We start from the raw sequence: 230,686 nt of genomic DNA, 5'->3' as shown, positions 1-230,686 counted from the left end.
GGCGTTTTATGTTCTTACTATTGTTTTCTACCCTACTCGATTATTTCGCAGGTTTAAAAATACAGAATTCTAGCAGCAACACCCATAAAAAAAGATGGTTTTGGTTAAGTATCATTATCAATTTGGGATTTCTAGGAGTATTTAAATACTACAACTTCTTTGCAGAATCTTTCGCAGAAAGTGTTTCATATCTTGGCTGGAAAACAAGTCCACTCTTGTTAAACGTTATTTTACCCGTAGGAATTTCGTTTTATACTTTTCATGGACTTTCTTATGTCATAGACATTTATAAAAACCGCATAAACGCAGAAAAAAACTTTGTAGATTATGCAGTCTTTGTCAGTTTTTTTCCATTGTTAGTTGCAGGTCCTATTGAAAGAGCAACCCATTTATTACCTCAAATAAAAAAACCGAGAGATTTTCAATATTCAAAAGCCGCAGATGGTTTGCGACAAATACTTTGGGGCTTGTTTAAAAAAATTGTTATCGCAGATAATTGTGCCGAGTACGCTAATCAGATTTTCAATAATTCTGCAGACATGAATGGAAGCACCTTAGTTTTGGGTGCACTATTTTTCACTTTTCAGATTTATGGTGATTTTTCAGGGTATTCTGATATTGCATTAGGAACAGCAAGGCTATTTGGGATAGAATTATTGCGGAATTTTGCTTTTCCCTATTTTTCCCGAGACATTGCGGAGTTTTGGCGTCGTTGGCATATTTCCCTTTCTTCTTGGTTCAAAGATTATTTGTATATTCCACTCGGTGGAAGCAAAGGCGGAAATTGGATGCGAATTCGAAATACTTTTATCATTTTTATTGTGAGTGGATTTTGGCATGGAGCGAACTGGACATTTATTGTTTGGGGAAGCTTGAACGCATTATTCATACTACCATCAATCATTTTGAAAACAAATCGCAACCATTTAGAAATTGTAGCCCAAGGGAAAATTTTCCCAACCTTAAAAGAAATGGCACAAATAGCAATGACCTTTTCTTTAACAGTTTTCGCCTGGATCTTTTTTCGGGCAGAAAATATGGAACATGCTTTACATTACCTTTCAGGAATCTTTTCCCCATCGTTGTTTACGTTTCCGAAATTTAATGATATGGAAAATGCGAAAACCTTGTTCGGATCGATTATTATTTTCTTATTGGTAGAATGGCAAGGAAGAGAGAACCAATACGCTTTGGAAGGAATGAAAAACATCATTTTTAAACCCATCCGCTGGTTAAGTTATATCTTGATTCTGCTTTGCATGTATTTTTATGGAAATTTTGGCAAAACGGTGGAATTCATCTACTTCCAATTTTAAGAGATAATTGATATGAGGAAATTTGTTACCAATTTATTTGTTTTTTTGATAATTGTACTTCTTTTTAATGGTATCGTTTTCGTCTTTGCTAATGATAACTATTACAAAGGATATAAGGATTTCCCAAGCAAAAATTACCATTCCTTTCTGATCGCAGACTCGCATGGAATACCATTAGAAAAATCCGCCGAAAAGTTTAAAATCTTCAATTTTTCTGCCAGCAGCGACTCCTATTTAGATAGTAGCAGGAAAATTAATTATTTAATAGAAAATAAGTATAAAATAAAAACGATTTACCTCACTGTAGACAACCATACCTTAAGTCCGTATCGAGATCAATTTAACAATGCAGATAAAAGCGTGATTTATACCTCTACTATTGATACCAATTATTTGAAAGAAAAATATTTAAAATATTATTTTCCAATTTTTCAGATAAAGGTGAACCCACTACTAAGAATATATCTGGAAAGTAAGATTGCAGCGGTTTTCTCCCCTAAAAAAAATGCACAAGAAAACGTAATGTGGAGTAAATTACCAAAAAAAGAACAGCTAAAAAGAGCGGAGGAAAGGATTTCAGGGCAGTTTCCGACACCGAGCAGGAGCAAAAACCTTGAAAGAATATTATTGAATATTATCGCCGTATGTAAAGCCAATAATATAGAACTGATTGGTTTAAAATTTCCACTATCGAGCTCTTATTCCACAATATTGGGCGATAAAAACTATGGCGCCGATCAAATATTTATTTCTAAGGGTTTAAAAGTGATCGATGTTGAAACGATTTATGTAAACCATGAAGAATATTTTGGTGACCAAGATCATTTAAATTTTAAAGGGGGCAAAGAACTCGTAGAAAGCATTTTCAACAAAATCAAAAACCCTTAAAAAAGCCAAAAGCTTTCCTTAACTGGGAAAACTTTTGTACACCAAATCACAAAATATCAATATGAAAAAAAAAAAAAAAATACTTCCGAAGAAGTAATTTAGTGACCCGGCTGGGATTCGAACCCAGGACCCATACATTAAAAGTGTATTGCTCTACCAGCTGAGCTACCGAGTCTTTTAATTAAAAATTTAGAATTGATAATTAAAAGGTTTTTTAATGAAATAATCAGAATTATTAATCCCTTCAATATTCATAGTTAATTTTTGTTGCTGTGCCTGCGACTGGACTCGAACCAGCACATCCTTAGGAAACCACCCCCTCAAGATGGCGTGTCTACCAATTTCACCACGCAGGCAAAAAAAAACCGTAAAAATTACGGAAATTTTTTACTTGTGACCCGGCTGGGATTCGAACCCAGGACCCATACATTAAAAGTGTATTGCTCTACCAGCTGAGCTACCGAGTCGGTCACCATTAAAACTGAATAGTTATATTGTCGTTTTAAAGTGGTGCAAAGATAAGTCTTTTTTTAAAATCTCAAAATTTTTTTGGAACTTTGTGCAAAATAAAAATATGATAATTTCACTCGTCGGATACATGGGAAGCGGCAAATCTCACATTTCCAAAGTTTTGAGTCAAGAATTGAACCTAAAATTAATTGACTTGGATCAGCAAATTTCTTTGAAAAATAAGATGACAATTGTCGAAATCTTCGAAAAAAGAGGCGAAATCTACTTTAGAAAACAGGAAAGAGAAATTCTGGAGGAAATTTTAGCAACACAAGACCACATTATTTTAAGCGTTGGTGGCGGTACACCTGCGTACTACAATAACATGGAAGTGATCAATCAATATACCGAAAGTATTTTCCTTCGAACATCAGTAAAGAATCTTGCAGAAAGACTTTTGAAACAAAAACAAAAAAGACCCTTAATCGCAAAAATCAACGATGAGGATTTGCCAGAATTTATTGCAAAACATCTATTTGAACGAAATGGGTATTATTCCCAAGCGAAATATACGATCGATACCGATGGGAAAGAAGTTCAATATATTGTAAAGGAAATTAAAGCGCTTTTTTAAAATCAACTTATTCCTCAACATCGCTAAAAAACAAATCCCACTCTCCGTTCTCCATAGCTGAAGTAGAGTCGCTTTCGATGTAATCATCCAATTCTCGGCGGTCTTTTTTCGTGGGGCGACCTTCACCTTTGATGCGGTAATAATCTTGCGCTAATTTTCTTTGTTTCAGAATTTCATGCTGCTCCTTGTCAGTTTTGTCTTGAATGTACACAGGAACTAATTTAGCGCCTACTCTGCTTTTTGGAATCTCCAGAATTTTAATGACGTAATCAATTTGATTCTTTCTAATTTTTATAAGATCGCCTTCTTTGACCTCTTTGGAACTTTTTACGGTAGCTGTTCCCACTGAGACACGGTTTTTCTTAATTTCGTCGGTAGCAATGCTTCTGGTTTTATAAAATCGAACACACCATAAAAACTTATCTATTCTCATATTTTATTTATACTTTTGCAGGATTAAAAAATTTTAGCAATTTACAGATATTATTAAATATGAAAAAATCATTTTTCTTCCTTGCTCTTGCTTCTATTGCGTTGTCTTCGTGCAGAACAGACCAACCCGTAGTAGAGCCGGAAGTAAGTATAGAAACCCAAAATAGTTATGATGATCAGGCAGCACTGGACTTTTTGCAAACCCATTATTTAGATGCCAAAGGGAACATCAAAAATTATGTGGCAACAGATACGATTAACAAAAAATTAGCAGATCTTATACCGGCTCCGGTAACTTTACCTTCAGGAGTAATTTATATCGTAAGACAAGGAGCGCAACCTGACCCAGGAAAAACGATTGGCGCAACCGACATCATAAAACTAATGAGTATTACCAACAGTTATGTTGCAACAAATACCGACGGTAAATCTACTTTTGTTGCCGGATATCCATTTAGAAACACCGTTAATGGAAGCGGAGTTCCCGAAGTAGATCCCGCCTATTTCCACGTAAAAGATGAAGTTTTGGCGAATGCTACAACACAAGAGGCGAAACAAAGAAGTTATTACGAAATAGAGGGTTTCGTTGAAGCGCTACAACTTTTTAAATCTTTTGACCTTACTGACGAAAGCAATTACAACCTTCAGGGAGTAATTATTGTTCCTTCCAGAGCGGCATTTGGGAGAGATCCTTATTTTAATTATTCTAATATTTCTTACCGTAACAGAAGTTTTGTCTTTAATTTTCAAGTATATAAAACTACTGCGAGATAATTTGAATTGCAAGCTTACAAAAAATTAAAGTTCCTTTTGAAAGGAACTTTTTTTTGTTTACGTCAGAAACTTTTTCTACTTTTTACTCAAAAATCTGCCTTAGAACTGCTAATGAATTCGGGATGTAGAATCCCGTAAAATGAAGATGATAATAGACCATCAGCGAATCTAAAACATCATTTCTTTGGGTCTTTTTCAAGTGGATTTTCAAGTGTTCATTCTCCAAAAAACTTTTCCAAATATCAGATATCTCATCATTAAAAACAGCATTTGAAATTTCTTCATGGAAGGTGCCTGATTCGGGATCTAAGTATTTTTTTTGATTGTAAAGAGGTGCAATCCCAGAAATTTTTAAAAAGCGAAAAAGCAATTCAATATGAGCATCAAAATTATTTGATTTGATCTCTTCCCGAAAATCATATATCGCACTGAAAGATTGATGGTTTTGATCTTCATTTCTTAAAATTTGATGCAAAAATTCTGCTGTAAAAAATAAAATAGAATTGGTCTTAACATCATTAAAATCATAAAATTCCGCAGCCAATTCTAATTTGGAAATCGTAGAAACCGATTGGCTACTTCCTTTTTTAACAACTGAAATATTTAATAAATTCAGGGGAAAGAGATACGGTTTTTTTTTATTTTTAGAAGAGTAAATACCTTTGACAAAAAAGCTTCGATAACCCTCTTCTGCAGAAAAGCAGTGCAAAAACGCATCATTATCTCCATATTTGTTATAATACAGTAGAAAGCAAGTTTGATTGTGCATCAATTCACTACTGCGATTTTAGCGGTTGCGGTATCAGTTCCGTCTGCATTGGTCATCAAAACAAAATAAATTCCAGATGCAACCCGAACGCCACGATGGTTATTGAGATTCCACTCATAGTATCCTCCTTTGGAAACTGCTTGATGAACAAGATTTCCTGCTGCATCGGTGATGCGGATATTTGTTTTCTCTGCTAAACCGCGAATGCTCACATTGCCTTTAAATTTGGAATATACCACAGGATTTGGGTACACCAAAACATCGCCGAAATTGGAAGTAACATCAAGTACATCACCTTGATAAACCATGATTCCATCAAAGGTTACAAAATAGACCTTACCATTTTTATTATCTACTTTGATATCGGTTACGCTATTGCTTGGCAATGGTGAATTTTCTTTAGTAAAATGTTTAATGGTTTGCTCTCCGTTTGAATTTAAGTAAAAAACACCACCACCATCGATTGAAATCCACTTTTGGTTTCCGGCATCTACTTCGATATGCAAAACACTACTATCGCGGAAGAGTTCTTCACCCAAACCATTTTCTTCAATAATAATGGGTTGAGCTTGCGGATTATCTTCTGTAAGAATAGCAGATGGATTGCTAATTATTCTCAAGCCTACGCGCGTTCCGATCCAGATGTCGTCATTTTTATCAATATTGGCAGAAACTACTCCGTCGGCAGGAAGATTATTTGGTTTCCTTAGTATTTTAAATCGATCATCACCAGTAGAACCTGGAGTATTATTGTAATCATAAACCACCAAACCACCGCCACTAAAATTTAGTGAAGGAATATAGAGAATCCCTGAATTTACAAAGGGTTTTTGAACAGATCCCGCATCTACAACACTTACCAATGAAAAATCATCTGCACCGGGATTGTAATAATAGAAACCTAGTTTGGAATTTGGATTATAACCTACAGACGCGAAAAGCTGATTATTTTTATCAAAAACCAATCCCGTGATTCGGTTAAAATACTGCAAATCTGTAGCATAATTTTTCACAAATTGATTATTCTCCATGCGATAAATTCCTTTGGCTCCTTCTTGAAAAACATAATTTGAAAAGAATATTTCTGAGGGTTTTGAGGGGTTTATTACTGCATCCAGGACGTTGAAGGGTACTGTTGGATTTCTAAATATTTCAGGATACATCCATTGGGATCCATTGAAGTGATAATATCCCAAATTACTTACAACTGGTTCTAAATTTCCGCCTCTACCGCCAGAAGAAACAACGATTTGTTGGCCTACAACATCAATTTTGTAAGAAGTATTATTGTAAGGACCATCTGGCTTTAAAAGTTGACCAGCATCATTCTTAATCCCTGAAATCTTTGTTCCGGCAAAAATTTGTGACCCAGAATAAAAACCCGTGTTAAGCAATTCATCCGCAGCATAAGACTTCACAAAATTACCTGCTTTGGTGAATACCGAAACTGAATTCGTGTCTGTTACCACAATATTTTGATCTGTGACTGTCACATCTTGAATATTTGAGAAACTTTGAGCAATGGTAGAAAACGTGTTACCATCCCCATATTTTACGGTATTGGCATTAGCGTAAACGACCATACTCGTTCCCGCAATTTGATTAAAACTTCCTCCTGCAACACTATTCCAACTGGAATAAATGGGAAAGGTAACATTCATTTGATGAGATTTCAGACCAGTTGCAGTTACCACATAAACAAAATTATCTTTAATCATTGCTTCTTTCGCCGATTCAAAAAGTCCTGCATTAGTGAAAAATGACGTATCACCAAATTCTTTTTTATCCAATCTAAAAATAGAGACTCCATAACCAACAGAAACTACTGCCAAATTTCCATTAATCGAAATATGGTTGATTTTTTTACTTCCAGTGTAGCCGGATGCAATTGGAATATCAACCACATAAGTAATTCCTTCAGGAGTTATAACATCCATGGCGCCACTTTTATAGCCAACTAAACCTATTTTTGTTGTTGCATCATAATCAAAGGCCGAAATTTTCACTTCGTGCAGTCCATTCGCTTTAGAAAGTTTGGTGACTTCACCCGAACTTGGTGTGTAAAAAAACACTCCGTTTTCGGTTGCTGCAATGAGTTTACCATTGTCTTCCCGAACCGCCAAAACGTTGTTATAAGAAAACAAATCAGTCCATTTACTGGAGGAAATCACCTGCGCGAAAATGCCTGCAGAAAACAAAAGAAACAAAAGGGGTATTAGTTTTTTCATCATTTTAAACTAGAATTGTATCATCTATAACTTGATTGTGCCATGAAATATTTTTCACATTTTTGTTTTTATCAAAATAAAAGTCGAGTTTGCCCAAAAGCAATCCAGCCCAACCTACTTGATTGACCAATACATTTTTGCCTTTTCGGTTAGTAAAAGTTTGTGGTTCTGGTAAAAAAGTATGAGTGTGACCTCCCAAAATCAGGTCGATTCCATCAGTTTTTGCCGCCAAAATTTTATCCGAAATTTTATTGGGGTTATCTCGGTAATCATATCCAATATGAGAAAGGCAAATGACCAAATCACATTTCTTCTCATTCCTCAAAAATTCAGAATAATGTTGTGCAACTTCTATCGGATTTTCATAAACCGTTTCGCCGTATTGTTTTTTTCCTACTAAACCTGCCAATTCTATTCCTACTCCAAATATCCCGACTTTAATTCCGTTTTTATTAAAAATTTTATACGGAATCGTTTGTCCATCCAAAATTGTATTTTTAAAATCGTAATTGGAACAGATAAACGGAAATTTTGCATTCGCCTGCACTTTTTTGAAACCTTCTAAACCATTGTCAAAATCATGATTCCCCATTGTAGAAGCATCATAACCCATCATCGACATTAATTTAAATTCAAGTTCACCACCGAAAAAATTAAAGTAAGGCGTTCCCTGAAAAGTATCGCCTGAATCCAATAAAAGAATATTGCTGTTTTCTTTCCGGATTTTTTCGATTAAAGCTGCTCTTCTTGCAAATCCACCTTGATTTGGATTTCTGGTATAGCTTGCTTCAAAAGGCTCAATTCTACTGTGTTGATCATTGGTATGAAGAATTGTCAATTTATATTCTGCCTTTACATCAAAAATGTTAAGATTTTCAGCCAACAGTAAATTGGGAGCTAAAGTCATTGCTAAAGTTCCACCACCAATTGTTTTTAGAAACTGTTTTCTATTCATTGGTTTTATTTTTTTTATTTTTAAAATTTAAACGGATATCGGATGGAGCCACAATCTGCGGATGAGCTTGAAATTTTTCTAAAAACAAATCCCGCAATTTAATTCCCGTCGAAATCATTTTTCCTGTCGCGAAAAAAGCCATATTATCGCCGCCTAAAGCCAAATAATCAGAAGTTGCAATGTAATAATCCCTGTTCGTTTCCACTTCTTTACCGTTGACCAGTTCTTTCACGGTCATTCCGTTTTCGGTTTCGATGTATAAATGGGAAACCGGATTGTTTTTTTGAGTTGTTAAATAATAGTCAAAAAGTCCCTTTAAATCGGAACCTTTCAGCTTCACAATAAGAACTTCATTTTCGAAAGGCATTACTTCGTAGATGCTTTTGGTAAAAATATCCCCTTTACCAATAGTGGTTCGAATTCCGCCAATATTTATCACCGCGCAATCTACGCCACCAGGAATTCCATTTCTTTTTGCCCATTCATCTGCACCCTCGAACGTGTAATCAGCCAGAAGATTTCCTAAATTACTGTTATCGCCAGTTTTGTTTAAATCAACAGATGTATAAGAAATTTTCTTGTTCATTTTCCCTTCTAGTTCTTGCTTATAAGGTTCTATGATGGACTTGAAATCCGGAGCATCCGGTAAATCTTTCGATATAGAAATGTTTTTTTCGGGATGTACTTCAGCAACATTTAGCGGTGTTTTACAAGCCGTAAAAGCTAAAGCCGAGAAACCGAGAAACAGAAATTTAATTTTCATAGAGATAATATCTAGTCTTGCAAATATAAAGATATGAATATAAACTTAGATTATTTTTCATAAATTCTCGCATTAAATTTTGTAATTTTGAAACATTAATTTTATAAAAATGAGCAATTTAAAAGGACTTGGTGTTGCTTTGGTAACGCCTTTTAATGAAGATTTATCAGTAGATTTTGATTCATTGACGAAACTCGTAGATTACAATATCGAAAACGGCACTAATTATTTAGTGGTTTTGGGAACTACTGCAGAAGCTGCAACCCTTTCAAAAGAAGAGAAATCACAAGTGATCAACCATATCATTAAGGTAAATAATGGCCGCGTTCCCTTGGTTTTAGGAATTGGCGGAAATGATACCATGGACGTGAAAAAACAAATTGAAGAAGCGGATCTTTCTGCCTTCGAAGCCATACTTTCAGTATCGCCTTATTACAACAGACCCAATCAAGAAGGGCTTTACCAACATTATAAAGTTTTGGCCGGAACTGCTAAGAAAATCATTATTTACAATGTTCCGTCCCGAACTGGACAAAACTTAGAAGCTTCCACAACTTTAAGATTGGCAAATGAATTTCCGAATTTGATCATGATTAAAGAAGCCGCACCAAATATTTTGCAATATTTTGATATTTTAAGACAAAAACCTGCACACTTTAGTTTGGTTTCTGGGGACGATGAATACACACTTCCCGTAACTTTAGCGGGTGGAGATGGCGTAATTTCGGTGATTGGACAAGGTTATCCGAAAGAATTTTCGACGATGGTTCAATTGGCTTTTGAGGGAAAAGTAAAAGAAGCATACGAAATTCATAACAAATTGGTAGAAATTACTCGATTGATTTTCGCAGAAGGAAATCCGGCCGGAATTAAAACCGTTTTAGCCGAATTGGGAATTGTGAAAAACTTCGTCAGATTGCCTTTAGTTGTAGCCAGCGAAGGATTACAGCATAAAATTAAAGCAGAAATGAATAAAATCTGATTTTAAATTTTAGATTAAAGATAATTGGGACTTTTTTACAAAGTCCTTTTTTTTATAAATGGATTCTAATAAAAAAATTGTATTACAAAATATTGTACTTATATTTGTACAAAATAAAATACAAATTCATGGTAGTTGCAAGTATTTCTGATTTCAGAAAAGACATCAAATCTTATTTGGATCGGGTATCAAAAAATTTTGAAACCTTAATTATTAATCGTGGAAAAGATTCTGGAATTGTAGTAATTTCCTTGCAAGAATACAATTCTTTGATGGCAACAAATCACGAATTAACCTCTAGAAACAATGAACTAAGATTAGATTCGGCGATTCTGAAACTTAAAAATACCGATTCTTTTTCAAAAGATTTAATAGAAGATTAAGATGAAATATATCTTTGTAGATGAATCTTGGGACGATTATTTGTATTGGCAAAAAACTGATAAAAAGAAACTGAAAAGAATTAATGATTTGCTGAAAGATATCGCGAGAAATCCCTTCGATGGAATTGGAAAACCTGAACCTTTAAAACACAAATATTCAGGATTTTGGTCGAGAAGAATTGATGATGAACATCGATTGATTTATAAATATATAGAAGGTGAAATTCAAATTGCAAAATGCAGGTTTCATTACGATTAACATCAAAATAAAGAAAATCTGATTTTAGATTAAAGATAATTGGGACTTTTTTACAAAGTCCTTTTTTTATTGAAAATTTCCGGAAAATAAAGTCTGAAGATACTCAGAACATTTTGCTAGATGCGTTCCGTACCAGGAAAAAGCTTCGCCATCTACTACAATTATTTTTTTGCCTGGAAGTTCATTTTGTAGTTCCTCCGCATGTTTTTGTTGAAAAGGAAAAGGCTCAGTTGACAGAAAAATAAAATCTGCTTCTTGCATTTGATCTAAAGAAATTTCAGGATATCTTTTTTCGTTTTTAAATAAATTTTCAAAGCCTAATTTCTCAATAATTTCATGAATAAAAGTATCGGAACCTACCGTCATATAAGGATTTTTCCAAATTAGATAAGCCACTTTTATTGGATCAGTTGTTTTCTTTAAATTGAATATCGAATTAATTATTTGATTGAAATTTTGAGCAATTTCTTCTTTATTTAAAAGGATTCCGAGTTTGGTGAGAAAATTTTGATTGTCTTCTAAAGTTTCAATATCAGTCACCCAAACTTTAAAATCCTTCATCAATTCTTCCACTTGTGCTTTATCGTTTTCCTCTTTGTTGGCGATGATCAAATCAGGACTGAGCGATTTTATTTTAGAAATATTGAGGTTTTTTGTACCTCCGATAATTTCCACATTTTTCACCAATTCTTTTGGATGAATGCAGAATTTGGTTCTGCCAATAACTTCGTGATCTGTTAAACCAAAACCGAAAAGCGTTTCTGTAATACTGGGAACGAGGGAAATTATATTCATAAAACTTCGATTTTCAAAGAATATTAAGAAAAATGCAATTCAAATTAATTTTAAAGCATCTTTCCACTGAGGAAAAATCCTGCAATCGAGAAATAAATAATCAATCCGGTTACATCGACCAAAGTGGCAACAAATGGTGCGGAAGAAGTTGCAGGATCGAGTTTCAATCTTTTCAGCACAAAGGGAATCATGGAGCCTGAAAGCGTTCCCCAAAGCACGATAAACAGTAAAGAAAAAGAAATACTTAAAGCGACATAAACCCAATATTCTCCATAATTAAACAAGCCTGTTTTTTGCCAGATCATGATTCGGATAAAGCCAATTGCGCCCAAAATTCCACCTAAACATATTCCTGAAACGATTTCTTTTCGCATCACATACCACCAATCTTTCAACGTAATTTCCTGTAAAGCCATCGCACGGATGATTAATGTTGCTGCTTGCGAACCGGAATTCCCACCACTGGAAATGATGAGGGGTACAAATAATGCGAGTACGACTGCTTTTTCGATTTCATGTTCGAAATATCCCATCGCAGAAGCGGTTAACATTTCCGAGAAAAATAAGATAACGAGCCAAGTTGCGCGCTTCTTGATCATTTCTATCCAGGAAGTTTGAATATAGGGCAAATCCAGCGCATCCAAACCACCGAATTTCTGAATATCTTCGGTATTTTGCGCCTCAATCTGATCCAAAATATCATCAATGGTAACGATTCCTACTAAAACACCAGATTCTGTAACAATCGGAATTGCTGTTCGGTCATATTTTTCGAAATACTGCACTGCATCCTCTTTGGAAGTTGTGGTAGTAATTGCGACAAAATGATTGTCGGTGATTTCGGAAATCAGCGTATCCTCTTCCGCTAAAAGCAATGAGCCAAGTGCAATATCATCGATGAGTTTATTTCTTTCATCAACGACATAAAGATGATTCATCGTCTCCATCTTTTTTCCGACTTTCTTAATTTGTTGAAGGCATTTCTTCACCGTCCATTCTTTGCGAATTTGGATGTAGTAAGGCGTCATCAAACGCGCAATCGAATTAGAATTATAGCCCAAAAGCTTCAGCGCAATCCGCCGTTCCTGTGGATTAAGAAGATTGATGGAAGATTTGATGAGTTCATCGGGAAAATCCTCAAACAAAGCAGTTCGATCATCCGGCGTCATTGCATTGAGAATCTCAGCAACATCTTCGCTTGCGATACTTCGGATCGTTTCCTCCTGAAAATCTGGGTCGAGATGCGAAAAAACCTCTGCTTTATACTCTTTGGGAACTTTCAGAAATGCTAAAAGTCGCTCATCTGCGTGGAGTTCACTGAGCGTTTCTGCAATATCTGCGGGATTAAAAACAAGTTCCTTGATGTTCATTGCCTCCATTTAAAGAATTGCAAAATTAGCCCAAAAAGTTTAGAGGAACGAATAAACGCAATGATTTAAAGTAAAAATTATCTGGGTTGAAAATTCTTTACAATGCTTTTTTTATTTTTGGTAAGGTCTTTGGAAATAAAATTCATGACTCCTTCTGTACCTATTTTTATAGAATTTTCTGCGGAACCCAGAATTCTTGCATTTTTTTTATAAGTATCGTAATCTGACTCTGCCAAAAAATTTCCGTCGGCATCATAGAGTTTCATACTTACAATCACTTGGTTTGAAAAAACATATTTTCCAAGACCGACTTTGAAATATTTAACTTTGGGTACAATGGCAAACGGCGCATTATTATTTCGGCAAAATTCTTTAATGGCTTCTACATCTACAGAATCGAAAGAAATATAAGAATCAACGCGCATCATTTTGTAGTGGCGGTAATCATCTATTTTCCCAGAAACGGCAGCGTAAAACGCAGAATAAGTTGGCTCCTTAATTTCTTCGATATCCGGAAAAACTTCGGGATTAAAATATAAAATATTTTGATTTTTTGAATCAATGCTTGCCGTTAAATTAGTACCTTTAACTGATTTACAAGAAGTTAAAGAAATAATAGACAGGACAAAAAAGGGTAAAAAATAAAGTTTCATCATTGTATTGTGTTGTTGCAAAAATACTGCCATTCAATGGATTAACAAAGATAATTTTAAGAAATTTTTAACATTTATTTTTTACCATCTCTTTCAAAAAGCAAATAATGTTTTAATGATTCAGAAAATAGTTGTACTTTTGCACCCATTACATAATAATCATTAAAATAATATTGGAATGTACCTAACAACAGAAACGAAGAAAGAGATCTTCGCAAAACACGGAAAGTCTGACGCAGACACAGGAAGCGCAGAAGGACAAGTAGCCCTTTTTACTTTCAGAATCAACCACCTTTCAGCTCACCTGAAAAAAAACCACAAAGATTACGCAACTGAGAGATCATTGGTACTTTTGGTAGGAAAGAGAAAAGCACTTTTAGATTATCTTAAAAAGAAAGATATTAATCGTTACAGAGCAATTATTGCTGAATTAGGATTAAGAAAATAATATTTCTTCTATAAGCAAAACAAAAAAAGCAACTTCGAAAGAGGTTGCTTTTTTTGTTTTTATCTGATAAAAGTTTCTACACTTTTCCCCGTGTAAACAAGTTAATTATTGCAAGCAAAACTATTGCACCAATTGTTCCTGTTAAGATTTCGCCGACTACTCCATCGCCCAATCTTCCTCCCAACAACCAATACCCAATAAATCCACCGACAATACCAACTACGATATTTCCGATTAATCCAAGACTTCCGCCTTTAAAAATTTGTGATCCTAACCAACCTGCAATTGCACCGATAATTAATGTCCATAAAATTCCCATAATTTTAAATTTTAAATGTTAGTATTATTTTATGTTCAGTTCAATATCTAATTGTATGCCGAAAAATTTAAATCAAAAAAATTCTGTACGAAAAACCGCTTTCACATCATCTTTTTTCAAAGTGCTTTCCAATAAAGGTTTCGGGAATTCTTTTTGTAAAGCACTCTTCTAAAACGACCAAAACAGGTCGTAAACCCAAAAGAATTTTTTAGCAACAAATTACCTTCATTAAGATAAAATCAAATAATGAAAAATTCCGTACATTTGCAGACGAAAATTTAAAGAGATTAAATAATCAATCGCACTCAATACGGAGTGCCAAAACAAACAAAATTTATGAATGCTCCACAAGCAATTATTGAAAAATTTCAATTAAAAGATGGGCGTGAAATCACGCTTGAAACAGGAAAATTAGCGAAACAAGCCGATGGTTCTGTAGTCGTAAGATGTGGCGGAACAATGCTTTTAGCAACCGTTGTAGCCAGTAAAGAAGCCAAAGATGGTGTAGATTTTCTACCTTTAACAGTTGATTACAGAGAAAAATTCTACGCAGGCGGAAAAATCCCAGGAAACTTTTTTAGAAGAGAAGCAAGGCCTTCAGACGAAGAAATCTTGACAATGAGATTGGTTGACCGCGTTTTGCGTCCACTTTTCCCTTCAGATTTCCACGCAGAAGTTCAGGTGATGATTTCCCTTATTTCTTATGATAAAGAAGTAATGCCAGAAACTTTAGCTGGTTTAGCAGCATCTGCAGCCATCGCAATTTCAGATATTCCTTTCAACGGACCAATGTCGGAAGTAAGAGTCGTAAGAATCGACGGACAACTTTCTGTAAATCCAAGCATGGAAAATGCTGCAAAAGCTGATTTGGATATGATGGTTGGAGGAACCAAAGATTCTATCGTAATGGTAGAAGGCGAAATGAAAGAAATTTCTGAGCAGGAAATGATTGAAGCCATCAAATTCGCGCACGAAGAAATTAAAGTTCAGGTAGAAGCACAAGAACGTTTAGCTGCAAGAATCGAAGCCAGCAAAATTAAAAGAGAATATTCCCACGAAAATCACGACGAAGAAATTCGCGCGAAAGTTTGGGAAGAAACTTATGACAAAGTATATAAAGTAGCCACTTCACCTTCTGCAAAAGAAGAAAGAAGCGAAAACTTTAAAGCAGTTTTAGAAGAATTTTTAGCCCAATATTCGGAAGAAGAATTAGCTGTTGTAAAACCATTCGCAAAAGTTTACTACCACGATGTAGAAAAAGAAGCAATGCGTCAAATGGTCCTAAACGAAGGCGTTCGATTAGACGGAAGAACTCCTTCTACAATTCGTCCGATTTGGTCAGAAATTGATTATCTTCCAGGAGCGCACGGTTCTGCAGTCTTTACAAGAGGGGAAACTCAATCTTTGACTGCAGTAACTTTAGGTTCTGTAAAAGATGCAAACATGGTCGATACGGTTGCAATCAACTACGATCAAAAATTCTTCTTGCATTATAACTTCCCACCTTTCTCAACTGGTGAAGCACGACCTTTGAGAGGAACTTCAAGAAGAGAAGTTGGTCACGGAAATCTCGCGCAACGTGCGCTAGCAAACATGATCCCAACAGAAAATCCTTACACCATTCGTATTGTTTCTGATATTTTAGAATCTAATGGTTCATCTTCTATGGCAACGGTTTGCGCCGGAACTTTAGCATTGATGGATGCAGGTGTACAAATTACAAGACCAGTTTCTGGAATTGCAATGGGATTAATTACCGATGCAAAATCTGGGAAATTCACCGTTCTTTCTGATATCTTAGGAGACGAAGATCACTTAGGTGATATGGATTTCAAAGTTACAGGAACTGAAAGAGGAATAACCGCTTGTCAAATGGACATCAAAGTAGAAGGTTTAACTATGGATATCATGGAATCTGCATTACTTCAATCGAAAGAAGGAAGATTGCATATTCTAGGTGAAATGTTGAAAACAATCGATGCACCAAGAAATGACGTGAAACCTCACGCACCGAAAATGGAAGTTTTGGAAATCTCCAAAGACTTCATCGGAGCGATCATCGGACCTGGAGGAAAAATTATTCAGGCGATGCAGAAAGATTTCGAAACGGTTATCGCGATTGAAGAAATTGGCGAAATCGGAAGAATTGAAATCTCAGGTGTTTCTAGAGAAAACATCAACGCAACGATTGCAGCGATCAACGAAATTTGTTTCGTTCCTGTAGTTGGAAGCGTTTACAACGGTAAAGTAGTGAAAGTAATGGATTTCGGAGCATTCGTAGCGATTGCAAAAGGAACAGAAGGTTTACTTCACATCTCAGAAATCGAATGGAAACGTTTGGACAAAGTTCCTTACAACGAAGGCGATATGGTAGAAGTGAAATTCATGGGTTACGATGACCGTAAGAAAATGAAACTTTCCCGTAAAGTTTTGTTGGACCGACCAGCTCGTGAAGAAAGACCACAAGGTGACCGACCTAGAGAAGATCGTCCACAAGGTGATCGTCCACAACGAAGAGATGACCGACCGGAAAATAACGACCATCAAAATTCTTAAAATAACTAAGGATTAAAAATAAAAACCACCTCGAAATGAGGTGGTTTTGTTATTTTATTTAAAAATTTCTTCCTGAATTTAGAATGAATAATTCAAATTCAAAAGGAATGTAGTTCCATTAAATCCGAATTGGTTTACTTCCCAAGGATATTTGAAACGACCTCCAAGATTGGTAGAAACATCACCTTTGGTATCAATTTCATCAGGATAAATATTGAACAGGTTATTTACCACCCCAGAAACTTTTAATTTTTTAGTTACATCGTATGCCAAAATCAAATCAGTAACCACTTTACCTTTGAAGGTTTGGTCGTTTGCTGCATCTGATGCATGTTTCCAAGTCACTTCTCCGAAGTAGGTATTGTTAAAATTAACATTGAATTTTGACCAATCATAACCAAGTCCGATGATCGCTTTTTGCTTCGGTCTTGCAGAAGTAATTCTAGATTGTTCCTTTCTATCAAAGAAGTTATCAGCATAACCATTGTTTCGCAAAATCGTAGGAACTTCAATTTGACCATCGATTTTGGTATCATTATAATTGTATGCCGTCATCAATGTCAGTTTCCCAGTACTGATTGGATGGTTGTAGTTCAAAACCACGTCGATTCCTTGAGTGATGGTATTTACAGCATTGGTAAAGAACTTTAAGCTGGTAATTCCATTGCTGCTAAGAATTTGTTCTACAGGATTGGTAGGACTTGGTGAACCAGGAGTTCCGGTTTTGTAACCAATATCTCCTGAAAACAATACTCTATTGTCTATTTTGATGCTGTAGAAATCTGCGGTAATAGAAAGGTTATTCGTTGGTTTTACGGCAACTCCTACGGTAACGTTAAAAGATTTTTCAGCATCTAATTTAGCAACACCCAGATCATTTCTTATGATCGAAGAAGCATTGTTGAAGGTTCCTTGGTTCGCAACTGTTCCGCCTGTAATTTTTGTTTGAACATTAGAATAAAAAATTTGATGTAATGAAGGTGCTCGGAAACCAGTAGAAACGGAGCCTCTTACTACGAATTTATCATCTAAAAATTTATACCTTCCATCTGTTTTCCAGGAGAAATTATTACCAAAATCGCTAAAGTTTTCATAACGTACAGCGCCTTCTAATAAAAAATCCTTCGTAATATCCCAACCTACTGTGGAGTAAACACCAACATTTTGACGGTTTTCATTTACGGCATTTTGAGGTTGTAGTCCAGGGAAAGAACTCGCGCCGCTTTCAAAATAGGAAGCTTCATCTCCTTCTTTTGCAATAAAATTTTCGTTTCTTGCTTCCGCACCAAAACCTACGAAAACGTTTCCAAAGTCTCTGCTAAGATCAATGTTACCAATGATATTGCTAAACTGATGTCCACCTGCTTTAAACTTGGTAGGAGAATTAGCACCTAAGGAAGTATTGATGGTATTGCCAACTTCATAATTAACGGTACTTGCACCATAAGTAGCACTTCCATCGAGTTTCCATTGCCCCAACTTGCCTTTCCAACCTGAAGTAAAATTATGGTCATACACTTCTGTTAGAAATTCTGGTTGAAAACCGTTATAAGCTTCACCACTTGGGGTAAGTAAGCCATAATCGGTTGGGATCCAATATGGAGTACGATAAAGTGCATAACTGGTCCCTTTTCTAATTGTAGTTCCACCAAAAGTGTAGAATTTTCCTAGTTCGCTGGTTGGTAATTCTAAGTTTAGAAAAATACTTCCGGACGTCATGATGGGTTGTCCTACATTCATTCCCAAGGTTGGGTTGGCTCTGGTCCAGGCATCATCTACCCCAAAAAGCTCGTCTTTTCCTGGAGAACCTGCGCGATTTGTTTTATTTTGATGGCTCAAACCCACGGTGATGTTTAAGCTTCCTTTTTCTGCTATTTTTAAACCAGTATTGAAATCTGCGCCATAGTTAAAACCATCTCCTTTGGAAGTTACGCCTGAAAAAAGATTCAAAGCACCTTTGCTCACGTTATTTTTTAAGATTACATTGATTACTCCGGCAATGGCATCAGATCCATATTGTGCGGAAGCACCATCGCGCAAAACTTCTACATTTTGCATGGCAGCAGAGGGAATACTTTTCATATCAGATCCTACCTCTCCTTTTCCTGGGGTATCGTTTACGTAGATTAATGCACTTTGATTTTTTCTTTTACCATTAATTAATACAAGAGTTCTGGAAGGACCGAGACCTCTTAAATCTGCTGGATCGAAATGTGCAGTTGCATCTGAAACTGTTTGTTGGGTAGAGTTAAAAGAGGGAATGGCAAAAGTAAGCGCTTTGTCAAAACTGGTTTGTCCGGTTGCTTTGAGCTGTGCCGCAGACACGTTGTCTATTGGTACCGGAGAAGAAAGTACGGTTCTCGATTTGCTTCTTCCCGTCGTAATGACCACTTCTTCTACCGTTTTTTCTCTTTCTTTTTCCTGCCCATAGGCGTTTGAACTTAGCGCCAGAATTGCCACGATAGGCAAGCTTTTGCTCATTGTTTTCATTTTCATAAGTTTAATTTTTTTACTGAAATAAATATAAAAAAACTATTTGGATAAATTGCCGAATATCTAAGGCATTTACCAAATAGTTCAATTATTTTCACAGAAACAGCTTATTCTTTAATTTTTTGTATGCCGTAAATACAAGAGCGTTAAAATTTGTATTTTCATTGTATTGAATTTCTAGGAAGCATCTTGCCTCTTGCATCTAGCCTCTCGCCTCCTGCCTAAAGCAAATCCCCTTCTCTTTTCACGACGATGCCCAGTTTTTCCAGAGTTTGATCATCGGGGAAAAGTACCTTCGCAAAGGCGATGAGCTCCGTGTATTTCGGGTAAAGAACATCAATGGCGGCATCTCGGGTATCGGTCGCTTTTTGTGCCTCGCCGGTTTCTTTTTTCTGAGAATTTTTCACGGCAACGATTTCTTGCAGGGAAGTTTGCATGGCAGCAATATCTGCCTCTTTAATATTCACCCCTTCAGCTTTGGTTTTGAAATCCGGATTGGCGAGGATCTGCGCATAAAAATTGCTCACCAGCTGAAACCAGGCGGCGAAAGCCTGTTTTCGTCCAGCGTCAATTCCCAAAGTAGTATTCGCTTGTCGGTCTCCTTTGAAAGCGATTTTCGCCAGATTACGGTGGCGGGCAAAGGTGGTATCGATCGCTGCTTTCTTCTCGTTAAACAGATCGGTCGCGGCAAATTGCTCCCCGTATTCCTGAATCTGTTGCTGGCTCAGCTGTTCCAGGTTGGTAATATCGGCCAGGTGAGCATCCAGCTGGGTTTCAGTAATGCCTACAGTGCCAAGCTCGGCCAATATTTCGGGTTGTTTAGCGTTGGTAAAAGCGACTTTCATTTTCGCAATCAACTGTTCTGCGGAAACATATTGGTTTCTAGGAGAATTACCGCTTTGCGGATTTGTGTTTTCAGGATTTTCCATTATTTTATGTATTTAATTGTAAATATAATAAATAAATAGTGGAATAAACAAATTATCAATTACAGAAATCATTCCGCAATGTTGTTTTACCATTTCCTGCACTTGCGGAACCATTTCTAACACTTGCGGAATGATTTCTAACAGTTGCGGAACCATTTCCTGCAGTTGCGGAATGATTTCTGAAAGTTGCGCAATGATTTCTAACGCTTGCGGAAGGATTTCTGAAGTTTGCGGAATGGTTTGGCAGCGCAAAAAGAAACCTCCGAAGTGTGGGCTGCGGAGGTGATTTTTTATTAGATGGCGCGCGATGGAATCGCGCGGCAGCGGGGGAAGTTTTTTTTTGAGAAGCTTAAACTAAAAAAGATTTAACTTTCGATATCTCTCGTAACCATCCGTTTTCATTAATACAATATAAGCTTTAATATGTATCTATTTCAATGATTTTCGTTGCAGGGTGTGGTTTATCTTCTTTTCCAGATTCTCTATATTTTATCGCAAGTTTATTTCCCTCCTTAATATAACCCCATCTATTCCAGCCTTCATCTAAGAAATTAACGGATAAGTAAAATTGTTTTTTATCATCATTTTCTGCAAACATAAAACTGGACATACCATAACCTCTATCTTCTGGAATATGGTATACCTTAACAACCTCAAAACCTTCATTTTTAAGTTCTTCTATATGTTCTAAATCGTAGCTTATATCCGGCTCTTGCTCATGTTTAAACCATTTAACTCTCCGAATAGGATTATCTGTTATTTCATATACATAAAGATTGTTAATAAATAATTGATTATCATTACTATTAATATTCTCATTTCTCAACTTACTAATTATATTAAAGTAATGATTAGATACGAAGTTTAAGTATTTAAGTTTTATTTCAGAAGAGTAGTTATAGCTATCTTTTAAAAGAAAGTCGGAATCTTTTATTATTTTATTTGATTCAACACATGCCGTATCAAAATACCCATCAGATTTAAATATTGAATCCAAAATTTCTAAAATTTCACTAATCAGTTTTTCGTTAGTGTTAACTGAATAATATTTATATTCAATTTTTCTTTTAAGTGCTGTGGCCCTTGAAACACCTACTACACCTGACCAATTTCCTTTCTCTTTCCAATCACTAGTGATTTCTAGAATTTTATCAAATTCTCCTAAGTAAATTAAGCATAAATAATAAAGTTTTGTTATCGAATGACTAAATCTAGTATTTGATTTTAGAGGATTATCGTAGCCCTCATTTATAAACTGCTCAAAATATTCAATTGCATCTAGGTAATCACTATTATAAAAATATCGTAGAGCAATAGCTAGCTTAATTTTAGGGGAGCCAGAATTAAATTCTTGCGCTTTCTGTAGGTAAAGCAGTTCATTAGATGTATCTTTTAGCTCCCTAAATATTCTGGAATAATTAAAAAGTAAAAACCAATCGTTAGTTTTAAATCGCAAATATTCAGCAAATCTTTCTTTTAACTTTATTAGCTCAGATACATTTGTAATAGAAGCTTTTGACAAAGCTTTATTTAAATCAGTTATCAAACTATACGAATTTGGTTCTAAATCTTCCGGAATGTAATCATCATCAAACTCATTTAAACCAAGTTGTTTAATTCTTGACGCTTGCTCTAAAATTTTAGCTTTCCTCTTTTTTATATCTTCGGTAATATTATTTCTAACTTCGATGTTTTTCGGATTAATTAATAATAAATCACGGATGGAATCACTTAGTTTATACGTATCATTGCCATATTCATCAGTCGACCGTATTACTAAACTAGTTTTTGATAACTCGTTTATTGATTCAATGATCTCCTCTCGATTTATATTTAAAAAGTCAATTAAATCATTTTTAGTAGGATTACCAATTGCATAAATTGATTCAAGTATTGTTATAGAGTTTTCTTTTAAGGCTTCAATAAGATTTTTATAACTAAATGATGCAATATCTTTTTGAGATCTGGTAATTGAACTACTAATATCTCCACCCTTCAGATACAAATCAATTGTTAATTTAATTGCCAGTGGGTTGTTATTTGCGGCATCAGCAATTCTTTCTAAATCTTCTTGCTTAAAGTCTACCACACCTCTTTTCTTCAAGTAATTTCTACTTAGATTAACTGCATGTCTTTTTCCTAGAGGATCTAAAGGAACCGTTGTAGCAGAATCAATTGATATTCTACTAGTAACCAATAATTTCCATTTAATTGGAAGACTTTGATTAAAATCAATGAATTCATTTTGAAAATCAACTAATAGTGTTTCAAGGTTGTCTATGCAAATTAGTATGTTCTCTTCTTCTAAAATTTCGACAGCTTCTTCAAAATTCGTAAATGTATACTTGTCAGAATATAATTTTAAAAGATCATGGAAAATTGTTTCTTTTATTTGTTCAATTTCTACTATAGCATCTATAGCTTCAATTCCATCCGCTGTTAATTTTTCATTTTTCAATGTGCAGAAAACTATGGAACTCAATTTATCAGCCCAGCTTGGATTTAGCGATAAATCTTTTAAATATTGTAGAACTAAAGCTGTTTTGCCAATTCCTCCTGGTGCGACAATAGCTATCAGATTGTTCCTCTTTTTTGAAAGGACAGTTTCTAAATCTTTAAATTCCTTATCACGTCCTAAAAGACCAGTTATTTCGTGATCGAATGATTGCGGTAGCGTATTCGGTATAGCCCAATTAACATTGTGAAGCCATTCATCAGGTGGTGTATTAAGATTTTCCTCTATAGCTGAATTTAAAGCATTTCGTACTGAACTTAGATTTAATTTTTCTATTAAAGGATCACTTGCTATAGTTGCGGCTCTAAACCAATAACAATCAGGGAATGGACGATTTGGGTGACTGACTGCATTTCGGATGTCAAATATCCCAAGAATTGAGCAAAGTTGCTTGAGACCAATCATTGACCGATTTAAACTACTTCCCTCTGTTATGTTTATTGCAAAATTAAAGATCTCATCTAAATAACTAGCCTCAATAATTAAATTTAAATTATCTTTTTCTAATTCAAAACCTCTATTTTTTTCTCTTTCAATTATTGAGTCGAGGCTGGAGTCTGATATAGTATGAATTGCTTCATTTTCTATTACATAATTACCTAATGATTTTTCAAGTTCATAAACAATCATAGCGGTTTTTATTCTAAGCTTTTGAATGTAATCCATATAATAACGTGATAATTTGTTTTAAATACTGTTGGTTTCTCTACTTACCTGCTAGTCAGCAATCAAATATAAGAAAGTTTCGGTAATAAATAATCAACTGCTTTTTTTGTGAATGTATTTTTTCTTTGGTAAATTCGTTAATTCTAAACGCATGAAATTTTAATAAAAATACAATGATCTTAAATCAACTCAAAACCTCCCCTACCACCATCAACTTTAAAGAGGTGATTGCCTATATTGATGAACATTACGATTTCGTGCCGACGAAATTCAGGAACGGAACTGCGGTGAATGAAGCGGGAGAAAACAACGGCTCGTGTAAGGTTTTCAGTTTTGCAAAGCTGAAGGGGCTTAACGAAGAGGAAACGCTGGCGCTGTTCGGGGATTTCTACAGAACTGATGTGCTGGAAAATCCTGAAGGCAGTGACCACCAGAACATCCGCAATTTTATGCAATATGGCTGGGAAGGAATTTCTTTTGAAGGGGAAGCTTTGAGGAAAAGAAGTTAGAAAAAAGAAACTTTCTAGGTGACAAGGTTTGAGGTGATCAACCTTGTCAAGGTTCGGAACCTTGACAAGGTTTTTCAATGTAAGTTTGGGTTAGAATCATTTCAGTCCTTCGGATTTTTATTGATCGGGGCTTAGGTGTTATAATTATTTCAGTCCTTCGGACTTTTATGGAATTTGGTTGGGAAGGAATTTCTTTTGAAGGGGAAGCTTTGAGGAAAAGAAGTTAGAAAAAAGAGACTTTCTAGGTGACAAGGTTTGAGGTGATCAACCTTGTCAAGGTTCGGAACCTTGACAAGGTTTTTCAATGTAAGTTTGGGTGAGAATCATTTCAGTCCTTCGGACTTTTTTTGATCGTGGCTTCGGTGTTATAATCATTTCAGTCCTTCGGACTTTATTGGGTGACCGTTTGTTTTAGTGAAACTTTGCCAAGGCTTTCAAGGTTGACAAAGCTTTCAAGGTTGACAAGTTATTTACTCGCATAAAAATACATTCGACGTAGATAAAAAGCGGCTCGATTAAACCCACCATTTTTTGGCAAAATTATTGCAAAGGAAATTCAAATATTAAATTATGAAAAAGGTACTTTTTAGAAGACTCTTGGTTTGGTTAGCTCCACTTGCAATTGGTTTTATTATGAAAAAAATACAATCCAGAAAGCAAACTTCTTTACCAAACAGAAAAGCTTAAAATCGAAAAAACCTCTCTGTAACTGAGAGGTTTTTGCTTTTATACAAAATCATAAAGACCATTTTTCCAACCCAAAATTTTACCAGAATCGGCATTGAGCCAATTTTTTAAAACCGTAGCATAGACTTTCCGGAAATCTTCAGTGTAAATCAGATCGCCATCATTGAGCTTTTCTAAATCGGGTAAAGCATTGAGAATTCCTTTCTTTTTTAAGCTGCCGGAAACAAAAAACATTTGATTCGCCGTACCGTGATCGGTTCCTTTGCTTGCATTTTGTGCAACACGCCGTCCAAATTCTGAGAAGGTCATCAGTAAAGTGTCTTTGTATCTTCCGGAGGTTTTCAAATCTTCAACAAAAGCTTTTACCGCATCGTTTATTTCAGTAAAAAGTTGCGCCTGTTTTTGGTTTTGATTAACATGCGTGTCGAAACTCCCGACCGAGAGATAATAGACTTTTGTATTGACATCTGAATTAATGAGCGCCGCAATATTTTTAAAATCCTTTCCTAGCGCGGTATCCGGATAAATAGTGGTGCTTGCTTTTGCTTTGCTTTTCTCGAAAATATATCCCGCATTATTGATGGTGGAACCCATTGTTTGGTACAGATAATCTACCGTTTCATCTTCGTGATGATGGTTTTCAAAGAGCGATTTGAAATATTTTTCCTGCGAAGTCTGATTCAGTCTTTTGGGATCTTTGAAGGCAAATGCTTTATTATTTTTACCCTTCAAAGCCAAACTCAACATATCATCAATTTCCAAAGCCTGGGTTGGATGATCGCACTTGTAGCAAGCTTCATCGAGATATCTTCCGACCCAACCGGTTTCTAAAAACTCATCGCTTTTACTGGCAGATTGCCAAATATCCATGCTACGGAAATGGGATTTGTCGGGATTCGGATAACCGACATTATTTAATACTGCCAATTCTCCGCGATCAAAGAGTTCTTTAAAATAACTTAAATTCGGATTGATTCCCGCATCGTCTGTTAATTTTAAAGAATCCTTAATTGCAATCAGCTCTCTTTCGCGAAAATAAATATCGTTTTTTGTAGGAATAATGGTATTTAAACCATCATTTCCGCCGCTCAGTTGCAACACGACCAAAATTCGGTTTTCTTGATCTAATGCTTCAGGCAAAGTCATTGATTTCAGGAAATTGGGCATCATCAATGAAGCCGTTGCCAAGGAAGAAACTTTGAGGAAATCGCGTCTTTTGATTAACATAATTTTGGATTTGAGAGGTGTGTGGAAATTTTAGATTTTAGATTCTAGATTTTAGATTCTAGATTTTAAATTCTAAATTTTAGATTTTAGATTTTAGATTAACTTAAAGTAGATTTACAAGTTCATTTTTAAAACGGTCAACCGACAACCGACAACCGACAACCGACAACCGACAACCGACAACTATCAACTAACAAAGCTGAAATTCCGGAGTCGACATCACATTGATGATTTTCAATTTCAGTGAAGAATCCGAAAATTGCTCGATTATTTTTTCGTTAGAAGATTTAGTTTGAAGCAAATAGTCTGAAATGCTTTTATTTTTAAAAGTACTTTCAACCAGATTCCAATCAATGATGATATTTGGATTTTTGAAACCTTTGTTCCTCATCTGATTATTTTTCAACCCCATTTCTACGTCGTCGTCGCTTTTTGCTTCTAATTCCAATGGTCGTAAACCGGACCAAATTTGAGGGATTTGTAATCTTAACATTAAAGTTGAACTGTCGATCCAGGAATTTCCAGACGGCCATCCTGCAACATTTGGCGGATACAACAGCATTTGTCCCAGTAATTTCTGATAGACGATTAAATTTTCTGGTTTTTCCAATTGCATAGGAAGTGTGCGCATGATTCCCGCCATCAATTCTATCGGAGATTTTATTTTTGCACCAATATTTTCTTCATTATAAAACCATTTCGAGGTGAAAATTTCTGTCATTAATTTTTTAATATCATACTTGGAATCGTAGAACTGATCGCTCAAATGCTCGATGATTCCTGGATTGATTTTTTCATTGACGAAGAATTTATAAATTTTGGTAACGATAAATTTCGCGGTTCCTTTCTGTTCCAAAATAATATTTAAAGCATCGTTTCCATCAAAATTGCCTGTTTTTCCCAAGAAAGTTTTCGGACCGAAATCGTGTTGTCTCGGTCTTTCGAAAAAGCTTCCGTCGGGTAAAAAACTCCAACCGGTGAAAGCTCTTGCTCCTTCCTGAACATCTTTTTCGGTGTAGTTTCCGCGTCCGAGCGTGAACAATTCCATCACTTCTCGGGCGAAATTTTCGTTGGGATGCCCTTTTTTGTTTTGTTGATTATTGAGAAACTGCAACATAGCGGGACTTTGAGAAACCGCTTTTAATAAATCCCCGAAATTACCGAGCGATTTCTCCCGGATTGTATTTAAAAGTTGCAAATTAAATCTGGAATTCACCACGCGCGTTGCAAAATGACCATGCCAGAAAAACGCCATTTTTTCCCGCAGCTGATCTTCCGAATGAACCATTTGATTCAGAAATTTCAGATTAATTTCTAGATTGCTTCTCCGATTTTTTTTCTGAATTTCTTTTTTCATCTCCGCATCCATTTTCGATAATTGCTGATAATCGAAATCTGGTCCAGCTTCCTTGAGTTGAATTGGAATTAAGGGATCATTTGTAGCTAATTTTTTCCAAATTTCAGTGAGAGAAACTTGGTCTAAATTTTTTATTTGAGAGAGATTTGCACCGAAACCTGCGCGCAAAAGCAGATGTTTATTTTTTTGAAGGTTGGAAATAGTCATCGCAGCGATTTAGCCTTTGATGAGAAGAATTGAAAGATGTTAAAGTAGAAACAAAAAGTTAGCAGGTTTTTTTTGGAGATTTAGGAGATTGCGCAGATTTTTAAAGATCTACGACAGAAGAAGCTCGAAATTCTCTCAATAAATTTTCAAATACTTTTTCTACCGGAAGAATTTCATGAATTAAAGCAGAAACTTGCCCGATTTCGAGTTCGCCTTCTTCTAAATCGCCTTCGAACATTCCTTTTTTAGCGCGTGCTCTTCCGAGTGTTTCTTTTAAAGCTTCGGCATTTCTACCTGTTTCGTAGAGGTTTTCTAAGTCGTGGAAGAATTTATTTTTGACCATTCTTACGGGAGCCAATTCTTTTAAAGTTAAATGAGTATCGCCTTCATTCAGGTCCACTATTTTATTTTTCCAATTGTTGTGAGCACTCGCTTCGACGGTTGCTGCGAAACGGGACCCGATTTGAACGCCATCTGCACCGAGGATCATGGCAGCTTTCATTTGCGAACCAAGCGCGATTCCACCTGCTGCGATTAAAGGCTTTGAAATATGGTTTTTCACGTTGGGAATCAAGCAAAAAGTGGTCGTTTCGTCTCTCCCATTGTGACCGCCTGCTTCGAAACCTTCTGCGACGATGGCGTCAACTCCGGCTTCTTCGCATTTAATGGCAAATTTGGTAGAGGAAACAACGTGGGCAACTTTGATTCCTTCTTTTTGTAAAGTTTCGGTGTACGCTTTCGGACTTCCGGCGGAAGTGAAAACAATCTTTACTTTTTCTTCTAAAATAATTTGGATAATCTCCTCCAAATTGGGGTAAAGCAAGGCGATATTTACACCGAAAGGTTTGTCGGTTGCTGCTTTACATTTTCGGATGTTTTCGCGCAGAATATCGGGATACATACTTGCGGAACCGATTAAACCTAAACCGCCATTATTTGAAACTGCAGAAGCCAATCTCCAACCGGAATGCCAAATCATTCCCCCTTGAATGATGGGATATTTGAGGTCGAAAAGTTTGGTGATTTTGTTTTGGTTTTCGCTGTACATTTTTTCTGCGATGCCGAAATGGATAAAGTTGCTCATGTGTAAATTTAAAAAAATCGGTGAAAAGGAAAAAATATTTAAACCGCAAAAGTTACAAAAGTTACATTTTTTTTAAGTTTTTCAAAAGATAAAAAAAGGAAAGGGTTATCAATTGTTATCGGAGAAAATTATTCTTTAATAATTTTGTAATCATCTAATTTTCCATTCCACTTTTCACCGTAAGTTGTAAATTCTATGTAGGAAATTTTACCGTCTGTAATATCGATTACGTATCCTAAACCTTGTTTTAAACTTTTGATTTCTATATATTCTTCGCCACTAAATAATGCATTAATAGCTACAAAATTGAGTTCTTCTACCGAATTTAGGTATTCAAAATTCACTTCCATTCCAGTTGCTGTGATTTTTCTTTCCTTCACTTTCAAATAAGGAATATGCGATTTCAGCGTTGGATATTTTTGGATTAAACCGTTTAAAAGTGTTGATTCGAGATTGGTTAATTGTTGCATGTTTTTAAGGAGTTATTTTGTTTCGGGCGAAACTAAAGAAATGAATCTTCTGTTCCAATTATTTCTATTCTTTGATAATCACAACTTGGTCTAATTTCAAAAACATAGTTGACATTTTTGATTTTTGCACATTGTTCATCTCTATTTTTGTATTTACTTAATGGAATTGAATATTTACCTTTATTTTGGACAAAATTTTCAGTTTGATCATTTTTTTTAACATCATTTTGTGCAATAATTTTAATTGAAATTATCAACGTAAAAATTAAAATCAGTTTTTGAGTATTGTTTTTCATAGCATTGCGCCTACAACTCAAATATACGTCATATGAGCTTCAACCATCAATCCAACTTTAATTTTATCCTTCAATTTTCAATATTTATTTGATTTATAAAAATAAACAAAGTCTATTTTCCTTTCGAACAAAAAAACGCCTGAACTTTTAGCCCCGATTGAAGGGAAAATCCTTTTTCTTTTTTTTCAAGAAAAAAGAAAAAGATTGGAATGAAAGCGGGTACGAATCTTCTGAGAAGCTGAACTCTCGTTGCTCCTAAAAAAAAATCTCTGCACATTCGCAGAGATCTTGATTTATTTGGTTTCGGCGCTTTTTCGCCAGTCGGTTTTAAATTTACAGTCTTTGTAGCGGTCGTTGATGGAAATGAATATATTGGGTAGTTTTTCTTTGACCCATTTTTCTACCATTTCGTTTTTCTTTTTGTTGAGCGCCATTTGCTTGATTCGGTCGTAATCTGTGGTGATATCTAATTTATGAGCTGCAATGACGTCATTAATTTTCACGAAGGTTACGACTTTTCGATCTTGTTGTACTTTGTCTTGAAAAACTTCGGTTATATCACCTTTGTTCAATCCCGCGATTTGGTACGCAATGGTTGGAGAAAGGTTGAGTTTTTCTAATTTATCACTGCCGTCTTCTGCGGTTAAAACGCCGCCATTGAACTTGGTTTTTTTATCGTCGGAGAATCTGAAAGCTGCTTCTTTGAAGGTCATTTTACCGTCATTAATTAAAGTTCTAATGCTGTCGAGTTCTTTTTTTGCGGTTGCAATTTCTGCAGCATTGGGTTCAGCTTTTAGCAGGATATGTCTTGCATCGTAGATTTTCCCACTTTTTTTCACGAGTTGAATGAGGTGATACCCAAAATCTGATTCTACAGGATCCGACATTTCGCCTTCTTGTAAATTAAGAGCGGCTGCTTCGAAAGGTTTTACCATTTTTCCTTTGGAAATTGCTTTGTATAATCCTCCATTTGAAGCGGAACCTGGGTCTTCGGAATAAATTCTTGCTTGGCTTTCAAAAGTTTCGCCACCGAGAATTGCCTGTTTTATTTTATTGAGTCTCCCGATCACTTCATCTTTATGCGAATCTGTAAGTTTTGGAAAAATGGAGATTTGCGATAAGGTCACTTCATCTTTTACTTCGGGAAGTTGATATTGAAAGGTTGTAAAGAAATCGGTAACTTCATTGGGAGTTACGTCGGCTTTTTCGGTGATTCTTCCGTATTTCATCTGTCCGTAATAATTATCGGAATCGATTTTTTCGATGGCATTTTTCATTTCAAACGATGTACGGAACTTGTATGTAGCGAGCATGGTTTTCTCATCAGGAAACTGACCCAGAATTTGGGTATATTTTTGATTGGCGTTGTCTTTGATCACCGCGGAACGGTTTTCGATAAGCGTATCTCTTTTTGCTTCATAGATGAGGAGTTTATTGCTGATAATCCCTTCTACAAACTCGCATTTATTGGCTATAGCTGCACCTTGTTGCTTCGAAAAATTCGCCTGATCTTCAATGTCTGATTCTAAGATAATTTCGTTTCCTACTACTACTGCAATACCATCGACCAAATCACCTGATTTCACCTGCGCATTTATTTTACCTCCAAAAAAGGCTAAAAGAAAAGTAAAAACTAAGGCGAACTTTATATTCTTATTCATATCTATTTTTTAACGATTTGCAAAATTATCATTCTCAGTGATATAACCTGCATTTTTTATTATAATTATTTCTTAAAATTCTTCTCTAAATCATTCTTAAATTCGGGCTGCACCACGATTTTGGTTTTGGCTTTTTGCTGCGCGATGATTTCCTGAAGTTTCTGTTCCGTTACAGCATCTTTTAAAAGGTCTGCAGCTTCAGCGATCGTCATTTGTGTGGGAGGTAAAATCTTGTCGATTGCGATGACCAGTGAGCGCTCTTCCATTTTGGTTTGATGAACGCCGGTTTTGAAAGGAACTTTGTATTTTGTGAAAACATCGGCATCTTCTGACATTTCCCCTTTTTCGAAATGAACAAGAATTTGCTTTTTATCGTTGAGTTTACCGTAATATTTTGCTTTCAAACTTTCCCAGTTTTTAGAATCTTTGATGGCCGTTTCGATTTCGGTGTTCAATTTTTCGTCTGCAATGATCGCTACTCTTCCATCGGCTCTATTTCCCCAAAGAAATTTTGCTTTGTTTTTGTTGTAATAATCGGTGGTCCATTCTGGGTGTTTTACGACTTCTTCGGTAAGGTATTTAGAAAAAATATAGTCTGAGTAAAGCCCTTTTTTGAATTCGTTTAATTCTTTTTTAATCGCAGGTTGAGCGGTAAAATCTTGACTGTAAAACCTCAGTAAATCCTGGGTATTTACCCCAGAAATCGCATCGCTCCAAAGCGCTGGACTTAATTTTTCGGCTTCTTCTTTTTTGTCGCCAATTATTTTTTTGAGATCACCAATTGTGGTTTTATGATTTTTGTATTGATAAAGTACGGAGTTTTCCTTGGCTGAATTGAAGTTTTGAAACGATTTTTTAACTTTTGCAAATTCGGGCAATTCTTTATAGGATGGATCCGCTTTTAAATAAGCAATCATTTTATCCTGAAGGATTTCAGTATAAAGGGAACTGTTCATTTCTCGCAAGAAGAACTCCCGATTTTTATCGGTTAAGCTATAAGGTTCTACATTATAAATATTAAACACAAAATAATTTTCACCAAAGAGCAAAGGTTCTGGCGTGAAATAGCCCTCTTTTTTTCCTTTGAATAAATCATAAACATCATTTGGAAGTGTGGGAGAACCCATTACTACTCCACCATTTTGCTTTTCGTGATCATTTGCGCCGTATAGTTTTGCCACTTCCTGAAAACTCTTTCCAGCTTTCAAATCCGTATAAATCTTGGACTTCATTGTTTCGAAATTTGCGTCTTTTGGATAAGAAATGGTTCCAAAAATAACATATCCTAAAGAAGGGCGGGAATTTAAGACCTTTCCAAAAGCCACAAATCCTGAATTATTGACAAACTTGGTATACGAATTATTGGGTAAAACTTTCAGTTCAGAATACAATCCATTGTCTATACTTCCAGGCTTGATGTAAACCGCTTTTGCGCTTCCTTTGGTATATTTGGTAATGACTTCCTCCATGGTTATTTTACCCGATCTCACCGCGTTGTAAATCTGCTGATAATCATTTTTATCATCAGCGGATTTCTGAACCATAAAAATCAGCACCTCCTTTTCGGTTTGATTATCTTTCAAATAATCATTCAAAACAGGATCGATCACGTTGGTCGGATAGAAATATTTGGTACGTAAACCATCTTCTTTTTCGCTCATTTTTTCGCGAAAAGATGCGGTAGTATCTGCTTTTTTTTCCTGTGCAAATTGCTGAAGTAAAACAAAATCCTGCGTGGTATTAATCGTTTTTTCAATGCCCGTGTTCTGCAATCCATATTGATATTCTTTTTTGAAATCGGCAAGAGAAATGCTGTCTTTCCCGATTATCATATATTGTGCAGACAACTTACCGCCCAAAGCAGCAATGAGCATGAGAGGAAATAATTTTTTCATAATTCAGTCTTCTTGAAATGAAGATTAATTTTAAGGTTGTAGAGAATAAGATTGTGGCAACTTAAAAAGTTAAACCTGCACTTCAAAAGTGGTTAAATCTTTGAAGTTTTGAATGCGTGCAACAATTTCAGCTTCGGTAACTTGTTGTAATTTTTCGGTTCCAAATTTTTCTACGGTGAAAGATGCCATAGCTGAACCCACGATCAATGCTGATTTCATAGTCTCGAAACTAAAATCTTCTTTTTTCGCTAAATAGGCTGCAAAACCACCGGCAAAAGTATCACCCGCTCCTGTTGGATCAAATACTTCTTCTAATGGAAGAGCAGGAATTGCAAAAATTTTCCCTTCGTGGAAAAGCAACGCGCCGTGTTCTCCTTTTTTGATGATGACAAATTGAGGACCAAGTTCATGGATTTTTTTAGCTGCTTTTACCAAAGAATATTCTCCTGAAAGCTGTCTTGCTTCTTCGTCATTAATACTAATAACATCAGTTTTTGCGATCATTTGAAGTAAAATATCCATTGCAGAATCCATCCAGAAATTCATGGTATCAAGAATAACCAATTTCGGACGGTTTTTCATTTTTTCTAAGACAGAAAGCTGTACTCCTGGATGAAGATTACCCAGTAATAAAATCTCTGCATCTTGCATCGATTCCGGGATTTTTGGATCGAAATGCTCCAAAACATTTACTTCAGTTACCAAAGTATCTCTGGAATTCAGATCGTTGTGATATTTACCACTCCAAAAAAATGTTTTTCCTTCTTTTATAACTTCTATTCCTTCAATATTCACTCCTCTTCCAGAAAGCATATCTAAATCAGATTGCAAAAAATCGCCACCTACAACGGATACGATTCCAGATTCTACATTAAGCACGGAAGAAGCCAAAGTAATGTAAGTTGCTGCACCACCAAGTATTTTATCTGTTTTTCCGAAAGGCGTTTCTATTGCATCAAAAGCGACTGAACCAACGACTAATAATTTCATTTATAAAGTTTTTTTGTTTTAAATTGTATTTTTTATCTTATTATATATTTTAACCGAGAATCAAAAAGTGTAGCACAATAGTTAAGTCAAAGTTTGCAAAATAAATGTCTTGCATTTTGCTATTTTTTGAAATTCTTTTTTAATTATCATTTCTTTTGTCTCTTTTATGGGGAAAAAGAAGTTTCACTTTCTGTCTTGTTCTAATATTTTATCTAAAATCGATTTTTCTATTTCCAGTTAAAGGTATCTATTAAATGAAGTAAATCTTTTTTAATATAATCGATAGCCGGAGCCAAAGAATCGGGTTTTGGTCTCGTATTGAAATAGAGATTCGCGGTCACATAATGTCTTGTAGAATCAGTGACAAAAAACTGAAGATTAGAAGCTGTTGGTCCTTTTAATTCATAAAAATTACCATAAACATGGCGTTCAGGATAATTAAAGGATTTGGTGTCAATCGAATTGGCTTTAATCGTATGTTCATAAACCATTTTCTCAGATTCTTTTACATGAAGTTCCAAGTCATTTTTGACTGGAAAATACGTAACAAAGACCTTGGCTTTCATTTTCGGGTAGTCTATATAATACCAACACGGGCTTTTTGCATCTACAATCTTGGCAAAAGAAGAATATTCAAAGTCAAAATTACAGGGAGAAGTAAATTTCTCATACTTGGCGACAGGATATTCTAACCGCAGTTCCCCCGATGGTTTTGGCTGTGTTTCTTTCGCGCAGGAAAATAAAGCAAATCCTAAAAAAGCGAATAGGAGTTTTTTAAACATTGCGCAAAAATACGAATTAGTTTTAGATTTCAAATGATTCATTATAAGGAGTTATTCAATGGATTCAATCACCTATTATTCTCCTTCAAATAGTGAAAAAAGATAATTTTCCAGCGGTTTAGGAAACGATTTCTGATGGGAATCTTCGTAAGTAATAGCTGAAAACTGTTCTTGGGTTGCAAAATCATCAAACATTTTTTTTGAATGCAATGTCACTTTATACAAGTGAATGGTCAAGTTCTTATGCGTGAGTTTGTGCGAAATTTTCTTCTGTCCGGAAATCAATTTTTCGAAAACCACCGGGATTTCTGTGGGAAATTCGTAGAGTTTTTTCCATATAAAATCTACTTGTCGCTGCTTGATCAGGAATTGATCCTTATATTCTACAAAATAATAAGTAAGTTCCAAATCGGTGGGTTTTACCTTTTTCGTTTTAACGGGGAAAAGAGGAATTTTACCCAAATTAAATGCGAGACACGCTTCATTTAAAGGACAATAAATGCAAACGGGATTTTTGGGTTTACAAATTTCTGATCCTAAATCCATCATGGCTTCATTGAAATGGCCTGCTTCCTTTTCGGGCATCATTTTTACAGCCAATTCAGAAAAATAGTCAAAAGCCTTCGCATGGGAAACATCGAAATCATCGGCAAAAACCCGTGATAAAACCCGATAGAAATTGCCATCAACTGCTGCAATTTTTTTACCGAAGCAGATACTGGAAATCGCAGCCGCTGTATATTTCCCTACTCCTTTTAATTGCAAAATATCCTGATGCGCAGAAGGAAAAACTCCATTAAAATCGTTGATAATTTGCAAAGCTGCTTTATGCAGATTCAAGGCGCGGGAATAATACCCTAAACCTTTCCAATAAAGTAAAACTTCATCGGTTTCTGCGTGTGCCAGTGTTTGAACATCAGGAAATCTTTGGATGAAATTTCGGTAATGATTTAATCCTTGTTCGATTCGGGTTTGCTGAAAAATAATCTCGCAAATCCATATTTTATAAGGATCATTTGTCTTTCTAAATGGCAAGTCTCTGCCGTGATTTTTGTACCATGCTAACAGTTTTTCACCAACGTGAAGAAAATCAGCATTTTGATTTTTAGTTTTCAAAAATAGTTATTATATTTGCACACCAAAAATATAAATAAATAAAGGAAATGACAAAGGCAGAATTGGTAAATACAATCTCAAACAAATTGGGAACTGAAAAGAATGAAACTCAAAAAGTTGTGGAAGCATTCATGCAGGAAATCAGAACTTCAATGTATAGCGGTGAGAATGTTTATTTAAGAGGCTTCGGTTCATTTATCATCAAGACTAGAGCAGCAAAAACGGGAAGAAATATTTCTAAAAACACAGCAATTGAGATCCCAGCTCACAATATCCCGGCTTTTAAACCTTCAAAAACATTTGTAGAGAAAGTTAAAACCAAAGTTTCAGTAAAATAATTAACTAAAGAACATATACGTTACAAACAAAAAAATTTAAATTATGCCAAGCGGAAAGAAAAGAAAGAGACACAAGGTTGCAACTCACAAAAGAAAGAAAAGAAGAAGAGCGAACAGACACAAGAAAAAATAATCCATTCGCGATTTACAATATAACAATATAGTTGGTGTTTTTATATGATTAAAATCTCACCGACTATATTTTTGTTTTACCCCAAAGTCAGAAAGCGAAAATTTGGTTCTCCATCTCTTCACTCCTGATTTTTTTTAAGTTAAACACTTTTAAAAAAAGAACTCATCAAAATTTATAAATCAAAGTTGAAGCGTTAATCTCTGGATTGCTTCCGATTTATTTTTTTTTGATTCCCTATTATTACAATGAAGAAAGAACTGATCATTTCACATGAAGCTGCGCAGTCTAAAATTGCTTTGCTCGAAGACGGACGTCTTTTTGAACTCCATGAACAGGAGGACAAAAGCGATTTCGTTGTCGGTGATCTATTTATCGGAAGGGTAAAAAAACTGGCACCCAATCTTAATGCTGCTTTTGTAAGCATCGGTTACGAAAAAGATGCATTTCTGCACTATCAGGATTTGGGACCACAATTTCTCACGTACAAAAAATTTCTGCAAGACACCATTTCAAAAAAACAACAAAATTCTTCTCTGAAAAATTTTGAGGTTCAAAAAGAAATCGAAAAAAACGGAAATATCGAAAAAGTAATCGCCAAAGATGACAGTGTTATTCTGCAAATTACGAAAGAACCAATTTCTACTAAAGGACCACGTATTTCTACGCAAATTTCTTTAACAGGAAGGTTTCTGGTACTCATTCCGTTTGACAAAAGCGTTTCCATCTCTAAAAAAATTGGTAATGCGGAAGAACGAGAGCGTTTGCGAACATTGATTGAAAGCATTAAACCAGAAGGTTTCGGCGTTATCATTCGTACTGTTGCCGAAGGAAAGAAAGTAGCTGAACTTCACAACGATATGAATCAACTGATTCAAAAGTGGGAAAACACCTTCAAAAATCTTCAAAAAAATAAAGTTCCGAGCAAAGTTTTAAGCGAACAAGATAAAGCCTCTTCTATTTTACGCGACAATTTCAATGCAGATTTCGTTTCTATTATTTGCGATGATGAGCAGATGGTAGATGAAATGCGCAATTATATTGAAGTTATAGCGCCTGAAAGAAAGAATATCGTACAGTTTTACGACAAACCTATTCCTTTGATGGAATATTACAACGTCGAAAAACAACTGAAACAAAGTTTCGGAAAACATGTAAATATTCCAAGTTCTAAAGGAGCGTATCTTGTCATCGAACATACAGAAGCACTTCACGTGGTTGATGTAAATTCCGGCAACAACATCTCCTCCGGAAATGCGGCCAAAAACGAACATGCTTTAAGCGTGAACAAAATGGCAGCTACGGAAATTGCACGTCAACTGAGACTTCGAGATATGGGCGGAATTATCGTGATCGATTTTATCGACATGATCAATGCTGAACATCGCAGAGAATTATTTGAACATTTGAAAGAAGAAATGTCTCGTGATAAAGCACGGCATAAAATTTTACCTCCAAGCAAATTCGGTCTAATTCAAATGACGAGACAACGAACGCGCCCCGAAAATCAAATAGAAACCAAAGAAGAAAACCCGAATATTGACGGGGAAATTCTCGCACCAATCGTCGTAGTTGAACGAATGGAAGAAGTGATTCGAAATACCATACAAATCGAAAAAGGAAAAATATTTTTACATGTTCATCCTTTCGTAGAAGCATATTTAACCAAAAGTTTGATGAGCATTCAGGTGAAATGGTTTTTGAAATACAAAAAATGGGTAACCATTATTCCAAGAGATTCGTTCAAATACTTAGAGTATAAACTGATCAATTCTAAAAAAGAAGAATTGCAGAGTTACTCGAACTAAAAACCAAGTTAAAAAGAACCCTAAAAAACAAATGGTTTCTTTAATTACAAGTACAGCTCCCAAATTTTGGGAGTTTTTTTTATGGAAAAAATTCCTTCAAATGGAATAATTTTTAATTTAAAATTACCCTCAATTTTAACCTTTTCTTAAAACAAATTCATCAACACTTTCCTTAAATTTGTCTCATGGAAGTTTTCGGAAGAGATTTACTCAAAAAAATACAAAACGCACAGTTAGAAGGTGAAAATGCTCATCAAATTTATTCACCACCTTATAGACCCTTATTTTCTTATGAAGAAATACTGGCAAAAAATCCCAAATTTGCTGCGGTAAACATCCTGCTTTATCTTAAAAATAACGAATGGTATTTTCCGCTCATGGTAAGAAGCACGAACGATCGTGATCGACACAGCGGACAAATTTCACTTCCAGGCGGCAAAAAAGAAGAATACGATATCAATTTTGAAGAAACTGCAAAAAGAGAAACTTCTGAAGAAATGGGAATCGACATCTATTACAACAGAATCATCCGGGAAATGTCACCCATCTATATTCCACCGAGCAATTTTTATGTAAAAGCATTTGTTTCCTATACCAAAAAAAATCCCCAATTTATCTTACAGGAAACCGAAGCAGTAGAACTCATTGAATTTCCTGTGGCCACTCTTTTAAAACTCTCTGAACACCCCGAAATGATGGTTTTACCAAGTTCTCGTGGTGTAGAAGTTCCGGTGATTAATTTCAATAATTATAGTATTTGGGGCGCAACATCAATGATTTTAAGCGAATTTAGCCACTTGCTGAAAAATTTGTAAATTCGCGCCTAATGTAAATTTGATAATGGCGAAGAAAAATATTTTTACCGACGCTTTCGGTAACCTCTATTTCCTGAAAAGACTGATTATTTTTGTGTTAGGAATGGTTTCATACCGACGATTCAACGGTTTTAACAAATTGAAAATATCGGGAACAGAAAATCTGGTGGATTTACCAGACTCTAACGTTTTATTCGTGTCTAATCATCAAACCTATTTTGCAGATGTTGCTGCGATGTATCACGCATTTTGTGCAGTCAATAATGGTTATTTAAATTCTATTAAAAATCCGATTTATTTACTAAATCCTAAAGTAGATTTTTATTATGTAGCGGCCGAAGAAACGATGAAAGCTGGTTTTATGACCAAACTTTTCGCTTTAGCCGGCGCGGTTACGGTGAAAAGAACTTGGCGTGCAGAAGGAAAAGACGTCAATAGAATGGTAGATTTAACCGAGGTCGACAATATCATGAAAGCTCTAGACAATGGCTGGTTGATTACCTTTCCACAAGGAACTACCTCTGCTTTTGCACAGGGAAGAAAAGGAACGGCTAGATTGGTAAAAAACCAAAGACCCATTGTAATTCCCATAAAAATAAATGGATTTAGAAGAGCTTTTGACAAAAAAGGATTACGCGTGAAAGTAACCGGTGTAAAACCAACAATGGAATTTAAAAAACCACTCAACATCGATTATGACAAAGATGACGCCCAAACTATTTTAAATAAAATTATGGTCGGAATCGAGCAGTCTGAAGAATTTAATATTCTGCATGATTATGATCTGGAACTCAAAGCCCAAAAAACAGAAGCTGAGCTCGAAAATGATTCTAAAAAGAAAAATATGTATTAATGAAAAAGTTAACCTTTATATTTCTCCTGCTAATTCTGGCAAGTTGCAAAACGCAAAATAAATACTCTGATTTTGATTACAGTTATTCCAGAAGTGGTGGTTTCGCGCCCATTTACGAAAATCTATTAATCAAAGGCAACAACGTTCACTACTCTTTCGAAGGACAAAATAAAAAATTTGAAAAAGATTTTGAAATTTCAAATGATGAGCTGCAAAAAATCGAAGCTGTACTTACCCAAAATAATTTCCGAAGCATTCAGGAAGATTATAAAAAAATATACGATCATGTTTCAACTGCCATTGCTGTAAAAAATGGTGCAAATTCTGGCAGAAAATCAGATGCAGCCTTCATTATGACGAAAGATAAAAAACGGTGGGAAGAAGTAACGAATGTTTTCAAACAAATCATTTCTGCGAACATGGCAACCGCAGATTTTAAATAATAATTTTCTTTGATGATTTCTTTTTCTGATTTGCTTTCCTCTTCTAAAGAGAAAACCCGTGTCCTGATTTATGCTGTAAATCCGTCCATTTCTAAATTAATTCTGGAGGTTTTGAATTTTTCAGGAAAGGAATTTGACTTTTTTCTTAACTCAGGTTCTACCAAAAACGACAACAATGATTTTGTTATTTTTGAAACTTCAGACCTCGAAAAAGCCTCTCAATTTAAACCCACTATTTTTTTTGCTTCCACTGAAATTGACGGCGAAAACATCGCTTCAACTTTGAAAAACATCACTCCCGGTGGAATTGTTATTTATCCAGATGATGTAAAAAATTGGATTGAAGAAAGTTTGCATCATTTCCGGAAACTTCATTTTGAACCGGCGGTCTTTCAGAAAAATAATGAACAATATGTCGTTGCTTCAGAATTGGGTGCGATTCCGGTGAATTTCCGCGATAAAAATGTACTCCTCAACTTAGAAGGAATTAAGCTCCTTTGCCAGCAATTTGGCGTCATGGAAGAAGAGTTCTATGAAGCTGTGATGAGCTTTGAATAAGATAGATCGGTGAAATACTCTTTCGTTTTCCGCTAAAAAATCAATTTCTGAAAGTCTGAAAATTTCATTAATTTTACAAAACTCCAAAAAGTAAAAAAATGAGATACCATCATTCTGGGAAAATTCCTCAAAAAAGACATACTGTTTTCAAATCAGAAAACGACAAATTCTATTACGAACAACTTTTCGGCACAGAAGGATTTCATGGAATTTCTTCCCTACTTTATCATATTCATCGGCCAACACAAATAAAATCGATCGGCGAACCGAAAGATGTTGCTCCAAAAATTGCTGTTGATAAAAATGTTACGCCTCGAATGTTCAAAGGAATGAACGTCACTGCAGACGACGATTTCCTCGACAGCCGAAAAATTCTAATGGTCAATAATGACTTGAAAATGGGTTTGGCAAAACCTAGAAAATCGACCGAATATTTTTACAAAAATGCAGAATGTGACGAATTGCTTTTCGTGCATGAAGGAAGTGGAACCATGAAGACATTCGTCGGAAATTTAGATTTTTCGGCAGGTGATTATTTGATTGTTCCGCGCGGAACGATTTATCAAATGCAGTTTACCACAGAAGATAATGTGTTTCTAATTGTCGAAAGTCATTCCCCAATTTACACTCCGAAACGCTATAGAAACGAGTTCGGTCAACTCCTCGAACATTCGCCATTTTGCGAAAGAGACATTATCACGCCCACTTTTGTAGAACCGATTGATGAAAAAGGTGATTTCCTCATCAAGGTTAAAAAGGAAAATCAAATCTGGGATTTCATTTATGCAACTCATCCTTTTGATGTTGTTGGTTGGGACGGCTATTTTTATCCTTTTAAATTCAATATCAAAAATTTCGAACCGATTACTGGTCGTGTTCATTTACCGCCGCCAATTCATCAAACTTTTGAAGCACACAATTTCGTGGTTTGTTCATTCGTTGCAAGAATGTATGATTATCATCCGCAAGCAATTCCGGCGCCTTATAACCATTCTAACATTGATTCTGACGAGGTTTTATTTTATACGGAAGGAGATTTTATGAGTAGAAATCATATCGATTTGATGGATTTTACACTTCATCCAGGTGGAGTTGTTCATGGACCACATCCAGGTGCGATGGAACGATCGATTGGCAAAAAATTCACCGAAGAATATGCTGTAATGGTGGATCCTTTCCGACCTTTGAAATTAACAGAAGAAGCAATGAAAGTAGAAGATAAAACCTACTTAACTTCCTGGCTAGAAAGTGAAGATCATAGTATTAATGACCGTTCGCAAGAATAATTTTTAAAAAAGAAACCAGCTGATTCTCATTGAGTCAGCTTTTATTTTGAAGTGAGTTGACAATATATGATCTTTTACCATTAAAACTAAAAAATTAAAAAGCATTTTCATAAAACTGATTTTACTCATTTAAAATCTGATTTGAAATAAGTAAATTTGAACATCAATCAATAGTAAATATAAACGAAAATAAAAAAGCATGAGTGTATATGTAAGTGCCGAAGAAGCGGTATCATTAATCAAAAGCGGTAATCGAATTTTTTCACACGGAAGTGCATGCACACCCAATTTTTTGATTGATGAATTAGCGAGACAATCTTCCAGACTTCGAGATATCGAATTTGTGTCCATCACGCAACAAGGAAATGTGGAAGTCGCAAAACCTCAATACAAAGACCATTTTTATATTAATTCACTTTTCGTTTCAACACCAGTTCGCGAGGCGGTCAATTCTGAACGTGGCGATTTTGTTCCTATTTTTTTAAGTGAAATTCCTTTGCTTTTCAAAAACGGAATTTTACCCATAGATGTTGCAATGGTAACCATCTCACCTCCCGATAGACATGGTTATTGTACCTTAGGAACTTCGGTTGATGTTGCAAGAAGTGCAGTAGATCACGCGAAGATAATCATCGCACAAGTAAACCCCAAAATGCCCAGAACACATGGTGATGGAATGATTCACGTCTCCAAAATTGATAAGATGGTTTGGCATGAAGAGGAATTGTTGACGGTAGATTACGGCGCAAAAGTTACGGATTGCGAACTTTTAATTGGTAAAAATGTAGCCGAACTCATTGATGACCGATCTACTTTGCAGATGGGAATCGGAACCATTCCTGATGCGGTTTTACAATGCCTGCATAACCACAAAGATTTGGGCGTTCATACCGAAATGATCAGCGATGGAATTGTAGATTTAGTCGCAAAAGACATCGTGAATAATAAATACAAAGGAACTCATTTGAATAGAACCATCACGAGTTTTGCTTTTGGAACCCGAAAATTATACGATTATATTGATGATAATCCTTCCTTTGCTTTTATGGATGTTGAACACGTGAATTATCCGATCAACATTATGAAAAATAAGAAAATGGTAGCGATAAATTCCGCCATTGAAATCGATTTAACCGGACAAGTTTGCGCAGATTCGATTGGAACATATCAGTTTAGTGGAATTGGCGGACAAATGGATTTCATGCGTGGAGCTGCACTTTCGGAAGGCGGAAAACCGATTATCGCTATTTCTTCCAGAACTAAAAAAGACGTTCCAAGGATTGTTCCTTTTCTAAAAGCTGGAGCCGGAGTTGTAACAACGAGAGGTCATATTCATTGGGTTGTCACAGAATTTGGCGCCACTAATTTATACGGAAAAAGTTTAAAACAAAGAGCAAAAGCACTCATCGAAATTGCACATCCCGATGATCGCGAAATGTTGGAAAAAGCGACTTTCGAAAGATTCAAATGTCTATAATCAATTTTAATCCCGAAGTTTTTCGGGATTTTTTTTGGAGCAGAACTATTTTTGCTATCTTTCAAAACCGATCCCGCTGTTCGCTGTATCTTTTTTCGCCAAGGCTTTTCCCCACGCAAAAAAAAGGATGCCGCTTCCATCGGGGCTAAAAACCAAAACCGTTTTCCCTTATCAAAAGTCCTAATTCGAGCAAATTACTATTAAACATGCAGAATATTTCAACAATACCAGAATTTGCGGCTTTTCTACGGGAAAATTTTGATCTTACTCAAGAAGAAGAAAATTTAACCCAAAAATATTTTGAAAAACAGGATATCAAAAAAAACGAAATCCTTCTGAACATTGGCGAAAAATGCAATAAACTGTATTTTGTAGCCAAAGGATTGCTGCGCACTTTTCACCTCAATAAAAATGGCAGTGAATTCACTAGATTAATGGTTCCCGAAGGAAAATTCTGTACTATTTTAATCAGTTTTCAGGAAAAAATTTCCAGTCCTGCAACCATTCAGGCGTTAGAAAACGGACTTCTTTTTTCCATTTCCCTCGACAATTTTCAGGAATTTATTTCGCGATCTACCAATGCGAAAAATGTGTACACCAAAATATTAGAGGATTATCAGAATTTTCAGATCAGTCGTTTAGAATTTCTTACTACGCTTACTCCGCAGGAAAAAGTCGAGCAGTTTTTAGCAGAAAATCTTGAATTAGAGAAAAGAATCTCCGATAGAGTTATTTCAACTTACCTTCAAATCACCCCCGAAACTTATTCTCGCTGCAAGAAAAAAATCACCTCTTGATTTCAATCAATGTTTTTTAATTTTTTTCCGGATAATTTTGGTTAAAATTAAAAATATGAAAAATCTCTTCTTAATCTTGGTATTTATTGTACCACTTACAGCAACTGCACAACAGCACAAAAATTCGGAAATAAATTACTATCTGCAAAAGTCCGTTTCAAAAAAGAAGACAGGAAATGCTTTATTATTATCGGGAACTGGTTTGATTTTGACTGGAATTGTGGTAGGAACAACTGCAGGAAAGCAAAATAATGCTTTGTTCTTTTCACAAAATCAAATAGCCGGAGCTGGTATTTTTTCTTTAGGCGTTTTTTCCGCACTCACATCCATTCCATTTTATATTTCGGCAAATCACAACAAAAAAAAGTCTTTAAAAATTTCCCCTACAACCGAAATTATTCAAACAAATTCAATCTCGGAACCGAAAAATTATGCTTTAGCGGGGCTGAAGATTACTTTTTGAAAATTTAATTATTGCTCAAATTTTCGTAAATTGGCTCAACTAAAAAACAATAAAAATGTCAACACTTACATTTGCCGAAAAAATCGCACAGGCAGAGAATTTTTTACCAATTAATGGGACAGATTATATAGAATTTTATGTTGGAAATGCGAAACAAGCTGCGCATTTTTACAAAACCGCATTTGGTTTTCAGTCTTTGGCGTATGCAGGACCTGAAACTGGAGTTCGCGACCGATCTTCTTATGTTCTGCAACAAGGAAAAATCCGTTTGGTATTAACCTCTGGTTTAAATTCTGATTCGCCAATTTGCGAACATCAGAAAAAACATGGTGATGGGGTGAAAGTTTTAGCACTCTGGGTTGATGACGCCTATTCGGCTTTCGAAGAAACGACAAAAAGAGGGGCAAAACCCTACATGGAACCAACAACTTTAACCGATGAAAAGGGAGAAGTTCGCATGTCGGGAATTTATACCTACGGCGAAACAGTTCACATGTTTATCGAAAGAAAAAACTACAAAGGAGATTTCATGCCGGGTTTCCAAAAATGGGAAAGTGTTTACAATCCTGAAGAAGTTGGTTTGCTTTACGTAGATCATTGTGTGGGAAATGTTGATTGGGACCGAATGATTCCTGTGGTAAAATGGTATGAAGATGTGATGGGATTCGTCAATATTTTAAGTTTTGACGACAAACAAATCAATACCGAATATTCTGCATTAATGTCTAAAGTAATGAGCAATGGAAATGGTTTTGCCAAATTTCCGATCAATGAACCTGCGGAAGGAAAGAAAAAATCTCAGGTAGAAGAATATTTAGATTATTATGAAGGAGAAGGTGTTCAACACATTGCAGTTGCAACAAAAGACATCATCAAAACCGTTACAGAATTGAAAGCGAGAGGAATTGAATTTTTGCCCGCTCCACCAAATGCCTATTACGAAATGGTTCCAGAAAGAGTGGGAACCATTGATGAAGACCTCAAAAAACTTTCCGATTTGGGAATTTTAATTGACTGTGATGAAGAAGGTTACCTTTTACAAATTTTCACCAAACCAGTAGAAGATCGCCCTACTCTTTTCTTTGAAATCATCGAAAGACACGGTGCTCAGAGTTTTGGTGCAGGAAATTTCAAAGCTTTATTTGAAGCCTTAGAAAAAGAACAGGAAAAAAGAGGAAATCTTTAAAAATAAACACCATCAGAAATTGAGCATTTAAGTACATGAAAATCAATTATTTAACTAAAAGCATCATTACAAAATGATAAAAATATTTTCTTGTGTCTTACTAATAATTAGTTCACTGGTAGTGAAGGCTCAATACGGCTCTATCAATGCAATCCTGGATCGCCTAGAAGCAAAGAAAGGCATCAATAAAAACCTAAAAGACGTAAATATTGATAATACCAAATTTGTTTTGATCAAAGAATTCAGTGATCATACCGAAAGAAGTTTTATTATCATCAAAGGTAAACTGGCGACATACGTAGAAATTTTTGATGATAAAAAAAGCGGTGAAACTTCTTCGAATGTATTTTCGGGAGATGTAGTGAGGACCAATCACAACATCGTATCGGTAAGAGCTGATAAACTGGAAGGAGCAAAAATTGCAATACCGGTTTCTAAAACCTTTCTCATGACCAAACAAAAAGAGGTTCTTTATCTCATCGATATTAATTCTAAAGACCGCTGGATTGAAGAAAGCGCAATCAATAAAAAATAAAAAATAGTCCATAATAGAAAAGGTTCAAAGTTTAAATCGCATTTACACTTTGAACCTTTATTTTAAATCTAAAAAACGATGAAATCATTTGTAAACTACGATCAAAATTCAGATTTTTCAATTTATAATATTCCTTTTGGTGTGGCAGTTTTTGCCAATGAATATATTGCGTGTTGCACCAGAATCGGTGATATGGTTATCGATTTAGCAACGCTTTACGATTACGGATTTTTCGATAATATCGAAGGTCTCAACGAAAATATTTTCGAAGCGTATACTTTGAATGAATTCATCGAGTTGGGAAAACCGGTGACCAAAGCGGTACGGTTAAAAATTCAGGAACTTTTAGCCGAAAATTCTAAATTGGCTCTTGATGAAAAAACGATCGAAGAATGTTTCTTCAATATCGATCAGATCCGCATGATGATGCCGGTTCACATTCCCAATTACACCGATTTTTACAGCAGTATCGAACATGCCACGAATGTAGGAAAAATGTTCCGTGATCCTGCAAACGCCTTGCTTCCAAACTGGAAACACCTTCCTGTTGGTTATCATGGCCGTGCTTCTTCGATTGTAGTTTCGGGAACCGATATTATTCGTCCTAAAGGTCAAACCAAACCTGCAGATGTTGATTCCCCGATTTTCGGACCCAGCAAACAACTCGATTTTGAATTAGAAATGGCTTTTATTGTGAATAAAAACACGGAAATGGGCGACAGTATTTCTACCGCAGAAGCAGAAGATGCCATTTTTGGAATGGTCATTTTTAATGATTGGTCCGCAAGAGATATTCAGAGCTGGGAATACGTTCCACTCGGACCATTTTTAGGGAAAAATTTCGGAAGTTCTGTTTCTCCTTGGGTGGTAACATTGGAAGCTTTAGAACCCTTCAGAACAGCTTCACCAAAACAAGAACCGGAAGTTTTAGATTATTTAAAATTTGAAGGAAACCAAAATTACGACATCAATCTTACTGTTTTTTTGAAACCAGAAAATGGGGACGAAAATCTTATTTCAGAAAGCAATTATAAATTCATGTACTGGAATATGACGCAGCAATTGGCGCATCATACGATCAATGGTTGCAATGTAGAAGTGGGAGATTTGTATGCATCCGGAACAATTTCGGGAGAACATCCAAATTCTTTTGGATCGATGCTTGAACTCACTTGGAGAGGCACGAATCCTTTGCAACTAAAAGATGGGCAAGAACGAAAATTCATCAATGACAATGACACGGTGATTATGAGAGGTCACGCAGAAAAAGACGGAATTCGCGTTGGATTTGGCGAAGTTTCTGGGAAAATATTGCCTGCAAATTGATTGCTTTTAACCACAAAGTCACAAAGAATGATCTGTAATTAATATTTTTAAAAAGATCATCATGTTTTATAAAATAATTAATTTCTTTAGTAGTGAAAAATTATGATAACACAATCTTACATCGACGAACTAACTTATAAAATCAATGGCGCTTGTATTGAAGTTCATAAAATAATTGGACCGGGACTACTCGAAAGTGTATATTATAAATGCTTAGAAGAGGAATTGAAATTAAGAAATATTAATTTCAAATCTCAACTTAAGATTCCACTTATTTATAAAGGAAAAGAACTTTTTTGTGATTTTTTTTGCGATTTTTTAATTGAAGATTGTATCGTACTGGAATTAAAGTCGGTCTCAGATTTAAATGATATTCACCGCGCGCAAATTCTTAATTACATCAATTTGATGAAAAAACCAAAAGGGATTTTAGTAAATTTTAATGTTAAAAATATTATGAATCAAGGTCAAGAAACCTTTGTTAATGACTACTATAGAATGTTGTTATAGCGATGTATCTTGATGATCTTAAGTAATATTCTCAAGAGTAAATAATTAAAAACTTTGTGACTTTGTGGTTAAAATAATATAAGTAAAAAATGAAAACAATTTCCCCTCAAGATTTAAATAATCTCCAGCTTCAAACCCTTTTGCAAACAGCGATTGCACCGCGACCGATTGCTTTGGCTTCAACAATTGACAAAGAAGGAAACATTAATTTAAGTCCATTCAGTTTTTTTAATCTGTTCAGTTCCAATCCTCCTGTTGTGATTTTTTCGCCTGCAAGAAGAGTTCGCGATAATACCACGAAACATACGTTGGAAAATGTTTTGGAAATTCCCGAAGTAGTCATCGGAATTGTGAATTATAAAATTGTGCAGCAAATTTCTTTGGCTTCGACAGAGTATTCGAAAGCAGAAAATGAGTTCATCAAATCAGGTTTAACGATGAAAGATGCGGATTTAGTTCAGCCAAAACTCATTGATGAATGTCCCGTAAATCTGGAATGTAAAGTTCTCGAAGTGAAACCTTTAGGAACAGAAGGTGGCGCTGGAAATTTGGTGATTTGCGAAATTATTAAAATTCATGTTCAGGAAGAATATCTGAATGAAGAAGGAAATCTCGATCAAATAAAATTAGATTTAGTCGCGAGATTGGGCGGAAACTGGTACTCCAGAAATAATGCAGAAAACCTATTCGAAGTTCCGAAACCATTGGTAACAAAAGGAATTGGCTTCGATTTGTTGCCCGATGAAATTAAATTAAGCACCATTTTCACCGGAAATGATTTGGGAATGTTGGCAAATACTGAAGAATTACCAACCGGTCAATTCTCTTCCGGAGAAGCTCAACATTTGGAGGCTCAAAAACTGCTTCACCAAAATCAAATCACAGAAGCCTGGAAAATTTTGTTAAAATAAAAGAGTGAAAACATTCACTCTTTTTTATTATTCGTTATCTTCTTTGATGCTTAAATCTTCATTCAGATCCGGGTTTATTTTCAGCTGCTTTTTCTGCTGATTATTTCTGAATTTAATGTTCAAAACCTCCACCAACAAACTGAAAGCAAGACAGGAGTAAATAATATTTTTGCTTACATGCTGGTGAATTCCTTCAGCAACCAACATTACGCCAATCACGACCAAGAAGGACAATGCAAGCATTTGCAAGCTCGGATATTTATTGATAATATTAGAAATTGGTCCCGCAAAAGCCATCATCATTCCGATAGAAATTACGACTGCAATAATCATTAAAACTACATTATCCACCAATCCGATTGCAGTAAGAATAGAATCCAGGGAAAATACCATATCGATCAAAATAATCTGAACAATAACCATGGTCATCAAACTGGAAGCTGCAGATTTTGGTTGATGATTTTCCTCGTGTCCTTGCATTTTTCCATGGATTTCGAAAGTACTTTTCAAAATTAGAAACAAACCACCGACGAAAAGAATGAGATCTTTCCAGCTCAAAGCTAAAGGCAAATTACTTCCCGGTTCATCGATAAAAGGAAGGGTGAGAACGGGTTCTTTCAATCCGATAATCCAGTTGATCATTAACAAAAGCGCGACACGGAAAACCATGGCAAAAGTCAATCCTAAATTTCGAGCGAATTTTTGCTTTTCTTTCGGTAATTTGTCGGAAATAATGGAGATGAAAATAATATTGTCAACACCCAGAATAATTTCCAGAAATGTAAGTGTCAATAAACTGATCCAAATTTGCGGCTGTGCAAAATCTGGAAATTCGAGGACCGATAAAAGCATCATTGATTAAATTTTGGCCGATAAAAATACAATAATTCGTGAGAAATAAATATTAAATTTTATTCATATTAAACTTAGAGGTGCGCTTTCAGAAAATCAGTCGCAAGAGAAGTTGCTTTATTTAATTGATCAGGAAGTCCATTTTCTGTCCACGGTTCTTTCGCACCAAAAGTATGATTTGCATTTTCCATTATAACCAATTCCGACGTTTTGCACCATTCATTCAGCAAAAAAGCTTCCTTATCTTTCACCGCATCATCGTTCGTCCCCTGAATAATCAAAAAAGGTTTTGCTAAGTGTTGCGCTGCATACTGAATCGTAAAACGCTCTTCATTCTCTTCAAAATCTTCAAAAAACTGAAAATAATGCGGCATGTGTTGGTGTGTTCTTTTGTTTTCCGAATACATCACACCAGAATTTTTCCATTCTTCGAAACGATCTTTAGTAGGGAAACGGTACTTGAAATTGCTGACTCCCGCTAAAGAAATGAGCAGTTTCACCCGATCATCTTCAAAAGCTTTGATGGCGGAAATTCCACCACCACGACTGTGACCGATAACGGCGATTTTTTCTGAATCAACTTTGTCATGATTACAAAAATAATTTAAAACCTCATCATAATCAGACATTTCCTTGGAAAAATTATTCTGTCCGAAAGCTTCTAAATCTGCAAAATCGGTCGGTTTTTTGATGGTCGTTCCGTTATGTGAAAAATTAAATTTCACAAAGAAAAAACCGGCTTCTGCAAATTTTTGTGCCATCAAATTCCATGCGCCCCAATCTTTGTACCCTTTGTAACCATGCGCAAAAATAACCAACGGCAATTGATTTTCACTTTCTGGATAAAAAGCATCTGCTAAAAAATCTCTTGTTTTTGGATTTTTAATGATGGTATTTCTTTCGATATTTAGTTTCATAGGTAGATTTTATTATTTTAATGGTCATATGTTATCGCTTTCTCCATTGGTGTTTGTTTGCAAGAAAATCTGCTAAAGGCGATTTCATATTTTTAAGGTTGGGTTCATTCAAAATTAAGAATTTCAAAGTTCTAATTGTATTTTATTTCAACAAAAAACCCTTTCAGCCTTTAAAAGGCTGAAAGGGTTATCAACTAATTTGGTTTTTAATTTACCAAATTTTAATTCTCGCTTCCGGTGCTTTATACAGTTGATCACCAGGTTTGATATCGAATGCTTTATAGAATGAATCCTGATTCACCAAAGGCGCAAACGCTCGGAAATATCCTGGAGAATGCGGATCGGTTTTCACCTGATTGACCATATATTTCTCTGTAGATTTGGTACGCCAAACGGTTGCCCAACTCATGAAAAATCTTTGATCCTGCGTCATTCCGCTGATTTTGCCGGGATTTCCTTTATCCTTCAAATACATTTGCAATGCGGTATACGCAACTGCAACTCCGCCTAAATCTCCGATATTTTCTCCACTCGTAAATTTACCGTTGATGAAACTTCCTTTTACCGGTTCGTATTTATCATATTGAGCCGCAAGTTGTCCTACTTTTGCGTCGAAATTTTTTCGGTCTGCATCACTCCACCAATTATTCAAATTTCCATCGCCATCGAATCTTGAACCAGAATCATCGAAACCGTGCCCAATTTCATGACCGATTACGGCACCAATTCCACCAAAATTTACTGCGGGATCAGCTTTGAAGTTAAAAAACGGCGGCTGTAAAATTGCAGCTGGAAAAACGATTTCATTGTTAGAACCGCTGTAATAAGCATTTACAGTTTGCGGAGCCATTCCCCACTCGGTTTTATCCACGGGTTTTCCAACCTTTGCCAAATTTTTCGCATATTGCCAAGCTGAAATATTCTGCAGATTTTTGTAATAAGACCCACCTTCTCTTGCACTTTCCAATTGTAATCTCGAATAATCCTTCCAAGTATCTGGATAAGCGATTTTTACAGAAAATTTCGCTAATTTTTCCTGAGCTTTTACTTTGGTTTCTGGCGACATCCAATCGTTATCTGCGATATGTTCTTTGAATGATTTTTTGAGGTAACCAATGTACGTTTCCATTTGCTTTTTGGCTCCTGCCGGAAAATATTTCTCTACGTACAGTTTCCCGAATGCTTCTCCCAAAGCACCATTAATAACACTTAAACCTCTTTTGTTCATTGGTCGCTGCTCTTTTTGACCTTGCAAATATTTAGAATAAAAATCAAAATTAATATCGTCTAATTTTTGATTTAAATTTCCGGCGTTCGATGAAACCATTCTCGCTTTCATATATTCTTTGATAAGCGGAAGCGTTCTTTCGTTAATCCACGAATCCATATTTTGGTAATATTTCAGTTCGCTTACGATTACTTTATCGGTTTTCACACCTGCATCGTTCAAATAATTGGGCAAGTTAATGTGAGTTACCAACTTCGAAAGTTCCGCTACCGTTTTCGGGTTGTATCGAAGATTGGCGTCGCGATTTTGTTCATTGGTCAAGAAATCCTGCGCCAATTGTTTTTCAAAAGCCACGACACGCTGTGCTGTTTGATCTGCATTGTTGTATCCGAGAATTGTGAAAAGCTGAGCCAAATAATTTTTATATTCTGCTAAAGTTTTAGTGTTTGCATCGTTTTCTTTTTGATAATAATCACGACCTAAACCCAAGGAAGCACCACCTAAATAAACCGCATTCATGACAGAGTTTTTCATGTCTGCACCCACTCTCCATGCGTAGAAAGGATTGTCGCCAGTTTTGGTCGCTTCGGTTAAATATTTTTGTAGATCTGCAACAGATTTAAGCGCATCGATTTTATTTAAATCATTCATGATGGGATTGATTCCATCTGCATTTCTTTTATTCCAATCCATATAAGTACCGTACAGATTTTGAATTTTCTCGCCTTCGGAATTGGCAGAGAATTTATCGGTAAGGATTTTATTAAGGATTTCTAAAGAAGAATTATCAACATCTTCTCTTAAAGCATTGAAACTTCCCCAACTTGTTTTATCGGCAGGAATTTCAACCGTTTTCATCCAGTTTCCATTCACATAATTAAAGAAGTCATCTTGTGGCCGAACCGAAGTATCCATATAAGAAAGATTGAGACCTTCTTCGGAAATTACTTTTGTCTCTCCTGGAACTTGTAGAGGTTCAGCTGTGGTGGTTTTGGTAGTTGAACACGAATTCAGAGCTATCATCCCTGAAAAAGCAAGTATAGTAATGGTGATTTTTTTCATATGATCGTAAATGATTTTTTGATATATTTCAAAGATAGTAAATATTTTAACTTTTGAAATTCCTTTTGTTAAAGGATTCTTTCTTGCTTATATAGTTGCAACGGCGTTCATTTTTGTATCGGTTGGAAAAGCGGCACAAAAATGAAATAGCGAAAAACTACCCGAGATTGAGAATTGCATTTCCAAGGATTACACCCAAAAAAATCACCCCAAATTAATGGAGTGATCTTATTATTTACTATTTCAAAAAATTTTACCAGATCTTAATTCTTGCTTCTGGTTTTTTATAAAGTTTGTCACCTTCTTTTACATCGAAAGATTTGTAGAAAGAATCCGTATTTACCAGTGGACCAAAAGCACGGTATAATCCTGGAGAATGCTCATTGGTTTTGATTTGATTCAATAGTGAAGCTTCACTTTGAAGGGTTCTCCACACGGTTGCCCAACTCATAAAAAATCGCTGATCTTGGGAATATCCGCTGATCATTCCTGGATTTCCATGGTCTTTAATATACATTTGAAGCGCATCATAAGAAATATTTACACCACCCAAATCTGCGATATTTTCACCATTCGTAAATTCACCATTCACAAAAGTTCCTTTCACTGGTTCGTAAGTACTGTACTGCGCTGCGAGAGCTTTTGTAGCTTTTTCGAAGTTGGCTTTATCCTCTGCAGTCCACCAATCTACCAAATTTCCGTCGGCATCAAACTGTGCTCCTGAATCGTCGAAACCGTGCGTGATTTCGTGACCGATTACTGCTCCAATTCCACCAAAATTAATGGCGGCATCAGCATTTGGATTAAAGAATGGCGGCTGTAAAATTGCAGCTGGAAACACGATTTCGTTGTTCAAAGGATTGTAATACGCATTTACAGTTTGTGGCGACATTCCCCATTCTGTGCGGTCAACTGGTTTACCAATTTTTTCTAAATCTTTTTGGTATTGCCACTCGGAAACATTTTGTAAATTATTATATAATGTTCCCCCATTTTTTTCAGCATTAATGGTCAATTTAGAATAATCTTTCCATTGATCCGGGTACGCAACTTTTACCGCAAATTTGTTGAGTTTGGTTAAGGCTTTTTCCTTTGTAACAGGAGACATCCAAGCTAAATTATTGATGTGGGAAGCGAAACTTTTTTTCAAATAACCAATCAATTCAACCATTTGAGTTTTCGCTGCAGCCGGGAAATATTTCTCTACATACAATTTACCGAAAGCTTCACCCAAAACACCATTGATTACTTCGAATCCTCTTTTGTTTTGCGCTCTTTGCTCTTGTTGTCCTCTCAAATATTTACCATAAAAACCAAATCTCTTCTGATCCAGATCTGCAGAAAGATAACTTGCATTGCCAGAAATCAAATGAAACTTCATGTAATCTTTAATCAAAGGAATATTTTTAGCATTGATGAACTGGTCTAAATTTTTGTAATATTTCAGTTCACCCACAATTACTTTATCGGTACTCACTCCCACAGAAGTTAAATATTTCGGCAGATTTACATTTTTTACCAGCGCCGAAAGTTGAGCCATCGTTTCTGGATTGTACTGCAAAGTTGCATCGCGAATCTGCTCATTGGTCAGATAAGTTTGCGCAATGCTTTTCTCGAAATTCACAATGTTTTTTGCAGTTACCGAAGAATTTTTATATTCTAAAACATCAAGCATTGAAGCGATATATTTGGAATATTCAGCTAAAGCTTCTGTATTTTTCGGATTTACTTTTTGGTAATAATCGCGTCCCATTCCAAGAGCAGCATTCCCTAAATAAACCGCATTCATTTTAGAATCTTTCAGGTCTGCATCAATTCCCCAGGAATAAAAAGGGTTTTCACCGTTTTTGGTCGCTTCAATTAAATATTTTTGAAGATCAGAAAGATTGTTGATGGCGTCAATTTTTGCTAAATCTGATTTGATCGGCGCAATTCCGTCGGCGTTGCGTTTCTCCATATTCATGTAGGTTGCGTACAAATCTTGTATTTTTTTGCCTTCGCTTCCTTCTGCAAATTGATCTTTCAAGAGGGAATTCAGAATCGTCATGGAATTGTTATCCGTATCTTCAGCAAGTTTGTTGAAGCTTCCCCAAGTTGACTTATCAGCAGGAATTTTAGCCGTTTTCATCCAAGTTCCATTTACAAAATTGTAAAAATCATCTTGTGGACGAACTGTTTTGTCAAACGTGGTGAAATCTAATCCTTTTTCAGAAATTTCTGTAACCGATTCTTTGGGTGTTTCCAGTGGTTTAGAAGGAGTTTCTGGTGGATTGGGTGTGGTGATTTTTGTTGCACATGAATTAAGCGCGATCATTCCAACGAATGCCAAAACACTTATGTTTACATTTTTCATTAAAAAGCTATTTATTGCTTAGTCTAAGCATTTTTTTATTTGTTACAGCCTGCCAAATAAAAAAGCCATTCTTTTGAAATGACTTTTAAAAATTTATTTAAAATTAATTTTTCCACCGATTACATTTTTTACTTTCCGATCGTTGGGATCACCGTAAATATCGATAACTCCACCTGCTCTGGTTGTTGCATTTACCGAATCTGTTACATTAACCTCGGCAAATCCACCTGCGTTTGTAGTTACAGATGCACTTTCAGATTCAATATTTTTTCCTAAGAATTTCGCACCCGAATTCACCAAGATTTCCTGATGTCCTGCATTTCCGGTAACGGTAATTTCACCACCAGAATTCAATTTTGTACTGAGTGTTTTTGAATTGACTGCTATATTTATTGATGAACCTTCATTGGAAGTAAGTGAAAGCATTTTACTTTCAACTTCGCCTTCCGCAGAAATTACAGATCCTTGACTTGCTTGAATGTCATTTAAATTTTTGTAGAAAACTTTCACAGAAACCTGATTTCCTTGCAAAATTTTCGCGGGTGCCATTCGAATTTTCAGCTCCCCATTTTTATTCACGGTTTCCAAATCTGCATTTTCGCGGTCTGTTTCTACTTTGTTTTCGGTAGAATGAATGAGAACAACCGAGATTTTATCATATACCTTCAACGAAGAAAAATCACCTACATTTCGAGTAGATTGCGCAAAGAAAAATTGAGAAAAGATGAAGAGAAAACCTCCGAATAATTTGTTCATAATTAAATTGATTTATGGTTAGAAACGTTTTGTACGCGCAATTATTTTACATTTTGTCAAAAATTAGTGTTCCTCCTGAATGATCATTTCGATCAGATCCTGCAAAACCCTTTGAGACACAAAATTAGCAAAATCATTTCTTTCTAAATGTGGAAGAAAAAGACGGTTTGTCTTTTCGAAATTTTTCACCCGAATGGAATAGAAAACCGTTCCGATTTCATTATTAAACTCATCCGAATTTGGTCCAGAAACACCAGTTGTAGCAATTGAAATATCTGTTTTGAATAATTTTTGACCACCCAAACTCATTTCCTGCGCGACTTCCGCGGAAACGACCGTTTTTTCTGAAATTGTTTTTTCCGAAACTCCTAAAATTGAAATCTTTTGATGATAATCATACGGAATAATTCCACCCAAAAAATATTTTGAACTTCCGGAAACAGAGGTAATTAATCTCGCTAATTCACCACCAGTACAACTTTCTGCCGATGAAAGCGTGAGTTTTTTTTGAATTAAAATTTCTTTTAAAATTTCCTGAATTTCGTTGCCATTCCAAGAAATTACTTTTTCTCCTATTAATGGTTTCAGTTTTTCTGCCTCGATTTTCAGTTGACTTTTTAACTCGTCTAAATGATTTCCGGTTGCGGTTAAGCGCAATTTCACACGATTTCCGATGGGTAAATAAGACAGTGAAATATTTTTTGGTAAAGCCAATTCCCAATCTTCAATCTTTAACGCCAATAAACTTTCAGGGAAATTTACGACAGAAATAATCTGAGATTCTATATAATGCAAAGAAAGTTGATGCTTTAAAAAGGGAATTATTTTATCTTTTATCAAAGGTTTTACTTCATACGGAACTCCGGGAAGACAAATCGTGATTTTGCCGTTTTCTTGGATCATTTGACATGGTGCAGAACCATTTTCGTTCTGAAAAATGGTGGCTTTGGATAAAACGACGGCTTGATTTCTATTGATTTCTAATAAATGTTCCCGATTTCGTTTGATGAAAATTTTTCTTAAATGTTCGAAAGTGGGATCATCCAAAACAAGTTTATCGTTAAAAAATTCGGCAAAAGCGGTTTTGGTTTTATCATCTTTCGTCGGTCCCAATCCACCCGTTGTAATGATGATATCGCCCAATTGATGCGCAGTTTCTAAAGTTTTTCTAATGGAATCGAGTGTATCGGCGACGGTAAAAATTTGTACGACAGGAATGCCGATTTCTTTGAGCTGACTGGCAATAAAATTCGAGTTGGTATCGATGGTATTTCCTGATAAGATTTCGTCGCCAATGGTGATAAGAACTGCTTTCATAAAAATTTTTGAGAGTATAAAATTACAAAATTTCGGCTCGGAAATTTCTTGATTTCACGTTTATTTTAAATTGTTGATGATAGATTTTATAAATCTGAGTTTTATTAGGCTGCCTGATTTGAAGATGGTTCAATTCTTGTTTAGAACTGATAGAAAATCTCTCGGAAAAAGAAACGCAAGTTGTTTTAGCCCCGATTGCAACGGCATCCTTTTTCTTTTTTTCAAGAAAAAGAAAAAGATAGAGTGGAAAGCGGGTCTTCCCGTCGGAAAAAAAACCACTCTTAATGCTCCAAAAACATTAAAAACCACTGTTATGATTACAATTATTCCTGATGTACCCGAAAATGTTGCTGCTTTTAAAGCAACCGGACAAGTGTCGGCTGAAGATTTTGAAAATTGGGTTTTCCCGCACGTAGAAGCGAAAGTAAGTGTTTTTGAGGAGCTTAATTATCTGTTTTATTTGGATACCGATTTGGATCAGTTTACAGCTGGAGCGTGGTTTCAAGATTTTCTTTTGGGACTGCAAAATATTACAAAGTGGAATCGTGCCGCCATTCTAACTGATGAAGAATCTGTGCAAAATTTCACGGCAATTTTCAGTGTGATTATGCCGGGAGAATTTAGGTTTTTTCCGACCGAAGATTTAGAAAATGCTCTATTTTGGTGCGCAAATGGTGATGAAGTTAATGATTAAAAAATAAATACAAAACCTATAAATACTAACATTAAATAATAAATAATATGAAACCAAACTTAGGAATTACCGCAAAAAATTTAAATTCGGTCAACGATGTTTTGAACAATGTTTTAGCAGATGGAAATATCTTATATATTAAATTGAGAAAATTTCATTGGAACCTTTCTGGAGATAATTTCATGGAACTTCACTTGCTCTTTGAAGATCAATATACCGCAGTTGCTGAAGCAATAGACGAAGTTGCGGAAAGAATCAGCACATTGGGCGGCGTTGCAGTTGGAACAACCGCAGAATTCTCCAAATTGTCTCAATTGAAAGAAACTCCAGGGAAAATCCCAACCGTTCAGGAAATGTTGCGCGAATTGGTGGGAGATCACGAAACGATTGTAAAATCGCTGCGTAAAAACCTGGATGTGGTGGAAGAAAAGTACGGCGACGCTGGAACCTCTGACTTTTTAAACGGTTTGATGCAGGAACACGAAAAAATGGCGTGGAAACTGAGAAAATATTTCAAGGAAGCCTAGTTTTCTAAAAATAAAAATCCCTTTTGATAAGGGATTTTTTTATGAGTTTTGGTGAAATTTTAGTGAATATGTTTTTCGGCGTGATAAGAACTTCTTACCAGAGGCGAACTTTCAACATGTCGGAAACCTAATTCTTTTGCGAATAAGCGGTATTCCTCAAATTCTTCTAAGTCAACGAAACGTTTTACTGGCAAATGTTTTTTGGTCGGCTGTAAATATTGTCCGATTGTAATCACATCGACATTTGCATTTCGAATATCTTCAATCGTTTGCATCACTTCTGATTTTTCTTCGCCCAAACCGAGCATTAATCCGGTTTTTGTGCGATTTTGTCCGGCTTCTTTCATGTAGCGCAAAACTTCAAGACTTCTTTCGTATTTCGCCTGAATACGAACTTCTCTGGTTAAACGTTTTACGGTTTCCATGTTGTGAGAAATAACTTCGGGCGCAACTGAAATAATTCGATCGATATGTTTTGTAATTCCCTGAAAATCTGGAATCAGAGTTTCCATGGTTGTTCCGGGAGAAATTCTGCGAACTGCGTTTACGGTTTCGGTCCATAAAATAGAACCCATATCTTTCAAATCATCGCGATCAACAGAAGTGAGAACCGCGTGTTTGATTTTCATTAATTTGATAGAACGCGCCACCTTTTCTGGTTCATCCCAATTTACATCTAAAGGTTTACCGGTTTTTACCCCACAAAAGCCGCAACTTCTGGTGCAGATATTTCCGAGGATCATAAAAGTTGCTGTTCCTTCACCCCAACATTCGCCCATATTCGGACAACTTCCGCTTTGGCAAATGGTGTTGAGTTTATATTTATCCACCAAGTTTCGAAGTTCGCGATAGTTTTTTCCTGTTGGAAGTTTTACACGAATCCATTTTGGTTTTTGAAGAGGAGTTTCGAGAAGCGTTTCGTTCATCTTTAATAATAAGCTACAAATTTAGGGAATTTGGAATTGGTTTCATCAATCATCAAACTCATTTGTTTTCAATAATTCCGAAAGTACTTTTTTCGCACGCATGATTCTCACTTTGGTATTGGCGACGGTAATATTCAATTCTTCGGCAATTTCTTTGATGCTTTTTTCCTCAAAAAACCGCAGTCGAATGATATCTTGGTATTTGGAATCTAAACTTTCGATGATTGTTACAATTTTCTTTTGATCTTCAGCGGAAATTAAAAGTTCTTCTGGTGATAAAGCGAAATGGTTTTTGAAATCATCAAAATTGTCGGTGGAATCTTCGTTTTCACGAGATTTTTTTCGCCAATAATCGATGACAGAATTTTGCGCAATGGTGAGAATCCAGGTTTTAAATTGAAAATTAGGATCGTACAGATCGAGTTTTGCCAAAACTTTCGAAAATACAGAAACCGTAATTTCATCTGCAACATTCTCATTCTGCACTTTTTTCATCACAAAACTGAAAACATCTACCCAAAAAAGATTGATGAGTTGCGTTTGCGCTTTTTGATTCTTATTTTTAGCGAGAGAAATAAGCGTGATGAGATCTGTATTTTTCATTGTGAAAACAAAGATAATCAAATTTAAAAATGAACATTAAAAAGAGCACAGTATGATAAAATGGCGCTGTTATTTTTTTTAAAACCAATTAAAATTCCTTACTATTGCATAGTATTAAAAATTTATAAAATGAATCCAAAGAAAAAATATAAAAAGCAGATCCTGAAATCGTTGAAAGAGCTTGCTATTGCTGAAAATACGTTGTTGGAAACGATGACGAATTTAATGTTATTAAAGGAGTTGAAGGAAAACAATATTACTTTTAAAAAAGGCGACACGTTCTCTTTTGAAGATAACATTTTCGATTACAGTGAAGATAAAAATATCCGAAGAATTTCGAAATTTCGCAAGAAAATGTTGAAAACCATGCTGAAACTGGTTGATAACAACAAGTTGAAAGATAAAGAGATTGAATTTTTAGCGTAAAATTCGTGCCACAAATTCACGAACTTTTCTTCTTAAAAAAAAACCGCAGAAAATTTTTCTGCGGTTTCTTTATTAATTGGATTATTCTTTGTTTTTAAGCTTCACAACTCGAACAACTCACAAAATTCACCATCATTTCTTTAGAAACCGACGAACTTCTTTGATAATACAAAGTTTTCACGCCTTTTTTCCATGCTTCGATGTAAAGATAATTCACGTCTTTCACCGGCATCGTCGATGGAATTTGTAAATTCAAACTTTGCGCCTGATCGATATATTGTTGTCTTTGTGCAGCCTGAGAAATAATTTCCATCGGAGAAATCTCCCGGAAGGTTTTGAAAACTGCTTTTTCCTCATCACTCAGTTCTTTAATATTTTGAACAGAACCGTGGTTCAACATAATTGTTCTCCAAGTATCTTCGTTATCCAACCCTTTTTCCTGAAGCAATGTTGCGAGGTATTTATTTTTGCGCATAAAGTTTCCTTTCGCCAAACCTGCTTTGTAATAATTCGACGCAAAAGGTTCAATTCCTGGAGAAGTTTGCCCCAAAATCGCAGAACTAGATGTAGTTGGAGCAATCGCCATTGTAGTCGTGTTGCGCATTCCATATCCTTTCAAAATTTCTGGTTCACCGTAAATATTCGCCAATTCTTGAGAAGCAACAATGGATTGTTCCTTAATCTGTCGGAAAGCTCTTGCATTGAATTGCGTTGCTTCAAAACTTTCAAACGGAATCATATTTTTCTGCAAATAAGAATGATAACCCAAAACGCCCAAACCTAAAGCTCTGTGACGCATTGCAAAAGTTCTAGCGCCGGTCAAATAATAATTTCCTTCAGTTTTTTCGATAAATTCAGATAAAACTGCATCTAAGAAATAGATGGCTAATTTCACGGCATCGGTATCTTTCCACTCATCATAAAGTTCTAAATTCATAGAAGACAAACAGCAAATGAAAGATTCATCTGCACTCGATGGCAACATAATTTCTGAACACAAATTACTTGCATTAATCGGCATTCCAAGATCTTTGTAAACTTGTGGCTTATTTCTGTTCACATTATCGGTGAATAAAATATACGGCAAACCTTTCTGTTGACGACTTTCTAAAACTCTCGCCCAAATTTTCCGCTTGTCCATATCACCATCAATCATATCCTGCATCCAGTAATCTGGAACGCAAATTCCGGTAAACAAGTTCTGGATCGGACTTCCAATATCTTTAATCGATAAAAATTCTTCAATATCACCGTGATCCACATCCAGATACGCCGCAAAAGCTCCACGACGAACGCCGCCTTGCGAAACCACATCCATCGCAGTATCATAGAGTTTCATAAAAGAAACCGCACCCGACGATTTTCCGTTGTCGGTTACAGCAGTTCCGCGATTTCTGAGTTCACCAAAATACCCTGAAGTTCCGCCACCAATTTTCGTTTGCATGATCACTTCACCCAATTTGTGGGTAATTCCTTCGATGTTATCTGGAACATGAACATTGAAACAAGAAATCGGCAAACCTCTTTCCGTTCCCATATTTGCCCAAACTGGAGAAGAAAAACTGATCCAACCTTTGCGAATCATCTCTTCAAAAGCCGGTTGCAATTCAGGTTTATATAATCTTTTCGCCGCAGCCGAGGTAATTCTCAGGATTGCGCCATCTACGGTTTCTCCTTTCAACAAATATCCGCGGTTGAGCATTTGCTCCGATTCTTCGTTCAGCCACCAGATTTTCGATTGTTCTTCCATAATTTGTCAGTGCGAGATTTGCGAAGCAATCCCGTCTTATTATTTTTATATTTTTTTTCGTAGGGACAAATCGCAATTTGCCCACTTTCATCACGATTCTTACTTTTTTTTAGGAGCATAAAGATTTTCGCTTCTTAGAAAATCCCGTCCCGCTTTCCATTACAATTCCTCGCTCCTCCTTTCGTCGTCACTGCGGGATTTCCATTGCAATCGGGGCTAAAAGTTCTTTCCGTTTGTCTTTCGAAGGTTCGTCATTGCGAGGAACGAAACAATCCGTCTAAAATGATTTCGCACCTTCGGCGCTTCTTTCGATCGCATTTTCATAATTGTCATCGGGCTTTACCCGATGCTATTGATTTCGCCACTTCGTGGCTTCGCCGAAAATTCGACTTTTCAAAATCTTGATTCTTGGTTCTTGACTCTTCATTAGAACAAATCGTTCAAAATCTTGATTCTTGTTTCTCGAATCTTGACTCTTCATTAAAACAAATCGTTCTCCGTAATACTCTTATCGTGTTTCGTATAATCTACGGGTCTTTTTGCAAAGAAATCATCCATGGAATTGGCAAAAACTTCTTCTTCAAACCAAACCATTGGTCGATACTGTTCCGGGGAAATATTGTAACGCGTTTTCATGCCGATTTTCTTCAAACTATCATCAACACGGTAATTCATGAAGTTCAATAAATCATCTTTTCCGATATTGTCGATTTCTCCCATTTCGAAAATCCAGTCTAGAATTTCTTTTTCCAGTTCGATAGAATGATCCACCAAAGTGTAAATATCTTCAATGTCAGAATCGGTTAATAATTCGGGTTGCTCTTCGCGGATTTTATTGATCAAATACATTCCTGCATTGGCGTGAATCTGCTCATCTACGGAAGTCCATGCAATAATATTGGACACATTTTTCATGTACCCTTTGAATCGTGTAAACGATAAAATAATCGCAAATTGTGAAAACAAAGACACGTTTTCTATCAAAATACTGAACAATAAAAGCGAAGAAACATATTCTTTCGGAGTAGAAGAATTGGCGTGTTTCAATACATTGGATAAGAAATCAATTCTTTTTTTAATCGCCGGAATTTCTACGACTTGATTAAAGGAATCATTGTAACCCAAAACTTCCAATAATCTGGAATACGCTTCCGAATGACGAAATTCACATTCCGCGAAAGTAGAGCCTAAACCATTCAATTCCGGTTTTGGCATGTGATTGTAGAGATTCCCCCAAAAAGTTTTTACAGAAACTTCGATTTGAGCAATGGCTAAAAGAGCGTTTTTGATGGCATTTTTTTCGTGTGGCTCCAACTGAGATTGAAAATCTTGTACATCTGCAGTAAAATCAACTTCCGAATGCACCCAAAATGATTTGTTGATGGCTTCTACGAATTGTAGAATTTCTGGATATTCAAATGGTTTATAGCTTACTCTTTTGTCAAAAATTCCCATGGGTTATTTAGTTTGTTTACTTATTTCAAGCATTGAGTTAAAAAAAATATTTTTTCACCTAAATGACTGATTTTATGGTGATTGAATAATATAATTATTTAAATATAATTACAAAAAATTCTAGAAGCGTGAGTCACAAAAATAGAAAATTGAAGGATACAATGAAAGGTCTTAATAGTAAAAGACTGACTTTTAAGTCTAAAAGTTTTCCACAAAGACACAGACCTTGCTCTGTTAGTGCTTTTGCAGACTATTCCGCAACAAACAGTCAGGTTAAAGCAGGTCGTTATTAAACAACTGATAAGAAACACCGCATATGTGGAGAAGTACAACTAAACAAAGACATTTTCGAAAAAGAAAAAAGATCTTTGTAACAAACCACTTCCTTTTGATACTTATATTTTAAATCAATCTCAACACTTCATGTTAGTAATTAAAGACTTACATAAATCATACGATACCGGAAAAAGCAAGCTTCACGTTCTGAAGGGAATAAACCTTAACATCGGTGAAGGAGAATTTGTTTCGATTATGGGAAGTTCAGGTTCCGGAAAATCTACACTCCTTAATATCATTGGGATTTTAGATGAAAAAGATTCTGGAATATATGAACTCGATGGAATCGCGATCGAACATCTATCGGAGATTAGAGCCGCCGAATACCGCAGTAAATTTTTAGGATTTATTTTCCAGTCCTTCAATTTGATTGGGTATAAAAATGCCTTAGAAAATGTAGCACTTCCACTCTATTACCAAGACGTTCCCAGAAAAGAACGAAATAAAAGAGCCATGGATTATTTAGAAAAAGTGGGACTTGCAGATTGGGCAACACACATGCCGAATGAACTTTCGGGTGGACAAAAACAAAGAGTTGCGATTGCAAGAGCTCTAATTACTGATCCCAAAGTAATTCTTGCTGATGAACCAACCGGAGCTTTAGATTCTAAAACCACTTACGATATTATGAAATTGTTGCAAGAAATCAACAATAACGGAAAAACAATTATCGTCGTAACACACGAACCAGACGTGGCTGCAGAAACCAAAAGAAACGTCGTTTTAAGAGATGGGATTATCGAAAGTGATACCTTTATTACACAAAGAGTTTTGGCATAAACCATCAATTAATAGAAAATAACAATCAACTAGAAAAATATGTTTGATCTTGATCGTTGGAGAGAAATTTTTGAGTCCATTCGCAGTAATATATTGCGAACGGTACTTTCTGGTTTCACAGTGGCTTTAGGTCTGTATATTTTCATTGTATTATTCGGATTCGGAAATGGTTTAAAAAACGCTTTTACAGAAGGCTTTGCAAGAGACGCTTCGAATTTGATTTCTATTTCCACGGGGAAAACTACCATCGCGTTTGAAGGTTTACAATCGGATCGAAAAGTGACTTTGCAAAATAAAGATTTGGATCATATTATCAATGAGGATCCTGAAAAAATAGAATACACTTCCGCGAGATATACTTCGAATATGCTTGTGAAATATGGCAAAGAGAGTGGAGCTTATCAGGTAAATGGTACCGATCCCGAAGAAACGTACATTGAAAACAGAACCATATTAGAAGGACGATATATCAACAACGCAGACATTGAAAAAAAACAAAATGTTGCCGTAATTGGAAGAATGGTTCAGCGCGATCTCATCAAAAACGGAAATGCGGTGGGAAAAGACATAGACCTTAATGGAACGGTGTTTAAAGTGATCGGTGTTTTTTCTGATGATGGCGGAGATCAAGATGAAAGAATGATCAGCGTGCCAATTTCTACTTTGCAGCAATTAAAAAAAAGTTCGGATACACTCTCGACTATTTTTGTTACTTATAATCAAAATTTGTCACCCGCAGAAGCAATTACATACAGTGATAACTTAGAAAAAAGTCTCAAAAAAAACCTTCAGGTTTCTCCTGATGATGAAAATGCAGTTCGGGTTAATAATAACGCTAAAAACATGGAAAAAACCTTTCAGTTTTTGCTCATTATTACCTTAATCGTTGGTTTCATTGGTCTCGGTACTTTACTTGCGGGAATTATAGGAATCAGCAATATCATGGTCTATATTGTTAAAGAACGTACCAGAGAAATCGGGGTCAGAAAAGCGATTGGTGCAAAACCCAACGCAATTGTGGCCTTAATTATTCAGGAAAGTGTGGTAATCACCGTTATCTCCGGAATTATAGGTGTTGCATTGGGCGTTTTAACTTTAACTTTAATAGGAGATCGGCTAGAAAAATATTTTATCATGGCACCTTCCGTCGGATGGGGTTTAATTGCGGTCGCTTTTGTATGTTTGGTCATTGCAGGATTAATTTCTGGTTTTGTTCCCGCTTACAGAGCAAGTAAAATAAAACCGATTGAAGCCTTGAGAAGCGACTAGTTAAAAGGTGAAACGATGAGATTTAAGACACATGATTTACCATGAAACTTTACTTCTTTTTTCTTCTTTCTTTTCTCTAAAAAAATAAATATGAACATTATTTTTAAAATCGATACTTGGCAAGAAATTTATCATTCCCTACAGAATAATAAACTTCGAACTTTTCTCACCATGATTGGTGTTGGATGGGGTATGTTTCTATTTGTAGCACTTTTGGGTGCAGCAAAAGGAATGGAAAATGGTTTCGATAAAGCATTTGCAGGTTTTGCCACGAATTCAATTTTTCTTTGGGCACAAAACACCACCATTCCTTACGACGGTTTTCCGAAAGGAAGAAAGATGGATTTACATTTACCAGACATTCAGGTTTTGGAGAAAAAAATCCCTGAAATAGACTACATCTCTCCGCAATCTACCCGCGGAAATTTCGGAAGTCCAGGAGAAATGTTTTCAAAAGACGCCAAAAAAGAATCGTATACTTTAAATGGAGATTACCCTGTAGGAAATAAAATTTCAGAAAAAAAATTAATTTTCGGAAGGTATATTAATGATGCAGACATCAGCGGAAACAAAAATGTGATCGTGATTGGTGAAGAAATTTACAAGAATTTCTTCGATGCGAAAAAGAATGAAAATCCTTTGGGAAAAACGGTAACGGTGAAAGGTTTATTTTTCAATGTTATCGGTGTTTTTCGCGTGCAGAAACAAGGTGGAAATATGGGAAGCGATAACTCCGCTTACATTCCGTTCAGTACGTTTACCAAAATGTACAATGATGGCGATAAGGTTGGTTTTTTTGCGATTGTCGGAAAAAATGACACCGATTTAAATGTCCTGGAAAACACAATAAAGACAGAACTTAAAGCCAAATATAATGTATCACCAGATGATACCAATGCTTTCGGAAGTTTCAACTTGGGAAAACTTTTCGGGAAACTCACGGGATTTTTAACCGGAATGCAACTATTAACCATCGTTGTAGGAACATTGACGATTTTAGCGGGCGTTATCGCAATTTCAAATATTCTACTGATCACTGTAAAAGAACGGACGAACGAAATCGGAATTCGGCGTGCTTTAGGCGCAAAACCTGCAGAAGTGCGGAATCAGATTTTATTGGAAAGTGTCGTCATCACGATCACCTCAGGACTTTTGGGATTTATTTTTGGGATTTTTCTGCTGATGATCTTGAATGCCTTAACGGAAGGTCAAGACGATTTTCCATTTTATAACCCGACCGTCGATTACGGCGAAGTATTTGCTGCGATGGGCGTGATGGTTTTCTTGGGACTTTTAATAGGAATGATTCCCGCCCAAAGAGCCGTCAGTATTCGACCAATCGAAGCTTTAAGAACAGAATAAATTCAGAAAAAAAACTATAGAAATCATTATATGGAAAAGAAATTCACTGCAAAAAAAGTTATTTATACCATCTTAGGTCTCATCTTTTTAGTAGGATTGGTGATGGGAATTAGATATCTCATCAATTCAAATTCAGAGAAAAGCCAACTGTTTCTTACGAAAAAAGGCGTCGTTCAAAATATGGATGATAAAGTTTTGGCAACCGGAAAAATTGTTCCGCGCGAAGAAATTGAAATCAAACCCAATATTTCTGGAATTATCGATAAGATTTTAGTGAAAGAAGGCGATCAAGTTGTTGCAGGACAACTGGTAGCAACGATTAGAATTGTACCTACGATCCAAAATATTAACGCGGCACAGCAAGAAATCAACAATGCAAATTTGCAGATCAGCAATTCAAAAATGAATGTAGAGACGCAACAGAAACAATTTGCGATGCAACAAAGGCTTTATTCTCAAGGAGTGATCTCTAAACAGGAATATATTTCTGCGCAACAATCGCTGCTTTCCTTGCAACAAACGCTGAAAAATGCACAGCAACAATTGCAAACTGCCCAAAAAAATCTTCAGATTGCAAGAACAGGAACAACCCCAGAATTGGCAAGTTTAGCAACTACACAAATCAGATCAAAAGCAAACGGAACCGTTTTAGAAGTGCCCGTAAAAGTTGGAAGTCAGGTGATTGAAGCCAACTCTTTCAACGCTGGAACTACAATATGTTCCATTGCAGATCTTAATTCTTTAATTTTCGAAGGCACCATTGATGAAGCTCAAGCTGGAAAATTAAAAGAAGGAATGAATATGAATGTTGTGATTGGAGCACTTCAAAACAAAAGTTTTCACGGTCGAGTAACCATGATTGCGCCGAAAGGAAAAGATGAAAGTGGAACAATCAAATTCCCGATTGAAGGAGACGTTTTCAACGAAACGCATGAATATATTAGAGCCGGATTTTCTGCAAATGGGGAAATTATTTTGAGTTCGCAGAAAAATGCACTGCTTTTAGATGAAGCTTTAATCCAATATGAAAAAGTAAATGGCGTAGATAAACCTTTTGTCGAAGTAAAACAAGCCGATGGAAGTTTCAAAAAAACCAACGTCAAACTAGGTGCTTCCGATGGAATTAATGTTCAGATTCTCTCTGGAATCACAAAAGATTCTGAGATTAAGGTTTGGAATCCTTCTGATAAAGATAAAGAAACTTTAAAGGAAAAGAAAAATAAATAAGAACGCGAAACCTTTCTCAACAATAATGAATCCCGAAGTATTTTCGGGATTTTTATTTAGATCTCCTCAAAAGCAAGGTGGTATTCAAAAAAAGCAACAACAGATCTAAAGTGATCCAAATCGCTGTTTTCATGTTTTCTAATTTCAAATCTCCAATCAATGTTTTCGAAATTCCTGAGAGTTTTTCACTCTGATTGATGTAATTATGAACCTCGATGATTTGGTCTTCATTCTTATTGGGAATGGAATGTTGGGAAAAATAAACCATATTCTTCTTACCCATAAAACCCGCAATCCAAAATTCATCGGAATGTTGCATATCTAAATGCTCAATTCGAAAGAAATTGGTTCGAATCGTTCCAACGTGGCGTGTTTCGTAGGAAACACCGTCTTCTTTGTCGGAATTCAATTTAATGAGATAAAAATCCAAAGGAAGCGGTAACGTATTAATAAGCTGCACTGTTAAAGAATCTGCACGAAATTGCACCAGACTTTTTGTTACAAAATAATAGGTAAAAAGGGTCACTCCAAAAACGACTATTGCAATACGAATGATTCTTACCCAAGTTTTTAGCTTCCCGCTTTTGAATACAGAAATAAATAAACCAAAGCACAGCAAAAAAAACAGCAGAAAAAACAGGTAAAACATGGTGCAAAGATAAAATAATATTAGAAAGAACGGGATTGTTGCGCAAGATTCAGAACAGGGCAAAAAAGTTCTACAAGACGTTCCATTCTTTATCAAATTCCTCTAAAAACCGAAGCATAAAATCGTGTCGTTCCAACGCGATTTCCTTTGCAGTTTCCGTATTCATCAAATCTTTTAGAAGCAAAAGTTTTTCGTAAAAATGATTGATCGTGGTTCCTTGGCTTTTTTTGTATTCCTCTTTCGTCATATTCAATTTAGGCTGAATTTCAGGGTGATACATTAAATTATTTTTGAAACCTCCGAAATTAAAAGTTCTTGCAATTCCAATGGCACCAATTGCATCGAGCCGATCTGCATCTTGCACAATCTGAAGTTCAATGGATAGATTTTCAGGAACTTCTCCCCTATTTTTAAAGGAAATATTTTTAATCACGAATAAAACCTGCTCGATGATTTCCGAAGAAACACTTTGACCTTCCAAAAATTCTTTCGATATTTTCAGCGCTAAAGTCTCATCGCCATCATGAAATTTAGGATCTGCAATATCATGCAACAATGCGCCAAGTTCTACGACTTCTGTATTACAATTTTCAAATGCAGCGATTTTTTTCGAAAGTTTCCAGACTCTTTCGATATGAAACCAATCATGTCCTGCTTCTGCACCTTCTAGTTTTTCTTTTACGAAATCAACCGTATTATGAATTATATTTTCGCTCATAAAAAAATCATTTGCAAATCCTGTACAACAACATCCATCATCAAACACCGAAGCATTTATTTTTTAACTTCTACAAACTGATACACCATTTCATTTTTCGGATTATAGATGATCGTACTTGCATTTGGGAACCGTTTTACTTTATAGTATTCGATATTTTTATCGTTTTTAATGTCATCTAAAAAACTCAAATCGATGGCATTTGCTGGAAGAAATTTCTGAAAAAACGTAATTTTTTCAATGATTGCGGAACCGTCAACTTTCTCAAATTCCTTTTTTGATTGCGCTTCATCAGTCGTTGGTTGGCTCACCAAAGTACTGATCAACAAATCTTTATCGGCAACTTTATATTTGAAAACATAAAAAGGAGTTCCGTTTGGAAAAGCGACTTTTTTCCCCACTGCATTTTCGAGAACTAAATTATTTTCATGCGGAAATACCTCTTTAAATTGAATGTTTTCAGATTGAACTATTTTGCCAATTTGCTCGGTTACCGATTCTTCGATCGTTTCTTGGGCTTTTTGTTGCGCTTTTTCCGTAGTTTCGGTAACAACAGAAGAAATGGTCTCTTCAATTTTCTGACACGAGGTACATGCAAAAGCAATGAAGGAAAGTGCGATGAGTTTTTTCATATTGTGGAGCTGTTTTAAGCGGGATTGATTGATTTTTACTGATGATTTTAAATACTGCAAAACCCTGTTATTTTTTACCCTTTGATTTTCGAGTAACCAATTTTCAGCTGTTAAAGAAGATGAAAATACTTGAAATTATTCTTAAAGGGTTTCGCTTTATTTTATAGAGGGTTCAAAATTGAAAACCTGACAAAGCTCCAATTAAATGGAACCTTCGAAAGGATAAGTCGTCAAATAATGAAGTTCCGAACTGCTGAGATTATTTGCAGCAGTTACCGCGGAATCTTTGCTGTAATATTCGCCGATTTCTTGCTTTTGAAAAAGGAAAGAATTGTTGGCATTTTTATCGACTACTTCTTTAAAAATATGTTCAATTTCAGAATTTGATAACGACGCAAAACTGATGTCTTCAAAACCGTAAAAGAGTTTTAAATTTTCTTCGCCATCGAAATTTCGATCGACATACTCCTGAAACTGCGTTTTGGAATCAAAATTTCCGGCCCAAATATTATAGACCAGCGATTTCTTTTTCGGTTTGTTTAAAATATCCTGATAAACGAAATTTTCGCCCAAATAAGCATCACGAACTTGCGGATCGTTTGCCAAATCATGTGGAAGTCCTTCTTTTAGAATTCTTCCTTCAAACATAATATACGTTTTGTGAGTAATTGCAAGCGTTTGCTGAACATTGTGATCGGTGATTAAAATCCCAATATTTTTATCGACTAAACTTCTTACAATTTTCTGAATGTCTTCTACTGCGATGGGATCAACTCCAGCAAAAGGCTCATCTAATAAAATAAAATTCGGACTTGTAGCGAGACAACGCGCGATTTCGGTTCTTCTGCGTTCGCCACCAGAAAGCAAATCACCCCGGTTTTTTCGAACATGTTCCAGAGAAAATTCTTCAATCAATTCATCGCGCTTCATGTACTGCTCTCTTTTTGAAAGTTTGGTTAATTGTAAAACTCCCAAAATATTATCTTCTACCGAAAGCTTACGAAAAACCGAAGCTTCCTGCGCCAAATAACCGATTCCTTTTTGCGCACGACGATACATAGCATCGTTCGTAATCTCTTTATCATCAAGAAAAATTTTACCTGAAGTTGGTTTTACCAAACCAACAATCATATAGAAAGAAGTGGTTTTTCCGGCACCGTTTGGACCGAGGAGTCCTACGATTTCACCTTGTCGAACTTCGACGGTGACGCCTTTTACTACTTTTTTCGGGCCGTACTCTTTAATTAAATTTTCTCCGCGTAGAATCATGTGGCAAATATATCATTTTTGTTCGAAATTTCGATGGATCGATATGGTCATATCCAAAGGTGTTCCATTCTTTAGAGTGGGTATTTTCGGCAAAAAATGTTATCTTCGCTTTTGCAAAATTCTACGTGTTTTGAGCATTAAAGAAAAAGTTTTTTCGCAACTTATCAAAGATAATCAAGGTCTGATTATCAAGGTTTCCCGACTTTATACCAATTCGCTGGAAGATGAACAGGATTTATTTCAGGAAATCGTGTTACAACTTTGGCGTTCGTACGACACATTTAAAGGAAACTCGAAAATCTCTACGTGGATGTACAGAGTTGCCTTAAATACAGCCATTACTCTTTTCCGAAAAAAAACCAAATCACCGCAAACTGATGAATTGATGGATTTTCATTATCCGGATTTTATCGAAGATGACGATGAAAAGCAACAGCAGATTTCGTTGCTTTATAAAGTTGTAAAAATGCTGCCCAATGTAGAAAGAGCAATTGTAATGATGTATCTGGATGATCTCCCTTATCGTGATATTTCGGAAAACCTGGGTATTACAGAAGTAAATGCACGGGTAAAAATGAATCGGCTCAAGAAAACACTTAAAGAACTAATGGAAAAACATGCCTGAATTTAATATAGATCAATTCAAAAAAACTTGGCAAGAACAAGCGATTCAGCCAAAATACAACAGCGATGAAATTCGATTGATGTTGAATAAATCCTCGCGGAATTATGTAAAATACATTTTGGGAATCAGTATTGCCGAATTTTTGGTCATTTTGGGGATGAATTTTTATTATATCTTTCTGGGCGATGATACGAACAGTTACCTGAATATTTTAGAAAAACTAGGTGTAAAAAACAATGCAGATTTGATTGCTGATTTGTCTCATCTTTATTTTGTGCTGAAAGTTATCAGTTTGATATTGACCGGATTTTTTGTTTTTAAATTTTATAAAAATTATAAACACATCAAAATTGAATCTAACCTAACGAAGCTTATTCTGCAAATTATTAAATTTAAAAATACAGTCAATTATTTTATTCTTGCCAATGTATTTTTGATTATTTTGTACACGATTGCACTTGGAATTTTCGCCTCTTGGGCTTTATCCAACCAAAACATTACGCTTACTCATCCAACTTTGGTTGGTTTTTATATGGGTCTTCTTCTAATGATGATTTTGAGTGTCGTTTTGATCTGGGTATATTATAGAATTGTGTACGGAATTATTCTTAAAAAGTTAGGTAAAAACCTAGAAGAATTACAAAAAATAGAACTCGGACAATCATAAAAAAAGACCACTTTTCAGTGGTCTTTCTCTTAAAGTTCTTTTCGTAATCTTGCAACAGGAATACTGAGCTGTTCTCTATATTTTGCGATGGTTCTTCTCGCAATATTATAGCCTTTTTCTTTCAGCAGCACTACTAATGCATCATCTGTTAAAGGTTTTCTCTTGTTTTCTGAATTGATGATATCCATCAAATGATTTTTAATTTCTTTTGTAGAAACTTCTTCGCCATCATCATTGGTCAGTGAATCGGAAAAGAGATTTTTTAGGTACACAATTCCATTCGGCGTATCTGCGTATTTGCTTTTTACAACGCGGGAAATCGTAGAAATATCAAAACCTGTAATATCAGCAACATCCTTTAAAATCATGGGTTTTAAGGATTTATCATCACCTGTGATAAAATAGTTTTTCTGTAGTTTTACAATCGCAGAAATCGTCTGCAACAAAGTATTTTGCCGTTGATTGATCGCATCGATATACCATTTTGCGGCATCTAACTTTTGCTTAATAAAAAGCGCGGCCTGCTTGTGTTCCGCAGATTTTTTATCGTGGGAATACGTGGTTAAAATATCTTTATACTCATCTGAAACTCTTAGAGAAGGTGCATTTTTGCTATTTAAAGTGGGGTGCACATCTATCCCTTTTTCCCCATTGTCTTTCACATGAATTACAAAATCCGGAATAATTTCTTGGTTGATGGTAATTGTTTGGGTATCGAAATTACCACCAATTTTTGGTGAAAGTTTCGAGATTACTTCCAGCGCATCTTTCAAATCTTCTTCTTCGATATCGTACTTCTGGATAATTTTGTTGTAATGCTTATTGGTCAACGCATCAAACTGGTGTTTAAGAATATTGGCTGCCAAAATAACCGCTTTATCAGCACTGATTTTTTTCTCAATCTGCAACAGAAGACATTCTTGCAAACCTCTGGCTCCAACTCCTGAAGGATCTAATTTCTGCACATAATTTTCTAAAATATCTTCGGCTTTCTCTATCGTGGTATAAACTCCGACAGAAAAGGCCAAATCATCAACAATCTGTTTCAGTTCTCTTCTTAAATATCCGTCGTTATCTAGGTTTCCGATGATGTATTCTGCGATTTTCAAATCATCACCATCAATATTTGCCAAATGAATCTGCTCCAAAAGATAATCATAAAGCGATTGACCTTCTGTTAACAGGGATTGGTTATCGAATTCTTCATCGTCTGCTGAATAATTGTTAGAACTGGTTTTATAAGCCGGTTCATCATCGAAAATGTATTCATTGACGTCGAAATCGGTATTGATGCTGTCTGTGCCTTCATCTTCATACGTTTCATCGAGAGAGGAATATTCTTCTTCTTTCGATTCTTCGGCTTTTTCCAAGGCCGGATTTTCTTCCAATTCGCGTTCTAATTCTTCCTCAAATTCTAGGGTATGAAGCTGTATCAACTTCATTAATTGAATTTGTTGCGGTGCCAATTTCTGGCCGAGGCGCATCTGAAGGTTTTGTTTTAACATATTTTGATGTTCTCTCTATTTTTTATTTGAATGAAATATCATTCGATGGTATAAAAATACTTACTATTAATTAAAATTCAGCTGTATGAGGCGTTCTCGGGAACGGAATTACATCTCGAATATTCGTCATTCCTGTTACGAAAAGCACCAATCTTTCTAAACCAAGACCGAAACCAGCATGAGGAACAGAACCGAATTTTCGGGTATCTAAATACCACCAAAGTTCGTGTTCATCTACATTCATGGCTTTCATTTTGGCAGTCAAAACGTCGAATTTATCTTCTCTTTGAGAGCCGCCGATAATTTCACCAATACCTGGGAATAAAACATCCATTGCAGCAACTGTTTTTCCGTCGTCGTTCAGCTTCATGTAGAAGGCTTTGATTTCTTTTGGATAATCAAAAAGAACAACCGGACATTCAAAATGTTTTTCAACTAAGAATCGCTCATGCTCACTCTGCAAATCTGCACCCCATTCATCAATTGGAAATTGGAATTTTCCTTTTTTATTTTCTTTGGAATTTCTCAAAATATCGATCGCTTCCGAGTAAGAAACTCTTTTGAATCTTTTCGCAATTACATTTTGAAGTTTCTCTATCAAACCTTCGGAAGCTCTGTCTTTTTCTGGTTTTTGCTTTTGCTCTTCCGCAAATCTTTTGTCTAAAAAGTCTAAATCATCTTTGCAGTTTTCTAAAACATAATTGATGACATATTTTAAGAAATCTTCGGCAAGATCGATGTTGTCTTCCAAATTATTAAAGGCAACTTCAGGTTCCACCATCCAGAATTCTGCGAGGTGACGAGTGGTGTTCGAGTTTTCTGCGCGGAAAGTTGGGCCAAAAGTATACACTCGTCCCAATCCCATCATTGCAGTTTCTACGTTGAGCTGCCCGGAAACAGTTAAATTGGTTTTCTTTCCGAAAAAATCTTGTGCAAAATCGATATCACCGTTCTCATCTCGTGGAATTTCGTTCAGATCAAAATTGGTAACTCCAAACATTTCACCTGCTCCTTCTGCATCTGCACCGGTAATAATCGGTGTGTTCATATAGAAGAATTGGTTTTGATTGAAGAACTGATGAATTGCAAAACTTACCGAACTTCGAACTCTGAAAACAGCACTGAATAAATTCGTACGAAATCTCAAATGCGCCTGTTCGCGGAGCAGTTCTAAGGAATGTTTTTTTGGTTGGAGGATTGTTTTGTCTCTTTCCTCTGTAAAGTTATCTCCTAAAATGGTTATTTTCTTCGCAATGATTTCGATGGTTTGTCCGGCTCCCTGACTTTCTACAACTTCCCCAACTATTTTTAAAGAGGCCGCGTTGCTAATGTTTTTTAGGATATTTTCATCAAACTTTTCAAAATCAACCACGATCTGTACATTGTTGATGGTCGAACCATCATTCAGAGCGATAAAACGGTTAGAGCGAAATGCCCGAACCCAGCCTTGAACAGTGATGTCGTGATGAAGTATTTTTTTGTAATCGCCTAATAATTCTTTAATCGTTGTTCTCATTTCCTGGAAATCCTTTTTTTAATATAAAATGTAGCATTATGGTCATTCTTCTTCCATAATCAATCTATGCAAACTTACTAAAAAATTGGCGTAATTTTTGATTAAATACTGAAATTAAAATAAAAAAAACGCCTTTTTAAGCGTTTTCGTTCTCGTTCAATCGATTAATATTTGCCATATTTGTTTCCATCGGATTACTGTGTTTTCGGTGAAATTTTCCGTGATTATCGGTGATTTTTCGTGCATTTATTTCGGTATTGTCGTCTTGTTCATCTTCGAAAATCAATACACCTTTTCCAAAATCTTTCTATGGATTTATTGAAGGATCTAAATAGATTTTAATCCATTTTTTTCGCAGCTATTCATTGGTTCAATTTTATTAATAGATTCTAGAAGAAGAAAAGTGTGATGCTTCGTTTTCAAATTTATTTTGCTTTGAATTGTAAAAAGTGGAATTTGAACAATAAAATTTAGAAATACTTCGTCATTTTTAATAACTCCAAAATTTAATTATGAATGAGCATTTTCTTCATTTTTACTTTTATCGATTGTAACATTCAATCACTGACCGACCTTGTAAAAATAGAATGATTCTTGTCAAAATCCAAAACAGCCATTATTTTGATTTACTTTATTTGTAAAGAATCATTTTTAAAATAGCGCTGAAAAAATACCGAAAACTTTGGGAGCAAACAAGAGTGCTTCGATTGATGCAGAAATAAAACGAAATGGAAAGATTCCAATTTAACAGGAAATGTTAATCAAAAAACTAATGAAAACCTTACTCGTCTTTCTTTGAAGGAATCAAGAAAACATCCATCAAACCTTCTGGCAAGGACATTCTAAGGAATTTTTCCTCTCGGTTAAGTTCGAGAATCCAATCTTTGATAATGGGAATTACAATTTGCTTATCTGCCAAATTGAGAAGGAAATAATGTTGACCGGTTTGATCGTTGATAGACTCGATAATTCCACAAGATTTACCATCTTCTTCGCGGATCTCGAAGCCGACCACTTCGTGGTAATAAAATTTGTTTCCAGTAAGAACAGGCAGGGTTGAAAGCGGAAGATATACGTCTTTTCCGACCACCTGATTTACAAGCGCTTCGGAAGAATTTTTGAAGGAGACTATTAGTGTTTCGCCTTTGCTCCAAGACTGTTTAGCGATAAAAAAAGGAACCAGCAACCCATTGATATCAACAAATATAGCGCCTAATTTACTATACATTTCAGGTTGATCGGTATCGAGTTTCAAAAATACATTTCCGTGTAATCCGTGGGTACGAGTGATTTTACCTAAAAAATAGCAATCTTCTTTTTTCATGTGTCAAATATAAGTAGTTTTAAAATAATAGAGACGCCAAAAATGACGCCTCTATAATTCTTAAAAATAAGAAATTTTATTAAGCTTGTGCTTCTTCAGTTCCTTCTGCATCAGCAGCTGGTGCTTCAGTAGCTTCTGCTACAACTTCTGGTGCTGCTTCTTCTGCAACTGGTGCGTTTGCAGCTTCTTCAGCAGCTTTAGCTTCCGCTTTTTTAGCTTCTTCTTCAGCTTTTGCATCAGCTTCTAATTTTGCAGCAGCATCGACTCTAGCTTGGTTTACTTTTACTTCAGCTTCTAAAGCAGCTTTTTTAGCTTCTTGTTTAGATTTAGCCAAACCGTCTTTTTTACCTAGAACTTGTTGCTCTTTAGTTTCTAACCAAGTTGCGAATTTGCTATCAGCAGTCGCTTGATCGAAAGCTCCTTTAGCAACTCCACCTTGTAAGTGTTTTTTGTAAAGAACTCCTTTGTAAGAAAGGATTGCACGAGCGGTGTCGGTTGGTTGCGCTCCGTTGTCTAACCATTTTACAGCAGCATCTACGTTTAGTTCGATAATTGCTGGGTTAACTACAGGATTGTAAGTACCTAATTTTTCGATGAATTTTCCATCTCTACGTGCTCTTGCATCGGCAACTACGATGTGGAAGAAAGGTTTCCCTTTTTTACCATGTCTTTGTAATCTAATTTTTACTGACATAATTGATTGATTTTGTGGGAACTCGTCCCGATTAATTATAAGAGTGCAAAGATAACTAAATTTTCTGATCTAGCAATGCCAAGAATCCTCACCTCTTTAAATATTAAGTAAAAAAAACAAAAATTTAAGGTTTATAAAAATCAGTTGATTTAAATAAATACAAGGATGATTGCTAAAATCAAACCTGCTGCTGCATAATACATTCCCTCCCGAAACGCTTTTGATTTCACATTAAACATCCAAAAACTAGAGATTACAAAGAAAAATAAAGAGATTCCAAAAAATGCATTCAGTGGCGATAAGGTATCTTTTGATTGTGATTTGTGCAGCTGCGTCATTTTGTTGAGTACAAATGGCAGTTCTTTTTTTGAGTATTTTGCTTCTCCGTTTGCCGAATTATAAGTTCCTCCTTTGAAATACAAAATACCATTTTCTGTCTTTTCAACTTCAAAGCCTTTCATTTTAATTTCTTTGCCGAGTGATTTTTCGTCTAGATTTTTATCGAAGACTTTTTCATATTTTTTTTCTTGTTTCAGAAAGTCGGTATCGCGATAGATCAACAGTACTCCGCTGATTGCGTAAACTGCCATAATTCCTGCCATAAAAAATCCTAAATACCGATGCACGATTCTCATAAAAGTGCGGGTGTCTTTAATTTTTGCCATAATTTTCTTAATTTTTTTAGTTTTTAAAATAAATAGTGGAAACCGAAATTCCCACTATTTATCTTCATGAATTTTACAAAGCTCTTTCTAGAGTTTATAGGTTACGGTTACATAGTAATTTCTTGGTGTAATCGGGTTTACAGAATAGTTTTCATGTATATTGTAATTTTCGGTATCGAATAAATTCCCTACTTTTCCTTGGATTGAGAACTTGTCCCATTCGTATCCAACTGAAGCATTTACAGTGACATAGTCTTTAACTGCAAAGGCTCTGGAAACTCCATTTCTTGAGATATCGGTTGATTTTGAATCATTCCAGCCTCCTAATCTGTTGCCCATATAATAAGCACCCGCACCGATTTTCAAACCTTTAACATGGTTCGTAAATTTATAAAAAACGGAAGCATTTGCTGTGGTTTCAGGAGTTCTCACCAATCTCTGTTTTTCCACATATCCATTTTCTGGCGTATCGAAATAAACGGAATTGTTATAAGAAACCCCACCAATTATTGAAAGATTAGCTGTTGGGTTTCCTGTAATATCCAACTCAACGCCACGACTTCTCACTTTTCCGGCATATTCCTTTAAATTGGAATCTGGAGTTACAATTGCTCCAGCTGCATTTTGGTACCAATAACTTTGATAAGTGTTATTGTTTTCAATCTGATAAACTGATAAATTTACCGCCAATGTATTATTCCAAAGATTTTTCTTTACCCCAATTTCATATTGATCCACTGTAGTTGGTTTAATACCTTCTTTAGAGAGATTCTGTGTGCGTGCTAAAACTTCTGCGGGTGTTCCTGTGGTATTCAATGTGCCTAATTGCGACGAAGTTTCTCCTGCATTAGGAACAAAGGAATTGGTATATGTTGCAAAGACCGATAAATTGTCATTTGCCATATACACGATCCCTAATTTTGGTGACAAAGCTTGGTCCGAAGTCGCTGAATTATTGGTAATACTTTTAACATTGGTGATGAAATTGGTATTGATTGTTGCCATATTTTCAATATAAGACCAACGCAAACCGGCAATTACTTTAATTTCTTTGGTAAGACTAATGAAATCCTGCGCATAAACCCCAATTCTTCTGGTGTTGATTCTATTTCTGTTATTAAGTGTTGAAGTTGGCATTGCAACATTTCCCCAAGTAGAAGGATCATCTAAATAAAGCACATTATTTGTTGATCCAAGCTTATACGCATAAGAATCTGCCTGGTTGTAATCGGCATCAGCACCAAATAACAATTTATGATTTATTCTTCCGGTATTGATTTCGCCATTGATATTAATTTGGCCAGAACCAAAATTTTGCTCGTTGTACGTTTTGTTAAATGGTCTTTTCCACGATAAGCGGGTTGCTGTAGGAGTTGCAAATTCCCATTGTATTCTTTCAGCAGAAAAATAATCTTTTGTGTAATTTTGGTAAGAAGCAACTGCATTAAAAGTCCAGTTGGTATTAAACTGATGATTGAAAGTTATATTGGTCGAAGCCTGTTGTACATCTTGATATTGCCAATCTGTACCGAAAAAAACATTTCTTCCCACACTGTCATTAAGCGAGTAACTTAAATCTTTGTTCGTTATAGAACCAAGCCCAAAATCTGGTGTGAAATCATTTTTCAAATAATCTGCTTCAACAATCAACTGTGATTTTTCACCTAAATTCACTAAAAATGAAGGATTAAAGTAATATTTTGAAGAGGTCACTACATCCCGAAAACTATCTGCATATTCATAAGCACCATTCAAACGGAAAGCTATTTTATCTGAAAGCGGACCGTAAAAATCTACCGTTGGTTTGTAAGAATTCCAGCTTCCACCGTTCAATCCGATGCTTCCACCAAAATCAAAACGGGGTTTTTTCGTGATCATATTGACAATTCCACCTGCAGCGGTATTTCCGTAAAGCATTGCATTGGCTCCTTTCAAAACCTCTACTCTTTCTAGACCCGAAACTTCTGGAAAAACTCCACTGTTTACTCTTGTTCCATTTTTAAAGATATTATCATTGCCAAGAATAAAACCTCTCCCACCAAAACTGTCCTGAGAATTTCCGCGTGAAGATGTAATATAGAGTCCATTCACATTTTGAAGAACATCACTCAATTGTTTGGCTTGTTGTTGCTCGATGATTTCATGAGTAACGATGGAAATCGGTTGCGGATTTTCCATAATCGATAAATTCGATTTGGAAGAAATTGGACGTGCAGTATTGGGATTTCCGGTTTTATGCATATTGATATCTTCTATTTGCTGCACCCGAAGAGTATCGCTAATCGGTTCGAAATTCATCTGCGCATGGACTGCAACTGCAAAAAGGAGCGCTCCGAGAGAAATTATCTGTTTTTTCATTGAACGTTTTTATTTAGACTGAATTAAAATAACACTGCAAAAGTAAAAAACATTCTACAAGCAGACAAGTCTATTTTGAATTATTCTAAATAGAGCTAAGAATTACCCGTTAAATCCCTGAAAATGAATAGAATTTCAATGTACTGATATTTATCAGTTTTTTCTCATCAAAAGGAATCCGCCCAAAATAAAGAGCAAATTCACCCCAAAATAGGCAATCCCATTAGGAGCAGAGGCTGTTCCGAAAAGTACAATGATGTTTCCTAAAACCGCTATCACGGCCATCGCAGATTTAAAAAACCGGTTTCCGGGGAAAACATTTTTTTTAAACAGTTGAAATAAACCTACAAACAAACCACCATTTACCAAATAAATAAAAACAATTGGAATTGCAGAAATATCAAAATTGCGTTCGGTAAAATAAGGATAAGTGTTGGTAAGATAGTATAGAATGATATAAAAGACAATCGCCGCAGTTCCAAAAACAGCACTATTTAGAGGCATTTTGGTTTTTTCATCTACCTTATTTAAGTTCAGAAATTTCTTCGACTTTTCTAAATTAGCGAATTGATAAGGTACCCGAATCGTGGCCAAAAGCAAACCGTTGGAAGTTCCTAAAACTGAAATAATAATGAACAATTGCATCAATAATGCGCCAGAATTCGAAGCGAACTTTCTCGCAAACTCAGTGATATAAGTATCCTTTAAATTAATAATTTCTGAGCCACTCATCCGGAAAACGATTCCTAAATAATAGGCGATATAAATGAACATCACCGAAATAGTTCCTATTATTAAAGCTTTCGGAAGGTTTTTACGTGAATTTTTAATCTCACTTGAAATTTGTGTCGCAATATACCAACCATCAAATGCAAAGGAAATCGGGATAAAACTCGCCGCAACCAGCAAAATAAATGATTTGCTTTGTAAGCCATTCCCAACCTGAGAAAAGCTGTTGATCTGATTAACATCGCCTTTGAACAAACTTAGAATCCCTAGAGAAGCGATCAATATTAAAGGCAAAACTTTCAGCACCGTAGTCATTTGTTGAAAAATACCACTACTTCTGGGGCGAAAAATATTGATTACAAAGAAAATGAGCAAATTAACAAAACCTATTAAAGTAAAATGCAGAAACGTAGGTTCGAAATTCATGAATTCTGCCAAGAGATGCGCAATATAAATCCCAGAAACCGTGAAGAGAACTGCGGTAAGAACAGGATAAAACAAACTCATGTACATCCATCCTACAAAAAAACTTGCAGTTTCACCAAATCTATAATTCACATAACTGAGAATTCCACCATCTTTGGGCAATAATTCGGCATAATTTGCCATCGAAATCCCGGCAAAAACAACGCTGATTCCCACAATTACAAACCCCAAAAATCCGGCAAGAATATTTCCTTCTGTGGCTAACAAAACATCGTCAACTTTAAAGAAAATTCCGGAACCAATTACTTGTCCGATTACCATAGAAATGGCGGTAAACAATCCGTACTTGGCTTCTAATTTTTGATTTCGATCCATTGCTATTTTTATTCCTGAAGTTCTAACCAACGCATTTCCAACTCCTGAAGTTTATCAGCAATGGTTTCTAATTTTTTAGAAAAATCTGCAATCTTACCATAATCAGTTTCATTGTTTAATTTTTCTAGAATTTCCGCGCTTTCTTTTTCTAATTTCGGTATTTCCTTGTCGATATCATTTAATTCCTGCTGTTCCTTGAAAGTCAACTTTTTCGTCGCCGCTGCTGTTGCAACGGGAACATTTTCTACTTTCTTTGGAGTTTCAACAACTGTACTAGCAACTTTTTCGGTTTTTTCCTGCGATTTCTTTTCCCGATACTCCGAGAAATTTCCAATAAAATCTTTGATTATTCCCTCACCTTCAAATGCTAAAACGTGATCCACAATACGATCCATAAAATAGCGATCGTGGGAAACAATGATTAAACTCCCTTGAAACTGAAGAAGGAAATTTTCTAAAACCGTCAAAGTTGGTAAATCCAAATCATTTGTAGGTTCATCGAAAATCAAGAAATTCGGATTCTGGTACAAAACATACATCAAATGCAAACGACGTTTTTCGCCTCCCGATAATTTCGAAATCGGGGAATATTGGGTTTGATCATCAAATAAAAACAACCTCAAAAATTGAGAAGCAGAAATCGTTCTTCCGTTTGCTAAAGGGAAATTTTCGGAAATATCTTTGATAAAATCGATCACTCTTTGATCTTCTTTATAGAGCAAACCTTTCTGCGCAAAATACCCAAATTTAATGGTTTCGCCAGTTTCAATGGAACCTGAATCATAAGGTTCGAAACCTTGAATAATATTGAGAAGCGTAGATTTTCCGGCACCGTTTTTACCGACAATTCCTACTTTTTCTCCCCGCTGAAACTGATAAGAAAAATCTTTAAGCAATTGTTTATCACCAAAACTTTTATCAATATTCTTTAATTCTAAAATTTTATTTCCGAGGCGTTTCATCTCAAAATCCAATTCCAGCTTTTCTTTTCTGGTATCGGTTTTGGCTACTTTTTCGGTTTCATAGAAATCTGATTGACGCGATTTCGATTTTGTCGTTCGTGCTTTCGGTTGTCTTCGCATCCATTCAAGCTCTTTTCTGTAAAGGTTTTGCGCTTTATCAATGGTAGAATTCAAATTATCTTCCCGGATGATTTTATTTTCCAAGTAGGTTCCGTAACTTCCGTTGTGAACATAGAGATTGAAATCTTCAATTTCCCAAATAATATCACAAACTGCATCCAGAAAATACCGGTCGTGTGTTACTAAAAGTAAAGTAACCATCGCTTTCGACAAATAATTTTCCAGCCATTCCACCATATCCACATCCAGGTGATTGGTTGGCTCATCCATAATTAATAGCGTATGCCGATGTTGAGCGCGTGTTTCTACCAATAATTTTGCAAGCGCAACTCTTTTAATTTGACCTCCGGAAAGCGTTTTCATTTTCGAAGTCAGATCTGTAATTTTCAGTTGACTCAAAATCTGGCTCATTTCATTTTCCAAATCCCAAGCTTCGTGAATCTCCATTTCATTTAGCGCTTTATCCATGTCATCCGGATTTTCGGAAATCAAGGCATGGTGATAATTTTTTAGCGCCATAATTGGTGCAGAATCCAAGGTCATCATAAATTCTTCCACATTCAGTTCGCCCTCAAAGTCAATTTCTTGGTCAAACAAAACCACCTGAATATCTTTATTAATAACCGCTGTTCCCGAATCGGCGATTTCTTTGCCCATCAAAATTTTGAGCAATGTCGATTTTCCGGAGCCATTTTTGGCAACGATGGCAATTTTATCACCTTCGTTAATATGGAAAGTAATGTCTTTAAAAAGGGTTTTCACCCCATAAGATTTCGTAAGGTTTTCGGCTGAAATGTAATTCATAATTGATTTTAAAGGAGGAATTTTGAAAGGTGCAAAAGTACGGAAATAAAATGGGGTGAGAAGTTGGATGTTGGATGTTGGATGCTAGAAGTTGGATGTCAGATGAAAGTCTCTCTCTGAATCCTGTATCTTAAATCCTGTATGTGGAATTTAATCTAAAGTCAATCTTTTCAGAGACCATCGATTTCCATTAAAAACATTCAAATCCACTTTGGAATTTATGCCGTAAACAATACCATTTTCGGTGAACTGCCAAATTTTCCAATCCTGATTTGGTGAAGGTTCTGGAACATCATTATAATTGGCGAGCCAAACCGGATATCCATCAAATTCACCCTTCAAAAAATCTTTGTAGTAGTGATAATACGTGTAAATAATAGGTTTTTCGCCGTAAGTTTCTTCCACAATTCGGCACCATATTTTAAGATCTTCAATGAGTTTTTTGGTAGATTTTCTTCTCGGAATTTTTTCTATATCTAAAATTGGCGGCAGATCACCGGATTCTAATTTTACGTTTTCCAGAAAATTATTTGCCTGTAAAACAGGATCTTCGTCGGCTCTATAAAAATGATAAGCACCACGAATGAGCTCATGTTTTTTGGCTAATTTCCAGAATTCATCAAAATGTTTATCTGCAGATCGGTTTCCCATCGTTGCGCGAAAAACCACAAATTCTATAGGAATTGCACGATTTCCGATGCTTAAACTATCCCATTTAATATCTTCTTTTCTTTGATAATGAGAAACATCCATGCCGAAAGTTTTATCTGCATAATCGCCAATAATCCGGTTGATTCTGTTTTCCTCCGATTCTGAGTTTGATAATTTTTTGTGATGAAATTGGTTAAAATACATCGCATAGTAAAAGGAAATTTTCTGTTTTAAATAAAATCCGGTTCCTAATAAAGCGATCGCCAAAAAAATCAACAGAATTTCCCGCCGAAGAAGAAAATGTCTTTTGCGTTTTTTATGAATTTTTCGGGTGGTTTTTCTTTTGAGTTTTCTTGTAGGCATGAGTTTGCAAAAATATCAATTTTAAAGAACAAGCGTTAATTTATAGTTAAAATATTTTAGAACTGTTCATTGGCTTAATTTGTGAAACACCAAATCAAAATAATTTAAAATCTAAAAAAATATGAAAACGAAAGTATTATCATTAGCGGCAGTGGTGTTTTTTGCTGTAGCAATCAATGCACAAGAAACGAAACCAACCGTAAAAGAGGAAATTAAAAAAGATGCAAAAGCAGTTGGAACCGCGGTAGAAGAAGGCGCAGAATGGACCGAAAAAACAGCAGTAAAAGGTTACGAAGCGACAAAAGAAGGAGTAAAAGATGGAGCCGAATGGACTGATAAAACGGTTAAAAAAGGTGCAAAATCCACGAAGAAAGGCGTAAAAAAAGCCGCAAAATGGACCGAAAAAACCGCAAAAAAAGGTGGAGAAGCAGTGAAAGAAGGCTATGAAGACACGAAAGATTACGTGAAAAAAGAAACGAAATAATTCTTTAATCACCCTCAAATATAAAACCATGCAACATTGCATGGTTTTATATTTTCAGAACATCCGAAGTTCCTATAATAACATAAGAGTCATTTGAAATGATAAATCTTCTTGCTTATTGCTTATTGCTTGTAGCTTAAAGCTTTTAGCTCCAATCTTTAATTAATCTAAGCTCCGTAAGGAATCCAAATGTTTTTAATTTCTGTTGCATGACGAAGAAATTCCTGACCTTCACCGTGGGAAACATTCAGCCAATTTCTGTATTTCCCGAAATTCACCCACGATCTTTTCATAGAATCGGTGGATAATAATTCGATGTTTTTGCTTCCTTCCTGCGATCCGAAATACCAGATTCCATCGACATCATAATGTTTCGCAAGTTCATTCGCCAATTCCTCTTTTGGTCCGGTAACAATATTCACCGTTCCAGCTGGAACATCAGAAGTTTCTAAAATCTGATAGAAATCAGTTGCAGAAAAAGGATGTTTCTCAGAAGGAACGACCACTACTCGATTTCCCATCGCAATAGCAGGAATAACGGTAGAAATAAATCCTAACAAAGGATTTTCATCCGGACAAACAATCGCCATTACTCCGATCGCTTCAGGCATTGCCAAAGTCACCATTCTTTGAACGGTAGAATGTGCAGCTCCATCGTATTTATCGGCATAAGCGGCGTAAGTATAAATTCTTTCGATGGATTTCTCCACCTCATCGTTCGCAGATTCTAAAGACTGATTGGTCATTTCTACAATTCTTTCTGCAAATTCTTCCGCACGAATGGCTAAATTTTCTGCGATATAGTACAAAACTTGCGCTCTTGCGTGACCGGTCATTCCGCCCCAAGATTTTTCAGCGTGTGCTGCTTCTACGGCATTTCGTAAATCTTTTCTGTTTCCCTCAGAAACTTCACCGATATATTCGCCGAAAGCATTTTTGATTTCTGTACTGTAACCTCCATCTGGACGAGCTTGTTTTCCACCGATGTACATTTTTGTGGTACGATCGATCCCTTTTGCTTCTAGCTTTTGGCTTTTAGCTTTTGGTGTTTTTTCAGCTTTCGGAAGAATTGGTTTTGATGTAAATTCTGCTTCCACTTTTGGTTTCATGTATTCGTACAAACCTTCTTTTCCGCCTTCTCTTCCAAAACCGGATTCTCTGTAACCACCGAAACCTGCAGCAGCATCAAACTGATTCGTACAGTTGATCCAAACACTTCCAGCTTTAATTTTGGGTGCAACATCCAAAGCTAAATTGATATTTTCTGTCCAAACCGAGGAAGCCAACCCGTATCTTGTATTATTCGCCAAAGCAATCGCTTCCGAATGTGAACGGAACGTCATCGCCACCAAAACCGGTCCGAAGATTTCTTCCTGTGCAATTACCGCACTTGTCGGAACATCGGTGAATAAAGTGGGTGGATAAAACCAACCATTTTTTGGAACTGCATTTTTAGATTGATACATCGTGCATCCTTCTTCAACCCCAATTTTCACCATATCGTCAATGGTTTTCAACTGCACTTTATCAACAATTGAACCCATATCGACTGTTTTGTCCATTGGATCACCGATGCGCAAAGTTTCCATTCTTGCGCGAAGTTTTTTATAGAACTTTTCAGAAACGGATTCCTGAATTAATAATCGGGAACCGGCACAACAAACCTGACCTTGGTTGAACCAAATTGCATCTACAATTCCTTCCACCGCAGAATCTAAATCGGCATCTTCGAATACGATGAATGGTGATTTTCCGCCTAATTCTAATGATATTTTTTTACCACTTCCGGCAATATTTGTTCTAAGGATTTTTCCAACTTTAGTTGAACCAGTGAAAGCTACTTTCTGAATATCCGGATGATTCACCAAAGCAGTTCCAGCAACCGTTCCTTTTCCTGTTACCACATTGACTACTCCTTTTGGAAGTCCCACTTTTTCACAGATTTCTGCAAAAAGCAAAGCGGTTAAAGAAGTATATTCTGCAGGTTTCAAAACGATGGTATTTCCCATGGCTAAAGCTGGAGCGACTTTCCAAGAAAGCATCATTAAAGGGAAATTCCAAGGAATAATTTGTCCGATCACCCCAACTTCCTGATAATCTCTGAACTCCGTATCCATTAATTTTGCCCAACCTGCGTGATGATAAAAATGTCTTGCAACGATTGGAATATCGATATCACGGGTTTCGCGGATTGGTTTTCCGTTGTCTAAAGTTTCTAAAACCGCAAACAACCGGGAATGTTTTTGAATTTGGCGCGCGATGGCGTACAAATATTTGGCGCGCTCGAATCCACCGATTGCAACCCATTCTGGTAAAGCTTTGTTGGCTGCTTTTACGGCTTTGTCAACATCGGTTTCATCGGCTTCTGCGATCTTTGCGAGAAATTCTTTGTTGGACGGATTGTTGGAATCGATGTGTTTTTTTGAGTTGGGTTTTACCCATTCTCCACCGATAAAAAGTTCAAACTGTCGGTTGTGATTTTCTAAAAATTCTACAGCAGCTGCTGCGCTTTCCGGAGCGGGACCGTAAATCATGGTGTCGTATATTTCTTTGATTTCCATTCTATTTAATAATTGATGAATGTTTTCTTTTTAAAAATTAAAATCTCTGGGTTCTCCATTCTTTTCTCTGCCTTTAAGAATAAAGTTTTTCCCAGGCTTTCCTAAATCTGTGAAGGATTTGAACTGTTCTTTTTCTACCTCTGTGCCTAGTTGGAATCCCATATACCGCATTTGCTTATATTTTCGGAACGCTGAATAGAAATGCTCTGCTATTTTTCGGCATTTATAGTTTTCTACGGCTCTGCTTAATGCTTGCCGATAATCATAATGCGATTCTATCGGAACCAATTCGTCTTTTATTTCGGAGAGATAGCGAAAATCTTCCTGTGCACGCTCATATTCATAGGATTGGTGATGTTCTGTTGCTGTTACATATTCCTGCATTAATCTGAAAGTATGCTTATCTTCGATCTGTTTTGCTAATTCTAGATGAAGATTGGTTTCCATGAAATTCATCCAGGGTTTATCTAATTCCGGATCTCGGGGAGGAGGTGGCGGATTTTCTCTGCGCATTGCTTCCCGCGCTAAATTTGCATAAAATTTTTCTCTTTGTCCACGTAGATCAGGTAAAATGAGCAAGATTCCATTGCCAGTTTTGCCGTTATGAAAATCATACCATTCCGGTACATTTCGGTTTCCATTGTCTGTTGCATAGGCTTCTTTTATATTTTCATAGTCTTGCCAATTACTCAACCAGCCCTGTTTCAAATCTACATTGTTTTGCGATAAATACTGGCAGTACCAATCTACTTCTTGTTCTGTAATATCTTCTATAAAAGGGCAGTTCAGCACGTCCTTTTCCCACACCAGAAAATCAAAACAGACCTCTATTTCCTTGATGTCTAATTGGTCTGCACGCCAAAGACATTGCGCATCAAATAATTTTTTTTGCTGAATAATGCAAAGATGCGTATATCCTGCATCAATCCATTCATTTTGTTTTTTTTCATTAAGTCTCTGGTACATTTCTCCCCATTGCAAACCGTAGGACTTTGTTCTTGCATACGCTTCACAAAAATACTTGAATGAAAATGCACTGTATGGGTTACAATATTCTTGTGCTGCAGAATTCTCCATGAGTTCCTTCGCCCACTGCTTATTTAACGCTGCGTAATCTGGTTTTTGATCTTCGCTCATAAGGCTCAGTTTATAATGTTCAGATTTTGATGATTTACTTTGTCAACTGCTTTCACTTGGTTTCTTTCCTTATGATAAAGGAGGTATTTCTTCAGAAGGGTTTGGTGAGGATAATAATCTATCATACTGCTCAATCAAAGAATTTAACTGATTAATCACCGCACTGTAAGGCGATGGCGGCGTTTCTACCAACAAATCCAAAGCATTGATGCGGTCTCTTAAAGCATAATAAACGGTATTGGTTTCTTCTCTTTTTAATTTCATATTTTCAGGGGAGGCATTGCCGTAATCCTGTGTTCTATCGAGGTATTTCGTGCTGAATTCTTCATTCACCGTTTTTAATTCGTCTCTCCATGAACTTAAATTAAGCGTAGTTAGCGCCTGTATAAGCTCTGGCTTATTTTCCCAATCATTAATGATGTTACTAATGGTAGCGGTTTCTGCCTGATAATTGAGCTTTGCAATTCCAGACCCGTACAGTTTAAAATTCGCCAAGAGTGCATCTGCAGCCTGCTTAGTGGGTGCATCGAAATGATAAGAATAGGATAATGCACCGTAGTAAATCCCATTGATGGCGTCATCTCTCCTACCATCCAAAATGATCAACTCCTGAGAAATGGGATTCGCCAATACTTTTTTAAAGAGATTTTCAAGTTCTACGCTTTTAGCGGTAAGCTCATTATACTTAGATTCTATCTGCAATGAAGCAGGATCATTTCGGAAAATAATGGCCAGAAAGTCTTTTTGAAACTGAAGATAAGTGGCGTTTCGCAAATTCCAAAGGTCAATTGAAATAATCATAATAATATTTGTGTTTATAAAATAAAGATAATCAATATTTTTAAAGAAAATCAATCGCCCGGCAGCAAGGATCTTCCCGATGAAGCGGAAAGATTGTCGCTGGGCAGAAACCTACTTTCCGATGAAGCGGAAAGCTTGCCGCTGGGTAGAAACATACTTTCCGGAAGAGCGGAAAACATGCAGCGAGGGTGTATTGTATTTTCCGTAATTTTTTTCATTTCTAAAACATTGCTCAACCTTGTTACGGTTAAAATTGATTCCGCCCTTTCAGGGCTTACTTACTTTGACCTTTTTTTCATTGGGCTTCACCCAATGTTATTGATTGAGCCCTTTCAGGGCTTTTCAACTCTCATATACCTGAACCTCAAACATTCAAAAAGATTGGGCTTCACCCAATGCTTTTGATTAAGCCCTTTCAGGGTTTTTCAACGCTCAAATACTTGAACCTCGATCATTCAAAATACTCAAATACTCAATAGCTCAACCTCTCAAAAACCCAAAACTCAATAACTCAATAACTCAAATTACGCCATCGGATGACGGAAATTGGCGCTGTATCTTCCGGTGACGAAGTGTTCTAACTGTCGCTCGATGTCGCCTAACAAAGAACTCGCACCGAATCGGAACAAATCTGGAGTGAGCCAATCGTTGCCTAATTCTTCTTTCAATAAAATTAAATAATCGAGTGCCTGTTTTGCTTTTTGAATTCCGCCGGCTGGTTTGTAGCCGACTTTCACGCCGGTTAATTCGTAATAATCGCGGATACAACGGATCATGACCAAACTCACGGCTAAAGTTGCGTTGACCGACTCTTTACCGGTGGATGTTTTGATGAAATCTGATCCTGCCATCATTGCAACCCAAGAAGCTTTTGCGACTTTCGTGTAAGTGGGGATTTCTCCGGTGGCGAGAATGGTTTTCATGTGTGCATCTCCGCAAGCTTCTCTGCAAAGCTTTATTTCATCGTAGAGTTCTTTCCATTTTGATTCCAGAACCAGATCGCGGGAAATAACGATGTCGATTTCTTTTGCTCCGGCTGCAACGGATTTTTTTATTTCGGTGATTTTATCTTCTAAGGAAATATTTCCGGCGGGAAATCCGGTAGAAACTGCCGCGATTGGGATTGAAGTTCCCTTTAAAGCTTCTTTCGCGAAGGGAATTAAAGTATGATACACGCAAACTGCGCCTGTTGTAAGGCTTGCATTTTCCATTCCTAATGCCTGCAAAAGATCGGCACGAACAGGATTTTTCGCTTTTTCACATAAACGCATCACGTTTCCGCGCGTATCGTCTCCTGCTAAAGTAGTGAGGTCGATCATGGAAATTGCTTTGAGCAACCACGCTGCCTGGAATTCTTTTTTCACGCTTCTTCTTCCTGATAAAGTAGAAACTCTGCGGTCAATAGCACTTCTGTTGATATTGATGGCATCGAAATATTTGGTATTGAAGGGAAGACCTTCATTGCGGATTTCGGCGTGAATATCGACTGCTTTTACATGATTTTTTTCCATTGTTTTCGTCATTATTCAGAAAATAGTTATAAAATTAGGATGGTAAATTTAACCAATTGAAATCAATTTATTGCAATGGAAAATGAAAATCATTCCTTCACGTCAATAAAAAAAAACATTGATTTTGAACAAAGGATGAAAGCGCCCGTTCGATTGATTGTAAAAACCCGTAAAAATCCTAAAAGTTTGAATCCTTTTTAGGTCTATTAAAAGAGAAAAAAAATGCTTCCAAAGAGAGCATTTTTTTTCTTTTCTACAGCTGTTCTCTATAGATTTTTCGGGATTAAAGAATTCAGAACAATTGTAAACAGGCTCTTTATTCAGAAAAAAGTACAAAGAACTTATACTTTTAATTGTCGGTTAATGCTTTGTTCCAACGAAATAAAAGTTTCTGTACGTGTAACTCCTTTCATTTTCTGAAGTTTGTTCAAAATCTCCATTAAATGGTCGTTGTCTCGGCAAAGTACTTTCAAGAAAATGGTGTAATTTCCTGTGGTATAATGCGCTTCAACCACTTCTTTGACATCGTTCAAAGCTTTAATGGTATCTTGATAATGGCTGGGTTGCTCCAAAAACATTCCTATATAGGAAACTACTTTAAAGCCAATTTTTCTTGGATTAAGAAAGGAAATCGAATTTTCTATTACTCCAGCTTGCTCCAATTTTTTAATTCTTTGATGAACTGCAGTGGTAGAAATACCGATGTTTTTGGAGATATGCGCCAAAGAAGTTTTGGCGTTATCCATCAGCATATAAATGATCTGTTTGTCGACCGTATCTAAATGGTAATCGGTGTTAGTTGCGTTTTTCACTTATTATATAAATTTTAACTTGTTTTACAAAAACTGGGTTAAGACGGGAAAGTGATCACTATATCCGCCCAAATATCTTGTGCCTGCAAAAGTCCGGAAAGGTTTACCTTTAAAATTACCTACCCAGTTTGCTAATTTTGGATGATTAAAAACTTTAGCTTCAGCAAATTTTAACCCAGAGTTTTCCTTAAAAAAATTATTTGACAAGAGAATTTGGTCAAAAAGTAAGCCATCCTTGTAATAAAAGGTAGAAAAATTTTTATTTTTATACAATTCCAGAGAAGGATTAACCAACATTTTGTTTAAATCGCTATCATAAAGGAGATTTGTAATATTTTCATCATCGGGATTTTCATTAAAATCTCCACAAATCAGTACTGCTTCTGTAGTTTTCGAAACAATGTTTATTATTTTTTTGTGAATATCATTTAAGATAAACTCGCGTTTGGGTTTATTGACATCTTTTTCCCTTTTTGAAGGGAGATGCAAGACAAATACATTGATAATCTCTGTTTCATATTTAATTCTACAATGTAAAATATCTCTCGTTGTATCGTAATTCGCAGGATGATCATCTTCAATTTCGAAAAAGTAGGTGATGGGTTCTGAGGATAAAATTTCGATCTTACTTTTGTCATATAACAAAGCAACATCAACTCCTCTTTCATCCATAGAATCGTAATGAATAACACCATATTCAGAATTAAATGGCGGCATTGTAACCAACTCATCCAACGGAGCTTGTCCTTGAATTTCCGCCAAACCAATGAGCATTGGAAGCACTTCTTCCGTTTCCCGGATTAACTCGAAAACGTGTGCAATTTTAAATAACTTGTTTTTATACTTTCTTTCGTCCCAATTTCTCAGTCCTGAAATTGTAGGATCTAATCGGTGAATCGGTGTAGGATCGGGAGAAAATAAATTTTCTACATTATAAAAAGCAAAAAGCTCTTTCCTTTCATTATTTTCCATTAAGCGTTGAACACGTGTTTGTCAAATATAGAAAAAAAATAATTTATTATGATTGAATTATCTTAAAATATCTGGTCTTTTTTCCTCTGTGATTTTCATGGCTTGTTCATGCAGCCAATCTTCAATTTTACGGGAATTTCCGCTCAATAAAATTTCGGGAACTTTCAAACCTTTGTATTCGGAAGGTCTTGTATAAATTGGTGGAGAAAGTAGATTATCTTGAAAACTGTCGGTCAAAGCACTTTGTTCGTCGTTTAGAACACCCGGAACCAGCCGAATAATGGTGTCTGCTAAAACACAAGCGGCCAATTCACCGCCTGTTAATACATAGTCGCCAATCGAGATTTCTTTGGTAATATGGAGATCGCGAAGTCTTTGATCGATTCCTTTATAATGCCCACAGAGAAAGATTAAATTATTTTTCAGAGAAAGCGTATTTGCAATTTTTTGATTTAGCGTTTCTCCATCGGGCGTTAAATAGATGATTTCATCGTAATCGCGTTGAGATTTCAGGTCAGAAATGCACAGATCTAGAGGCTCAATCATCATGACCATTCCAGCTGAACCGCCATAAGGTTCATCGTCGATTTGGCGATGTTTTCCTAAGCCATAATTTCGAAGCTGATGAAAATGAACTTCTACAATCCCTTTTTCTGCAGCTCTTTTTAAAATAGACGCTTTGAAAGGACTTTCCATTAATTCAGGTAAGACACTTATTATATCGATTCTCATTGTTCAGTATTATTTTTTCTGTTTGGAATAATGATCAGACGCAAAGAGGAATCTCTGTTGATATAACTCCACATCCAGTTAAAGAAAATGGCAAGTTTATTTCTTACGGATAGAATAAGCATTAAGTGGAGAAACATCCAAAAATACCAAGCTAGAAAACCTTGAAATTTAAATTGAGGTAAATCAACAACCGCTCTATGCTTTCCGATGGTTGCCATACTTCCTTGATCTTTATATTCGTATTCTTCCCAATTATTTTCAGAATTTTTAAGAAGATTTGATGCTAAATTAGTTCCCTGATTAATGGCCACATTTGCCACCTGTGGATGCGCTTCAGGATATTTTGGAGTTTCCATGTAAGCAATGTCCCCAATTGCAAAAATATTTTTGTATCCTTGAACTCGATTAAAACGATCGGTTTTGTAGCGATTTCTTACGATGATTTCAGGATTTAAGCCCTCAATGACATTACCGGTAACTCCAGCTGCCCAAATCACATTATTAGATTTAATGGTATTACCGCTTTTCATCGTCACCTGATCACCATCATAATCGGTAACAAATTCGCCACTCCTAAAATGGACTCCGAGTTCTTTCAAATACAGCTCCGATTTTTCCTGCGCTTCTTTGCTCATTACGTTAAGCGGCTTTTCGGTAGAACTGATCAGGATAATTTGCAGATCATTAAAATTCATGTTCGGATAATCTCGAGGAAGAATATCCTTTTTCATTTCCGCAAATGCTCCGGCTAATTCCACACCAGTTGGTCCGCTTCCTACGATAACGATATTCCAGTTTCCGTCATCTGATCGACGTTTTTCAATAATTAATTTCTCGAAGGTCAAGAGAATATTGTTCCGAATCGCAATCGCTTCCTGCGTATTTTTCATTCCATAGGTAAGACCTTGCATTTTCGAATTTCCAAAGAAATTGGTTTTGCATCCAGTCGCGATGACGAGTTTATCATAGGTGAATTCTGCATCTTCGGTAATAATTTTATTTTGTTCAGGAAGAATTTTCTGAACTTCCACCATGCGGAATTGTATATTTCTGGAACGCTGAAAGATTTTCCGAAAAGGAAAGGAAATATTACTCGGCTCAATCCTTCCACATGCAACCTGATAAAAAAGCGGTTGAAACATATGATGGTTTACCTTATCGATCACAATTACTTTCTTACGCTTTTTGTTAAGAGCCTTCGCTAACTGAAGTCCTGCGAAGCCTCCACCAATAATCACAATTTTTTCCCTCGTTTCCATGATACAAAATTAGGGATTTTTTTACAGTTCAAAAAGGTGGTAAAGAAGTGGTATAAATAAAAAAAAATCCTTCGTTAAAAGGATTTTATAATTTATTGTTTAATAATTTGGGTAACTTTCTGTGTATTATCACTCAAAGTATATTTCATGAGATATTTTCCAGGTCTTAATTTGTCTAACCTAATTTCTCCGGAATTCATATTTACGATATATTCAGCAACCTGCATTCCTAAAATAGAATAAAAGGTAACCGATTTAACTTTTAAATCACTGTCTTTTGATTTTACGATTATAAAATCTTTCGCAGGATTTGGGAAAGCCACCAAAACTCCATCATCAGATTTCTGTGAAGAAGTAACAGACTCTCTTGCAACAGATTGCGCAGAAATATTTTCTGAAAAAACTGTCATGCTGCCGATAAATATCAAAGAAAATAATAATTTTTTCACCTTATAAGACTTTAAATTTTATAATATCCTTACAAATGTAAGAATTTAGTCGAAATGCACAATAGTTTTTAAAAAAAACTATGATTAAATTTGCAAGTGTTAAATCAAATACTATTCCACTAATGATTATCTATTCAAGAAACCGAAGATTACGTACAAATGCCGCTATTAGAGCTTTAGTACAGGAAACAATTCTTACAACAAATGATTTTGTAATGCCCATATTTGTGATGGAAGGCGAAAATAAGCAAGAAGCCATCGCCTCAATGCCGGGAATTTATCGCAGAAGTTTGGATTTAACGGTGAAGGAATGTAAAGAGTTATTTTCTCTTGGCGTAAAAGCGGTTAATCTTTATATGAAAGTTTCAGAAAATTTAAAAGATAATCGCGGAACAGAGTCTTGGAACAAAAACGGACTCATGCAAAATACCATTAAAGCCATAAAAGATGCAGTTCCAGAAATGATCATCATGCCCGATGTTGCGTTGGATCCCTATTCTATATATGGACACGACGGTATTATTACCAATGGAAAAGTTGATAATGATGCCACGAATGATGCTTTGGTAAAAATGTCGGTTTCTCATGCAGAAGCAGGAGCAGATATTGTCGCACCAAGTGATATGATGGATGGAAGAGTTGCAGCAATCAGAACCGGTTTAGAAGAAAGTGGTTTTACGGATGTAGGAATAGTAAGTTACGCCGCGAAATATGCAAGTTCTTTCTACGGACCGTTCAGAAGTGCTTTAGATTCTGCTCCCGTCGATAATCAGGAAATTCCAAAGGATAAAAAAACCTATCAAATGGATTTTCATAATTCAAGAGAAGCGATTGATGAAGTTTTGAAAGATGTTGCGGAAGGTGCAGATATTATTATGATTAAACCTGGAATGCCTTATTTGGATATCGTGGCAAAAGTTCGCGATGTGATCGACTTGCCGATTGCAGTTTACAATGTAAGTGGCGAATATGCCATGTTAAAAGCTGCAGCACAAAATGGCTGGTTAGATAATGACAAAGCCATCATCGAAAGTTTAACCTGCATAAAAAGAGCGGGTGCAGATATGATTTTCACCTACGCTGCGAAAGAAGCTGCGATTTTATTGAACGGCTGAACCTAAAATCTACATAAAAAAACGAGCTTCTAAAATTAGAAGCTCGTTTTGCTTTTAAAACCATCCTTTTTTATTCTGAATATAAGTCTGGTCGAATTGTTCATCGCTCATGGTGAGATAAATAATCCCTTCTATCAAAGGAATGACAGAAGCTGCTCCACAAGTGCAAACGTTTAAAACAATTTGAATTAATCCCTGATTAATGTATCCCAAATAAAATTTGTTTGCGCCGAAAATTCCGGCAAGAATTCCTAAAAGACCTGCTGCCAATTTCTTTTCAGACCGATAATTTCTGTTACTGAAGTTTTGATTTTGAGAAGGACCGTTGCTGTAACCGTAAGTTTCCATGTTTTACTTTTTAAATTATTAGTTCTTAAAGTAGTCGGTTGCAATGGTAAAAAGTTACAGGTATTGAAGATTTCCCAAGTAGAATAAACCATAACATCTTTGGTTTTCTTCCAAACCGAGAAATTCTCCCAAATGATTCATCATTCCCGGTGTACTCCAATAGCAACCAATATTATTTGCGGTCGAAGTAAGATACATATTCTGAACCGCCATTGCAGTAGCCGCAATCTCTTCCCATTCCGGAACCAAACCGCTGAAATTTACAGAGATTGTAACAATTGTATCGGTCTTCGAAATTTTATCGGAGATATCCTGATATTTTTTTTCCAGAAAATTTTGTGGTGCAACCGTCGATTTATAGATTTCCGCGAGTTTTTTTCCTAGCTGATCTTTCTCTTCTTTCCGAAAAACCTTCAATCTCCAAGGTTTTGTCTTTTTATGATTGGGAGCAAAAATGGCGGAGTTTAAGATTTCCTGTAAAACATCTTCCTCAATTTCTTCATCAGTATAACTTTTCGGGAATATACTTCTTATGCTTTCTACGATCTCTTTGAGAATTTTTGATTTTTCCATTTTTTATTTTATATGACTATCCCGAACTTGTATCAACCAATTTACTGAATGATAATTTTTTAAACCACAAAAGTTACAAAAGTTTTTATTTCAAAAAGTTTAATAAATCTTGTATTAAAGTGAAAATAATGTTAGAACCGCCTTATTTTCACTTTAAAAAATAAAAAAATTTCGCTAAAATTTTGTTGCTTTTGTGGTTTATTTTATTGCATTATTTTTTCCAAAAAAAACCAACTTTACGGAAAACAGATGATGATTTATAATTTTGGTATAAGTTACGAACAGTCATTCTATTTTAAACTTTTTGGATGGTGAATTACATCACACTTTCGATGGTTTGACTGATATTATTGAGAAGAAAAGTATCGCCCGGTTTTTTACCAAACATTATTTTCGCCATTGGACTTTCCTCAGAAATCGCATAAAAACGATCTCCTTCAAAGAAAAATTCGCCCAAAGAAACCGAAATATAAAATCGTGCTTTGTTCGTAAAAACTAGCGATCCGATATTTACCCGTTCGGAAGGAGCATTCAGAACTTTATTTAATTTTTGTTTCAAATCGTGAAGCGCGGCCAATTGTTTTTGCATTTGGTAAATTTCCTCCTGCATTTCTTCGCGCATCGAATCGTATTTCGGCGTCTTTTTAATTTCTCGGCTGGCTTCGAGCGTAAAATCTAAGAAGTTTTTGAGTTTCTCAATCTTTGCAAGTATCGTTTCTTTTACATAATTTCTTACCTCAGATTTCGAAATGGTCTTATTCAGCATTAATTTCAATTTTTTAATAAATGTAAAAAATCTTTTTTAAAACTGGTATTTACTTTTTATATGATGGTGATAAGAAATAAAAATCACAAAACCTCTCTTATTTTCTGACGCATGGCTTCGTAGAGAATTGCACCACACGCAACAGAAACATTTAAAGATTCGGTTTTACCTTCGATTGGCAATTTTATTTTTTCGTCTGAATGATGCAGAACTTCCTTTGAGATTCCCGTTTCTTCATTACCCATCACAATTGCGCAAGGTTGTGTGTAATCAACATCATAATATAATTTCTGAGCTTTTTCTGTAGCAGCAAAAACCTGCACTCCAGATTGCTGAAGAAAATCAACGGCGTGTGCAAGATTTTTTTCTTTACAAATCTTCAAATTATAAATCGCGCCGGCTGAAGTTTTTATGGCATCAGAATTAATTGGTGCGGCTCCTTTTTCAGGAAGAATTACAGCATGAACTCCCACACATTCTGCCGTACGACAAATGGCACCAAAATTCCTAACATCGGTTAAACGGTCCAAAATCAAGAGAAAAGGCGTTTTTCCTTCTTCGAAAAGTTGCGGCAAAACATCCTCAATTTTTTCAAAAGGAACATCGGAAATAAATGCGACTACTCCTTGATGATTTTTTCGGGTGAAACGGTTCAGTTTTTCGATTGGAACGTAATTCGCACGAATTTTGTGTTTCGCCAGAAGATTTTTTAACTCATGGTAAATATCCCCTTGAAGTGCATTTTGCAAAAATATCTTGTCGATGGTTTTCCCTGCTTCCAAGGCTTCCATTACGGGTCTTAAACCAAATATAAAGTCGTCTTTATCTTTCAATGTTTTAATTTTTATTTTTTTTCAGCAACGAAAATTGCTGTTTTAATTTTTTTTTAGAATCCTTCTCCTAAAATTGCTCTTTTCTGAGCCATCACATACCCGAAATGCAAACTTTCGTGCATATTATTAAAAATAATGGCATCTTGAATATTTTTCAGATCAAGACCAAAACTTGTGGTGTAAGAAGTATAATCTGCGAAGAAGTCTGCATCATAATCTTTCATCAAAATCTTTGAAGTTTCGGTGAGCAAGAAAGCCAAATCATCAACTTCCGATTGCTGCACATTAAGATTAGGAAGGGTTCCCTTCTTATAAGTTTCAATCCAATATTTATCGATTCTAAAAGGATTTCCGCTTAGATAATAACACAAAAGCTGCTGTGTTGCAACGGTATGTGCGATATTCCAATAGATATTATTGTTGAAACCATCGGGAATCAACATGAGATCTTTTTGAGAAGTATTTTGCAAAATTTCAAGAAGATTTCGTCGAACTTGGCGGTGCGCCTGAAAATGATAATTCATTTTACAATTTTTAATGCCCCAAAAATAGGTTAATTAACTGAAAAAGACAAAAGTACAGCACTTCATTTTTTTGGAGGAGAAAGAATAATAATCTTTGTTGATCATGCAAAACCATTTTCATAAAAAAAGAGCTTTATAACCCTAATTGCAGAAGTTGTCCCGCAAAAGACCTCATAAAAAACAGGGATGTTCCGTGAATATGCAGTAAATTTGTTTCTGACTTCTTAAACAAATTTTAAAGCTGAATTTCTTCGAAAACACGGTATTTTTTTTAACAAACTTTAACTTTAAATTGGCATCAATTGTGTTGATTGGTGTGGGTATTTGTTAGAAATTTACACTTTAAATTTTAAAAACACTATGTCAGAATTACATCAGGCGGAAGATATCAGACAACTCACAGAAAAAGTTCGGGAACAGAATTATTTTTTCACCCTTCTCAAACAAGAAATCAACAAAGCAATTATCGGACAAGAATACATGGTAGATCGTTTACTCATCGGTCTTCTGGGGAATGGTCACGTTTTGTTGGAAGGCGTTCCTGGTTTGGCGAAAACTTTGGCGATTAAAACTTTAGCAGATGCGGTTGAAGGTGCATTTTCCAGAATTCAGTTTACGCCCGATTTATTACCTGCAGATGTAGTGGGAACAATGATTTACAATATTAAAGAAAATGATTTCTCCATAAAAAGAGGTCCGATTTTCGCGAATTTTGTTTTGGCAGATGAAATCAACCGAGCTCCCTCCAAAGTACAATCAGCACTTTTGGAAGCGATGCAGGAAAAACAAGTGACGATCGGTGATGAAACCATGGCTTTACCGAAACCGTTTTTGGTTTTAGCCACGCAAAATCCAATCGATCAAGAAGGAACTTATCTTTTACCGGAAGCACAAAGTGACCGTTTTATGATGAAATGTACGATCAGTTATCCGGATTTTGAGGACGAAAGAAAGATTATGAAAATGGTCGCAACTTCGCATCTACCGGAGATTAAACCTGTAATTTCATTGCAAAATATTGTCGAAGCGAAAGAACTCGTCAATCAAATATATTTGGATGAAAAAATAGAAAAATATATTCTCGATATGGTTTTTGCGACGCGTTTCCCAGAGAAATACGGATTATCAGAACTGAAAAGCCTGATCAGTTTCGGAGCTTCACCAAGAGCTTCAATCAATTTAGCAATCGCCGGAAGAGTAATGGCATTTTTGAAAAACCGCGCTTTTGTAATTCCCGAAGATATCAAGAATATTGCAAAAGATATTTTACGCCACAGAATCGGTTTGAGTTTTGAAGCAGAAGCAGAGGAAATTACAGCAGACATCATCATCGATAAAATTTTAGGAAAAGTTCAAGCTCCTTAATCATTTTAAATTGAAGATTTTAAATTTTAAACGAACCATTTATTACATTTAAAATCTAAAATTCAAAATCTAAAATAAAGAATCCGCAGTGGAAATAAAAGACATCATCAAAAAAGTAAAGCAAATTGAAATTCGGACCAAGAAAAAGTCCGAAGCTACTTTGATGGGTCAATATCACAGTGCTTTTAAAGGTCAAGGTATGACTTTTTCCGAAGTTCGTCCTTACCAATTTGGCGATGAAATCCGCAGAATCGATTGGAATAAAACCGCACGTTTCCGCGAACCTTTCGTTAAAGTAATGGAAGAAGAACGCGAATTGACCATGATGCTTTTGGTGGACATTTCTGCTTCGATGGATTATGGCACAAAAACGCAGTTGAAAAGAGAATTCGTGGCCGAAATTGCTGCAAGTTTAGGATTTTCAGCCGCGGGAAATAATGATAAAGTTGGTTTGATTCTATTTGCTGATAAAGTTTACAAAGTTATTCCTCCAAAAAAAGGAAGGAAACATATCTTAGCAATCATTAGTACCATTTTATCGGCAGATTATGTTCCGGCGGAATCACATATCGATAAAGCTTTAGAATATATGATGAATATATTCAAAAAACGGTCGATGTTATTTATGTTTTCAGATTTTGAAGATGAATACGATGTGAAAATGTTGAGAGTAGCTTCTAGAAAACACCAATTATTAGGAATGCGAATTTTCGATGATAAAGATGTTCAAATTCCAGACGTCGGTTATGCTCTTTTTCAGGATGCAGAAACAGGGAAACAAATCTGGGCAAATACGTCGAGTGCAAGATGGCGCTATGAATTTGCAGAAAAACAAAAACAAAAAGTAAAAAACTTAGAAGAAGATTTCGAAAACTCCTCTGCAACACTGATGAATATTAACACAGGTGAAGATTATTCGAAATTTCTGTATCAGTATTTTCGGAAGCGGTAAATCGTACAAAACCCTTCCCTATTATTAATGCCATTTGCATTTACAAAAAGAATTAAACTTTGAAAAAAATATTTTTTATCATATTCTCAGTTCTCAGTATTTCTGTTTTAGCGCAGACTTTGGGCTCCAAACTCGACAAATCAACTTTGGCTTTAGGTGAAGTCGGCGTTTTTCGGGTGACGATTTCTAATCTTCAGGGAAAAGATGTGGTTTCTGCTCCAAAAAACGAACTGCTTCCTTTTCACTTCGAGGAAATAAAAGACAGCATCAGTAAACAAGCGGATCATTACGACCGGTTGATCGAATTCGCGGTTTTTGAAGAAGGAAAATATACGATACCAGCTTTAGATTTTAAAATCGACGGGAAAATTTTACAGACCATCCCGTACGAAGTTGAAGTCATCAATACAGCTCAGAAAGGTGATCAGATCAATGACATCATGAAAAACAAAGAGGTCAAACTTGAGGTCAACGATTATTGGCAATTGTACAAATTCTACATTTTGGGAGTTTTTATTGTTTTGGCGCTCATTTTTGCGATCTACCAATTCATCAGATACGGAAAACGCAGAAAAAGTTCACCCATCATGATGACCAATCAAACCCTAAAAGATCTGGAGAATTTAAGAAAGAAAAAATTCATGGAAAATGGCGACTATCGCTCATTCTATATAGAATTAATCGACATCTCCCGAACTTTTATTACCAAACAATACCAAATCCCGGCAGATGTTTTATTAACCGATGATCTTATCGATGTGATGAAGCTCAACAACACTATTTCCCCTCAAAATGAAACCATCGTAGAAAATATTTTCCTGCGCGGTGATCTGGTAAAATTCGCCAAAACATTTCCCGATCAACCAATGATGGAAAAAGATTTTGAGGATATTAAATCCTTTGTGAGAAGCTCTTCCAAGGATTTAGAAATGGACCAATTACGAACCGGAGTTTAACCAATGCGCATGCCATTTAATTTTTCAAATTTTCAATTTTACAGTCCGTGGTTTTTGCTGCTCTTTTTGGCATTCATTCCGCTTTTTATTTTGGATGTTCGCAAGAAACAACGAACCGGAATAAAAGTACCTACCACGAAAAATATGCAGGAAAACAAAGGAATTTTATTGGTCCTATTTCTGCTGAAAATCTCCAAATACCTCCTTCTCACCTGTTTGATTATTGCAATGGCGAGACCACGATCATTCACCATTTCTCAAAATCAAGACGACAGCAAAGGAATCGACATCATGCTCTCCGTCGATGTTTCACTGAGTATGTTGGCAAAAGATCTAGAACCCGACCGATTGACTGCGCTGAAAAATATCGCCAAAAGATTTGTTGACAAAAGACCAGGTGATCGCATCGGTTTGGTCACGTATTCCGGCGAGGCGTTTACCAAAGTTCCCGTAACTTCCGATCACGCCGTGGTAATCGACGAATTAGAACAACTGAATCCGCTAGAATTACAACCCGGAACAGCAATTGGCGAAGGACTTTCGGTCGCTGTAAGTCATTTAAAAAACAGCAAAGCCAAGTCGAAAATCATTATTTTGATGACCGATGGCGTCAATACCATCGAAAATGCGATGCCCACACAAGTCGGCGCACAACTCGCGAAAACCAACGGAATCAAGGTATATTCCATAGGAATTGGGACCAATGGTTATGCGTTGATGCCCACTTCCACAGATATTTTCGGAGATTTGGTCTTCTCGGAAGCCGAAGTGAAAATCGACGAACCCATCTTGCGAGAAATTGCCCAAACTACGGGTGGAAAATATTTTAGAGCCACTTCCAATGAAAGTTTAGAAAAGGTTTACGACGAAATAAATCAACTCGAAAAATCCGAACTCAAGACTACAAAACTCTACAATTACGAAGAATATTTCCGGATTTTCCTTTGGATTGCATTAGGTGTTTTGCTTTTCGATGCGCTCTTTCGCTGGGTTTTTTATAAATTTTTGAGCTAAAAAAATGACAATCATTAGGAGCAACAATATTTTCGTTTTTCCGGAGAGCAGTCCCGCTTTTCATTCCAATCTTTTTCTTTTTTCTCGAAAAAAAGAAAAAGGATTTTCCCTTCAATCGGGGCTAAAAGTCGGGGCATTTTGTCTTCCGACGGATTTCAAAAAACTGAGAATAAAAAATGGAGCAGCTTTGACTGAAATAAAGAATTAAAAAATGAATTTGAGTTTAGGAAATTACTGGTATTTACTTTTGCTGCTGCTTTTGCCGTTGCTTGGGATCATTATGACTGCCTATTTCAAATGGAAAAGCCACAAAAAAGACCAGTTTGCCGAAGCGCGTTTTCAGCCTGAACTTTTTGAGAAAAAAACCAGATTTTCCAAAATTTTGCCACTGCTCTATTTGCTCGCAACCTTATTTCTCATCCTTTCTATTGTTGATGTTCTCAGCGGAACTGAAGAAGTAAAAACCAAACAAAAAATAAATAATGTCATTTTCCTGCTCGATGTTTCCAGTTCTATGAATGCGCAGGATGTGGAACCCAACCGCCTCGATCAAGCAAAAAATATCATCATCAACACGATGAGTAAAATGCAGAACGACAAAGTTGGGATTGTAGTTTTCGCCGGAGAAGCGACTTCTATCATGCCTTTAACCACAGATTTCTCCGCAGTTGAAACTTATATTGGCGGGATAGAAACGAATATTGTAAAAAAACAAGGAACCGATTTTCTGATCGGAATGGAAACGGTTGCAGAAAAATTTAAAGATCTCCCAAAAGGATCCCGAAAAGTAGTGATTCTGAGCGATGGAGAAGACAATGAAGGCAACGAAAAATCAGCCATTAAACTTTCGAAAAAAGAAGGAATTACTGCAATAACAGTCGGAATTGGCTCAGAAGAAGGCGCACCCATTCCCGAATACGTTTTCGGACAGTTAATGGGTTACAAAACAGATCTGAATGGTCAAACTGTTATTTCAAAACGCCAAGATCAAGCACTTCAAAACATTGCATCTGAAACAGGAGGAAGCTACGTGGACGGAAATAATTTAGAAAATGCAACGACACAGATTGTTGATGCCCTTCAGAAAACTTCTACCTCTTCAGAAAGTGTAGTGAAATCTCAGAATGCAGTACATTATTATCAATATTTTTTAGCGGTTTCAATTCTCTTATTTTTATTAATTTTTCTCTTCAATCCCAAAAAAGAATTCAATATTTAGTTCATAATCAACGAATTCTAAAGACTTTAACCGAAATTTAACAATTTGGAGGAAGAATCTTAACAATTAAAGGGATAATTTTGCAGTAATGAACATACGACAACTTTTTTCATTTTTATCGGCAATCTTTTGTATCAGTTTTTTTTCAGCACAGGGAAATTATAATACGCTTGTGTATAAAGGTAATCAGGAATTTAATAAAAAAAACTACGAATCCTCTTCCTCTAAATATATGGAAGCGGTGAAAATAAAGGAAAATGATTTTACAGCTCATTATAATTTAGGAAATTCCCTGTACAAAAGGAAAATGTACGATGAAGCAAAAGCGGAGTACGAAAAAGCAGAATTACATGCAAATTCCTTATCCGATAAAGCTGCAGCACTGTATAACCTCGGAAATAGCCACATTGAAAAAAATGATTCCAAAAAAGCAGCAGAATATTACAAACGCGCTTTGAAGCAGGATCCATACAACGAAGCTATTCGGAAAAATTACGAGATTGCCATGCTGAAAGAAAAGGAAAAAGAAAACCAAAAGAAACAGCAAGGAAAATCTGACGGCGGAGGAAAAGACCAGTCAAAAGATCAGAACAAAGGCGAAGATAAAGGAAACACCCCACAAAACCAAGCCGGAAATGGGATAAAAAACAAAGGGGAAAGTGACGGTGATGATCCTAATAAAACCAAAGGTGACAAAGAGGGCAAAATGCCAAAAGATTTAGAAAACTCCATTCTTAACCAGGTGGAAAATAAAGAACGAGAAACCGCGAAACGAATTCTCAATAAAAACTCCTACTCTACGCCGCAAAGCAACGAGAAGGATTGGTAATGAAACATAAAATTCCATATATCCTATTTTTATTCTCTGCCATTTTCACTTATGGTCAGGTTACTTTGGCTGTTTCAGATGTAAAAAACCCGCGGGTAAATCAACGTTTTAACTTGACGGTCATCTTGGAAATCAGCGGGGAAAATATGGAACAGGAAACGCCACTCAGAATGCCCGATCTTTCGAAATTTGATATTATTGGGTCTGCTTCCGAACAAAACACGGTTGTTTTAGATGCGAAAAAAGGCGACGTTCTCAATCAAATGGTTTACCAATGGGTTCTCACACCAAAAGAGGCTGGAAAAATCAGATTTGGATCTGTATTAGTTACCGTAAATGGTAAAATTTACAAAACCGAACCTTTTGAAATCAACGTAAAAGACAACGAAAAAAAATCAGCAGTCGCTGAACATACCAATCACAGTAACGAGGTTTATTTGAATTTGGAGCTTAAAAAGAACGTGGTCTATAAAAATGAACCTGCAGTTGCCGTTCTTCGAGCGTACAGCAAGGATTACGACAATTTTAGAAAAGTGAGCAACCTGCAGTTTTCTCCGCAAAAAAATGCGAGCATTAAACCGATCAATTATACCAAATCTGAAATTGAAACAAGTTCCGGCATGGCTTCGCAAGTGATCGGAACCTTTATGATTTTCCCCAATGAAAGTGGTCCTATTGCAATAAATGCTTTCTCGGCAGTCGTAGGAAATGCTACTAAACCGACGAAAGTCTCTTCTAACCGGGTTCGATTAAATGTAAAAAAACTTCCCGATGGAATGCCTTCAAATTTTAAAAATGCAGTGGGAAATTTTGAGGTAGCAGTTTCTCAAACAAACACCGACGAAATCCCTGAAGTAGATAAACCTCTTAACATCAGTGTTCGACTTTCCGGTGCGGGAAATTTCGGAAGTCTTGATCTGCCCAAAATTATTGATTCTCCTGATTACGTATTTTATACACCGCAAATTACGACGAAAACCGTTCCGCAAAAGGACGGACTCAGCGGTGATGTGATTGCAGAATATGTGGTGATTCCCAAAAAAGCAGGTTCGATCTCTATTAATTTTGAAAATTTCAGTTTCTTTAATCCTAAAGAGGTACAGTATACCGATCTTGGACCGAAGTCGCTTCTTTTAAATGTGAAAACTCCAGGAGAAATTGCAGATGCAAAAAGCACCATCGAAAAAGTAAATGATTACACCAACATTGTTTTAGAAACGGTAAACACGCCGGTTTTGCAAACACACAATTTAAAAATCAAAAATAAAGACAAGATCAATTGGAAAATTGTGGCTGGAAATCTTGGTTTAATGGTGGCCGTTCTCTCGCTTTTTGTGGTATTGAAAAAGCGACAAGAAAAAAAGAAAGTAAAGCCTCAACAACTGCGAAGTTCAATTTCCATCGCTGAAACCGAAGAAATCATTAGGAAAAAAATCGGTCATCAGTTTGATGAAAATATCGAATATCTAAAAATATTAAAAGAAAATAAAGATTTCGAAACTTTCTTCACCGCATACCAGGAATTAAATAACGAAACAAAGAATTTCTTCTCGGTCACTAATGAATCTGAATTCCGGAACTATCTGGAACAAAACAAAGGAGCACACGTCGCTGAACAATATAGAATTCTTTCAGAGAAAATTCAAATAGAAAAATATGCGCCATTTCATACCGCAGAACACATTGATTTGATTTTAGAAGCCATCATTTCTTTTTATAACGAAATTATAAAATAACCAAATAATTTTTATAATTTTGCGAAATTAATAATTTTATTTTATGTTTGAAGCTTTTTCTTTAAAAGAAACTCTTACTGCAACAATGGTTCTGTTCGCTGTAATCGACATTGTAGGATCCATTCCCATTATTGTGGGTTTAAAGAAAAAATTTGGTAAAATCGAAGCCGAACGTGCCTCCATCGTTGCGGGAGTTTTGATGATTGCCTTTCTTTTTATTGGAAACAAAATTCTAAAATTAATTGGTGTTGATGTAAACTCATTTGCGATTGCAGGTGCTTTTGTAATTTTCATTATCGCGTTGGAAATGATTTTAGGAATTGAAATCCATAAAAACACGGAGGCGAAATCTGCATCGATTGTACCGATCGCTTTTCCCCTAATTGCAGGAGCTGGAACATTGACCACGACGCTTTCTTTGCGTGCGGAATATCATGATATCAATATTATTTGCGGCATTATTCTCAATACAATTTTCGTATATTTGGTGCTTCGATCCTCCAACTGGCTCGAAAATAAATTAGGCGATGGAACGCTTCAGGTTTTACAGAAAGTTTTCGGAATTGTACTTCTCGCGATTTCCATCAAATTATTTACGGCAAATTTTGCGCAACTTTTTTCAACCTACGTTAAATTTTAAAATTTAAATAAATGCAACTGTTTTATAAAATATTCTTAGCTCTTTTTATCATTTTCATCGGTTTTAATCTTTATGTAATCGACTGGAATTTAGGATTTTGGCATGAAGAAAACGCAAAATTTATCTTTTCAGGTTCTGCTGCAGTGTTAGGAATTATTGTTCTTTTGGTTTTGAATACGATGAGTAAACTTTCTGTAAAGAAATAAGTCTCTTACTTCTCTATTTTTTTGAAAATAAATTGATTTCTGTATTTCTTTTGAAATGCTTTAATGATAGGAGAGATTGTCACATAATCATAAATTGAAAATTCCGTTAATTTTTCTTTTACAATTTTACCATTCATTAAGTGTATTTCTAAATGGAAACAATGGCTATTCCAATTTGTTCTAATTTTTTTAATGTTTTTCCAAGGAATATTTATTGGACGAAGTTCGATACCCATTTTATTTAATTTCAAAAGAGGAATTCTAAAGACTTTATAAAATTGATAAAAATTAAAAAATAAAGCAAAAATTCCTATTTTAACTACAAAATCTTTGTGATTAGAAAAAGTAAAAAATACCGTAAGTAAAATAATCGAAATTAAAAAAAGGATTATTGCTTTTCTAATTGATTCAAAATATTTTTTCTCATCTGGAATTTGAACAGTTCCAAAACGACAAAATCTTCGAATTTTTATCTGATTTTTCTTAAAATATTTGTTTTCAACTTTCACTTTAAAACCTCATCACATCTTTTACAACCCCATTATTTTGAGTGTGTTGCACCAATTCTTTGATGATGAATGATTGAATTTGATCTTCTTCTTTATTGCTTGGGAAAAGCAAATGAACATTTGCACCTGCATCAAGAGTGAAGAATAACGGTAAATTTGTTTCTTTCCTGAATTCCCAGATTTTATTGATCACGGCTAAAGTTCCGGTTTTCATTAAAATAAAAGCGGGTTCGCTCATCATCATCATCGCGTGAAGCGTCAAAGCTTCGTGTTCCACAAGTTGAATGAAGCTTTTCATATCGCCGGATTTCAGAATATTTTTTAGCAAAGCAAAATTTTCATGAGCTTCCTGAAATCTTCTTTCAGCATAAGGATTCGTATTCATCAAACCGTGACCAACCGTAGAACTCACCGATTTTTCACCTTCGTGAATCAACAAAACCCAATCATTAAAATTTTTGAAAATTGAATGAATTTCGTTGTTTGGAAAAGGAACCGCAAAAAGATCAGAACTGTTCGCAACTTCTTTCGTTTCGCCCCAAACAACCAAGCCATCGTATAAACTTCTACACGCGCTTCCACTCCCTAATCTGGCGAGAAAACTTGCTTTTTTGCGTTTATACTCCTCGTCTGATTTTCCGGTAAATTGATCATCCAAATCCATCAAACATTTGGCAATTGCACCAAATCCGGAGGCTGAACTTGCAATACCGGAACTGTGAGGAAAAGTGTTTTCCGTTTTTATGATGTATTTTCCTTTTAGAATCCACGGTAAATATTGTTCGATGTTTTTGAAATATTTTTCAATCTTTTCGGCGAATTTTTTCTCTTCTTTTCCGGCTAAAAAAGTTTGAACCGAGAATGTTTTTTCCGCTAAAAACTCAATTTCAGTATTGGTTTTGCATTGACTCAGCGTATAACTAATGCTCGGATTTGCAGGGATTTGGTTCTCGTATTTCCCCCAATATTTAATCAAAGCAATATTCGAAGGGCAGGATTCTGAAACCTTCCCGTTTGCAATGATATAATGATCTGATCCAAAAAACTCTTCCATATTCAATTTTTTGCGAATTATCCGCTGTTAAAAATACATTTATATTTAGTCCAATAACTTCCTTAGAAATTGATTTAATGGGAATACATTTTATCAATTAAATCTGCATATTTATTCAAGACTACATTTCTTTTCACTTTCAAGGTTGGTGTAATTTCCCCGTTGTTGACTTCAAATTCTGCAGGCATCAAAATAAATTTTTTCACTTTTTCAAATCCAGAAAGTCCTTTTTGAATTTCATCGATTTTCTCCCGATAAAATTCTTTTACTCGATCTGAATTTACAATTTCTTCCCAAGTGGTAAAAGGAATACTCATCTTCTGTAACTGATCAGTCAACGCTTCAAAATTTGGAATAATAACCGCAGTAACAAAAGGTTTTCCTTCAGCAACAATCATCGCTTGATTGATAAAATTATTGTTAGAGAGCATATTTTCGATGGGTTGTGGTGTCACATATTTTCCGTTCGAAGTCTTCATAAGATCTTTGATTCTATCGGTGATAAAAAGATTTCCTTGCGCATCAAATTTTCCTGCATCACCCGTTTTGAACCAACCATCGGTTGTAAAAACTTCAGCGGTTTCTTGTGGTTTTTTATAATACCCCTTCATAATTCCGCTTCCTTTCGCCAGAATTTCATCGTTTTCACCGATTTTAATTTGCGTATCTCCTATGGGAATTCCCGCGGAACCATGTATAAAATGGTGAAATGGAAAACAAGTTAAGGTTGCCGTAGTTTCCGTCAATCCATAACCAACCGTAATATGAATTCCCAAAGCTTCAAAAAACTGGGTCACTTCCGCAGAAACAGATGCACCTCCACACGGCATGAACCAAAGTCTGCCCCCCATTTTTTTCTTGATTTTATTAAAAACCAAAAGATTTGCCATGGTATTTTTCAGGGCTAAAGAAATTGGTATCGGATGATCTAAACGCCTTAAATCTGCAACTTGATTTCCGGTTTTCATTGCCCAATTGAAAATCTTTTTTTTGTTTTCTGCGCTGTTTTGCGCCATTTCGTTCACCCCTGCATAAATTTTCTGGTAAAATCTTGGAACGGCGCACATCATGGTTGGTTTCACTTCTACCAAAGCATTTGCGATGAGTTTGGTGTTCTCCAGGAAATACACTTTTGCGCCACCATGTAATGCAAGTAAGGTCCAGCTGCGTTCGAAAATATGGGTTAAAGGTAAAAAAGCGAGCGACGTTTCATTCTCGAAATTTTTAAATTTAAAAAATTCAAAATGTGCTTCCACTGATTTGTGGAAATTTCCGTGTGTTAACATGACCCCTTTTGGAACACCTGTCGTTCCAGAGGTGTAAATAATGGTCGCCAAATCATCGTCATCTTTCGCTACAATATCGAAATTTTCGGCAGCGGTTTTAATAAAATTTTGGTAATGTTGACTGCGATCTTTCTGCAGTTTGATCAACTTTTTAGCAGCGATAATTTCCGTTAAAAAGAGACTTTCCTCTAGAATTCTGTATGAAGCATCGTATTGATCCTGATTTCCTACGAGAATTATTTTGCATTCAGATTCATTTAAAATATAAGCAGCTTGTTCCTGATTATTGGTTGAATAAATAGGCACTGTTACAGCTCCCAAAGATAAAATAGCCAAATCAAAAACGATCCATTCAGCAGAATTGTCAGAATATATGGCGACTTTATCATTTTCAGAAATCCCTGCTTTTCGTAAAGCATTGGCTGTTTTGAAAACCATTCTTCGGAAATCTCCCCAATGAATTTCTTTCCAGCTTTCTCTTTTCTTAAAACCTATTGCGGCTTTCCGTGGAAATTTATCAGCATTTGTATTTAAAAATTCTGCAGTATTCATATTATTTGGAGGACTTTTGGTGGTCTTTTATGTAATTTTTTAAATGAAAGTCGATGCTTTCTGTAATCGGGATAAATTGATAATCGAGCCTTTCTTTAATTTTATTATTCGAAAGAAGATGATGGGAAGTTACAGCCTGAATATTAATTCTGTTCAACAATCTTAAAGGCGGAATAAGCCAACCCAATAACAAGTTTAAAAAGTAACCAACATTCAATATCCATTTTGGGAGTACTTTCGCTTGGCTTTTACCTAATTGCTGACGAATCAGATTTGCCACCTCTACAAGCTTTTTGTTTTCAGAGATGATCAAAAATCTTTCGCCAAATATATTTCTTTCCATCAACGCAATCGCAATATTTGCAACATCCCGAACATCCACACAATTTGAACTTCCGCTCATTGCGTAAGGAAACTTCTCGAAGGTGCCAAAAATCTCTCCACTACTCGATTGCCAATTTCCGCTGCCGATAATTACGCCGGGATTGATAATTACCGTTTTTAAACCTTCTGCTGAAGCGCGCCATACTTCCATTTCCGAAAAATGCTTAGATTTTGCATATTTCGAATGATGAAGTTTGGGATTAAAATTAGAATCTTCAGTAACTTTTCCGTTTTCATCAGTACCATCTAAAACCGCAACTGAGCTGACAAAACAGAATTTTTTAACACTCGAATTTTCACAGGCGAAAAGGAGATTTCGAGTTCCAACGATATTCGAATGATACATTTCTTTGCGATCATCCGGATGAAAACTTACTTTTGCGGCACAATGATACACTTCTTCAACATTAATGAGTGCGGTTTTCAGGGAGTCGATATCATCAAAATCTACGTCGATCCATTCTATTTTATTAAAGAATTCTTCAGGATTTTCGGTGTAAAACTGAAAGGAATGTTTTACATCATTGATATTGCTTGATTTTCTTTTTGTTGCGCGCACCTTTTTTCCTTGTTTCAGCAGTTCTAAAACAATTAATCTTCCGAGAATTCCTGTTGCGCCCGTTACTAAAATCATATTTTTACTAATGGTGATTAATGCATGATGAGCGGTGAATTTTTCACCTTAGGTTACTCAACCTGCGTTAATCAAATGTTTTGTTGAGAAAGAAAATCTTTTACGAGTTCATTGAAGTCTTTCGGATTTTCTGCTTGAACCCAATGTCCCGCATTTTTTATGGTAACAACCGAAGAATTGGGAAATTGCTGCTTGATTTGGAATTCATCTTGAGGCAAAATATAATTTGATTTTTCCCCAGAAATAAATAAAGTTTTACCCGAGAATACGCCGTATTTTATTGCATTTGACACAAATTCGGCATATTTTTCGGAAAGCGTTTTGAGATTAAAGCGCCACGCAAGTTTTTTATCATCCGTCCAATAAAGGTTTTTGGTGAGAAACTGAATGACAGATTTCTCCGGAATGTATTGGTGCAAAATTTCTTCAGCTTCCTGTCTCGTGGAAATTTGATTAAAATCAACACTTTCCAACGCTTTTAAAATTCCTTGATGATGCGGTGGATAAGCTTTAGGAGAAATATCAACCACGATTAGTTGATCCACTTTTAAAGGATATTTAATCGCAAATTGCATCACGGCTTTTCCGCCAAGAGAATGTCCCAACAAATTGCATTGATCAATTTTATGAAATTCCATGTAATGCAAAATATCGTGCGCTAAATCATCATGGCTCATTTCAAAAGAATGAAAACTTTTACCATGGTTTCTTAAATCTATTAAATGCACCGGAAAAAGTTCGCCCATTTCTTTGCCAAAACTGCCCCAATTATCAAGCATTCCAAATAATCCGTGAAAAACCAAAAGTGGCGTTCCAGATTTATCTGAGCCGTAGATTTTTGAGTGTATGATGTTGTTGTTTTCCAAGTTATAATTTTAAAAAATCATTATTAATCAAAGATAAAGATTTACTTTACCATTTCGCTAATCGCTTCAAATACGCTTGAACGGTATTTTCTAAACCCATATACAAAGCCTCGGAAATTAAAGCGTGACCGATTGAAACCTCCAATAAATTCGGAATATGATCAGCAAAATATTTTAAATTTTCTAGACTTAAATCGTGACCAGCATTGATACCAAGACCATATTTCTGAGCTTCCAAAGCAGTTTCGATGTAAGGTTTGATGGCTTCTTCTTTGTTTTTTAAATAGTGGGTTGCGTAGGCTTCGGTGTACAATTCAATTCTATCAGCACCGGTTTCTTTTGCAAACTTTACCATTTCAGGCTTCGGATCCAAGAAAATTGATGTCCGGATTCCAGCGTTTTTAAATTCTGCAATCACATTTTTTAGAAATCCTAAATTTTTCTCGCAATCCCAACCAGCATTTGAAGTGATCGCATCTTCACCATCGGGAACGAAAGTTACCTGCTCTGGTTTTACTTCTAAAACCATATCGATAAACGGACGGTGCGGATTTCCTTCAATATTAAATTCGGTATGAACCAAAGGTTTCAAATCGTAAACATCTTTTCGGGTAATATGCCTTTGATCCGGTCTTGGATGAATGGTAATTCCCTGCGCACCGAATTCCTGCAATTTGACCGCAGCTTCTGTAACGCTTGGCAATTCAGCACCTCTCGCATTTCGAATGGTTGCAATTTTATTTATATTTACGCTGAGTTTTGTCATTTTATTAAATTTTATTGAACTGCATTATTTGTAAATCAAACTCTTTTGAAGCAACCAAAAGATGATCAAAAATATCTGCCAAAATTATTTCATAATGGTCCCATGCGGAATCATTTGTAAAGCAATAAATCTCTAAAGGCATTCCTTGCGGTGTATTTTCCAGTTGTCGTACCATTACTGTTTCGTTTTGATCGATATGCTCACTTTTTTTCAGATAATTAAAGGCATATTCCCGGAAAACACCAATATTTGTTAGTTGTCGACCGTTGATTACCAATTCGGAATTCTCAATCGTCGCTCGTTCTGCAATGATTTCTTCTTTCTTTTCGTTCAAATAATTTTTAATCAAATTAATTTTCGCGAGCCGATTGACTTCTTCAAGGTTTAAAAATTTAAAGGAATTGATATTAAAAATAATGGATCTTTTGATTCGTCTTGTATTACTTTCCGACATCACCTGAAGGTTTTTGATTTCTGTGGTGAGCAAATCATAAGTCGGAATCGTAGAAATGGTTTTATCGAAATTTTGAATTTTCGTGGTGAGAAGATTCAAATCTTCAATCGTTCCTTCTAAATTATATTTTGGAATTCCGATCCAGTCACCCACTTTTAAATTTTTTGACGTGGCGACATGAATTCCCGTTACAAAACCGAGAATAGTGTCGCGAAATACCAAAACCAAAACAGCAGTAATTGCTCCCAAACTTCCTACAATTGCAGAACCACTGATACCGAATATAACGCAAACTGCAATGACCGAAGCGACAAAAATCCCGAAAATTTTCACCGTTTGCGATACCGCATTTAAAGCGATGATTTTATAGTAGTCTTGCTTGATGATAAAATAATTCCTAAAAGCACTTAAACCACGGTAAAGCATTCCTGCAACAACGAAAACAATGACCAAATAAATCAGTCTTTCCAAATAAGTAAAACTTTTGGGATGTCGGTAAAAAATTGATTCTAATGCATAACTGCCAAATGACAGTGCCATTAAATGGGAAAAAGAATTCGTAATTCTCGATTGATAAATAGATTTCAGCACCGGATATTTGTCCTTCGCATAAAAAAGTTTGAAGGTAGTATTGATCAATAACTTAAGTAAAAAATCGATCAAATAAATAATGCCTACAAGAAAAGCAAACTTCAGGAGAATCTGGAACAACAAAACCCCACTATCAGGAATACTATCTCGCACAAAAAAGTGAATATAATCACTTATGTTCTGCAAAAAATCTTTGGTGTCTTTCAGTTCGTTATTCATTAACGCAAAAATAAGGATTCTGTTTGTCTTTCCCAGATTTATACTTACTTTTAACAAAATTTATAACGAATGGATCAAACCTTGATTGCTTTAGTAAGTATCGTTTTACTCGTTTTGGGAATTATCGGAACATTTCTACCAGTTCTTCCGGGACTTTTATTAAGTCTTTGCGGATTATTAATTTACAAATTCGGTACAGACACGCCACTCTCAATGGTTTATATCTGGATCTTTATCGCTTTAACAGGACTTTCTGTTGTTCTCAATTATGTAATTCCCGCAAGAACCACCAGAAAATATGGTGGAACACGTTGGGGAAGTGTAGGTTCTGTGATCGGAACTTTGGTCGGAATGTTTTTTATTCCCATTCCTTTTGGCTTTTTAATAGGAATGTTTTTGGGTGTTTTTTTAGGTGAGCTCCTGCATGATGCAAGTGACAAGAAAAAAGCATGGAATTCAACAAAAGGTGCTCTAATTGGGTTTTTGTACGGCACTGGATTCAACTTCATTGTCGGTTTGGCAATGTTTTTGGTTGTTTTATTAGATATGTTTAAAAATTAAATTATGATACATCGTGTAATGCTCTCAACTTTTGGATTTTTAGCTTTGGTAACGTGTAAAAATCAAGCGATTTCCCAAAATTCAAATCCATCTGAAAAAACTGAGGTCGCAACAAAACCGCCAATTTCTACGCCAAAATCTACTCCTGTGAAATCGACAAACACTAGTGAGCCAGAAATGTCTACCGGAATGCCACCGGATAAAGCGGCAATAAAACAGGCAGAAGCAGAAAGCAATCAACAAGCATCGCAAACTGGTATGGTTTATTTAAAGGAAGGAGAAAAAAAATTCTTGAAAGAATATGAAATGAATATCACTTTCAAAAAAATGGCGGAAGACAGTCGTTGCCCAGAAGGAGTTAACTGTATTTGGGCAGGAGTTGCCACTGCTGAAATCGAAGTAATGGGTTTAGCGACGCGACCAAATATTTTGAAAATCAGTACGATGCAGGATGGAAATAGAGGATACGCTAAATCGCAAGATTTTAACGGATATCAAATTAGTTTAGAGCAAGTCACTCCAAACACTACTTCTGATCGAGGTTTTAAAGCATTGCAAGGAACCTACAAAATCGGAATTAAAATTAAAAAGCAAGAACCCGGAAAAACGTCTCCAAATAATACTACCACGAAATAGATTCTATTTCTTTAGCGTGTAAAAAGCCGTTGATCTGAGAAAATGGTTTACTGCCATAAAACCCACGGTACACCGAAAAAGGTGATGGATGCGCAGATTTAATGATAAAATGTTTAGAGGAATCAATGAGTTCCTCTTTTTTTTGTGCAAATGCGCCCCACAAAACAAACACCACATTCTCTTTTCTATCTGAAATTTCTTTGATGATAAAATCGGTGAATTGCTCCCAACCTAAATTTTTGTGAGAGTTCGGCGAATGTGCTTTTACGGTTAAAGTTGCATTTAAAAGTAAAACTCCTTGTTCTGCCCAATCATCGAGTTCCTTTTTGGTGCGCTCGACTCCAAGATTATTTCGCAATTCGGTAAAAATATTTGTTAGTGAAGGTGGCGTTGCAACATTTTCAGAAACCGAGAAACATAATCCATTCGCTTGATTATCATTATGATAAGGATCTTGACCAATAATCACAACTTTTATGTCTTCAAAACGAGTCAATTCCAAAGCGCGAAAAATCTGCTTTTTCGGTGGAAAACATTTTCCTTCCCGGTATTCTTCCTCAATTTTTTGCGAAAGATTTTTAAAATATTCAGTTTTTTTGATTGGTGAAAGAATTTCGGTCCAGGTCATATTTTGATGGGATGATTTTTTGATGTATTGATGTGTTGATGTGATGATGTTATTATTTTATTGATGTGATGATTGTTGGGAAAAATAAAATCTAACTTCTAGCTAATTCAAAAATAAGATTTTCGGGATATTTTTCATCTTTGCGATTTACATTTAAAGCAAAATTAAATTTCTGCAGCAATTGAATAGAGTTCAAATTATTTTTATTCGTGAATGCTTCTATTTTTGATACATTTAAATCCTCGAAACCAAAATTTAAAATAAAGGTGACCGCTTCCGACATGATTCCTTTCCGGTGATATTCCGGTAATAACTCATAACCCAACTCTGCTGTTTTGCGGTCGCCAGAAAAATTCCATAAACAGATGGTTCCGATCAATTCAGGTTTATTTTGAAGAGCAATTCCCAGAAAAAAAATTTCACCGTTTGCGGATTTACGTTGTATATTTAAAATAAAGTCTAAAGCTTCGAAAGTGTTTTTCGGTGAATCCCGATGAAGGAATTGGTTAATTACAGGATGGCTTCTAATGCCTAAAACTTCATACGAATCGAATTCAGTTAAGGTTCTCAAAATTAATCTATCTGTCAGAAATCTCATTCTTCAAAGATATAATTTTTGAGAATTTAATGATTTTTTTTGCGGAAACACTTTCCAGTTTTTGCCAAGAGGTGAATAAAAATTAAAACGATAGATAAAGTTTGCCAAATATTTGAACTTTCGCAAAGTAAAATAATTAAATTTGCAGCGTGCATATACAAAAAGATGATTTAAACGAACTTGAATTTCCAGAATTACTTGCGGAAATTTCCCCTTTTGCCTACTCCAAGAAGACGGCGGAAAAAATCTCACAAATTCGACCAATCGCAATTGAAGAAGCTGAACTTTCTTTGAAAAAAGCTGCCGAATTTCTTTCCAGTTTTGAAAGCGACAATGCAATACCTTTCAATGAATACGAGGATATTGAGGAAGAGCTGAAACTAATGGTAATTGAAAATTTCCGGTTAGATAACAGTTCGTTTCTAAAAATAAAAAGTTTAACAGAGCAGATTTCCAAACTTCAAAAGTTTTATCCGGTTTATGAAGATTTATTTCTCCATCTGAATAACGATGTGAAAGATCTGGAATACCGAAAAGAAATCGTCGACCGCATCGACAAAGTTCTAAATCGTTTTGGTGAAGTAAAAAGTGAAGCTTCACCGATTCTGAAATCCTTGAGAAGCGATATTTCTCACGCCAGAAAAGCCATTCAGGAAAATTTTAATCGCAGTTTAATCGGACTTACCAACACCGATTATTTAGATGATATTCGAGAAAGTATTATCGATGATCAAAGGGTTTTGGCCGTGAAATCAGCGTACAAGAAACGAGTTCCGGGTCGCGTTTTAGGACTTTCAAAAACAGGATCGATTACCTATATTCAGCCAGAATCGGTGGTGAAACATCAGTTCAAACTTCGTGAAGATATTGAAGAAGAAAAAAAGGAAGTCGATAAAATTTTGCGAAAACTGACCACAGAAATTGCAGAATTTCAACCACAACTTTCAGACTACCAAGCTTATATTTTCGATTTAGATTTAACCAGAGCGAAAGCGAAATTTGCGCATCGAATCCACGGGGTTTTACCAAAAATCAACAGACACAAAACAATGCGTTTGGTACAGGCATTTCACCCTTTGCTGTGGTTAAGAAATCAGGCAGAAAAAAAGAAAATCTTTTCTCAAACCTTAACTTTTACGGAACACAACAGAATTATCTGTATTTCTGGACCGAATGCTGGTGGAAAATCGATTACACTAAAAACTGTAGGACTATTGCAGCTCATGATACAGTCTGGAATTTTGGTTCCTGTTCATCCGAAATCGGAGATGTTCTTCTTCGATCATTTGATGACGGATATTGGTGATAATCAGTCGATCGAAAATCAACTTTCTACCTATTCTTCGCGGTTGAAAAAAATGTCGAAAATCATTAAAGAAGCCGATGCAAATACGCTTTTGTTAATCGACGAATTTGGAACCGGATCTGATCCCGAATTAGGCGGTGCTTTAGCCGAAGCTTTTCTGGAATATTTCTACGACAAGAGGAGTTTTGCGATCATTACAACGCATTACACGAACATCAAACTGGTGATCGAACAGCTACCGAATGCCCAAAATGCAGCGATGCTTTTTGATGAAAATTCACTGGAACCTCTTTATAAATTAGAGATCGGACAAGCTGGAAGTTCTTTTACATTTGAAGTTGCTGAGAAAAATAAAATCCCCTCTTTCATCATTAAAAATGCTAAAAAGAAAGTAGAACACGACATTCTGAACCTCGACAAAACGATAGTAAAACTGCAACAGGAAAAATTTGAAGTCGAAAAAATAAGAACCGATTTAGCGGAAAAAAGAGATTCTACACAAAACAAGAAAGAAAATCTAGAAAAACTGAATGAGCAACTGCAGCAAAAACTCTTTAATTTTCAGAAACTTTATGAAGATGAGCACCGAAAATTACAATTTGGAAATAAAGTAGAAACCTTTATTGATGCCTATGCGAAAGGAAAATCTAGAAAATTGGTCGTAGGAGATTTTGTAAAAATTCTGGAACAGGAAAAATTCAGAAGAATTGGCGCCGATAAAGACGAAAACAAAAAACTTCAAATTGTAAAGCGCAAAATTACGCAACAACTTAGAAAAGTTGATGTTCAGGAAAAAATCGTAGAAACCCACGAAAAATTAGAAGACAAACGCCAAAAAGAGCGCGCGATCTGGATGAAAATTGGTCAACGTGTAAGAATTCCGGGCTCCACAAGCGTAGGAACCATCGAAAAAATCGAGAAGAACGGCAAAATTTCGGTGAATTACGGAACTTTTAAAACAATGATTAGCGGCGATGATTTGGAGCGGATCTAAATCATTTAAAATCACCGCAAAAACGGGTTAGAATAATTGTTAGAAGGCTTTAACTTGGCTTCTTAAAACAAGATAATTCAAAGACCGATTTTATTTTAATAAAAGTTTTAGAAATTACCGAATAATCCAAAACCGTCATTAAATCTGCTTCATCAAAACATTTAATGTCTTTTGATAAAAAAGTATGATCAATGTGGTAATAATTATCTCTGATAATAATTTTAGAATTCAAAGTAAAAATCTGATTTCCCATTTTTGAATAATGATTTCCTATTGTTGGAGTTTCTAAATTAAATGCTTTTATTTTGGTATAATTTTGAGGCTTTCGAGCTGAATCTTCTACAATTCTAACATTTTTCAAAACAGCACATTCTTTCGCCAGATTTTCTATGACATATTGCTCAATATCTTTTTTATCTATTGTAGTCCAATATCTTTTAGGATTGTAAAAAAAATGCAATTGAGTCGTATCGTCCAAACAAAAAAAATGGTCGCTAATGTATAAGGTATTGCTGTTGGTATATTTTTCTATGAATTGCTGTAAATTAATTGGCTGCACTTTTTTCTAATTTTCTCAAAGTTATGATATCTTATTTTCTTCCGCTTACGGATATCCGTAAAAATTAAAAAAACAGGTACGCTCCACTTCTATGTTTTGATCAGTATAAAAAAGATCTACTACTCTTTGCGCTTATCACGCGTTTTGATACTGATCCAACTTTATTCGGTGATTTATATCTAGAGTAAAGCCATAAAAAAACCACCTTAAAAAAGGTGGTTTGTGGTTTCTCCAGGAATCGAACCAGGGACACATGGATTTTCAATCCATTGCTCTACCAACTGAGCTAAGAAACCGTTTGGTAATTGAGTGGTGCAAAAATAGTAACTTTATCCTTATCTCACAAATCATTTGTAAAAGTTTTCCCTATAAATCCCTAAAATTATTGATTATCAATGGTATTATTTTCATCTTTTTGAATTTGCTCGCTCATTTCCTCTAAAACTGGCTTGATTGTACTCTCTGGAAGTTCACTAATTCTTATGTACATTAACCCATCGATTGCATCATTGAAATTCGGATCTACATTAAAGGAGATTACTTTTGCATTTTGTTTGATGTATTTTTTAATCAATACCGGAAGTCGCATTTGAGGTTCCAAATCATCAATAATTTTATCGAGCTTGTTGAGATCAGATTCTACCCCATCAAAAAACAGATGCTTGTCGCGTTCTTTCAACATCACCTTAAACTCTTTTTTGGGATGAATATATTGTGCAACCGCGGAATCATAATAATTGGAACGCATAAATTCAATCATTAAAGATTTTGAAAACTCGGAAAATTTATCTGAAATACTAACTCCGCCCATGAGAAATTTGTGCTCCGGATTTCGCAAGCAAACATGTACAATCCCACGCCAAAGTAGAAATAATGGCAAAGGTTTTTGTTGATATTCGGTCGCAATATAAGCTCTTCCCATCTCAATCACTTTTCGGAAAAACGGTTGAAGCTCTGGATCAAATTCAAAAAGTGAACTCGTGTAAAACCCATCGATACCGTAATTTTTCATGACTTCACTTCCTAACGCCATGCGATATGCGCCTGCTAATTTTTGGGCTTTGTTGTCCCAAAGAAAAAGATGGTGGTAATATTCGTCGTATTGATCGAGATCAAAAGGGAGATTGCTGCCTTCTCCAATTTTCCGGAAGGTGAGTTCCCGTTGTCGCCCAATTTCGCGCATAATAGACGGGATTTCAGAATAGGTTGCAAAAAATACTTCATAATTACCATTTCTGAAAAGCATTTTGTCCTTTTTATAAAGATCCTCAATATCGTTAATCAGATCTTGCTGTGGTGTTTCGTCGATAATATTGTGGACCACGTTTTCCTCTTTCGTCAGTGGAAAATTGAGTTTCAAATTAGGCAGTTTCAGCTGATCAGCAATCGATCTTCTTTTTTCATAATACGATTTGAGCATGTAAATTTTCTTCTGCAAAAAATCGCCCATTTCTTTGATGGTATCGTAATCTTCCAGCACTTTTAAGGACACTGGTTTTCCGATTCTGATGCGAATTGGCTTTTCTCGATCGCGCATCATTTCGGTAGGCAACATCAAAGTTTGCAAATCGGGATGAATCTTGGCAAGCTGGTAAAAAATCCGGCTATTCTTGGCATGAAAATACATGGGAACCACCGGAACTTTCGCCATTTTAATTAATTTTAAAGCGGTCTTTTCCCAAGGTTTATCTAGAATTTCATTGAATGTATTATTTCGGTTTGAAACTTCACCTGCAGGGAAAATACCGACACAGCCACCATTTTCAAGATGCTTCAAGGTTTCCCGCATTCCTGTTGAACTGTTTCTGACCTCTTTTCGATTTTCGAAAGGATTTACAGGAATTACAAAAGGCTTCATGGGTTCGATCTTTTCTAAAAGAAAATTTCCCATAATTTTGAAATCTGGTCGAATTTCGGTTAGAATTTTCGCCATCAAAATACCATCAATTGCTCCCAAAGGATGATTTGAAACCAAAATAAACGGACCTGTTTTTGGGATTTTTGCCAAATCCTCTGTAAACACAATATATTTTAGATTCCTCTCGCGCACGAAGGAATCAAAAAAATCTTTACCTTCTTTATCCTTTAGGGAATCGTAAAGTTTATTGACTTCATTAATTTTGGTTAAACGCATCATCGCCGCCGCCACAGGATTTTTCAAAAAACCTATTTTGTCTAAACCAGACGCTTTTATCAGATCACTTTTAGAAATAAGACTCATTGGTTATTAGTTAGTTACAACTTGTATTGTTTTTTTAGAAATCTGCTCTAATAAAATATTTTTATTTTCATAGAACTTATTTAAGTCTTCTAATTTAGCATTTCTTACGGTAAAGAGCGAAACATTTTTCACCACCTCCGAATTAAAGTTGATTTGCAGCTCTCTATTGAGTTCATCGATATGATTATATTTGTCTTCCACGCACAAAACGAAGGAAATCGCCGAAGTCTGCATGAGGGAAATCGTAATTTTATGTTTTGCCAAAAGACCAAAAATCTGACTCAAATGTTCCTCTGCAATAAAGGCAAAATCACGGGTCGAAATGCGCATCAAATTTTGATTTTCCTTTAAAATATAGGTTTCTTGATTTTCGTTTTTTTCAGAAGCTCCAACTTTGGTTCCTGGTTCATTTGGCTCCAAAAAGGATTTCACATAGAAAGGAATGTTTTTTTGTTTTAATGGTTGCAAAGTTTTCGGGTGAATCACCGAAGCACCGTAGTACGCCATTTCGATTGCTTCTTCATACGAAATATTGGATAATAGATGTACATCTTTAAATTTTCTGGGATCTCCTGTCATCACTCCGGGAACATCTTTCCAGATGGTCATTGCTTCCGCATCTAAACAATACGCAAATATTGCCGCGGAATAATCGGATCCTTCACGTCCTAAAGTTACGGTGAAATTATTCGCTTCTGAACCAATAAATCCTTGTGTAACAAAGCATATATTGCGATCCAATTCTGAAATTTTTCGTTGTGTTTCTTCCCAGTTGATATTTCCTTCCCGGTAATTGCTGTCGGTTTTTACGTAATCTCTCGCATCGAGCCAAACGTTTCTAAACTGAATATCATTCAGGTATTCACTCAAAATTTTAGAAGAAATCATTTCGCCACAGCTGACTACCTGATCGTAAACAAAATTATAGTTTGGTGATTTATTTCGACGCAAAAAAGATTCGATATCATCAAAGAACAAAGAAATCTCTGCAAAAACCGGATGGTTTTCTTGAAACAAACCGCGCGAAATTTCGAGGTGATTCTGCTTTACTTTTTCAATTTCAGATTGATAGTCGGTTTTATCAAAATAGTTCTGAACTGCCTTTTCCAAAGCATTCGTTGTTTTGCCCATCGCGGAAACAACCAGAAGAACTCTTTCAAAACCGGTCGATTCTAAAACAAGTGCTACATTTTTCACTCCTTGCGCATCTTTTACGGAGGCGCCACCAAACTTAAAAATTTTCATTTAAATATTTAATTATCAACGTATTAACCTTTGTAATCTTTTTTTAACAAAAAGTTATAAAATTCAAAATTATCATTTTAACATGAAATAAAAAAATAGCTTTCATTTATAAAAAAAAATGAGATTACAAAAAGAATGAAGAGAAAGGTACAAATTGCGGCTTGTTAACCGAAAATAAACCTCTTTTTCGCCATTTTAATGAAAAGAAAAGCAGAAAAATTCAAAGAAATTTCCGAAATTTGTAATATCCAAAAAGCAAAAAAATGTCAGAACAAAATTTCCAGACCCTCGGTGAATTTATTATTGATAAACAGGAAGACTTCCTGTATTCAACAGGTGAACTTTCGCGATTATTAAGTGCAATTCGACTTGCTTCGAAAATGGTTAACCGCCAAGTGAACAAAGCAGGAATCGCCAATATCATTGGAAATGTGGGAATGGACAACATTCAAGGTGAAGAGCAACAAAAATTAGATGTTCTGGCCAATGAGATTTTTATCGAAGCGTTGTCTCAACGAGAAGTGGTTTGTGGGATTGCTTCTGAGGAAAACGACAACTATATCGAAGTTAAAGCAGGACCCAATGCACATTTGAGCAAATATGTGGTTTTAATTGATCCGTTAGATGGCTCTTCAAATATTGATGTGAATGTTTCTGTAGGAACAATTTTTTCTATTTACAGACGTGTTTCAGAACCTGGAACTCCGGTTGTATTGGAAGATTTTTTACAAAAAGGTATTAATCAGGCTGCAGCAGGTTATGTAGTTTACGGATCTTCTACCATGATTGTTTATACCACTGGAAATGGAGTTAATGGTTTTACTTTGGATCCAAGTTTAGGAACCTATTACCTTTCTCATCCGAGCATGCAATTTTCTAAAACGGGAAAAATTTATTCCATCAATGAAGGAAATTATGCGAAATTTCCACAAGGTGTGAAAGATTATATCAAATATTGCCAGTTAGAAGAAGGCGATCGTCCTTATACATCACGATATATCGGAAGTTTAGTGTCGGATTTTCACCGAAATATGATCAAAGGCGGAATTTATATTTATCCCTCAACTTCGCAGTCACCCAACGGAAAGTTGAGATTATTGTACGAATGTAATCCAATGGCGCTTTTGGCAGAACAAGCCGGTGGAAAATGTACCGATGGATTTAAAAGAATACTGGAAATAGAACCGACTGAACTTCACCAAAGAGTTCCTTTTTTCTGCGGAAGCAGTGATATGGTAGAAAAAGCGGAGGAATTTATGCGAAACGCCGAGTAATTTTTTTCCTTTGGAGATAGTTAAAATTGTAAAAGCCACACCGGATCTTCATTTAATTTTATCTGAAATTACGTTTGATGGTAAAGCTTTTTGGGGATTTTCTGAAGCAATTCTTAATATCTGGAGAGAGGAATTAACCATTACCGAGAAATACATTCTGGAAAATGAAACCTATACTTTATTGATTAATGATCAAATTGTGGGTTATTATTCTTTTCTGAAATTAAGCGAAACGCTTTGGAAACTCGACAATCTTTTTTTGTTTCAAAAATTTATTGGCAAAGGTTACGGGAAATTTTTAATGGAAGATTTCCTGAAAAGAAGCAAAATTTCAGGCATAAAAAGTCTCATTCTAGATGCTGAACCAAACGCAGAAAAATTTTATCTCAAATTCGGATTCAAAGTCTATGAGTTAAAAGAATCCAAAATAATCGGACGGTTTTTACCCAAAATGCGACTCGATTTTTAAAACGATCAGTATCTTTTCCCCATGAAAACGGCAACCTTTAAACAATATCTCCTTCAATTCAAAAATCCCAGCGGAACTTCTCGCGGGGTTCTCCATACGAAAGAAACATTTTTCCTGGAAATCTTGGAGGGCGACAAAAAAGGAATCGGAGAATGTGCACTTTTCCGGGGTTTAAGTTTTGATGATGTTCCTGACTACGAGGAAAAACTAACCTGGCTTTGTGAAAACATTAATCAAGATTCCGCTTATTTAAAAAAGGAACTCTTGCATTTTCCCTCCATCTGGTTTGGGTACGAACAGGCGATTTTGAATGTAAAGAACGGTGAAAATCTGTATTTCCCGAGTGATTTTACGGAGGGGAAATCTTCTATTAAAATTAATGGATTGATCTGGATGGGAAACGTAGATTTCATGCAAACTCAAATCGAAGAAAAGTTAGAACTAGGATTTGATTGTATTAAATTAAAAATCGGTGTTGACTGGAATTCAGAAAAAGAAATCCTAAGAAAACTACGCGAAAAATTCCCGAAAGAACAATTGGAATTGCGCGTTGATGCGAATGGTGGATTTACTTTTGAAGAGGCGAAAATTGTTTTGAAAGAACTTTATGAGTTGGGAATTCATTCGATTGAACAGCCGATCAAAGCTGGATTTATTTCTGAAATGGAAAAACTTTGCTCAGAAACAAAAACTCCCATTGCTTTAGACGAAGAATTAATTGGCGTTGTAGATTTCGAGCAGAAAAGAAAACTTTTAGAAAAAATAAAACCGCAATATATTATTCTAAAGCCGGCTTTAATTGGTGGATTTTCCGGAACTGATGAGTGGATTTCACTCGCTGAAAACCTTGGAATTGGTTGGTGGATTACTTCTGCTTTGGAAAGCAATATTGGTTTGAACGCCATCGCGCAATATACTTTTAGCAAAGGAAATAAAATGCCGCAAGGTTTAGGAACAGGTGGATTATTTACGAATAATTTTGAGTCCAATTTACAACTTGAAGGCGATTTACTTTCTATGAAAATTCAGGAAATTCAAGCCTAAAATTACCGCAGCGAAACTCAAAAAGAGGGCTAGTTTTATAACGTGCAAACGATGAAAATTTAAATTCCCAAGAGATTTTTATTGAAGATCAATATTCGTTTGAACAAGTGCAATTGATGCAGCAAATAGATGAAAAGTACCCTTTTCATTTTTTCATTGTTCCCTAAATTTTTCTTCAAAGATTGTATTTTTAAAAAGAGAACAATCATCAAAAAGAAGGTTATTCTTTACTGGCAAATTTTCTTGACCAACAATTGAATTCATTCTTTTTAAAGTTTAAAAATCATAAAAAAGCGGTGATTTTTCGAAAAAAATACCGCTTCCTGAAAAATCTATGAAAAAACTAAAATTCATAAAATAGGCGAGCTGTTGCAGCGTTATAAATAATATCGCCTTCAATTTCACTTTCTTTTGTATAGATTTTGGATAATCCATAATAGTAATTAAGATCGATACCGATATTTTCAGTAAAATTAAATCCTAAACCACCAGTAAGTCCAAAATCTGTTTTTTGCATCATATCATTTATATCATCATTATCGAAGGTGGAACTTACCAAAACATTTACTTGTGGTCCTATATTAAAATAGAAACTATCTGTAAAATAGGTCTTTAAAGTTAGAGGGAACGAAATATAAGTTTGCTTTTCTTTGTAGGTCAAACTTCCCGAAGTAAAATCTGTTCCATATTGATTATAAAGAGCAGCAAGTTGTAATTTCAATTTATCACTAAATGCATAATTTGCGAATGCACCAGCTGAAACTCCCACTACTCCTTTTACATTTTCACTGTATTCATATCCCGATTGGAAAGAATACACCGCTCCTGCCGTAATTCCAAATTTTAATTCTGGGCCCGTCTTTTTCTTGTATTTGCTTGTTTTTTGTGCAGATGCAAATCCACTGAACAAGGAAAAACCAATAATTGTTGCGATTTTGAGGTAACGTGTTTTCATAATGTTATAATTTTATTTTAGTGTTTTGTATAATTTGTTTGGGTTGTCCTGCTCCGTAAGCTTTTCCAATTTCTTTGATTGCTTGGATTCGATCTTCTTCTAAACCGACTTCTTTTTTGTAATAGACATTCCATTCTCTACCGTCAAGTTCTTTTATTCGCTTGCTCACATTATCTGTAAAAACGGTTACTTCTTTGTAGCAAGATGATTGCGGATCAATCCCCGCCAATAATTCTTCAATCTGCGCAGTGGATTCTACATTTTGATTGGTGCTCCAAATAATTTTAGCTTGAGACAGTTTAGATTTGCAATCGTAGTTGATTCTTTTCTGAAAAACCAATTGTGCTTTTGACATTGAAGTTTGATAGCATTTTGTTGCAACTGGAGGAATTGAAGTGAGCTTATACAAAGCGAAATCAAATTGGTTGGTTTTTTCTAACATGGAAGCTTCGTTCAAAATCCTACCGCAGTTTTTCGTGTAGTAATCGGCTATTTTTATTTTTGCTTGAGCGAGAAAAGTTTTAAAACCTTCTGTATTGTAATTAATTTTACGCAGTGCACTATTGATTGCTTTTATTCTATTATCTCCCATCCCTTTTACAATTTGAGAGTTTTGTGCAAAAACATTTTGATCTGCATTATTTAAAAGCTTTGTAGTCACAGAAAGTTCGTACATCAAAAGATTTCCGGAAGCACCACCTGCATTTTGAGATTGTATGAGATCTAAATTCCCTATCAAAACAAATTGAGAATTAATCCCTTTTACGATTCCGTTTTGAGTAAGAAAATTTTCTAATTTACTATTCAAAACGTTTGCATTTGCATCTGAAATTTCTTGACTTCCACCAACTGCAGTTGTGATCTCTATTCCCTCCAAATCCTGGCTGAAAACTTCTGTGGAAATTGCAAAGAGAAACAAAATAAATATTAATTTTTTCATGTTCTATTTTTTTGAAAATTTGATTCTAGAATATCCTAAACCACTTCTTTGAATGGTTATTTTGAAATTATAGGGTGCTGCTTCAAAATGTTTTTTGATTTTTTTTGCAAAATAATCTGCTGACATTGCGCGACCATTCTCATCCATCACAGGAACTCTTACTTCTGTAAATTTAAGTTCCTGATCTGAGCTGCTTTCTAATCGGAAAGCTCCCCGAACTGCATTTACCGTAAACCAATCTTCAATTATTGTTGTTAGTTCATCCCCATTAAATTCGGTTTCGAAATTTTGATCAGATTTTTCCATCATGGAGAAATCATAAGATACTTTTAACCCATTGGTTTGTACCTCTTCAAAATACTGATCAAGCCGAGCGAAAAAATTATCCATGTTATTGTTTAATTCTTCCTCAATTAATCTTGCATAATCATTATCATAAGTAGAAATACCTCCCATTTTACTAATGCTTGCAACGGGTTCTTGGGAATAATTATCAATAGCATCCAATTTAAATTTCAGACTATTTTTGGGACCTTCTTTTACAAACCAATACGAAAGTTCTAATTTCACATCGGTATCTATTTGATTTTTAATAAAATCGGTATCTTCATTCGATTTTGATAGTTCACCAGAAGAATTGCTGAGTCCTGCTCTCACATTTCTGGATTCTTGTGTTTTTTTTCCGCCAGTATAAGATTTTATCAAAAATTTTCCATTAAATCGATCTTGAAAAAAGCTAGAAATTCTAGAGAGTAATAATTCCATATTGGGATTTTCTTGAAAAGCTCTTTTGTAGTCGCAATTGGATCCACCGCTTTCATCAGTGAGGACCAATTTATTATCATAGCACCAACTTTCTGAGGGTAAAAGCATGAAAGATGGCTTTCTTAAGGCTTGTTGTCCTTGCAAGGAAAAACAAATCAGACCCAAGATGAATAAGAATATTTTAGTTTTCATATAATACAGAGGTTTTAATTAAATGTTTCAGATCTTCATATTTTACAAGTACTTCAAAACCAAAAGGTTGATTTTGGGTGTACTTTAAATCTCTTTTTTGTTCCCAAGTCGCCAATTCTGTAGTTATGGTTGCATATTTTTCTAAAACATCTTTGTTTTCAAAAAAGTTTTGAACAAAATATTTAGTTTTGGGATCATTTTGTCGGTTGAGAAACAAAGGATCTTTTTTACAATCCGAACATCCGTTGGTAATTCCTTTTAACATGACATCGAGAAGCGTTTTCCGAAGTGCATTTTTCTTCACTTCTTCGTAATTTTTTCCGGTTGCCATTGTTTTTACCAGTAGAGTTCCGTTTTGATCATTTCTAACACCAGTTGTGGAATAAGTATAGTTTCCAAAATCGTAATTTGGGGTGTTTGCATTTTTGCAGTTCAGGATGAACAATGCAAATAAAACCAAGGTATATTGTATTTTCATTTTCTAAATTTTAGTAGCGATCTGCTATATTTTTTATAATTCCTGCGGCTTCCAAATCTTTTCGCAGCGCATCTTTTGCAATGGTTACAATCATTCCCAATTTGTATTCTTTGCCTACTTTCACAATATCGTTTGGATCTATATTTCCATCTGTAGAGAGGGTGACATATTTTTCAAATTTTCCTCCATCTTGAAAAAAAACATTAAAAAAATCTCTATTTTCTGTTTCTGCGGTAGGGTTTTTAACTAAAGGTTTTTGAGAGGCACATTTTCCATTACCGATGAATCCTTTAAAAAGAATTCCGTGTACTGCACTTTTTTTTGCTTCTTCTAAAGCTATTTTTCTGGTTTTTGCATAAGTAAAAACTTTCACAAGTGCTCCTCCTTCTTTGGCAATATCAACACATTGTATTTCATATCTCCAATTCATCGTATTTTCTTGAGCATGGCAAACAAAAGCTATTACTGTCGTAAGAAAAATGATTACTAATTTTTTCATCGTTTATCGTTTTAGATTGATTATTTAGTTTGCATTACTAACATTCCGGGAACAATTTCACCCTTCATGCTTTGCACTTTCAGAACAGTACAGTCTACATTTTTGTCTGAATTTTCCTCATCTGCACCGAATTCATTGTTCCATATCGGGTATTCTTTATCTACTTTCATTTTCCCAACCTGTACCAGTTCTAAAGCACCATTTTTTCCCTGCTGCATTTCAAAAACTCCAAATTTGGATTTTTCTGAAATTCCTTCTTTGCTTCCGGCTTTAATAGTGATAATTGGTTCTGCAGAATAGATGGGGATTTTTAGGGAAAACACCTCATATTCTTGTTGAAGATTGGATATGGATTTATCAAAAGATTTTATGGTGGCTCTTTCAATCAATTGCGCTTCTGATTTTTGGGAAAATGTGGATGATTGTATATCTGCTCCGGTGGAAGTTTCGCCAACATATTCTAGTTTAAAAAAATCTGCGGTGTCAAAAGCTGCTTTTTTTTCTGGAGTTATTTTTTCGTCATCATCCCAAAGTTCATTATAGAACCTGTGTTTTGTCTCCTCATCCCAAACCAATTTGAAAAGGTATGATTTGGTTCCTACCCAATATCCTTTTCCAACGGTAGTAATGGTTGATTTTGCCAATTCCATCCCTAATCCACCTTGCAAAAGTCCAGAATTTTGCAAAAAGCTGAGTCCTATATTCAGATTACTCGCAACGTTTGCTTTGTTGGTGTAATTAGAAGCCATCACGACTACAAATGTATTATTGATGAGGTCTTCCCCTTTATCTGAGATTCCACTTAATCCAGAAATGGTATTTTTTGCGATTTGTTTATCTAATTCCTGTGCATTGTACAAACCTCTTTTCATGACAAGATCAACATCAAAGCCTCCTTTCTCACTTCGGTTAAACCATTTTGCAACCAGATTTTTGGCAATTTGATTGGTTTGAAAATAATTCTCTAAATAATTAATCAAGTCATCGTTTTTTACAGCAGAAGGATTTGGGATAATTCTATTTTCTAGTTCATGAGCATTATATTTATCTGGTGCGAATTTGTCTAAGAAAGCTGATTTCACGATGCCATCTTGTTCTAATTTTCCATTATCTACGAAGAAAGTTGCCAAACTGCTCCGCATATAATTAAGGTTTACAGAATCTTTTTTTGCCGAGACATTTGAGCAAAAAACAATAATCATTAAAAAGGTGAGTTTTTTCATAGCAGTTTATTTTTAATTATTTGCCAAAATTAGGTCTCTAAAGAATCGGAGTCAATTACACAAAAGGGTAATATTTGAGCAAAAAAAACCTGAAAACGGAAATTTTCAGGTTTTCATGGGAATTAATTACAAGAATTTAGATTTGCAAATAAAATTTTAGATGCAACCCTTTTTCACTCGGTAAAATTTCAAATTTCCCGCAGGACTCCTCCATTCTATGGATGATGTTTTTAAAACCGTTTCCAGAATTTTGAGTGTTTTGTAAGCCAATTCCGTCATCTTTTATTTCTAGAATAAATTGCTTATCCATTTGTTCAAATTTTAAAGTGACCGAACTTGCTTTGCTGTGTTTGTAAATGTTATTAAGGGATTCCTTTATGCAAAGAAAAATATGCCATCTAATTTGGGAGGGAATAGGAACATCAATTGAAGATAGATTGTTTTCTATGAATAATTTGATCCTGGTTTTGCTAAAAAAATTTTCTGCATACGAAGAAATATATTGGACTAACCGTTGCAAAGTATCGTTGGTTTTGTTGAGATTCCAAAGCATTTCTCTCATGGAAAGATTCATATCTGCTGAAGTTTTTAAGAGATCATCTAAATCTTTTTGCAAATTTTTATCATGTTTTAGTTTTTCTTTTAGAAATTCGGTTTGTAGTTTCAGGGCAGAAATTCCGGCGCCCAAATCATCGTGCATATCGTGGGAAATACGCTCTCTTTCTAATTGTATCGATTGTTGTCGTTCTAATTCTTTTTGGAGAATTTCATTTTGATGTTCTGCTTGTTTTAGCTGTTTTTCTTTCAAAAAGTGGAATTGCTTTCGATTATAAAAATAGACCAACAAAACAATGAATCCCACAAAAACAATCATGATCATGACTGCAATAATGTAAGTGAGTTTTATTTCAAAGGGAAGTTTATTCATCTGCTTTCGAAAATAATAGACCTACTAAAAAAATCACATAAGAGAATATGGTGAAAGATTGATAAATCTGGGTGATTACCAAGAGAAATTCCTTGTCTTTGATATTAAAAAACTGCATCGGAATGATTCTGAAAATAAATGCAACCGCCCAAAGCAATAATGAAAAACTGATCCAAAAACCCATTTTTTGCTGAATTTTCCGGTCTGTTTTATTAAAATGGGTAAAAAACCACTGCAGTGAAAGCAGAATATAAAAAATACTTAAACTGATTCCTGCATTAATGTTATAATTTTCAAAATGATTTGATAAAAAAACAAAATAGAAACTTACTGCAAAACTAATTGCTGAAATAGCGATCAATAATTTTTTATTGACTTTCTTAAAGTAATAAAAAGAAAAATAGAAAATGTAAACCAAGATGGAGTAATTATAGATTTGGTCATTTACAGAATAGAAATTAACCAGAATCTCCACACAAATTATATAGAAGAAATACAACCACAGAAAGTTTTTTAGGAACATTGGTCTGAATGATCCTAAAAAACATAATAGCAGCAATATTAAATAGATGTTGAGCATCGATAAAATATTTATGGATGAGGAGTAAAGGTGTCGTAATTAGAATATTTTTTACCGTCATAAATTCTATTACCATTTGCATCTTCGAAGTGCATTACGAAAGTAACTCTCCCTTCATGTTTATCATTCCCCAATGCTGGAATTAAAACGATACTATTTGGGAAAACGCCTTTAAACTGATCAAAATTGGTAGCAAAGGGAATCGTGACATATTCAGTGTATCCTTTTGTTAAATTTGCCTGAATAATACCTTTCAAATCTGCATTAAAATCGGCGATACAATCCTGTTTAATTTGATCATCAATTTTGTAAAAAGATGTTTCGTCAATCATATAGTTGGCTGTACCATTTTTTATTAGTATGCAAAGATGCCCATTCTTGTTTTGCGCAAAATACACCTTTAATTCACTTTCATTTTGTAAAAAATCTGAAATAATCTTTGATTTAAATTTGAAAATCTTTGAAGTTAGTTTTCCATATGAAGAAAATGTCTCAGAATATTTTGCCTTTCCTACTTTTGCTTCTTCGTCTGTTATTACGCCTGGATCTAAGTTCCATTGATGGTTTAGCGTTTTATTTGTAAAAACAAATTCCATAGACTCTACTTTCAATATTCCAGAGGTGAAAAATATAATCTCATTCAAATCATTCTTATCGATAGTTTTAGCTTCAAAATTTTCTTGAATTAATTTTAGAATTTTCTCTAATTGTTCATTTTGTGTCTCCATAATTTTAGTTTTTCTATTTTTGGTTAAACTTGTTCACTGCTTCCACTTTATTATTGACTTGTAATTTCCTGTAAATATTACTGATGTGTTTTTTCACCGTTTCAATACTGATGCATTTTTTGTCGGCAATTTCTTTATATAATAGTCCTTTTGCCAGAAACTCTAAAATCTCCAACTCCGATTTTGTAAGCTGGTTTAAAACATCATCTTCTTTTTTTACTTTTTGAAAATGCTGTAAGACTCTTTTTGCAATTGAAAAACTCATCGGTGCACCGCCATTTTTTATTTCTCGTATAGCATTTAAGATTCTTTCCATACTTTCACCCTTTATCAAATAACCGGTTGCTCCGGCTTGCAAAGACAAAAATAATTTTTCGTCATCTTCAAAGCTTGTACACATGATAAAATGAGAATTCGGCATTTCTTCTTTTAAATCTTCAATAATGTTGATGCCCAACATATCCTGCAACTGTATATCCATCAAAACAACATCTGGCGACAAATTCTGAAGTTTTTTTCTCGCTTCTTTCCCATTAAAAAATTGGGCAGCACAAAACATATCTTCTTGAAAATTGATGATTTTTCTCAAAGTATTATTATAATTTTCGTCGTCTTCTACAATGGCTACAGAGATTTTCATTTCTAAATATTTATACAAACAAAGTTGCGAGAGGGTCTTCACAAAAACAATTACCATTTTGGGTGATATTGTAATTGATTATGAAATGCACTTGATTTTGCTTACCTCAAGATTAAATGCACTATTTTTTTAAAAAATTTAAATGATTTCTTTTATCATTATTTAATCTAATTTTTATCAAAATTCATAAATATACCCCAATGAAAGAGCAAATGAACCTGCTAATTTGGAAACGGTGATATTGGTTGGAGCAACACTATAATCTGTATTTAAATCATAAGCAGTGCTTTTTTTATCGATATAACCTGCCATATAAAGAGCATTGAGGGTAATCATATTTTTTCTACCATAACTCAAACCACCTCCTACTGCAACTCTTGGTCGTACATTTTTTGTAAGCGCCAAAGCAGGTCCTATCACAATATTTAATGCCAAATCCTTTAGATTTGTGGCGTTGTTTATCCAAGGTTTACAACCGAAATGCAATAAAGAAACAACTCCCGTTTCTCCTTTTGAATTATTTTCATTTACCAATCGATAATTGGTATTAGTGCCGGTTGTTATTGCTGTTGTGCTATATATTTCATCATTAAATCCGGCATAATAAAAAGACATACTCATACCGGTAAAGAATTTTTGCTTTTGGGTAAATTTTAAAACGGTACTATAACTTGGTAAATTACTATCAGTAGCTGCTGGAATTATTTGTATTTTTATTTGCGTTTCATTCCCATTGAGTTGCTGCGGAAGTGACACAAATCTTTCATTTGAATTATTATCTAAAAGAATAATAGATTTTAGTAAAGTTGTAACCTTTTCTGCATTAATAGTCTGATAAACCAAACCCACATCTGTAACGGTTTTCGTGTAAGCATCTGTAATATATTGATCTGCATCTTTTAATTTTGGGTTTTTTGCTATTATTTCTACTTTTCCGCTTTCTGTCCGAAATTGTAAATATTCAAATTTCTCTTTTTCTATTTCTGCTTTAAGATTTTTGATATTGTTTCGAATAGCAGTACTTTCATTTAAAATCTTGTCGATGGTAAATCCACTGTTTAATTGACTAAAGGTAGAATTTGTGCGATCTAGAACAGAATAACTTAACAGATGATTTTGTATTTTTAAGTTTAATTCATCTATTTCATCATTGTACTTGTTTATCTTGGAATAATATTTTTCCAATTCCATTTTTTCTTTTCTAATTCTTTTTTCGACAACTATTTCTAAATTATCATAAGTAATGTTATTTTTTATTTTTATATCTGTCCTAATTTTTGAACTATCTTCTCTTTTAGTCGATAATGAGTTCAAGTTTATTTTAGACAATAAATCGCCAATTCCCCCTAAATTGACGAGTTCAAACGTTGGGAATTTAACAGCAGATTTATAAATGGTATCTTTTTTATTGAGAACAACATTATAAAGATTCAAATTAACATGATCAATTTCTATTTTATATAACTCACCAAGTTTCAAATTTTCAATCTCATTTAATGAATCGATGGTTTTATCTTTAAAATCTACTTTGATAATTTTTTGTGCGAAAGTTGTTGTAAAAGTTGTTAACAGGAAAAAAGCAAATAGTAATTTTTTCATGGTTTTTTTAGTTTAGATAAATATAATAATAAAAACTGACACTTTAACTAACGATTTTAGGTCTTTTATTCGAATGTATTACCAATTAATAACAAAGAATGCTAAATTGTTTTTAATTCTATAAATTTAAAAGGAACAATTAATAACCACCATAACCCATTTTCGTCATATTGAATCACTCATAAATGACTTGCAATCTCACCTAAAGCTATTAATATTTTCTTCTATCAAATACCTTTTTATAAAAAAACCTATTTCCCTTATTGAAGAACCAATTCGTGTTTTAGAATATTTCAATGCCTCAAATCCTTTTTTACTACCAAACAATTTCTAAACGAATCCGATTTATTTTTTGGCCATTTTTTACATAAATTCGAACTTCCTCAATTTTATCGAGCAAATTTTAGAAGAAGATTAGTAAACGTTTTAACCAAAGATCTGTAAGGTTCCGATTGTATCAAACTCAAAATTGGTGTTAATGGGAATTCAGAGAAAAAAAAGCAGAGAAATGCACACTCAAAACTAAGAAGATCATTTAAGATATTCTTCTTCCAAATCAACTAACATTTGGAGGTGAAGTCCTTTTTCAGAAGGCAAAATACTGAATGACCCGTCTAAAGCAACCATTCTGGCTTCCATATTTTTCAGTCCATTTCCTTTAGCTTCCGCATTGATCAAACCTACTCCATCATCGATCACATCAATGAGTAAAATGTTTTCTAGTTGAGAATACTTAACTTCCACATTTTTGCATTTGCTGTGTCTGTACACATTGTTGAGCGCTTCTTTCAGGCATAAAAAAAGGCTTCTTCTGGTGTTTGCAGAAATTCGATCATGTCCGATCTGTGATTTGGAGATGTGAACTTCGATATTGGTTTTCGCAAAAAAACTTTTGGTATACTGAATAGTACGCTGCACTACATTTTCTAATTCATCATCACCTACTTTGAGATTCCACAGAATTTGGCGCATCGAAACATTTAGTTCGTCACAAGTTTGGAGCAATTCCTCAATATTTTGACTGATATTTAAGTCGGTTGTTTTTTGTTTGATAAATTGTGTTTGAAGTTTCAGCGCGGTGATTCCTGATCCCAAGTCATCATGTAAATCATGAGAGACGCGATCGTGCTCATTTTGCATTTTCTTTCGGTAATCTATTTCCTGCTGCAATAATTGAGTACGATGCTCCATTTCTTTCAACCTTTCCTCTTTGGTGAAAATCATTTGACGCCGATAATAAAGTACAATGATAAAAATTAAAAACACCACAATAACTACCATCAAGAGAATAGCAATAATTATGGAAAATTTAATTTCGATGGGTAGAACTTCCATTCAATTTAGAATTTACGGGTAATCGCAATAAGAAAAAAAACATATGTGATAAGTACTGAAACTTTAAAAATTTTATCTAAAATAATTAAAAAAGCATAGTCATTTGCTTCAAGCCAATACATCAGCGTAATTTTGAATAGAAAAATAATACTCCAAAATAGAAGTCCGGAACTCAACCAGAACGCCTGTTTCTTTAAAATAAAAATATCTTGTACGTTTGTAATCTGTTCGAAGAGCCAATAAAGCGCAAGAATAATGTAAAAGAAGGCGACTGCAACACCGAGACCAATAGCAAATGAATAATTTGAATTTACCATAAAAACAGAACCGATGACAGCAATAAATAAGCCCAAAGGACAGATAAAATACTTTTTGTTCTGCATTTCTTTTGCATAATAGTACGTAAAATACGCAATGTAGAAAAAGGAAGCGATACTGTAAATTCGATTCAATTCTAAGGTGACAATTAGCGGTAAGGTTTCGACTACCGCGACGATGAGAAAATATATAAAAATGTGATGCCGATCTGATTTTCTGCGCAAGAAAGAAATGATCAAACAGAGATAAATCATTATCAAATAGATCATTGGGATGTACTTAAAAAGCATAAATTTATAATTTCACAGGTGTATTTTTAAAAAGAGTTTCATTTAGAGCCTCATTCATCGTTATAATGATCTTCAATTGTTTTTATTGCTTTGTCGATAATCGTTTTAGATGATAAATGAGATCTTAATGCTTAAAATTAATACTATTTTTACTATTTGTAACAATATTTCGTAAAAAAACAGGATTAAAAAATTGTAGACCATCGTTTAATAATGCAGAAATCTATTCTTTAAAAATAACATACTACATCCTTGTTACTATAAAAATGATAGAGTTCTACTTTTGGCAAATTTTTTCCATAAATTTGTGGCCTACAAGAACTACTATGGAAGAACTAAAAAAATCCCTCAATTTTATTGAGCATATAATAGAAGAAGATATCGCGGCAGGTTTCCCGAAAGAAAAATTGCGTTTTCGTTTTCCGCCAGAACCTAATGGTTATTTACACATTGGTCACACCAAAGCGATCTGCATTAATTTTGGTTTTGGTGAAAAATATGGAGCACCCGTAAATTTACGTTTTGATGACACCAATCCTGCTAAAGAAGAGCAAGAATTCGTAGATTCCATCAAAGCAGATATCGATTGGTTAGGATTTAAATATGATCAGGAATTATATACTTCCGACTATTTTGATCAATTATACGATTGGGCAGTTCAAATGGTTAAAGATGGAATAGCTTATGTAGACGAACAACCTTCAGAAAAAATCACCGAACAAAGAAAAAATCCTTTTGAAGAAGGGGTAGATTCTCCCTATAGAAACAGACCGACCGAGGAAAGTTTAGCCCTTTTTGAAAAAATGAAAAATGGGGAATTCGAAGAAGGTTCCATGTCGCTTCGGGCAAAAATTGATATGAAATCTCCGAACATGAATATGCGTGATCCGGTGATGTACAGAATTTTGAAAAAACCTCATCACAGAACGGGTGAAAAATGGAAAATTTATCCGATGTACGATTGGGCACATGGAGAATCCGATTATATCGAACAGATTTCTCACTCCTTATGTTCCTTGGAATTTGAGAATCACAGACCACTTTATGATTGGTATTTGGATCAGGTTTATGAGGAAAATACGGTGAGAAACAAACAGCGGGAATTTGCAAGAATGAACGTTTCTTACATGATCACTTCTAAAAGAAAATTACAAAGGTTAGTTGCCGAAAAAGCAGTTTCAGGTTGGGATGATCCCAGAATGCCTACAATTTCCGGGATGCGGAGATTAGGTTTTACGCCGGCTTCCATCATTAATTTTATCGAACGCGTTGGTGTTGCAAAAAGAGAAAATTTAATTGATATACAGTTGCTGGAATTTTTCGTTCGCGAAGATCTAAATAAAGTCGCAACCAGAGTAATGACCGTTATTGATCCTGTGAAACTCGTGATTACCAATTATCCAGAAAATGAAGAAGAATGGCTGGAAACTGAAAATAATCCGGAAGATGAAAATGCAGGAACAAGAACAGTTCCTTTCAGCAAAGAAATTTATATCGAAAGAGAAGATTTCAAAGAAGAAGGAAATAAGAAGTTTTTCCGCTTAAAATTAGGCGGAGAAGTTCGTTTGAAATCCGCTTACATCATTAAAGCTGAAAGCGTAGATAAAGACGAAAACGGAGAAATTACCACCATTTATGCTACTTATGACGAAAAAAGCAAATCCGGAAGTGGATCCGAGGAAAGCTTAAGAAAAGTAAAAGGTACGTTACATTGGGTTTCCGCACAACATGCCATTCCCGTGGAAGTTAGAATTTATGACCGTTTATTTACGACGCCGCAACCGGATGCAGAGAAAGAAACCGACTTCATGGAATTCATCAATCCAGAGAGTTTAAAAACAGTTCAGGGATTTGCAGAACCCGGATTGCAAAATGCAGAAATTGGGCATCCTTATCAATTCCAAAGAATTGGCTATTTCACCAAAGATCGGGATTCATCGGACGACAAAATTGTTTTTAACAGAACAGTAACATTAAAAGATTCCTTTAAATTGGAATAACCTATTTTTAGTCAACAAAAAAGCTCCGGAGTTTTCCCGGAGTTTTTTTTTGCTACAAATGCAACCTGGTCTTGAAATTTAATTCCTCTTCAAATAAACATTGAAAACATTCACAAAAAAAACCGCCTCAAAAATGAGGCGGCAATCAATATTTCTATTAAATATTAGTTTTTAACCGCTTTGAAAGATTTCACTGTTCCATCTTCCATTTGAAGTGTTACAATGTAAAGACCAGTTTTCAAGGCTGATAAATCTAGTTCAGTAGAAGGAGCCATGTTTTTCACTTGTCTTCCTGAAACATCACTTACAACCACTGATTTTACTCCTTTCACATCAGATATTTTCAACACATTCTGGAATGGATTAGGATATATTGATAATCCTTCTTTTGTACCGTTAGATACTGCCAAAACCTTTTCTTTGTAATCAATTGCATAATCTTCAACCTGACCATTAGTCATGTCTGTACACGCTGTAGTAAGCGTACCGTTAATTGTAGTTCCAGAGAAATTGTATTTCACTCTCACTCTTTTCACTCCAAAAGCAGTTCCAGCTGGAATTGCTAAAGTACCAGTCAAAGTAACTTTGTTTGCAGCACTAACAGTAGTCGATCTCTTGATGCTTGCTGTAGTGTTAAAATAAGATTCTCCTGCATCTAAGAAATCACCATCATTATTCCAGTCAACAAAAATTGAAGTTGCCCAACCATTTCCTGTAATTCCAATACCCGTTAAACTAAAAGGAATTGTAGTTAAATCGCTCAATACAGTAATATTTGAACTTAAAAAAGTTTCATTTACTGCAAAAGCTCCTACACTGGTTGCTGCAGCATCCGTATCATTTGTAATTGTATTAAGAGTAAATAATGTAATCGGCGCAAGTTGCGTAGGTGTGGAAGAAATGTGCGGACCACAATACGGCGCATAAGCATTTGCACCGGTAGTAAATGTTGTTTCTGTACAACCTGTCGCATCACCAACAGCATTATAAGCAACAACTTTAGCATAATATTTTGTATTTGCTGCCAAAACTGCACTTGAAAGCGGAAGATCATATTTTAAAGCATTGACAGGTACTGCATTTAAAACATCTGTTCCACCAGAAGTTGTTCCTACACTTAATTTATACCCTAGTTCAGCTCCTGTCGCTGCGTTCCACGCAAAACCTGGTCTTACTGTTGTACCAGTAGCTGCGTCTGCAGGAGCAGAAAGAACAGTACAAGAAGGTACAGTTGTTGGAGCACTATCATTCACTACATCATCAAAATACAAGTAAAACTGATCCGTATCAACCGCATGTAAACCTACATAAACCGTAGTTCCAATATAAGGAGTTAAATCAATTACTTCTTTCTTCCAAGTATTTGGCGCTTTCGTAGTTCCTTTTAAGGTAACTGTAAAATCAGCAGGTACTGTAGGTGCGACAGGTCCTGTAGACAACATTACATTATAGTTTTCTAAAAAAGAAGCGCTATAACTTGCTACCCAAAAGGAAAGTCGGTCATTTACTCCTGCCGTAACCGTTATTGCAGGTGTTACCAAAAAATCGTTATGCGCAGCAGTATCAAATTTAATGCTTGCAACGTTTGCTCCACTGTGAGCTCCTGGTACACCTGCACTTACTGCAGGTGGAACCCCAAAAATAAATCCGTTCCCACCGTCATTTATTACAGACCATCCTGCAGGAGCAGTGGTTCCTGCATCAAAATTTTGTGAAAATTGCGCATTCGCAAAAATCCCCAGTGCTAAAGTGCACGTTAGTATAAGTTTTTTCATGAAAAAATGTTTGTATTAATCGTTGCCAAAACTAATAAATATAATTCAATTAAATGAATTTATCCCTACACTATTTCCAATAATATTACCTGTCTTTTTTTAATAATTTAATTTAAAAATTTCTAATTAATGGCCAGTATAAAAGTTTTTGAAAAAATAGTTTGATTATTTTTTTATAATTAACTTCGCATCAAATTTTTAATAAAAAATGAACAAGTTACTGTCTCTTTTTCTGATAGGGTTTTCTACGCTCTTATTTTCCCAGGATGGAATCAACTTTCAACAAATAACCTTTAAAGAAATTCTTGCCAAAGCAAAAGCTGAAAAAAAACTCATTTTTATCGATGCATTTGCGGTTTGGTGTGGCCCTTGTAAATTGATGGAAAAAAACATTTTCCCTCTACCATCGGTTAAAGAATATTATAACGCCAATTTTATCAATGCAAGATTTGATATGGAAAAAGGCGAAGGCCGCGAATTAGCCCTCAAATACGGGATTCGTTCCTATCCTACTTTTCTTTTCCTAAATGGAGACGGAGAAGTGGTAACGAAAAACTATGGTTATATGAGCGAGAAAGATTTTTTAACCATCGCGAAAGAAGCTAACAATCCTAAATTTGCAACTTTTTCTAATAAAGAGCTTTTTGAAAAAGGAGAAAAAGATCCAGAATTTTTATTGAATATGATGAGACTATACGCTGAAAGTGATTATGATTTGGCTAAAAAAGTTTCCGAACGATTTTTTGAAGTTAAAAAAAATGACCCTCTTACTAAGGATGAATTAGGAATGTTGCTTTATTTTCTAAAATCTCCAAACGATGCTAATTACAAAATTTTTGTAAATAAAAAAGCAGAAATAATCAGTTTAATGTCGGAGGATATTTATAAACAGTTTGATGCCAATATCAAAATTTCGAAGATTCTAGAAAATTCTTTGGACCAAAAAACAGGAATTATAAATGATGAGTATTTCTATAAAAATGCGACACCACTCATTGGCAAAGCCGACGCAGAAACTGCTTTGAACAGAATGAAAGTCATGTTCTATCCTAGTGTTTCTAATTATGAAGGCTACGAAAAAGCAGCTTTAGAATATTACAAAAATTCCGATAATTTCGATACCGAAGAATTAATCAAAGCCGCCTGGATTTTCAGTGAGCATATTTCTAATCCGATGGCTCTTAGAAAAGCCGAAGAATGGGCTGAAAAATCAGTCATGAAAAGCGAAAATGCCGAAAACACTTATATTCTTGCAAAACTATATTTTAAATCTGGGAATAAAGAAAATGCAAAAATGTATGCCGAAATTGCGAAGAATCTTGCTACAACTCAAGGAAAAGATGCAACGATGGCCACCAAACTTTTAGAAACATTAAAATAACAATTCTATTTTGAAAAAATTAATTTTGGCCTTATCGATTTCCCTTGCCTCTTTTGCAAGCGGTCAAATTCAGGATACTATTGCGATCGCTCCGAAAAAATTATATATCAAAGCAAATGCACTCTTTCTTCCTGTTGGAATCCTGAATGCAGGACTAGAATATCAACTCAATAAAAAAATGACTATTCAAGGCGATGTATTTATTTCTCCCTGGAAATCATTTGCCGGAAAGTATGCGCAAGTCTATATGATCGGTCTCGACGGAAGATATTATTTTGATGAAGCTTTCAAACACTTTTATGTGGGCGCAAATATTTCTGCAGCTCGGTACATTATTCAAAAATGGAATTATTGGAGTGATGGCCCTTATAAATATACTCCAGATTCGCCAACCTACATCACTTCAGATCTATACCAGAATGGATATTCTTTTATACTGGGCGCAACAGTGGGTTATCAATTCAAACTTTCTGAAAATTGGAACATGGATCTGTTTGCAAGTGCTGGAACCATGCAAAGTTATTACAAAGGATATCATAAAACTCTCGGCGTGCGCTATGATGATGATGGCCGAAACTGGGATCAAAGCGGCGAGTTTTTGCCTTATAGAGGAGGAATCATGATTTCATATAAATTAAGATAATGAATATAAAAAGTACTAAATATGCAGTAATTGCAGTTCTCACTTTCATCATTTTATTCCTGTTTAATTATATCGGAAACACTGAACCCGACAAAATGGAACGGGCTTTAATGACGGCGGTTGCAGGAGTTGTCGGTTTAACAATCGGAATGTGGTTTGTATATAGAAACTCAAAAGATGATACCCACCACGATTTCGACTGATAAAATGTACTTTTCAACATCAAACAGATTTCATTGGAGTCTGTTTTTTTGTAACTCGTCGAAAACGTTCTCTAAAATTCTCTTTTCTTCATTCCACCCAAAAAAATTACCTTTGCATCATGATAAAAATCGGTAATATCGAACTGCCAGAATTTCCTTTGTTGCTCGCTCCTATGGAAGATGTCTCTGATCCACCATTTCGCAGATTATGCAAAATGCACGGTGCAGACATGATGTATTCTGAATTTATTTCTTCGGAAGGACTAATTCGCGATGCCATGAAAAGCATGAAAAAACTGGATATTTTCGATTATGAAAGACCCGTCGGAATTCAAATTTTTGGTGGCGATGAAGAAGCAATGGCACTTTCCGCAAAAATTGTAGCCGCCGTAAATCCAGACATCGTTGATATCAATTTCGGGTGCCCCGTAAAAAAAGTAGTTTGCAAAGGAGCCGGAGCTGGAGTTTTAAAAGATATTGACCTCATGATTCGCCTCACCAAAGCCGTGGTAAATTCTACCGATTTACCTGTAACCGTGAAAACACGTTTAGGTTGGGACACCGAAACCATTAATATCATGGAAGTTGCCGAAAGACTGCAAGATGTCGGTGTAAAAGCTTTAACCATTCACGCCCGAACTCGCGCTCAAATGTACAAAGGTGAAGCGGACTGGAATTATATTTCAAAAGTGAAAAACAATCCCCGAATCAATATTCCAATTTTTGGAAACGGCGATGTAGATTCTCCCCAAAAAGCGCTGGAATACAAAAACAAATACGACTGTGACGGCATTATGATCGGTCGCGGTGCGATTGGTTATCCTTGGATTTTCAATGAAGTAAAACACTATTTCAAAACCGGAGAAATTCTTCCCGAACCTACGATTGAACAAAGATTAGAAGCAGTTCGCCAACATGCAGAATGGAGCATGGAATGGAAAGGCGAAAGATTAGGACTCATCGAAATGCGTCAACATTACAGCAATTATTTCCGTGGAATACCTCATTTTAAAGATTTCCGGCGTAAATTCTTAGAAGTTTTCACTTTAGAAGAAATGGATCAGGTGATCGCCGAAGCTGCGGATTTCTATAGCACAAATTCTTTTGTAAACTAATGAAAACGCGTCTTGCAATACTGGTTTTCAGCTTGGTAATTTCCTGCACAAATTCACGCAAGAAAGATCGCTACGAAATATACAATACAGTACTGAGAGAAAAAGTTTCAACTTATGGAATTTTACATCAATACATTTCTTTTCGAAATAATCAATCTGAAAAAGAAATGACTTTAGAAGCTGAAAGAATAAGTGATAGTTTGAAAAATTCTAAATCTTTAACTTATTTTTTGGATCAGCGATTGACTATTTTAGATACAACAAATTTATCCGATGAATTTTATGAAGGAAAAGGTGACAATTTGGTCATTCAATTTAAACCCCAATATTCCAAGGAGAATATTGATTTTTCGAAAATTCAAGGAGTAGAATTTGCAAAAAGAATAGATGATTCGAAAGCAATTGATGAAAATGGGAAACAAACCTTTCTGGGAAATTATGAATTATCGGAACCCTTTTTTATTTCAGAAAACAAAGCATTAATCAGATACCAACACCATTGCGGCTCAAAATGCGGACTGGGAATTTTGATTTATATGGAAAAGGTAAACGATAAATGGAATATTACGGATGAAAAAATGATTTGGATTTCTTAAAATTTTCATGCTGTTGTTTCCTTAATTTTAATTTCCTGCATTTAGAACGGAAACCAAATCCTAGCCCTGATCGCAGCGGCTACCCCACAGCAAGCGGTGGACAATGTATTGGCGCGAGGAGTAATAGCGAAGAGCAGGTTCCCGGCTCCTAAAAAATCATTATAAATTCCGTAACTTTCCGAAGTATTTTTATACTAATTCTTTCAAATAATCATCTTCATGCTGAAAGCAGAAAACGTCACCAAAACCTATAATGCCGGTAAAAAACTGGCACTCGATAACTTCTCAATCGATGTTCCCGAAGCCAGCATTTATGGACTTTTAGGTCCAAATGGTGCGGGAAAAACCACCTTCATCCGAATCATCAATCAAATTACTCAAGCCGATTCTGGCAGTGTTTTCATCAATGGTAAAAAATTAAATCCCGAACACATCAAACAAATTGGTTACATGCCCGAAGAACGCGGGTTGTACAAAAACATGTCGGTTGGCGATCAGATTCTTTATTTCGGTGAATTAAAAGGAATGAGCAAAAACGACGCTCTTTCCCAAGCCAAATATTGGTTCGAGCAATTGCAAATCGATCAATGGTGGAAGAAAAAACTCAGCGAACTTTCCAAAGGAATGGCACAGAAAATTCAGTTTGTAGTCACCGTTTTGCACCGACCAAAATTGCTGATTCTCGACGAACCTTTTTCAGGTTTCGATCCCGTGAATGCCAATTTAATCAAAGACCAAATTCTGAAATTAAAAAACAACGGAACCACCATCATTCTCTCTACCCATCGCATGGAAAGCGTAGAAGAAATGTGTGATTATGTAGCATTAATCAATCATGCAAAGAAAGTTTTAGACGGAAAAGTTTTTGATGTGCGCGAAAAATTCAAGAAGAATATTTTTGGTGTTACACTCGCTGAAGTCAATGAAGAGATGTTCGAAAGCTTCAAAAATCGGTTTCAAATTAGTGATTATTCCACCCTAAATCATTTGGTCTCTTTTGATCTAAAAAATGATAACGACCAAAATCTTCTGCTCAATGAACTCATGAAAATCGGAAAAATAAGATCGTTCGATGAGAAAATCCCGAGCATGAACGAAGTATTTATCAATGCTGTTGCAACCAATAATTAATCCCATTCATGAAAAATATATTCCTCATCACCAAAAGAGAATATCTTACCCAGGTTAAGAAAAAATCTTTTGTCATCCTTACGCTTTTGGCTCCCATTCTGATGATTGGTTTTGGTCTATTGATCGCCTTCATGTTCAAAGCCAACGAAAGTTCGAGCACCTTCAACGTGGTTGATAAAAGCGGACTTTTTGTAGGAAATTTACAGAATAGCAAAGCCATTAAATACGTTTTTGTACCCGCAGAAAACGAACGTGCTTTAACTTCTACCTTGAAAGAAATGACCGGAATTGAAGGATTGCTCATCATTCCTCAACTGAAAAATAATAATTTCGATGATCTTGAAAAAAATTCCCAGCTCCTCATCAACAAAAAAATTGGTTTCGATACGCAGTCAAGCGTAGCAAGTGATTTGTCTAAAATCATTAAGAAAGAAAAAATAAAAACCCTGGGTATTTCGCAAGATCAGCTGAATAATTTAGACCAAAATTTCAAACTCAATACCCAAAATGTTGTTGACAATAACAAAGGAGATTCCGACCTCGATTTCGGCGTGAAATCTGGTTTAAGCATGGTTCTCATGTACGCGGTTTTCATGTTCATCATCATTTACGGCGTTCGCGTGATGCGCAGCGTTTTAGAAGAAAAAAACAACCGCGTCGTAGAAATCATCATCTCTTCCGTGAAACCATTTGAATTAATGATGGGCAAAATTTTGGGCGTAACCTTAGTTGCAGTCACCCAATTCAGCATTTGGATCACCATGTCTGTAATTGGCGCACTCTTTCTAAACACCGGTTTTTCGGCAATGCAACAACAAATTCCCGGTGGCGAAAAATCAGCAGAAATGATGCAGAAATTCGACCTTCAACAAACCGCCACAGAAATTTCTCACATCCTTTTAGACCTCAATTTCCCGCTTATTATTTTCGTATTCATCGTTTTCTTTTTGCTTGGCTATATTTTTTACAGTTCCATGTATGCCGCGATCGGTTCGGCGGTAGATAACGAAACAGAAACACAACAGTTCACTTTATTTGCCATTATTCCCTTAATGGTAGGAATGTACGGCAGTTTCACCATCATGAATAATCCCGAAGGTCCGCTTGGATTTTGGCTCTCGATTATTCCGTTCACTTCGCCAGTTGCTATGATTGCGCGGATTCCGTTTGGCGTTCCTGCGTGGCAAATTGCACTTTCGATGTTTTTACTTTTAGGATCAAGCTTACTGATGATTTATGTAGCCGGAAAAATCTATCGTGTTGGAATTTTAATGTACGGCAATAAAGCTACCGCAAAAGAACTTTGGAAATGGATCAGATCGTAGATTGATTTTCAAGTCAGAAAAAACGCATTGAAATTCCCTTTAATTTGAAGGGAATTTTTGTTATCTTAGCGTTCAATAGAAGAGTACTTTAATGATACCAATACTAACTAAATTGGGTGGTTAAGTATCATTTGATGATATGTATAAATAAATTACCTGCTATCTTACAAAAAGATCATAAATTGAAAATTAATTAAATGAAAAAAATATTTGCCATCTTAACTTTAATAAGTAGTATTTTAATTTATAGCCAAAATAGTTATAAAGAAATTAAAACTGATCAATTAAACAGTGGAAAATCTCAAACTGCTGAAAATTTCATTAGAACGTTTTTAGACAAATGTGAAGATAAAGACTATTCAGCGTTTAAAAACTTTAATCTTTCAAATGGCTTCAAAAATTTCATGAATGAAAAACTTGAAGAAATCTGTCTTAGTAACGCTGCAAAATTTGGAAAAATAAGAATTGAAAACCTAAATTCTGCTTACAAAGAGAAAATTTCTCTAATTGGCGGAAATGAACTTTATATTTTCAATTCTAATACTGAAAAAGTTAAAGACACTAAGTATTTAAGTGTTTGGATTTCAAAAAACAATCAAATAGATGGAATGGTAATAACTGCGGAAAAACCATTTAAGAAAAAGTAAAAAGTAGGTAAGATCATATTTCTACGAGCAGGTATGAAGTTTTCATCATAGATTTCAGCAATTAATTAAGTTTTTTTTACAAACAGCAAGTTTTCGTGTTTTAAGCCCACCAACAGAAACACCCAACCTTTACCTGCAATTTTACAAGCGCAGTTTCCAAAAGAAAATTTGTATAATTTCAATAAAAGTAATTACTTTGTAATAACGAAAACATTGCGCTATGGAATTATCTGTCGTAAATATTGGAAACTCTAAAGGAATTAGACTTTCTAAAACAATTCTTGAAAAGTATAACATTCAGGACAAAATTGAAATTATCCTTGAAACTGATTATATCATTTTGAAACCGCAAGCAGAACCAAGAAAAAATTGGGAAAAAGCATTCAAAAAAATGCACGAAAACGGGGACGACCAACTTTTAATTGATGATGTTTTTGAAGACGAAAATTTTGACGAATGGAATTAAAACAATATGAAATAGTATTGGTTAATCTTAACCCAACCATTGGAAGCGAAGTCAAGAAGACAAGACCATTCGTTATTTTCTCGCCAAACGAGATGAATAAACATTTGCAAACGATAGTGATCGCGCCAATTACAAGCAGTTCCAAAAATTATCCAACTCGAGTTGAAATTAACGGAAATAAAACCAAAGGTTGGATGATGATCGACCAAATAAGAACTGTAGACCGGCGAAGAATTTCGAAAATTTTGGGAGAATTATCTAAAAAAGAAATTCAAAATGTAAAAAATGTAATCAAAGAAACATTCGTGGATTAAAAAAACCACAGATAATAACGAAGCTTTCGTTTTATCTCACCTTGACAAGGTTGAATGAAGTGCTTTTTGGTTATTCTTTTTACATAGAATGCGCTCCATTGCACTCAGAATGGTTTACTTTTCAATTAGAATGCGCTCCATTCCCCTTAGAATAAATCTCCTTTTACTTAGAATGCATTTCCTTTCACTTAGAATGCATTTCCTTTCACTTAGAATGAATTTTCAAGCCTTTTTTGCGCATTTTGATTCATTATTACCTCGATTTAACCGTTTTTTTTTGTGTGCTATAACCTCGGTCTATTATGGAAAAAGATTTCCCTAAGGAAACAGGAGGTCTAGAATTTACTGTTTCTCCCTCTGAAGTTCTCCGTTGACACAGTGATTTGGTTCGTTGATCTCTTGTTTGAGTCCGAAGACTCCCTGTTTCATTACGAAGAGGTTTTGATCCACTGCGAAGACTCTTTGTATTACTGCGATGGGGTTTTGTATCATTACGAACGAGCTATGTTTCATTACGAATGGATTTTGTATCATTACGAAGAGGTTTTGTTTCATTACGAATGAGTTTTGTTGGCCAATTTGAGATCTCTCCTATCGTCGCACCGTGTTTGAACCTCCGCTGCACAAAATTTCCTGACTTTGAGCCATTTTTTTCAAAGCTCGTCACGGTTTGGAAGCTTAACAGGGTTGAACAGCCTACAAACATTACCTTGCTCCTTACAAACATCATCGCACCAAAAATATATTCCGAACCCCGAAACTTCTTATTGGTATCATGTAAGCTAAAAGTCGCAATCCGCCACCGAAAACCAATAATAAAAAATCCTCTCAACAATGGTCGAGAGGATTCCTATTTATAATGAAATAAAATATTTTAATCAAAAACATAACTCAGACCCACGCTAAAAACCTGTTCTGATTTCTTTTTTTGAATACTTGCATCAAGTCCTTTTTCGTTCATTAATCCTGGATAGGTATTGCTTAAACCCAAATCATACCGTAAAGTAGCTTCTAGTTTTCTCTTGTAAGAAAAACCTACACCAAGACCTATAGCGAAATTAAAAGTGGCTGCTTTACCATTCACTCCATTTGCATCGCCTTCTACGGTATATCTTACCGGAGCACCACTTACATTTTGATTAATTAGGAAATTAAATCTCGGTCCTGCCATTGCAAAAAATTCCGATTCAGCTTCAGAAAAATAGCCTTTAAAATAAATGGGAACACTAATGTAATTATTAGCATAAACCGCATCATAGAACTCAGATCCTTTAGCATCTTTATCTTTCCCCGATTCCCCGGCTCCAAAATATTCAACTTCGGGCTGAATAAAAAACTGGTTGTTATCGTCAACAGGAATCATCGCTAAGAATCCGCCATAAAAAGAATACAACGGACCCGATGGATTATGAGCATTACTTACCCGAGAGTAAGTTCCACCAGCGGTAATACCATATCGGGTACTGCTGAAATCAATTTGAGCAGATAAAAATGTAACTGCGCAAAGGGCTGTACTGATTAAAATCTTTTTCATATCGTGTGTGTTTTTTTATCCCAATACTTTGGCAACTGTAGCACCGATTTCTGCTGGAGAATCCACTACGTTGATGCCATTTTCTCTCATAATCGCCATTTTAGCTTGAGCAGTATCTTCATCACCACCCACAATTGCTCCGGCGTGACCCATTGTTCTTCCTTTTGGAGCGGTTTGTCCGGCAATAAATCCAACGACTGGTTTTTTAGAACCACTAGCTTTGTACCATCTTGCAGCTTCAGCTTCTAGGTTACCACCAATCTCACCGATCATTACTACTGCATCAGTTTCATCATCATTAATGAATAATTCCAAAGCCTCTTTTGTAGTTGTTCCGATGATTGGATCACCTCCGATTCCGATTGCTGTAGAAACACCAAAACCAGCTTTTACCACTTGATCTGCTGCTTCGTAAGTTAAAGTTCCTGATTTAGAAACAATCCCAACTCTTCCTTTTTTGAAAACAAAACCTGGCATAATACCGATTTTTGCTTCATCAGAAGTAATAATTCCCGGGCAGTTTGGCCCGATTAATCTTGTATCTCTGTCAGCGATATAAGCTTTCACTTTTACCATATCTTCAACAGGAATTCCTTCGGTAATACAAACAATTACTTTAATTCCTGCTTCCGCAGCTTCCATGATTGCGTCTGCAGCAAATGCCGGCGGAACAAAAATAATAGAAACGTTCGCACCTGCTTTTTCTACAGATTCGGCAACGGTGTTGAAAACGGGTTTTCCTAAATGCTCAGAACCTCCTTTTCCTGGAGTTACGCCTCCTACAACGTTGGTTCCGTATTCAATCATTTGCCCTGCGTGGAAAGTTCCTTCTGTTCCGGTAAATCCTTGTACGATTACTTTAGAATCTTTGTTTACTAATACTGACATCTTTTATTTTTTAAATTTATTATAAACTACTATTTCCTGTAAAATTACTTAATAATAATTGTTTTATCGTTGAAAAACACGCTATTTCAAGTTTTTTACCTTAATTTCTTTTCTTAGAAATTGCTTGAACTCTTCGGCGATTAAACCAAAGTAAGTTCCTTTTTTTAAATCTCTGTTAACTCCACATTTGGCTAAAAGAACCGTTCCGCTTTCTACGCGAACGCCAGAAGCCATTCCGACTTGTCCCCAAATGGTAACTTCATCTTCAATAATGCAGCATCCTGCAATACCGGTTTGTGAGGCTATTAAACATTTTTTTCCGATGATGGTATCGTGCCCGATCTGAATTTGATTATCGAGAATCGAACCTTCGCCGATGATGGTAGAATCGGTCACTCCACGGTCAATCGTGCAGTTGTTTCCTATTTCTACATTATTTTCGATGATTACATTTCCCACAGAAATCAAGCGGTCAAAATTGCCATCAACTTTTCTGTAATAAAAAGCGTCGCCACCTAAAACAGTTCCGCTTTGAATGATGACGTTATCGCCAATAATTGTTCGATCACCAATCACCACATTCGGGAAAATATGACAATTTTTACCAATTTTGATGTCGTTTCCTAAAACCGCTGAAGAATGAATTTTTGTACCCTCACCTACTTCTACTTCATGCAGTTCGTCGGTGAAATTATAAATCTTGGTAAAATGCGTATTTATTTTATTGAAATCCCGAAAAGGATCATCGGAAACCAAAAGCGCTTTTCCTGGGGGACAATCAACTTCTTTATCAATTAAAATAATCGTGGCCTCAGAATTCAAGGCTTTATCATAATATTTCGGATGATTTACAAATACAATTTCCCCGCTTTTTACCCGATGAATTTCATTGGTTCCCAAAACAGGAAAATGATCGTCGCCAATCATTTGTGCGCCGATTATTTCTGCAATGGTTTTAAGAGTTTGTGGTTGGTTGAAGGTCATAATTGGTTTTTGCTTGTTGGTTGTAAGTTGTTGGTTGGTCGTAAAACAATCAACCGACAACTAAAAACCGATCACTATTTTACTCTTTCTAAGTAACTTCCGTCTTCGGTATTGACTTTAATTTTGTCTCCAGCTTCGATGAATAATGGAACCATCACTCTCGCTCCAGTTTCTACGATTGAATTTTTTAGCGCGTTGGTTGCGGTATTTCCTTTCACTCCTGGATCAGCTTCGATCACTTCTAAATAAACTGTTGGTGGAATTTCCGCAGAAAGTGGAGATTCATCGCTGTCTTTCAAAATGATGGTTACTTCTTCGCCCGCTTTCATAAATTGCGAATTTTCAATCATTGCTTTGTCAAGATAGATTTGGGAAAAATCATCATTATTCATGAAATGAAATCCGTTGTCATCTTCATACAAGTACTGAAATTTTCTTGTGATTACTTTTACTTCATCAATTTTATGACCTGCAGAAAAAGTATTATCAAGTACTTTTCCATTGGTTACTGATTTCATTTTGGTTCTAACGAAAGCTGGACCTTTTCCTGGTTTCACATGCATGAATTCAATAATTTTGAAAATATCATTGCTGAATTCAATACACATTCCTTTTTTTATATCGTTGCTTGTTGCCATTTATTTTAATAGTTGTTTTTTGATAGATGCTAGATGTTAGATGTTAGATGAAAATTATTATGATTTCATTTTCACCCTGTTTTATTAATTAGTCTTTTCCGGTTCCGTACCCTTTCACAATACCACTTGGAGAGTTTTTGATGAATTCTAAAATTTCATCTCTTTCAGCAGTAGGAAGCATTTCTTTTTCGATAAAACTGGATGCTTGGGAAACATTCATTTTCATCTGGAAAATAGCGCGGTAAATTTTTTGAATTTCGAAAATTTTATCGTTTGTAAATCCTCTTCTCCTTAAACCAACGGAATTGATTCCGGCGTAAGAAATAGGATCTCTTCCTACTTTCACATAAGGAGGAACGTCTTTTCTGATGAGTGATCCGCCAGAAATCATGGCGTGTTTTCCTATTTTTCCGAATTGTTGTATCGCAGAAAGTCCGCCCATTACCACATAATCACCAATTTCTACATGACCGGCAATTCCGCAGCCATTTGCAATAATTACATTATGACCAAGAATACAATCATGAGCAATATGAGAAGTGGCCATAATTAAACAATCTTTGCCAATTTTGGTAAAACCGAGTGCTTTTGTACCGCGATTCACCGTAACGCACTCTCGTAGCGTAGTTCCGTCACCGATAATTACTTGGGTATCTTCGCCATCAAATTTTAAATCCTGCGGCACTGCAGAAATAACGGTTCCGGGAAAAATACGGCAATTTCTACCGATTCTTGCTCCATCCATTATGGTTACATTTGATCCGATCCAAGTACCTTCTCCAATTTCTACATCACCTGCAATGGTTGTAAAAGGTTCTACGATTACATTTTTCTTGATTTTTGCACGTTTATCAACGGCAGCTAACTGATGTACCATTTAATCGGGTTTATTTTTTGCAACCTGTGCCATCAATTCTGCTTCAACAACAACGCTGTCGCCGACGTAGCCATAACCTTGCATGTGAACAATTCCTCTTCTGATAGGCGAAATAAGCTCTATCTTGAAAATCATAGTATCACCTGGAACTACTTTTTTCTTGAATTTGACTTTATCAATTTTGATGAAATAGGTTGAATAATTTTCAGGATCCGGCACGCTTGCCAAAACTAAGATTCCACCTGTTTGTGCTAAAGCTTCTACCTGCAAAACGCCGGGCATCACTGGTTCTTTCGGGAAATGGCCTACAAAAAACGGCTCATTCATCGTCACGTTTTTCAAACCAACAACATGAGAATCTGAAAGTTCTAAAATTTTATCAATTAATAAGAAAGGAGGACGATGCGGCATTAATTTCATAATTCCGTTAATATCGAAAACCGGATCTTTATAGATATCAATATCGGGAACGTTTTTCTTTTTCTGCAATTTCCACTGTCTGTTCAATTTTTTTGCAAACTGGGTGTTCACAAAATGTCCAGGTTTATTGGCGATCACTTTTCCTTTAATTTTCACTCCAACCAGTGCTAAATCACCGATTACGTCGAGCAATTTGTGGCGTGCTGCTTCGTTTGGATAATTCAAAGTAAGATTATCTAAAATTCCGTTTGGTCGAATCGCAATATCATCTTTACCAAAGGCTTTTTTTAATTTATCTGCAGTTTCGGGAGTTAAATCTTTATCTACATATACAATCGCATTTGAAATATCACCACCTTTTATAAGACCTGCATCTAAAAGCATTTCCAATTCATGGAGGAAACTGAAGGTTCTAGCGGAAGATATTTCAGTTTTGAATTCTGAGATATCCTTTAAAGTTGCATTTTGCGTTCCCAACACTTTCGTGCCAAAATCGACCATCGTTGTTACCTCATAATTATCTGAAGGAATGATGGTAAGTTCTGAACCTGTTGCAGTATCTACATAGGAAAGAACTTCTTTTACCACCAAATATTCTCTTGTAGCAGATTGTTCTTTGATGCCCGCTTTTTCAATTGCTTCGACAAAAAACTTTGAGGATCCGTCTAGAATAGGTGGTTCTGCACTATCCATTTCTAAAATTGCATTGTCGATATCGCAACCTACCAATGCAGCGAGAAGGTGTTCACAAGTATGAATTCTTACACCGAGTTTTTCGAGTGTTGTTCCGCGTTCTGTTGTGGTCACATAATTCACGTCGGCTTCGATATGAGGATGACCTTCCAAATCAGTTCTTACAAATATAAAACCAGCGTTTTCTTTTCCGGGTTTAATGGTAAGTTTTACATCCTTTCCTGTATGAAGGCCAATTCCTGAGAGAGAAATCTCTTCGGATAGCGTTTTTTGCTTATCACCCATTAGTTTTATCTTTTGAGTTATTTTCTAGATCAATGATTCTTTTCACGATTTGGCTAAAATTTCTAAAATGAACATAATTCCTTCGGTATTCACTGGCATTGATCGCTGGAGAACCGTACAGAATTTCGTTGTCTTTCGCACTTGAATTCACACCGCTTTGTGCCTGAATTTTCACTTGATTTCCTATGGTGATATGACCTACGATTCCTACTTGACCTCCAATTTGATTCCAATCACCAATAACGGTAGAACCGGCAATTCCAGCTTGTGCAGCGATTACATTATTCCGACCTATTTTTACATTGTGAGCAATTTGGATCAAATTATCAATTTTGGTTCCTTTACCAATCACCGTGGAACCGATTGTTCCTCGATCAATAGTACAGTTTGCGCCAATTTCTACATCATCTTCCAACACCACGTTTCCGAGTTGCGGAATTTTTTGATAACCGTCTTTGGTGGGTTGAAAACCAAAACCATCAGAACCAATTACGGTATTTGAATGAACGATGCAATGATCGCCAATCACACAGTAATCGTAAATTCTTACGCCACTATAAATGACACAGTTTTTTCCAATTTTTACATTTTTTCCAATAAAAACTTGGGGATAAATTTGACTATCATCGCCAATTTTCACTTTTTCGGAAACACAGGTAAAAGCTCCTACATATACATTTTCACCCACTTTTGCGGTTTCGTGAAATACTGCACCCTCTTCAATTCCCGATTTTCTGCCTTTCATTTCATTATACAAATTCATTAGAACTTGAAAAGAAAGATAGGCGTCTTCTACGGCAATAACGGTTGTAGGATAAGAGTCTTTTGTTAATAGTTTTTCTGAAACAATGAGAACTGAGCATGCTGAAGTCTCGATATGATCTGCAAATCTTTCTTGTGCAACGAAAGAAAGGTGGCCTTTTTCGCCACTTTCAATAGGTGAAACCCCACTGATGGTGGCTGTTTCATCGCCTATAATTTTTCCGTTAATAAAACTTGCAATCTGAGCTGCTGTAAATTCCATATCCTGCAAATATAAGAAATTCCCAAATATCTCAATTCCTTTTCGATGAAAATTATTTGGCTAAATTTCCCTTGGAAAGGATAAAATATACTTGGTATTCAGCTGATTGATATAAGAGGAAAGGATTTGGTTTTCGGAGTTCTCGAGGGTGATCTTTTCGCCGTTTTTCTGAAGTAAATAGATGGGTTGGATCTCCCTATTATAAGGTAGCAAACTTCGGGAAATCTCATCGACCAATTTTGCACCATTTGTAATGTTAAACTTTCGGTTCGTATGCTCTATTTTTTCTTTAATGAATTCAGGATCAAATGGTCGGGAAGAGATAATTGTCTTCGGAAATTCGCGCCGTATCACACAAGTACAGAGGTAAGAAAGGATTAAATCCTCATTTTTTGTCCAAAACTTCATTGCCTGAATAAGATCATTATCATCAAGCTCCGTAAACCTTTGGATGTCTTCTTGGGTTGCACTTTCGAAATGATTTTTGTGAAGGAAGTATTGCAAATTCTCGGATGCGGGTAAATCTTTACCCTCGGAAATTAAGAATTTTGCACGATCCAGAATTTTAATGAGTAGATGTTCCGCTAAAACAGAAGTTTTATGATAATAAACCTGCCAATACATAAACATTCTCGCCGTAAGAAAATTTTCGATGGAATAAATTCCTTTTGCATCGATGACGAGTTCGTCTTCAGAAACATTCATCATCGAAATAATTCTTTGGGTATTTACATTTCCTTCGGAAACACCCGTGTAAAAACTATCTCGTTTCAAATAATCCAACCGATCTACATCTAATTGTGAAGAAATTAATTGGTTGAAAAATTTTCGGTGGTATTTTCCTTGAAACATCTCTATCGCCATAGAAAGTTCCCCACTAAATTCGGCGTTCATCTTATTCATTAATAATAAAGATAATTTCTCGTGATGCCAATCATCCATCAACATATTTTCTAAAGCATGCGAAAAAGGACCGTGACCGATATCGTGTAATAAAATAGCAAGTAAAGCCGATTTTTCTTCGTCTTTTGAAATTTCAATTCCTTTTAATTTTAAAGTTTCTAAAGCCGTAAACATCAAATGCATTGCGCCCAAAGCATGATGAAATCTCGTATGCGTCGCACCCGGAAAAATTAAATTCAACAATCCTGTTTGTGAAATTCTGCGCAATCTTTGAAAATATGAATGTTCGATGACATCAAAAATAATTTCGAAAGGTATTTTAATAAATCCGTGAACTGGGTCGTTGATGATTTTGAGTTTGTTGGTATTTGACATTGAAGAAAAGGTAATAATTGATGGGTACAAATTTACAGAATTTTTAAGTTTAACTTTTATTTACCGTTTTCTTGGGAAAATTTTAGCCTTTGAAAAGATATTTTTGATTGTATTAAAAAAAATGATTATGATTAAAAAAGGAATCTACTTTCTGCTGATAGTTTTCATGGGATCTCAAAATTTTTTAGCTCAGGAAAAATTAACACAAAACGAAAAATTAGAAACGCTTTGCAAAGTTTGGGGTTTTTTAAAGTATTATCACCCAAATGTTGCTAAAGGCACTTATAATTGGGACAATCAACTTATTGAAAAAATAAAAGAAGCTGAAAAAACAGAGACCAAAAAACAATTCAATAAGATGATTTTTGAATGGATCGATGGATTGGGAAAAGTGGAAATTTGCAAAACCTGCAACGAGAAAAATGACAAGAAAAATTTCCTTAAAAATTTCGATTTGAATTGGACCGATGACGAGAATATTTTTACTAAAAATGTTATAGAAAAGTTAAATTTTATTGAAGAAAATAGACAAACAGGCACTCAATATTATGTAAATAGCATCCCAAATACCAATCAAATCAACTTGAAAAATGAAATTATTTATAATGAAAATTTCCCTGAAATTAATATTCGTTTGACAGAACTTTTCAGATATTGGAATTTGGTAGAATATTTTTTTCCTTATAAATATCAAACAGATCTAAAATGGAATGATGTTTTAAAGGAAATGATTCCGAGATTTCAAAATATAAAAAACGAAACAGAATACCAATTTGCTTTACTGGAGCTGGTTACGAAAGTTGACGATAGCCATGCTTCATATTATTCGAAAAAAATAGAAGAAAGTTTTGGACTTCAATATTTACCCACGAAAGTGAAATTTGCTGATAATAAATTGGTGATCACTCATTTATACGAAAATAAATTAAATTTAAAATACGATCTTGAAATTGGCGATATTATTACAAAAATCGACAACAAAACCATCTCTGAAATTATAGAATTTTACAAAAAATATGTACCTGCTTCTAATTATAATGTGAAAATTAGAAATATGATTTATCAAAATTATTTTTTTCGTACCAATAATGAATTTTTAAATCTAGAAATTGAACGAAAAGGAAAGGTAATAACTGTAAAAGTTCCCACTCTCAATAACAAAAATCTTGTTTTTCAATCCACAAAAAATGAGGATTCAAAATGGAAAATATTGGATAATAATATTGGATTTGTAAATATGAAAATTTTAGAAAAAGAAGATGTAAACAAGATGTATGAGGAGCTAAAAAATACAAAAACCATCATTTTCGATATTAGAAATTATCCGAAAGGAACCGCAAAAAGTATTATGAATTTACTATCAAACAAACCCAACCAATTTTGTGACATCATAAAACCAGATTTGTCTTATCCAGGAAAATTTCAATATGAAGATTCTAAAAATTTTATCCTCGGAAATAAAGAAAATAATTCCCCATATCAAGGAAAAATAATTATTCTCGTCAATGAAACCACCCAATCTCATGCAGAATTTTCTACTATGATTTTACAAACTTTTCCAAACAGCAAAGTCATCGGAAGCCAAACTTCGGGAGCAGACGGAAATGTGAGCAAATTTAATTTAGCCGGAAAACCAACAGTTTTTACTGGTCTCGGCGTTTTTTATCCAGACGGAAAAGAAACCCAAAGAATCGGAATTGTTCCCGATATTGAGGTAAAACCAACCGTAAAAGGACTGCAAGAAAATCGCGATGAAGTTTTGGAAAGAGCATTAGAATATATAAAGTATGGGAAATAATTAACGCAACTTTAACTCGAATTTAGAATAACATTGGCAACAATTGGTTGTATTTTTGATGAGTTAACGCGACGTTCAAATACCTTGAACTCAAATATTAAAAATTATAATTTTTATATGGCAAAATTGATTTGGATTGATGATGAAGTAGATTTACTAAAACCTCATATTGTGTTTTTAGAAAATAAAGGTTACCAAGTTTCTCCCGTGAATAACGTGAATGAAGCCTTAGAAATGATAGAAAAGGAAAATTTCGTTTTGGCTTTGCTTGATGAGAATATGCCTGGAATTTCTGGTCTGGAAGCAATTCCTTTGATCAAAAATATAGATTCTGCCATAAAAATCGTGATGGTTACCAAGAACGAAGAAGAACTGATTATGGAGCAAGCCATCGGTTCGCAAATCGCAGATTATATTTTAAAACCTGTAAATCCGAATCAGATTTTACTCTCGCTGAAGAAAAATCTTCAAGAAGAAACTTTGGTAGAGCAGAAAACGATTTTGGAATATCAACAGGAATTTCGGAATCTTTCGATTGAACTTTCTTACCTGAGAAGCTTCCAAGATTGGGCAGAATATTATAAAAAAATCCTGAATTGGGAGATCAAATTTGATAAAGTGTTCGACAGCGAATTTTCAGAATTGTTGCAATCTCAAAAAGAAGAAGCCAACATTCAATTCTCTAAATTCATTGAAAACAATTATGAAGATTGGTTGAACAGTTCGGATAAACCGATGATGAGCCACACTTTGTTTAAAGATAAAGTAAAGCCAGAAGTTGAAAAAGAAAAAGTTTTGCTTTTGATGATTGATAATCTTCGGTACGATCAATGGAAAGTGATCGAGCCTCTTTTTACTAAATTTTACAATAAAACCTCTGAAGATTATTATTACAGCATTTTACCTACAGCAACGCAATATGCTAGAAATGCTTTTTTTGCAGGTTTAATGCCTTCGGAAATCGAAAAAAGATTCCCGGATCATTGGTTTAATGATAACGAAGAAGGAAATAAAAACGAGCACGAACGCGATTTTTTAGAAGATCAAATGAAACGACTCGGTTTGTCGGGAAAAAGCATGAAATACCTGAAAGTTCTGAATTCAGATTTTGAGCGTAAAATTTTAGAGGATTTCAACCAACACAAAAACAACGATTTACTGGTGATTGTTTACAATTTCATCGATATTTTGTCTCATGCGAAAACCGACAATGTGATTGTAAACCAATTGATTAGAGACGATAAAACGTTCAGATCATTAACATACAATTGGTTTGAAAATTCTTCTTTATTAAAAATCATTAAACAAGCTGCGGAAAATGGTTTTAAGCTCGTTTTGACGACCGATCATGGAACAATTTACGTGAAAAAACCAAGTAAGGTTGTAGGAGATCGAGAAACCTCAACGAATATTCGCTATAAAACCGGACGAAGTTTAACCTACGAAAAAAGCGATGTTTGGGCCGTTTCAAACCCAGAAAAATTGTTTTTGCCAAAAGGAAATTTAAGTTCAAAATATATTTTCGCGAAGAATAACATTTTCTTGGCTTATCCGAAAAATTACAATCATTTTGTAAATTATTACAAAGAAACCTACCAACATGGCGGGATTTCTTTAGAAGAAGTCATCATACCCATTTGTGTTTTAGAACCCAAATAGTTTTTTCATAGTTTATTTTATTTGGGTTCATTTTGGGCGGTAAAAATTTAAGATTTTTACCGCCTTTTTTATTTTCAAAATATGCTGCTTGATTAAATTGAATCATTCACCAACAATTTCATCTCGAAAAATCTATTCCTTATGAGCTTCAATAAAAAAAATATTTTCATTAGATAAAAAATAAGTTTTTGATATAAATCCATTCTTAGTTTCATTGATTTAGTATTTTTGAGGAAATTTAATTTAATGAGAATTATAAGTTATAATGTCAATGGAATTCGAGCTGCCTTTACGAAAGACTTCTTGGGTTGGCTGAAAGTTGCCGATCCTGATATGATCTGTATTCAGGAAAGCAAAGCCGGGAACGATCAGATCGACATCGAAAGTCTGGAAAAAAGCGGCTATCACAGTTTTTGGCATTCCGCGCAGAAAAAAGGATATTCTGGCGTTGGAATCGCATCTAAAATAAAACCTCATCATATTGAGTACGGTTGCGGAATTGAACATTACGACAGTGAAGGACGAATTATGCGCGCAGATTTCGAGGATTTCTCGGTAATTTCAGTGTATGTTCCGTCTGCTTCCAATATTGATAGGCTCGATTTTAAAATGAAATTCTGCTATGATTTCCTGGACTACATTAAAGAACTCAAAAAAACCATTCCTAATCTGGTTATTTGCGGTGATTTCAATATTTGCCATGAAGCGATAGACATTCACAATCCGAAAGGTTTAGCCAACACTTCTGGCTTTCTACCGATGGAAAGAGAATGGATGACCAAATTTATGGAAGAATGCGAATTGATTGACAGTTTCAGACATTTTAACTCAGAACCAAATCATTACTCGTGGTGGAGTTACCGACAAAATGCAAGAGCCAATAACAAAGGTTGGAGATTGGATTACAACTTCGTTTCTGATTCGTTAAAAGAAAAGCTTTCGAGAGCGGTCATCTTGAAAGAAGCGGTGCATTCAGATCATTGTCCAGTTTTGGTGGAGCTTTTTTAGATGTTTGGTGTTTGATGTTTGGTGTTTGGTGTTTGAAAATAAATCTTCAATTTAAATCTTGCAATTTTTGCAAATAAGTAGCGCACAAAAAAAGCCGACTCTCTTTTAGAATCGGCTTTTTTGTTTTTTAAAACGTAACGTTAATCGTTATCGATAATTTCATATTCAACGGGCATTGTTCCTATTCTGGTATCCCCGATAGACTTGTACGCTGCCTTAGAAAGATCGAGTGCTCTGGACGAGTGAAAAGGACCGCGGTCATTAACTTCTACTATTACACTTTTTCCTGATCTCAAATTGGTTACCTTTAGCATCGTGCCGAAAGGAAGCGTTCTGTTCGCTGCGGTTAATTTCTCGTTACTGAAAATTTCTCCGCTTGCTGTTTTTCTACCATTAAACTTATCGTGGTAGAACGATGCAAAACTAGTTTTAGCATCTTCGGCATTATACTTGTTAAACGAATATAAACCGAGTGTTGAAATCATCATTATGATTAGGAGTATTCCACTTTTCATCATTTTGAATTATTTTAATTGGTTTTGACTCTGCAAATTTATTCCATAATCGTCACTTGCAACATTCACTTCGTTAAACTGTCTTAATGAATTGTTAATATTTTGTTAAGACTCTTTGTACATTCCGTTATCATAGGACTTCACAAAGGTTCTTAAATTGTGTTAAAATTATAGATCAGATGTTAATTAAATTAACAAATCATTGCATAATACCGTCACAATTTAAAGCAAAACATACTGATAATCAATCATTAGAGCAATAAAAAAACCTCCAATACCATTGGAAGTTTTTGTTCTTAAATTCTATTGATCAGCAATCAAATATGAGCCTTTATTTAAATTTTTCAGTCAGCAAGTTCGCCGTATAGATCAAATTCTTCAGCGGAAGTAATTTTAATATCTGCGAATTCGCCAATCGATAAGTAAACGTTCTCGGCTGAAACTAAAACCGTATTGTCAACATCAGGTGAATCAAATTCAGTTCTTCCAACGAAGTAATTTCCTTCTTTTCGATCGAAAATACAACGAAAGACTTTTCCTATTTTTTCCTGATTCTTTTCCCAGGAAATCTGAGATTGCAATTCCATGATTTCTTCAACTCTCGCCTCTTTCACTTCTTGAGGCACATCATCTTCTAAAACATAAGCGGTCGTATTTTCTTCGTGAGAATAGGTAAAGCAACCTAAACGATCGAATCTTTGTTCACGCACCCATTCTTTCATTTCCTGAAATCTTTCTTCGGTTTCGCCCGGAAAACCAACAATTAATGTCGTTCGGATCGCCATATCTGGAACTTTCTCGCGGAATTTCGCTAAAAGAGCATCCGTTTTTTCATGAGTAGTTCCTCGTTTCATAGCTTTCAACAAATCAGAATTGATGTGCTGTAAAGGAATATCGATATAGTTGCAAACTTTGGGTTCGTTTTTGATGATTTCTAAAACATCTTCTGGAAAACCTGTCGGGAAAGCGTAATGCAAGCGAATCCATTCAATTCCTTCAACTTCTACCAAACGCAAAAGCAAATCACCTAAAGCGCGTCTTTTATAAAGATCTAAACCATAATAAGTAAGATCCTGTGCAATTAAAATGAGTTCTTTCACTCCATTTTTCGCTAATTTCTGTGCTTCAATGACAAGATTTTCGATGGGTGTAGAAATATTTCCACCTCTCATTAAAGGAATTGCACAGAAGGAACACGGTCGATCGCACCCTTCTGCAATTTTCAAATATGCGTAATGTTTTGGCGTTGTAAGCAGTCTTTCACCCACCAATTCGTGCTTATAATCTGCACCTAAATGTTTCAATAATAAAGGAAGATCGCGCGTTCCGAAATACTGATCAACATCTGGAATTTCACGCAACAAATCCGGTTTATATCTTTCAGAAAGACAACCAGTTACAAAAACTTTTTCTACTTCACCGCGATTTTTAGCCTCAACAAAATCCAAAATAGTATTGATGCTTTCTTCTTTCGCATTATCGATAAATCCGCAAGTATTGATGACCACAATATCTCCACGGTCTTCGTGTACCACTTCTTTTCCGTTGGCTTTTAGCTGTCCCATTAAGACTTCAGAATCGTACACATTTTTGGAACACCCTAAAGTGACGATATTGATTTTCTTTTTTCCTACGGATTTGGTTCTCATAAATTAGTATTGATAGTTGGTGAATGATAAATTTCAGGTTGCAAATTTACTAATAAAAACTTTGATAAGAATCATTGGAGAAAAACTGCATTAACAAAAGCAAAAACCCTTGTCGCGACCGGATCGCTGCAAGGGTTTTGTAATATATAAAAGGATATTTTTTTTAAATCAATAGTTAAACAAGTCTTTTCAGATAATCGCCGTAACCACTTTTTCCATATTTTTTTGCAGATTCCAGAAGTTCTTCTTTATTAATAAACCCTTTGACATAGGCTATTTCTTCAATACAAGAAATTTTGAAGCCTTGTCTTTTTTCCAAAACTTTTACGAATTCTGATGCATCGTGCAAAGAATCGAAAGTTCCGGTATCGAGCCAAGCTGTTCCGCGCGACATTACACCCACTTCTAATTCGCCTTTTTCCAGATAAATTTTATTGATATCGGTAATTTCTAACTCTCCTCGAGGTGAAGGTTTCAGATTTTTAGCATATTCAACGACCGAATTATCATAAAAATACAAACCTGGAACAGCAAAATTAGATTTTGGCTCGTCTGGTTTTTCTTCAATGGAAACGGCTTTTTGGTTCTCATCAAATTCTACTACTCCATATCTTTCGGGATCGGAAACTTGATAAGCAAAGACGCAACCTCCTTTCACATTGGTTTTGCTGGATAAAAGTTCTGGTAATCCTGCACCATAAAAAATATTATCACCCAAAACCAAAGCCACTGAATCGTCTCCAATAAATTCTTCACCCAAAATAAAAGCCTGCGCTAAACCATCCGGACTTGGTTGAATTTTATATTCGATTTTACACCCGATAGATGAACCATCACCTAATAATTTTTCGAAACCACCAATATCATGAGGAGTGGAAATGATCAAAATCTCTTTAATCCCGGCTAAAAGCAAGGTAGAAAGCGGATAATAAATCATCGGCTTGTCATAAACCGGCATCAATTGCTTGCTCACGGCAATGGTAAGTGGATAAAGTCTGGTTCCGGAACCGCCTGCTAAAATTATTCCCTTCATTTTAATTCTATTTACACGAATTTTTTCGAATTATACGAATTTTCGTTTGGTTATAAATTGATAATGCGTTTATATCTTAAAGATTTTTCACCAAAATTGATGAGTAATCCTAATTTTTTGTTGGTTGCTTTTAAGTAGTTTAATGTTTGTCTCGTAAAACTCTCATGCAAAAAAGAGACGGATTTTATTTCTAATATAATATGGCCGAAACAAACAAAATCTGCTTTATACTTCTTATCTAATTTCTCCCCATTGAAAAATAAATCTAACCTTACTTCTCTTTGATACGGGATATTATTTTTAATGAATTCCTTTTCTAAAACTTCTGCATAAACCGCTTCCAAAAAACCGTGTCCCATAATTGAATGAATGTTCATACAAATTCCGATAATCTTGAAACTTTCGTCCTTGTATATGATTTTCTCTTCCATCAATTAGTGAAATTCGGGTTTAATTCGAGGCATTCGTATATTGCGAAGCATAATATTTCTGATAGTCTCCGCTCGTTACATGATCCAGCCATTCTTTATTCTCCAAAAACCAGTCGATTGTTTTTCCTAGACCTTGTTCGAAAGTTACGGAAGGCTTCCAACCCAGTTCTTTATTTAATTTTGTGGCATCAATAGCATAACGAAGATCGTGTCCTGGTCGGTCTTTCACGTAGGTAATCAATTTTTCTGAGTGACCTTCTGGATTTCCCAATTTTTGATCCATTTGCTTAATGAGTTCTTTCACCAAATCAATGTTTTGCCATTCGTTGAAACCACCAATATTGTAGGTTTCACCGGTTTTTGCTTCGTGAAAAATTTGATGAATAGCTTTTGCATGATCGATTACATACAACCAATCTCTTGTATATTTTCCATCGCCATAAATAGGAAGCGGTTTTCCATTTAAAATATTTGAAATACAAAGCGGAATTAATTTCTCCGGGAAATGATTAGGACCGTAATTATTGGAACAATTGCTAATGATAAAAGGCATTCCGTAGGTATTTCCGTACGCACGAACCAAGTGATCGGAAGCAGCTTTGCTCGCAGAATATGGAGATTTTGGATCGTAAGAAGTTTCCTCGGTAAAAAGTCCGGTTTCTCCTAAACTTCCGTAAACCTCATCCGTAGAAACGTGGTAGAATAAGTTTTTTCTGGTTTCATTCGGGAAGTTTCCGTGTTGATGATCGGGATTTAAGGTCCAGAATTCTTTGGCTAAATTTAAAAGATTTGCGGTTCCATTTACATTCGTATTGATGAAGGCATTTGGATCGGTGATGCTTCTATCGACATGACTTTCTGCGGCTAAATGGATAATAGCATCGGGATGATATTTTTCGAAAACTTTTCGAAGTTCCTCCACTTTTGTAATATCTGCTTTTTCGAAAACGTAATTAGGTTCGTTTTCGATGTCTTTCAAATTTTCGAGATTTCCGGCGTAGGTTAAAGCATCAAGATTGATTATTTTACTATTTGGATTATTTTTCACAAATTCACGTACAACGTGAGAACCAATAAAACCAGCTCCACCGGTAATGATGATGTTTTTCATAATTGCTTTTTAAAAATTGTTCTCTTTGAACAGGGGTAAATGTTGGTCTTTATCTGAAAGCTGAATGACCTCTTTGGGAAGTTTCCAGTCGATATTCAGTTCTTCGTCATTCCAAATAACGCTTCCTTCAGCATCTTTTTCATAGAAATTATCACATTTATAGGCAAAAATCGCAGTATCGCTTAAGACTGAAAATCCGTGACCGAATCCGCGAGGAACATACAATTGCAATTTATTTTCAGGGGTTAATTCTACACCAAACCATTTTCCAAAGGTGGGTGAATCTTTGCGCAAATCTACCGCAACATCCCAAACTTTGCCTTCAAGACAGGAAACTAATTTCGCTTGCGCATGTTCTCCTTTCTGTAAATGAACGCCGCGCAAAACACCATAAGAAGATTTTGAAATATTGTCTTGTACGAAATGACCGTTCAAACCAGTTAGTTCTTCAAATTTTTTCTCATTAAATTTTTCATAAAAATAACCGCGATCGTCTTCAAACACGGTTGGTTCGATGATGTAACAGTCTTTCAGGGGTGTTTCTTTAATTTTCATCAGATTAATTTATTTAGAAATTTGTGTTTTTATTTGTGTTTTTAAGAATATATAGCATAAAATTCCTGGCAGCAAAATCACCACAAAGCATACCCAATCCGGCCAGTCGACGGAGATTAGGATCACATTGATCAATAACTGAATAGCGGCATAGGATGAACTCACCAGAAGATGCGAAACTTTTTTCTCATTTGCGAACAATTGATATAAATGACGGCGATGCGCATCAAAGATATTTTCTTTCAGTTTCAAACGCTCGATGATGGTTAAAATTGTTTCTATACCATAAACGGCAAGAAATAAAAACCATTTGAATTGTTCGGTTTTAATGATGAGGAGGGCGGAAAGTGCAATAATCCAAAAAGCAATTCCCATGCTTCCGATATCACCCAGAAAGCATTTTGCCTTTTTCCGGAAATTAAAAAAGAGGAAGACGAAACATGCAATTACCGGATAGATAATGAAATCATGATCAACAAACTGAATTATAAATTGATTGACATACCACAGTGAACCTAAAACTACCAAACTGTAAATTCCAGACATTCCATTGATACCATCCATAAAATTGTAAGCGTTGAGAATTCCTATGATTAAGATGTAGCAAATTGGAATCGCCCAAAAAGGGAGTAACTGAAAAGCATTGATGAAATACAGAAGCAGCGTTACGGCTACAAAATGAAAAATCAAGCGTATTTTACTTGATAAATCTATAATATCATCGATGAAACTGATGCCACAAATCAACAACAATCCCAAACCAAAAATCAAGTAATTAGGAGCTGATGAAGTTTTGAAAATATCGCCATTAAAGAAAAATTGAAACACTATGAAAAAGAGATACGCAACCGGAAAAATAATTCCACCACCACGAAGAGTTATTTCGGTGTGTGCGCTTCTGTGATTGGGTTTATCAATAATATTGTACTTATCGGCAATTTTGAAATAGACCAACATCAAAATAAAAAAGGCGATGGTAATGATGATATACTCCATTATTTTTGAAAGCTTTTGATGGTTTTTTTCAGACCTTCTTCCGCAGAAACAGGAAGCGAAGAAATCTTTAATGCGTTTTTTACTTTTGTGTTTGATACTACGTAACTTTCCGTCAATTTCTTTAATCTTTCGGAATTGAGTGGCAATTTTGTAAAATCACCAATTTTTGCAATACCAGAAATTAATTGAGCGTTCAATTTCCACAATTTTTCTTTTTTACCCGATACATTTGCAATAATCCTAACCAATTCATTGGTTGACAGCGCTTGGTCATCTGCAAAATTATAAACTCCGGTCGCTATTTCTTTATTCAAAAGCATTTTTAAAATTAAAAAATTCAAATTATCAATACTTAGAAAAGAACGATGATTTTGAAAAGAAGCTAATGGCCACGGAATTCCTTTCTCAACAACTTTGTATAATAAATTGAGATTTCCTTTATTTCCTGGACCGTGAATCATGCAAGGTCGGATTATAAAAAGTCTTTTTCCAGCCGGTAAATTTTGTTGGAACAAATAATTTTCTGCTTCAAATTTTGATTGACCATAAGGAGTTTGAGGATTTCCCGCAAAATTCTCCTCTAAGATTCCATCGATCGTATCTGCAACAGCTTTTACTGAACTGAAATAGAAAAAATCTTTGATATCTGAGTTCAGAAACTGATCAAAAAGACTGATCGTCAAATCTCTATTTACCTTAAAATAAGATTCTGAATCCGAAGTATTACTGGTATCATGAGCTTTTCCTGCTAAATGAATGATCGCTTCTGAACTTTTATCTAAACTCCAATTTTCATTTCGAAGCGATAAACCATTCAGAAAATGACCTTGATCCCTCAAATATTTTGAAAGATTTTGACCTACGAAACCCGAAATTCCTGTGATGGTGATTATCATATGTGTTTGGTTTAATCGTTTTTAAATGAAATCAAAACGATATATTTTTTTTAAAAAAAATTTTCTAAATTTTACTTATGCGATTTTAGATTTAAAATTCTTTCCAGATTATCAATGCAGGTAGAAAGTTGATAATTGGCCTGAAAGAAATTTCTACTATTTTCGCCCATTTGCAACAATTCTTCTTTTGGTAGGCTTGCCATTTTCAGAATTGTTTCTGCTAATTTATTTGAATCTCCAGCAGGAGCGGCAAGTCCACATTTAGCTTCTTCTATAATTTCTGCACCTTCCCCATTAAGCATTGCAACGATGGGTTTCGAAGCACTCATATATGCCTGAACTTTGGCAGGAACCGTCAAATTAAAAATTTTATCATCTTTTAAACTCACCAACATGACATCGGCTTTTGCAAAAAAACTTGCCATTGCTTCTACCGGAAATCGCCCAACGGTAAAGACTGTTTTTTGCAAATTATTTTTCTCAATAAAATCCTGAACGAAAGGCATTTTGCGACCATCACCCACAATAATGAATTTAATTTCTGAATGATCTTTTAGCGCTAAAGCCGAATTCATAATGGATTCCATATCTTGGGCTTTACCTACATTTCCGGCAAACATTACTTTGAAACCTACTGGTAAATCTGGTACGGGGAAATTTTGATCACCTTCTGAAATTGAATCTTCTGCCCAATTTGGAAAATATTCCAATTTATTTTCGAAATCACCTTTTTCTACAATTGAATTTTTAAATCCTTTGGACGTGATCAAGATTTTTTCTGAATTTTTATAGAAAGTGATGACCATTTTCTTAAAGAAATTCAAAATAAATTTATTTTTAACGCCACCCGCAATTTCTAAACTTTCAGGCCACAGATCCATCACCCAAAAATATACGGGAGCATTTTGCAATTTTTTCAGGAGAAGTGCGGGATAAAACTGCGTGATTGGCGAAGGTTCGTGAACAATTACTGCATCATATTTATTGCCAAAATTCAAGAAAAAAGCTTTGATAGATGCAAAAAAAGCGAAACTGAAATAATTGAGAAACAACCGAATTCCGCCGCCTTTTCCACGTAAAAGAAGGAGTGAGCGAATTACTTTAACCCCATTAATTTCTTGCTTTCTATTTTTGAAAACTCCGTAACCATCATACATTTTCCCTTCCGGGTAATTAGGCAGACCGGTAAGAACAGTTACCTCATGACCTCTCTTTTGTAATTCAAAAGAGAGATCATTACTCTTAAAACTTTCGGGAAAATAATATTGAGTGACAATTAAAATTTTCATTATTTACTCCAAACTACTCTGTTTACGTAATCGGTGTAGCTCAAAATAATTCTCACTACTTTTTGGGAAACATTCGGCATGGAATAATCTGCAACGCGCCGAAAATTTCTCTCGGTGCTTATTTCCTGTTGTTGCAATTGCACTAAACCTTGCATAATTCTTTCGGGGTTCATTCCCACCATCATTACACTTGCTTCTTCCATTGCTTCAGGTCTTTCGTGGGCATCTCTAATATTTAAAGCACGGAAATTTAAGATTGATGATTCTTCAGAAATTGTACCTGAATCGGATAAAACCGCATAACTTCTCATTTGAAGCGCATTGTAATCATGAAATCCTAGAGGTTTCAAAAACTGAACTTCGGGGCGAACCACCACTTTCATTTTATCGATCATATTTCGAGTTCGCGGATGCGTAGAAACGATTATTGGATAACCAAATTTTTCTGCGATTAGATTTAAACTTTCGATTAAACCTTTGAAATTTCTCTCAGAATTAATGTTTTCTTCGCGGTGTGAACTTACCACGAAATATTTCCCTTCTTCTAAATTAAGTCTCGATAAAACATCGGATTTTTCGATTTCTGGAAGATAATGAGTTAAAACTTCGAACATGGGAGAACCTGTTTTAATGATTCTGTCCGCAGGAAGTCCTTCTCTCAAAAGATATTCTCTTGCAATATCGCTATAAGTTAAATTGACATCGGAAGTATGATCTACAATTTTTCGGTTGGTTTCTTCGGGAACTCTTTGGTCGAAACAACGGTTTCCGGCTTCCATGTGGAAAATCGGGATTTGTCTTTTTTTCGCAGGAATGGCGCAAAGACAAGAATTGGTATCTCCTAAAACCAAAAATGCTTCGGGTTGCAATTCTTCTAAAAGTGGATCGATCTTTATTAAAATATTGCCAACAGTTTCTGTTGCAGTTTTTCCGGCTGCTTCTAAAAAATAGTCGGGTTTTCTTAATCCGAGATCCTCGAAAAATATTTGATTGAGTTCGTAATCGTAATTTTGCCCGGTATGAACGATGATATGTTCAATGGCTTCAGATTGATCTAATGCATTTAAAACACGGGATAATCTAATAATTTCTGGACGGGTTCCTACTACCGTCATTACTTTCATTTTCTTCATTTGAGTTGCTTATACTAATACCTATTATGATGTTGCTAAAGTACAAAAATTCTGGCACGGAATAAAGCGTAAATGATGTGATTACTAAAACAAAATATTGCAAAAAAAGTGTAAAAAATAAAATATGGTAAGCATTTTTATTTTTAAACAAAAAATATCTAAAGTTTTTGAAAACAGGTATAAATTTTAGAAAGTATAAAATTAATCCTAAAATACCTGTAGCCATCAAAAGTTCTAAAAATATATTGTGAGGGTACATTCCATCTTCGAAATGAGTTCTACCACCAATAATAGGGTTTGCTTTAAAAATTTCTATCCCTTTATTAAAAAGCGGTGTTCTTAAACTATTATCACCTTCAAAAAGCCAAAGATATGTTCTATCAATAAACATCAAATGATAATCATCACTCTTACCAAATATATAAATCACAACAACAGAAAGCAGCAAAAGCACTAAAAACAAAGCGATCAGTTTGTAATTTTTTTTAAGAATTAATAAATATGGAATGACTACCATTATGGCTAGAAAAGGACTTCTAGCGCCACCAATCAAAATGGTAACGATGCCTAAAATAAGCCCAAAATACAAGAAGTAAGATGAAATTTCCTTGGGCTTGAAAAGCAGGAAAAATATTGAAAGTAAAGCCAAAGTAGTTCCTAAATGTCCATAAGAAATATAATACATGCTAAATATATACCTTATCTGTATTCCATAAGGCATCACAGCGGCATAGATTAGATTGAATATGAGCATCACCATTAACACATAGAAAAAAGCTTTTGCAACCAAAGCAAAATTTATTTTTTTATAATTAATGAATAGTAAAGCAAGGGAAGGAACCATTGCAATTATTATGATTCTGCTATAAATTTCTGAAAATTGAAGCTTAAAAATTTCACTATAAACATCATTTGTAAAACTGAGGTAGCTTTTGAAAAAATAAAATAGCCAAAAAGTGATAAGAGATAAAACAGCAATATTTTTAAATTTTGCAGAAGAAAAATTTTTATAAATAATAAAAACAGATAATCCAAAAATTAAAATTCTAAATGGAACAGAAAAAATTCTGCTGTTTTCTATTTGAAAAGGAATTGCAAAAGCACTGAAAACGGTATAGCCTACAACAATTAATAGGATGAACCATTCTTCAATATTCAATTTTTTCAATATTTCCATCATTAAACTTCTTCAAAATAAGTATCCGCATCTTCGGGATCATAAGGTTCATTGATCCAAAAAATCGTATAAAGCTCCTCTTCACCTATATTTTTGATGTTATGCGTATACCAAATTGGCATATCTACAAAAGCGGGTTCTTCGCCATCCAAATAAAAATCTAATACTTCATCGGTATCAATCTTTCTTAGTTGAATTAAGGCTTTTCCTTTAATGACCGCAAATCTTTCGATTTTTCGCGTATGGTAATGATTTCCTCTCGTAATCCCAGGAACAGTGGTCGAAAAAGAACATTGTCCGCCGATTCCTAAACGAATAATTTCTACAAAAGCGCCACGAGGATCAGTATTTTTCGTGAATTTTATAGGATAATGATTTTGTATGTCAAAATAGCATCGGAATGTATTGAACAAATGATAATCGAAATCGGTTTTCAATTCCGGGATTTCGTTGCCATGAAAATACAAATTTTTATAATTTTCGAGTTTTGCTAAAACTTCCGAAACTTTATTGGTTGAAGTGTAAGGAACTTCATAAACTGCTTTGCTTTCACCAAGATTAATTTGCCCAATAATTTCCTGAACCAGTTCTCCTACATAAATTAAATGAACTACGCCGTCGTTATCGATTTTTGGGGTTTCGCCATGGGTTAATTGATGACAAAAAGTAGCGATAAATGAGTTGTAATTAGGTTTTCCAAACGGTCCGAAAACGTTGGGAATAATTAGTCCCGTAAAATTACCACCCGATTTTTCTGCCCATTTGATGAACATTTCCCGTCCTTCTTTCTTCGATTTTCCATAAAGATTATCTCTTTCTTCCTGAGAAGAGGACGAAAATAAAACGTGCGCTTTAGAACCCGTTTCCTCCAAAGCGGAAATAATTTTATCCACCAAAGCAATATTGGTATCATAAATTACTTGCGGATCGTCATGACGGTTCATCGCAGCGAGATGAACAATGACATCGCAATTTTGAACAAAATTTTTCATTTTTTCATCATCGCTGAAAAAAGAAATATCATACGGAACCAATTCAAAAGCTTCCGGCGTGAGTTTCAAAGTATTATATAAATGTTTTCCTACAAACCCTTCCTGGCCAGTAATTCCTATTTTTTTCATGTTTTAATTCGTAAAAAAATTATATGGGAAACGATATTCATCATCAATTTCTCCTAAAGCATAATTGGCCATCACCATCAATTTTGAAACTTCTTCTTTGCTTTGAATGGAAGAAATATAACCTGCCGGAATGTGTAAAATCTTAAAATTTTCATCATTTAAGTCATAAGTAATAACTTCTGAATCTTTATCCGGAGAATTCCAATCATTAATTTCTATTAATTTTATTTCAAAAGATCCTTTCACAACTGAAAACCAACGTTCTTCAACTTTATGACCTTGCCACGCTCTAATATACTGATTATCAATATTTTCTATAAAATATATTCTTTTGATTTCTGTGGTATCAAAATCATTATTGAACGTAAGTTTACCTCTTTCGTCCTGATGAGTTTTGCCCGTAAAAATCGTTGGTTTTTTCAAAATTAATCTGGATATTGAGTAATATCTTCGCCTAAAACTTCTTTTCTAATTAAAGGCAATTTCAGCAAAAGTTCTTTCATCCCTTCCACCCCTTGCTGTTGGGTATTGTGGGAATGATAATCTTCAATTTTAGAAATATCTTCTGCTCCTTCTGAAAAATATTGAGCATAATTCAAATCTCTATTATCGGCAGGAATTCTGTAAAAATCTCCCATATCTTCGGCTTTTTGCATTTCTTCTCTGGTACAGAGCGTTTCATACAATTTCTCGCCGTGTCGAGTGCCTATAATTTTAATTTCTGTATCGGTTTTAAACATTTCTTTTAATGCTTGCGCCAAATCGCCAATAGTTCCTGCAGGTGCTTTATTCACAAATAAATCCCCTGGATTCCCGTGTTCAAAAGCGAATAGCACCAAATCTACCGCTTCTTCCAAAGACATTAAAAACCTCGTCATATTGGGATCTGTGATGGTAATGGGTTCTCCATTTTTAATTTGCTTTACAAATAATGGAATCACAGAACCCCTGGAAGCCATCACATTTCCATAACGGGTGAGACAAACTACGGTTTCATCGAGGTTTCTGGATGCAGCGACGGCAACTTTTTCCATCATTGCTTTGGAAATTCCCATGGCGTTGATTGGATAAGCGGCTTTATCGGTGCTTAAACAAATTACTTTTTTCACGTTGTTTTTTCCTGCGGCATCAATTACATTCTGAGTACCTTCTACATTGGTTTTTACAGCTTGCATCGGGAAAAATTCGCAAGATGGCACTTGTTTCAGAGCGGCTGCGTGAAAAACATAGTCAACACCTTTCATCGCTTTATCAACACTGCTAAAATCTCTTACATCACCGATATAAAATTTCAGTTTATCATTTTTAAACTGGTTTCGCATGTCATCTTGTTTTTTTTCATCGCGAGAAAAAATACGGATTTCTTTGAAATGATCGGTATGGATGAATTTTCTAAGAACAGCAGTTCCGAAAGAGCCGGTTCCACCAGTGATTAGAAGTATTTTGTTATTTATTTGCATATCTTTTTATTAAATTGAGATTAAAATATTATTCTGGTGAGATCTTCATGTCATATAATTTTTCCCAAATGGCTATATTATATAATTTCCATTCAAAATCGCGGTCATTAATATAATTAAATTTATCCTTAAAGAGTTCTTTGATAATTTGAGAGTTATTAATGGTATTGGTGATTTCTTCGGATCGAGGCCACCATTCTTCTATAGGCGGATTAAACCCAATTTTTTTTCTATTCCAAGCTATTTCATCAGGAATATGTTTTTGCAGATTTTTTCTTAAAATATATTTGGACCAGCCTGTAAAAATCTTAAAATTATTATTGATAGAGAGGCAAGTTTCTACGAATTTATAATCTAAATAAGGCAAACGTGTTTCAATACCATAAGCCATTGAATTCATATCTTCCCATCTTAATAATTGAGGAATTTGAGCCCAAAATATTTCATTTTTTTGAAGTTCGAATATGTTTTTATAAGAATTATTCAATGTTCGGATATGGTTATACTCTATTAATTTTTTATATTTTGATTTTAGACCTAATCCACGAAGTTTAAGATACGTTTTTCTTACATTGAAATTGGAATAATAGAGATAGATTAGCAATCCTTTAAATATAGAAATGTCGTAATGACTACGAAGATTCAACAAAAATTTCACATTATCTTTTAGTCCATGGTTTTTAAGGAAAGCAGCTGTATAATTACTGTATCCTAAAAGGACTTCATCGGCACCTTGCCCATCTAACAAAACTTTTATTCCTAATTTTTGAGCCTGTTTCATCAAAAAGGTTTGCATATAAACAGATAATCCTCCAAATGGTTCTTCTAATGAGTATATCACCTGTGGTATTAATTTTTCAAACTCATTTTTATCAGGATAGATGATACTATTTTCTATTCCTAAGCAATCTGAAATAATTCTTGCTCTATCACCTTCATCTTCTTCTTTATGAAGTGAACCAACGGTTACTGCATTAAAATCTTTTTTAACCTTAAATTGTTTTGCAGAAATGGCAACGATATAAGAACTGTCTAATCCTCCGCTTAATGCAGAACCAATTTTCACATCGGATCGTAACCTCAGTTTTATCGATTCTTGAAATTTTTCTTCAAAAAGGTTAATGGAATCTTGTAAATTCAGTTTAGAAACCTCTGCATTAAATTCTAATTCATAATATTTATAAATCTGAAATACATTTGTTTTTAAATCATAAACTAAACTATGTGAGCCGGGAAGTTTAAAAATTCCTTCGAAAAATGTTTCGTTATTGTGTTCCGTAAAATTAGTTTCAATAAACTGAAGGATAATTTGGGTATTTACCGTAGTTACTTTTTTTATTTCCAGAACGGCTTTTATTTCTGAGGCAAAAACAAACTTTTCTTCATCTGCGTAATAATAAAATGGCTTCACTCCAAAGCGATCTTTGGAACAAAAAATTATATTTTTTTCTTCATCAAAAATCGCAAACGACCACATACCATTGAATTTTTGGACGCAATCTTGACCCCAATAATGATACGCGGCTAGTAAAACTTCGGTATCTGAAGTAGTGGTGAATTGATAACCAACCGTTTCTAACTCAATTTTAATTTCTAAATAATTGTAGATGGCGCCATTGAAAGTAAGTACATTAGTTTTATAATGAAAAGGCTGGTTGGAAGCATCACTTACATCTAAAATGGATAATCTTCTATGGCCAAAACCAACATTGTTTTTAATGAAAAAACCTTCTGCATCTGGACCTCTGTGCGATATTTTATCCGTCATTTTTTTCAGAGATTCTAGCTGAACTTCTGTCTGATTTTTTAAAATAATGCCTGCAATCCCACACATATTCTACTTTTGTATAAGACTTTCTTTCTCCAATTTCGTAGGATAATTAATGAGAACTGCTTTGTAAACGCCTTTAAAAACGAACAAACTACCAGCTGCAACACCAATAATTTCATGCTTGTCTATTACTTTTTTTACATCATCTAAAGATCCTGCTCCGCCTAGAACCGTTAAAGGCAATGAAATTTTTTCTCTTATTTTATCTATTAAATTCATGTCGTAACCTTTCATTACACCATCTTGATCTATAGAATTAATAATTATTTCTCCTGCCCCAAGTTTTTGTGCTTTTTCAGCAAAATCAAAAGGATTGATTCCTGTTCCTTTCTTTCCGTTGTGTGTATAAACTTCATACCCACCAAATAATTTTTTCTTTACATCTAATACAACTATAACACTTTGACCTCCTACTCTATTTGCTATTTGGGTAATCAAGTCTGGATTTTGCAATACTGCAGAACTTAAAGCAATTTTTTCTATACCAAGACCAAATATTTTTTGGGCTTGTTCTACAGTTTTCACGCCACCACCATAACAAAGTGGCATTCTAGATTGGTTGGCTATTCTTTCTATTAAACTATAATTTGGCTCCAAGCCAAGTGTTGTAGCATCTATATCGAAAATGCTAAGTTCATCTACTTCTTTTTCATTAAAAATTTTTACTGCATTTATAGGATCTCCAACATATTTTGGATTTTTAAATTGTATAGTTTTTACCAGACCTTTATCTTGTATAAGTAGACTGGGGATTATTCTTGGTCTTAACATAATTAAATTTTAGCAAAATTATGGAGTAAAATTTCACCATAATGATGGCTTTTTTCTGGATGAAATTGGATGCCATATTTATTTTCGTGATGTGCGGCAGAAGCAAATTTTATCCCATAATCTGAAACTGCCATTATGTCTTCAGAATTATTGCATTCAAAATAGTATGTATGAAGAAAATAGAAAATAGCTTCTTGTTCTAAACCTGCAAAAAGAGATAAATCTTTTACTGGTTTCACATCATTCCATCCCATATGTGGAAGTCTTGTGATTTGATTAATTTTCGATTCATCAAATTTTTTCACTGAAGCATCTATCCACTTTAATCCTTCCAATTTGCCTTCATCGCTATGATTTGCCATCATTTGCATACCTACACAAATGCCAATAACTGGAATATTTTTTTCTAAAACAAGTTCGTCTAGTTTTTCTCGCATTCCAGAATCGTTAAGTTGTTTCATTGCATGATCGAAATGACCTACACCTGGTAGAATCAATTTTTGTACATCTTCTAAATCGTATATGGTTTTGGCGATTTTTACTGGTACATCTACTCTTTTATATACATTAATAAAAGCATTGATATTTCCTACGCCATAATCTATAATGGTTATCATCTAAACAATCTTTTTTCTAATCCTAGTTTTTGCATTGCTTGAGCTCCTAGTTTTATTATTCCCATTTTATTTTTGTAATCTTTGTATGTTTTATTTTCACCCTCAAAAATTTGTTGTAATTCGTCTTTTGTTAAATCCAATTTATTAGCTACATATTCAAATTCTTTTTGTAAAAATTCTTCAGAAAGTTCTGGTTTTGATACTCTTTCTAATGCTTCTTCTCGAGTCATTTGTCCTGTAAGTATTAATGAAGAAAAATGTGCTTTTCTTTTTTGATATCCAAATTTTCTGGGCAACCAGTAATCTTCATAAAATCTCGTGAATCTAGATTCGTGATGCTTATGTTGAAATGCTTCCCAACCAAATTTGTCCATCAATAGTTTTTCTGCATCAGCTTTTATGTAAGGTACAAGATTTAATGGTTTGAAAACTTCCATTCCGTAAACATATTTGTACACTAATTTGTAAGATAGGATATCAACCAATGGAAAAGTTTTCAAAGGTTTTTTACCAAATTTTTTGTGAATATCATTAACCAAAGTAACATCTATACCTGGAAAACCGCCCCATTCTTCTGGTTCTCTGCAACATTCTGTAGAATAATTCCCTCCTGTTAAAACATAATTTATTTTGTTTTTTTTAGCAAATTTATAAAGCCCTGAAAAGAAAGCATAGTCTTGTGGTAGATCTTGGTCTGCAATTTGAGATTTTAGAAAAGCTACTTGCAAATCTTTCATTTCTTCCCAATTGATAACTTCAGTATAGAGATCAAGATTTAATCCATTTACTAGTTTTTCTATGTTTCCTACTGCTTTGTCTGTGTTCCAACCAGCATCTACATGAAAAATAAGAGGACGAATACCCATAATCTCCTTGGCAATGTAGGCTGCATAAGAACTATCTAAACCTCCACTTAACCCTATTATACAATCAAAATCTTTATTTTTTGATGTTTTTTTAATTTTTTCAGCAATTTTCATTAACTCATCGTATCCAGTTTCTTTTGTATTCCAATTGGGCAAGATGTTTTCTTTGTAATTAATGTAATAATCGCTTTCTCCTTTTTCATTGAAAACTATTCCTGGATCCGTGGTATCCATGATGGTTTTTGTACAGATTTTGTATTCTGATTGATTCATATTATATTTTTATAATATTTAGTTGTTCTCTTATTTCACTCATATTTTTTATTCCAAATTCTTCAAAATAGTATAATTGCTTTTTATTCTTTTGAAGAATTTTATCTAAAATTAAATTAAAAAAATATGATTTTTCGATTCTCATGCTTCCTACAGAATTAGATGATAATCTTAAATTATGCCAACCAAATGTATTTTTTATTGTTATATTAGAGAAATATTTATCGGTTTCATCGGTTTCGGTACAATAAATAAGTGTAGTATTTCCTAATGATTTTATATTAAAAGCATCTACAAAAACACTAGTTTTATTTTGTTGAAAATTAGAATTTTTTACTGTAAGTAATCCAAACATTTCTGAATTTTTATTTTCTGAGTTTACAAAGATATTACCTTTAAATATAATATTATTAAAAGTTGTATAATTTTTTACAATTTCTGATTGATAAACTAAAAATATTTTCGAAGCGTTTGTATTAATTACTGGTGAAATTATTTCTAATGTATCAGGTAGTTTTATTGTAGGATAGTGATGATTTTTAAAATTAGTATTTGGTGTTGTAAAACTAAATATATATATATCAGAATTTATAGTGGTTGTAAATTTGGGTTCTATGATTTCTACTTTGCCTCCAAGATAAGGTGTATCTTCTCTAACTCCTAAAAAAATTCTTGCTTTTCCTAAAACTTTTGGTTTATTTATTTTTATATTATTTCCTGAAAATTGAAAAGCTGCGGCTCCTTCTGGAGCATTTATTGTAACACCGTCTACTAGAAAATTATCTGTCCAATGATCATCTATTCCATCAGAAAAAAAGCCATTTTTAATTGTAACATCAATTGTATTTCTTCCTGTATAAGAATGTCTACAGTTTGTTATTTCCCCATTATTAATGGTAAATTTTTTTGAAGAATAATTTGCAACTCCATACCCACTTCCTTCTTTTTTGAATCCGTCTATAATAGGGGATTCTAGAATGGTATTATAATTTATCAGGTTTTCAAAAGCTACAGATAAATTAGATGTTGTATTGTTTTTTATTTTTAGATTAGAAAAAATTATATTATCTCTATAGTTTCTGATATATGCTATATTGTTTTCATTTTCTTTTTGATTGCCTATAATAACAACATTGAGATTTTGTATTTTCTTAGGGTTACTTAATTGGTATTCTATAATATTCGTTTTATTAATATCATATTCATAAAGTGAATTTCCAATATTTTCTTCTTTTTCTAGTAAAAATTCATTTTTATAATACGGTGAATTGTTTTTTCTATTTAAAAGTATTTCAGAAGAATTTAGAAAATAAGCATGGTTTTTTTTTAGAAATGGTAGTTTCTTTACTTTACTAATGTTTTTATGATAATTAATTTTTTCACCACTTTTGTTTCTTACAAAATCTATTCCTGCATCTTTGTGATTTGAGTGAATAATTACTTTAGCAATACACAATATATTTACTTTGCAATATATTCTATTTTTAATATATATATCTTTATCAATTATTAAGTCTACATCGTTTTCATTACAATAGTTAAACAATGCTTCGACACTTTCCCAATTTGAAGATTTTACTGTTTTTTTGTTTATCGTTTCTCTATTTTGTGAATATGAGTATTGTGAATAAAAACAAATAAATAAGATAATAATTAATCTATTATACATATTATAGAAATTTAGAATAAGCTTTTCTTAGTTTAGTTTTATGTATATTATAATCATACTTTTTCAAGAAAAATGATCTTAATTCTTCTTTTTTTATTATATTTTTATTATTTATATAGTTATTAATAATGTTTGTTAAAGATTTTGTATCCTTATAATCTATTGCCCAACCGAATTGATTTAATATTATTTCTTGTGCAACATCTTTCTGACCTAAGCTTACAACAATAGGAGTTCCAACCATTAGACAATCGTAATATTTTGTTGGTAATGCATAGACATTATTTTTAAGCTCCGGATCATACAATTGTGGTACCAATAATGATTCTTTCATTATGGTTAATGCATCAAGGTAGGGTATTTTTTTTAAATAAACTACATTTTCGTTTTCTTTAAAAAAACGTAAATGATTTTCATCCCTAATATCACCAGCAAAAACAAACAATAATCTTGGATCTTTTTGTTTTATCAATTCGAATAGAATTTTCTCACCTCTGGTTTCAGAAAAATAACCAATAATAGGTATAATGTGTTTGTCTTTTGGTAAATTATATTTTTTGTAAACATCATTTTTCAATACTTCTTCTAATATATCTTCAGTAGAATTTGGTAGTATTAAAAATTTATCATCTTTTAATCCAAATAAACCATAATAAATAAAATATTGTCTATCTGGAAAAACCACAAAGTCAGAAGCCCAAATAAAAAGATTATCAATGAGTTTTATTATAAAATTCACTATTTTATTTACCCTGTAACTGTCTGCTGCATAATCTCTTGGATCATAAAGAACTTTACATCTCCAATTAATAAAATATTTGTAGACAAGCGCTGGAAATACGGTATAAAAAGTAAATGCTACAACAAAATTAGATTTATTATCTATTATTTTTTTTAATAACCACCATTGAAATTTCACAAAAAGCAAAAAAGCAGATAAACTTCTTGGGCTTGCTGTTTGTGTAAAGCCATCGAACTTGAGACCTTTATACAATTCGTCATTTGGTGGGTTTCTTTCTTGTCCTAAACGAGCCCAATACAAGAAATTAATTTCCTCGAATAAGTCTTTAGATGCTCTCAAAACTCGTATAATCGTCGTAGTGGAATCGAAATAATCCGCAAATAAAAATAATCCTTTTTTCTTCATTTTTTTAATATACTATTTTAAATCTTTTTGAAGAAAGCCTACTATAAAGTCCAATACAAAATCCTATTAATGGATAAGTATATTGTTTAGAAAAAACAGATATTATAAATATTGCTATTGCAAATCCTAAAAAAAGAATTTCAAATTTAGTGCTTTTTTCTTTGAAAATTATTTTAAAAGAATCTATTAGAACATATACTAAAGATAGTATTAAAACTAGGAAACCAAAAAAACCTAAATCTACCCAAGAAGAAAGTATATTGTGAATATATGCACCATCTTTATAACTTCCGTATTTTCCGAATATAATATTTTCTCTTATTGTTTTTAATCCATCATTAAGAAATTCGTTCCTTTTAATCCAAGATTCGTCTTTTTCAATATTAAATAAAACAGAAAATTTTTCAAGTCCAATAATATTTAAAATATCTTTTCCAAATATCATAAATATTAAGAATATAATTGAAAATAAAAAAAGCAAAATCACTCTTATATTTTTTTGTCGAGAAAATATTTCGAATATTATAACGATAAATAAAAATGATATCATTTCTGTTCTTGCACCAATTATATTTAAACATGATAGACATAATATAAAACAAAGGATTTTATATATTTTTTTTTCTAACATAAATATTGGGAGTGATAATATAAAATAACACATACCAATACCTTGATAATTTAAACTTACATTAATATAATCCCAAAAATTTACAATAAAATTTCTATTATAAAGAATAAATATAGATGATAATAAAAAGAAAAAAATTGAAGTTTTAATGAATGTATTATCGGAAAAATTTATTTTTGATGCTAGTATATATAAAGTAACTAGAACAATTATATTTGATAAATGCTCAAATATAATTTTACTATTAGATAATGAATAATTGAATAATAAAACTAGAATAAAAATCAATAAAAAAAAATTAAAAAAAACTATTGGCTTTCCGAATGTGAATCCTTTAATATCATTTTTTATTAATAATAAAAAAGGTAATGATATTGTACACGATAAAAACATCCAACCAAAAGGCAATGCTTCAATTACTCCCATAGATACTAGAATAGTTACAGGGATATAAACAAAAAAAATTCCTAGAAAAAAAAATGTTAATAATTTATTTTTAGAAAAAAAATTCAATGTATTCATTTAGAGATATTTTTTTCTTTTAAAAATTTAATTTAGACATTAATGTATAATTTAGAATGAGATAATAATATTGAATTGTGAAATAAAATCATTGATTCTTTACCTATTTAAGAAATTTAATCATTTAATTATTACAAAATCTTTTGATTTTTAAAAATCAATATTCATTTTTCAAAATTTTAACAATTATGTAAAAATACAACACATATAAAACAATTTCGTGAGCTGTATAGATCCACAATAATGTTTTAATTGAATATAAACTACCTATTGAAAAAATAATAATAGTGGTAATAAAATATAAGGTTTGCCACTTTGCTAATTTATTAATTTTTCCTAATACTACTAAAATAATACTAAGAGGCGAAACTACAAATTTAATTATGGACCCAATTGCAATAATTTCCATATACTCACCTGCTTGGAACCATGTTGCACCAAATACAAACACCATCAATTCTTTACCCAAGAAAAATAATGGTAAAAAAAAAGCAATCGAAATGAAAAATAAAACTTTAGTAGAATTATAAAATTGATTTCTAATACTTGCTAAATCTCCTTTCTGATAAAATTCTGAAATATCTTTAAAAAATATTTGTCCTACAGCTGTACTTATTATTGAACTTGGAGCTGTTAGTACTCTTGATGTCATAGAATAAGATCCTAAAGTGGTAGAATTATAATATCTTTTTATAAAAAATACGGGTCCATAACTACTAAACGTATTTATCAAAGAAGATGGTAACATAATTTTTGGAAATTTATTATGTAAAATCAATTGTTCTTTCATACCAATCCAAGTTATTTCTGATAGATTTTTTATAAATATTATAAAAAAAATAATAAATACTAAGAATCCTCCTGCAACAAAACCATAAATTAATCCTATAGATTCTAAACTACTAAAAATAAAGCTTCCACTCACAATTACAATTGCTTGTAATATCCGTGCAAAATTTAATAATTTATATTTTCTAAATCTATTATACCAATAAGATATTGCATTAAAGCTTACAGTAAATAATATTGAAAAAGGTAATAAATAATAAAATGATTCGAATTTGAAATATTGAACTAACAAAAAACATACAATAGAAGATAAAACAAAAAAAATTGAACTTAAAATACAAATAATACCTAATATGTTTTTTGCATCTATATCTTCTTTAGGTAGTACTATTCCTAATTCGTATAAACCAGAAGATACCATTGCAGCAAGTATTGATATTGCCATAAAAATAGCCAAATCTCCAAATTGTGCTGGTGTATAAAGTCTTGCTAAAAAAGGACTAAAAAGTACCGGTATAAGTTGACTTATTCCAGTACCAAACATCAATAAAAATGAATTTCCAATGCTTTTTGAAGATAAAATATTTAAAATTTTATTTTTCAAAACTATTGCAAATTATTACTTTTCAATTCATAAATCCTTTCAATAATATCCACAACCTTCAAACCTTCCAAAGCGTTTGTGGTAATGGAATCTCGCCCTTTTATTACGTCAACTACATTTTCTATGATATAATGATGGTTGGCTGCACTTCCTTTGTAGGCTCCATAATCGTTGCCTGGATTTGTAGGTGCCAATTCTGGCATTTCGTAATCTTTGATGTGGCAATATTCTACCTCATTCATGTACTGACCGCCAACTTTTACCGATCCATTTTCGCCGATAACAGTGATGCTGCTTTCTAGGTTTTTGTCCCAAATTGAAGTTGAATAATTGATGCTTCCCATTCCGCCATTCACGAAATCAAAACTCACAAATCCTGAATCTTCAAAATCAGTTAAATCTTGGTGGTTAAAGTCTGCAAATTTTGCCTGAATATTTTTAATATCTCCGAAATACCAATACATCAAATCGATAAAGTGACTGAATTGGGTAAATAATGTTCCACCATCTAAATCCCCTTTTCCGTGCCATGATTCTGGTTTATAATAACGGTTATCACGATTCCAATAGCAATTAATTTGAACCATAAATACTTTTCCCAGTTTCCCTTGCTCCAAAAGTTCTTTTAACCAAACACTTGGCGGAGAATAGCGGTTCTGCATTACACAAAATACTTGCTTGTGTTTTTGTAAACCTTTAAAAATTAGTTGTTCTGAATCTGTTTTGGTTAAAGACATTGGTTTCTCTATCACCAAATGTCTACCAGATTCCAGAATACTCATCCCTTGTTTTGCATGAAAACCATTAGGACTTGCAACATTAATTACATCAATATCTAATGGTGAATTTAGTAAGTCATCAAGACTAGAAAAAAGTGGAACTGAAAACTGATCGATTCCTAAGCTTTCTTTTCCTTTTACATCTACTAAGGCAACCAGTTCGCATTCTTCATTTCGTGCAATCATTTCGGCATGTCTTTTACCAATATGTCCGCAACCAACTACGGCAAATTTTATCTTTTTTTCCATCTTCTCAAAATTATTTTTTGGAAACTTGTCCGTTTTCTAATTGATATTCGTCTCCGCTTTCTTCACAAATTGCGAAACCTTCTTCACTAAATTTTAATTTTTGACCAAACTCACTCATCCATCCCATTTGTCTGGCCGGATTCCCTACCACTAATGCGTAAGCTGGAACTTCTTTGGTCACTACTGCACCTGCACCGATAAATGCGAATTGCCCAATATTATGTCCACAAACGATGGTCGCATTTGCACCAATCGAGGCTCCTTTTCCAACGTGGGTTTTCAAATATTCGTTTTTGCGGTTTACAGCACTTCTCGGATTAATGACATTGGTAAAAACCATTGATGGTCCTAAAAACACGTCATCATCACACGTTACTCCTTCATAGATAGAAACATTATTTTGCACTTTTACGTTTTTGCCTAGAACAACTTGCGGTGAAATAACCACATTTTGTCCAATATTGCAATGTTCTCCTAATGTTGCATTCGACATAATATGAGAAAAATGCCAAACTTTGGTTCCGGCTCCGATGTTACAACCTTCATCAATAACTGCGGTTTCGTGTGCAAAATAATCTGCCATAATTTTATTTTAAAGGGTAAAAAACTTTTTGATTGATGCGATCACGTAATCCGAAGATTCCTTATTAAATTCGGTGTGAATAGGTAGTGATAAAACTTCCTGACATAAAACTTCTGTAACAGGCAAACTAAAATCTGCACCCACATATTGCTGAAATGCTTCTTGCTTATAAAGTGGCAACGGATAGTAAATCATACTTGGGATTTTATTTTCAGCCAAGTATTGTTGCAAAGCATCTCTTTTTCCATTTTTAATTTTCAAAGTATACTGATGAAAAACATGGTTAGAAGACGCTGATCTTTTCGGAACTTCAATTTCTGAAATTTCTGCAAGATTTTGATCATAATAATCAGCCATTTTATTTCTTGCAGCTGCATATTCATCCAGATGTTTTAATTTCACTTTTAAAACTTCAGCTTGCAAAGTATCTAAACGGGAATTACACCCTAAAACTTTGTGATAATATTTTTTCTCTTGACCGTGATTGGCAATCATTCGAATTTTAGCAGCCAACTCATCGTCATTGGTCATTATAGCTCCACCATCACCATAACATCCCAAATTTTTAGAGGGAAAGAAAGAAGTACAACCAATTTCACCGATGGTTCCAGTTTTTTTTGAACTTCCATCAGCGAAAGTATAATCGGATCCTATTGCTTGTGCATTATCTTCTACAACATACAAATTATGTTTTTTTGCAAAAGCTAAAATTTGCTCCATATCGGCACTTTGACCATAAAGATGAACGGGTACAATAACCTTCGTTTTTGGTGTAACATACTGATCTAAATGATCCAAAGAAATATTAAAAGTATCAACATCTACATCGACCATAATAGGAACAAGACCAAGTAAGCCAATCACTTCTGCCGTTGCCACGTATGTAAAAGCAGGGCAAATTACTTCATCACCTGGTTTCAAATCCAAAGCCATTAATGCAATTTGCAAAGCATCAGTACCGTTTGCACAAGGAATAACATGTTTTACTCCTAAATACTTTTCGAAGTCTTGCTGAAATTCCTTAACAGCTGGACCATTAATATAAGCGGTGTTATCCAAACAATTTTGAATACCTGTTGCAATTTCTTCTTTTATTTTTTCGTACTGACTTTTAAGGTCAACCATTTGAATATTCATGTGTAGGCTATTTTTAGTGCTGATTGATTAAACGATAATGAGGTCGCTCACTTTCTGCCCAATTGAAAGGCAAGAAGTTGCAGCCGGTGAAGGAGCATTTCTGACGTGAATGACATTTCCTTTTTTAAGGATATCGAAATCGTCGATTAACTGTCCGTTTCGATTTAGAGCTTGCGCGCGAACTCCTGCTCCACCAGGAATTAGATCATTTTCTTGTATTTCTGGCATTAATTTTTGCAGTGCTTTGGTAAACGCTGCTTTTGAAAGGGAGCGGTAAATTTCGCCCATTCCTGTTTTTCCGTATTTTGCGGCAATTTTCCAAAAACCTGGATAGGTAAAGGTTTCTAAAGTTTCTGATAAATTGAAATCTGAAAAAGCATACCCTTCTCTTTTAAAGGCAAGAACCGCATTCGGACCCGCCTCGACATTGCCATCGATCATTCGGGTAAAATGCACCCCCAGAAAGGGAAAGTTTGGATCAGGAACTGGATAAATCAGATTCCTTACCAAGTTTTTCTTTTCTTCTTTCAACTGATAATATTCACCACGGAAAGGCACGATGATGAAATCGTTTTCAGGATTGGTTAATTTCGATATTTTATCGGAATATAATCCTGCACAAGACACCAAATTCTTCGTGGTATAGTCTGAAGTTTTGGTTTGTACGATCAGTTCGCTGGAATGCTCATTGATCTTGATAACTTCTTCTTTGAAAAGAATGGTTCCACCTAACTCTTCAAATAATTTTTTGATCTGTAAAGCGATGCCGGGATAATCGATAATACCTGTTTGTGGTACTTTTATAGCGCGTACTCCTTCGCAGTGAGGTTCAATTTCCTGAAATTCTTCTCTGGAAAGGTATTGCAAATTTTGCAACCCGTTTTCTAAACCTCTGTTGTAAATCGTATCAAGAAGTGGCAATTCCTCTTTGTTGGTAGCAACGATTATTTTTCCGCAAAGATCATATTGTATTCCGTATTTCTCTGCAAATTCAATAATCGACGCATATCCTTCGATACAGTTTTTTGCTTTTAAGCTACCGGGTTTATAATAAATCCCGCTATGAATAACGCCACTGTTATGTCCAGATTGATGTTGGGCGACCGTATGCTCTTTCTCCAACACCAAAACTTTGGCTTGGGGATTTTTCAGTTGGTAATGGTATGCTGTTGAAAGCCCAACCAATCCTGCACCTATAATAATCGCGTCATACTTCATTATAATCTGGAATCTACGATATCTCTGTTAAGAATTGCTTTCGCATCGAATATAACGGTATTTTCGTTCTTAATTTTATTAAAATCTAAAGAAAGAAATTCATTATGAGCTACTGCTAGTAAAATAACATCATACGTTTTATCTTCTGGGATATTTGAAATAATATCGATGCCATATTCATGTTTTACTTCAGCTTGACTTGCCCAAGGATCCCATAAATCGACTTCTAAACCAAATTGTTTTAATTCTGCGTAAATCTCTACTACTTTCGTATTTCTTACATCGGGGCAATTTTCTTTGAAAGTGACTCCTAAGATTAATGCTTTAGCACCTTTTATTGATTGCCCTTTATGAATCATTAATTTCACCACTTTTCCCGCGATGAATTGTGCCATCATGTCATTTACACGTCGTCCGCTTAAAATAACTTGTGGATGATACCCGAGTTGAGTTGCTTTGTGCGCTAAATAGTATGGATCAACAGAAATACAATGACCACCAACTAAACCTGGTTTATACTTTAAGAAATTGAATTTTGTTCCTGCAGCTTCCAACACATCATTGGTGTCGATTCCTACACGGTCAAAAATTAAAGCCAATTCATTAACAAAAGAAATATTCACATCTCTCTGTGCATTTTCTATTGCTTTTGAAGCTTCTGCAACTTTAATACTTGGTGCTTTGTGAGTTCCTGCAGTTACGATTTTCTTATACAGTTGGTCAACCATTTCTGCAATTTCTGGTGTAGAACCGGATGTTACTTTCACGATGGTAGTTAGTGTATTTACTTTATCACCTGGAACAATTCTCTCAGGAGAATAACCTGCAAAAAAATCTTTATTAAACTGCAATCCTGAATTTTTTTCTAAAACAGGAATACATTCTTCTTCTGTACATCCAGGATATACCGTAGATTCATAGATAACAGTATCCCCTTTTTTCAATACTTTTCCTAGCATTTCGCTTGCACTAATTAATGGTCTTAAATCCGGAGAATTAAAACGATCGATCGGTGTGGGAACAGTAACGATAAAAACATTGGCTTCTTTGATGTCCTCTAAAGATGCAGTTGCTTTATAGCCACGACTAAAATCAGTTGTTCGAGCGGCATCTAAAACTTCTTCTAGCAAATCTAAATCTGCCTCTAAAGTGTGATCTTCACCTTCGTTCAACTCATTTACGCGATTGGCATTGATATCAAAACCATACACAGGAAAATGTTTTGAAAATTCAAGAGCTAGAGGTAATCCTACGTAGCCTTGTCCGATTATTGCTATTTTATACATTAAAAACTATCTTTTAATTTTTGAAAAAAAGTTCTGTTATCTACCCCATATCCATACCCATACTTATTGCCATATCCCAAATTATCCTTGCTCACATCATTGAGAATAAATGCAGCATTTCTAATTCTTTTAGAATTAATTTGTTTGTTGGCAAAATCAATTAATGATTTTTCTGTAAATCCAGATCTTGTAACATACAAGGTTGCATCTGCCAAATCAGCATTTAAGAAGGTATCCGTAACCAACATTAAAGGAGCGGTATCTACGATTATATATTCATAAATAAGCTTCAATTGATCGATCAGTATTTCAAATCGTCCATTGGATAATAAATCTGCAGGATTCGGCGGAATACTACCCGAATAAATAACATCGCAATACTTATTAAAAGAAGAAATATGGATAATATCTTCTATTTTTTCGTCATCGTTGTATAAATATTCGGTAAGTCCGTCAAGACCTTTTCTTGAAGGATTATATCGCTGTAACTGTGGATTCCTAATATCTGCACCAATGATTATCACTTTATGCTTAGGAGACGCCAAGGTAAGGGCGAGATTTACTGACACAAATGTTTTTCCTTCACCTTTTACGGTAGAAGTTACATAGGCAACTTTTCCTTTATCTTTTTTGGGTAGCATAAAATTCATGTTGGTAATTACAATCCTAAATGCTTCTGCCATTGGCGTAATATCATTAGCCATTACCAATTCACTTTGACCTCTATCCAAAGAAGGAATTTCCCCCAGCAATGTTTTCCCGTGCGATAGTTTATCTAAATCTTTTTTATCTTTTACTTTATCATCAAATAGACGTAACAAATAAATAACAACAAACGGAATTACAAGACCTGTCAACAATCCAATCAAAAGCACCATCGAGCCTTTAGGAGCTACTGGAATTGGATTCACGTAAGCTTCATCAACAACCCTGGCTTTTGGAGCGGTTACCGCAAGGGAAACTGCCGTTTCTTCTCTTTTTTGTAACAGGAGCAAATAAAGATTTTCTTTTATTTGTTGCTGTCTTTCAATCTCTCTAAATGTTTTTTCTTGAGCTGGAATTTTAGATATGTGACCAGCAATAGTTTGGTTTTCTGCTTGATAGTTCCCTTTCGCAACTTGCAATGCACTTCTGTTCTTGGCCAAACTTTCAACCACAGAATTCCTCATGCTATTGATTTGCTTGGTAAGATCAATAACTAATGGATTTTGCGGCGTGGCATTTTCCAAAAGTCTGTTTTTTTCGAGGACCAATTGGTTATAGGCAGAAATATTAGATGTAGCAGAAGGATTATCTAACCCTACATTGCCAGGAAGAACCGCACTCGTTCCTTGTTTATTTACATAACCGAGTAAAGCATTCGTAATTTCGAGCTGAGAATCTATTTCTAGCAACTTTCCACGTGCTTCAGCTGAGGATTGTAAGCCTAGTTTGGCTTCTGTTTCCAAATCAGTAATTCGGTTTGATTCTTTGAATCTTTCCTTTCTGCTTTCAACTTCGCCCAATTCGTTTCCAATAATCCGAATTCTTTCCTCAATAAATTCAGCTGTTTTTTTAGATTCTGAATTTTTATCCTCAATGGCATCATTATTATAAACACGAGTTAATGTATTTAGAATATCTTGGGCTTTTTGAGTTTGCGGATAATTCAAAGTCATTCTAATTACCGTCACATCCTTATTGATAAGGGCCACTTTCAAATTGGATTGAAAAGCATCTGTGGTTTGGCTGTTACTTGCGACTTTTAATAAGTATTCATTTGCTGGTTCTTTAGGAGCAACATAATCTTTATTCCGTGTAATAATTATATTTGCAAAACGCAAACTAATTGTTTTACCAAAAGTTGTTTTTAGAGGTTTTAATTCTTCACTACTTAATTCAATATTATTTCCTGAAATCTTTAGCGCAATAGGTTCTTTAAAATATTTTACATCAGGTTTCTCATTGATGACTTGCACTAATATTGGCGAAGTCTTTCCATAAAGCTCTGTATTCTGAAATTTGCCTTTTTGATAAACTGTAGTTTCCAGATTAAGGTATTGAACGACTTTTTGCATCATTTTTTTTGATTTCAAAAGTTCCATTTCATTTTCTACCCCATTGCTCCCTATTTTTCCAAAGCCAGAAATATCGCGTAAAGCGGCAAAATCCTGTGATCCAGGAGTACTCTTCGTATCCTTAACGAGAACAGAAGCCGATACTTCATAAACAGTCGTTTTTGTTTTAAGATAAAGATAAGAAAGTGCGAGACACAAAAGACCACTAATTACAAACCAATAGTATTTTCTGAGATAAGGTTTCAGAATCTCTCTAATCTCTATTTCTGAACCGTGCTCGTCGTCTTTTTGGTTATCTTTGAAAGAATTGTTATCCATTATATATAAGGAAGTATTATTTTTTGAAAACTAAGGCTAAAATAGTAACAACAATCCCTGCAACAGAGATATAAATCGGCATATTAGGATCCAATCGTGAAGTTTTTTCTTTGGTGTCGTTTGGTGTTACATAGACCACGTCACCTTGCTGAAGATTGTAATAAGGAGAATTGATAAAATCAGCTTGTAAAATATTTACGTACTCTTTGCTAATTTGCCCATCTATATTTCGTACAATCAAAATATCATCTCTTTTCCCATACATGGTTAAATCTCCGGCCAAACCTAAAGCGTTGAGCAATGTAGTTTGTCCATCAGTAATGATGTATTGTCCTGGTCTTGTAACTTCTCCGAGAATTGTCACCTTATAATTGGCAACCCTTATATTAACAGAAGGATTTTTAATATACATGGAAAGTCTGGACCGAAGTTCATCTTTAAAAGCTACTAAGGTCATTCCCGAAGCTTTCAACTTCCCAATTACCGGAAAATCAATCTCCCCATTGGAGTCGATATAATAACTAGGTCCTGGTAAACTTGTTTGTCCTTGCATAGGACTATTGCTATTTGGAATGGTCGTTTGAGAAACCTCTCCTGAAGAATAATTTTGGTTGAATGGTCGAACAACATCCATATCTTTCGCTGTGACAAGAATAACCAGTTGATCGCCATTTTGCAAAGTAGAATGAGTGGTATTGATCGTTGCTTGTGTCGCAATATTTTCAATATTCTGCATGTAGGTAAGTTTATTTGCTTTGCCTCTTGTTTTACAGGAGGTTACTAAAAAAAGTGCGCCAATAAACAATAGAAATATGTTTTTGTTCATTTTACTTATTAAATAGAAGGTTTGCAAATATACAATTCTATATTACTTATCCAAAATTTCATAAATTGAATTGTTGCTTTTAAATTCTGGAACGATATTTTTCAGAATCTGCACCACTTCTACTTTTTCACCTCTAAGTGCCGCTTTAATGATATGATTGGTATATTTCTCAATCGCTGCGAATTCCATAGTGGGATCTTTAGAAATCATGATTTTTTCATTGTGTGTAGGTAAAGTCTTCGCATCATCACTCAGTAATTCTTCATAAAGCTTTTCGCCGGGACGCAAACCTGTATAAATGATTTTTATATCCACTTCCGGTTCAAAGCCTGAAAGCTTAATCATGCGGTTTGCCAAATCTAATATCTTCACAGGTTCTCCCATATCAAAGACGAAAATCTCTCCGCCTTTCCCCATAATTCCTGCATGCAGTACGAGTTCGCAAGCTTCCGGAATGGTCATGAAATACCTTACAATATCGGGGTGTGTTATGGTAATAGGACCGCCATTTTCAATCTGTCTTTTAAAATGCGGAATTACCGAGCCGTTAGAACCCAATACATTTCCAAAACGTGTGGTGATAAATTTGGTGATATTACCTTCTGAATTTTGAAGTGACTGTACGAAAAGTTCTGCGGCTCTTTTACTTGCCCCCATTACGTTGGTTGGCTTCACCGCTTTATCGGTAGAGATCATTACAAAACGGTTGACTTTGTATTTGCTGGCTAAAGTGGAAATGTTTTTACTTCCTAAAATATTAACCAAAATTGCTTCATGCGGATTTTCCTCAATTAATGGCACATGCTTATACGCTGCTGCATGGTAAACCATCGAAAACTGGTATTTTTGAAATAAAGGTTCAATCCGATGGCGATTTGAAATATCACCCAACACAAATTTAAAATTAATGTGTGGATATTTTTCTCGCATTTCATTTTCGATCTCGTAAAGTGGCGTTTCTGCCTGATCCAAAATAACAATCAGCTCAGGATTGAATTGGGAAACTTGTCTTACAATTTCGCTTCCAATCGATCCAGCTCCACCCGTAATCAGAATCGATTTACCGTGGTGTCTGCTGCTCACTTCTTCGCTTTCGATTTTAATAGGTTTCCGGTTGAGTAGATCCTCAATCTGAAGGGTTTTAATAGAACCTACCAAATCATTATCCCGAAGTTTCTGCACAGACGGAGATTTAAAGATTTGCAAATCTTTTTCCAGAAAGAGATTAACCCAACAGTTCATCTCTTCTTTCGACATCATTTCCTTAATGATTAAAACACCATCTACGGCCAGATCCTCTTTTGTATTTTGCTCTACCCTTTCCTTACTGAAGATAGGCTTACCCAAAAGTTTAGCTCTCCGAGAGTCATTTCTCTGCGTTAGGAAACCCACCACTTCATACGGTAAATTCGGATTATCTAAAACCGCTCGCGCTACTGCAATAGAAGTTTCATCAATACCCAATACATAGATTCTTTTTTTCAGCGTACTCCTTCTAAATTCTCTAATCACATGAAAAAACTCCTTCACAAAGAGTCGGAACATAAATAAGATCATGAAAGAAGAAGCAAAGAAAATCGATAAAAACGGCACGTGCGCACCGATTAATTTAAAACCTGAAACCAGATAATAGCTATAACTAATCGCCGCAACGGTTAAAGTACTACAAAAAGTAGCAAGCATTAATTTAAATAAATCGATAAAAGTAGAATGCCGGATAATTCCAGCGTAGGTTCTGAAAATATACATGAAGGCAACATTGACCGCCATGACCAACGTGTACATGTACACATTATTATAAAAAACTCTGGTATTATTGTTTAATTTTTCAATAATATAACAGGAAAAATAGGTTGCACCAAAAATGAGTACAATATCAATCATTAAAATAATCCATCTGGGTAGATATCTTACATCTGATAGATTTACCATATTATCACCACCGTAAATAATGCTGTTTAAGTTTTTGCGATAACTCATTATAAGGTAAAGATTAACGGTACGATAAATTTATGATCCATATTCTGCATTGTGTTTTTTTCTATCATTATTATGCAAATTTACTAAAAAAACAAAGAGAGTTGTATATTTTTAATGCAAAGAGTCGAAATCCTTATAAACTGAAGTGATTCTGTTCAGATCATTTTCGGTCATGTTCGAACCGGAAGGTAAACATAAGCCATTTTGAAAAAGCTGCCCTGCCAAATCCCCACCAAAATAATGAGAACCTTTAAAGATTGGCTGTAAGTGCATCGGCTTCCAGATCGGTCTGGTTTCAATTTGATGGTCCAGAAATTTTTGTCTGATGGTCTCGCGATTGTAATTCTTTCCGGGTTCGATGTAGATTAAATTAAGCCAGTGGTTCGAAAAATAATCGGCACTTGGTTCTGTGTGCAAAACAAACCGGGAATCATCTTTGAAGAGGTCTTTGTAAAAATTGTGATTTGCTCTACGTTGTTGTACACGTAAATCCAACACTTCCATTTGACCCCTTCCAATTCCGGCACAAATATTACTCATGCGGTAATTGTAACCAATAGAAGTATGTTCATAGTGGGGCGCATCATCTTTTGCTTGGGTAGAAAGAAATACAGCTTTATTTTTGTATTCCTGATTCTTTACCACCAAAGCACCGCCACCGGAAGTTGTAATAATTTTGTTCCCATTAAAACTGATAACAGAAAGATCTCCGAAAGTTCCGCATTTCTGATTTTTATAGGTACTTCCCAATGCTTCGGCACTGTCTTCGATTACAGGAATTTCATAGCGTGCAGAAATCTCGGAAATTTCATCCACTTTATATGGCATTCCGTACAGACTTACGGTAATGATGGCTTTCGGTTTTTTGCCTTGCGATATTCCAAATTTAATAGCGTCTTCCACGGCATTGGGACAAAGATTCCACGTGTCTTTTTCGCTATCTACAAAAATAGGAATGGCACCGATATAAATAATAGGATTTGCAGAGGCAGAAAAAGTAAGACTCTGACAAATCACAAAATCGCCAGGTTTGATGTCTAAAAGGATTAAGGCAAGATGCAAAGCAGCTGTACCCGAACTCAAAACCGCAACATGAACGTCTTTTTCGAGATACGTTTCTAAATCTTTTTCGAGTCCATTGACGTTGGGACCCAAAGGTGCGATCCAGTTTTCGTCAAAAGCATGCTGAATATACTTCATTTCTGTACCACCCATATGTGGCGAAGAAAGCCAGATTTTATCGTTCATTTTCTACTTCATTGATTTTAATAATTCTGCCGGGATTTCCTACAACCACAGCATTTGCTGGCACATCTTTCAATACTACAGATCCTGCACCGATGATTGCATTTTCGCCAATCGTAATCCCCTGAATAAGATTTGCTCCCAAACCGATTTGCGCACCTTTTTTCACCAAAATATTTCCTGCCAAAGCAGCTTTAGGTGAAATATGCACGAAATCTTCAATAATACATTCATGTTCTATAATAGAAGAGGTGTTGATGATGCAATGGCTCCCAATTTTCACTTCTGCATTGATGCAGACTTTTGGCATAATCACGGTACCTGCACCAACTTCGGTAAAACGCGAAACATAAGCACTGTAATGCTGCATGGTTTCAAACTCACACAAATGCTTGATGTCATTATAAATTTTCTCCCTCAAACGATTATCACCGATGGCGATAATAATTCTTTTATCTTGCAATAATTCTGGAGTTGGCCGATAAACATTAAGATGATGGGGAAAATAATCGGGTGGATTATCATCTACCAAATATTCCAAAAGGTGATTGTTTGAGAGAATCAGATCGTAAATCACTTTCGCCTGACCGCGTGCGCCGTATAAGATCATGCTGCGTCTCCTTTAAAAGCTTCCATCGTCATGTAATTGTTTGCATTCACACCATGTCGGTGAACCACTTTCTGAATAGTGATGAGTAATATTTTTGCGTCAAGGCGCGGAGAGCAGGACTGCACATACTCCACATCGAATTTAAACTTCTCTTCCCAAGAGAGGGCATTTCTACCATTCACCTGTGCCCAACCCGTTATACCGGGCTTTACAATATGTCTTTTACGCTGTTCTTCATTATAAAGATCAAGATATTCCGGTAATAAAGGTCTCGGTCCCACCAAACTCATTTCTCCCCGCAAGACATTGATCAATTGCGGAATTTCATCTAATGACGTTTTGCGTACTGCCTTTCCGACTAAAGTTAAGCGTTCATAATCAGAGAGCAAAATGCCGTTTTCGCATTTTTTATCATTCATCGTTTTGAATTTGATGATATGAAAAATCTTCCCATCCTTTCCGGGTCTTTTCTGAATGAAAAACGCACTTCCACGGTTATTGATGATCAGTAGAACCGTAATCACAAGAAACAATGGACTGACCACCAACAGTGACAAACCTGCCAGAGAGTAATCCAGAGAAGGCTTTAAATATTTAGAATACATTCTTTATAGCAGTTTCATTGTAAAAAAGCGAAACATTGGTAGCTCTTTAGTGATTCGGCTCTTTTTTGGCCGAAATATTCTTTCTTTGAGACGTATGATACACCATGATTCCAACTGCGGTTATGATGAGCAGAGGAATATAGTTGTCAATCGGAACAGGATCACTAGGATTTCCACCACCAGAATCAAGAGAGGCAGCATTGTCTTTGACCTGCGTTTCATTATCTTTTGTAGCGGTTGGTTTGTTGAACGCACTTTCGGACTCTTTATCCGCAAAAGGATTGGGTCCGCTTTGTGCAAAGCTGAAGAAGCTGATCAACAAGAATAAGATATATCGTATTTTTTTCATTGCCTTATTTTCACAAATATATTAATTAGGGATGGAATGTTTTCATTTTTTTAACTTTTTTTACATTTTTTTTAACCAAACCCAAACTGGCGCTGGTTATTAAACATTCTAGTTATTTACAAAAATAAAACTCCACCTGTTGCAAATTAACAAAATTTTTATACCACCCACAAAAGCCAAACGTAAATTTGGCTTTCATAGCGTGTGATGGTTTTATCTGATAATTTTTTTAGAAGTAATTTCGCCGTTCTGATTGATCTTCAACACATAAAGACCATTGTTTATTTTTTCTGCCGGAATAATTGCTTTAATGCTTTCCGGCTTCAAAGCCCAGATAAGTCTTCCCGCCGAGTCGAAAACTTCTAGGGAGCTTATTTTTTTGTTTTGTGCTTTTACTACGAAATCATTTCCATCTTTATAGACGATCAGGTTTTCTTTCACCTTCGTGTCGGTTGCCAGAACGGTTTCCGGTTGATAGATGATCTCGAATCTACCTGTACTTTCTCCTGCATTGGCAGTAAAGGTGTAATTTCCTTCCGACAGGTTGGTCACGATTCCTGTTTGTTTGTCTTTAAGGTAGATGTTTTGGCCATTAGCAAATATCCCCTCCTTAGTTCCAAGGCGAATTGAATATAAGCCCGAAGTAAATTGACGGGTTCCTAGTTTAACGAGGTCAGTATTAACAAAAGAACTTCTTCCGTTGATCACCACTTTTTCATCTTCTGCTTGGGTGAATAAACCTTCAGAGACTGCGCTTTCTAATTTTGAGTCATCAACTGCATAGATATTATTTCCATTTTCAAAATAAACAACTGCATTGCTGAACACTAAAGAGCGTGGCGTTACAAATTCTACTACGTAACGATTGTTCACCAATTCTTTACCGCCTTTTCCAAAAAATTGAGCAGAAGTCTGAGTGGTAATTCTGTCTGTATTTCTAAAGGCAACTGCTGCACCTGAAGACTTTGCTCTTACCATAAATCCTTGACCAACTTTCAATATATTGTTTGGGGTTTTAGAGTTGTTGGAAGCAGGTGCACCTTTACCCGGCGCAGGAATACCAGTTCCTGTATCACCAGCAAGTGCGTTAAATTTCGCATAACTATCACCAGTGTAAGAATTTCCTAACTGAGTTTGCTCAGTATTGGACGTGTTGTCCCAAAAAAGAAATGTGGAGGCAATATTTGAAGAATTCAAATAAAGTTGATTTAAATTTAAATTGGAGGGATAGGGATTTCCAACTAGATTATAGCCATGTTGCGCATCCGTGAAATTAAGGTTATAAGACAGATCAGCATTATAAGGAGTTCCCGATAGTGAGGCTGTCTTAATATCTGCAGCTCCACTTGCAATGAATGGATTTCGTACGGCTAAACCTCTTCCTGGGATATAGGCTCCTGTTGAAGTATAAAATTTATTGTTACTTTCATTGTGGTAAAGAGCGGACGTAGGATTGCCCGGAAAAATATTTTTAAAATCTTGCCCGATGACTGGTGAACTCCAATAAGCATACTGGTTAAAAGTAGATACCGGAATTGTTGCTTCCCGCTCCATGCTGATCGATCCGCTGTTTACCGCATCTGAATCCTGCATCAATTGTGCGTTGTTTTGGAAAATTACTGAACCACTATTAGGAGCAAGCGTTTGCACAACAATCCCTTTCTTCGCATTAAAAACCGTTGACGAAGCACTATCATTCGTTGATGGAGGTGTTAATTTTCCTGTTGGTGTTACTGTTGTATTTTGATTAACAGTTAAGTTGAGACCACTCGGTTTCACATTATTTCCGGAAACTATGATTTTTTCGTACAATTTTGACACTGCAATTTCTGTTGCCGATGTACCCTGAAATTCAATGGTTGAAGTTGGATCTAAGGTATAAGGTCCACTTGCATCAGGTTTACTGCCACTTCCCCCGGTTTTGAATAAAGAATTTCCAAGCATTGTTAATTTTGTTCCAACTCTCCCGAATCCTACCGATTTCGCATCTAAAGTAACTCCATTATTAATGGTGATTGTTTCTGAAATTGAATAACCTGTACCCGTTACAGTTTTGATGCCACTTCCTGCAAAGGTGATATTTTTATATCCTGGCGTAAAATTAGTAACATCCTGATCTCCAGTTTTACCAAAAACTATAGTCGAATTAGCACCAAGAGTTGGTGTAATGCCTGGAATCGCCATGTTAGTACCAGTAAAACCCTGCGCATCTTTGGTGATGAAAGTTCCGTTGATTACAATAGAACCACCTCCATTTGTAATCTGGTTTTCACCGTTATTATCAAAAGTAGCATTTAGATCAATAGTCATAACTCCACCAAGTACAAGATTATTAGTTCCGGAAGAGTTTAAAGCAACAACAGAAGTTCCGTTTACATTTACAGCTCCGGAAACAGTTAAGGCAGTCGTTCTGTTAGAAGTAACATTGGCGTTATTAAAAGTTAAACTTGCAGGACTACCAAATGTTCCTGTTGGGAAAGGCGTGGTTGTACTGGAATTGAATGTATAGTTGATGCCTGCAACAAATTGCGCTGCACCATTAGCGGAGGTTGTATTTGTTGAACCAAAAGACATTAAACTTCCTGTTGCAGTAGTTCCCCCAAATCCAGCAGAATTAGAAGTGATCAACGTCGCTCCTGCGGCTGTTATAAATCGTGGTCGGTTATGTCCAATAATAGACCTATCATTAAAATCTATTGTTCCTAAATTATTTACCGAAAATACACTTACTGGAGTGAGTGTATTACTTGAATCCCCAAGTGTTAAATCTGTTAATAATTTTACATATGCACCATTGTCCACCACATAACTGGTAAAGTCTGAGTTGCTATCCGAATACGAAATTGTAGAAGGAGTTGTAGAAGTTCCTCCTTTTAAAACAAATCCTTTTGCTTGCGTGGTTGCAAATGTTTGATAGAAACCAGAACCCGTATGCGTTAAATTACCATTGATATTAACAGCATTATTAAGTACTGTTCCAGATCCAAAATCAACATCAACAGCATTTGGATCAGTATTATTTGAACTGAAATTTCTTCCAACATTTACTATACTTGTACCAGAAGAACTGGAATTAGGTTTTAAATCCAATTGAGCATCTACACCATTGATAATAAAATCTCTTCCAACGTTTAAGGTTTGGCTTGGAACATTTGCATTACTTCCAGCAACAATCTGCAACAAGCCATTATCTGTTATTATTAGATCATTATTTACAGTAACTATTGCACTTCCAGAACCAGTGGAATTCCTAAAAATTCCGCTACCAGATAATGACATATCATTTGCAACAATAAGATTTACAGTCGCAGAAGCACCAACACCATTTACGAAACCTCCTGTGATATTTAACTTATTGATATTGGCTGTAATTGTACCTGCAGAATTGCTAAATGAAACCTGGTTATTTATTGATGGTCCAACAGTAAGTATTCCGGCAACATTAATTGTCGATGTTGTGGAAAATAAGTTGATGAAACTGCTAGAACCTGCATTATTAAATGTAAGATTACCAAATGTCTGGTTTAAACCTAAAACCGCATTTACGGGACTAGAATTCGTATATCCTATAATATTGCAATTGGATGCTGAATTCCATGTTGCAATTGGAATGGTACCATTGTTTACATTATTATTATAAATACTATTAGAATTGAAGGTTAGTGTACCACTATTTGTTAAGACAGATGTTGTTGTTTGATTCCAAGTCCCTTTAACAGTATTTGTTCCGGAAATATTGAATGAAGAATTTACAGTTAGAACACCAGTAGCATCAATGGTAAGATTTTTAGCAGTTGCAGATGCTCCCACTGTTATTGTATGACCATTTTGTATTGTAATCGCCAAAGCTGAAGAAGTTGGTACTACTGTAGAAGTACTCCAAGTTACCTTATCTGTAGAATATTGCCAAGAAGCAGGCGTTGCCCAAGTTCCTGTAGTAACATTGCTTTTGAAATATGCCGCTGCATTAGTATATACTGCACCCGTATTTCCAACAACTATTGGGTTTGCGCCAGAAACGAGCGATACAGCAGTTGCTGTTGTGGTATATTGGCTTAAAATAGTTGGGTACAGTACATAAGCAGTACCTTGATAATTTCCAAGTTCACCTGTCGCTGGGTTAACCATAGAACCTTGATCGCCAACTTCCCAAGTTGGGGAAACTGTTGCAGTTGTTCCCGCACTGGAAGTTACATTCCACTGAAGATTAACCACTTTGGTTGGATCGCTTACTGCTCCCGTAAAAGTATTACTTAAATTAACGGATAAATCTGAAGTTCCTGTTGTATTATTTAGCGTAATCGGGCTGTATTTAGTAGCAGAATAACCTAAAGGGAAAAGTTGATTAGTGTTTGTCACGCCTGTTCGAATCATTCTACCTGTAGAAATCGCTATAATATGGCTTAATGCAGAACTACCAGTTATTGCGACCGTGGAAGGCGAAGTGATGTTATTTGCACCAAGAGTTATAGAACCAGTAGTAAGTGTGAGGCCATTATTAATACTAATTGAATTATTTAAAGTAAGCCCGCCACTATTATTCATTATTAAATAATCAAAAGTAGTTGCACCTGTTAGGGTTTGGGCAGAAGCACCATTAAAAAATACGGCTCTGTTATTGGCATTAAAAGTTTTATTATTAGTCCAGTTACCACCGATATTCAAATCAGAACCAAAGGTACCGTTGAGATTTAATGCACTTCCTGTTCCTATCGTTAAGTTTCCTGCTAATGCTCGAGCTGTACTAGGCATATTCACAGAACTATTTGTTAAAGTTACATTCTGTGGCGTTCCTTGTCCTGCACTCGTTGCATTTCCTGTCCATTCATTTCCTGCTCCATATCCGGTAACACCGTTATAAACTAAAGTTGAAGAAGATCCATAAATAGGTGCATTGTTATTCGCAAATCCACCAGAATTTATTTGGAATGTACCGTTAACCGTAGTTTTACTTGAACCAAAATCAATTCCAGCAGTTGCTAATACAGTAACATTGGCAGCAGTAACTAAAGTTCCGGAACCGGTAACAAATTTATTTCCGGCAATAGCTAAAACACCACCAACGCCCGAAGTAATTGTTCTTCCAGCTGCATTTACGGAAATATTTCCGTTAGTACCGTTTAGCGTCAGAGTTTGACCATATAAATCTAATAGACCTGCATTTAAGAGTTGTAAAACATCTCCGGATGTTCCATTAATGATAACGTTATTGGCAAGAATTAAACTCCCTCCCGATTTATTATTAATTAAATAATTGAAGGTTTCACCACCTGTTTTTGTTATCGTTTGGTTAGCTGCTCCATTAAAAAATACCGCTCTACCGTTCGGATTAAAATTACCACCATCGGTCCAGTTCCCACCGATATACAGATCGCCGGAAACATTATTCAAATTTAATGTTGCTCCTGTATTGATGGAAATATTACCGGGGATACCTCTACTAACATTTGGAAGATTTAGTGTTCCAGCTTGTACTGTTACATTTGCAGGAATTCCAACTCCAGCTGCCCCGTTGCTCGTCCATTCTTTATCTAATCCAAAAGTAGTGTTGTACACCAAAGTTGATGCAGAACCGTAAGTTGGAGTATCATTAAAAAATCCACCTGCATTAATCTGGGCAGTTCCATTTAAAGTTAAAGTTGCAGAAGATAAGGTCACTCCTGCTGCCGTTTGAAAAGTACCTGCAACTGTTCTATTTGCACCCGAATTCAAAGTCATTCCACCCTGTAAAATAGTCACATTAAAAGGACCACTTGCTGTAGGCCAAAACTGATCGGTATTATTAACTCCGAAAGAACTTGTATTATTAAAAATTAAAGTTCCTGCCGCACCATATACAAAATTATTATCCGTATTAGAATATCCACCTGCATTTAATTGGAAAGTTCCATTAACTGTAGTTGTTCCTTTATTGATATATTGAACTTTAGTTGCTAAAGTTCCACAAGAATTAACGATAGTAGTAGTTCCTGCATTTCTAGTATTGAAAGTGGTATTATCCATTTCGATCACCGCCCCAGAAACTATTATTGCATTATCAGAAGATGTTGGTACTACTCCACCTACCCAACTTGAAGGTGACGACCAATTTCCAATAACAGCGTTTGAAGTAATAGCAGCAGGTGCATTTGCATCTAATTTTAAGGTTTGAATTCTAACGCCTCTTCCACTATTGCCATTATTTGAAAATCTAAACTTAGTTGTAGCTGTAAATGTTTGAGTAATTGTAATTGGACCCCCAGTTATATATGTAGATGAAGAAGGAGTTGCAGTCGTATATGTTGTTGCATTCCATGAAGTTCCGCCATTAGTAGAAAATTCAATTTTCAAAGGATAAGCAGTTCCACTTCCAAATGTTGCTACATTTACGTTTATAGTAACAGATGGATAAGCAGATAAATCATAACTTGGCGTTACGATATAATCACTTGGAGCACCAGCGTCAACTAATAAGTATGTTCCTAAATCAATTGCATTAGTTGAAACATTGTTTGTCAAAACAAATCCTGTGGGAATAGTTGCATTAGAGTTACTGTACGTAAAAATATTTGTTTGCCCCGAAACTCCCATCGAGCAAAGCAGTAAAAATACAGTGAAAAGGGATTTCAAGACTGTTTGGTAAATTGATTTCAAATCAAATTCGGGTGCCACCATTTGATTCTGCGGGAATAAATTTTTTGTCATCGTTTATGCGTTATTTAAAAGCGCGCAAAAGTACTATATAATTGTTAATCTTCAAACAAAAATGAACTGTTATTCATCAGATTACCAATAATTTAATGCTTTGTTCACAAGACTTTCAATGGTGCTTTAACCCGAAAACGCGGCTGCCACAAAAAAAAGCACGCGTATAGAAGCGGGCTTCTTACTGAAGGATTGCTTCAAATCGGAGTGTCATTACGAGCGCAACCCTCACCTATTAATGTCATTGCGAGCGCAACCCTCTCCTATTATCGTCATTGCGAGCGCAACGAAGTGGAGCGCGGCAATCCCATTATTAGAAGCGAGCTTCTTACTTTGAGATTGCCACAGCGGTGAGAACTCTCCTTTTAAATCGAACATTTCGGTCCACCGCTTCGCAATGACAATTGACCGTCACTGCGTGCACAACCGTTTCTTACTATCGTCATTGCGACCGCAACCCTCTCCTATTATCGTCATTGCGAGCGCAACGAAGTGGAGTGCGGCAATCCCACTATTAGAAACTCGCTTCTTACTTTGGGATTGCTTCCCTGAAAAAGCATTTTCAGCTCCTCGCAATGACGTTCGTGCTTGTTGGATGGGTTCGCTTTTGTTGATTGGATTGTTTCGTCGTCGTGCCTCTTCCTCGCAAGGACAGTTCAACGCAAAAGTTCCGACTTTTGCCGGAACTTTACATTAAATATGAATTGTTGTTTTCTGCTTATCTGATCACTTTCTTCGTGGTCACTGTGCCTCCCTGATCGATTTTTAAGATGTAAACACCATTGAGCATGCGGTCTGTAGGAATGTTTACTTTTACGGCATTTGGTTTTGCTGAATAGATCAGTCTTCCGACACTGTCGTACATCTCCAAAGCAGTGATTTTTTTGTTCTCGGCTTTCACGATAAAATCAGTTCCGTCTCTATAGACGATCACACTTTCTTTTACAGTTTGATTGGTTGCCAAAACACTTTCCGGTTTATAGATGATTTCAAATCTACCGGTACTTTCTCCTGCATTTGCTTGGAAGGTATAATTTCCGTCTGATAAATTCGTGATGATGCCGGTCTGCAAATCTTTGAGGTAAATACTTTGTCCGTTGGCAAAGATGCCTTCTTTATCATCAAGCCCGATGGTGTAATTACCTGTGGCAAAATGCTTAGTTCCTAAATAAATGCGGTCTGTATTGGCAAAACTGCTTCTTCCCTCGATGGCGATTTTTTCATTTTCCACCATGGTGTATATCGCATCTGATCCACCCATACTGCGGGAATCTTCTGGTCCGAATGCATTATTTCCACTTGCGTAATGAACCACTGCAATGGTAGAAGTAATTCCAGAAGGAGCGGTCAATTGCAACCAATACCGGTCATCCTGTACATTTGAATTTCCTTTCCCGAGGAAATCTGCTGAAGAAACCGCATCAGTTCTTACTCTGTTATTGAATTTAAAACTATAATTAGATTGAAAGGCTCTCGTCATGAAACCTTGTCCCACTTTTACAATGTTGGTTGGAACTTTTGTCCCTAAAGAAGATTTTGTTCCCGTTCCTGTGGATCCCGCAAGAACATTAAAGGTAGCGTATGCCTGACCTTGATATCCGGTACCCTGCTGCGTAAATTGTCCGTTGCCATTATTGTCCCAGAAATAAAAGGTAGCACTAATATTTGGAGAGGGCGCTTGAAAGTCCCCAGTTTGACCTCCATTGTTATCGTATAAACTTAAAAGGTCGATGTTGGAAGGATAAGGATTTCCTACTAAATTATAACCCAAAGTAGTAAGGGCGGTATTACTGTTGGCAATAGGTAAAATTACATTTCCGTTTTGTGGCACACCTCTAAAGGTAGCGGTTACATTGGTTGCTCCGCTTCCTGTAGGTTCTTTCACCGCAAGACCTCTTCCAGGAATATTTACGCCGGAGGAATTGTAAAACATATTATTCGCTTCGTTATGATATAGTACAAAAGTAGCATTGGGATAGATCGTTTTAAAGGTTTCACCACTTGCGAAATTGACTGGCGTTCCCAAGTAATTGTACTGATTTCGTGCTGCTCCTACTTTGATGATGCGTTTGGCGGTAATGTTATCTGAATTAACGATTCCATTTTCTTCCTGTAATAAATTCGCATCGCTTTCCACCACAAAATTATTGCCTATAGGGTCGTGATTGATAATCTTATTTCTTACACTTAGGAATTTACCGGTTGGAATGGTAAGGTTGACACCAGCATTTACTTCACATTCGCAAACTGATAAATTACCGGTATTATTTGTTGCGGTAAAATTATAATTACCTGCAAACAGGGCTTTTTCTCTGGAGCCTGGTTTGTTGGTGTTTTCACCCGTCCAACCGGTTCCATTCCAGGTTTTAACTTTAGCATTTCCCGCATCCACGTGTACATTGTCGATGAGCCACAGATTTCTGTTATAAAACCTATCATAAGGACTAAATCTAGATTTTCTTTCACCAGATTGACCTGTTTTTGCTACAATACGGAATTTAAAATTATTAGTTAAAGCTGAGACAGGGATATTAAGTTTAAATTTTCCATATTTCGTGGTATTTGTATTATTTACTGTATATAGCATTCCATCATAATTACTTTCTGGAATTATAGTTTGACCAAACCCATATTTGTATGATCTTGGATCCATCTCATCTGTATCGGGAGATCCTTTAAGCTGAATTTCATCAGAAAAAGTACCATCTGGCTTCATTATTTGTAATTTTACATAATCGAATCCGTTCACGCCCGATCCAGTATTAGTATTACTAGAAGTAACATTTGATGTAGAAAAAGCAGCTACCTCAAAATTAACACTCACTTCCTGTTGTCCTGTTAGATCTACAGGTCCAAATTCTAAGGTCACTTCTCCTGTGCCTAAAATACTACTTGCATCAGTACCGCTTCCTCTAACAAATATTGATCGGGTTGGCGATTCTGCTGAATAAAGATTAGTTCCTGCCGGATATAATTGTACGCCTGTACCGAGTGTAGGATTAGGAGTATTTGAAGTTGCACCTGTGGAACCGGGAGCTCCTGCACTAATCACAGAAGTATTTAAATTCGAACCGGACGTTTCAAAATTTTGAACCAAAATAGGAACTGAGCCCAGATTGCAACTTTTACCATTACCTTTCACTTCAAAACGAAAAGGATTATTAGGAACAATATTTCCACCAATCACCACTTCCGCTGTTTTTATTCCCTGATCTGTGGGCGCAAATCTAACGGTAAAGGTTGCATTCTGCCCCGCATTTATCGTTGCTGGAACCGTTCCAATTATACTAAAGCCCACATTATTTGGAACAAGTTGCATCGAATTGATTTCCAAAACTCTTGACCCGGTGTTCTCAATTAAATAGGTTATATCTAACCATTCTTCATTAGTGAGCCGACTTTTAAAATCTGTATCCAGTCTCAACGAAGCTCCTGCATTATGAGTAATGAATGGAGGTTGTGGGGTTTTCGTGCTTCTTACAGAAATGGTTGTTGTATTTCTTACCAGTTTTAAATTATTAACTCCAAAAAACTGAAGAGTAGCACCACTTGCACTGCTGGTTCCAACGATTCTAATTTTCACTTGTGAACTAACATTGATGCCTGTTAGAGGAACGGAAAAATCATCCGAATCCCCGCCTGCAATAAAGATACCAGCAGTTAGGTTTTTTTCATCAATTTTTGTTTCCGGTTGACTATCAACTTGCATAAAAATTTGTATGTTGGCACTAATTGAACCAAAACCCGCTCCTGCTATCGTGGTATGTAACTGCAATATTAATCCATCATTATAAGGTGTTGGTGCAGTAAAAGAGAAGCGTACCTCATCCAGATTATTCTGAAATAACAAATGATTAAATAGAAAATTTGGTGCTGCAACAGTAGGAGGATCATAATAATTTATACTAGGGTTTGTAATACCTATGGGTCCTACATTAGAATTCAGATTATTATTCAAAGGATATGCTATCAATGTCTGTCCCATAATTCCTACTGAAATAAAAAGCAAAATTATAAAGGTAAGTTGCTTTTTTAGCTGGAGTAAAATTGTTTTCATCTTGTTTTGTGTTTATAATTTTTTTAAATCTGTATAGAATAAATTTCTTCATTTACAGAATAGCAGATTTACTAAGAGATCGGATGTATGTCGGCAGAATTCTCTAGCGAAAAGACCGTTTTACAATCGTGGTGATATTGCACGGAATTATTTCCTTAACTAAAAATTAAAGCAAATTTTGTGGGAAATAATTTGAAAGGGGTATTGAGTAAAACATTGCGCCTAAGAGCAATGCATACAAGAGTAGAATTTTTTTTCATCATTTGTGTTTTTGTGTTGAGTCAAAATTACAAATGATTTTGAAAATAATTTCGGGTGAAAACACCCTTTTTTCAAATTATTTTTTTTCAGCTGCTGGTTGCTTTCTTTTTTCCCTACTAAATCTCCCGACAGGATCTCCCAGATTGTAAAGCTTCAAAAAGCACCATTTTGATCGACTCCGTGACGTTTTATCTCTTTTTTTTACTTCGGTTTTGTGATGTTCTGTCGGGTGAATTCTGCATTAAAAAAATATTCGCCGAAATGAATTTCAGTTTCTATTTTTAAAAAAATTGAAACCAAGGCTATTATTTTGATGCACGCTACACTTTGATGGTCTACAAAATTCAAATGCCATTCACCCCTTTTTCTATTGGGAAGTTCGCTTAAAGAGGGTGCTTCAAAAGTCATTCACAACCATACCACTCGAATCTTTGCAAGTCTCGACAACAGTGATTGCAGATCAACCGTAACGAACCCGTAAACAGGAGAAATAGAGCGCTGAACAATAAGAACCTTTGCTTCAACTTTCAATAAACAGACTGCTTTTAACCAATTTTTCCAGGTTCTAAGACCCTTCTTTTTAAATCCTTCGACGACACTTCGATTTTCCTTTAACTTTAATTCAACGATGCTTCGACCATCCTTCGACTTTCCTTCGAGGTTTCTTCGACAATCCTTCGATAAAAACATCTTTTTCTCGAAGCGTTGTCGAACAAAGGTCGAACAAAGGTCGAAGAAACAGACACAAAAAAGAACACTTTAGGGGTTTCATCAATGCGTGAGTAAGCAAACAGCAAAGACCGGTTGACCACAAAAAAAAGTGAACCAGACTGTTGCCTGATTCACTTTTGGGTTTCGCTTCTCTAGGGAGAAGAATTATAGCTTTTTATCTGATGACTTTCTTTGTGGTGATTTCACCATTTTGATTGATTTTCAAAATATAAACCCCATTCAACAGTTGATCCGCAGGAATGATGGTCTTGAAACTGTTGGGACGGAAAGACCTCATCAATCTTCCGGCACCATCAAAAAGCTCTAAGTCTGTTATTTTTTTGGATTGGGCTTTCACAACGAAATCATTGCCATCCTTATAGACCACGAGGTTTTCTTTGGTTGCGCCATCAGTTGCCAAAACTGCTTCTGGTAAATATACGATTTCGAATCTGTCAGTACTTGCTCCTGCAGTAGCAGCGAAGGTATAGGCTCCTTGACTCAAGTTCGTAACGATGCCAGTTTGCTTGTCTTTTAAGTAGATGTTTTGGCCGTTGGCAAAGACGCCTTCATTTTCTGCCAAAGCGATGGTGTAATTTCCGGTGGCGAAATAGTTGCTTCCCAATACAATTTTATCGGTATTCACAAACTTGGGTCTGCCTTCAATCTGCAACTGATGGTCTTCTGCCAAACTGTAGAACATATCAGAACTGGAAACATTAAGTTCAGAATCATCCATTCCATAAGTGGTAGAACCTTCTTCCAGATAAACCACCGCAATGGTATTAACGGCATTGGTTGGGGAGATTAATCGTAACCAATAGCGGTCTGTTTTGGAAGCAGCCCCTTTGCTGAAGAATTTCACACCTGTATTATCTATCGTTCGAACACTATTATTGAAAGTTAAAGTTTTACCAGCGGAACTTGTTTTGACCATAAATCCTTGTGCTACTTTCGCAATATTATTGGGAACTTTCCCGCCAATAACCAATGGCGACGGCAAGATGTGTCCTGCAGCATTTCCTGTATCGGTTACTGCATTATAAACTGCGTACGCGCGGCCTTTATAGTTGCTCCCTTCTTGAACATAGACATTATTGGCGCCGTTGTCCCAAAAATAAAAAGTAGAACTGATATTCGCAGAATTCAGCGTGTACAAAGCCTTTAAGTCAATATTAGAGGCATAAGGATTCCCGACCAAATTGTAACCTAACGAACTGTTTGTAAATGCTAAAGGGTAAGTGATGACTCCATTAGCAAGTGGTCCTTTAAATTCGGCATCTTTATTATTCGCCGGAACATGTGCAACACTCGGTTCTTTAACCGCAAGACCACGACCGGGAATATATGCGCCGGAGGAATTGTAAAAGAAATTATTGGATTCATTGTGATAAAGAATGTACGGGTACGTAGAAGTGGTAGGTACACCTGGATAAAGGGTTTTTAAACTTTGTCCAGTTACGGGAGAAATCAAATAATTGTACTCATCCCGCGTGGTACTGCTTCGGAACTTGATGTTTCTTCTTGCGGTTATCGACCCCGAATTTGCTGGAGTAGGATTATCGTTGATTTGTTTTAAGTTACTATCGGATTCAAGAACAACTTTATCAATTCCGGCATTGTTGATTATTCCGTTTTGAATGGTCAATGAGCCATCGCCATTGATGGTAAGCTTACCAGATGGGGCTTCTATTTTCACCACTTTAGCCAAGCCATTAGTACCAGATAAAACCGTAACTGGCTGTTTGATGAGGACACATTTGGTGATGTCTGGAATTGAGGTCGTTGGTTGCCAATTGGTTGTATCCCAATTGGTAGCAACAGTATCCCAAACTTTATTGTTGTTCTGCACGGTAATCACACCGGTTGTAGTACAACCGTTGGTTAAAGTAGCGAGTGCAGAAATATTCCAAGAAGCGATGGTTTCCAGTTGCGTCTGGGTAGGTCTTAAACAAACCGAATTGGTAGGAGTTCCATTGATATAATTGGTGCTACAGTCCGCATTATAAATTCCGATATTGGGTGCAGTCCAAACGAAGGACGTGCTCAAAGGTTTATCACCATAGAGTCTGATGTTATCAATACCAATTCCATCTCCCCAATACGCTAAATAGCGGAATCTTACTTTAAGGTTAGTGACCTCAATATATGCATTTAAGGGAACAGTCATGTTTTGAAAACGGGTTCCGATTCCCAAACTAGCGGTATAAGGTTGCACCGTTGTCCAATTGGTTCCATCTGTAGAAACTTCAACAAAAAAACCTTCTACCGTACCCCCTGCTTCAGGCGACGTATCCCCATAATAAGAATAATAGGCAGAAAAGTTTAGCTGCAAATTGGTAAAATTTGTAGTATCATAAGATGCAGTAGAAGTTAAAATGGTATGCACCCGTGTAGTGGAATAATCTGAAGTTGCAAATGCAAATTTATTTCCTCCAAAGCCTGAGCTTATGGCAGGTTTCCAAATGGCACCTACAGGCGGAAATGTACTGCTTTGGTTTTGCCATCCTGTTAGAGCCACAGTGCTATTGTCAATACCTGATATAGGAAAAGTACCTGAGGTGTCGGTTGTGCTTGTAAAATCAGCGTTTGTACCTGTTGAGCGTGTAAAAAGACCTAATCCGGAATCAAAATTCTCTTCAAGTAAAATAATTTGTTCCTGTTCCCCAACCGATATGAGTTTCAAGGTATTGTCGTCTCCACAAAAATTAGCGTTCGCCAAAGGCAAATCAAAGGAAATATTAGGAATGGGTCTGATTCTAGCTACAACCGGTCTTCTAAAAATAGATTCGCAGGTGCCATTAAATGCCGTAACATAATAAGTCGTCGTCGAACTTATGGTAGGTGTCGTAAATGAGGCATTCAACATCGAAGCATCAACCGGTGTTTCGGCCAATAAGTTTCCTCCTGTCACCGAATCATACCAGCGAAGTGTTTTTGTTCCAGCAGTGCCTTTTCCAGAAAGTGTTAAAGCACCTGGACCGCAATAAATTGCGTTGGTTACAGTATCTAAGTTCGAAGCACAGTTAGATACTACTGTAATAACATAATCTTCTGCCTCACCGTAATTGATGCCTGTAAAATTGCCACAAGCATCGAAAGCAGCTGAACAATAATTTGATGGGGGGGAGACACAGGAGTAGCGGTAAACCCTCGTACGAATGACATAATCTCCAGGTGCGGTTCCCGCAGGTATTACAATTCCAAAAGTTGTTGAAATCGCCCTCGTCCCACCCGAAGTGTAAACGAGCTCTGCACCGGAATTGGTAAAAGTACCGTCCTTATTCCAATCTACCCATGCACGGTAGGCAACATCTACATCATTACTTTTTACAAAAACATTAATTCCTTCGCCTGCTGCTTGTTTGGTTTTATTCGGTAGTCCGGTAAAATTTTGATAGCCACCTGAATAACCATTACTGTTATTTTGAACATCATTGAGCGTACCTAAAAAACGAACATCGGTGATATAAGAATTTGTAGGCGTTGCAGTAGTTGGCGCACAATATGTTGCGGTACAAATTGCTGCACCGGTAGTAAACCTCCAGGTTGCTGGTGAGCCTGTGGTAATGCCACAGCTGTTTCGAGGAACTATTCTCCAGAAATACGTGGTAGTTGCGGCTAAAACACCTGTATTAAAAGAGGTACCTGTTACATTTGAGGTGATGCTACCCGGTAAACTACCCGCTCCAAAATAAACATCATAGGAAGTAGCACCAGCAACCGCTGACCAACTTACACTGCTAACTGAATTAAATCCCTGATAGCAAATTCCCGTGGCAATATGGGCGGGAACGGGAGTGGTTGCAATAGCGCTTATAACAGTACTAACTGAAACCGCAAGGTTTCCTGCACCAACGCTCCAACAACCGGTACTGTTGTTTCTTGCTCTAATGTAATAAGTTCCTGAAGCGGCAACATTATACGTGGCTCCACTATTGGTCATGTCCGTATTACCTGCTGCAGTTTGCCAGTACCAAGTTTCACCTGCAGGAGGTGTTCCTGTTCTGGTGAGCGTTACTACGGATGGTGTACACTGGGGTGAATTGCTCGTAGGATTTCCAGGAGTGACCGGTGCTGGATTTACGCTTATAATTATACCGTTATTTCTTTTCCCATCATTAACTACATCTACCCTTCCTGAAGTCGTTCCCGCTTCAATGACCGCGGTAATCGTAGTTGAATTAACTACGGTTACACTTGTACAAGCTGTACCGTTTACAGTAACGGTAGTGCTACCTGCTGTAAAATTAGTTCCAGTAATGGTGATCGTGCTTCCAATACAAACCGGACTTGGAGTAATGGCAGATACAGAAATAAAATCAATCATTACGCGACCGGGTGCTCCTGCACCTCCACCGTAATTGGTACAAAAAAAAGGGCAATAACTTTCACCACCACCGCCACCTGCTCCTGGTGATAGACCGGGTAATCCGGCACTATTTGCGCTACCTGCTCCGCCTATTCCAAAAGTTCCAAACGCCGTTCCTGAGTTTCCTCCATTACCACCAGTAAAATCACCAAGAGTGCCATTTGCACCAGCAGAATTAGTTCCTCCTGTTGCAGCACCACCGCCACTATTCAGAGCAAGGTTTATAAAACCTGCATTACCAAGACCTCCTGTTCCACCGTTTCCTGTCAAACTAGTAATGGGAGAAGGAGATGTTATGGTAGAGGTTCCACCATTTCCTCCTTTTCCTGCATTAGCTGCCCCGGCTGCACCAGCTGTTCCAACGGCATAGGTAAAATCATTTCCAACGGAAACAGCAATCTGGGAAGACGCCGCACCGCCACCACCACCGCCATTTCCGCCATAACCACTATTGTTTGAGCCACCACCGCCACCGCCACCGCCCCATGCGGCTGCATTGACGTGGGTGACATTTGCAGGAACAGTAAATTTTTTATTAGTTCCGGGAATATTGTCGTTTACTTGTCCGTAAAGAAGACCGGTAAGGAAGACCGCAAAAAAACAGAGTATGCTTTTCTTTAGTGGTTGATGATCTTTTAAATGATTAAAATGCAGGAACGGGAATCTGTTCTGCGCAGGAGTAAGTATATGATTTTGCATATAAAAAATGGTTTAGTTTATTTTTTATATCCATCACTGTGTGTTAAGAAGTGTTAAATGTATAAAATTTCAGGATATCAATCATAAAAAATTTTCTTTTTTTTACAAAATAATTTTTATATATTGATTATCGATCAAATTTACATTCTATCGGGTAGGTTCTACGAGCGTTTATCGAATGACTTTCTTCGTGGTTATCTTGCCATTTTGATTCACTTTTAAGAGATACAGTCCGTTGCTCAGTTTCGTTGCATCGATGACTACTTTCAGATTGTTGGGCTGCACTTCATACAACAGTTTGCCACTTGGATCATACATCTGCAAAGCGGTAATTTTTTGCGTTGATGATTGTACAATAAAATTATTACCTTCTTTATAAAGTACCCACTCATCTTTTAGCGCCGCCTCAGTCGCCAAAATGGTTTGTGGTTGATAGATAATTTCAAATCTTCCTGTATTTGCTCCTGCATTGGCGAAGAAGGTGTAGGATCCTTTACGCAGATTAGTTACCATTCCAGTCTGTTTGTCTTTCAGATAAATATTCTGATCCTGGTCGAAAACACCTTCTTGATCATCAAGTACAATGGTGTAATTTCCAGTGGAGAAATGCGTACTTCCAAGCGATACCACATCCGTATTGGTGAAAGCACTTTTACCATTAATATTTATTTTTTGATCGTCCACGATAGTGTAAAGGGCATCTGAACCATCAGACGAAAAGGAATCTTCCTTCGTATATCCATTATTTCCGCCCTTTAAATAAACCACGGCAATTTGGGAAGCAATATTCTGCGGACTGATCATGGATAACCAAAATCGGTTCACTGGAGTATGATCGCTTTTGCCTTTACCGAAGAAACTTTCAGAAACACCTGCTTTACGAATGCTGTTATCAAAAGTCACACTTAAATTATTCACAAGCGCTCTCGCCATAAAACCCTGCCCGATCTTTACATACCTCGTAGGAGTTTTCAAAGAGCTGGTTCCAGCGTCGCCCATCGCTTTTGTTCCTGTTCCCAACGCAGCATTAAATTGTGCATACGCATTTCCGGAATAGCCATTTCCTTGCTGTGTGGTTTCTGTGTTGGCTTTATTGTCCCAGAATTTAAAAGTCGGATCTAAATTGGTGGCATTATTGGTATAAAAACGGATAAGATCCAGATTGGAAGGATACGGATTTCCGATTAGATTATTCCCCCGATTGGGATCAGTTGGGTTGGAATTTAATAAAGTAAAAGTAAAGGATCCATTCTTCGGTACGCCGGAAAAACGTGCTCCCATCACTGCCGATGAAAAAGCTGAAGCAGTAGGTTCTTTGAGAGCCAGCGCACGACCTGGAATATAAACACCAGAAGAATTGTAAAATTTATTGTTGGCTTCATTATGATAAAGTACAAAAGGAACAGGAACCGCATTTCCTGATCCATCTTTATAAATATCTTTTAAATTAGTATTGATCAGCGGGGAAATCACATAATTGTACTGTTGTCTTGCGGTGGATAAGTTCAGATTTCTTTCGGTAAGAATATCGCCCACGTTAATCGCTGCAACATCCTGAAAAAGATTGGCATTATTCGCAAGACGGAATTTCGCACCAAGCGCATTATTGACCGTAATTCCTTTCAAGGCATAAAATTCATTGGGCGCCACATGATCTAAAGTAGATGCTACGAGTAATTCTGCCGCATCAACATTCGTCGTATTTTTCACGGTAGTAATTCCTGTTGCGGTTTTTACACCAGTTCCAGAAATTTTCAAATTTTGGTAATGGCCGTCTGCAGGACTTGTAGGAAATATCGTGCTGATTGTTTGCGCACCCGCTCCATTGTATTCAATCGTCGAAAGCGGTTCCAGATAAATGGCTGGATTGTTTGTAGATCGAACCGCAGCGGTCGTGGAACCGCTAAATCCACTGGTATTGGCTACTTTATAAACACCATTATCTTTCACGGTGAATTTTCCGCCACTTAAAAGGGTGACTCCTGCTGTAGCACTTCCTGTGGAAACATTAGTACCAGAGATTTCAACATTTAAAAAAGTCCTAGACGTTCTGATATCGACTGCAGAATTTCCTGCAAATTCAATCACACCATCTATTAGAGAATAGGGTCCACCAAGGCTAGGTTGTGTACCGCCGCGGGAAATAGTATATCTTCCGCCGGTCATTATCAGAGAAGCATTTTCCATTGAAGCATCTTCAAACCCATTTCCCGATTCATCAATAACTTTCCCAGAAAAAATAGTAAGTGCTCCTAAACTTGTTAATTTTTTGATACCGATAGCTTTGAAACTCACATCATCTTTTGTTGCATTTAATGTTTCTAACTGAATAATTATATTTTTTGCTGATGCATTACCTTCTAGTCCATTACCTGAAATCTGATCTACTCCGTTTGCAACCATTTGCGTCGCATTTGATTTTCCGATATAATAAAAAGTTGCATCTGGAGCAAAAATTCTTTTGGTAGCATCTGAGCCAATCTGAACGTTTCCAGTATAAAGACTTGTTCCTCTCGAAATTCCTTCAGAAGAAGAAATTTTGAGCGTACTTCCAGTTTGAGATTCAAAAGTTTGACTGATATTTCCCAGAACACGTATTAAATTCAATGCGGTAGTTCCATTAAAACCAAAATCTAATGTTCCGCCAGTTCTCACATTGAAACCGCTATTCGTACCGAGCGCAAAATTTTGATTTACTAATTTGGTGTAAGCGCCGGAATTCACATTAAAAGTAATATTAGAAGCGGTGTTTTGGTTTGCCACATTGATGGTTTGCGTAGTTGCAGGAGAAAGTCCGTCACCCGTTCCTACAAAACTAAAATTGGTATTGGCAATGGTATTTGAAGTGGCATTAAGAAGCGCAGTATTAGAAAGTGTTACATCTCCTTTCAAATTTAAAGTTCCTTTTCCGCCGCTCACTTTGTTCATGTCAAAAGTTCCTCCATTGAGAGACATATCGCCCTCGATGTTTAAAGTGGCTGTATTTGCAGCGGTGTCGCCTAAAACGACGGTTCCGGCAGATTGCACATAATTACCGGTCACATTGATTGTTTTATCGCCTATGGGAGCAGATGAACCAAGTGAAAAGTTTCCTGTTCCGCTAAAAGTAAGATTATTGTAAGTGAAAGGAAGTATTTCCTGACCTGTAGAAGACGAAATATATTCTACCGTACTTCCTGCCGACGTATAGGCGTATAAAGCGGGATCCACAGTCAATTTAGCACATATTTTTATCGGCGCAGAAGGTGATAAAACTCTTGGACCGCCCAGAATATTCAGATTTCCGTAGGTTAAAGGAGGAATTGTTTGCGAACCTGCGTTGGTAACCCATAAATTGCTGCTACAATCCAAGATTGCAGAAGCAGTTCCGGTGTAACCGAAGTTCCCATTGATTGTAAAAGTTTTTCCACTGGCAAGCGAAAAAGAAGTTACATCGGTACCTGCTAAAGTGAAGTTGTTAATGCTTCTATCAGAGATGATATTCAATTTATTGGCAACGCCAGATCCTGTAACCGTTGCATTATCAGTTGCACCCGGAACTCCAGTTGGTGTCCAGTTGAAGGGATTGGTCCACATGGTATCGGAGGAACCATTCCAGGTAAAATCTTTTGTAATGGTAAAGGTTGCTTTATAATTTGCACCACCGTTACTGGAGTAGACCGTACCTGGGGAACCAGTAGCATCTGAGTATACTTCTAAGGTATAATTCCCTGGAATTGTAAGTACACTGATGATATTTTCTGTTCCACCTGTTCCTTCCCATACTTGATCTCCACCGCCACATCCTGTACCAAGATTTGCATTAAATCCTATTCCAATTGGAGTAAACCCACCCGAAGGACCACTGGAAGTCAGATAATATCGATAATAAAAATTTCCACCTGTAACATCGCCTCCATTACATTTGGTGGTTTTACTTTGTCCGCCTTTTACAACTAATGAACTTCCGGTTCCATAGCTCCCCAAATTAGCACCTTGAAAATCTGGATACCCCATAAATGCGTCCATGTCGTAATAGGAATTTGCACCACCATTTATACTTAAAATAGCATAACTCTCATAGATTTGTATATTGGCTTGTCCACTAATAACGGTGGGAAGAACACTTAAAAATACGATTATCAATATTTTTGCAGCTTGTAAATGTGTTTTCATTTCATCAAAAATTTATGTTAGATAAAATTACAAATATTTGATAAAAAGATTCATATTCATTCACTAATTAATAAAAACAATTGGTGAAAAAAGTTCTCAAAAATTGCGTAAACCTCTAAGCGCTACCACAGTGATGTTCTGCCATTATTATATTGAATTTCATCGCTTTATCCAAAGAAAAATTTCTGGATTTACAAAGTAGCATTTTAGATCGCAAAGCATTTTTGAACCAATTATTTCATCCGTGAAACTCAAATTCCTGTTTCCAAATACTTCTGCTTTTACTACAAATTTTTCCTTATTTTTGTTGAAACTGTACAATTATGCTCCTCATCAACTCGCTTTCTCAAAATGCGTATTTCAATATCGCCTCTGAAGAATACCTTTTGCACCGCTTTCCGACGGAAGATCTTTTTTTGCTGTATGTGAATGCACCATCGATTATTGTTGGGAAATTTCAGAATACTTTGGCAGAAATAAATCTGGATTATGTAGAGGAAAAGGGAATTAAAGTGGTGCGCAGAATGTCGGGAGGTGGCGCAGTTTATCATGATTTGGGTAATCTCAATTTTTCGTTCCACACGCTTTTGGGGCAGAATGATTTCGGGGATTTTTCTTTTTTTACAAAGCCGGTTTTAAACATGCTGAATACATTAGGCGTTCCTGCCGAATTGAAGGGGAGAAATGACCTTTTGGTGGACGGAAAAAAATTCAGTGGAAACGCAAAACTGGCGCGACACGGAAAAATGATTCAGCACGGCACCATTTTACTCAACTCTGAAATGGAAGTTTTAGGCGAAGCTTTGAAGGTAAATCCTTTGAAGTTTATCGATAAAGCCACGAAATCAAACCGCGGAAGAGTGACGAACCTCATCGATTATCTGCCGAAAGAAACCACCACGGAAACGCTAAAAGAACTCCTCACCGCAGAAATCATTAAAAATAATCCGGAAGCGAAACGCTTCCAATTGAGCCTGGAAGATCTTGCTGGAATTGAACAGTTAATGGAAGAAAAATACGAAACCTGGGATTGGAATTTCGGTTTCTCGCCCCAATATAATTTCAAAAAGGCGATTAAAATTCCGGCCGGATTTATTGAAGTACACCTCGATGTAGTTCACGGAATCATTGAAAAAGCTAAAATATTTGGAGACTTTTTTGCCTCGATGCCCATCGAAGATTTAGAAGTGCAGCTGATTGGCAAAAAACACCAAACTACAGATCTTGAAAACCTTTTCACCTCGATCGATCTCACTTTGTTTTTCGGAAAAGTAACGGCGGAAGAAATTTTGGAAGCATTCAAATAGTTTTGAAAGTTGTCTGGTAAAAAGAATTCGTTACCCGTTCGAAACATTGGGTTTGATTCAATGACGAAAAAAGGTTTGCCCTAAAACGTCAACTCTTTTTTGAACTTTTCGCAGGATGTTTTATGGAATGGGTGATATTCCCCTATAATTTTGGTAAGTACTGAACTGCTTTTGATATCGAATTTTTCAGATTTTTACTTATCATAGTGACTTTTTTTTATGCCATGCATTTCAAATAGACCTTACTAGCAAAGCCTTAAAGCATTATTTTGCGTTACAGGAATTTATTTTTTCCATTTCATAAAGCATTTCTCGGACAATACATTATATTTGTTTCAAATCAAAAATATTTATGAAAAGAACACTATTTTTCGTTTTTGCCTTGTCTTATGCTTGTGGTTTTGCTCAAGAATCCAAAGAATTGACAAAGCTGAAACAACAAAGTAATGCGGTTGTAACCATGAGTAACAGCACCGCAAATCCGAATTTTATGAGATTCGAAAATGCGGAAGGTCTTCAGCTGAAAGCAATGGATGCAAAGGGAAAAGTAAGCGAGTTTCTTGCGACGAACTTTAAAGCGTTCAATCTGAACTCCGAGAAAGATATGGTTTTTGTAGAAGAAACTACAGACAATTATGGATTGAAGAATGTAATTTATCGGCAGACTTTTAACGGCATTCCGGTGTACGACGGTATATTAAAATTCCACTTTAACGGAAAAGGTCAATTGTCCTCATTGAACGGAAATACGATTTCTGCAATCAAAGTAAATACTGTTGCCTCTATATCTCCTTCCGAAGCCGGCGCAATTGCGGTTAATCTAGTGAAGAATCAAAACATTACGACTTCGAAAAATCAGCTGGAAACGGCAAAAAACAATCTTTTAATCTTCCCAAAAAACTTAGTTCAGGGAGGACAGATCACGCCTTATTTGGCTTATGAGATCGAAGTGACCAACAAAAGCGACGTTCGCGAATTTTTATTCATCGATGCACATACAGGAGAATTGGTAGAGCAATTTACAGGAATTCATCCTATCGACCGTAAGTTATACGAAACCAGCACCGCTGCAGCCAACTTAAAATGGAAAGAAGGCGATGCATTTCCGGGAACTCTGGATCAATGGCAACAAAGTGAAGTAGTAACCTCGGAGCATGTTTATAATTTCTTTAAAAATGCCTTTAACTATGTTTCGTACAACGGCGCAAACCAAACAATGATCACGGTTAATAATGATCCCGGAATCAGCTGTCCGAACGCCAACTGGAACGGATCCACCGCGAATTACTGTACTGGAGTTGCTGCAGATGATGTAGTTGCACACGAATGGGGACACGCATACACCGAATATACAAGCGGCTTGATTTACCAATACCAATCAGGTGCCTTAAATGAATCTTACTCTGATGTTTGGGGCGAAACTGTTGATCAATTCAACGGTTATTTCGACGACGGAGAAAACTTGGCAGTTCGTACTACTACTGCTTGTACCGAAAGTATCCGCTGGAAAATGGGTGAAAAAGCGACCGCTTTTGGTGGTGCAATTCGAGACATGTGGAATCCAAACTGTAACGGAGATCCGGGCAGAGTTTTAGATACTGGAAATTATTTTTGTGGCACAGGAGATTCCGGTGGCGTTCATACCAACTCTGGAGTTACCAATCACCTGTACGCATTGTTGGTTGATGGTGGTACTTATAACGGATATACGATTACGGGAGTAGGTTTTGTAAAAGCAGCACACTTATGGTGGAGAGCGCAGAAAAACTATTTAACACCAACAAGTGATTTTGCTATTTTTGCCGATGCATTGGAAGCTTCCGCGAACGATTTGATCGGAATTAACCTTCAAGGTTTATCAACCTCTGCAACTCCTGCAGGACCTAGTGGAAGATTTTGGTCATCAGGAGATATTCAAAACCTTAAAAACGCGATACTTGCGGTTCAGTTGCGATCTTCGCCAAACACGCAATGTAATTACGTTCCTATTTTAAAAGCGACACCTGCTTTATGTGCAACTGCAATTTCAGGTGCTTTGTTTTCAGAAACATGGGAAAATGGTTTAGGAAACTGGACCGCTACCAATATCCCAACGAATCCTTCTTCATGGATCAACAGAAACTGGGTGGTAAAAACAGGTTTACCTTCCAACAGACCAGGGAAAGCAATTTTTGGTGCAGATCCAATCAATGGAAACTGTTCCACCAGTTTACAAAATGGAATTCTCCGTTTAGAAAGTCCACAGATTACCTTCCCTACCTTTACCGTTGGGAAATATGAGATGGCCTTTAATCATTACATCGCCACAGAAATGCAATGGGATGGTGGAAACATCAAATACAGTCTTAATGGAGGAGCTTGGACTTTAGTTCCAAAAACAGCCTTTTCTCAAAATCCATACAACACCACTTTAAATGGCACTACACAAAGTGACAATCCAATGAAAGGTCAAGCTTCATTTAGTGGAACCGACGGTGGTTCATTGGGTGGATCTTGGGGACAAAGTGTCATCGATTTATCTAAAATCGGAGTTGTATCTGGATCCAACATTAAATTTAGATTTGAAGTAGGAACCGATGGATGTAACGGAATCGACGGATGGTATTTAGATGAAATTTACGTTTATAACTGTGACAAACCAGTAATGGCGGTTGAAAACATCTCCTTAAGCAATGCAGTACAAGTATTTCCTAACCCAACTTCGGGCAAAGTGACCATTCAAAATAACAGTGCTGCGAAATTGACCAATGCACAGGTTTATTCGGTAAGCGGACAATTAATCAGAAGTTTCACTTTGGATAAAGCCGCGAAGAGTTCAATCATTGATCTTAGTACTTTTGCAAAAGGAACTTATTTGATCAAAGTAAATTCTGATTCTGAAAGCACCAGTGTAAAAGTGATTAAGAAATAAATCTTATTTCATTCCCCTTATTTATAATCAATCCGGAAGAGTTTACTTTTCCGGATTTTTTTATTCCTTGTTTTTCGTGTAAAAGCGAAGATTTAAGGGAGATTGAGGTTGAGGTTGAGGTTGAGGGAAACAAGTACATCCAGACTTTCTTTGTTAGATGCTGAATGGAATTGTTAAGTGGGATCTTCATTATCAAATACCACGCGACTCAATCGGGCGACCGCGGAGAATTTAAAATTCTCTTAGAGTCGGTTTTGAGGTGCAGCTTTTATTTTTCGGTATATTTTTTCAGTAAAAGAAGTATCAATCTGTGTTTCCTGGCCGTATTTGAGGATCGCACCTGCAAACAGTTCCAGTTCATTATTTTCTTTCCCCGAATGAACATCCAATTGTAAAGAAGTGGGTGTTTTCGGCGGAAATGTTAAGGCTTTTTCAAAGGTTTTTTGAATGATATCATTCGGTAAGTCAATTCTTTTTTGATGAGCGATTGCTTGTATTTCCCGCATAATCTTCGTTGCTTCCTCTTTCTGTGAGTCAATGGAACAAACGGCTCCAAGGGAAGAATTATGTTTCGCGGTGACCAAACCAAAACTTGCAATGAAAATAAATTTTGTCCAGATATCAAGTTGCGCATTTTCTTTAAAATCGAAGTTGATCATGCTGCTCTTTAATACGTGCAAGATCCAATTGATATTTTCGGAAGGATTCTCGGGATCTTTCCCAAAAATCAAATGTCCTGCTTTCCCATGATGCTCAACGATCCCCTTTTCTTTGATATGAGAGGCAACATAAACGCAGGAAGGCAAAATAATTGCGTGCGGAAGTATTTTTCGGATGCGGTCATAAATATCCGCTCCATTCATCATGGGCAGTAAAACTGTTTTTTTAGTAATGACTTTAGCGAGTTGGTTGCAGATACGCTCCAGATCATATTCTTTGACACCAATGAGAATCAAATCCGGATTTTCAATATCCGAAATCGTTTCATATAAGGCATCTGGATTGGTGACGCTGTTTGAATGTTCAGCAGAAAGCAGGATCAAGCCGTTCTCTTTTATTCTCTTAAAAGTTTCGCCACGGGCGATAAATGAGATTTTATTTTGATTGTCAAGTTCATTATGCTGGGAAATCTTGAACCCAAAATAACCACCAACACCACCCAAACCGATCACAACAATGTGTCTTTTCTTCATTATCTAATTTTTCACAAAGATTAAAATTCTTTTCGGGATATGTTCTTGACAAATGACAAGAAATTAAATTCTGGTGCTTTCTTTTCTAATTCTGCTCAGCGAACTGTCGGTAATTCCTAAATAAGAAGCGATTACTTTTAGCGGTACGTTTTGAAAAATAGAAGGTTTCTGATTTATAAGATTCCGGTATCTGGTTACGGCTTTCTCACTTGCCATTTCGATGACGCGATCCTGCAATTGAGCGTAATTGATCACGAATAATAGTCTGCTGAATTCCCTGAATTCGGGGATCGTGTGGAAGTTGTGTTGTACATTTTCCAGGCTGGTTTCCCAGAAACAGCAATCGGTTAAAGTTTGATAGGTTTCTTTGGTAGGCTGCTTTTTGAAAAAAGATAAAAAATCATTAACAAAACAGGGCGCTGCATAAATATTGGTCGTAATTTCTTCCTGATCTTCATTAAGAATATAGGAACGCATATACCCTTTCTCTAAAAAATAGGTTTTGGTACTGATTTCCTCTTTATGGAGCAAAGTGGTATTTTTTTCCAAGGTAAAATCACGAAATGTTTCCGTAATTTTCTCCACCACTTCTTTTTGGATGGGAAACAAAGAATGGAAAAAGGCATTAAGTTTTGATTTGTCCATCAGTTTTTTTTCTAAAGTAATCCCTTCGGCTTTGAATTCCTTTGGCGGGAAACAAATATACCCAAACTTTCTTTGTTGAGGTAGAGGTTGAGGTTGAGGTTGAGGTTGAGATTAAGGTTAAGGGTGAGAAAACTTCGGAGCGCGGAGAGTGGGTTTTTCAATTAAAAACTTCTGGCTTTGGGGCCAGAAGTTGTAAAGGTTATTTAGGTGATCACTACGTTTCCTGCGTAGGAGGACAAGGAGACGTTTGTAAAGTCATCATCCAAGAAAGCCATCCAGACATGGACCGTTTTGCCCTGTAAATTTGGAGGAAGTGGAATATCAACGGTCGCATCTGCACGAACGGCGATATTTTCCATCAAGACGGGCTTTGGTTCCCCTTCGGCCATGTAGAGCACCTGCAGTTGGTCTGTTTCACGGACGGGAACCGAACCACTGTTGTTAAACCACACCAAGGTGAAAGTTAAGGAGGTGGTCGATGTGAGTCCAGTTGGTACTGCACCGAGGAGTTGACCTTTGGCGAACTCAATTTCCGAATACGCCGGTGTAATTGTCAAGAGGGTGAAATCCAACTTAAAGGCATTTAACACGTTGGTTATCGCGAGATTGTAAGGCGATTTCATTCCAATTCTAACGCCAAAATAGCGTTTCGCAAATTCTTTATAAGGAGCGATAAAGTTATAGCTTTTCTTCATTCGTTCCTGGATAAGGAGTTGCTTTGCAGAAGGCGCACTCTGCTTTCTGCGTGGTTTGTGTTTCAAAATATCATTTCCAAACATGTTGGCTACGACTACCCGGCCTACTCTACCGGAAGATCCTGCTAAAAGCGAATCGATCAATTTACCCATCTGGTTAATTTTTAAAGGGTTAATAAATGTTTTTTGTAATTACAAGACAAATGTAGAATGAGGATGAGGTATGAAACTAATGATGTTCCGAAATCTACCGAAATGTTCCGTAATCTTCCCATTTGGGAGGCGAAATGGCCATTGTGGAGCGGTGGGCTATAGGCTGGCTTCTAGCAGGCTATAGGTATTGGAGTGGTATTGGCTATAGACGGTGGTGGGTAGGAAGTGGTGAGAGTGATTGGCGAAGGTCGGAAAAGTTGGGGTAATTTGGGTGCGCAGCGTAATAAAATCGGCCGGATTGATGCATGGCGATTCCGCGCAACGATAAGGCTTATTTTGCCTATTTTCGGGTGTTCTCATGCCATTTTTTGCAAAATTGACCGTAGGGTGTTTTCACCCAAACTGAGGGGGTGTTTTCACCCAAATTTAAGAATTTAGTTTTTTATATGGAAGATCCTTATTAATTTTATAGTCTTTAATCCTAAAAACTATAAATGATGAAAAATTGTAATGCAATCACAGAGGCTCACTTGCTAGAATTCTATCAAGAGCTTGAGCGCGTACTTAAACAAATTGCGCAAGGAATTATCCCGCTAACTAAGGAGAATCTTCTGTCGGACCGTGATGTTTACGAGATGATGGGTGTTACTTCCCGTACCTTGAGGAAGTACCGACAACTCCATTATCTGGGCTATGTCAAGATGAATGGACTGATTTTTTATATTAAACCGCTGCTTTTTTTGGATTTAATGCGGATGTATTATCGGTCGAAAAAAGAGCCGTAGTTTTGAATGAAGTTGAGGTTAAGGTTGAGGTTGAGGTTAAGGTTGAGGTTGAGGTTGAGGAAGGACCGTTTTTGTTTTGGAATGTTTATTTGATCAATAAATGGTTGAAGTTGTTTGAAAGCAGATTTGACTGAAAGACTAAATTACCGAAGTTCGATTTATTTTCGATTTTAAAAATACAAATTGGTAGTTGTTTAAAAAAAATCAATTTCGTCGGGCTTTAGCCGGGTGATCAAATAGATTTAACAATTGGCATTAGCCAAAACTGAGTTTAGATTTAGGCTAAAGCCAATGAGATAATCCCGTATAAAACGGGCTAAAGCGCGCTCCTATTGATCCTTTATATTCAATAACAATCGAAATTCGATTGTTATTGAATTTTTAGAATTTCTTTATAGAGGTTGATGTGTTCTGCCACCATTTTAGAAATCTCATAGTTTTTTGCACGGACCAAACATCTTTGAGCTGTAGCCGCATAATGGTCTGCATCGGTGGACAAATGAAGAATTTCTTCAGCCAACTTTTTCTCATCTCCCACGGGAAAAAGGATGCCTGCACCGGAAACTACTTCGTTTAAACCAAGGACAAGTTCATCTACCGCTTTTTTTTCTAAAGTATCGCGACAGTAGTCTTTTTCATACTGCTGCAGGACGTATCTGTGGCAAACATGACAAGCCCATTTAGTAGCAGGTGAATTATTTGGCAAGGGTGTTATATAAAATTTTAAAACTACAATTCAGAACTGTGG

General features: G+C 35.5%; 206 protein-coding genes, 4 tRNA genes and 1 pseudogene (1 of these 211 only partly in view). 69 read left to right on the top strand and 142 right to left on the bottom strand.

Going from position 1 to position 230,686, the window contains the following annotated elements:
• Together BW932_RS01875 and BW932_RS01870 are read left to right on the top strand one after the other, a co-directional pair.
• Positions 1–1,316, top strand: partial view of an MBOAT family O-acyltransferase gene (locus tag BW932_RS01875; protein WP_076384786.1) — the 3' portion only. The gene continues 139 nt to the left of window position 1, outside the view; 1,316 of the gene's 1,455 nt are visible here — the last part of the coding sequence; the start codon falls outside the window, past its left edge; it ends in the stop codon at positions 1,314–1,316.
• Between the two features lie 12 nt (positions 1,317–1,328).
• Complete coding sequence (locus tag BW932_RS01870) at positions 1,329–2,204, top strand: hypothetical protein (protein ID WP_076384784.1); 876 nt, start codon at positions 1,329–1,331, stop codon at positions 2,202–2,204.
• A 102-nt stretch (positions 2,205–2,306) separates the two neighbouring features.
• Here the strand turns inward: BW932_RS01870 and BW932_RS01865 are convergent.
• The 3 genes from BW932_RS01865 to BW932_RS01855 all read right to left on the bottom strand — a co-directional run bounded on the left by BW932_RS01865 (position 2,307) and on the right by BW932_RS01855 (position 2,671).
• Positions 2,307–2,379: transfer RNA gene (locus BW932_RS01865), tRNA-Lys, on the bottom strand.
• A gap of 98 nt (positions 2,380–2,477) precedes the next feature.
• A tRNA-Leu gene (locus tag BW932_RS01860) sits at positions 2,478–2,560 on the bottom strand.
• 38 nt (positions 2,561–2,598) lie between these two features.
• Positions 2,599–2,671 (bottom strand) — tRNA-Lys (locus BW932_RS01855).
• Between the two features lie 107 nt (positions 2,672–2,778).
• Here BW932_RS01855 and BW932_RS01850 point away from each other — a divergent pair.
• On the top strand, positions 2,779–3,288 hold the full coding sequence (locus BW932_RS01850; protein ID WP_076384782.1) for a shikimate kinase: 510 nt from the start codon (positions 2,779–2,781) through the stop codon (positions 3,286–3,288).
• 7 nt (positions 3,289–3,295) lie between these two features.
• Here the strand turns inward: BW932_RS01850 and BW932_RS01845 are convergent, their stop codons facing one another.
• Positions 3,296–3,721 (bottom strand): RNA-binding S4 domain-containing protein, encoded by a 426-nt coding sequence (locus BW932_RS01845; protein WP_076384780.1) that lies wholly within the window; start codon positions 3,719–3,721, stop codon positions 3,296–3,298.
• Positions 3,722–3,780: 59 nt separating this feature from the next.
• Between BW932_RS01845 and BW932_RS01840 the strand changes: the two genes are divergently transcribed.
• A complete protein-coding gene (locus BW932_RS01840) occupies positions 3,781–4,494 on the top strand; it encodes a hypothetical protein (RefSeq protein WP_076384778.1) in 714 nt (237 codons plus the stop codon).
• A gap of 82 nt (positions 4,495–4,576) precedes the next feature.
• On the opposite strand, the gene recO is transcribed toward BW932_RS01840, so the two are convergent.
• The 4 genes from recO to BW932_RS01820 are packed head-to-tail and all read right to left on the bottom strand — an operon-like array spanning position 4,577 to position 9,209.
• Entirely contained in the window at positions 4,577–5,263 is a 687-nt protein-coding gene (gene recO, locus BW932_RS01835) for a DNA repair protein RecO (protein ID WP_076384776.1), read from the bottom strand.
• Positions 5,263–7,494, bottom strand: coding sequence for a type IX secretion system anionic LPS delivery protein PorZ (gene porZ / locus BW932_RS01830; protein ID WP_076384774.1), 2,232 nt, complete (start codon positions 7,492–7,494; stop codon positions 5,263–5,265). Before porZ ends, recO begins: the two co-directional genes overlap by 1 nt.
• A gap of 1 nt (position 7,495) precedes the next feature.
• A complete protein-coding gene (locus BW932_RS01825; RefSeq protein ID WP_076384772.1) occupies positions 7,496–8,446 on the bottom strand; it encodes a bifunctional metallophosphatase/5'-nucleotidase in 951 nt (316 codons plus the stop codon).
• Entirely contained in the window at positions 8,439–9,209 is a 771-nt protein-coding gene (locus BW932_RS01820; protein ID WP_084566413.1) for a 5'-nucleotidase C-terminal domain-containing protein, read from the bottom strand. The genes BW932_RS01825 and BW932_RS01820 overlap by 8 nt, the downstream gene beginning before the upstream one ends.
• A 109-nt stretch (positions 9,210–9,318) precedes the next feature.
• Between BW932_RS01820 and dapA the strand changes: the two genes are divergently transcribed.
• The 3 genes from dapA (at position 9,319) to BW932_RS01805 (ending at position 10,833) form a co-directional block, all read left to right on the top strand.
• Positions 9,319–10,191, top strand: coding sequence for a 4-hydroxy-tetrahydrodipicolinate synthase (gene dapA, locus BW932_RS01815; protein WP_076384770.1), 873 nt, complete (start codon positions 9,319–9,321; stop codon positions 10,189–10,191).
• Between the two features lie 128 nt (positions 10,192–10,319).
• A complete protein-coding gene (locus BW932_RS01810; protein ID WP_076384768.1) occupies positions 10,320–10,574 on the top strand; it encodes a type II toxin-antitoxin system Phd/YefM family antitoxin in 255 nt (84 codons plus the stop codon).
• Between the two features lies 1 nt (position 10,575).
• Positions 10,576–10,833 carry a Txe/YoeB family addiction module toxin gene (locus BW932_RS01805; protein ID WP_076384766.1) on the top strand — a complete coding sequence of 86 codons (258 nt, stop codon included), beginning with the start codon at positions 10,576–10,578 and terminating at the stop codon, positions 10,831–10,833.
• Between the two features lie 66 nt (positions 10,834–10,899).
• Here the strand turns inward: BW932_RS01805 and BW932_RS01800 are convergent, their stop codons facing one another.
• The 3 genes from BW932_RS01800 to BW932_RS01790 form a co-directional block, all read right to left on the bottom strand.
• Positions 10,900–11,628: an ABC transporter substrate-binding protein gene (locus BW932_RS01800; protein ID WP_076384764.1), complete on the bottom strand. Its 729-nt coding sequence runs from the start codon at positions 11,626–11,628 to the stop codon at positions 10,900–10,902.
• Between the two features lie 50 nt (positions 11,629–11,678).
• Complete coding sequence (mgtE, locus tag BW932_RS01795) at positions 11,679–12,998, bottom strand: magnesium transporter (protein ID WP_076384870.1); 1,320 nt, start codon at positions 12,996–12,998, stop codon at positions 11,679–11,681.
• Positions 12,999–13,075: 77 nt separating this feature from the next.
• Complete coding sequence (locus tag BW932_RS01790) at positions 13,076–13,654, bottom strand: pyruvate decarboxylase (protein ID WP_084566417.1); 579 nt, start codon at positions 13,652–13,654, stop codon at positions 13,076–13,078.
• Between the two features lie 175 nt (positions 13,655–13,829).
• On the opposite strand from BW932_RS01790, the gene rpsO reads away from it, so the two are divergent.
• Positions 13,830–14,099, top strand: a complete 270-nt coding sequence (gene rpsO / locus BW932_RS01785; RefSeq protein WP_076384760.1) for a 30S ribosomal protein S15 — start codon at positions 13,830–13,832, stop codon at positions 14,097–14,099.
• Positions 14,100–14,175: 76 nt separating this feature from the next.
• On the opposite strand, the gene BW932_RS01780 is transcribed toward rpsO, so the two are convergent.
• Complete coding sequence (locus BW932_RS01780) at positions 14,176–14,418, bottom strand: GlsB/YeaQ/YmgE family stress response membrane protein (protein ID WP_076384758.1); 243 nt, start codon at positions 14,416–14,418, stop codon at positions 14,176–14,178.
• 336 nt (positions 14,419–14,754) lie between these two features.
• On the opposite strand from BW932_RS01780, the gene BW932_RS01775 reads away from it, so the two are divergent.
• Complete coding sequence (locus BW932_RS01775; RefSeq protein WP_076384868.1) at positions 14,755–16,974, top strand: polyribonucleotide nucleotidyltransferase; 2,220 nt, start codon at positions 14,755–14,757, stop codon at positions 16,972–16,974.
• Between the two features lie 78 nt (positions 16,975–17,052).
• Here BW932_RS01775 and BW932_RS01770 read toward each other — a convergent pair whose 3' ends face one another.
• The 4 genes from BW932_RS01770 to BW932_RS01755 form a co-directional block, all read right to left on the bottom strand.
• Positions 17,053–19,470 (bottom strand): TonB-dependent receptor plug domain-containing protein, encoded by a 2,418-nt coding sequence (locus tag BW932_RS01770; RefSeq protein WP_084566412.1) that lies wholly within the window; start codon positions 19,468–19,470, stop codon positions 17,053–17,055.
• A 218-nt stretch (positions 19,471–19,688) separates the two neighbouring features.
• Complete coding sequence (locus BW932_RS01765) at positions 19,689–20,396, bottom strand: hypothetical protein (protein ID WP_076384756.1); 708 nt, start codon at positions 20,394–20,396, stop codon at positions 19,689–19,691.
• Between the two features lie 12 nt (positions 20,397–20,408).
• Positions 20,409–20,648: a hypothetical protein gene (locus BW932_RS01760; RefSeq protein ID WP_076384754.1), complete on the bottom strand. Its 240-nt coding sequence runs from the start codon at positions 20,646–20,648 to the stop codon at positions 20,409–20,411.
• A 166-nt stretch (positions 20,649–20,814) separates the two neighbouring features.
• Complete coding sequence (locus BW932_RS01755; protein WP_076384752.1) at positions 20,815–23,577, bottom strand: ATP-binding protein; 2,763 nt, start codon at positions 23,575–23,577, stop codon at positions 20,815–20,817.
• Between the two features lie 173 nt (positions 23,578–23,750).
• On the opposite strand from BW932_RS01755, the gene BW932_RS01750 reads away from it, so the two are divergent.
• On the top strand, positions 23,751–24,086 hold the full coding sequence (locus tag BW932_RS01750) for a HopJ type III effector protein (protein WP_076384750.1): 336 nt from the start codon (positions 23,751–23,753) through the stop codon (positions 24,084–24,086).
• Positions 24,087–24,812: 726 nt separating this feature from the next.
• Here BW932_RS01750 and BW932_RS01745 read toward each other — a convergent pair.
• From BW932_RS01745 to mutY, 10 genes are all read right to left on the bottom strand, one after another.
• Positions 24,813–26,000, bottom strand: a complete 1,188-nt coding sequence (locus tag BW932_RS01745; RefSeq protein ID WP_076384748.1) for a DUF1501 domain-containing protein — start codon at positions 25,998–26,000, stop codon at positions 24,813–24,815.
• A 190-nt stretch (positions 26,001–26,190) separates the two neighbouring features.
• A complete protein-coding gene (locus BW932_RS01740; RefSeq protein ID WP_076384746.1) occupies positions 26,191–27,564 on the bottom strand; it encodes a DUF1800 domain-containing protein in 1,374 nt (457 codons plus the stop codon).
• Positions 27,565–27,664: 100 nt separating this feature from the next.
• Positions 27,665–28,648, bottom strand: a complete 984-nt coding sequence (locus BW932_RS01735) for an NAD(P)H-dependent flavin oxidoreductase (RefSeq protein WP_185113906.1) — start codon at positions 28,646–28,648, stop codon at positions 27,665–27,667.
• Positions 28,649–28,776: 128 nt separating this feature from the next.
• On the bottom strand, positions 28,777–29,118 hold the full coding sequence (locus tag BW932_RS01730; protein ID WP_076384744.1) for a hypothetical protein: 342 nt from the start codon (positions 29,116–29,118) through the stop codon (positions 28,777–28,779).
• Between the two features lie 32 nt (positions 29,119–29,150).
• Positions 29,151–29,414 (bottom strand): hypothetical protein, encoded by a 264-nt coding sequence (locus BW932_RS01725; protein ID WP_076384742.1) that lies wholly within the window; start codon positions 29,412–29,414, stop codon positions 29,151–29,153.
• A gap of 293 nt (positions 29,415–29,707) precedes the next feature.
• Positions 29,708–31,075, bottom strand: a complete 1,368-nt coding sequence (locus tag BW932_RS01720; protein ID WP_076384740.1) for a peptidylprolyl isomerase — start codon at positions 31,073–31,075, stop codon at positions 29,708–29,710.
• 65 nt (positions 31,076–31,140) lie between these two features.
• Positions 31,141–32,970, bottom strand: coding sequence for a hypothetical protein (locus BW932_RS01715; RefSeq protein ID WP_076384738.1), 1,830 nt, complete (start codon positions 32,968–32,970; stop codon positions 31,141–31,143).
• A 69-nt stretch (positions 32,971–33,039) separates the two neighbouring features.
• Positions 33,040–33,960, bottom strand: a complete 921-nt coding sequence (locus BW932_RS01710; RefSeq protein WP_076384736.1) for a PfkB family carbohydrate kinase — start codon at positions 33,958–33,960, stop codon at positions 33,040–33,042.
• Between the two features lie 227 nt (positions 33,961–34,187).
• Positions 34,188–34,742: a gliding motility lipoprotein GldD gene (gldD, locus tag BW932_RS01705; RefSeq protein ID WP_076384734.1), complete on the bottom strand. Its 555-nt coding sequence runs from the start codon at positions 34,740–34,742 to the stop codon at positions 34,188–34,190.
• Between the two features lie 75 nt (positions 34,743–34,817).
• A complete protein-coding gene (gene mutY, locus BW932_RS01700) occupies positions 34,818–35,858 on the bottom strand; it encodes an A/G-specific adenine glycosylase (protein ID WP_076384731.1) in 1,041 nt (346 codons plus the stop codon).
• A gap of 47 nt (positions 35,859–35,905) precedes the next feature.
• Between mutY and BW932_RS01695 the strand changes: the two genes are divergently transcribed.
• The 15 genes from BW932_RS01695 (at position 35,906) to BW932_RS01625 (ending at position 49,294) form a co-directional block, all read left to right on the top strand.
• Positions 35,906–36,196 (top strand): HU family DNA-binding protein, encoded by a 291-nt coding sequence (locus tag BW932_RS01695; protein ID WP_076384729.1) that lies wholly within the window; start codon positions 35,906–35,908, stop codon positions 36,194–36,196.
• 378 nt (positions 36,197–36,574) lie between these two features.
• Positions 36,575–38,134, top strand: a complete 1,560-nt coding sequence (locus BW932_RS01690) for an Rne/Rng family ribonuclease (RefSeq protein ID WP_076384727.1) — start codon at positions 36,575–36,577, stop codon at positions 38,132–38,134.
• Between the two features lie 185 nt (positions 38,135–38,319).
• Positions 38,320–38,949, top strand: coding sequence for an NUDIX hydrolase (locus BW932_RS01685; protein ID WP_076384725.1), 630 nt, complete (start codon positions 38,320–38,322; stop codon positions 38,947–38,949).
• 25 nt (positions 38,950–38,974) lie between these two features.
• Positions 38,975–39,802 (top strand): lysophospholipid acyltransferase family protein, encoded by an 828-nt coding sequence (locus tag BW932_RS01680; protein WP_076384723.1) that lies wholly within the window; start codon positions 38,975–38,977, stop codon positions 39,800–39,802.
• Positions 39,802–40,245: a hypothetical protein gene (locus BW932_RS01675; RefSeq protein ID WP_076384720.1), complete on the top strand. Its 444-nt coding sequence runs from the start codon at positions 39,802–39,804 to the stop codon at positions 40,243–40,245. The genes BW932_RS01680 and BW932_RS01675 overlap by 1 nt, the downstream gene beginning before the upstream one ends.
• Before the next feature lie 12 nt (positions 40,246–40,257).
• Positions 40,258–40,803: a hypothetical protein gene (locus BW932_RS01670; RefSeq protein ID WP_076384718.1), complete on the top strand. Its 546-nt coding sequence runs from the start codon at positions 40,258–40,260 to the stop codon at positions 40,801–40,803.
• 98 nt (positions 40,804–40,901) lie between these two features.
• Entirely contained in the window at positions 40,902–42,089 is a 1,188-nt protein-coding gene (locus BW932_RS01665) for a homogentisate 1,2-dioxygenase (protein WP_076384716.1), read from the top strand.
• A gap of 199 nt (positions 42,090–42,288) precedes the next feature.
• A complete protein-coding gene (locus tag BW932_RS01660) occupies positions 42,289–43,566 on the top strand; it encodes an acetyl-CoA hydrolase/transferase family protein (protein WP_076384714.1) in 1,278 nt (425 codons plus the stop codon).
• A gap of 206 nt (positions 43,567–43,772) precedes the next feature.
• A complete protein-coding gene (locus BW932_RS01655) occupies positions 43,773–44,363 on the top strand; it encodes a Crp/Fnr family transcriptional regulator (RefSeq protein WP_076384712.1) in 591 nt (196 codons plus the stop codon).
• A 55-nt stretch (positions 44,364–44,418) separates the two neighbouring features.
• A complete protein-coding gene (locus BW932_RS01650; RefSeq protein ID WP_076384710.1) occupies positions 44,419–44,826 on the top strand; it encodes a hypothetical protein in 408 nt (135 codons plus the stop codon).
• 55 nt (positions 44,827–44,881) lie between these two features.
• The gene (gene hppD / locus BW932_RS01645) at positions 44,882–46,012 is read left to right on the top strand and encodes a 4-hydroxyphenylpyruvate dioxygenase (protein WP_076384708.1); all 1,131 of its coding nucleotides are present in this window, start codon (positions 44,882–44,884) and stop codon (positions 46,010–46,012) included.
• A 73-nt stretch (positions 46,013–46,085) separates the two neighbouring features.
• Complete coding sequence (locus tag BW932_RS01640) at positions 46,086–46,547, top strand: hypothetical protein (protein WP_076384706.1); 462 nt, start codon at positions 46,086–46,088, stop codon at positions 46,545–46,547.
• A 78-nt stretch (positions 46,548–46,625) separates the two neighbouring features.
• Positions 46,626–47,873: a fumarylacetoacetase gene (gene fahA, locus BW932_RS01635; protein ID WP_076384704.1), complete on the top strand. Its 1,248-nt coding sequence runs from the start codon at positions 46,626–46,628 to the stop codon at positions 47,871–47,873.
• Between the two features lie 102 nt (positions 47,874–47,975).
• A complete protein-coding gene (locus tag BW932_RS01630; RefSeq protein ID WP_084566411.1) occupies positions 47,976–48,383 on the top strand; it encodes a GxxExxY protein in 408 nt (135 codons plus the stop codon).
• A gap of 89 nt (positions 48,384–48,472) precedes the next feature.
• Entirely contained in the window at positions 48,473–49,294 is an 822-nt protein-coding gene (locus BW932_RS01625; protein WP_076384700.1) for a flavin reductase family protein, read from the top strand.
• A 27-nt stretch (positions 49,295–49,321) separates the two neighbouring features.
• Here the strand turns inward: BW932_RS01625 and BW932_RS01620 are convergent, their stop codons facing one another.
• From BW932_RS01620 to BW932_RS01595, 6 genes are all read right to left on the bottom strand, one after another.
• Positions 49,322–50,149, bottom strand: coding sequence for a TerC family protein (locus tag BW932_RS01620; protein ID WP_076384698.1), 828 nt, complete (start codon positions 50,147–50,149; stop codon positions 49,322–49,324).
• A gap of 71 nt (positions 50,150–50,220) precedes the next feature.
• Positions 50,221–51,063, bottom strand: a complete 843-nt coding sequence (locus BW932_RS01615; RefSeq protein WP_076384696.1) for an alpha/beta hydrolase family protein — start codon at positions 51,061–51,063, stop codon at positions 50,221–50,223.
• 211 nt (positions 51,064–51,274) lie between these two features.
• Positions 51,275–53,353, bottom strand: coding sequence for a M13 family metallopeptidase (locus BW932_RS01610; RefSeq protein WP_076384694.1), 2,079 nt, complete (start codon positions 53,351–53,353; stop codon positions 51,275–51,277).
• Positions 53,354–53,606: 253 nt separating this feature from the next.
• A complete protein-coding gene (locus tag BW932_RS01605) occupies positions 53,607–55,706 on the bottom strand; it encodes a M13 family metallopeptidase (RefSeq protein ID WP_076384692.1) in 2,100 nt (699 codons plus the stop codon).
• A 93-nt stretch (positions 55,707–55,799) separates the two neighbouring features.
• Positions 55,800–56,462, bottom strand: a complete 663-nt coding sequence (locus BW932_RS01600; protein WP_076384690.1) for a head GIN domain-containing protein — start codon at positions 56,460–56,462, stop codon at positions 55,800–55,802.
• A 63-nt stretch (positions 56,463–56,525) separates the two neighbouring features.
• Positions 56,526–57,779, bottom strand: a complete 1,254-nt coding sequence (locus BW932_RS01595) for a CinA family nicotinamide mononucleotide deamidase-related protein (protein WP_076384688.1) — start codon at positions 57,777–57,779, stop codon at positions 56,526–56,528.
• A 313-nt stretch (positions 57,780–58,092) separates the two neighbouring features.
• On the opposite strand from BW932_RS01595, the gene BW932_RS01590 reads away from it, so the two are divergent.
• Both BW932_RS01590 and BW932_RS01585 read left to right on the top strand, forming a co-directional pair.
• Positions 58,093–58,473, top strand: coding sequence for a SpoIIAA family protein (locus BW932_RS01590; protein WP_076384862.1), 381 nt, complete (start codon positions 58,093–58,095; stop codon positions 58,471–58,473).
• A 47-nt stretch (positions 58,474–58,520) separates the two neighbouring features.
• A complete protein-coding gene (locus BW932_RS01585) occupies positions 58,521–59,000 on the top strand; it encodes a Dps family protein (RefSeq protein WP_076384686.1) in 480 nt (159 codons plus the stop codon).
• A gap of 59 nt (positions 59,001–59,059) precedes the next feature.
• On the opposite strand, the gene lipA is transcribed toward BW932_RS01585, so the two are convergent.
• Both lipA and BW932_RS01575 read right to left on the bottom strand, forming a co-directional pair.
• On the bottom strand, positions 59,060–59,926 hold the full coding sequence (gene lipA, locus BW932_RS01580) for a lipoyl synthase (protein ID WP_076384684.1): 867 nt from the start codon (positions 59,924–59,926) through the stop codon (positions 59,060–59,062).
• 45 nt (positions 59,927–59,971) lie between these two features.
• Positions 59,972–60,529 (bottom strand): RNA polymerase sigma factor, encoded by a 558-nt coding sequence (locus BW932_RS01575; RefSeq protein ID WP_076384682.1) that lies wholly within the window; start codon positions 60,527–60,529, stop codon positions 59,972–59,974.
• 129 nt (positions 60,530–60,658) lie between these two features.
• On the opposite strand from BW932_RS01575, the gene BW932_RS01570 reads away from it, so the two are divergent.
• The gene (locus BW932_RS01570; RefSeq protein ID WP_143745481.1) at positions 60,659–60,955 is read left to right on the top strand and encodes a hypothetical protein; all 297 of its coding nucleotides are present in this window, start codon (positions 60,659–60,661) and stop codon (positions 60,953–60,955) included.
• Between the two features lie 94 nt (positions 60,956–61,049).
• On the opposite strand, the gene BW932_RS01565 is transcribed toward BW932_RS01570, so the two are convergent.
• Positions 61,050–62,705 carry a ribonucleoside-diphosphate reductase subunit alpha gene (locus BW932_RS01565; protein WP_076384678.1) on the bottom strand — a complete coding sequence of 552 codons (1,656 nt, stop codon included), beginning with the start codon at positions 62,703–62,705 and terminating at the stop codon, positions 61,050–61,052.
• A gap of 480 nt (positions 62,706–63,185) precedes the next feature.
• The gene (locus BW932_RS01560) at positions 63,186–64,160 is read right to left on the bottom strand and encodes a ribonucleotide-diphosphate reductase subunit beta (protein ID WP_076384676.1); all 975 of its coding nucleotides are present in this window, start codon (positions 64,158–64,160) and stop codon (positions 63,186–63,188) included.
• Between the two features lie 423 nt (positions 64,161–64,583).
• Here BW932_RS01560 and BW932_RS01555 point away from each other — a divergent pair, with 423 nt between their 5' ends.
• The 4 genes from BW932_RS01555 to BW932_RS01540 all read left to right on the top strand — a co-directional run bounded on the left by BW932_RS01555 (position 64,584) and on the right by BW932_RS01540 (position 69,134).
• Entirely contained in the window at positions 64,584–65,276 is a 693-nt protein-coding gene (locus BW932_RS01555; RefSeq protein WP_076384674.1) for an ABC transporter ATP-binding protein, read from the top strand.
• Positions 65,277–65,315: 39 nt separating this feature from the next.
• Positions 65,316–66,545: an ABC transporter permease gene (locus BW932_RS01550; protein WP_076384672.1), complete on the top strand. Its 1,230-nt coding sequence runs from the start codon at positions 65,316–65,318 to the stop codon at positions 66,543–66,545.
• Positions 66,546–66,635: 90 nt separating this feature from the next.
• Positions 66,636–67,907, top strand: coding sequence for an ABC transporter permease (locus tag BW932_RS01545; protein WP_076384670.1), 1,272 nt, complete (start codon positions 66,636–66,638; stop codon positions 67,905–67,907).
• Between the two features lie 30 nt (positions 67,908–67,937).
• Positions 67,938–69,134, top strand: a complete 1,197-nt coding sequence (locus tag BW932_RS01540; protein ID WP_076384668.1) for an efflux RND transporter periplasmic adaptor subunit — start codon at positions 67,938–67,940, stop codon at positions 69,132–69,134.
• A gap of 52 nt (positions 69,135–69,186) precedes the next feature.
• Here BW932_RS01540 and BW932_RS01535 read toward each other — a convergent pair whose 3' ends face one another.
• The 4 genes and pseudogenes from BW932_RS01535 to lptB all read right to left on the bottom strand — a co-directional run.
• Positions 69,187–69,660, bottom strand: a complete 474-nt coding sequence (locus tag BW932_RS01535; RefSeq protein ID WP_245820618.1) for a hypothetical protein — start codon at positions 69,658–69,660, stop codon at positions 69,187–69,189.
• Positions 69,661–69,853: 193 nt separating this feature from the next.
• Positions 69,854–70,501, bottom strand: a complete 648-nt coding sequence (locus tag BW932_RS01530) for an HD domain-containing protein (protein ID WP_076384664.1) — start codon at positions 70,499–70,501, stop codon at positions 69,854–69,856.
• Positions 70,502–70,557: 56 nt separating this feature from the next.
• The gene (locus tag BW932_RS01525) at positions 70,558–71,133 is read right to left on the bottom strand and encodes a hypothetical protein (protein ID WP_076384662.1); all 576 of its coding nucleotides are present in this window, start codon (positions 71,131–71,133) and stop codon (positions 70,558–70,560) included.
• Between the two features lie 543 nt (positions 71,134–71,676).
• Positions 71,677–72,402: pseudogene (gene lptB, locus BW932_RS01520) on the bottom strand (LPS export ABC transporter ATP-binding protein); the annotation flags it as partial.
• A gap of 130 nt (positions 72,403–72,532) precedes the next feature.
• On the opposite strand from lptB, the gene BW932_RS01515 reads away from it, so the two are divergent.
• On the top strand, positions 72,533–73,027 hold the full coding sequence (locus BW932_RS01515) for an RNA polymerase sigma factor (RefSeq protein WP_076384860.1): 495 nt from the start codon (positions 72,533–72,535) through the stop codon (positions 73,025–73,027).
• Positions 73,020–73,694: a beta-carotene 15,15'-monooxygenase gene (locus tag BW932_RS01510; protein ID WP_076384658.1), complete on the top strand. Its 675-nt coding sequence runs from the start codon at positions 73,020–73,022 to the stop codon at positions 73,692–73,694. Before BW932_RS01515 ends, BW932_RS01510 begins: the two co-directional genes overlap by 8 nt.
• Positions 73,695–73,723: 29 nt before the next feature.
• Here the strand turns inward: BW932_RS01510 and rpoN are convergent, their stop codons facing one another.
• From rpoN to BW932_RS01465, 10 genes are all read right to left on the bottom strand, one after another.
• Positions 73,724–75,199, bottom strand: a complete 1,476-nt coding sequence (gene rpoN / locus BW932_RS01505) for an RNA polymerase factor sigma-54 (protein ID WP_076384656.1) — start codon at positions 75,197–75,199, stop codon at positions 73,724–73,726.
• Positions 75,200–75,269: 70 nt separating this feature from the next.
• A complete protein-coding gene (asnS, locus tag BW932_RS01500; RefSeq protein ID WP_076384654.1) occupies positions 75,270–76,715 on the bottom strand; it encodes an asparagine--tRNA ligase in 1,446 nt (481 codons plus the stop codon).
• Positions 76,716–76,851: 136 nt separating this feature from the next.
• The gene (locus tag BW932_RS14290) at positions 76,852–77,001 is read right to left on the bottom strand and encodes a hypothetical protein (RefSeq protein ID WP_159436411.1); all 150 of its coding nucleotides are present in this window, start codon (positions 76,999–77,001) and stop codon (positions 76,852–76,854) included.
• Positions 77,002–77,496: 495 nt separating this feature from the next.
• Positions 77,497–78,039: a ribosome maturation factor RimM gene (gene rimM / locus BW932_RS01495; protein ID WP_076384652.1), complete on the bottom strand. Its 543-nt coding sequence runs from the start codon at positions 78,037–78,039 to the stop codon at positions 77,497–77,499.
• A gap of 79 nt (positions 78,040–78,118) precedes the next feature.
• Positions 78,119–78,733 (bottom strand): 30S ribosomal protein S16, encoded by a 615-nt coding sequence (locus tag BW932_RS01490; RefSeq protein WP_076384650.1) that lies wholly within the window; start codon positions 78,731–78,733, stop codon positions 78,119–78,121.
• Positions 78,734–78,882: 149 nt separating this feature from the next.
• Positions 78,883–79,398 (bottom strand): hypothetical protein, encoded by a 516-nt coding sequence (locus BW932_RS01485; RefSeq protein WP_076384648.1) that lies wholly within the window; start codon positions 79,396–79,398, stop codon positions 78,883–78,885.
• 87 nt (positions 79,399–79,485) lie between these two features.
• Entirely contained in the window at positions 79,486–81,756 is a 2,271-nt protein-coding gene (locus tag BW932_RS01480) for a TonB-dependent siderophore receptor (protein WP_076384646.1), read from the bottom strand.
• Between the two features lie 153 nt (positions 81,757–81,909).
• A complete protein-coding gene (locus BW932_RS01475; RefSeq protein WP_143745480.1) occupies positions 81,910–83,286 on the bottom strand; it encodes an APC family permease in 1,377 nt (458 codons plus the stop codon).
• Between the two features lie 8 nt (positions 83,287–83,294).
• The gene (locus tag BW932_RS01470; RefSeq protein WP_076384642.1) at positions 83,295–85,172 is read right to left on the bottom strand and encodes an ABC-F family ATP-binding cassette domain-containing protein; all 1,878 of its coding nucleotides are present in this window, start codon (positions 85,170–85,172) and stop codon (positions 83,295–83,297) included.
• 150 nt (positions 85,173–85,322) lie between these two features.
• The gene (locus BW932_RS01465; RefSeq protein WP_076384640.1) at positions 85,323–86,186 is read right to left on the bottom strand and encodes a glycoside hydrolase family 25 protein; all 864 of its coding nucleotides are present in this window, start codon (positions 86,184–86,186) and stop codon (positions 85,323–85,325) included.
• 121 nt (positions 86,187–86,307) lie between these two features.
• On the opposite strand from BW932_RS01465, the gene BW932_RS01460 reads away from it, so the two are divergent.
• A complete protein-coding gene (locus BW932_RS01460) occupies positions 86,308–86,670 on the top strand; it encodes a hypothetical protein (protein WP_076384638.1) in 363 nt (120 codons plus the stop codon).
• Between the two features lie 167 nt (positions 86,671–86,837).
• Here the strand turns inward: BW932_RS01460 and BW932_RS01455 are convergent, their stop codons facing one another.
• The 9 genes from BW932_RS01455 to BW932_RS01415 all read right to left on the bottom strand — a co-directional run bounded on the left by BW932_RS01455 (position 86,838) and on the right by BW932_RS01415 (position 96,904).
• Positions 86,838–89,231, bottom strand: coding sequence for an aldehyde dehydrogenase family protein (locus BW932_RS01455; RefSeq protein WP_076384636.1), 2,394 nt, complete (start codon positions 89,229–89,231; stop codon positions 86,838–86,840).
• A gap of 30 nt (positions 89,232–89,261) precedes the next feature.
• Positions 89,262–90,368 (bottom strand): hypothetical protein, encoded by a 1,107-nt coding sequence (locus BW932_RS01450; RefSeq protein WP_076384634.1) that lies wholly within the window; start codon positions 90,366–90,368, stop codon positions 89,262–89,264.
• Positions 90,369–90,437: 69 nt separating this feature from the next.
• Entirely contained in the window at positions 90,438–91,169 is a 732-nt protein-coding gene (locus tag BW932_RS01445; RefSeq protein WP_076384632.1) for a DUF6261 family protein, read from the bottom strand.
• Between the two features lie 524 nt (positions 91,170–91,693).
• On the bottom strand, positions 91,694–92,680 hold the full coding sequence (deoC, locus tag BW932_RS01440; protein WP_245820616.1) for a deoxyribose-phosphate aldolase: 987 nt from the start codon (positions 92,678–92,680) through the stop codon (positions 91,694–91,696).
• Positions 92,681–93,021: 341 nt separating this feature from the next.
• On the bottom strand, positions 93,022–93,492 hold the full coding sequence (locus BW932_RS01435) for an Lrp/AsnC ligand binding domain-containing protein (RefSeq protein ID WP_076384628.1): 471 nt from the start codon (positions 93,490–93,492) through the stop codon (positions 93,022–93,024).
• A gap of 24 nt (positions 93,493–93,516) precedes the next feature.
• Positions 93,517–94,464, bottom strand: coding sequence for an endonuclease/exonuclease/phosphatase family protein (locus BW932_RS01430; protein WP_076384626.1), 948 nt, complete (start codon positions 94,462–94,464; stop codon positions 93,517–93,519).
• A 57-nt stretch (positions 94,465–94,521) separates the two neighbouring features.
• Positions 94,522–95,196, bottom strand: coding sequence for a tRNA (guanosine(37)-N1)-methyltransferase TrmD (gene trmD, locus BW932_RS01425; RefSeq protein ID WP_076384624.1), 675 nt, complete (start codon positions 95,194–95,196; stop codon positions 94,522–94,524).
• Positions 95,193–96,455, bottom strand: a complete 1,263-nt coding sequence (locus BW932_RS01420) for an NAD(P)/FAD-dependent oxidoreductase (protein ID WP_076384622.1) — start codon at positions 96,453–96,455, stop codon at positions 95,193–95,195. The genes trmD and BW932_RS01420 overlap by 4 nt, the downstream gene beginning before the upstream one ends.
• 92 nt (positions 96,456–96,547) lie before the next feature.
• The gene (locus BW932_RS01415) at positions 96,548–96,904 is read right to left on the bottom strand and encodes a T9SS type A sorting domain-containing protein (protein ID WP_076384620.1); all 357 of its coding nucleotides are present in this window, start codon (positions 96,902–96,904) and stop codon (positions 96,548–96,550) included.
• A gap of 122 nt (positions 96,905–97,026) precedes the next feature.
• Here BW932_RS01415 and hemB point away from each other — a divergent pair, with 122 nt between their 5' ends.
• Positions 97,027–98,019 carry a porphobilinogen synthase gene (gene hemB, locus BW932_RS01410; protein WP_076384618.1) on the top strand — a complete coding sequence of 331 codons (993 nt, stop codon included), beginning with the start codon at positions 97,027–97,029 and terminating at the stop codon, positions 98,017–98,019.
• Positions 98,020–98,073: 54 nt separating this feature from the next.
• Here the strand turns inward: hemB and BW932_RS01405 are convergent, their stop codons facing one another.
• From BW932_RS01405 to BW932_RS01385, 5 genes are all read right to left on the bottom strand, one after another.
• Entirely contained in the window at positions 98,074–98,367 is a 294-nt protein-coding gene (locus BW932_RS01405; protein WP_084566410.1) for a TM2 domain-containing protein, read from the bottom strand.
• Between the two features lie 54 nt (positions 98,368–98,421).
• Positions 98,422–98,940 (bottom strand): nitroreductase family protein, encoded by a 519-nt coding sequence (locus tag BW932_RS01400; RefSeq protein WP_076384616.1) that lies wholly within the window; start codon positions 98,938–98,940, stop codon positions 98,422–98,424.
• 316 nt (positions 98,941–99,256) lie between these two features.
• Positions 99,257–99,706: a hypothetical protein gene (locus BW932_RS01395; RefSeq protein WP_185113905.1), complete on the bottom strand. Its 450-nt coding sequence runs from the start codon at positions 99,704–99,706 to the stop codon at positions 99,257–99,259.
• 83 nt (positions 99,707–99,789) lie between these two features.
• The gene (gene rlmB, locus BW932_RS01390; RefSeq protein WP_245820624.1) at positions 99,790–100,497 is read right to left on the bottom strand and encodes a 23S rRNA (guanosine(2251)-2'-O)-methyltransferase RlmB; all 708 of its coding nucleotides are present in this window, start codon (positions 100,495–100,497) and stop codon (positions 99,790–99,792) included.
• A gap of 95 nt (positions 100,498–100,592) precedes the next feature.
• Positions 100,593–101,063 (bottom strand): DinB family protein, encoded by a 471-nt coding sequence (locus tag BW932_RS01385; protein WP_076384612.1) that lies wholly within the window; start codon positions 101,061–101,063, stop codon positions 100,593–100,595.
• A gap of 360 nt (positions 101,064–101,423) precedes the next feature.
• Here BW932_RS01385 and BW932_RS01380 point away from each other — a divergent pair, with 360 nt between their 5' ends.
• From BW932_RS01380 to BW932_RS01335, 9 genes are all read left to right on the top strand, one after another.
• Positions 101,424–102,428, top strand: coding sequence for an AAA family ATPase (locus BW932_RS01380; protein WP_076384610.1), 1,005 nt, complete (start codon positions 101,424–101,426; stop codon positions 102,426–102,428).
• Positions 102,429–102,516: 88 nt separating this feature from the next.
• Positions 102,517–103,380, top strand: coding sequence for a DUF58 domain-containing protein (locus BW932_RS01375; protein ID WP_076384608.1), 864 nt, complete (start codon positions 102,517–102,519; stop codon positions 103,378–103,380).
• Between the two features lie 59 nt (positions 103,381–103,439).
• A complete protein-coding gene (locus BW932_RS01370) occupies positions 103,440–104,336 on the top strand; it encodes a BatD family protein (protein WP_076384606.1) in 897 nt (298 codons plus the stop codon).
• Between the two features lie 9 nt (positions 104,337–104,345).
• Positions 104,346–105,350 (top strand): vWA domain-containing protein, encoded by a 1,005-nt coding sequence (locus BW932_RS01365; protein WP_076384855.1) that lies wholly within the window; start codon positions 104,346–104,348, stop codon positions 105,348–105,350.
• A gap of 211 nt (positions 105,351–105,561) precedes the next feature.
• Positions 105,562–106,569 carry a vWA domain-containing protein gene (locus tag BW932_RS01355; RefSeq protein ID WP_076384602.1) on the top strand — a complete coding sequence of 336 codons (1,008 nt, stop codon included), beginning with the start codon at positions 105,562–105,564 and terminating at the stop codon, positions 106,567–106,569.
• Positions 106,570–106,657: 88 nt separating this feature from the next.
• On the top strand, positions 106,658–107,398 hold the full coding sequence (locus tag BW932_RS01350) for a tetratricopeptide repeat protein (RefSeq protein WP_076384600.1): 741 nt from the start codon (positions 106,658–106,660) through the stop codon (positions 107,396–107,398).
• A complete protein-coding gene (locus tag BW932_RS01345; protein ID WP_076384598.1) occupies positions 107,398–109,134 on the top strand; it encodes a BatD family protein in 1,737 nt (578 codons plus the stop codon). The genes BW932_RS01350 and BW932_RS01345 overlap by 1 nt, the downstream gene beginning before the upstream one ends.
• 43 nt (positions 109,135–109,177) lie before the next feature.
• Positions 109,178–109,774, top strand: a complete 597-nt coding sequence (locus tag BW932_RS01340) for a MarC family protein (RefSeq protein ID WP_076384596.1) — start codon at positions 109,178–109,180, stop codon at positions 109,772–109,774.
• 11 nt (positions 109,775–109,785) lie between these two features.
• Positions 109,786–109,980 (top strand): hypothetical protein, encoded by a 195-nt coding sequence (locus BW932_RS01335; RefSeq protein ID WP_076384594.1) that lies wholly within the window; start codon positions 109,786–109,788, stop codon positions 109,978–109,980.
• 5 nt (positions 109,981–109,985) lie between these two features.
• Here the strand turns inward: BW932_RS01335 and BW932_RS01330 are convergent, their stop codons facing one another.
• The 7 genes from BW932_RS01330 to BW932_RS01300 all read right to left on the bottom strand — a co-directional run bounded on the left by BW932_RS01330 (position 109,986) and on the right by BW932_RS01300 (position 117,295).
• Positions 109,986–110,489, bottom strand: a complete 504-nt coding sequence (locus BW932_RS01330; RefSeq protein ID WP_076384592.1) for a hypothetical protein — start codon at positions 110,487–110,489, stop codon at positions 109,986–109,988.
• A 1-nt stretch (position 110,490) separates the two neighbouring features.
• Entirely contained in the window at positions 110,491–111,543 is a 1,053-nt protein-coding gene (locus BW932_RS01325) for a diphosphomevalonate/mevalonate 3,5-bisphosphate decarboxylase family protein (RefSeq protein ID WP_076384590.1), read from the bottom strand.
• 74 nt (positions 111,544–111,617) lie between these two features.
• Positions 111,618–113,381, bottom strand: a complete 1,764-nt coding sequence (locus BW932_RS01320) for an AMP-dependent synthetase/ligase (protein WP_076384588.1) — start codon at positions 113,379–113,381, stop codon at positions 111,618–111,620.
• A gap of 1 nt (position 113,382) precedes the next feature.
• A complete protein-coding gene (locus BW932_RS01315; RefSeq protein ID WP_076384586.1) occupies positions 113,383–114,399 on the bottom strand; it encodes an NAD-dependent epimerase/dehydratase family protein in 1,017 nt (338 codons plus the stop codon).
• A 71-nt stretch (positions 114,400–114,470) separates the two neighbouring features.
• Positions 114,471–115,265, bottom strand: coding sequence for an alpha/beta fold hydrolase (locus BW932_RS01310; RefSeq protein ID WP_076384584.1), 795 nt, complete (start codon positions 115,263–115,265; stop codon positions 114,471–114,473).
• Between the two features lie 46 nt (positions 115,266–115,311).
• Entirely contained in the window at positions 115,312–116,031 is a 720-nt protein-coding gene (locus tag BW932_RS01305) for a pyridoxine 5'-phosphate synthase (RefSeq protein WP_076384582.1), read from the bottom strand.
• 4 nt (positions 116,032–116,035) lie between these two features.
• Positions 116,036–117,295: a mechanosensitive ion channel family protein gene (locus tag BW932_RS01300; protein ID WP_076384580.1), complete on the bottom strand. Its 1,260-nt coding sequence runs from the start codon at positions 117,293–117,295 to the stop codon at positions 116,036–116,038.
• A 69-nt stretch (positions 117,296–117,364) separates the two neighbouring features.
• On the opposite strand from BW932_RS01300, the gene BW932_RS01295 reads away from it, so the two are divergent.
• Together BW932_RS01295 and BW932_RS01290 are read left to right on the top strand one after the other, a co-directional pair.
• On the top strand, positions 117,365–117,856 hold the full coding sequence (locus tag BW932_RS01295) for a DUF456 domain-containing protein (protein WP_076384578.1): 492 nt from the start codon (positions 117,365–117,367) through the stop codon (positions 117,854–117,856).
• A 3-nt stretch (positions 117,857–117,859) separates the two neighbouring features.
• The gene (locus BW932_RS01290; RefSeq protein ID WP_143745479.1) at positions 117,860–118,492 is read left to right on the top strand and encodes a hypothetical protein; all 633 of its coding nucleotides are present in this window, start codon (positions 117,860–117,862) and stop codon (positions 118,490–118,492) included.
• Here BW932_RS01290 and BW932_RS01285 read toward each other — a convergent pair.
• Entirely contained in the window at positions 118,479–119,120 is a 642-nt protein-coding gene (locus BW932_RS01285) for a uracil-DNA glycosylase (protein ID WP_076384574.1), read from the bottom strand. The two genes, BW932_RS01290 and BW932_RS01285, sit on opposite strands and share 14 nt — an antisense overlap.
• A gap of 91 nt (positions 119,121–119,211) precedes the next feature.
• On the bottom strand, positions 119,212–119,718 hold the full coding sequence (locus tag BW932_RS01280; RefSeq protein ID WP_076384572.1) for a GNAT family N-acetyltransferase: 507 nt from the start codon (positions 119,716–119,718) through the stop codon (positions 119,212–119,214).
• Positions 119,719–119,867: 149 nt separating this feature from the next.
• Between BW932_RS01280 and BW932_RS01275 the strand changes: the two genes are divergently transcribed.
• Entirely contained in the window at positions 119,868–122,018 is a 2,151-nt protein-coding gene (locus tag BW932_RS01275) for an endonuclease MutS2 (RefSeq protein ID WP_076384570.1), read from the top strand.
• A gap of 49 nt (positions 122,019–122,067) precedes the next feature.
• Here the strand turns inward: BW932_RS01275 and BW932_RS01270 are convergent, their stop codons facing one another.
• The 4 genes from BW932_RS01270 to BW932_RS01255 form a co-directional block, all read right to left on the bottom strand.
• A complete protein-coding gene (locus BW932_RS01270; RefSeq protein ID WP_076384568.1) occupies positions 122,068–122,577 on the bottom strand; it encodes a hypothetical protein in 510 nt (169 codons plus the stop codon).
• A 223-nt stretch (positions 122,578–122,800) separates the two neighbouring features.
• Positions 122,801–122,873 (bottom strand) — tRNA-Phe (locus BW932_RS01265).
• An 86-nt stretch (positions 122,874–122,959) separates the two neighbouring features.
• The gene (locus BW932_RS01260) at positions 122,960–124,798 is read right to left on the bottom strand and encodes a lysophospholipid acyltransferase family protein (protein WP_076384566.1); all 1,839 of its coding nucleotides are present in this window, start codon (positions 124,796–124,798) and stop codon (positions 122,960–122,962) included.
• Positions 124,799–124,804: 6 nt separating this feature from the next.
• Positions 124,805–126,043, bottom strand: a complete 1,239-nt coding sequence (locus BW932_RS01255; protein WP_076384564.1) for an aspartate kinase — start codon at positions 126,041–126,043, stop codon at positions 124,805–124,807.
• A gap of 263 nt (positions 126,044–126,306) precedes the next feature.
• Between BW932_RS01255 and fbp the strand changes: the two genes are divergently transcribed.
• Genes fbp through BW932_RS01240 form a run of 3 tightly spaced genes read left to right on the top strand, consistent with a single transcriptional unit; the run spans position 126,307 to position 128,830 of the window.
• Positions 126,307–127,317, top strand: a complete 1,011-nt coding sequence (fbp, locus tag BW932_RS01250; protein WP_076384562.1) for a class 1 fructose-bisphosphatase — start codon at positions 126,307–126,309, stop codon at positions 127,315–127,317.
• Positions 127,318–127,327: 10 nt separating this feature from the next.
• Positions 127,328–127,786, top strand: coding sequence for a GNAT family N-acetyltransferase (locus BW932_RS01245; protein WP_084566409.1), 459 nt, complete (start codon positions 127,328–127,330; stop codon positions 127,784–127,786).
• Positions 127,787–127,807: 21 nt separating this feature from the next.
• Positions 127,808–128,830, top strand: coding sequence for an o-succinylbenzoate synthase (locus BW932_RS01240; protein WP_076384560.1), 1,023 nt, complete (start codon positions 127,808–127,810; stop codon positions 128,828–128,830).
• Between the two features lie 343 nt (positions 128,831–129,173).
• On the opposite strand, the gene BW932_RS01235 is transcribed toward BW932_RS01240, so the two are convergent.
• From BW932_RS01235 to BW932_RS01175, 13 genes are all read right to left on the bottom strand, one after another.
• Positions 129,174–129,785 (bottom strand): porin family protein, encoded by a 612-nt coding sequence (locus BW932_RS01235; RefSeq protein ID WP_076384558.1) that lies wholly within the window; start codon positions 129,783–129,785, stop codon positions 129,174–129,176.
• A gap of 4 nt (positions 129,786–129,789) precedes the next feature.
• A complete protein-coding gene (locus tag BW932_RS01230; protein ID WP_076384556.1) occupies positions 129,790–130,725 on the bottom strand; it encodes a hypothetical protein in 936 nt (311 codons plus the stop codon).
• A 3-nt stretch (positions 130,726–130,728) separates the two neighbouring features.
• The gene (locus BW932_RS01225) at positions 130,729–131,682 is read right to left on the bottom strand and encodes a DUF6175 family protein (RefSeq protein ID WP_076384554.1); all 954 of its coding nucleotides are present in this window, start codon (positions 131,680–131,682) and stop codon (positions 130,729–130,731) included.
• Positions 131,672–132,160, bottom strand: coding sequence for a hypothetical protein (locus tag BW932_RS01220; protein WP_076384552.1), 489 nt, complete (start codon positions 132,158–132,160; stop codon positions 131,672–131,674). The genes BW932_RS01225 and BW932_RS01220 overlap by 11 nt, the downstream gene beginning before the upstream one ends.
• A gap of 10 nt (positions 132,161–132,170) precedes the next feature.
• A complete protein-coding gene (locus BW932_RS01215) occupies positions 132,171–132,659 on the bottom strand; it encodes a hypothetical protein (protein WP_076384550.1) in 489 nt (162 codons plus the stop codon).
• A 20-nt stretch (positions 132,660–132,679) separates the two neighbouring features.
• A complete protein-coding gene (locus BW932_RS01210; protein WP_076384548.1) occupies positions 132,680–133,882 on the bottom strand; it encodes a GNAT family protein in 1,203 nt (400 codons plus the stop codon).
• A 136-nt stretch (positions 133,883–134,018) separates the two neighbouring features.
• Positions 134,019–134,810, bottom strand: a complete 792-nt coding sequence (locus BW932_RS01205) for a sensor histidine kinase (protein WP_076384546.1) — start codon at positions 134,808–134,810, stop codon at positions 134,019–134,021.
• A complete protein-coding gene (locus BW932_RS01200; RefSeq protein WP_143745478.1) occupies positions 134,803–135,333 on the bottom strand; it encodes a hypothetical protein in 531 nt (176 codons plus the stop codon). The genes BW932_RS01205 and BW932_RS01200 overlap by 8 nt, the downstream gene beginning before the upstream one ends.
• Positions 135,334–135,401: 68 nt before the next feature.
• Positions 135,402–136,118 (bottom strand): hypothetical protein, encoded by a 717-nt coding sequence (locus tag BW932_RS01195; RefSeq protein ID WP_076384542.1) that lies wholly within the window; start codon positions 136,116–136,118, stop codon positions 135,402–135,404.
• 13 nt (positions 136,119–136,131) lie between these two features.
• Positions 136,132–136,758: a response regulator gene (locus tag BW932_RS01190; protein WP_076384540.1), complete on the bottom strand. Its 627-nt coding sequence runs from the start codon at positions 136,756–136,758 to the stop codon at positions 136,132–136,134.
• Between the two features lie 177 nt (positions 136,759–136,935).
• Positions 136,936–138,357 (bottom strand): hypothetical protein, encoded by a 1,422-nt coding sequence (locus BW932_RS01185; protein ID WP_076384538.1) that lies wholly within the window; start codon positions 138,355–138,357, stop codon positions 136,936–136,938.
• A 531-nt stretch (positions 138,358–138,888) separates the two neighbouring features.
• Positions 138,889–139,692, bottom strand: a complete 804-nt coding sequence (locus BW932_RS01180; RefSeq protein WP_076384536.1) for a sensor histidine kinase — start codon at positions 139,690–139,692, stop codon at positions 138,889–138,891.
• Between the two features lie 5 nt (positions 139,693–139,697).
• Positions 139,698–140,264, bottom strand: coding sequence for a hypothetical protein (locus tag BW932_RS01175; protein ID WP_076384534.1), 567 nt, complete (start codon positions 140,262–140,264; stop codon positions 139,698–139,700).
• 362 nt (positions 140,265–140,626) lie between these two features.
• Between BW932_RS01175 and BW932_RS01170 the strand changes: the two genes are divergently transcribed.
• Positions 140,627–142,300, top strand: a complete 1,674-nt coding sequence (locus BW932_RS01170; RefSeq protein WP_076384532.1) for a glutamine--tRNA ligase/YqeY domain fusion protein — start codon at positions 140,627–140,629, stop codon at positions 142,298–142,300.
• Positions 142,301–142,464: 164 nt separating this feature from the next.
• On the opposite strand, the gene BW932_RS01165 is transcribed toward BW932_RS01170, so the two are convergent.
• Complete coding sequence (locus BW932_RS01165) at positions 142,465–144,075, bottom strand: T9SS-dependent choice-of-anchor J family protein (protein ID WP_076384530.1); 1,611 nt, start codon at positions 144,073–144,075, stop codon at positions 142,465–142,467.
• Between the two features lie 208 nt (positions 144,076–144,283).
• Here BW932_RS01165 and BW932_RS01160 point away from each other — a divergent pair, with 208 nt between their 5' ends.
• The 10 genes from BW932_RS01160 to BW932_RS01115 all read left to right on the top strand — a co-directional run bounded on the left by BW932_RS01160 (position 144,284) and on the right by BW932_RS01115 (position 151,896).
• Positions 144,284–145,456, top strand: a complete 1,173-nt coding sequence (locus tag BW932_RS01160) for a thioredoxin fold domain-containing protein (RefSeq protein ID WP_076384528.1) — start codon at positions 144,284–144,286, stop codon at positions 145,454–145,456.
• 10 nt (positions 145,457–145,466) lie between these two features.
• Complete coding sequence (locus BW932_RS01155; protein ID WP_084566407.1) at positions 145,467–146,099, top strand: DUF3575 domain-containing protein; 633 nt, start codon at positions 145,467–145,469, stop codon at positions 146,097–146,099.
• Positions 146,099–146,302, top strand: coding sequence for a hypothetical protein (locus BW932_RS01150; RefSeq protein ID WP_076384524.1), 204 nt, complete (start codon positions 146,099–146,101; stop codon positions 146,300–146,302). The genes BW932_RS01155 and BW932_RS01150 overlap by 1 nt, the downstream gene beginning before the upstream one ends.
• Before the next feature lie 119 nt (positions 146,303–146,421).
• On the top strand, positions 146,422–147,417 hold the full coding sequence (gene dusB, locus BW932_RS01145) for a tRNA dihydrouridine synthase DusB (protein ID WP_076384522.1): 996 nt from the start codon (positions 146,422–146,424) through the stop codon (positions 147,415–147,417).
• Positions 147,417–148,013, top strand: coding sequence for a hypothetical protein (locus BW932_RS01140; RefSeq protein ID WP_076384520.1), 597 nt, complete (start codon positions 147,417–147,419; stop codon positions 148,011–148,013). Before dusB ends, BW932_RS01140 begins: the two co-directional genes overlap by 1 nt.
• A 219-nt stretch (positions 148,014–148,232) precedes the next feature.
• Entirely contained in the window at positions 148,233–149,144 is a 912-nt protein-coding gene (locus BW932_RS01135) for an ABC transporter ATP-binding protein (RefSeq protein ID WP_076384518.1), read from the top strand.
• 8 nt (positions 149,145–149,152) lie between these two features.
• Positions 149,153–150,469, top strand: coding sequence for an ABC transporter permease (locus tag BW932_RS01130; RefSeq protein WP_076384516.1), 1,317 nt, complete (start codon positions 149,153–149,155; stop codon positions 150,467–150,469).
• 197 nt (positions 150,470–150,666) lie between these two features.
• Positions 150,667–151,116, top strand: coding sequence for a hypothetical protein (locus BW932_RS01125; protein ID WP_076384514.1), 450 nt, complete (start codon positions 150,667–150,669; stop codon positions 151,114–151,116).
• Positions 151,117–151,336: 220 nt separating this feature from the next.
• Positions 151,337–151,582 carry an AbrB/MazE/SpoVT family DNA-binding domain-containing protein gene (locus tag BW932_RS01120; RefSeq protein ID WP_076384512.1) on the top strand — a complete coding sequence of 82 codons (246 nt, stop codon included), beginning with the start codon at positions 151,337–151,339 and terminating at the stop codon, positions 151,580–151,582.
• A complete protein-coding gene (locus BW932_RS01115; RefSeq protein WP_076384510.1) occupies positions 151,573–151,896 on the top strand; it encodes a type II toxin-antitoxin system PemK/MazF family toxin in 324 nt (107 codons plus the stop codon). The genes BW932_RS01120 and BW932_RS01115 overlap by 10 nt, the downstream gene beginning before the upstream one ends.
• Before the next feature lie 342 nt (positions 151,897–152,238).
• Here the strand turns inward: BW932_RS01115 and BW932_RS14285 are convergent, their stop codons facing one another.
• The 9 genes from BW932_RS14285 to BW932_RS01070 form a co-directional block, all read right to left on the bottom strand.
• A complete protein-coding gene (locus BW932_RS14285) occupies positions 152,239–152,409 on the bottom strand; it encodes a hypothetical protein (RefSeq protein ID WP_159436410.1) in 171 nt (56 codons plus the stop codon).
• Between the two features lie 361 nt (positions 152,410–152,770).
• The gene (locus BW932_RS01105; protein ID WP_076384507.1) at positions 152,771–153,430 is read right to left on the bottom strand and encodes a porin family protein; all 660 of its coding nucleotides are present in this window, start codon (positions 153,428–153,430) and stop codon (positions 152,771–152,773) included.
• A gap of 15 nt (positions 153,431–153,445) precedes the next feature.
• On the bottom strand, positions 153,446–154,318 hold the full coding sequence (gene sucD, locus BW932_RS01100) for a succinate--CoA ligase subunit alpha (protein ID WP_076384505.1): 873 nt from the start codon (positions 154,316–154,318) through the stop codon (positions 153,446–153,448).
• Positions 154,319–154,399: 81 nt separating this feature from the next.
• Complete coding sequence (locus BW932_RS01095) at positions 154,400–155,302, bottom strand: UDP-3-O-(3-hydroxymyristoyl)glucosamine N-acyltransferase (protein WP_076384851.1); 903 nt, start codon at positions 155,300–155,302, stop codon at positions 154,400–154,402.
• Between the two features lie 74 nt (positions 155,303–155,376).
• Positions 155,377–155,940, bottom strand: coding sequence for an elongation factor P (gene efp, locus BW932_RS01090; RefSeq protein WP_076384503.1), 564 nt, complete (start codon positions 155,938–155,940; stop codon positions 155,377–155,379).
• 88 nt (positions 155,941–156,028) lie between these two features.
• Complete coding sequence (lpxA, locus tag BW932_RS01085; RefSeq protein WP_076384501.1) at positions 156,029–156,817, bottom strand: acyl-ACP--UDP-N-acetylglucosamine O-acyltransferase; 789 nt, start codon at positions 156,815–156,817, stop codon at positions 156,029–156,031.
• Entirely contained in the window at positions 156,818–158,215 is a 1,398-nt protein-coding gene (locus tag BW932_RS01080; RefSeq protein WP_076384499.1) for a bifunctional UDP-3-O-[3-hydroxymyristoyl] N-acetylglucosamine deacetylase/3-hydroxyacyl-ACP dehydratase, read from the bottom strand.
• Positions 158,208–159,239 (bottom strand): UDP-3-O-(3-hydroxymyristoyl)glucosamine N-acyltransferase, encoded by a 1,032-nt coding sequence (gene lpxD, locus BW932_RS01075; RefSeq protein ID WP_076384497.1) that lies wholly within the window; start codon positions 159,237–159,239, stop codon positions 158,208–158,210. Before lpxD ends, BW932_RS01080 begins: the two co-directional genes overlap by 8 nt.
• Positions 159,240–159,299: 60 nt before the next feature.
• On the bottom strand, positions 159,300–160,517 hold the full coding sequence (locus BW932_RS01070; protein WP_076384495.1) for an HD domain-containing protein: 1,218 nt from the start codon (positions 160,515–160,517) through the stop codon (positions 159,300–159,302).
• Between the two features lie 127 nt (positions 160,518–160,644).
• On the opposite strand from BW932_RS01070, the gene BW932_RS01065 reads away from it, so the two are divergent.
• From BW932_RS01065 to BW932_RS01055, 3 genes are all read left to right on the top strand, one after another.
• Positions 160,645–162,315 (top strand): S41 family peptidase, encoded by a 1,671-nt coding sequence (locus BW932_RS01065; protein WP_159436409.1) that lies wholly within the window; start codon positions 160,645–160,647, stop codon positions 162,313–162,315.
• A gap of 117 nt (positions 162,316–162,432) precedes the next feature.
• Positions 162,433–163,974: a T9SS response regulator signal transducer PorX gene (porX, locus tag BW932_RS01060; RefSeq protein WP_076384494.1), complete on the top strand. Its 1,542-nt coding sequence runs from the start codon at positions 162,433–162,435 to the stop codon at positions 163,972–163,974.
• Positions 163,975–164,220: 246 nt separating this feature from the next.
• A complete protein-coding gene (locus BW932_RS01055; RefSeq protein ID WP_076384492.1) occupies positions 164,221–164,982 on the top strand; it encodes an exodeoxyribonuclease III in 762 nt (253 codons plus the stop codon).
• 140 nt (positions 164,983–165,122) lie between these two features.
• Here BW932_RS01055 and BW932_RS01050 read toward each other — a convergent pair whose 3' ends face one another.
• The 35 genes from BW932_RS01050 to BW932_RS00880 form a co-directional block, all read right to left on the bottom strand.
• On the bottom strand, positions 165,123–165,500 hold the full coding sequence (locus tag BW932_RS01050) for a septal ring lytic transglycosylase RlpA family protein (RefSeq protein WP_076384490.1): 378 nt from the start codon (positions 165,498–165,500) through the stop codon (positions 165,123–165,125).
• Between the two features lie 341 nt (positions 165,501–165,841).
• Positions 165,842–167,146, bottom strand: coding sequence for a 30S ribosomal protein S12 methylthiotransferase RimO (rimO, locus tag BW932_RS01045; protein WP_076384488.1), 1,305 nt, complete (start codon positions 167,144–167,146; stop codon positions 165,842–165,844).
• Positions 167,147–167,321: 175 nt separating this feature from the next.
• Complete coding sequence (gene rfbA, locus BW932_RS01040; protein ID WP_076384486.1) at positions 167,322–168,179, bottom strand: glucose-1-phosphate thymidylyltransferase RfbA; 858 nt, start codon at positions 168,177–168,179, stop codon at positions 167,322–167,324.
• 50 nt (positions 168,180–168,229) lie between these two features.
• A complete protein-coding gene (locus BW932_RS01035; protein WP_076384484.1) occupies positions 168,230–168,610 on the bottom strand; it encodes a GxxExxY protein in 381 nt (126 codons plus the stop codon).
• 19 nt (positions 168,611–168,629) lie between these two features.
• Positions 168,630–169,721 carry a dTDP-glucose 4,6-dehydratase gene (rfbB, locus tag BW932_RS01030; RefSeq protein ID WP_076384482.1) on the bottom strand — a complete coding sequence of 364 codons (1,092 nt, stop codon included), beginning with the start codon at positions 169,719–169,721 and terminating at the stop codon, positions 168,630–168,632.
• Between the two features lie 9 nt (positions 169,722–169,730).
• Positions 169,731–170,276 carry a dTDP-4-dehydrorhamnose 3,5-epimerase gene (gene rfbC, locus BW932_RS01025; RefSeq protein ID WP_076384480.1) on the bottom strand — a complete coding sequence of 182 codons (546 nt, stop codon included), beginning with the start codon at positions 170,274–170,276 and terminating at the stop codon, positions 169,731–169,733.
• 9 nt (positions 170,277–170,285) lie between these two features.
• Positions 170,286–171,272 (bottom strand): MraY family glycosyltransferase, encoded by a 987-nt coding sequence (locus tag BW932_RS01020; RefSeq protein ID WP_076384478.1) that lies wholly within the window; start codon positions 171,270–171,272, stop codon positions 170,286–170,288.
• The gene (locus tag BW932_RS01015; protein ID WP_076384476.1) at positions 171,272–172,168 is read right to left on the bottom strand and encodes an NAD-dependent epimerase/dehydratase family protein; all 897 of its coding nucleotides are present in this window, start codon (positions 172,166–172,168) and stop codon (positions 171,272–171,274) included. Before BW932_RS01015 ends, BW932_RS01020 begins: the two co-directional genes overlap by 1 nt.
• A 71-nt stretch (positions 172,169–172,239) precedes the next feature.
• Positions 172,240–173,457, bottom strand: a complete 1,218-nt coding sequence (locus BW932_RS01010) for a glycosyltransferase family 4 protein (protein ID WP_076384474.1) — start codon at positions 173,455–173,457, stop codon at positions 172,240–172,242.
• Positions 173,457–174,590, bottom strand: a complete 1,134-nt coding sequence (gene wecB / locus BW932_RS01005) for a non-hydrolyzing UDP-N-acetylglucosamine 2-epimerase (protein ID WP_076384472.1) — start codon at positions 174,588–174,590, stop codon at positions 173,457–173,459. Before wecB ends, BW932_RS01010 begins: the two co-directional genes overlap by 1 nt.
• Positions 174,538–175,770 carry an O-antigen ligase family protein gene (locus BW932_RS01000; protein WP_084566405.1) on the bottom strand — a complete coding sequence of 411 codons (1,233 nt, stop codon included), beginning with the start codon at positions 175,768–175,770 and terminating at the stop codon, positions 174,538–174,540. Before BW932_RS01000 ends, wecB begins: the two co-directional genes overlap by 53 nt.
• Positions 175,770–176,888, bottom strand: coding sequence for a polysaccharide biosynthesis C-terminal domain-containing protein (locus BW932_RS00995; RefSeq protein ID WP_076384468.1), 1,119 nt, complete (start codon positions 176,886–176,888; stop codon positions 175,770–175,772). Before BW932_RS00995 ends, BW932_RS01000 begins: the two co-directional genes overlap by 1 nt.
• A 3-nt stretch (positions 176,889–176,891) precedes the next feature.
• The gene (locus tag BW932_RS00990) at positions 176,892–177,311 is read right to left on the bottom strand and encodes a WxcM-like domain-containing protein (protein WP_076384466.1); all 420 of its coding nucleotides are present in this window, start codon (positions 177,309–177,311) and stop codon (positions 176,892–176,894) included.
• Between the two features lie 2 nt (positions 177,312–177,313).
• A complete protein-coding gene (locus tag BW932_RS00985; protein ID WP_076384464.1) occupies positions 177,314–178,348 on the bottom strand; it encodes a polysaccharide biosynthesis protein in 1,035 nt (344 codons plus the stop codon).
• Positions 178,349–178,376: 28 nt separating this feature from the next.
• Positions 178,377–180,182, bottom strand: a complete 1,806-nt coding sequence (gene asnB / locus BW932_RS00980; RefSeq protein WP_076384462.1) for an asparagine synthase (glutamine-hydrolyzing) — start codon at positions 180,180–180,182, stop codon at positions 178,377–178,379.
• Between the two features lie 3 nt (positions 180,183–180,185).
• Entirely contained in the window at positions 180,186–180,950 is a 765-nt protein-coding gene (locus tag BW932_RS00975) for an AglZ/HisF2 family acetamidino modification protein (RefSeq protein WP_076384460.1), read from the bottom strand.
• A gap of 2 nt (positions 180,951–180,952) precedes the next feature.
• A complete protein-coding gene (gene hisH / locus BW932_RS00970) occupies positions 180,953–181,567 on the bottom strand; it encodes an imidazole glycerol phosphate synthase subunit HisH (RefSeq protein WP_076384458.1) in 615 nt (204 codons plus the stop codon).
• The gene (locus BW932_RS00965; protein WP_076384456.1) at positions 181,564–182,706 is read right to left on the bottom strand and encodes an N-acetyl sugar amidotransferase; all 1,143 of its coding nucleotides are present in this window, start codon (positions 182,704–182,706) and stop codon (positions 181,564–181,566) included. Before BW932_RS00965 ends, hisH begins: the two co-directional genes overlap by 4 nt.
• A 1-nt stretch (position 182,707) precedes the next feature.
• A complete protein-coding gene (locus tag BW932_RS00960; RefSeq protein WP_076384454.1) occupies positions 182,708–184,375 on the bottom strand; it encodes a hypothetical protein in 1,668 nt (555 codons plus the stop codon).
• 1 nt (position 184,376) lies between these two features.
• Positions 184,377–185,522 carry a glycosyltransferase family protein gene (locus BW932_RS00955; protein ID WP_076384452.1) on the bottom strand — a complete coding sequence of 382 codons (1,146 nt, stop codon included), beginning with the start codon at positions 185,520–185,522 and terminating at the stop codon, positions 184,377–184,379.
• A gap of 4 nt (positions 185,523–185,526) precedes the next feature.
• The gene (locus BW932_RS00950) at positions 185,527–186,675 is read right to left on the bottom strand and encodes an O-antigen ligase family protein (RefSeq protein WP_076384450.1); all 1,149 of its coding nucleotides are present in this window, start codon (positions 186,673–186,675) and stop codon (positions 185,527–185,529) included.
• A gap of 157 nt (positions 186,676–186,832) precedes the next feature.
• On the bottom strand, positions 186,833–188,068 hold the full coding sequence (locus BW932_RS00945; RefSeq protein ID WP_076384448.1) for a lipopolysaccharide biosynthesis protein: 1,236 nt from the start codon (positions 188,066–188,068) through the stop codon (positions 186,833–186,835).
• Positions 188,069–188,070: 2 nt separating this feature from the next.
• Complete coding sequence (locus BW932_RS00940) at positions 188,071–189,096, bottom strand: Gfo/Idh/MocA family protein (protein WP_076384446.1); 1,026 nt, start codon at positions 189,094–189,096, stop codon at positions 188,071–188,073.
• Between the two features lie 10 nt (positions 189,097–189,106).
• Entirely contained in the window at positions 189,107–189,679 is a 573-nt protein-coding gene (locus BW932_RS00935) for an acyltransferase (protein ID WP_076384444.1), read from the bottom strand.
• 9 nt (positions 189,680–189,688) lie between these two features.
• Positions 189,689–190,816 (bottom strand): DegT/DnrJ/EryC1/StrS family aminotransferase, encoded by a 1,128-nt coding sequence (locus BW932_RS00930; protein ID WP_076384442.1) that lies wholly within the window; start codon positions 190,814–190,816, stop codon positions 189,689–189,691.
• 27 nt (positions 190,817–190,843) lie between these two features.
• Positions 190,844–192,034: an L-2-hydroxyglutarate oxidase gene (lhgO, locus tag BW932_RS00925; RefSeq protein WP_076384440.1), complete on the bottom strand. Its 1,191-nt coding sequence runs from the start codon at positions 192,032–192,034 to the stop codon at positions 190,844–190,846.
• Positions 192,034–193,320, bottom strand: coding sequence for a nucleotide sugar dehydrogenase (locus tag BW932_RS00920; RefSeq protein WP_076384438.1), 1,287 nt, complete (start codon positions 193,318–193,320; stop codon positions 192,034–192,036). Before BW932_RS00920 ends, lhgO begins: the two co-directional genes overlap by 1 nt.
• Positions 193,320–195,695: a GumC family protein gene (locus tag BW932_RS00915; RefSeq protein ID WP_076384436.1), complete on the bottom strand. Its 2,376-nt coding sequence runs from the start codon at positions 195,693–195,695 to the stop codon at positions 193,320–193,322. Before BW932_RS00915 ends, BW932_RS00920 begins: the two co-directional genes overlap by 1 nt.
• A 16-nt stretch (positions 195,696–195,711) precedes the next feature.
• Complete coding sequence (locus tag BW932_RS00910; protein WP_076384434.1) at positions 195,712–196,521, bottom strand: polysaccharide biosynthesis/export family protein; 810 nt, start codon at positions 196,519–196,521, stop codon at positions 195,712–195,714.
• A 42-nt stretch (positions 196,522–196,563) separates the two neighbouring features.
• Positions 196,564–198,501 carry a polysaccharide biosynthesis protein gene (locus BW932_RS00905; RefSeq protein WP_076384432.1) on the bottom strand — a complete coding sequence of 646 codons (1,938 nt, stop codon included), beginning with the start codon at positions 198,499–198,501 and terminating at the stop codon, positions 196,564–196,566.
• A gap of 111 nt (positions 198,502–198,612) precedes the next feature.
• Positions 198,613–199,749, bottom strand: a complete 1,137-nt coding sequence (locus BW932_RS00900) for a DegT/DnrJ/EryC1/StrS family aminotransferase (protein ID WP_076384430.1) — start codon at positions 199,747–199,749, stop codon at positions 198,613–198,615.
• Entirely contained in the window at positions 199,739–200,356 is a 618-nt protein-coding gene (locus BW932_RS00895; RefSeq protein WP_076384428.1) for an acetyltransferase, read from the bottom strand. The genes BW932_RS00900 and BW932_RS00895 overlap by 11 nt, the downstream gene beginning before the upstream one ends.
• Positions 200,353–200,961, bottom strand: a complete 609-nt coding sequence (locus tag BW932_RS00890) for a sugar transferase (protein ID WP_076384426.1) — start codon at positions 200,959–200,961, stop codon at positions 200,353–200,355. Before BW932_RS00890 ends, BW932_RS00895 begins: the two co-directional genes overlap by 4 nt.
• Before the next feature lie 46 nt (positions 200,962–201,007).
• Positions 201,008–201,310, bottom strand: a complete 303-nt coding sequence (locus BW932_RS00885; protein WP_076384424.1) for a hypothetical protein — start codon at positions 201,308–201,310, stop codon at positions 201,008–201,010.
• 213 nt (positions 201,311–201,523) lie between these two features.
• Positions 201,524–207,994, bottom strand: a complete 6,471-nt coding sequence (locus BW932_RS00880) for a T9SS type A sorting domain-containing protein (RefSeq protein WP_076384422.1) — start codon at positions 207,992–207,994, stop codon at positions 201,524–201,526.
• A gap of 445 nt (positions 207,995–208,439) precedes the next feature.
• Between BW932_RS00880 and BW932_RS14200 the strand changes: the two genes are divergently transcribed.
• Positions 208,440–208,691 carry a hypothetical protein gene (locus BW932_RS14200; RefSeq protein WP_143745476.1) on the top strand — a complete coding sequence of 84 codons (252 nt, stop codon included), beginning with the start codon at positions 208,440–208,442 and terminating at the stop codon, positions 208,689–208,691.
• Between the two features lie 21 nt (positions 208,692–208,712).
• Here the strand turns inward: BW932_RS14200 and BW932_RS00875 are convergent, their stop codons facing one another.
• The 3 genes from BW932_RS00875 to BW932_RS00855 form a co-directional block, all read right to left on the bottom strand.
• Positions 208,713–212,051 (bottom strand): T9SS type A sorting domain-containing protein, encoded by a 3,339-nt coding sequence (locus BW932_RS00875; RefSeq protein WP_076384420.1) that lies wholly within the window; start codon positions 212,049–212,051, stop codon positions 208,713–208,715.
• Between the two features lie 1,147 nt (positions 212,052–213,198).
• Complete coding sequence (locus tag BW932_RS00860; RefSeq protein ID WP_076384414.1) at positions 213,199–218,094, bottom strand: Ig-like domain-containing protein; 4,896 nt, start codon at positions 218,092–218,094, stop codon at positions 213,199–213,201.
• A gap of 171 nt (positions 218,095–218,265) precedes the next feature.
• Positions 218,266–222,249, bottom strand: a complete 3,984-nt coding sequence (locus BW932_RS00855) for a T9SS type A sorting domain-containing protein (RefSeq protein ID WP_076384412.1) — start codon at positions 222,247–222,249, stop codon at positions 218,266–218,268.
• A 323-nt stretch (positions 222,250–222,572) separates the two neighbouring features.
• Between BW932_RS00855 and BW932_RS00850 the strand changes: the two genes are divergently transcribed.
• Both BW932_RS00850 and BW932_RS00845 read left to right on the top strand, forming a co-directional pair.
• Positions 222,573–223,556, top strand: a complete 984-nt coding sequence (locus BW932_RS00850) for a lipoate--protein ligase (protein WP_076384410.1) — start codon at positions 222,573–222,575, stop codon at positions 223,554–223,556.
• A gap of 352 nt (positions 223,557–223,908) precedes the next feature.
• Positions 223,909–226,467 carry a M4 family metallopeptidase gene (locus BW932_RS00845; protein ID WP_076384408.1) on the top strand — a complete coding sequence of 853 codons (2,559 nt, stop codon included), beginning with the start codon at positions 223,909–223,911 and terminating at the stop codon, positions 226,465–226,467.
• Between the two features lie 242 nt (positions 226,468–226,709).
• On the opposite strand, the gene BW932_RS00835 is transcribed toward BW932_RS00845, so the two are convergent.
• The 3 genes from BW932_RS00835 to BW932_RS00825 form a co-directional block, all read right to left on the bottom strand.
• On the bottom strand, positions 226,710–227,660 hold the full coding sequence (locus BW932_RS00835) for a ketopantoate reductase family protein (protein ID WP_076384404.1): 951 nt from the start codon (positions 227,658–227,660) through the stop codon (positions 226,710–226,712).
• 63 nt (positions 227,661–227,723) lie between these two features.
• Entirely contained in the window at positions 227,724–228,305 is a 582-nt protein-coding gene (locus BW932_RS00830; protein WP_076384402.1) for a Crp/Fnr family transcriptional regulator, read from the bottom strand.
• A 203-nt stretch (positions 228,306–228,508) separates the two neighbouring features.
• Complete coding sequence (locus BW932_RS00825) at positions 228,509–229,153, bottom strand: DUF6266 family protein (protein WP_076384400.1); 645 nt, start codon at positions 229,151–229,153, stop codon at positions 228,509–228,511.
• A 494-nt stretch (positions 229,154–229,647) separates the two neighbouring features.
• Between BW932_RS00825 and BW932_RS00820 the strand changes: the two genes are divergently transcribed.
• A complete protein-coding gene (locus tag BW932_RS00820; RefSeq protein ID WP_076384398.1) occupies positions 229,648–229,938 on the top strand; it encodes a hypothetical protein in 291 nt (96 codons plus the stop codon).
• 370 nt (positions 229,939–230,308) lie between these two features.
• Here the strand turns inward: BW932_RS00820 and BW932_RS00815 are convergent, their stop codons facing one another.
• Positions 230,309–230,644: a glycosyltransferase gene (locus BW932_RS00815; RefSeq protein WP_076384396.1), complete on the bottom strand. Its 336-nt coding sequence runs from the start codon at positions 230,642–230,644 to the stop codon at positions 230,309–230,311.
• Between the last annotated feature and the right edge of the window lie 42 nt (positions 230,645–230,686).

The sequence above is a fragment of the Kaistella chaponensis genome, from assembly GCF_900156725.1.
Lineage (GTDB): Bacteria > Bacteroidota > Bacteroidia > Flavobacteriales > Weeksellaceae > Kaistella > Kaistella chaponensis.
The sequence above is the reverse complement of the archived record's forward strand: the minus strand, read 5'-3'. Positions and strand labels throughout refer to the sequence as shown.

Bases quoted from the DNA above. Each gene is read 5' to 3' on its own strand.
- asnS (WP_076384654.1), bottom strand. From the start codon at position 76,715: ATGAGAACAACGATTAAAGAATTATTAGGCGATTACAAAAAAATACTT.
- BW932_RS01400 (WP_076384616.1), bottom strand. From the start codon at position 98,940: ATGGAAAAATCAAAAATTCTCAAAGAGATCGTAGAAAGCATAAGAAGT.
- BW932_RS01805 (WP_076384766.1), top strand. From the start codon at position 10,576: ATGAAATATATCTTTGTAGATGAATCTTGGGACGATTATTTGTATTGG.
- BW932_RS00920 (WP_076384438.1), bottom strand. From the start codon at position 193,320: ATGTATAAAATAGCAATAATCGGACAAGGCTACGTAGGATTACCTCTA.
- BW932_RS00830 (WP_076384402.1), bottom strand. From the start codon at position 228,305: ATGGACAAATCAAAACTTAATGCCTTTTTCCATTCTTTGTTTCCCATC.
- BW932_RS01135 (WP_076384518.1), top strand. From the start codon at position 148,233: ATGCTGAAAGCAGAAAACGTCACCAAAACCTATAATGCCGGTAAAAAA.
- rimO (WP_076384488.1), bottom strand. From the start codon at position 167,146: ATGAGAACCAAATCCGTAGGAAAAAAGAAAATCAATATCGTCACTTTA.
- BW932_RS01545 (WP_076384670.1), top strand. From the start codon at position 66,636: ATGAACATTATTTTTAAAATCGATACTTGGCAAGAAATTTATCATTCC.
- BW932_RS01340 (WP_076384596.1), top strand. From the start codon at position 109,178: ATGTTTGAAGCTTTTTCTTTAAAAGAAACTCTTACTGCAACAATGGTT.
- efp (WP_076384503.1), bottom strand. From the start codon at position 155,940: ATGGCAACAAGCAACGATATAAAAAAAGGAATGTGTATTGAATTCAGC.
- BW932_RS01685 (WP_076384725.1), top strand. From the start codon at position 38,320: ATGGAAGTTTTCGGAAGAGATTTACTCAAAAAAATACAAAACGCACAG.
- BW932_RS01020 (WP_076384478.1), bottom strand. From the start codon at position 171,272: ATGGAGTATATCATCATTACCATCGCCTTTTTTATTTTGATGTTGGTC.
- BW932_RS01015 (WP_076384476.1), bottom strand. From the start codon at position 172,168: ATGATAATCACCATCACAGGAATTTCGGGTTTCGTAGGTCAAAATCTT.
- BW932_RS01745 (WP_076384748.1), bottom strand. From the start codon at position 26,000: ATGTTAATCAAAAGACGCGATTTCCTCAAAGTTTCTTCCTTGGCAACG.
- rimM (WP_076384652.1), bottom strand. From the start codon at position 78,039: ATGAAAAAAGAAGATTGCTATTTTTTAGGTAAAATCACTCGTACCCAC.
- BW932_RS01180 (WP_076384536.1), bottom strand. From the start codon at position 139,692: ATGGAAGTTCTACCCATCGAAATTAAATTTTCCATAATTATTGCTATT.
- BW932_RS01460 (WP_076384638.1), top strand. From the start codon at position 86,308: ATGAAAACGAAAGTATTATCATTAGCGGCAGTGGTGTTTTTTGCTGTA.
- BW932_RS01285 (WP_076384574.1), bottom strand. From the start codon at position 119,120: ATGACCTGGACCGAAATTCTTTCACCAATCAAAAAAACTGAATATTTT.
- BW932_RS01305 (WP_076384582.1), bottom strand. From the start codon at position 116,031: ATGACAAAACTCAGCGTAAATATAAATAAAATTGCAACCATTCGAAAT.
- hisH (WP_076384458.1), bottom strand. From the start codon at position 181,567: ATGATAACCATTATAGATTATGGCGTAGGAAATATCAATGCTTTTATT.
- BW932_RS00835 (WP_076384404.1), bottom strand. From the start codon at position 227,660: ATGAAGAAAAGACACATTGTTGTGATCGGTTTGGGTGGTGTTGGTGGT.
- rlmB (WP_245820624.1), bottom strand. From the start codon at position 100,497: ATGGAAGCCTTGGAAGCAGGGAAAACCATCGACAAGATATTTTTGCAA.
- BW932_RS01615 (WP_076384696.1), bottom strand. From the start codon at position 51,063: ATGAAACTAAATATCGAAAGAAATACCATCATTAAAAATCCAAAAACA.
- BW932_RS01195 (WP_076384542.1), bottom strand. From the start codon at position 136,118: ATGGAGACACAAAATGAACAATTAGAGAAAATTCTAAAATTAATTCAA.
- BW932_RS01010 (WP_076384474.1), bottom strand. From the start codon at position 173,457: ATGAAAATTTTAATTGTCACTCAATATTATTTTCCCGAAAGTTTTAAG.
- BW932_RS01465 (WP_076384640.1), bottom strand. From the start codon at position 86,186: ATGCCTACAAGAAAACTCAAAAGAAAAACCACCCGAAAAATTCATAAA.
- BW932_RS01200 (WP_143745478.1), bottom strand. From the start codon at position 135,333: ATGTTCCTAAAAAACTTTCTGTGGTTGTATTTCTTCTATATAATTTGT.
- fbp (WP_076384562.1), top strand. From the start codon at position 126,307: ATGTCAGAACAAAATTTCCAGACCCTCGGTGAATTTATTATTGATAAA.
- lipA (WP_076384684.1), bottom strand. From the start codon at position 59,926: ATGAACGAAACGCTTCTCGAAACTCCTCTTCAAAAACCAAAATGGATT.
- BW932_RS00915 (WP_076384436.1), bottom strand. From the start codon at position 195,695: ATGGATAACAATTCTTTCAAAGATAACCAAAAAGACGACGAGCACGGT.
- hemB (WP_076384618.1), top strand. From the start codon at position 97,027: ATGATTATCTATTCAAGAAACCGAAGATTACGTACAAATGCCGCTATT.
- BW932_RS01125 (WP_076384514.1), top strand. From the start codon at position 150,667: ATGAAAAAAATATTTGCCATCTTAACTTTAATAAGTAGTATTTTAATT.
- BW932_RS01095 (WP_076384851.1), bottom strand. From the start codon at position 155,302: ATGACCTTCAACCAACCACAAACTCTTAAAACCATTGCAGAAATAATC.
- porZ (WP_076384774.1), bottom strand. From the start codon at position 7,494: ATGATGAAAAAACTAATACCCCTTTTGTTTCTTTTGTTTTCTGCAGGC.
- BW932_RS01610 (WP_076384694.1), bottom strand. From the start codon at position 53,353: ATGAAAAAAATCACCATTACTATACTTGCTTTTTCAGGGATGATAGCT.
- BW932_RS01300 (WP_076384580.1), bottom strand. From the start codon at position 117,295: ATGAATAACGAACTGAAAGACACCAAAGATTTTTTGCAGAACATAAGT.
- BW932_RS01050 (WP_076384490.1), bottom strand. From the start codon at position 165,500: ATGATGAAAAGTGGAATACTCCTAATCATAATGATGATTTCAACACTC.
- porX (WP_076384494.1), top strand. From the start codon at position 162,433: ATGGCAAAATTGATTTGGATTGATGATGAAGTAGATTTACTAAAACCT.
- BW932_RS01115 (WP_076384510.1), top strand. From the start codon at position 151,573: ATGGAATTAAAACAATATGAAATAGTATTGGTTAATCTTAACCCAACC.
- BW932_RS01405 (WP_084566410.1), bottom strand. From the start codon at position 98,367: ATGGAAACTTACGGTTACAGCAACGGTCCTTCTCAAAATCAAAACTTC.
- BW932_RS01730 (WP_076384744.1), bottom strand. From the start codon at position 29,118: ATGCAACAATTAACCAATCTCGAATCAACACTTTTAAACGGTTTAATC.
- BW932_RS01620 (WP_076384698.1), bottom strand. From the start codon at position 50,149: ATGATGCTTTTATCGGTCCTCGAATTTCCAGATTTTGCACAGCCGCAA.
- BW932_RS00875 (WP_076384420.1), bottom strand. From the start codon at position 212,051: ATGAAAACAATTTTACTCCAGCTAAAAAAGCAACTTACCTTTATAATT.
- BW932_RS01395 (WP_185113905.1), bottom strand. From the start codon at position 99,706: ATGCTGAATAAGACCATTTCGAAATCTGAGGTAAGAAATTATGTAAAA.
- BW932_RS01445 (WP_076384632.1), bottom strand. From the start codon at position 91,169: ATGATTATTTCAATTGACCTTTGGAATTTGCGAAACGCCACTTATCTT.
- wecB (WP_076384472.1), bottom strand. From the start codon at position 174,590: ATGAAGAAAATGAAAGTAATGACGGTAGTAGGAACCCGTCCAGAAATT.
- BW932_RS01655 (WP_076384712.1), top strand. From the start codon at position 43,773: ATGCAGAATATTTCAACAATACCAGAATTTGCGGCTTTTCTACGGGAA.
- asnB (WP_076384462.1), bottom strand. From the start codon at position 180,182: ATGTGTGGGATTGCAGGCATTATTTTAAAAAATCAGACAGAAGTTCAG.
- BW932_RS01775 (WP_076384868.1), top strand. From the start codon at position 14,755: ATGAATGCTCCACAAGCAATTATTGAAAAATTTCAATTAAAAGATGGG.
- BW932_RS01570 (WP_143745481.1), top strand. From the start codon at position 60,659: ATGAATCCAAAGAAAAAATATAAAAAGCAGATCCTGAAATCGTTGAAA.
- BW932_RS01140 (WP_076384520.1), top strand. From the start codon at position 147,417: ATGAAAACGCGTCTTGCAATACTGGTTTTCAGCTTGGTAATTTCCTGC.
- BW932_RS01175 (WP_076384534.1), bottom strand. From the start codon at position 140,264: ATGATTTATCTCTGTTTGATCATTTCTTTCTTGCGCAGAAAATCAGAT.
- BW932_RS00885 (WP_076384424.1), bottom strand. From the start codon at position 201,310: ATGAAAAAAATACGATATATCTTATTCTTGTTGATCAGCTTCTTCAGC.
- rpoN (WP_076384656.1), bottom strand. From the start codon at position 75,199: ATGTTAAAACAAAACCTTCAGATGCGCCTCGGCCAGAAATTGGCACCG.
- BW932_RS01810 (WP_076384768.1), top strand. From the start codon at position 10,320: ATGGTAGTTGCAAGTATTTCTGATTTCAGAAAAGACATCAAATCTTAT.
- BW932_RS01225 (WP_076384554.1), bottom strand. From the start codon at position 131,682: ATGAAAACTAAAATATTCTTATTCATCTTGGGTCTGATTTGTTTTTCC.
- lhgO (WP_076384440.1), bottom strand. From the start codon at position 192,034: ATGAAGTATGACGCGATTATTATAGGTGCAGGATTGGTTGGGCTTTCA.
- rfbA (WP_076384486.1), bottom strand. From the start codon at position 168,179: ATGAAGGGAATAATTTTAGCAGGCGGTTCCGGAACCAGACTTTATCCA.
- BW932_RS00845 (WP_076384408.1), top strand. From the start codon at position 223,909: ATGAAAAGAACACTATTTTTCGTTTTTGCCTTGTCTTATGCTTGTGGT.
- BW932_RS01595 (WP_076384688.1), bottom strand. From the start codon at position 57,779: ATGAAAGCAGTTCTTATCACCATTGGCGACGAAATCTTATCAGGAAAT.
- BW932_RS01490 (WP_076384650.1), bottom strand. From the start codon at position 78,733: ATGTCAGTAAAAATTAGATTACAAAGACATGGTAAAAAAGGGAAACCT.
- BW932_RS01770 (WP_084566412.1), bottom strand. From the start codon at position 19,470: ATGAAAATGAAAACAATGAGCAAAAGCTTGCCTATCGTGGCAATTCTG.
- BW932_RS01870 (WP_076384784.1), top strand. From the start codon at position 1,329: ATGAGGAAATTTGTTACCAATTTATTTGTTTTTTTGATAATTGTACTT.
- BW932_RS01365 (WP_076384855.1), top strand. From the start codon at position 104,346: ATGCCATTTAATTTTTCAAATTTTCAATTTTACAGTCCGTGGTTTTTG.
- BW932_RS01420 (WP_076384622.1), bottom strand. From the start codon at position 96,455: ATGGAAACGAGGGAAAAAATTGTGATTATTGGTGGAGGCTTCGCAGGA.
- BW932_RS00895 (WP_076384428.1), bottom strand. From the start codon at position 200,356: ATGATCTTATACGGCGCACGCGGTCAGGCGAAAGTGATTTACGATCTG.
- BW932_RS01510 (WP_076384658.1), top strand. From the start codon at position 73,020: ATGCCTGAATTTAATATAGATCAATTCAAAAAAACTTGGCAAGAACAA.
- BW932_RS14285 (WP_159436410.1), bottom strand. From the start codon at position 152,409: ATGAAACATAGCTCGTTCGTAATGATACAAAACCCCATCGCAGTAATA.
- BW932_RS01065 (WP_159436409.1), top strand. From the start codon at position 160,645: ATGATTAAAAAAGGAATCTACTTTCTGCTGATAGTTTTCATGGGATCT.
- BW932_RS01665 (WP_076384716.1), top strand. From the start codon at position 40,902: ATGAGATACCATCATTCTGGGAAAATTCCTCAAAAAAGACATACTGTT.
- sucD (WP_076384505.1), bottom strand. From the start codon at position 154,318: ATGTCAGTATTAGTAAACAAAGATTCTAAAGTAATCGTACAAGGATTT.
- BW932_RS01750 (WP_076384750.1), top strand. From the start codon at position 23,751: ATGATCTTAAATCAACTCAAAACCTCCCCTACCACCATCAACTTTAAA.
- BW932_RS01820 (WP_084566413.1), bottom strand. From the start codon at position 9,209: ATGAAAATTAAATTTCTGTTTCTCGGTTTCTCGGCTTTAGCTTTTACG.
- BW932_RS00955 (WP_076384452.1), bottom strand. From the start codon at position 185,522: ATGAAGAAAAAAGGATTATTTTTATTTGCGGATTATTTCGATTCCACT.
- BW932_RS01690 (WP_076384727.1), top strand. From the start codon at position 36,575: ATGAAGAAAGAACTGATCATTTCACATGAAGCTGCGCAGTCTAAAATT.
- BW932_RS01240 (WP_076384560.1), top strand. From the start codon at position 127,808: ATGAAAACGGCAACCTTTAAACAATATCTCCTTCAATTCAAAAATCCC.
- BW932_RS01205 (WP_076384546.1), bottom strand. From the start codon at position 134,810: ATGAATAAACTTCCCTTTGAAATAAAACTCACTTACATTATTGCAGTC.
- BW932_RS01185 (WP_076384538.1), bottom strand. From the start codon at position 138,357: ATGAAAAAATTACTATTTGCTTTTTTCCTGTTAACAACTTTTACAACA.
- BW932_RS00995 (WP_076384468.1), bottom strand. From the start codon at position 176,888: ATGAAAAAAATAGGAATTACTGGCCAGGAAGGGTTTGTAGGAAAACAT.
- trmD (WP_076384624.1), bottom strand. From the start codon at position 95,196: ATGAGAATCGATATAATAAGTGTCTTACCTGAATTAATGGAAAGTCCT.
- BW932_RS01455 (WP_076384636.1), bottom strand. From the start codon at position 89,231: ATGGAAATCAAAGAAATATACGACACCATGATTTACGGTCCCGCTCCG.
- BW932_RS00825 (WP_076384400.1), bottom strand. From the start codon at position 229,153: ATGGGTAAATTGATCGATTCGCTTTTAGCAGGATCTTCCGGTAGAGTA.
- gldD (WP_076384734.1), bottom strand. From the start codon at position 34,742: ATGTTTAAAAAACTCCTATTCGCTTTTTTAGGATTTGCTTTATTTTCC.
- BW932_RS01605 (WP_076384692.1), bottom strand. From the start codon at position 55,706: ATGAAAAATGTAAACATAAGTGTTTTGGCATTCGTTGGAATGATCGCG.
- BW932_RS01530 (WP_076384664.1), bottom strand. From the start codon at position 70,501: ATGAGCGAAAATATAATTCATAATACGGTTGATTTCGTAAAAGAAAAA.
- BW932_RS01660 (WP_076384714.1), top strand. From the start codon at position 42,289: ATGAGTGTATATGTAAGTGCCGAAGAAGCGGTATCATTAATCAAAAGC.
- BW932_RS00890 (WP_076384426.1), bottom strand. From the start codon at position 200,961: ATGTATTCTAAATATTTAAAGCCTTCTCTGGATTACTCTCTGGCAGGT.
- BW932_RS00860 (WP_076384414.1), bottom strand. From the start codon at position 218,094: ATGCAAAATCATATACTTACTCCTGCGCAGAACAGATTCCCGTTCCTG.
- BW932_RS01325 (WP_076384590.1), bottom strand. From the start codon at position 111,543: ATGGAAGAGTTTTTTGGATCAGATCATTATATCATTGCAAACGGGAAG.
- mgtE (WP_076384870.1), bottom strand. From the start codon at position 12,998: ATGAACATCAAGGAACTTGTTTTTAATCCCGCAGATATTGCAGAAACG.
- BW932_RS01035 (WP_076384484.1), bottom strand. From the start codon at position 168,610: ATGGAAGAGAAAATCATATACAAGGACGAAAGTTTCAAGATTATCGGA.
- BW932_RS01150 (WP_076384524.1), top strand. From the start codon at position 146,099: ATGAATATAAAAAGTACTAAATATGCAGTAATTGCAGTTCTCACTTTC.
- BW932_RS01720 (WP_076384740.1), bottom strand. From the start codon at position 31,075: ATGAATAAGAATATAAAGTTCGCCTTAGTTTTTACTTTTCTTTTAGCC.
- BW932_RS01105 (WP_076384507.1), bottom strand. From the start codon at position 153,430: ATGAAAAAGATTTTAATCAGTACAGCCCTTTGCGCAGTTACATTTTTA.
- BW932_RS01600 (WP_076384690.1), bottom strand. From the start codon at position 56,462: ATGAACAAATTATTCGGAGGTTTTCTCTTCATCTTTTCTCAATTTTTC.
- BW932_RS01765 (WP_076384756.1), bottom strand. From the start codon at position 20,396: ATGGAAAATCCTGAAAACACAAATCCGCAAAGCGGTAATTCTCCTAGA.
- BW932_RS01585 (WP_076384686.1), top strand. From the start codon at position 58,521: ATGAAACCAAACTTAGGAATTACCGCAAAAAATTTAAATTCGGTCAAC.
- BW932_RS00910 (WP_076384434.1), bottom strand. From the start codon at position 196,521: ATGAACAAAAACATATTTCTATTGTTTATTGGCGCACTTTTTTTAGTA.
- BW932_RS01230 (WP_076384556.1), bottom strand. From the start codon at position 130,725: ATGAAAAAATTAATATTTATTTTGTTTCTCTTTGCAATTTCCACAGAA.
- BW932_RS01070 (WP_076384495.1), bottom strand. From the start codon at position 160,517: ATGTCAAATACCAACAAACTCAAAATCATCAACGACCCAGTTCACGGA.
- BW932_RS01710 (WP_076384736.1), bottom strand. From the start codon at position 33,960: ATGAAATTATTAGTCGTTGGTTCAGTCGCTTTTGATGCAATAGAAACG.
- BW932_RS01290 (WP_143745479.1), top strand. From the start codon at position 117,860: ATGATACATCGTGTAATGCTCTCAACTTTTGGATTTTTAGCTTTGGTA.
- BW932_RS01385 (WP_076384612.1), bottom strand. From the start codon at position 101,063: ATGAATTATCATTTTCAGGCGCACCGCCAAGTTCGACGAAATCTTCTT.
- BW932_RS01780 (WP_076384758.1), bottom strand. From the start codon at position 14,418: ATGGGAATTTTATGGACATTAATTATCGGTGCAATTGCAGGTTGGTTA.
- BW932_RS01320 (WP_076384588.1), bottom strand. From the start codon at position 113,381: ATGAATACTGCAGAATTTTTAAATACAAATGCTGATAAATTTCCACGG.
- BW932_RS00975 (WP_076384460.1), bottom strand. From the start codon at position 180,950: ATGTTAAGACCAAGAATAATCCCCAGTCTACTTATACAAGATAAAGGT.
- BW932_RS01450 (WP_076384634.1), bottom strand. From the start codon at position 90,368: ATGAGCGAAGATCAAAAACCAGATTACGCAGCGTTAAATAAGCAGTGG.
- BW932_RS01740 (WP_076384746.1), bottom strand. From the start codon at position 27,564: ATGACTATTTCCAACCTTCAAAAAAATAAACATCTGCTTTTGCGCGCA.
- BW932_RS01755 (WP_076384752.1), bottom strand. From the start codon at position 23,577: ATGGATTACATTCAAAAGCTTAGAATAAAAACCGCTATGATTGTTTAT.
- BW932_RS01485 (WP_076384648.1), bottom strand. From the start codon at position 79,398: ATGGCAAAAATTAAAGACACCCGCACTTTTATGAGAATCGTGCATCGG.
- BW932_RS01725 (WP_076384742.1), bottom strand. From the start codon at position 29,414: ATGAAAAACAATACTCAAAAACTGATTTTAATTTTTACGTTGATAATT.
- recO (WP_076384776.1), bottom strand. From the start codon at position 5,263: ATGCACAATCAAACTTGCTTTCTACTGTATTATAACAAATATGGAGAT.
- BW932_RS00965 (WP_076384456.1), bottom strand. From the start codon at position 182,706: ATGAATCAATCAGAATACAAAATCTGTACAAAAACCATCATGGATACC.
- BW932_RS01120 (WP_076384512.1), top strand. From the start codon at position 151,337: ATGGAATTATCTGTCGTAAATATTGGAAACTCTAAAGGAATTAGACTT.
- BW932_RS01480 (WP_076384646.1), bottom strand. From the start codon at position 81,756: ATGAAAAAACAGATAATTTCTCTCGGAGCGCTCCTTTTTGCAGTTGCA.
- BW932_RS01840 (WP_076384778.1), top strand. From the start codon at position 3,781: ATGAAAAAATCATTTTTCTTCCTTGCTCTTGCTTCTATTGCGTTGTCT.
- BW932_RS01715 (WP_076384738.1), bottom strand. From the start codon at position 32,970: ATGAAAAAATTATTTCCTCTCATGCTCATTGCTGCTTTGGGCGGTAAG.
- BW932_RS01380 (WP_076384610.1), top strand. From the start codon at position 101,424: ATGTCAGAATTACATCAGGCGGAAGATATCAGACAACTCACAGAAAAA.
- BW932_RS01295 (WP_076384578.1), top strand. From the start codon at position 117,365: ATGGATCAAACCTTGATTGCTTTAGTAAGTATCGTTTTACTCGTTTTG.
- BW932_RS01790 (WP_084566417.1), bottom strand. From the start codon at position 13,654: ATGATGAAACTTTATTTTTTACCCTTTTTTGTCCTGTCTATTATTTCT.
- rfbC (WP_076384480.1), bottom strand. From the start codon at position 170,276: ATGAAAATTAAAGAAACACCCCTGAAAGACTGTTACATCATCGAACCA.
- BW932_RS01165 (WP_076384530.1), bottom strand. From the start codon at position 144,075: ATGAAAAAACTTATACTAACGTGCACTTTAGCACTGGGGATTTTTGCG.
- BW932_RS01355 (WP_076384602.1), top strand. From the start codon at position 105,562: ATGAATTTGAGTTTAGGAAATTACTGGTATTTACTTTTGCTGCTGCTT.
- BW932_RS01650 (WP_076384710.1), top strand. From the start codon at position 44,419: ATGAAAAATCTCTTCTTAATCTTGGTATTTATTGTACCACTTACAGCA.
- BW932_RS01525 (WP_076384662.1), bottom strand. From the start codon at position 71,133: ATGAAAAAACTCATCGCACTTTCCTTCATTGCTTTTGCATGTACCTCG.
- rpsO (WP_076384760.1), top strand. From the start codon at position 13,830: ATGTACCTAACAACAGAAACGAAGAAAGAGATCTTCGCAAAACACGGA.
- BW932_RS00985 (WP_076384464.1), bottom strand. From the start codon at position 178,348: ATGCAAATAAATAACAAAATACTTCTAATCACTGGTGGAACCGGCTCT.
- lpxA (WP_076384501.1), bottom strand. From the start codon at position 156,817: ATGGTACATCAGTTAGCTGCCGTTGATAAACGTGCAAAAATCAAGAAA.
- BW932_RS01625 (WP_076384700.1), top strand. From the start codon at position 48,473: ATGAAAACAATTTCCCCTCAAGATTTAAATAATCTCCAGCTTCAAACC.
- BW932_RS01675 (WP_076384720.1), top strand. From the start codon at position 39,802: ATGAAAAAGTTAACCTTTATATTTCTCCTGCTAATTCTGGCAAGTTGC.
- BW932_RS00900 (WP_076384430.1), bottom strand. From the start codon at position 199,749: ATGAACGATAAAATCTGGCTTTCTTCGCCACATATGGGTGGTACAGAA.
- BW932_RS01575 (WP_076384682.1), bottom strand. From the start codon at position 60,529: ATGAAAAATACAGATCTCATCACGCTTATTTCTCTCGCTAAAAATAAG.
- BW932_RS01470 (WP_076384642.1), bottom strand. From the start codon at position 85,172: ATGAATTACATTTCAGCCGAAAACCTTACGAAATCTTATGGGGTGAAA.
- BW932_RS00855 (WP_076384412.1), bottom strand. From the start codon at position 222,249: ATGAAAACACATTTACAAGCTGCAAAAATATTGATAATCGTATTTTTA.
- BW932_RS01160 (WP_076384528.1), top strand. From the start codon at position 144,284: ATGAACAAGTTACTGTCTCTTTTTCTGATAGGGTTTTCTACGCTCTTA.
- BW932_RS01210 (WP_076384548.1), bottom strand. From the start codon at position 133,882: ATGAAAAAACTCACCTTTTTAATGATTATTGTTTTTTGCTCAAATGTC.
- BW932_RS01190 (WP_076384540.1), bottom strand. From the start codon at position 136,758: ATGAAAATCTCTGTAGCCATTGTAGAAGACGACGAAAATTATAATAAT.
- BW932_RS01130 (WP_076384516.1), top strand. From the start codon at position 149,153: ATGAAAAATATATTCCTCATCACCAAAAGAGAATATCTTACCCAGGTT.
- rfbB (WP_076384482.1), bottom strand. From the start codon at position 169,721: ATGAAAAACATCATCATTACCGGTGGAGCTGGTTTTATTGGTTCTCAC.
- BW932_RS01080 (WP_076384499.1), bottom strand. From the start codon at position 158,215: ATGGGTGATAAGCAAAAAACGCTATCCGAAGAGATTTCTCTCTCAGGA.
- BW932_RS01590 (WP_076384862.1), top strand. From the start codon at position 58,093: ATGATTACAATTATTCCTGATGTACCCGAAAATGTTGCTGCTTTTAAA.
- BW932_RS01235 (WP_076384558.1), bottom strand. From the start codon at position 129,785: ATGAAAACACGTTACCTCAAAATCGCAACAATTATTGGTTTTTCCTTG.
- BW932_RS01845 (WP_076384780.1), bottom strand. From the start codon at position 3,721: ATGAGAATAGATAAGTTTTTATGGTGTGTTCGATTTTATAAAACCAGA.
- BW932_RS01170 (WP_076384532.1), top strand. From the start codon at position 140,627: ATGGAAGAACTAAAAAAATCCCTCAATTTTATTGAGCATATAATAGAA.
- fahA (WP_076384704.1), top strand. From the start codon at position 46,626: ATGAAATCATTTGTAAACTACGATCAAAATTCAGATTTTTCAATTTAT.
- BW932_RS01215 (WP_076384550.1), bottom strand. From the start codon at position 132,659: ATGAAAAAATTAGTAATCATTTTTCTTACGACAGTAATAGCTTTTGTT.
- BW932_RS01560 (WP_076384676.1), bottom strand. From the start codon at position 64,160: ATGGGAATTTTTGACAAAAGAGTAAGCTATAAACCATTTGAATATCCA.
- deoC (WP_245820616.1), bottom strand. From the start codon at position 92,680: ATGGAAAAAAATCATGTAAAAGCAGTCGATATTCACGCCGAAATCCGC.
- BW932_RS01640 (WP_076384706.1), top strand. From the start codon at position 46,086: ATGATAAAAATATTTTCTTGTGTCTTACTAATAATTAGTTCACTGGTA.
- BW932_RS01695 (WP_076384729.1), top strand. From the start codon at position 35,906: ATGACAAAGGCAGAATTGGTAAATACAATCTCAAACAAATTGGGAACT.
- BW932_RS01345 (WP_076384598.1), top strand. From the start codon at position 107,398: ATGAAACATAAAATTCCATATATCCTATTTTTATTCTCTGCCATTTTC.
- BW932_RS01220 (WP_076384552.1), bottom strand. From the start codon at position 132,160: ATGAAAATACAATATACCTTGGTTTTATTTGCATTGTTCATCCTGAAC.
- BW932_RS01670 (WP_076384718.1), top strand. From the start codon at position 40,258: ATGATTTCTTTTTCTGATTTGCTTTCCTCTTCTAAAGAGAAAACCCGT.
- BW932_RS00950 (WP_076384450.1), bottom strand. From the start codon at position 186,675: ATGAATACATTGAATTTTTTTTCTAAAAATAAATTATTAACATTTTTT.
- dusB (WP_076384522.1), top strand. From the start codon at position 146,422: ATGATAAAAATCGGTAATATCGAACTGCCAGAATTTCCTTTGTTGCTC.
- hppD (WP_076384708.1), top strand. From the start codon at position 44,882: ATGTCAACACTTACATTTGCCGAAAAAATCGCACAGGCAGAGAATTTT.
- BW932_RS01430 (WP_076384626.1), bottom strand. From the start codon at position 94,464: ATGGAAAATAATGAAAGGAAAGAGCTTTTTGCTTTTTATAATGTAGAA.
- BW932_RS01255 (WP_076384564.1), bottom strand. From the start codon at position 126,043: ATGAAAATTTTTAAGTTTGGTGGCGCCTCCGTAAAAGATGCGCAAGGA.
- BW932_RS01540 (WP_076384668.1), top strand. From the start codon at position 67,938: ATGGAAAAGAAATTCACTGCAAAAAAAGTTATTTATACCATCTTAGGT.
- BW932_RS01280 (WP_076384572.1), bottom strand. From the start codon at position 119,718: ATGAGATTTCTGACAGATAGATTAATTTTGAGAACCTTAACTGAATTC.
- BW932_RS01315 (WP_076384586.1), bottom strand. From the start codon at position 114,399: ATGATTTTAGTAACGGGCGCAACAGGAATTCTCGGAAGATTAATTGTT.
- BW932_RS01850 (WP_076384782.1), top strand. From the start codon at position 2,779: ATGATAATTTCACTCGTCGGATACATGGGAAGCGGCAAATCTCACATT.
- dapA (WP_076384770.1), top strand. From the start codon at position 9,319: ATGAGCAATTTAAAAGGACTTGGTGTTGCTTTGGTAACGCCTTTTAAT.
- BW932_RS01680 (WP_076384723.1), top strand. From the start codon at position 38,975: ATGGCGAAGAAAAATATTTTTACCGACGCTTTCGGTAACCTCTATTTC.
- BW932_RS00960 (WP_076384454.1), bottom strand. From the start codon at position 184,375: ATGTATAATAGATTAATTATTATCTTATTTATTTGTTTTTATTCACAA.
- BW932_RS01335 (WP_076384594.1), top strand. From the start codon at position 109,786: ATGCAACTGTTTTATAAAATATTCTTAGCTCTTTTTATCATTTTCATC.
- BW932_RS01260 (WP_076384566.1), bottom strand. From the start codon at position 124,798: ATGAGTCTTATTTCTAAAAGTGATCTGATAAAAGCGTCTGGTTTAGAC.
- BW932_RS01475 (WP_143745480.1), bottom strand. From the start codon at position 83,286: ATGGATCGAAATCAAAAATTAGAAGCCAAGTACGGATTGTTTACCGCC.
- BW932_RS00850 (WP_076384410.1), top strand. From the start codon at position 222,573: ATGCTCCTCATCAACTCGCTTTCTCAAAATGCGTATTTCAATATCGCC.
- BW932_RS01825 (WP_076384772.1), bottom strand. From the start codon at position 8,446: ATGAATAGAAAACAGTTTCTAAAAACAATTGGTGGTGGAACTTTAGCA.
- BW932_RS00930 (WP_076384442.1), bottom strand. From the start codon at position 190,816: ATGAATATTCAAATGGTTGACCTTAAAAGTCAGTACGAAAAAATAAAA.
- BW932_RS01735 (WP_185113906.1), bottom strand. From the start codon at position 28,648: ATGAGCAACTTTATCCATTTCGGCATCGCAGAAAAAATGTACAGCGAA.
- BW932_RS01800 (WP_076384764.1), bottom strand. From the start codon at position 11,628: ATGAATATAATTTCCCTCGTTCCCAGTATTACAGAAACGCTTTTCGGT.
- BW932_RS01350 (WP_076384600.1), top strand. From the start codon at position 106,658: ATGAACATACGACAACTTTTTTCATTTTTATCGGCAATCTTTTGTATC.
- BW932_RS01000 (WP_084566405.1), bottom strand. From the start codon at position 175,770: ATGATGGAAATATTGAAAAAATTGAATATTGAAGAATGGTTCATCCTA.
- BW932_RS00905 (WP_076384432.1), bottom strand. From the start codon at position 198,501: ATGAGTTATCGCAAAAACTTAAACAGCATTATTTACGGTGGTGATAAT.
- BW932_RS01550 (WP_076384672.1), top strand. From the start codon at position 65,316: ATGTTTGATCTTGATCGTTGGAGAGAAATTTTTGAGTCCATTCGCAGT.
- BW932_RS01055 (WP_076384492.1), top strand. From the start codon at position 164,221: ATGAGAATTATAAGTTATAATGTCAATGGAATTCGAGCTGCCTTTACG.
- BW932_RS00820 (WP_076384398.1), top strand. From the start codon at position 229,648: ATGATGAAAAATTGTAATGCAATCACAGAGGCTCACTTGCTAGAATTC.
- BW932_RS01565 (WP_076384678.1), bottom strand. From the start codon at position 62,705: ATGGAAGAACAATCGAAAATCTGGTGGCTGAACGAAGAATCGGAGCAA.
- BW932_RS01555 (WP_076384674.1), top strand. From the start codon at position 64,584: ATGTTAGTAATTAAAGACTTACATAAATCATACGATACCGGAAAAAGC.
- BW932_RS00940 (WP_076384446.1), bottom strand. From the start codon at position 189,096: ATGGAAAAAAAGATAAAATTTGCCGTAGTTGGTTGCGGACATATTGGT.
- BW932_RS00935 (WP_076384444.1), bottom strand. From the start codon at position 189,679: ATGGCAGATTATTTTGCACACGAAACCGCAGTTATTGATGAAGGTTGT.
- BW932_RS00880 (WP_076384422.1), bottom strand. From the start codon at position 207,994: ATGACAAAAAATTTATTCCCGCAGAATCAAATGGTGGCACCCGAATTT.
- BW932_RS01630 (WP_084566411.1), top strand. From the start codon at position 47,976: ATGATAACACAATCTTACATCGACGAACTAACTTATAAAATCAATGGC.
- lpxD (WP_076384497.1), bottom strand. From the start codon at position 159,239: ATGGAATTTACAGCAGCTCAGATTGCAAGTTTTATTAACGGAAAAATT.